We start from the raw sequence: 226,868 nt of genomic DNA on the forward strand, positions 1-226,868 counted from the left end.
AGCCGGAGGCCCATTAGCCTTCGCTCTCGGCATGTACAGTGTCATGCACGTGATTAGGATCGGCGAGGTTTTATCCAACCAAGGAGAACCTAAATGCCAGTCCTCAAGTCACTCTCGTTCACCGCTCTCCCCAAGGCCGCGAACGATCCGGTCCAGCTGCGTCGAGTCAAGTTCATCGCAAAACTGGAAGAGCAGAAGCTGCTCCTGAAAGATTCCAACCACGTCCGGACCGTGCAGCGATGGACCAAGATCAACGGGGAACGGCAGGCCACCAATAAGCAATATGCCGTCCGGCCCTGGTGGAAGACGGACCCGTCCGGTCAGGTCGTAATGTCCATCAAGTTCGGGGCCAAGCCCATCGAGTTCGAGAAGGGCAAGGCCGGCATCGTCGTCCCGTCCAAGGAAAAGCTGCCGGCCGTGATCGATACCCTGATCGCGGCCGTCCGGGCCGGGGAGCTGGACGACCTGTTCACCCAGGCTGCCAAGACCGGATCGATCGGCAAGGCCCGCAAGGCTGCTTGATAATCAGAGCCGGGCGATGAGCGATCATCGCCCGGTTGCCGTATTAGAGTCAGGTCCCAATCATTGAAGTTAGTAGTAACGGCTGATCGATGTCCGCTTTGCCGCGCATAACGGACTCAAATCAGACGCCGCGCCATGTCCGTTTTGTGCCACAAGCAGACATCAGTTCAATTTTGACGGTGAGGACTCTAGGACATTGCAAGCCTGTCGCGTAAAGCTTGACTGAGGCGGCTGTGCCGGACGCCATTTAGTTCGTGCGGTGCGGAGGCTTCTTCTTTCGATGCTGTGTCGGCTGCGTTGCCTTTGGAGGCTGCGGAGGTTGCGGCCAGTAGGCACAGCCGAAGCTACAGCCACAGCCGGCACCGCATCCGGCGGCCAGCCTTAGTTTTTGGAAGAGCGGTGGTGGTCCAGCATTTTCCTTGTCGAAGACATAGAACGTCGCCAAACTGACGTCGGAGATTTCCTCCTCACCAAGAAAGATTTCGTGCTTCTGCGAGGGCGGTGATGTATTCGCCGACGCTTCGCTAGTTGAGGCGCACGCACCGCTTGCCATCGAGAGAGACATGCCGGCAAACCCTAAGGCGGGTAAGGCTTTGCTCCGACGCTTGCCTATGGAAGAGCGCTTCGGCATGGCACAATTCTCCCACGTGCTTGGGCATACTGAACTAAACTGGCGTGATGAAATCCGACCGAGCTAGTTCCAGTAAAGACCAATGATGGCGGTGGAGGCTATGCCGACCCCGGCGGCGGTCAAGCCTTTGGCCAAGCGGGAAGCCGACTTCAGCGACGATAGATGACGGCCTTGATCCGATCTAGCTAAGTAGCCCCGCCCCGACCGAGTGTCCGGTTCGGGTCAAAAACGGTCCTGACGCCCTTGAAATAGGATTTCTGTTTTACCCCCTAGAGCAGACATCGGTCAGGCTACGCTGCCGATTGCGATGTCATCGTCTGCTACGGTGGAGCGAAGCTGACCGACAGGCACCTCGCCTCGATGGAGCTGGAAAACATGACAGCATTTTCTTGTGCTCAGGAAATTCCTTCATCGTCTTTGGTGACAATAAATCATTTGTCATAGGTTATTTTGCCGATAGCAAGCTGACGCGAGACGGTCAGCAACCGCGACAAATGTCGAGCGTGCCGTCAACTGCCGCGTTCTCCTGATTGAACTCCCGATCCATCAGGCTTTGCTGCGAGGGCACTTGATCGGCGCGCGGCTGGCGACCACCTCCCCCCAGTGCCTCCCCCAGCGCTTGCCGTTCTCCAGTCATCGGCGGAGGTTCGGCCGGAATTCGGGAACCACCCGGCTGTGTCGGGACCGCTAGGTGGGGCAGCAGCGGCGAGGCTATCCTGGAAACGTTATGCCCGCTGGGATCGACCGTAGAATTGTTTATTCCACCAACGTTGCCAGGGCCGCGCGGAATACCACTGATCGGCACATTTCCCGTTCCCGGCGAACCTGCGAGGCGCCCAAATCCCCCGAGGGGCGCAAATCCCCCGAGGTGCCCAAATCCCCCGTGTCCTCCTCCCCCTCGCGCAAATGAGGCGGCAGGAGGGGTCAAGACTATGGACAATGCAACAGCGATTTTCATTGCTCTGTTAGACATTAGGAAGCTCCTGATTCACCAGAGCGGCGAACCCGTGAAGCGGATGTAGGTTCGCAATCCGCCGACACCATTAAATTGAATTTCAGAGTTCGGTGCCCCCGGCGCTATGCACGAATGCACGAGGTTAAGGGTCAGGGACCAGACCACGAAAGTGCTTGCCATCTACGTCGTGGAAAAGAGGAGTGCGACGCGAGCCGGTGCTGAGGGGTTCGACCACCCCAGCCCTTTGGCACCGGCACTTTTCGGAAGGCGAGGCGATGCATGCCTGATGCTACGCGGAGCCCGCGATGACCGATCCATGATCGGCTTCCATGTCTGCTCCTGAGCGCAGAACGGACCTAAGTCAGACATCGCACCATGTCCGAGATGTGCCAAATGCGGAAGTCAGCGCTTGCTAGCAAAAAGCAGCCGCTGCGCGGAATTGATCGCGTGATAGTCCCAATCCACTTCTCGCTTTGTTGCCGGTAAATACTGTCTCCGGTCTGCGTATTCGTAATACAACGTTCCGTGGATGCCCTGCGTATCCCGCTTTAGGATGGGACGTTCCCATATCGGCCCCAAGATGCGGCCGGCCTCCTCTTGCCCACAGCGCTCGATAAAGTCCTCGACGAACTCCATATCTTGGCCATCCGCAGGAAAGATAGCAGCAAATTCATCTTCAGTCGCTTGAAACACACTGAAGGTTGCGTTGAGTGCGCCATCGATGATCTGTATGTTCTTCAACGCTCGACTCCTTGCTCATCCGCGAGCGAAAATCCTCTCGCATCGATCTGGAATGTCCGCAAGGGGTCAAAAGCGACGGTTTGGCGATGTCAGCGTTACTTCCGCTTTGCCGCTGAAAGCCGACATTCATCGTAAGGGTGGCACGTCTCAAACGTGTCAATACCCGACTCATGCGCCGCAGCACAGGACCTGCAAGGGCCGGCCACTATTGCCAAGCTTGTGAATATCGCCTTACTGAATAGCGAAGCAGTAGAAGAGTTCATCCCCGCCGGTGCCGCGGAGGTCGCTCTGGTTGCAACCGCCCGAGTGCACTCCGAGAGCTGGCTGGCCACTTTCTCGTATGCGCACCCTAGAAGGTGGCCATTGAGAGACGGGATTACCTGCGAACCCCGGAGCTGAACGGTGCGGTGCCGATTGTAGGCGCGCTAGGAGTGGGCGCGCTACTCACGCGAGGCCCGGTGTTGCTCCAGGTGGGGACTGCATTTGTCGTGCCTACCGACGGCCAATAATACGATCCCACTGACGGAGCGGTGACCGCTCCAATGGAGACTCCGGATTGTCCATAAGTTGTTCCGGATTGCGCCAGGACGGCCGTGCTCGAGAGAGCAAATGCGGTTGCCAGTGCTATTGTCGTAAGTCTCATGGTCGGTCCTTTCTCATCATCTTCAAAATAGATAGGCACAACCAAACCGTCTGCGATTACGCTTGTTTCAATTTAGCGCGAGCGGCGGGCGGAGCTACCGAGGTCGTCGGTGGAACAGACACGTCAGGCCTTACGCAACATCGAGACCATCCTCAAAGCTGCCGCAAGTTCACTCGACCGCGTAGTGAAGGTAGCCGTACTACTCGTGCGGCCGCAACTAGGCGCTCGGTCAGTCCTTCCGCATTCGACAACGCGACGAGATGGCCGCCGAAAATTTCCTCCGCCTCCTTTCCGAGCCTTTCGCGCGCGACACGCCGTTGAAATTCGATCGGGAAAAAGCGGTCATCTTTTCCCGCAAGAACATGAATGGGGATGTCTGGCCAGCGCTCGAAGCGACAGGGCTCGCCGAAAACGGTCTCGGCTTCCTCGCGTGGTTGTTCGGGGCCGGCGCGCAGTACATCCCGCGGCACGTCGTGTAGAAAGTACGTTCCCACATCGAATTGCGTCGCATAGCCGCGGCGCGCCGCAGCTTGTTCCCGCGCGTCGACCGCTCCTGTTGCGCCCCACCATGCACCAGCGGTCTCGCCGGGCTTCGGGATCATCGCGTTTACGAACACGACCATCCGAACGGACGCCCGCGCGCAAACAAGGGGCACCGTGAAGCCCGCCAGCGACTGAGCGACGAGAACAACGTCGCTTCGCTCCGCGAACGCGCGGATGACGATGTCCGCATACGCTGCGAGACCGGCTTGGCTGTCGTCGCCCGGTAGATCGACCGCGATGGGTTCGTGCCCCGCCGCGCGAATAAGCGGGACCGCGCGGTGCCAATACCAAGCCATGCCGCCTGCCCCGGGAACAAGGACGAATGATGCCATGTGAATTCTCCTCCGTTGCTGCCGGATTAGGCTCTCAGCGTGCTTGGCCTGCTTGATCCGAATTGATCTTGCTGTGACGTTGGCTCGTTGCCAAATCTTGGGGCTTGGGCCGATTGTCGGCTTAGGGTCAATCGCGACAGGTGCTTTGGCGCCAAGCCCAATACGACGTCCGCTTTAGCCCGGCACAAGGTTTATTTCAGTTCTGAATAGCGATCGGCTGGAAGTGGGTAGGGTCGCCATCACCATCGACAGCAGGGAGAATCAACTGGTGGTGAATAAGCCGGTAGGCGACAACGCCCGCAAGGGGGCGATGAAGAAAGCGAGAGAAGGCTTAGAGGCTACCAATTGAGCCGCCCAATAAAAAGAGCCCCCGCGGTGCAGAGCATCCCCCCGGGGCTCAATGTCAGCAAGCCTTAAGTGCCGGAGAGGCTGAAGGTATGGCACTTCGGCAAATGACGGAGCCATTGGTATAGGGACATTCCCCGCGCGGCTTGCTATGGGTCAACTTCGGCGACCTGATTAATAGCCGCCAACTTACTTCGCTGGTTGTGATTTTTTCCGTTCCTTGAAGACGTCCAATTTTACCCTGAAGCGGCCAATCTCCTTGAGTAGCTCATGCCGCTTTTGTCCTGGCGGGAGCTTTCGGGCGTCCTCCAACAGCTTCGCCAGCATTTTTTCTGAGTCATCCATCTGGCGAAATGGGGGTTACCGCGCACCATCGCCGAAAGTGCCTTTTGCGACAAGGCGTCCGTCTTTCACCTCGTAAGAATCCGTGATGTCGCCCGATCGCTCTACGGCGCGCTCCAGCCACCTAATCGTTTCATCGATCCAGTATTCTTGGCGCTCGGGGTCAGTCCGCGCGTTTTCACGACACACTGAGGCTTGAGCTATACACGCTGCTTTGCGGTCCATGGCTCACCCTGACTTGGTTGCGGAGTCTGGTGATGTCAGCCACTTTTCGAGACGCGCCGTGTCCTTAACTTTTCTGTTCGACCCTTAGGTCGCGTGGGCAAACATATCTCAGTCCTCAAAAGCTTGTCTGTTCGGTCGCCGACAGAAAACGAGACCAGGACACCGCCAGATTTGCCGATCGCCGGGGCCGCGACCGGTCGCCCGTGCAGCGGCGATTGCGCCTACCAAGTTTGACTGGCCGTGCGCGCGGCTCTGCCGATGTCCGCTTTGCTGCGCATTACGGACTCAACTCAGACATCGCGCCATGCCCGAAAAGCCAACTGCGGACATTCCAAGAAGCCGTGGTCGTTGCGTTCCGGCCAGACGCTGCTTGCCATGTCCACTGGCTCCCAACTCTCGGACATATCGCGGCACCGCAATAACTGACGCTATGTGCCATAACCTGACATCAGCCCGTCCACGCTCTCATTCCCGGTAATTAAATTAGCGCGTATAACATGCTCGTCCGTTAGATTTTTCGTTCGATTCGCTGTGGCTCTGAAGTCCGCCATCGCAATCGGCAAGTAATTTTGAACCATTTAAAATTCGGTGGACCCATGGAAAAGCCAAGTGCTAAAGACGTCCGCTCCCGCGGGTGGATAACGAGCCTGCTTATTGCGGTTCTATTGTTATCGCTGCCGCTGGCGGTGTGGCTCGATTTGACCAATCTCGCGGAGGCCGCCCTGCGACGCCAGGCATCGGACCTGAATTCCGTGATCACGAGCGTTCGGGGATATTACGCCACTAACGTCGTCGGGCGCGTTCTGGCCAATCCAGGCTCGGTTCAGGTCGTTCATAACTATGAAGCGATTCCGGGGGCCATTCCGATTCCGGCCACGCTGTCACTGGAACTGGGCAAAGTGATCGGCGCACAACAGGAAAACATCAACTACCGTTTCGTTTCCGACTTTCCATTCAAGAACCGCACGCCGCATCAGCTTGATGAGTTTGAGAAGAGCGCGCTAGAAAGTCTGCGCAACAATCCAAACCAAAAGATTGTCGACACCTCCACCTCGATATTCAGTGACAGCGTCCGTCTTGTTGCTCCTGTTGTCATGGGGCCGGCCTGTGTGAGCTGTCACAATGCTCACCCGGAAAGTCCGAAAAGAGATTGGAAGGTCGGCGATGTTCGCGGCATACAGGAAGTCGTTATTACACAGCCGATTGCCGCGAATTTGTTCTCCTTCAAGTATCTGTTGGCGTATTTTGTGCTGGCTGCGGTTAGCGGCATATCGTTCTTGGGCATGCAGCGGCGTCAGGCGATTCGCATCCAAGGGATGAACCAGGAACTTGAGTCCGCCAACGACTTCCTGGCGACCCTGTCCATGAAGATTTCGCGCTACATTTCACCACAGGTCTATAAGAGCATCTTTAGCGGTCAGAAAGATGTCACAATCCATACCGAGCGAAAGAAGCTCACGATTTTCTTTTCTGACATCCAGAACTTTACCGCGACGACAGAGCGGTTACAGCCGGAACTGATCACTCAATTGCTCAACGAATATTTCACGGAAATGTCCGCGATCGCTCACGAGCATGGCGGCACGATCGACAAATTCATCGGCGATGCAATGCTGATTTTCTTCGGCGATCCGGAAACGAAGGGTGACCGTGCCGACGCTCAAGCGTGCTTGCGCATGGCGTGGCGCATGCAACGTCGGCTTGTCGAGCTGAACGCAAAGTGGAGGGCTCAAGGAATCGAGCAGCCGTTCAAAGCACGCATCGGAATTAATTCCGGGTACTGCAATGTCGGCAACTTCGGCAGCGCTGACCGCATGGATTACACGATCATCGGCGCTGAAGCCAACCTCGCTGCGCGTCTACAATCTATCGCAGAGCCCGGCGGCATTGTCATCAGCTACGAGACCTTTGCGCTTGTGAGCGATGTAATTACCTCACATGCACTGCCGCCGATTACAATGAAGGGTATCAGCCGCGAGGTAATTCCTTATTCAGTCGACAGTATGATAGATACGTCGGCTGATAGAGGTGACGTCGTGATGGAACGTATGCCTGGCTTGGACTTCTATCTCGATCCATCGATTGTGAAGTCGGCAGATACGGAACGGATACGGTCGGTGTTGTTAGGGGCCTTATCATCTCTCGACAAACATCAAGTAAAGCCGGCAGTCTGAGGCACCCCGATGTTCCCTCGGACCGAAATTAGTTCCGGTATTCGACCACTAGACCCTCGAGCCGTCTCGTACATCACTGATGGCCTATGTGGGTCGACAGCGCCGTTTTGACCTTCGGCCGGTCACTTCCGGTCTATCCCGACGAACGGACATTCTCAGAGTCCGTAGGCATGTCTCAAAAGTGCCATGAACGGAAGTGGCGGATACAAGTCACGCAAAGAAAAAGCCGCCCGAAGGCGGCTCCATATTCGCGATCTGAATTTTAATCAGGTTGCGAGTGCGGCGCTCTTCCGGCGATAAGCCATGAATCCAAGGCCAGCGAAGCCGAGGATCATCATTGCCCACGTGGAGGGTTCGGGAACGGCGGCGACCTGCCAAGTACCTGGTGGGTTGTTAATAAGCAGAAGAATGGAAGGCGACCCTGCCATTACAGCGGTTGAGTAGTCTTGGTTGCCGCAACCGGATACGCATTGTGAGTAATCATTTTGTGTGTACATGAAGGTGTTGGAGGCGGCGTCATTGAGCCAGACAAACCAATTGATTACCTGTCCAGTACTGTTCAGCGTCAAAAATTCGCTAGCAGCTGTTGATACGCCCGGCATAGTAGTTGAGAGAGTTGTTACCTGGGCATTCGTGCTAGTGAGCGTGCTCAGAGAAAGAGAGGTTATGTCGGTAGAATAGAAGTAAGTACCCGCCATACATGAATCGGTACAATTCAAATCAACCGACGCTGTTAGGTGATCGCCGGTGCCATAAGTTTGATCTGAATTGCCGGTGTAAAGGTACGTAGTGGCTGAGGCTTGTGTCGCCGAACCAACGGCAGCCCCCAACAGCAGAACGGACAAAATATACAAACCAAACTTTTTCATGAAGCCCCCGATCACAAACGGACGGATGCAGCCTGACAAAGCCGCTCGCCGTTGCATTTGTTGAATATAATTTTGCCTACCGCTGGCGCAGGTGTTGTCCATTGAAGTAGCGGCTCATTCGGTAGTCGGCCGCTTTGCGACAACACGCGAGCGCGTCATAATTCCGCGCCCATTTGTGCAGCCTGCACAACTTTACGATGAGCCGCAAGGGCCAAGCTAAGATTATTGTACAAATAACTCATATTGGCGCATTTAATCACACCAAAACAAAAAGCCGCCCGGAGGCGGCCTTTCCAATCTTCTGGCTGGTCAGGGATTATGCGGTCATCATCAATGGTTTCGATTTCCGACGATAGGCCAAGAAGCCGATACCAACGAAGCCGAGAAGCATCATTGCCCAAGTAGATGGTTCGGGCACTCCCGTAACCTCGTCGACGAATGCATCGGCGATCACCAAATGCGCGGCCGCTGTCGGGTGAATGCCGTCCCAATACGCATAAGTGTTGCAATTCGCGCCAGCGACAGCCCCGCAGGCATCCGTCACGTTGGTAAATCCATAGGCGGAAGGATCGAGCGCAATCGACGTGCCCAGACCGAATATGTCGAAGGTCGATACGTCGGTTTTGCCAGCCAATAGTGCGGCAAGATCGGCGTTCATATCCTCCGCGAGCAACGTCCCTAGAGCGGCCCCGCCTCCCGCCACGACCGCTGGTGCAAGACCGAGATTGGGCGTGTCCCAGACAACAATGTGCTGGGCTCCCGCTAGGTTGAGTTCGTTGACTATGGTGAGGATGTTGGTAGCGAACGAAGCGGCGGTCGCCGCGATGGTCGCCGGAGCGGAGGACGGATTTGCCGCGATTGCTGAGAGTGCCGCCCGCGCATCGTTGCCGCCGCCCGCGACGACATAGAGTGCACTGGATGAGGCCGTGTTGCTGGTCGAAGTTAGATACTGGCTGGCCTGCACGAGCAGATTAGGGATCGGACCCGGTCCTCCGGTCGTCGCGCCGCCAAAGGCGAAGTTGGTGCCACCCGCCAGCGAGGGCGTGAGCGGCACACCGAGCGCAGACGCGGCGTCCGACGCCCAGACGGGTCCGTTGCTGAAGGTCCCACTTGAGGTCGCGGTGGCATAGGGTGCGCCGGGGACGTACGTGTTGCCCGTGATGGTCTGCGCCTGCGAGCCCCCCAGAAGTATGGCATCGTTGCCACTGTCCGAGAGGCTGTCGCCGAAGACGACCATTGAGGTGTACGGGATGGCGGCGGCCGGAAAACTCGCGAGCGCCATTGTCACTAGGCTAAATGCGGGTAGCACCTTGCTAAAATAGGCGTATTTCATGGACGTCCCCCCTATGTTTTTCGTTTAATTTCTTAATACAGCATAAAGCATTCCCCATTTCCAGCGTAAACGCTCGAAATTTCATCAGCGACTTCCGCGAGATTGCTTCATTGATTTTGACCATCCGACCTCAAAACAAATTAACTACAGCCCGACGCGTGGCGCATGTCCGAGATGGGTCAAACTCGGACCTCGGGGCGGATCTGAGCTAGGTCCGCTTCTCCCCCAACAACAGACATGAGGCGACTGCTTCGGCATGTCCGTTCGGTGCCAGCCGAAGTTCACGCCTCCGCGCGGCAGGCGGGGTTTTTCGTTTGAGGAGTCGGCTTTACGTTTGCTTGAGACGAATGGTGTAGAACGCCGAGATGGACGAGAGGCGTCAACAACCGCGTACAGAGATTGACGAACCGGCGTATATTTCAATCGGCGGATCGAGCACGAGCTGTCGCGTGCTAAACATCTCTGCTGAAGGGGCCGCGATCGAAGTTCCGAGCCCCTCCTATGTTCCAGATCGGTTTCAGTTGATGATCAAAAGGGATCGTGTGATCCGGAACTGCCGGGTCGCTTGGATAAGTGCAAACAGGATCGGTGTCGCATTCGAGTGAATGCAGCGCCTTCGCTATTTTTCGGCCGCCAAATCCGATGGGTTAGGCTGCGAGACCCTGCATCCCAACGACCGTGACAATCCAACGTGTGGGGCTGCTGGACCTATCTTCCATCACCGACCGGACCATCCCCGTGATAGTGGATCCCATTAACGTCAACGTCGCTTTTTCGCCTCGGTACTGGGCGTATCGGCAGCGTCTCGCTTCTTTTGGATCGGTCGTTTCGATTGTTTGCATGCTTGTCACCAATGGTCGCGGCACGCGAAAGCAGCTCCGGGACAGTCCGCGAGATATCAGCGAACCATTAAGCAAAAATTGCCCATGTGCTGCAAACCGTCAGCATTTTTACTTAGGTTTCATTTGTCGCATGCAGCGTCTACGAACAATACTTCATCGAACCAAAGGGCGATGCTCATGCGAGCTCTCGGTGCAACAGCGATAGCGACCCTCGTTCTCTACGTCGCGGATCAGTTGCTCTGGGCCGGGCGCTGCTCCGATGTCGTTGTCGACGCGCTAAAGCAGGTTGGCTTGGCTGTCGGGATTCACGCTTAGAGATTCCGCTGGCAAGGCGACCTCCTCTGAGCGCACGCTTGCCTAGCTAAGGCTGAAGCGGTGACTGCCGTACCGCAATGAATTCCCGCCGTCGCATGTGTCCCTCCCGACCACGCCCGTGGGACCGACAGCCTAACACTTTGTTGTGGGGCAGTGCGCGGCATTTGAGAGAGGGCTTTGTTTCAAACCATACTGGCGATCGCCCGAGCCACTCGGACGATTGATTATATTTGATCTCTTCTATCATCAGTCCTGACAAGCGGCTGATCCGATTGAGTTTGCTCGTCGCCAGAAATTTTCGTTGACTAGAACTGATGATGATTCGTCAGTCTCCAACATTTTCAACATCAGTAAGCAGAGCGAGGGGCTATCCTCGTATTGACCGAAGCTGACCGGGGATTGTGCCGCTTTACAAATCCTCGCGACTCGCTGCAGTTGTACGCCGCAGAGCAACAACTGGCGATTCCAAATGACGTTCAAAGTTCAAGTCGCAAGCATCGACCTGATGGGCGGCATGGCCAATGTGGTCGCCTTCGATCAACCGACGACCCCGACGCCGGGTCCTGCAGCATCTTTCAACCTTCAATTCCCCTTCACGCCTTCGGGCGGCGCGGATCATGAGAAGGAAAAGGTGATTGCGGCTGCAAAGGTCGTTCTGCAGCGGATTCTGACCGAAATTTGATCTGAGAAACCCGGCTACCCAGCACGGAGAGCTGGGCCAGTATTTGGGGAGACGTTCCCCAACCAACCCTCGGAGACTTAGATGTGGGCACAAACTGCCTGTGAGGCCCTGCAGTCAGGCCACGTCCTTCAGCTTCGATACGATGGCTATACCCGCGACGTTGAGGTCCATGCCGTCGGGATCACCAAGGAGAACCACGCCATTATGCGCGTCTGGCAAGTCGCCGGCGGCAGCGTCAGCCACGAGCCGGTCGGTTGGAAGCTGTTGCGCTTGGACGAAGCCGCCGGCGCCTTTGTTACTAAGCTGAAATCTCTTGCCCCGCGTCCCGGTTACAAGCGCGGGGATAAGGTCATGAGCCGAATCGAATGCCAACTCTAGGCTTCCGCAGTCACATGGCCTTTTGGTGATGCAGGAGTGCTATTGGCTGCACGTCCGGACCAATGGCACCTCATCCTCCTTTGTTCGCTTCATTTGGGCTTCTTTGCCGGGGCGCCGCGCCCGGGCCTCAAGTTCCATGGTCGCTGGCGGCCTCTGCTCCGTCTTCGAGCTCGACGGCTTCGATCGTGCCGCCTCTCGCGACGACTTGCTGCTGGTAACGCAACGGATCACCATCAGCCGGAAAGACGATCCGTATGGCACTGTCCCGAAAAGCTACGGAAAAATAGCGCTTGGATTGATCGGGGTGTCCCGCGCGCTGTTCCATTTGAGCGATGACATCCTCCAAGTCCTGGGCGTCAAGTTTCTTCATTTGATCGATCGATTTTCGTATCCTCGGGCTCTCCCCGATCGACGCTACTAGAAGCGTATCGATGAGCGCCTTTAGTTGAGACGCGACCTTCGCGCGGATCTTGAAAAGGTCTTCCGAGGACGGACTTTGCAACATGTCCACGAGCTGCCGGATTTCCTCTTTTCCGCGATGGTACCGGGACTCTCTGCCAAGCAGCTCCTGTTGCTCCAGGGACTTTGCGCCCAGGCCCTTGGTTAGTTCGGTCCGACGCTGCTCCAGTTCGTTGAGCTTGCCGGTGACGAACTCCACAGGACCCCCCTGGTTGAGAACTGCATACGTCTTTTCCATCAAGCCGTTGACGCTCAGCAGTTCGCCCCTCAGAGCCGCGATGTCACGTTCGAGACTGTTGCGCTTTTCGGAATGAGATGTCGCGTTTATGACGCCTTCGATGTCCAATTCTTCCACGAAGGCGAGAAACGACGCTTCGAAGTCCTGGTAGCGCCACCGAGCGCTGGGGCAACCCCTTTGGCGTTTCGCGCCGTCACAGACGAGGTACTTGCCGCCCTTCGCTCCCACGCCCTTGTTTTCGTACAGGATCGGCGAGCGGCAATAGGCGCATTTCGCGATACCTGAAAAGAGGTTGGTGAAGGCCGTCCCCTTGCGGCCCGCACCGCTGCCCCTCCTCTGGGAGGTCGCGAACTGAGCTTGATAGAACAGCTCTTCGTCTACGACCGCGGGATAGTAGCCCGGGACCGATTCACCCTCGGCGACTCGTTTGCCTTCGACCCTAACGTGGGGTTGGAGCTCGCCGAGTACCGCTCGGTTGGCAAGTATCTTGGCGACGTAGGTTTGATGCCACCCGTTCGGGCCACCGAACGTCGGGACCTTGGTTTTGTTGAGACGGCTGGCGATCGAGTACATTCCCACGCCCGCGGCGGTGTCGCGGAAAATCTGCCGAACTACCTCGACCCTTTCAGGGATCTGCAGGTAGCGGCTTCGATCCGGCGAAAGCGCTAGCCAAGCCGGGCACCACTTCGTCATCGGTTTCCGGTCAGTCGCTTGGGTCCGCTTGTTCTTCCAGGCCGCGGCGATACGGCGGCTCTTCGTCAGGGACTCCTCGTGGGCGCGGCTCATAATCACCAACGACATGATCAGGTCGGCCAGATCAGTCATTCCCGCTCGATAGACCCGGCCGTCCATCAGCGTGACCAGGTTGATGCCCGCTTGGATTATGCTGAGGAAAAGGGATTGCGCTTTGAGCACCTCTTCGCGGCTCAGCCGGTCCAAGGACTCCACTATCAGGTAGGACCCGGGTTTGACCCGGTCCGACCTGACTGCTTCCAGGAACTGCCCGAGAGCACCCTCGCGGGCGTTCATTCCCTTGAAGGCGGATACCCCGATGTCTTCGAGTTCGGCGCCCTGGGCTAACTCCAGCCCATTCGCCTCGGCATAGGCTCTCGACGCCTCAAGCTGACGGCGACGACTGTCGCCCTTCAGTTGGTCGTCGGTCGACATCCGAAGGTAGGAATAGGCTTGGGTTTTCAAGGGGTAGCCGGGCCGCCAACTGGGAGGCCGGGCGGATACCACCGATCCGGTTAATTGTAAACTCTATTGCGATCGTCGGGCTGCCCGACAAGGCGGTCTCAGAGGCGCGCGAGCGGGTGCGTTCGGCGCTGATCGCCTCCGGGCTGGCGCTGCCGGCGCGCCGAATCACGGTCAATCTGGCGCCCGCCGACGTTCCGAAGGAGGGCAGCCATTATGATCTTCCGATCGCGCTCGGGCTGATGGCGGCGATCGGGGCGATACCGCCGGATGCGTTGAGTGGCTTCACGGTGCTCGGCGAACTCGGGCTCGACGGCTCGATCGCGCCCGTCGCGGGCGTGTTGCCGGCGGCGATCGGCGCCAATTCGCGCGACGAGGGCCTGATCTGCCCGGCGGCGTGCGGCGCGGAGGCGGCGTGGGCGAGCCCGGATATCCAGATCGTGGCGGCGAGTTCGCTGATCCAGATCGCCAACCACTTCAAGGGCACGCAGGTGCTGTCGCGGCCGCAGCCGAAGGTGCACGAGGCCGAGGCCAATCTGCTCGACCTGCGCGACATCAAAGGGCAGGAGAGTGCAAAACGCGCGCTCGAGATTGCCGCCGCCGGCGGGCATCATCTGCTGATGATCGGCTCGCCAGGCGCGGGAAAATCGATGCTGGCGGCGCGATTGCCCTCGATCCTGCCGCCGCTGTCGCCGTCGGAATTGCTGGAAGTGTCGATGATCGCGTCGGTCGCCGGCGAAATCCAGGGCGGCGCGCTGACGGCGCGGCGGCCGTTTCGAGCGCCGCATCATTCCGCCAGCATGGCGGCGCTGACCGGCGGCGGCATGCGCGCCAAGCCCGGCGAAATCTCGCTGGCGCATCAGGGCGTGCTGTTTCTCGACGAGCTGCCGGAGTTCGACCCGCGCGTGCTGGATTCGCTGCGCCAGCCGCTGGAGAACGGCGAGGTCGCGGTGTCCCGCGCCAATCACCGCGTCACGTACCCCGCGCGTTTCATGCTGGTGGCGGCGATGAATCCCTGCCGCTGCGGCCACGCCTATGAGCCCGGTTATGCCTGCAAGCGCGGACGGATCGACCGCTGCACATCCGATTATCAATCCCGCATCTCCGGCCCGCTGATGGACCGCATCGATTTGCGGATCGAAGTGCCGGCGGTGACCGCCGCCGATTTGATCCTGCCGCCGCCGACCGAAGGCTCGGCCGAAGTGGCCGCGCGCGTCGCCGCGGCGCGCGATATCCAGATGGCGCGTTACGCCGCGGCCGGATTGCCTGGTATCCGCACCAATGCGGAAGCGCCGGCATCGGTGCTGGAGACCATCGCGCAGCCGGATGCGCAGGGCACAAAACTGCTGCGCGACGCCGCCGAAACCATGCGGCTGTCGGCGCGCGGCTATCATCGCGTGCTGCGGGTTGCCCGCACGCTGGCCGATCTCGACGGCGCGGAGAAAATCGGCCGGCTGCATCTGGCCGAGGCGCTGTCGTATCGCGCGCTGGCCGAGGATCTCAGGCGCGCGGCGTGAACAGGGAATGCAACGCGATGCGATTTCTGGGTGCGGCAAGGTCAGCTGATTGGCTCAACTGATTTGCCCGTCAGGCAATTTCTCGAAAATCGTGTCCAGCCCCTTTTGAAAAAATATTCTGATTTTCCGAAGACGCGAATCAGTCTATCTCCTTCGCCGTCCCGTCCCGAAAGAGGGGCGCTCGCGCGATCGTCACGGACGCGGGGCGGGATGCGGTGGACGCGAATGCGCTGCAGACGACAGGCGCATGCGCGGACGGCGAAGTCGTGTGGTCCTGATGCCTCGACGCCGGCATCAAGTTTGCAAATCTTTGGCAAGCGACGGTGACAAGAAAGCCGATCACCGGGGAGATCACGTATAAGCCGTAAACCATTGCGTGCGGGAATGCCGGGTGATTCCGGTGGCTCGCTGTGAATACTCGTGTGCATACTTGTTACCCCAGCGCACACGAGGCTGCGGGTGCATCGGGCATCCGGCATTCCCCACGCCCTCTGTTTTCAGGGCGGATGTTTTTGGCAAACCTCGGACGCACTGCGCCGCGAGAATGCGAAGGTGTGGCTGTATTCGCCGTCATTGCGAGGAGCGAAAGCGACGAAGCAATCCACTCTTACTTACTTTCTTTCTTGCTGATCCATGGATTGCTTCGCTGGCGCTCGCAATGACGGTGTCGAAGTTCGCTGCGTCTCGGCTATTTGAAAATTGAATCGAACGCGTTGCAATCGCAATCCAGGCGCCGTCATTCCGGGGCGCGCGTTAGCGCGAACCCGGAATCTCGAGATTCCGGGTCTGGTGCTAACGCACCATCCCGGAATGACGGCGGATGGCGGACGGCGGACGGCGGATGGCGGATGGCGGATGGCGGATGGTCCGGGCGCACAGCCTGTCCCGTCAACCCGACGGTAACGAGTTTTGTTTACCGTCTGCCAACCATAAGCCCCGGATCTCGAGGCCTGTCGTTGAGTGAGTGTGTGCAATGTTGCGTTTCAAGATTCTGGCTTCGGCTGTTCCGCTGTTGATTGCCGCCGTGTTCGCGCGCGGCGGGCTGTTGCCGGGACCGCGGCCCTGCATCACCGTTGCCGAGACCTCGGTCGAGATTGCTTCGGCGCCCTGGCAGGCCCAGCTTCACGTCAGTTTCACCGACGATCCGGCACTGGCGACGGTGCGGGTCCAGATGGTGGACAGTGCCGAGGCGGCGGATTTCGCGGTGGTCGACGATGTCGACAGCGAAGAGGCCGGTGCCTGCGAGGCCAATGCGGCGACGCGGCTGGTCGCGATCTTCGCAACGGCGACGGCGGCCGCGCCGGTGATTTATCTCTCGCCGGACGGACCGGCCGACTACCGGATCTTCGTGCGCTCGAAGACGTTCACGGCGCGCGAGGCCGCGGCCCTGATCGTCGGCGCCAGCCGCGGACACCATCGCCTCGAGGCCGCCTCTCTCTGAATTTCAGGCTTAACGCGCTGTTAACCCTGTTCTCATCGCGGCGCGTGAAGCCGCCCGGCCGCAAGCACTTTGCAATGTCGCTTCGCCATCGTCGGCGCCGGGACAGACGCGCGTCAAGGCAGTCTGAAATGCTCGCGCGAAACGATCGCAGTCCAGGGCCATCACAGGGATAGTTGCGCGATGGGGCGTGGTTTCCGGATCAAGTTGCACATACGCCGCTTCTCGCGACGCCATCCATGGCTCACCCTGGCGGTGCGCTCGTTCACGATCTTCTCCGCGGCCTTCGGCGGCGCCTATGGGTTCATCGCCGGCAGCCGTTCGCCGGATTCCGGGTATGACCCGAATGCCTTTGCGATCGGCGCCAGTTTTCTGTTCGCAATCGCCTGCGTCGCGCTGGCGACGCTCAGCATGCGGCTGCGCTGGGTCAACCGGAAAATTCGCAAGATCGCCCTGCACAACGAAGCGCTGGCCGACCGCAATTGGGAATTGAAGGAAGCCGAGGAGCGCGCCCGCAGCCTGTTCGAATCCCAGGGCGACCTGATCGTGCTGCGCGACAGCAACGGCTGCATCACCTTCGTCAACGACGCCTATTGCGAATTGGCGCAGCTGCCTCGCCGCGCGCTGATCGGCGGCAAATTCACGCTCACGGTGCTCGAGCAGGGCGACGCCGCGCTCGAGCCGAACGGCACCCGGATCCATGACCAGAAAATCGCAACCGCGCTCGGCCCGCGCTGGATCGCGTGGCGCGAGGGCCTGGTCCGGTCGGATGCGGGCCGTCCGGCGGAGATGCAGAGCGTCGGCCGCGACGTCACCGACCGCACCGAGACCGAACGCGCGCTGGCCGAAGCCCGCGACCAGGCCGACGCCGCCAGCCGCGCCAAGTCGCGTTTCCTCGCGAGGGCGAGCCACGAAATCCGCACGCCGCTCAACGGCATCATCGGCATGAGCGGGCTGCTATTGGATACGCCGCTGACGCCGGAGCAGACGACCTATGCCAGGGCGGTGAAGACTTCGGGCGACGCGCTGCTGGCGCTGATCGAGGAACTGCTGGATTATTCCAAGATCGAGGCCGGCAAGATCGATCTCGAACACCGCCCGTTCGCGCTCGCCGCGTTGATCGAGGATATCACCGAACTGCTGGCGCCGCGGGCGCAGGCGAGGAAACTCGAGATCGCCGCCTATGTCGACGAACGGCTGCCGGTGGAGGTGATCGGCGATTCCGCGAGGCTGCGCCAGGTGCTGCTCAATCTCGCCGGCAACGCGATCAAGTTCACCGCCAGCGGCGGCGTGGCGCTGATCGTCGAGCCGGGCATCTGGCCCAACGAAATCGTTTTTCTGGTGCGCGACACCGGCATCGGCATCGCGCCCGAGGCGCGAGAGCGGATCTTCCGCGAATTCGAGCAGGCCGATGACCGTATCGCCCGCAGCTACGGCGGCACCGGTTTGGGCCTGAGCATCTCCGAGCGCATCGTCAAGCGCATGGGCGGCCGCATCAGCCTGGAAAGCACGCCGGGCGTTGGCTCGACCTTCGAAGTATCGATCCCGCTCGCGGCGTCCGAGGCCGCCGGCAGCGAGCAAAAGCCGTTCGCGGCGCCGGACTTGACCGGCCAGTCGATCATGCTGGTGGCGCCGCAGAGCATCGAGGCGTCGCTGATCGCCCGGCGGCTGCAGCGCTGGGGCGGCCAGACCTGCGTGGTGTCGGATATCGCGGTGGCGCAGGCCTTGCTGCCCGAGCGTTCCTGGCACGCTATCCTGCTCGACCGCGCCCTCGGCGCGGCTGAGGTCGAATCGCTGGGGCAGGCGGCGCGCATGCACGCGACGCAACGCATCGTCATGTTCACGCCGGCCGCGCGGCATGAACTGCAGCCTTCCGCCTCCGCCGCGTTCACCGGCTACCTGATCAAACCGCTGCGCGCGGCGTCGCTCGCGGCCCGCCTGGCGATGGCGCCGGAAATTCCCGCGCCTGACCTTGCCGGCGACGGCTTGATCGAGCTTTCGGATCCTGCGGAGAGCCCGGGCATCGCGCCGGCGCGAGGTCTTTCGGTGCTGGTCGCGGAAGACAACGAGATCAACGCGCTGTTGATGCGTTCGCTTCTGATTCGCCTGGGGCATCATGCCGTCATCACCACCAATGGCGAGGAGGCGATGGAATCGTGGCTGGCGGCCAAATCGGCCGGCGCGCCCTATGACCTGGTGCTGATGGATATCCAGATGCCGCAACTCGACGGCATCGAAACCACAAAACGGATCCGCAGCCTTGAGTCCGGCCAGCCGGGCCGCCAGACGCCGATCCTGGCGCTGACCGCGAACACGCTGGTGGAGGATCGCTACGCCTGCTTCGAGGCCGGCATGGATGGTTTTCTGATCAAGCCGCTCGATCGGGAAAAGCTGGCCGACGCGCTGGCGGGCTTGGCCGCCTCGCGGCATCTTGCGGCGTGAGACGTGCCGTCATTCCATCCAGATACGCTACAGCCGCCGCAGCGCCACCGTCTCAACCACATGGTCGGCGCCCTTTTTCAGGATCAGCGTCGCGCGCGGCCGGGTCGGCAGAATGTTGTCTTCGAGGTTGGCGAGGTTGGTGCGTTCCCAGATCGCCAGCGCGGTTGCGGTGGCTTCCTCGTCGGAGAGCAGGGCATAGCGGTGAAAATACGATCGGGGATCGTGGAACGCGGTATCGCGCAGCGCCAGGAAACGCCTGACGTACCAGTCGCGCAGCACCGCGACCTCGGCATCGATATAAACCGAGAAATCGAAGAAATCCGACACCACCGGCACCGCCTTGCCGTCGCGCGGCAGCCGGCCGGTCTGCAGCACGTTGACGCCCTCGACGATCAGAATGTCCGGCCTGTCGATCTCGATCCATTCGTTCGGAATGATGTCGTAGGTCAGATGCGAATAGACCGGCGCCCGCACCGGCCGCCTTCCGGCCTTGGTATCGCTCAGAAACGACAGCAGCGTCGGCAGGTCGTAGCTCTCCGGAAAGCCCTTTTTCTGCATCAGGCCTTGCCGCTCGAGCACCGCATTGGGAAACAGAAAGCCGTCGGTCGTCACCAGATCGACTTTCGGCCGCGGCGACCAGCGCGCCAGCAGCGCCTGCAGCACGCGCGCGGTGGTCGACTTGCCGACCGCCACCGATCCGGCGACGCCGATAATGTAGGGCATCTTGCGGTCTTCGATGCCGAGAAAGCGCCGCTGCGCGAAATACAGCCGCTGCATGGAATCGACATAGATCGACAACAGCCGCGACAGCGGCAGATAAATCTCCTCGACCTCGCTGAGATCGAGCCGGTCGTGCATCGAGCGCAGCTTGGCGATCTCGTCGGCTTCCAGCGTCATCGGCATATCATCGCGCAGCCGCGCCCACTGGTCGCGCGAGAATACCCGGTAGGGATTGTACTGCTGGTCCGCTGCGCGAATATCCATGAAGCCGCCTTGGTTGCTAGATTGGGGCCTGGTCTGGTCCGAAAACCTTCATGCGCCGTCGCGCTTGCGCGCGGCCTTCTCCTCGAGACCCGACATGCTCGTGCGCCGCGCCAGGGCGGCCTCGACGTCCTCAAGCTTCACGCCGCGCGATTTCAACAGCACCAGCAGGTGAAACAGCAGGTCGGCGCTTTCGGCGATCAGGTGGTCGCGGTCGTTCTCGACCGCGGCGATCACGGTTTCCACCGCCTCCTCGCCAAATTTCTTGGCGCAATGCTCTGCACCCTTGTCCAGCAGTTTGCGCGTGTAGGACGCCTCTCCTCCCGACGCCGCGCGGGCATCGATGGTGGCGGCGAGATCGTGGATTGTGAAACGTGACATCAACTCAACTCACGCGCCCGGCAGACATGGGGCGCCACTCGTCCGGAGGAAGGTAGCACTTCTGTCAGAAAGTGTCGTCAGGGGTCGAGCCGCATCGGCAGCCCCGCGCGCACCATATGGTCCTTGGCTTCACGTATGGTAAATTCGCCGAAATGGAAGATCGACGCCGCCAGCACCGCGGTGGCATGGCCCTGGCGAATGCCATCGACCAGGTGGTCGAGATTTCCGACGCCGCCTGACGCGATCACGGGGACGGCAACGCTGTCCGCCACGGCCTGCGTCAGGGGAATGTCAAAACCCTGCCTGGTGCCGTCGCGATCCATCGAGGTGAGCAGGATCTCGCCGGCGCCGAGCGAGACTACTTCCTGGGCATATTCGATGGCGTCGATCCCGGTGGAATTGCGTCCGCCATGGGTGAAGATTTCCCAGCGCTCCGAGCCGCCGCCGCGCCTGACGCGCTTGGCGTCGATCGCAACCACGATGCACTGATCGCCGAATTTCTCGGCGGCTTCCTTGACGAATTCGCGGCGGCTGACCGCGGCGCTGTTGATCGAAACCTTGTCGGCGCCGGATCGCAGCAGCGTCCTGATGTCGTCGATGCTGCGCACCCCGCCGCCCACCGTCAGCGGCATGAAGCAGGCTTCCGCCGTACGCCGCACCACATCCAGCATGATGCCGCGATTTTCATGGGTGGCGGTAATGTCGAGAAAGCACAACTCGTCGGCGCCGGCGGCGTCATAGGCGATCGCGGCTTCGACGGGATCGCCGGCATCGCGCAGATCGACGAAGTTGACGCCCTTGACGACTCGGCCGTCCTTGACGTCGAGACAGGGGATCACGCGGACCTTGAACATTCTCGAAAACTCCTAGGCCGCTGCGCGCGCGTTGCGGATCAGCGCCAGTGCGGCTGATGAATCGAGCCGGCCGTCATAAAGCGCGCGGCCCGCGATAGCGCCAGCGAGTTTCCTGGCGCGCGGCGCCAGCAGCGCCTTCACGTCATCGATGGACGCAAAACCGCCTGAGGCGATGACCGGAATCGAGATGCGCTCGGCCAGCGCAATGGTGGCATCGAGATTGAGGCCTTTCAACAGACCGTCGCGCGCAATGTCGGTGAAGACGATCGCGGCGACGCCGGCATCCTCGAACCGCTGCGCGATTTCAAGCGCGGTGACCTGCGAGGTCTCGGCCCAACCCTCGACCGCGACCTTGCCGTCGCGCGCGTCGAGACCGACGGCCACGCGGCCGGGGAATTTTTTGGCGGCACCCTTCACCAGTTCGGGATCGCGCACCGCCGCGGTACCGATGATCACCCGCGTAATGCCCTTGGCGAGCCAGGCCTCGACGGTACCTAGATCGCGGATGCCGCCGCCGAGCTGCACCGGCATGGTGACAGCCTTGAGCATCGCCTCGACGGCCAGCGCATTCATCGGCTTGCCGGCGAAGGCCCCGTCGAGATCGACCACGTGCAGATATTCGAACCCCTGCGCGGCAAAGTCGCGCGCCTGTGCCGAGGGATCGAGGTTGAACACAGTCGCGCGCGCCATGTCGCCCTGTTCGAGGCGCACGCATTGGCCGTTTTTCAGGTCGATCGCGGGAAACAGGATCACGTTGCTCTTCCTGCTCCCTCCCCCCTTGCGGGGGAGGGTCGGGGAGGGGGGGTGCCCATCACGGCTTCCATTTCAAAAAGTTCGAGATCAGCGCCAGCCCGAAACGCTGGCTCTTTTCCGGGTGAAACTGGGTGCCGACCGCGGTGTCCTTGCCGACGATGGCCGTGACCGGACCGCCGTAATCGGCGCGTGCCAGCACATCGGCCTCGTTGGTCGCGTTGAGGTGATAGGAATGCACGAAATAGGCGTGACGGCCTTTCGGTCCCAGCGGCAGGCGTTCGAGCACCGGATGCTCCCTGATCATATCGAGCGTGTTCCAGCCCATATGGGGAATTTTCAGATTCTCCTCGCGCGGCGAAATCTTTTCGACGTCGCCGGCGATCCAGTTGAAGCCGTCCGTGGTGACGTGCTCCTTGCCGCGGGTCGCCATCAGCTGCATACCGACGCAGATGCCGAAGAACGGCCGCGCCTTGCTTCGCACTGCCTCCGTCATCGCCTCGATCATGCCGTCAAGCGCGTCGAGGCCCCGGCGACAATCGGCGAAGGCACCGACGCCGGGCAGCACAATGCGGTCGGCGCGAAACACCACTTCAGGATCGCGGGTCACCACGATCTTCTGCGGATCTTGCATGCCGCGCGATGCGCGCTCGAACGCCTTCGCCGCCGAGTGTAGATTGCCGGAGCCGTAATCGATGATGGCAACGCTCAACGCGAGGCTCCCGGTTCCGGAAACAATCCGATGATCTCGCTCTGCGGCAACGGCGGCGGGCGCGAAAACGGCTGCCCCGGAATATCCCGCGTCGGCGGCGGCGCGCCGCGATCGACCGCCAATTGATCGTTAGCGAGCGCGCGCTGTTTGGCGGTCCAGCGATCGAAAAAACGCCGCTCGGCCGATTCCTCGTCGTCGGCCACCACGATGTCGAGCTGGCGCCAGTTGCGCCGCGACAAGGTCCAGCGCTGCAGGCTGGCCGCTTCCGATCCCATCAACAACGCCATCAGTACATTGGCCAGGAAGATCGCTCCTGCGCCGCCGCCGAGGCGCGCCATTCCGACGTCGATGGCGGCGATCACGACGATCCAGCCGATCAGCGCCAGCCATAGCCGATGCCAGGCGAGCCACACCGGTCCCAGCAATGCTGCCCAGACGTGAAAGCCGTCGCGAACGAATGCGAAGCGGTCGGTTGCGCGAATGCCCACATCATTCGCTGTGGGAGCGTGAACAGTGTAAACCGGCATCGTACCTCTCCGCCGCGAACGACAGGAAATCAGCCGCCGAGCTGACCCTTGGTGGACGGCACTTCACCAGCGGCACGCGGATCGATCGCGACCGCTGCGCGCAGCGCCCTCGCCAGACCCTTGAAGCAGGATTCGGCGATATGATGGCTGTTCTCGCCATATAGGGTCTCGACGTGCAAAGTCACGCCGGCATTGATCGCAAAGGCATTGAACCATTCGCGAACCAGTTCGGTATCGAATGTACCGACCTTGTCGCGCGGAAACTCCACCTTGAACACCAGCACCGGCCGTCCCGAAATGTCGATCACGACGCGTGACAGCGTCTCGTCCATCGGCATGTGGATACTGGCATAGCGGGTGATCCCGGCCATGGTGCCGAGCGCCTGCTTCACCGCCTGGCCGAGCGCGATGCCGACATCCTCCGTGGTGTGATGGTGGTCGATATGGAGGTCGCCGACCGCCTTCACCGTGAGGTCGATGCGCGAATGCCGGGCCAGCAGATCCAGCATATGGTCGAAAAAGCCGATGCCGGTGGCAATATTGGACACGCCCGACCCGTCGAGGTCCACTGTCACCTCGATGTCGGTCTCCTTGGTCTTGCGCTTGATGGTCGCTATGCGCATGAAAAGTGCTTATCCCTCTCGAAAACGCGGCCCTTTTAACAGGCTCCCCCCGCGTTCGCTACTGCGGGATCGTCCTCTTCGGACCGAACTTCGGGCTATGGTGACCGGAATCCGCCGCCAAAGCGTCGCCGATTGTAACCCCCGGCCTTAGTCCCTAAATCTGGCGGAACGCGAGGTACTCCATGCAAGCATCACAATCCGAGTCGCCGGTCTGGCACGGCACCACCATTTTGACCGTCCGCAAGGGCGGCAAGGTGGTGATCGGCGGCGACGGGCAGGTCTCGATCGGCCAGACCGTCATTAAATCCAACGCCAAAAAGGTCCGCAAACTCGGCAAGGGCGACGTCATCGGCGGATTTGCCGGTGCCACGGCCGATGCCTTCACGCTGTTCGAGCGGCTGGAAAGCAAGCTCGAGCAATATCCGGGGCAACTGACCCGGGCCGCGGTCGAGCTTGCCAAGGACTGGCGGACGGACCGCTATCTGCGGCGGCTGGAGGCGATGATGATCGTCGCCGACAAGGATGTGTCGCTGGTTCTGACCGGCACCGGAGACGTTCTGGAGCCGGAGGCCGGCGTGATGGCGATCGGATCCGGCGGCAATTATGCCTTGGCGGCCGCCCGCGCGCTGGTCGACAGCGACAAGGATGCCGAGACCATCGTGCGCCGCGCGCTCGATATCGCCGCCGACATTTGTGTCTACACCAATCGCAATGTGACCATCGAGACGCTGCAGGGCGGCTGATCGATGGCGCCGGATTATGCCTTCCGCCCGATGGCCGGAGCCGATCTGCCCTTGATCCGGAACTGGCTCGAGACGCCGGAGGTCAGGAGTTGGTGGGGGGAGCCCGCCGAACAATACGCGCTGGTGAGCGGCGATCTCGAGCATCCCGACATGGACCAGTTCATCGTCGCCCTTGGCGGCCATCCGTTCGGCTATATCCAGTGCTACGCACTCAGCACCTGGAACCAGGGTTTCGGCCCGCAGCCCCCCAGGACACGCGGCATCGATCAATTTATCGGCGACCCCGAAATGATCGGCCGCGGACATGGCTCGCGCTTCATCCGGCAATTCGTTGACACTTTGCTGAAATCGGGAATTCCGCGCATCGTGACCGATCCCGATCCGGACAATGGCCGCGCGGTCCGCGCTTACGCCAAGGCGGGCTTTCAAAGCGACCGCATGATCGATACGCCGGATGGTTCGGCCCTGCTGATGATGCGAAATCCATGACGCTGCAACATGACGCGTCAGGCACCCGCGACTTTTCCCCCTGGCATTGGCTGCTGATCGCCGGCGGCCTGCTCGCGCTGCAAGCATCGATCCTGTTTGCGATGGGGCGAGTGCCGATCTGCACCTGCGGCTACGTCAAGTTCTGGCACGGCGTGGTGCAGAGCTCGGAGAATTCGCAGCACCTCACCGACTGGTACACCTTCTCGCACATCATCCATGGCTTCCTGTTCTACGCCGCGACCTGGCTGTTGCTGCCGCGCCTGTCCTGGCCCGGCCGTCTCATTGTAGCGATGCTGGTCGAAGGCAGCTGGGAGGTCGTTGAAAATTCCAACTGGATCATCGAGCGATACCGCACCGGAACGATGTCGCTGGACTATTATGGCGACAGCATCGTCAATTCGGTTTCCGACACGCTGTCGATGGTCGCGGGATTTTTACTGGCCAGAAAACTGCCGGTTGCGCTGACGGTTGGCCTCACGCTCGCGTTCGAGATTCTGGTGGGACTTCACATTCGCGACAATCTTACCCTGAACATCATCATGCTGGTCCACCCCTTTGATGCGATCCGGCAATGGCAGGCCGGACCACCGATTATCTAATGAATTCAACGCCGCTTGTCCCCGCAACATTTTGAACCTACCTAGGGCCCATGACTGACTTCTCCCCCCGTGAAATCGTATCCGAACTCGACCGCTTCATCGTCGGCCAGACCGACGCCAAGCGCGCGGTCTCCATCGCGCTACGCAACCGCTGGCGGCGGCTGCAGCTCACCGGCAGCTTGCGCGAGGAGGTGCTGCCGAAAAATATCCTGATGATCGGGCCGACCGGAGTGGGCAAGACCGAGATCGCGCGGCGGCTGGCGAAACTCGCCGGCGCGCCTTTCATCAAGGTCGAAGCCACCAAATTCACCGAAGTCGGTTACGTCGGCCGCGACGTCGAGCAGATCATTCGCGATCTGGTCGAAGTCGCGATCGCGCAAACCCGTGAACGCAAGCGCAAGGACGTGCAGGCGCGCGCCCAGCTTGCCGCCGAGGACCGGGTGCTCGATGCCCTGGTCGGCGCCAATTCCAGCGCCGCGACGCGCGATTCGTTCCGCAGGAAGCTGCGCGCCGGCGAACTCAACGACAAGGAAATCGAGGTCGAGACGCAATCCTCCGGAGGAATGCCGATGTTCGAGATTCCCGGGATGCCGGGGGCGCAGATGGGCGCGATATCGATCGGCGATATCTTCGGCAAGATGGGCGGACGAACCAAGACCCGCCGCCTGACCGTAGAGGATTCCCACGAGCTTCTGGTCAACGAGGAATCCGACAAGCTGTTGGACAACGATCAGCTGGTGCAGGAATCGATCCATGCGGTCGAGAATAACGGCATCGTGTTCCTCGACGAGATCGACAAGATCTGCGTGCGCGATGGCCGCACCGGCGGCGATGTTTCGCGCGAAGGCGTGCAGCGCGACCTCTTGCCCCTGATCGAAGGCACCACGGTGTCGACCAAGCACGGCACCGTGAAGACCGATCACATCCTGTTCATCGCGTCGGGCGCGTTTCATATCGCCAAGCCATCGGATCTCTTGCCCGAATTGCAGGGTCGGCTGCCGATCCGGGTCGAACTGGAAGCGCTGACGCGTGACGACATGCGCCGCATCCTGACCGAGCCCGAGGCTTCCCTGATCAAGCAATATGTAGCGCTGATGCAGACCGAGGGCGTGACGCTGGATATCACCGACGGCGCGATCGACGCGCTCGCGGACGTGGCGGTGGCCGTCAATTCCACGGTGGAGAATATCGGCGCGCGGCGGCTGCAGACCGTGATGGAACGCGTGCTCGACGAAATTTCGTTCGCCGCGCCCGACCGCAATGGCGAGACCATCCAGATCGACGCTGACTACGTGCAGAAGCACGTCGGCGATCTCGCCAAGAACGCCGATTTGAGCCGGTTTATTTTGTAGTTTGTTGTCGTCCCTGCGGGTGCATGTGAATGCAGGGATCCAGCCGGCGATGTTGGTCGTGGACGGCGTGATGGCTCCAGCCTTCGCGCCTTAAATATTTGTGGCTCTGGGTTCCGGCTCGCGCGGAGCCTGTCATCGGGCCGGCCGAAGGCCGGACCCATTGGCTTGGCCGGGACGACATCCGGAATAATGGCGCGTTGCGCTCCGCACATTTGCCGTGTGATAAGTTCGAGCCTGATTGAGCCGTTGTTTCCGGGTGCCGAATGAATCTGCGTGTGCGGGAAAACCCCTGGCGCCTGATGCTCGCCGTCAATATCGCCGTCGTCATTGGGGTCTTTCTCTACAAGATCACGCGCGCGCCCTACGTCCCCTACATCCATCTTCTGGTCGACTATCATTTCGGCTTTACCAAGCGGGCGCTGATCGGCGCGCTGGTGTCGCTGTTTTTCGCAAAGGTGCCGGTGTGGCTGGTATTCGCGCTCAGCGGTGCTGTCTGGCTGATCACGCTTGCGCTGTTCGTCAAACTGTTCCGGCGAACCTTCGGCTTTGACGATGCGCAGATGCCGCTGTTCGTGCTGATGGCCGGCTCGCCGTTCTTCTTCAAGAATTTCATGCACACGCTGGGGCATTTCGATATCTACGGCTGTGCATTCGCGATTTGCTTGCTGCTGGTGCCGGCGCGCTCCGTGATTTTTGTGATGCTTGCGGCGCTTGCCTCGATGATCCTGATCCTGATCCACCACATTCATGTCTTGATGTATGTGCCGACCATCGCGGTCATCGTGGTGCTGCGGTATTATCTCGTGCAGGGTTTGACGCGGCTAAACGCAATCGTCGGCATCGGTGCGATCGCGGCCATCGGCCTGTTGTTTCTGTCCGCGCAATTCCTAGGATCGGTGACAGTGCCTTCGGAAGAGTTCGTCCGCTATCTGCAGAGCCGCATGACCGACCCGAGCCGGACCGACCTGCTCAGTTTCAGTTATATCTGGTATCAGCCGCTTTCCAAGGAAATCGAGGACACCTGGAATCGGATGCCATCCAACATTCTGGGCGTGCCGGTGTTCGCGTTGCTGATCTGGCTGCATGCACCGCTCTGGAAATATTTTGCCGACCTGATCCGGTCGCTGGCGGAAGATGTGCATCGACGCATCGTCATTTCCGCCATCGTGATGGTGAGCGCGGCCTATCTGATCATCTTTGCGATGGTGTTCGACTATTCGCGATGGATCTCGAACTGGGCGGTCTGCATGTTCCTGATCCTGCACGCGGTGAAGACCTTGCCCGGTTCGAAACCCGTGCCGCCGATAGCGGCGGATGATCGAAAGACCACCATTCTCGGCTGGATCGTGACGCTGATCCCGCGGGTCGGGATCGTCAGGCCATTTTAGGCATCTCAGATTTTTGATCGCCTGATGCGCACGTAAAGCGCGCCCTCGCCGCCATGGCCGATATGGGCTTCCTCAAAACCAACCACCAGCGAGCGGAATTCCGGCAGGCTCAGCCATTGCGGCACTTGGCGGCGCAATACCCCGCGCTCGGATTCAGCCCCCATTTTGCCTTTGCCGGTGATGACCAGCACGAAGGTCAGGCCATCGCTGTGGGCGCGCTGCAGGAAGCCCGATAGCGCGTGGTGGGCGCGGGTCTGCGTCATGCCGTGCAGGTCGAGCCGGGCCTCGATCTCCTTCCGTCCGCGCGAAAGCTGCGAACGCTCGCGGCGTCCGATGGGCGCCAGCGGCGGTGTGGGAGGCTTTTGCGCACTTGTGATCGCGACAGGCGCAACGCGCCTTGGCATTGCCCCGGGTTTCACAGCAAGTGGGGAATCCGCGACCGGCGCATCCGCCGGCGGCTTGGCGGCGCGGGGCCTTTTCCGGAGCGGCTTCGTCTGTTTCGCAACGCTCTCCCATAACGCGCGCTCTTCTTCGCTCAAGCCGCGCTTGCGACGTGGTGGCGTGGCCAATTCGGGAATCGAGGGCGAGGGCGGGCGTTTCATCGGCGGCGACGATAACGACGATAGTAACGCTGACGCCGCCGGTCGCGGCCCGGCTTGAGGTTGGGCCGCGGCTCCGGCAGCGGTACGGCTGGTACGGCAGCGGGCGGGGCGCTCGAAGCTTGCGTCGCGGCTGCCGGGGGCGGTGACTTGTTCGCGGATGCCGGCGGGCTGGCGGTGTCCTTTCCAACGGGCGCCGCGGAATTCTCCGGCGGCTTCGCGCCGGCCTTCTGATCTTTTTGCTGATCCTTCAGGGGATCGACCTGCGGGAACAGCTTCGCGATTTTCGCCGAGGGCCGCGCATCCGGCAGCGGCATCTTGCGGCCCCTCGCCACGGGATCGAGGCTCTTCGGCACCAGGATCACGAAGCGCATGGTGTGCCGGAAGCGGCCGGACACCCTGCCGGCTTCCGCGCCGGCGCCGTAATAGATATCGGCGCGCGCAGGACCTGTAATCGCGGAGCCGGTGTCCTGCGCCACCATCAGCCGCCGAAACGGCGTCTTCGACCGCGCCGATTCGATCGGCAGTTCGCCCTCGATAAAGAACGGCGTGCCATAGACGTGCAGCGCCCCGTCGACCGCGATCGACCGTCCCGGCGTCAGCGGCACGCCCTGCGCGCCGACCGCTTCATCCTTGTCGGAGAGCTGCACTTCGCGGAAGAACACGTAGGAGCGGTTCTGCCGCCGCAAATCCTTGGCGCCGTCGGGATTTTGCTCCATCCACTCCCTGATCTTCTGCATCGACATCTGCTCTTTCGGAATGATGCCGCGATCGATCAGGATGCGCCCGACCGCCGTATAGGGATAGCCATTATGCGCATCATAATTGATGCGGATGGTGGTGCCGTCCGCGAGGTGGACCCGGGCCGAACCCTGGATTTGCGCGAACAGCAGATCGGTCTGATTTTTTAGCCAGCAGATTTCAAGGCCGCGGCCGGCAATCGCGCCGTCTTCGATCTCGGCGCGGTCGTAGTAGGGCACGAGCTTGCGGCGCCCGATCTTGCGAAACACCTGGCCCTTGTTGGGCAGACTGGGCGCGTCCTGCTTGAAGCCGCGGACGAACAAATTCGATGGACGGCGATAGACCGGCACAGAGTAGACGTCGGTCTGGGTGCGGGATCCGTCGATGACCGGCTCGTAGTAGCCGGTAACGAAGCCCGCGTCCTCCCCAAGCCGCGAAATGCGCAGGGGCAGAAAGTGCTCCTCAAAGAAGGCCCTGGCCCTAGCGCCACTCGAAATGTCGGCGGCCCTGGCCGCGCGGCATGGATCGCGCAACGAGGTGCCCAGGGCCTTGGGATCGGCTGATGGCATTTGCTGCTGCGCGATCGGCTTGCAGCTGGTGCGAAATGCCTTGTAGGCCTGCAGGTGGTCGTCCTCGCTCCAGCCGGCGATATCGGCCCATGCGACCGGAGCATATTGGCTGCCGCTGATTTCGAGCGGCCATTCAAGACGGGGGTAGGGGAGGTGGCGCGCGGCAGCATCCGGAAGATGGGACCAAACATGACGCGCGGTACGCGCGGCAACCGGAAACAGCGACAACGCGACGGCCATCGCACAACACGCGGCAGCGTATCGCCAAAAAGCCCGCGCGCTAGTGAGCGCTGCCGGTGCCAACCAGCTTCCAGTTCGGATCGCGTGAAGTAATGTCGCGGGCGAACGTCCAAACATCGGTGATATCGGCGACCTTGTCCGGATTGCCGTCGACGATCGTGCCGGCCTTGTCGCGGGTCACCGAAATCATCTGCGACACAAAACGAACGGTCAGCTGTGCCGCCCGGTCGCGGCTTTCGGCGCCGACGAGTTCGGCCTTGTCGATCGAAACGAACCGCGTTTCCGTCTTTTGCTCGTGCTTCTCGCGGTCGCGGATTACGCTCTCGAAACTATCATAGACCTCCGATGACAACAGATCCTTAAGCGCGCGGCGATCGCCGTTGGCGAACGCCAGCACGATCATCTCATAGGCGCTGCGCGCCCCGCTGAGGAAATGCCGCGGATCGAACGAGGAATCCTGGGCCGCAATGGCATCGAGCCCCTGGGCGAGCGGCGTGCCGGGCTCGGTCAGCCCCTTCCAGCGGTCGGTCGGCGGCGCGACGTCTGCCGTGGGCGCCAGAGGCGCCTGGTCGATTACCGCTCCCGGTATCGGAACCACTTTATTGTCCTGGGCGCCCTGCACCACATTGCGCGCGGTGCGATCATAGGGCGGCCGCTCGCTGCCGGTACGCTGTCCGAGCACATTGCGCAGGCGCAGGAAGATGAAGACCGCCAGCGCCAGGAAGATGATGGTGTAAATATCCACGTCGCATTCGCTTTCTGGTCTGCGCCGGCAATGGCTCCGGCGGTAGAGCGTTCCCCTCGGGGAACGGCAGAGATTACATCATGGATGGGTCTGCAGCATGTAGGCACGAAACTTGGCCTAGCCAATGGCGCGTTTTGGCATGAAAGGCCATGCCGGTGGAAATAGGACAAGCCGATGCCGCACCCCGTTTGCCACCCGCGAATTGTAGCGCGTTTTCGTCGCAAGGGGAAACCCCCCGGCATGCGCGGAAATCGCGCATATTCAACAATTTAGAGAGTATGCTGGTTGGCAGGCTGGCGGGTATTCCCAAGCCGTGCCGCCCGCTCCGAGGCGGCGCGCCTTGGTGGGGCGCAGGTGATGGTCGTCCTTGTAGAATGAGGTGGGGCTATGATAGCCACTCGCCCCGACAACGGCATTTTCACACCGTACGAGCGATTCCGGACATAAAACCTGCTCCGCTCGCTTTCAGGAGAGATTTCATGACCAACGGCAACGGCGCGCCTCCCGAAGCAGCCCCTCCTCCCCAGCTGAACGTGCTGGCGCAGTATACCAAGGACCTGTCGTTCGAGAATCCGAACGCGCCCGCCTCGCTGGCGCCGCAACCACAGCAGCCGGCGATCAATATCCAGATCAACGTTACCGCCAACAATATCGCCGAAAACGAATATGAAGTGACGCTTTCGGTCGAAGGCAAGGCGGAAAATGCCGGCAAGGTAATGTTCAGCTTTGATCTCGCCTATGCAGGCGTATTCCGCATTCTCAACGTGCCGCCGGAAAACCTGCATCCGCTGATCATGATCGAATGTCCGCGGCTCTTGTTCCCGTTCGCGCGCGAAATCATCGCCACCTCGGTGCGCGATGGCGGTTTCCCGCCGCTGATGCTGGACCCCGTCGATTTCGTCGGCCTGTACCGGCAGAACCTGGAACGACAGGCTACCGCCCAGGCCGCGCAGGGAAAACCAAGCTAACCACGGGTCGCGCTTGGGTTTTGCGCGTATTTTAATCGCAAAACCGGTATCCGCCCTCGGATCAGGTCCGAGGGCATGCTTTTTGCGGAATACGCTGGGGATCACGCGCCCAGAAAATCCTTCCAGATCGCCTTGTCGCCGAGCGTGGCGATAAAGGCACGATGCGCCATGCGATCGGCCTCGGTGATCCGCGGCATAAGCGGCACCTCGCGTTGTCGCCGCGGCATTTCCCCGTATCCGCCGCGCGTATCACGCGTTTCGGCCGCCAGGATCAATTGCGACTGCCGGGCCCCGATCAGATCGATATAGACTTCGGCCAGAAGTTCGGCGTCGAGCAATGCGCCGTGCTTGGTGCGGTGCGAATTGTCAATCGCGTATCGCGAGCAGAGATCGTCGAGACGGTTCGACACGCCCGGATGCTTGCGCCGCGCCAGCAGCAGCGTGTCGACCAGCCGGTCGCGCGCGATCGCCGGCCGTTTGATGCGGTCAAGCTCGGCGTTGATGAAGCCGATATCGAACGATGCGTTGTGGATCACCAGCGGCGCGTCGGCGATGAATTCCAGGAACTCCTCGACCACATGGGCGAAAAGCGGCTTGTCGGCGAGGAACTCGCCGGAGAGACCGTGCACCGCAAAGGCTTCGGCCGGCATGTCGCGCTCGGGATTGAGATGCCGGTGAAAGGTCTGCCCGGTCGGCATGCGGTTGAAGATCTCGACGCAGCCGATTTCGACCAGCCGGTCGCCCCGCAGCGGGTCGAGGCCGGTGGTTTCGGTATCGAGAACGATTTCGCGCATGGACTATAAACCGTTGGGAATGACGAATCAGGATCGTCGCTGCGGCATGTTAACAGCCTCGGCCAGAATATCCCTGATTCGTGCCCGCACCGGATCAAGTCCGTGCGACGTATCCACCACGAAATCCGCGCGCTTGCGCTTCTCGGCGTCGGGCAACTGCCGCGCCAGGATCGTGTCGAACATCTCGCGGGTCATGTTGTCGCGGGCCAAAACCCGCTGGCGCTGAATTTCTGATGTCGTCGTCACCACCACCACCGCATCGACGCGTTTCTCGCCGCCGGTTTCGAACAACAGCGGCACGTCGACCACGGCGACCGGCGCGCCGGATTGCTCGGCGTCGTGAAGGAACTTTTGGCGGGAGGCGCCGAGCATCGGATGAACGATCTGCTCCAGCTGCTTCATCGCGGCTGGATCATGCAGCACCCGAGCCGAGAGCAGCGCGCGGTCGACTTTGCCGTCCGCGGTCGTGCCTGGAAACGCCGCTTCGATGGCAGGCACTGCCTCGCCTTCGTACAGCCTGTGAACGGCCGCATCGGCATCGTAAACCGGCGCGCCGGCTTCGGCGAAGAGCTTCGCGGTGGTTGATTTCCCCATCCCGATCGAGCCGGTCAGCCCAAGAAGTATCATTCAAGCATCGCCATTGGCTGCCCTATCGGGATTCGTTTTTCACACACCGAGCAGCCGCTCGCTGCGCAGGAACGCGAGCAATGGCAGCAGCGGCAAACCGAGGATGGTGAAATGATCGCCTTCGATACGCTCGAACAAATGGATCCCCAGCCCTTCAAGCTGATAGGCGCCGACGCTTGAGGTAACCGCCTCTCCGGCGGCGTCCAGATAGGCCTCGATTTCGGCCTCGCCAAGCCGCCGCATGGTCATCCGCGCCATCGTCGCGTCGGCGAACAATATCTTGCCGTCGCGCGCAACCGCAACGGCGGAATGCAGTTCATGGCTGTGGCCGGCCAAGTCGCGCAATTGCTCCGCGGCCTGCCCGCGGCCGGCCTGCTTGCTGAAAAGCCGCGTCCCCAGCGCCAATGTCTGATCGGCGCCGACGACAAATCGGCCAGGCCGGTGCGACGACACCGAAAGCGCTTTCGCGCGGGCCAGATGCAGCGCGATCTCGCCGGGCGCCGAAAGGCCTGAGGCCTGCTGCACGGACCGCTCGTCGATTTCGGCGGGAACGGCTTCGAACGCGATGCCGGCATTGGCGAGCAGCGCTTGCCGGGCGCGGCTCTGCGAGGCGAGTATCAACGGATGTTGTCCGCGCCAGAGTGTCATTCCGAAAGCCGCGACCGCTGCCGGTCAGTGTACAGTTTCATGATGGCGGCGGCGGTTTCCTCGATCGATCGCCGGGTGACGTCGAGCTGCGCCCAATTGAATTTCGCGCTCAATCGCCGCGCGAACGCGACCTCATCGGCGACCACCTGACGATCGATGTAGTCGTCGTTGCCGGGACCGGCGCCCATGCTCAACAGCCGGTTCTGCCGGACCTGGATCAGGCGCTCCGGCGTCGCGTGCAGACTGACCACCAGCGGTTTTTTCAAAGTCTCCAGTTGATGCGGGATAGCGATGCCCGGCACCAGCGGAACATTCGCGGTGCGGATGCCGCGATTGGCGAGATAGATCGAGGTCGGCGTTTTCGAGGTGCGGGACACACCGACCAGGACCACGTCGGCCTCTTCCAGTCCTTCGACATGCTGGCCGTCATCGTGCAACATCGTATAATTCAGCGCGTCGATACGCTTGAAGTATTCCGCATTCAGGGTGTGCTGCGCACCAATCCGCCCGGTGGTCGGCGCACCGAGATAGGCCTGAAACAACTGCATCACCGGGCCGATGATCGAAAGGCTGGGGATATTGATCTCCTGGCACTTGGCTTCCAGCCGGCCGACGAGATCTTTCTCCAGCAGGGTAAAAAGCACGATACCCGGTGCTTCCTCGATTTCATCGAGCACACGGTCGAGCTGCTTCTGGCTGCGCACCAGCGGATAGACATGTTCGACCGGCGTCACGTTGGCGTATTGCGCGGCCACCGCGCGCGCCACCGTGATCAGTGTCTCACCGGTCGAATCAGAGACCAGGTGAAGATGGAAATAGTTGCCGATCGTAGGCACCGTGACCCCTGTGTAACCTGTGAATCTCTGTGGAGTTTACCTGAGAGAATCGGCCATGGGCCGACCGATCAGGGATAACCCGGCTTTTTCTTCACAGACCTCGAATTGAGGATAAGTCCGTTCACCGCACGCGATGATAGTGCGGTTATGTGGACTTGTCTCTTCGTAACCCAGCGACAAGTTTGCGCAACCACTTGGAAAGCGTAGCCTTATTCCGATCGTCGAATGCAGGGCGAAGATTGTTGATGGATGTGAACAAGCCCGGACAATCGCGGGACAGTTTTGCGCGGGCCTAATTCACCGCTACTTAGACTCAAACCTAAGATTCTAAAATTATTGTTTTAGAAAAGGGCTGCTTGCGGATATGTCTCCGTTCCCGGCTCAAGTGAGGCCTCTTCGCAGCGCTGATGATCACTGGAACGTTCCGGTGTTGCGGTTACCAAAACGGCGCTTTCAAAAATGAGTGAGACCTCCACGATGTACGAATGGATCAAGGCGCTGCATGTGATCGCCGTGATCGCATGGATGGCGGGCATGCTCTATTTGCCACGGCTGTTCGTCTATCATTGCGAGGCGGAGGGCGGATCGAAGCAGTCCGAGACGTTCAAGGTGATGGAACGCCGGCTGCTGAAGGCGATCATCAATCCGGCGATGGTCGTCACCTGGCTGGCCGGACTGTACCTCGCCTGGGCCGGCCATTGGTTTTCGGCGAGCTGGCTGCACGGCAAGCTTTTGCTGGTGGTATTGCTGTCGGGTGTCCACGGCTTTTTCTCCCGCTGCGTCAAGGATTTTGCCGCCGATCGAAACACCAGAAGTCAGATATTTTACCGTATTATCAATGAGGTACCGACCCTTCTGATGATAGGGATCGTAATTCTGGTGGTGGTGAAGCCGTTTTGATGGGCACGGTGCGCAACATCCAGCTTCGAGGCGCGCTTGCGGAAAGCCGGACGATTTTCTATATTACTGAAATCCCACCCCACGCAGGCGGATGTGGTTGCGTCCCGGTTTCCTCGTTGAACCGGCCGCCGCATCAGGTTTGAAGCCTCTCCGGCACTTTCCTAGCTCAGACCTGCGGACCATCCTGATCTCGCGTCCGCATTTTCGAAAAAGCCACCTTGCAGCCCCTCCCCCCGTTATTCCACAGGACCATCCCAATGCGGGAAATGAAACTTCAAGACCTCAAAGCCCAGACGCCAGCCGAGCTCGTCTCGTTCGCGGAAGAAAAGGGGGTCGAAAACGCCAGCACGATGCGCAAGCAGGAGCTGATGTTCGCCATTCTCAAACAACTCGCGATCCAGGAAACCGATATTATCGGCGAAGGCGTCGTCGAGGTTCTCTCCGACGGCTTCGGCTTCCTGCGCTCGCCGGACGCCAATTATCTGCCGGGACCGGATGACATTTATGTCTCGCCCTCGCAGATCCGCCGCTTCGGTCTTCGCACCGGCGACACCATCGAAGGCCATATTCGCAGCCCGAAAGAAGGTGAACGCTATTTCGCGCTGCTGAAGGTCAACACGCTGAATTTCGAAGACCCGGAAAAATCCAAGCACAAGGTCAATTTCGACAATTTGACGCCGCTGTTTCCCGATCAGCGGTTTCGACTCGAACTCGAGGACCCCACCAGAAAGGACCTATCTGCAAGGGTTATCGACATCGTCGCCCCGATCGGCAAGGGCCAGCGCGCGCTGATAGTGGCGCCGCCGCGGACCGGCAAGACGGTACTGATGCAGAACATCGCGCACTCGATCACGGCCAATCATCCGGAGTGCTATCTGATCGTGCTCCTGATCGACGAACGCCCCGAAGAAGTCACGGACATGCAGCGCTCGGTGAAGGGCGAAGTGGTCTCGTCGACCTTCGACGAGCCGGCGGTGCGCCACGTCCAGGTCGCCGAGATGGTCATTGAGAAGGCCAAGCGGCTGGTCGAGCACGGCCGTGACGTGGTGATCCTGCTGGACTCGATTACGCGACTGGGGCGCGCCTACAATACCGTGGTGCCGTCCTCGGGCAAGGTTCTGACCGGCGGCGTCGATGCCAACGCGCTGCAGCGGCCGAAGCGCTTCTTCGGCGCCGCGCGTAACATCGAGGAGGGCGGTTCGCTCACCATCATCGCGACCGCGCTGGTTGATACCGGCAGCCGCATGGACGAAGTGATTTTCGAAGAGTTCAAAGGCACCGGCAATTCCGAACTAATTCTCGATCGCAAGGTCTCGGACAAGCGCACCTTCCCGGCGATCGACATCTCGCGCTCCGGCACCCGCAAGGAAGAACTGATCACCGATCCGCAACTCCTGAAGAAAATGTATGTGCTGCGCCGGATCCTCAATCCGATGGGCACCATGGACGCGATCGACTTCTTGCTCGACAAGCTGCGCAACACCAAGAACAACTCGGAATTCTTCGAGTCGATGAATACCTGAGCCCTTCCCGGCCTGTTTCGAAGGGGCGCTCCGTGCAAGGGGGCGCCCTTTTTTGTGAATGTCCGCCAAATCGATGCTGCGGCTTCTGCTGCGGTAGAACCGCAATATCGCAAAATCTGCGGGCTCGACGGGGCTTCACCGTAAGCCTTTGAATTAGCTTGTGATTAATGGTGTCGCCCCCGATCGACCTAGCCGAGGGGCGGATTTCTGCAGCATAAGGAAGGCAAAATGCTGCGGGAATGCTGCAGCATTTGTTGCGCCCCGTGCGGCGGATCGCTGGGCTTGCCCCAATTCGCACGAGACAGTCTGGGAACTGAAATAGCGTTGCCTTTTCAAGGGCTCAAGGGGCAAATAGGCGATGCATCCGCGGCAACAGACCATCTTCGCGCTCTCGACGGGCCGCCCGCCGAGCGCGATTGCCATTGTGCGGGTGTCCGGACCGCAAGCCGGGGCCGCGGTGACCTCGCTCGCCGGCAAGATACCGGCGCCGAGGATGGCCGCCAGGGCATTGCTGCGCGATGCCAACCAGCAGCCGATCGACGATGCGGTGGTGCTGTGGTTTCCGGGACCGGCAAGTGCGACCGGCGAGGATGTCGCGGAGTTTCACATTCATGGCGGGCGTGCGGTGCTGGCGGCACTGTTGGCGACGCTGTCGGCAGTTGAAAATATTCGCGCGGCGGAGCCGGGTGAGTTTACCCGCCGCGCGTTCGAGAATGGCAAGCTCGATCTCACCGAGGCCGAAGCTCTCGACGATCTGATTCATGCCGATACCGATCGGCAACGCCGGCAGGCGCTGCGGCAGCTGAAGGGGCTGCTCGGTGACAGGGCGCGCGACTGGCGCGCGCAGATCATCGCAGCCTCCGCACTGATCGAGGCCGGAATCGATTTCTCCGACGAGGGCGACGTCCCCCAGGAGCTGATCGCGCCGGCGCTTGCCAGCATCGAAGCGCTGCTAGGCGAAATCCAGGAAGTGCTTGCGGCGCAGGGGAAAAGTGAACGGCTGCGGGACGGGCTGGTGGTTGCGATCGCAGGTCCACCGAACGTCGGCAAATCGACGTTGATGAATCAGCTGGCGCGGCGCGAGGTTGCGATCGTGTCGCCGCACGCCGGCACCACGCGCGATATCATCGAGGTGCAGCTCGATCTCGACGGCTATCCGGTGACGGTGATCGATACCGCCGGGATTCGCGAGACCGAAGATCCGGTGGAGCAGGAGGGGGTGTGTCGCGCGCGGGCGCGCGCGGATGAAGCTGACCTGGTGCTGTGGATGATCGATGCGCAGCACGAAATGAATCGGCCCGAAGGCGCCGCGCCGGTGTGGACGGTGCGCAACAAGATCGATCTCGAGGGAGGCGGCGTGGCGAACCCGGGGCAGACGGCTGGCGCCTCGCCGGGACCGGACGGGGCCGGCTTCAAGATTTCAGCGAGCCGCGGCGACGGAATCCAGCAATTGGTCGCAGGCTTAATTGCGTTTGCTCAGGATTTTTTCGGGTCGGGCGAGGGGGCCCTGGTTGGGAGAGTGCGGCAGCGCGAATTGCTCCAGCAAACGGCCGCTTCGTTGCAGCGCAGCATAACGGCAGCCGGAGGGGGCGAGGAACTTGCCGCGGAAGATCTTCGGGCGGCGGCGTACAGCCTGGGGCGGCTACTTGGCCGCGTCGACGTTGAGGATATCCTGGATGTGATTTTCAAAGAGTTTTGTGTGGGGAAATAGTATTTCTTCATTCATTTTTTTGCGTGTTTCACGTGAAACAAGGGGGCCGACCGGCCTGCGCCGGCCGTTTCACGTGAAACGTCGGATGCTGCAAACTTACTCCTTCCGGGTTTTGTGATCCCACGATAAAAGTCCGGCATGACCGCCCAGCTGGAATCATTCGACGTCATCGTCATCGGCGGAGGCCACGCCGGCTGCGAGGCCGCGAGCGCCGCGGCGCGCATGGGTGCCCGGACGGCGCTGGTGACGCATCGGTTCGCAACCGTTGGCGCGATGTCCTGCAATCCCGCGATCGGAGGGCTCGGCAAGGGCCATCTGGTCCGCGAGGTCGATGCGCTGGATGGGCTGATGGGGCGCGTCGCCGATGCCGCCGGCATTCAATTTCGCATGCTCAACCGCCGCAAGGGTCCGGCGGTGCGGGGCCCACGTGCCCAGGCCGACCGCAAGCTCTATGCCGCGGCAATGCAGGCTGCCATCAGCGAGACCGCCAATCTCAGCGTGATCGAGGGGGAAGCCGACGAGTTGGTCGTGTCCGGCGGCCGCGTCACCGGCATCCGCCTGGCGGATGGCCGCGAACTTCGCGCGGGAGCAGTCGTCATTACCACCGGCACCTTCCTGCGTGGCCTGATCCATCTCGGTGAGAAGAACTGGCCGGCCGGCCGCGTTGGCGAGGCGCCGGCGCTGGGGCTCTCAAAGTCGTTCGAGCGCGCCGGCTTTTCGTTGGGGCGGCTAAAGACCGGCACGCCGCCGCGGCTCGATGGTCGCACCGTCGACTGGCCGGCGGTCGAAATGCAGCCCGGTGACGATCCGCCGGAGCCGTTTTCGGTCATGACCGACCGGATCACGACACGCCAGATCCAGTGCGGCATTACCCGCACCACGCCTGCCACCCACGAGGTGATCCGCGCCAACGTGCATCGCTCGCCAATGTATTCGGGCCAGATCAAGAGCACCGGGCCGCGCTATTGCCCCTCGATCGAGGACAAGATTGTCCGCTTCGGCGATCGCGACGGCCATCAGATCTTCCTGGAACCGGAAGGACTCGACGACGACACGGTCTATCCGAACGGCATCTCTACTTCGCTGCCGGAAGAGGTGCAGCTGGCCATCCTGGCGACGATTCCAGGCCTTGAGCGGGTACGCATGGTCCGGCCCGGCTATGCGATCGAATACGACCACGTCGACCCGCGCGAACTCGATCCGACCTTGCAGACCAAGCGTTTGCCCGGGCTGTTTCTGGCCGGGCAGATCAACGGCACCACCGGCTATGAAGAGGCGGCGGCGCAGGGGCTTGTTGCGGGTCTCAACGCCGCATTGGCTGCCGGCGGTGCTAATTCGATCGTGTTTGACCGTGCCGACGGCTATCTCGGCGTGATGATCGATGACCTCGTCACGCGCGGCATCACCGAGCCGTACCGGATGTTCACCTCGCGGGCCGAATACCGCCTAACCTTGCGGGCCGACAACGCCGACCAGCGCCTGACCGACAAGGGGATCGCGCTGGGTTGCGTCGGAGAGGCTCGTTCGCTGCGTCACGGTTCCAAGATGGCTGCGCTGACCGCGGCGAAATCGCTGGCAAAGTCGCTGACGCTGACGCCGAATGAAGCCGCCAGGCATGGCCTCGCGCTCAACAAGGACGGCCATCGCCGCTCGGCCTTCGAGCTATTGGCCTATCCGGAGATCGGCTGGACCGAGATCGCGGCAATATGGCCTGATTTGTCGGCCATTGACCCAGCGATTGCGGTTCACCTCGAAATCGATGCCAAGTACGACGTCTATCTCAAGCGCCAGACTGCCGACGTCGATGCCTTCAGGCGGGACGAGGGGCTGATCCTCAGCGATATCGATTACAGCCTGGTGCCCGGACTTTCCAACGAGGCCCGCGCCAAGCTCGAAGCCGCGCGTCCCTGGACCGTAGGGCAGGCGGGTCGACTCGATGGCCTGACCCCGGCCGCCCTGGGCATTTTGGCTGCGTATCTGCGACGGGAGACCCGGCGCAAGAATTCGACGGCGACCGCATAAGGCTGTTTCACGTGAAACGGGCTGGCTGACGACCGTCCCTCTCGACGTCATCCCGAGTTGCACGCTCTTGCGCGCCTCGAAGGATAGCTCACAAAACTGGGTTATTATCCTCGTGATTCGCCGAAGAGCTCCCACTCCAGGATGACGTCCTCCAACGGCAAGCACTCGGCAGATGGTCGCATCCAAACCCGCCAAATTTTCTGTCTCGGCCGCCGACAAGGCCGCCGCCCTCGCGTTGACGCCCGTTTCACGTGAAATAGAGGCGCGGCTGGATCGCTATGTCGATCTGCTCCGGGAATGGCAGGCCAAAACGAATCTTGTTGCGCCGTCGACGCTGCCAAGTTTATGGACTCGCCACATCTCCGATTCGCTGCAGCTGCTTGCCCTGGCGCCATCAGCCAAAATATGGGCTGACCTCGGCAGCGGCGGCGGGTTTCCAGGCGTGGTGTTGGCCTGTGCCTTGGCTGAGGCCCCGGGTGCAATGATCCATTTGGTCGAGCGCAATGCCAAGAAGGCCGCCTTCCTGCGCGAGGCGCTGCGCGTTACCAATGCGCCGGGAACGGTTCACCTGGCGGATATCGGGGATAGTGTGGATAGGTTGCGGGGGCCGGTCGATTGCGTCACTGCCCGGGCGGTGGCTCCGCTACACCAGCTCATCGGTTTCGCGGAACCGCTGGTAAGGCGGGGCGCAAAAGCCTTGTTTCCCAAAGGCCAAGATGTAGAGGCTGAATTGACCGAAGCCACTAAATATTGGAATATCAGACCGAATCTGCATTCCAGCCGCACCGGCGGACATGGCTGGATCGTCGAGCTCGACCAAATCGAGCGGCGTAATTCGTCCGCCGCAGCCCATGGCAGCCGCGCATGACCGTAATCGATGATATTTATCAAGAGGATAAGGCGCCACCCCCGCCCGGCCATCCGCGCATCCTGGCGCTGGCGAACCAGAAGGGCGGCGTCGGCAAGACCACCACCGCGATCAATCTCGGCACCGCGCTCGCGGCGATCGGCGAGCGTGTGCTGATCGTCGATCTCGATCCGCAAGGCAATGCCTCCACGGGCCTTGGCATCGATCGCCGCAGCCGCAACTGCTCGACCTATGACGTGCTGATCGGCGAAGCGCCGCTGCGCGATGCCGTGGTGCCGACCGCGGTACCGCGGTTGCATATCGCAGCTTCCACCATGGATCTGTCGGGCCTCGAACTCGAACTGGGATCGACCCGCGATCGGGCGTATCGGCTGCGCGATGCGATCGCGGCGCTGAACACCAATGCCGCGGCCGATTCCGATTACACCTATGTGCTGATCGATTGTCCGCCGTCGCTCAATCTTCTGACCGTCAACGCGATGGCGGCGTCGGACGCGATCCTGGTGCCGCTGCAGTGCGAGTTCTTCGCGCTCGAGGGCCTGTCGCAATTGCTGCAGACGGTGGAGCAGGTGCGCTCGACGCTCAATCCCAATCTGTCGATCCACGGCATCGTGCTGACGATGTTCGACTCGCGCAACAATTTGTCGAACCAGGTCGTCGCCGATGTCAGGCAGTTCATGGGAGCCAAGGTCTACAACACCATGATCCCGCGCAACGTGCGCATCTCGGAAGCGCCGTCCTACGGCAAGCCGGTGCTGGTGTACGATCTCAAATGCGTCGGCAGCGAAGCCTACCTCAAGCTCGCGACCGAAGTGATCCAGCGCGAGCGCGAACTGCTCACACATTGAAATCGCCGTCGCCCTTCGAGGCGCGCAAGGACGCGCACCTCAGGGTGACGGTAACAACCACAAGCATCATCTGGAGGCGCGAGGGGCAACGCCCCGAGCCTCGAAGGATGGTTGAAAACATCGACGTCTGATTCGGAGTGCTGCAACGTGAATCCAAGGGAGCTGGCGATGGCCGACGAAGCGCGTTCGCGACTAGGCCGCGGTCTTGCAAGTCTGATCGGAGATGTCGGCGGCGAGGCCGCGCATCTGGACCGGCCGCGCGCGCAACGCAAGGTGCCGATCGAATTCCTCAAGCCCAATCCGCGCAATCCGCGCCGCGAATTTGCCGATACTGAACTCGGCGAACTCGCCGACTCGATCAAGCAGCACGGCGTGATCCAGCCGATCGTGGTGCGGCCGGTCAAGGGCGTGCAGGACCGCTTCGAGATCATCGCCGGCGAGCGGCGCTGGCGCGCGTCACAGATTGCGGGTCTGCACGAGGTGCCGATCGTGCCGGTCGACGTCAGCGACTCCGATGCGCTCGAGATCGCGATCATCGAAAACGTCCAGCGCGAAGATCTCAACGCGATGGAAGAGGCGCAGGGCTATCACGCGCTGTCGAACGAATTCAAACGCAGCCAGGACGAGATCGCCAAGATCGTCGGCAAGAGCCGCAGCCATGTCGCCAACATGATGCGGCTGACGAAATTGCCGGCCGAGGTGCAGGCCTATATCGCAATGGGCCAGCTGTCGGCCGGCCATGCGCGGGCATTGATCGGGGTGCCCGATCCCGCAGCCAGCGCCAAGCGCATCGTTGAGGAAGGCCTCAACGTACGTCAGGCCGAGGCGCTGGCGCATGTCGAGGGTGTGCCGGTTCGCAAGCCGCAGAAGGCGCGCGGCGGCAAGGTGAAGGACCCCGATACGGTCGCGCTGGAGAAGCGCGTCAGCGACGCGCTCGGGCTGGCCGTCAGCGTCGATCACCGCGAACCCGGCGGCACCGTCCATATCCGCTACCGCGATCTTGAGCAGTTTGACGAGATTATGCGAAGGCTGGACGCCAGGACGTAACGGCGGCCGGCCATCAGGCCGCCGTCAATCGACGGTCCTTCTCGCCGGTGGACTGATCGAGCCAGTTCGACACCTCGTGATTGGCGAGGCTCTGCCGCCCGATTTCAAAATTGGCAAACAGATCGCCGTTCTGATTGTGCTTTCCGGTTCGCTGCACGATCGCGGTGAAATGCTCAGCGAAGCGCGCCGCCTTGTTGCGATAAATGAATTCGGCATCGGCACTGACCGGATCCGACATTGCCACCCGATAGAACAGCTTAAGCGGGTCATGCGTGTCGGCTTCGACGAAGAACAGACGCTTGCCGTCGATCAGCGCACTTTCCAGAATTCCGGCGCCACTGGCGGCGTCTTCGGCATTGGCGAAAAACACGTGGGCGTCATAGGTCATCAGCGGCTCGACGCGCGTCGCCTTGAGGCCGAGAAAAGCAACCAGGCCGGCATGATTGTTCGGCCGGTACAGGATCCAGGGCGGCTCGTCGACGGTGCAGGTCTGACTGAGCGCGTTCATCAGCGCGACACGGCCGTTGCCGACAATGCTCCCGCAGCGCGTCAAAATCTTGCCGAGGATTTCGTCGGTCGCCGTGGCCGCGAACGCGATCTGCGGGCAGGCGCTGCCGTCGCCGGCCTTCCAGTAATGATGCTGGACGTGCGCCAGCATGTTGATGAAAATAATAGCGGCGTCCGGCCGTTCCCGTTCGACGGCCCGGATAAAAGCCATCGCGGACAGATATTCGAAGAACACAATGAAGACGGCGTTGGTCATGCCAAACTGGCGGACACCGCGCCAGAAGATCCGCAGGCCATCGATGAAATCAGAGCCCTTGGTCGACCCAAGCAGGGTTCTGACAAGATCGTACCCCTTGCGCGCCGCGGTCCACTTCGAAAAATCCAGGTAGTTTTTGGCGAGATAGCGCGGCAGCGCGATCAGGCCCTGATACTTGTCGGGATAGGCATCTTCCGAGAAGGTCCAGGGGTCGGGAACGAAGACTTTGCAGGTCTCGGCGTTGCGGCGGTTGCCGTTCATCACCCCCCAAACGATCGAGCTCAGCCCGCGCCTGCTCCAGCGTTCCCAGATTTGATCTTCGGCGAGGTTGGGCACGTCGCCCAGGTTCTTGACACCGTGCTGGCTGGAAGGGACGCCCGTGTGAACCGAGACCCATTGCACCCACGGCTCGAGAAACCCGGTCTCATACTCGTCCGAAGTCCAGGTCCCGGCACGATTCCAGCTGAGGGCTTCCTGCAGGTGTCTCAACTGATGAGCCTTCGCAATGCTGCGCAGCAGATCGCCGTTGAATTCGTTGAGCTCGATGAGCAGCATTGTGTCCCCAACCCCTTTTCTCAACGCGCGCTTTGGTTATACAGATGATGACGAAAACGCTCCAGCCGGTTTCACAACCGCTGGGCGAAACCATTCGCCGGTGAATATTTAGCCCTCATTCATACCCCCCATACCATCCAGCCCGACATTTCAGAATGCCATCCATGACGTCCAACGATGAGCCCGCGGCTCCGCCCTCGGAAAGCCGCCCAACTGAGCCGTCGCCGATCGTTTTCCTGATTCCTTCGTACCGTCCGACGGACACGCTTTGCAGTTTGCTGGAGAGCCTGCGGCTCGGCAATTCGTCCCCCATCGTCATTGTCGACGACGGCAGTGGTCCGGCCTACGCGGGGATCTTTGCGCGCGCAAAGCAGGTGGTCGGCACCACGCTGCTCACCAACGCTGTCAATTTGGGAAAGGGCGCTGCCCTCAGGCACGGGATGAACCACATCCTCGTCGGCCATCCGGACTGCGCCGGGGTAGTGACCGCGGATGCAGATGGTCAGCACACAGTGGCCGACATTTTAAAGGTGGTCGATGCGCTAAAGGAAAATCCCGACAGCGTCGTATTCGGTACCCGACGCTTTGGCTCCGACGTTCCGTTGCGGAGCAAGTTCGGCAACACCGTGTCGCGGTATATCTATCGATTTTTTATCGGGCTGAAGCTGTCGGACACCCAGACGGGCCTAAGGGGGTTGCCGAGGCGACTGCTTGAGCTTTGTCTTCCCATCCGCGCCAACCGCTATGAATTCGAGACCGAGCAGCTCGTCGTCATCAAGGCGCGCCGTATGCGCGTTCACGAAATTCCGATCGAAACGATCTATATCGAGGACAACAGGGGTTCGCACTTTCGTCCGTTGATGGATTCGGCCCAGATCTATTTTGTATTGCTGCGCTATAGCGCGGCAAGCCTTCTGACCGAAGCCGCGGACATCGTTACGTTCGCTACGGCAATGGCGTGGTCGAGCGACCTCGTGGTCTCCAACATCGTCGGACGTTTCGTTGCCGTTTGGGTGCAGTTCACGCTGTTGCAGCGCTTCGTGTTCCGGTTGCGTGGAAATCTGAGAATTTTCCTGATGTATTTCGGGCTGGTCGTGGTGTCCGGCATTGTCTCGACGGCGCTGCAGGTGCAATCCGCGGACCTCGTTCCGTTTCCGGTCGTCGCCAAGATCATGGCCGAGGTCCTTGTGTTCGTATTCAATTTTCTGTTCCTGCGTGACTTTGTATTCGGGGAATCCGACGATGCCGCTTGCGACTGACTGGGACAGGTATTACGACCGGCCGCTCGCGACCGCCAAACTGACGCGGCGGTATTCGGGCCACTGGTTGCGGACCGCGATCCGTCAATACGCGTCCCCGCCATCGCAGATATCTGTCATCGAATTCGGCGGGGGGAACAGCTGCTTCTTCAGGACCCTCGTGGACTCCCTGCCGATCTCCCGTTACGAGGTCGCGGACCTGAACGAAAAAAGCCTTCAACTGTTCGAACGGCAGGGGCGCCAGGTTCCCGCCGTCAGCACGACCGCGCATCGCGTCAACCTGCTGACCGATACCCCGTCGCTTGCCCCGGCGGACGTCGTATTCTCGGTTGGCCTGATCGAACACTTCACGCCGCAGGGAACGAGAGATGTCGCCCGGCGTCACTTCTCGTGTGTGAAAGACGGCGGCGTCGTGATCATTACCGCTCCCACCCCGACGTGGCTTTATCGCATGACACGCTCCGCGGCGGAGCAAATCGGCGTGTGGCAATTTCCCGACGAGCGACCGCTACTTCCGGAAGAGATATCACGGGCTGGCGAGGGCCTCGGAACACCGCTGCGTTCCCAGACACTGTGGCCGCTCGTGCTGACCCAGCAGGCCATGGTCTGGCGAGCGCATAAAAGCTAGGGAGGCGATGTCAACAGCACCCATCCCCGGGATTCAGCTGCGGTGACATACTGGCGTTGCTCGGACTCGGCTTTCACATACTCCACGACCGACGCCAGGCTGAGAGCCGGGGGATACATGATCCCCGTGCAGCCGTGCAGCTCGTCAAATTTTTTCGTAACCGGTTCGGGCAGCGGCAGGCTGGCGTCGAAGTACTCCAGCTGCGGCAGGTATTTTGCAAACGTCGAGATGGTGTAAATGTAATCTGCGCCCGTCAGCAGGACGCAGCCGCGGCCAAGAAGCTGGTCGACCCTGGTGTTGAAGTCGGCGCCCGCGCCGATGCCGAATTGCTCGCTGTTGAAGCGCGCGTTGAGGTGGGTGTCGTCCAGCGCAAGCGTGAAGGTTGATCCGACCGCGAACACCGCCAGCAACGCGGCCACCGCGGCATCCGGCACCCTCCATCCAGATCCCGCATTTTCGGCAGGGCTGATGTCCATCTTTCGCGATGCCGCGAACAGCGGAATAAAAGCGCCAATCAACAACACGCCAAACAAGTTGCGCATATCGTAGCTGGCCGCGGCTGCCCACAGACATGTTCCGAGCAGAAGCGGTAACGTCAGCCAGCGGATACGCGGCAAAAACGGACTAAGCGCGATGCCGACGCACGCCAGGATTCGAAACGGCAGCGTGAAATTGCCGTTGAACAGTCGCACGCTACGCCTGAGCCTTTCACCGAGGTCGGAAACGGGATCGCCTGGCAAGGATCTCACGGTCAAGTGCCAGTACATGACCAGGTAGGCGGCGGCAAATGCCGCGAACAGTCCGATGGCTGCGGCCAGAAACCTTCGCCGCTCTCTGCCACTGAGAAGCGCGGCCGCGTCCAGGCAGAGCCTGAGCAAGACCGCGAGAGCGAACAGTCCGTAAATCGGCTTTGTCGCGGCGGCGAGCAGGATCAAACACAGGCTGGCCAGCGCGGTGGTTATTTTTTCCCGGTCGAACAGCTTGCCGGGATCATTGTTGATGAACAACACCAGGCCGCAAAACCCGCACACAGCGGCGGTCCAGTCCGGGAAGCCTGCGGGCAGGGTGGCTCGAAGCCACGGATCCTGAATCTCGGCGACGAACCAAACGAAGGTCACGAGCGGCAGAAGCGCCGGCAACCAGCCCGTGCGGCCCAGGTAGGCCGAAGTCAAAACCAGGGGAACGATGATCAAGACGATGTAAATGTAATAAGCGAAATAGTGTTCGACCGAGCCGGTAAAAATATAGCTCACCGCCCAAAGCGTCGGAATCAGCTGCGGATATCCATAGGAGCCGGTTGGGAACAGGCCATGAGCCCAAATCGACGCCCAGGTGTTCCAGCTGATTGAAACGTCGCCTTCCAGAAAGATGTTGGGCACGCCCCTTTTCCATATATTGAAATAGGCGAGGCAGACGAGCGCAAGGCTTAGCGCCAGCCATCTGAAATCCGATTTCAGGACAACGGCACCGTCGTGGCGCATCCAGGGGGCTGCCTTTCGGCCGAGAAAGTCCATGACGGTCAGGCTTGCCAAGGCCGTGGCCAGCACAAGGACCACACTTCGATAGGTCTCCAGCGGGTTGAGATGAAGCGTGGCGATGAGCACGACGAGGAAATAATTGGTTGCGAGGCTGCTGCTGATGATGACCAGCATCCGCTGGGGAAAATTCGGGATGTCGAATGCCCTGACGAAGATCAGACCCGGCAGAATGAAGACGCAGAGCAAAGCCAAAAGGCCGTTTAGATAGATGGGAGCAACACTCACCAAGCCAACGGCCATTTCGTCATACCCCCCGGCAAATCCGTCGAAAATATCACTTCGTCTAAATGCAATGGCCCATGCGGATGCCGAAGTTAACGCCGGCTCGATGGGATATCCTCTGGAAAATGCTCACCCCCGCCGCTTTGCATTGGCGGCGATCGACAGCAGGGTGCGCTGCGCGATCGCGGCCGCCAGCGGCGCCTGTTTGCGCATCTCCAGCGCTGCGGTTGCGAGTTGCTCGATGATCGCCAGCAGCCGCGCCGCGCTGAAATTGCGCAGCGCAGTTTCGACATTTGGTTTCCGCGAAAAATGCAGGCGCGGAAATCCGCTGTCGAGCAATGTCGATACCGGCGTCCCCTCGGCGACCGCGAGCGCCGATTTGTGCAGCCACGCCGCCTGGCGCTGGGCGGCGGAAATGATCATGCCGGGGTAGGTGCCGGCGATCATGGCCTTGGCAAATTCGGTTTCGACCAGCTCGGGCTTTCCTGCAAAGGCGCCATCGACTATTGGATCGATCTTCAGCTCGGAAGCGTCGGCAACCACCGCCATCACGTCGTCGAGCGTGACCTCATTTTGGCCATGCGCATACAGCGCGAGTTTTTTCAATTCATTGCGCGAGGCCTGGCGGTCGCCGCCGAGCAGCGCCATCAGCGTGGCGCGGGCATCCGCCGCGATGCGCAGGTCCGAAACCTTCAATTCGGTGTCGATCAACCGGCCGAGCTGGCCGGCGTCGTCTGGATAGCAGCCGATCGCGACCGCGGTCTTGGCGCGCTCGCAGGCCTTGCGCAGCGGCGATTCCGGCCGCAGCTCGCCGGCCTCGATTACGACCCGGCAATCCTTCAGCGGCGAATCGGCCAGCGTATCGACGCCGCTGGCAAAACTGCGCGAGCCGGCGCGGACGCGGATCGCGCGGCGGCCGCCGAACAACGGCACCGTCATGGCTTCATCGACAAGCCGCGACGGATCGGCTGACAGCTCGTCGCCGTCGAGCCTTACCAGCGAAAACGGATCGTTGGGGTCGTCGACCGCGGACGCCAGCAGCGCCTCGGCGCGTTCGCGCACCAGGCCGGCATCGGGACCGTAGAGCAGGATGATGGGACGGCCCGCGTCGGGCCGGGCGAGAAATGTGTCGATGTCTCTTCCGCGAAGCGCGACCAAAATCAGCTGCCGGCGTAGAAGAACGACGCCAGCCGGGTCTGGATGTTCGTTGCGATTTCCTGACACGCGCGGTCTTCGGCGTCGCGGAAGGCGCGGGCGCGGGCGAAACGCTGGTAACTGCCGGGGATCTCGTAGGAGACGCGCGAGAACGTGGTGCCGGTCATCACCGATTTGTTGCTGGCGATTTCGATCAGATTGTACTGTGCATCGATGCCATAGTTTTCGTCGGTCGGCAGCCCGGTAGTGGTATCGACCATCAGCGACGAACGGCTGGTGGAGAACCGCATCACCAGCCGATGGGTGGGCGGCATACCGGTGGCGTCGCCGTAGAGCTTGAACGCCAGCGCATTGCGGATTTCCACCCCGAGCCGGGCGTCGCGCGAGGCATTGGGCTTGTCCACGGGAGGCAATTCCACGCCCATCAGCTTTTCGCGCAGGGCGGGAGTGCCGTCGGTATGTTCGGCATACATCGGCTGAAAGCAGCCGGCAGTCAGCGCCGCCAGGGCGGCCACGGCCAGAAGCCGAGCGGCGAAACGGGTCCTAGCCAACGACATTCACGATCCTCATGGGAACAATGATCACCTTGCGGACAGCTTTGCCGCCCAAGGCCTGTTTTACCGCATCGAGGGCCAGAACGGCAGCCTCAATTTCCGGATTTTGGGCATTGCGGGCCACTGTGACCTCACCCCGTTTCTTGCCGTTGACCTGAACCACCAGCATCACCGTGTCTTCAACCAGCAAATCGCGTTCGATTTTGGGCCAACTGGCCTCCGAAACCAGGCCGGGCTGCCCCAGCACCTGCCAGGACTCCTCAGCCAGATGCGGCATCATGGGCGCGAACAGTTGAACAAGGATGACCGCGGCCTCGGCAACCGCCCAGGATATATCCGGCGTTAGATCCGGCGACGGTTTCCCGTCGCGCGCAAGCGTCTCGGCCAGCGCGTTCGAGAATTCCCGGATGTGGGCGAGGCAGACGTTGAAATGCAGTTTTTCGATGCCGGTCGAGACCTTGTCCAGCGCACTATGGGCCGCCTTGCGCAGCGCCAGCGCCTCGGCGCCGAACGCGGCCGGCCGGGCGCCCGGCGCAGCTTTGGCGATATCGGCCGATTCGTTGACCAGCCGCCACAGCCGCTGCACGAAGCGCGACGCGCCCTGCACCCGCTCGTCGCTCCAGATCACGTCGCGATCGGGCGGCGAATCCGACAGCATGAACCAGCGCGCGACGTCGGCGCCGTAGGTCGTGATGATGTCGTCGGGATCGACGGTGTTGCGCTTCGACTTCGACATCTTCTCGATCGGACCGATGCCGACTTCTTCGCCGGTATCCAGCAGGCTGGCGCGGCGGCCGTTGGCGCCGCTCTCGATCCTGACCTCGGCCGGCGTGGCGTAAGTGCCGTCGGCTTTCCTGTAGGTCTCGTGGACCACCATGCCTTGGGTGTATTGGCCGGCAAACGGTTCGTCGAAGGCGATGTGGCCGGTGGCCTTCATGGCGCGGGTGAAGAACCGTGCGTACAACAGATGCAGGATCGCGTGCTCGACGCCGCCGATATATTGGTCGACCGGCATCAGCCGGTCCACCACGGCGCGCGTGGTCGGGGCGTTTTCGTTCCACGGATCGGTGAAGCGCGCGAAGTACCACGACGAATCCACGAAGGTGTCCATGGTGTCGGTTTCGCGGGTAGCCTCTCCACCGCATTGCGGGCAGGCGACGTGCTTCCAGGTCGGATGATGGTCGAGCGCGTTGCCGGGCTTGTCGAAGGTGACATCCTCGGGCAGCTCCACCGGCAGATCCTGGTCGGGCACCGGCACCACGCCGCAGGTCGGGCAGTGAATCACCGGGATCGGGCAGCCCCAATAGCGCTGCCGCGAGATCCCCCAGTCGCGCAGGCGGAAGTTCACCTGCCGTTCGGCGAGGGGCAGGTTTCCGCGCACTTCATCCTCCAGCCGCTTCGCGACCTCTTCCTTGGCCTGCTCGATGCTCATGCCGTCGAGGAAGCGCGAATTGATCATGCGGCCGTCGCCGTCGTAAGCGACGTCGGTGATGACGAACGACTTCGGATCGACGCCGGGCGGGCAGACCACCGGCGTATTGCCGAGCCCGTATTTGTTGACGAAGTCGAGATCGCGCTGGTCGTGCGCGGGGCAGCCGAAGATCGCGCCGGTGCCGTATTCCATCAGCACGAAATTGGCGACATAGACCGGCAGCTTCCAGTCCGGGTCGAACGGGTGGATCGCCTTGATGCCGGTATCGAATCCCTGCTTCTCGGCGGTATCGATGATTTCCTGCGCGGTGCCGTGACGCTTCGCCTCGGCGATGAATTCCGCGAGCTTCGGATTCTTTGCGGCAGCGGCCTGCGCCAGCGGATGATCCGGCGCGATTGCCATGAACTTGGCGCCGAACAGCGTGTCGGGCCGGGTGGTGAAGACCTTCAATTCACTCCCGCCATCGGGCGTCGAACCTTCAGGCAAGGTTTTGGGGTCGAGCGCGAAGCGGATCAGCAAGCCCTCGGAGCGGCCGATCCAGTTGCGCTGCATCAGCCGCACCTTGTCGGGCCAGCGATCCAGCGTGTCGAGCGCGTCCAATAGCTCCTGCGCATATCTGGTGATCTTGAAGACCCACTGGTTCATCTCGCGCTGCTCGACAACAGCGCCGGAACGCCAGCCGCGGCCGTCGATCACCTGCTCGTTGGCGAGCACGGTCATGTCGACCGGATCCCAGTTGATCTTGCGCTTCTCGCGCTCGGCCAGACCGGCGCGGAGGAAATCCAGGAACAGCTTCTGCTGATGCTTGTAATAAGAGGGATCGCACGTCGCGAACTCACGCGTCCAGTCCAGCGACAGCCCGATCGACCGCAGCTGCTTCTTCATCGCCGCGATATTGTCGTAGGTCCAGGCCTTCGGCGCCACCTTGCGCTCGATCGCGGCATTTTCCGCCGGCAGCCCGAACGCATCCCAGCCCATCGGATGCAGCACGTTAAAGCCTTTGGCCCGCATGTAGCGCGCGATCACGTCGCCCAGCGTGTAGTTGCGGACATGGCCGATGTGGATGCGCCCGGACGGATAGGGGAACATCTCGAGCACGTAATATTTCGGCCGCGGATCGTCGTTTTTGGAGGCGAAGATCCCCTCCTGGTCCCACTGGCGTTGCCAGCGCGGCTCGGATTCACGGGCGTTGTAGCGTTCGGAGGTCATGCAATCGTGGGGGCTTTTTGTGGATTAGGGGCCGTCTTTGGAACGGCGGACTAGGCCACAAAAGCGGCTTTGGGGTCAACGGCCCGGCACCTCAAAAGGTAGGCGGCAAAGCCTCAGCTCGCCAGCTGGATCGCGCCGCTATCCGTGACCCGCACGAAGCCGTGTTCGACCACCGCGTTGCGGCCGCGATGCTTGGCGGCATAGAGCGCGGCGTCGGCGGCCTCGATCAGGTCGCCCGGCCGCTGTGAGTCGCTCGGCCTGGTGCTAGCGACCCCGACGCTGACGGTGACGGTCTGATAGGTCGAGGTGCAATGTGGCATCGCGAGGTTTTGGACCTTCGCGCGTACCATTTCACCGATCTCGAGCGCGCGGCTCGAATCGGTGTTCGGCAGCAGCAGGCAGAATTCCTCGCCGCCATAACGCCCGGCAAAGCCCATGGTCTCGGCGGCAATTCCGGCCAGCGTTTCGCCGAGCCTGGAGAGGCAGACGTCGCCCTCGGGATGGCCGTAGGTGTCGTTGAACAGCTTGAAATGATCGACGTCGATCATCAGGATCGACAGGTCGCTGCCGTATTGCAGGGCCTTCATCCATTCGAAATCGAGCCGGCTCTGGAACCCGCGCCGGTTGGCAAGGCCCGAGAGCATGTCGATCGACGCCATCACGGTCAGCCGGTCATTGGTGGCGACCAGTTCGCGTTCGCGCTGGCCAAGCTGCGCCGCCATCGCTTCGAACGCGCGGGCCAGCGGGATGAATTCGGCCGGCAGCCGGCTGCGCGTCGCGCGCACCGCCCAGTCGCCCTGGCCAAACCGCTTCGCCATCGCGGCCATCATCTCGATCGGCTGGATGATCAGCTTCTCCGCGGCGACCAATGCCCCAAGCAGCACGAACAGCGAGACGAACAGCAGTTGCAGATAGGCGGTGCGAATCTCGCGGTTGATCGCCGCCGACACCTTGGCTTCGTCGATGCTGACGATCAGGCGCGATTCCGTGCCGTCGATGCGCGCAAAGCGGACCGCGCGTTTCGATCCGTCCGCGGCGATGAACGAGAGCGATCCTTCCGCCTGCTCCGAGCCGATCGCCTTGTCGGCGATGGCAGACAGCAGCGGCACGGTATCCAGCGCCCGCCCGATCATGCTGGCCTGGTCCGGCGGTGCCGCCAGCACGGTACCTGTACTGTCGACCAGGACGGCCGAAATGCCGGGCCGGCCGCCTAGATTGCTCATGATCTTCGACATCCAGTCGAGATTGACGCCGGCGGCGATGACGGAGTCCACTTCCGCATTGATGGCGGATACCGGATAGGCCGCCATGACGATCGGCTGATTGTCGGATTTGGCGAGCAAAAAATCGCTGAAAACGAAATTGCCGGCCTTGCGCGCCTGCTGCAGAGAAAGCCGGTCGCTCATATCGACACCGACCAGCGCGTTGCGTGTCGAGCATTGCACGCGTCCATCCTTGCCGATGATCATCAGGCTGCGAATCCACGGCAGGTTGACCGGCAGGCTGGCGCGCAGGATGTCGCAACTGCGACTGACGCCGCCGGCCGAGGCGCGGATATAGGCCGCCGACTTCAAGACCGTTTCCACCGACGAGACCACTTCGCGCTGGGCGTCGGCGGTGTGCTGCGCAAGGGTCGAGAATTCCGCCGAGGCGTGCGCGACCTGCTTGGCGCGGGTGTCCTCGAGCGAGCGGGCGCGTTCCAGCATCAACGGCGCCACCAGGATCAGCGCCAGCAATGCGAGCCGCGCGCGGATTCCGAGAAGCTGCTTGAGTTTGACCCTTTTGCGGTTGAAACTAACGCGTGACATTCTTAACCCCCGACCCCACATGCAAGGTAGAGGGAATGGTTCAAGAAGCCTTTCCCGAACTAGATAAAATTCGAACAAATCCCGTAAATTTACGACCGACGGATGACATGGCGCCCGAAAACCCCTCGCCGATAACCGCGCATTTACCAAGCGGGCTTGCCACGGTCGAGCAAGACATCGCGCGCGCGTGCAAGGAAGCGCGCCGTGATCGTACCTCGGTGAGTTTGATCGCGGTGTCGAAGACGTTCGGCGCCGATGCAATCCTGCCGGTGATCGACGCCGGCCAGCGCCTCTTCGGCGAAAATCGCGTGCAGGAAGCCAAGGCAAAATGGCCAGGGTTAATATCGGCCTACCCCGGCATCGCGTTGCATCTGATCGGGCCGTTGCAATCCAACAAGGCGAGGGAAGCCGTGGCGCTGTTCGACGCGATCCATTCCGTCGACCGTCCGAGTATTTGCGAGGCGTTAGCCAAGGAAATTGGTTCTCAAAAACGTAAGCCGCAATTGTTCGTCCAACTCAATACCGGCGAGGAGCCGCAGAAGGCCGGCGTCGCACCTGGTGACGCCGACGGCTTTATTGCTGCTTGCCGCGAGAAATATGGCTTGGAAATTTCCGGCCTGATGTGCATTCCGCCACTCAACGATGCGCCGGCGCCGCACTTCGCGCTGACCGCGAAGATTGCCGCGCGCAACGGCCTTCCCAATCTGTCGATGGGCATGAGCGCCGACTTCGCCATCGCGATCGCGTTCGGCGCCACCCATGTGCGCGTCGGCTCGGCGATCTTCGGGCACCGTTAGCAGAAGACGCTCGCCGCGATCCGGAGGATGGGCGCACAGCGCACTTCAGGATGACGGCACTGGTTCTCACCCAATCACGATCTTGGTCTCGGGCCCCAGCCGCGCCAGCAGCCGTAGCATCGCCGATTGCGTCATCGACACGCAGCCGGCGGTCGGCCCGAAATTCTCCCGCGCCAAATGCAGGAATACCGCGCTGCCTCGGCCGGCGACGCGCGGCGCGCTGTTGTGATCGATCTCGACGATGAAATCGTAGAGGTGGTCGTCGCGCCGGAGCCGGTCGCCGCCCCGCGTCCGATCGCGCCGGATCGGCTGGTTGTAGTGGCGGCTTGAGGGATCTTCGCACCAGGCGTCCTCGGGTCCGATGGCGCGAACCGGGAGAAACGTCGGCGGTCTCGGATGCCGGTCAGCGCGCCACCACAACTGCCGCGGCCGGAATATGCCCTTGGGAGTTCCGCCATCGCCCTCGCGCTTGTTGGCCCGGATACCACCGCGCCCGAGCGCGACCGGCACGGTCTGTCCGCCCGCGGTCAGCCAGCCCCGGCACGGGTCGCCGGCGGCGGCGCGAATCGATATCGCCGACAGCGGCCGATCCCGCTGATTTGTTCGGTAAGTATTTGAAATATCACAACTTCCCATGCCCGGCGCCGGCCCCGATCGCTCTTTTGACGTAAATGTTCTATTTCACGTCCATTACAGGACATTCATCCAAATGACCGCGAATTCCGGAGTAGACTGCGTTTCGGCTTGTGAATCTGTAACAGTTCCCTACCTCAACACGAATAAGACCTGACGAATGCTGAATTCACCAACCAAGACTCGGCTGAAGGCGCTTCAGCTTGCACCCGCCGCGCGCGCCCCAAGAGGATTGTACCGATGGCCAATGCCCGCAAGATCCTGATCGTGGATGACGATACCGATCTGCGCGATACGCTGGTGGAGCAATTGTCGCTGCACGACGAGTTCGAAGCCTCAGCCGTCGATACCGGCGCCAAGGGCGCCAGCGCGGCCAAAACCAACGCTCCCGATCTGGTGCTGATGGACGTAGGCCTGCCGGACACCGACGGCCGCGAGGTCGTGCGCAGCCTGCGCAAGGGCGGCTTCAAGGCTCCCATTATCATGCTGACCGGGCACGATACCGATTCGGACACCATCCTGGGGCTGGAATCCGGCGCCAATGACTACGTGGCAAAACCATTCCGCTTCGCGGTGCTGCTGGCCCGTATCCGGGCGCAGTTGCGCCAGCACGAAGCCAGCGAAGACGCGGTGTTTTCGGTCGGTCCCTATAGTTTCCGGCCCGGCTCCAAGATGCTGACCGGCGCCAACGCCCGGAAAGTGCGGCTGACCGAAAAGGAAACCGCGATCCTGCGATTTCTTTATCGGGCCGGCCAGCTGCCGGTGTCGCGCGAGACGCTGCTGCAGGAGGTCTGGGGCTACAATTCGGGCGTCACCACCCACACCCTGGAAACCCACATTTACCGGCTGCGTCAGAAGATCGAGAAGGATGCGGCCAATCCCGAGATACTGGTGACGGAAGCGGGTGGCTACAAACTGGTGCCGTGATACGATTCGGGCAACGATTCGTATTGATTGGCCTAACCAGCGCGTCGCGATCACCGGTCCTGCATGTCGATCGAAGATGATGTTGCCCTGCTCGAGCGCGTCCCGACACTACGCCTGTTGGGAACGACCGCTTTGCGCATGCTGGCGATCGGCTCCGAGCAGCGCGATGTCGCGCGCGGCGATCCGCTGTTCAATGCCGGCGACGATGCCGATGCCGGGTTTATCGTTCAGCGCGGCGCGTTCCGGATCGAGGATGGCGGCGGCGCCGAAATGGTAGCAGGCCCGGGCGCGTTGATCGGCGAACTGGCGCTGATCGTCCCGATGCAGCGGCCGTCCACCGCGCTCGCGCTGGAGCATTCCTCGGTGATCCGGGTCGCACGCAGCCTGTTTCAGCGCGTGCTGGAAAGCGATCCCGCCGCGGCGCGCCGGCTGCGCGACGAATTCGCCAACCGCACCAGCCAGATCGCCAGCGATATCCTGATGGCGGGCGCGAAGCTGAGTGTCTGAGCGCCAGGAATCCGTCATTCCGGGGCGCGTCAGCGCGAACCCGAAATCTCGTGCCGACAATTTCCGGATTCCGGGTTCGCTCGCTTCACGAGCGCCCCGGAATGACAAAATAAGACAATTCATACCTCCAGCGTCACCGTGACCGGAACGTGGTCGGACGGCCGCTCCCAGCCGCGCGCGTCCCGCGCGATCCGGAAATCGCTGACGCTTTCCTTGAGCGCGCGCGATACCCAGATGTGATCGAGCCTTCGGCCGCGGTCGGCCAGCGTCCAGTCGGCGGCGCGGTAGCTCCACCACGTATAGACTTTTTCCGACAGCGGAATGCGTTCGCGCGCAACGTCAATCCATTCGCCGTGCGCCTGCGCCGCCAAAAGCTTCTCGCATTCGATCGGGGTGTGCGACACGACTTTCAATAGCTGCTTGTGCGACCACACGTCGTTCTCATGCGGCGCCACATTGAGGTCGCCGACCAGGACATGCCTGTCGTCGCCGCGCGGATGCAACGGCTCGCACGCTTTCATCTCGTCGAGAAATCGAAGTTTGTGCTCGAATTTCGGATTGAGCACGGGATCCGGAATGTCGCCGCCGGCCGGAACGTAGAAATTGTGCAGCACCAGCGGTTTTGACAGCTGCGCCTTCTCGCCGAACGCAACCGAGATGTGCCGCGAATCGATCTTGTCGCAGAAGGTGCGGATATCCGTGGTCTCGAACGGCAGTTTCGAGACCACCGCGACACCGTGATAGCCCTTCTGCCCGTTCAGCGCGACGTGCTCATAGCCGAGGCGCCGAAAACGCTTCAGCGGAAAGGCGTCATCGACGCATTTGGTTTCCTGCAGGCACAGTACGTCCGGCCTCACCGCCTTGAGGAATTTAGCGACGAGATCGATGCGCAGGCGCACCGAATTGATGTTCCAGGTTGTCAGGGAGAAGCGCATGGGCAGGATCTATCAGGACAGGCGCAGAAAGACACGCCTCATCCCGAGCGGGGCCACTTGGCTGCGTCACGATGGATGAGTTGATTGTGCGGCCATCCTTCGGGACGCGCGCGAACAGTGCGCGCGCTCAGGGTAAAGCGAGGGGCTAGCCCGGCGAGGTCGGATAATTGGTGAAATCGATCTTGAACAGGCTGGGATCGACTTTCTTGGTGGAATCCAGGTTGTAGACGGCCACCGTGGTGTCATAGCCCTGCGGATCGGTCACGGTCCACTGCTTGAGCTGGCCGTCCTTGGCGCCGACCATCAGCATCAGCCGGCTGGTGCCGATCAGCGCGTGCTTTTCCTCGATGGTGACGCTGATGAACATGTTGTCCGCGGTCACGGCGACGACATTGGTGTCCTTCAGGAGATCGATGCGGTCCGACAGCAGATAGCGCAGCGGCGTCTGCGACAGCGGATAGATGTCCTGGGTCGCAAGCTTGCGGTCGCGCACCGCCACCGACGATCCGTCGGCGATGATGTCGATCGGGCTCGGCGCGTCATATTCGAACCGGACCTTGCCGGGCTTTTGGATATAAAAGTCACCCTGGGTTTTGCTTCCGTCAGGCCCGACCTGGACGAAATTCCCGACCAGGGTCTGCAGCGACGACAGATAAGCACTCACCCTGGCGGCCTGCGCCTTTTGATTCGCATCGAAGGTCGCAAAGATATTGGCAGGCAGATTGCGGCGCGGATCGGGAATCACCGGGTTGGGCGGCACCGTCGAGGTGGTCCCGGTTGTCATCGGACCCCTCTGCGCATCCGAGGCACTCATCTGCACGTCGCGGGCTTTTGGCGCAGGCTTTGGAATCGGCACCGTCTGCGCGGCGGAGGGTACCACCATGCCTGATACGGATGCCGCAACCAGCAACGCCAAGGCAGCGCGCAAGCCGGGACGGGCGAATTGTTCGAGCATTCGAAGTTTCGGATTTATAATCAACGCGTCGTCCTGTCCGGGCTTTTGGGCATTTTATCGTGGTTCGGCAAAAGCAGGTATCGTTTTTCCATGAAAATGTGACGCCAATTCCGCCAGCGCTGTCTGATCGACGATACTCTCAAAAGCCGCTTTCTTCTTCTTCGACCAGAATTTCGCGCTTTCCGGCATGATTGGCCTGTCCGACGATGCCCTCGAGTTCCATTCGCTCCATCAGCGACGCGGCGCGGTTATATCCGATCTGCAGCCGGCGCTGAATGTAGCTGGTGGAAGCCTTGCGGTCGCGCTTGACGATCGCCACCGCCTGCGAGAACAGGTCGCCGCCGCCATCGCCGCCCATACCGGTGGCATCGAACACCGCGCCGTCTTCATCGGTCGGCTCTTCCGCGGTGACAGCTTCGAGGTATTCGGGCTGGCCCTGCGTCTTGAGATGGCGGACGACCTTCTCGACCTCTTCGTCCGAGACGAAGGGCCCGTGCACGCGGCTGATGCGTCCGCCGCCGGCCATATAGAGCATGTCGCCCTGTCCGAGCAGCTGCTCGGCACCCATCTCGCCCAAAATGGTGCGGCTGTCGATTTTCGAAGTGACCTGAAACGAGATACGGGTCGGGAAGTTCGCCTTGATGGTGCCGGTGATGACGTCTACCGACGGCCGCTGGGTGGCGAGGATCACATGCAGCCCGGCGGCGCGCGCCATCTGCGCCAGCCGCTGCACCGCGCCCTCGATATCCTTGCCGGCGACCATCATGAGGTCGGCCATTTCGTCGACGATGATGACGATGTAGGGCAGCGGGTCGAGATCAAGCTTCTCGTCCTCATAGACCGCCTTGCCGGTTTCCTTGTCGAAGCCGGTATGTACCGTGCGCGTCAGCTCCTCGCCCTTGTTTTTCGCTTCCAAAAGACGCTGATTGTAGCCGTCGATGTTGCGCACGCCGAGCTTGGACATTTTCTTGTAGCGCTCTTCCATCTCGCGCACCGCCCACTTCAGCGCGACCACGGCCTTTTTCGGATCGGTCACGACCGGCGTCAGCAGATGCGGAATGCCGTCATAGACCGACAGTTCGAGCATTTTCGGATCGACCATGATCAGGCGGCACTGATCGGGACGCAGCCGGTAGACCAGGCTGAGGATCATGGTGTTGATGGCGACCGATTTGCCCGAGCCGGTGGTGCCGGCGATCAACAGATGCGGCATCCGCGCGAGATCGACGATGATGGATTCGCCGCCGATATTCTTGCCGAGACAAAGCGGAAGCTTGGCGACCGACTCGTTGCCGTCCTTTACCGAAAGCAGCTCGCGCAGATAGACCTTTTCGCGATGCGCGTTCGGCAACTCGATGCCGATGGCGTTGCGGCCGGGAACGACCGCGACGCGCGCCGACAGCGCGCTCATCGAACGCGCGATGTCGTCGGCCAGCCCAATGACGCGCGACGATTTGATGCCGGGCGCGGGCTCGAGCTCGTACAACGTCACCACCGGCCCAGGATGGGCCTTGACGATTTCGCCGCGGACGCCGAAATCGCCGAGCACGCCTTCCAGCGCGCGCGAGTTGGAATCCAGTTCCGACTTGTTAAGCGGCTGGCGGTCCGAAGCCTTGGGGGCGGTCAGCACCGAGACCGAAGGCAGTTCGAATTTGTCCGATGACTTGCGTGCGGGCGCGCGCGGTGCGGCCTTCTTGCGCGGGGCGCGTGCGGCCGGAACTTCCTCGTCGTCGTCTTCGTCCTCGAAATCTTCCTCGGCCTGTGGTGCCAGCGCCGGAGCCACGCGGTCGCCAAGATTCGGCTCCTGACGCTCGAACGAGGAGGCCCGTGGCGGCGGCGCACTTGCGACCAGCCAGCGATAGGCCAGAACCAGCAGCCGCGACAACCGCGCCTTGGCGCTCATCGCGGCGTGAAACGCCCATCCGAGCGAGACCGAACTGCGGTCATCTTCTTCGACGAAGACGGCGTCGTCATCCTCGATCGCCGTCAATTCATCGTCCTGAGGGCGCGACCCCAGGCCGGCGGTGATCAGGAACGTCGCGGCCATGACGGCGAACAGGATCAATCCAAGGACGAGGCGATAGAAGAAACCGGGGGGGCCGAACGCGACGGCCGGTGCACGCACCAGCGCGTCGCCGACCACGCCGCCGAGCCCGGTCGGCAGCGGCCATGCGCCGCCATGCGGCCAGCAGCTGGCAAAGCCCGCCGCCGTCACCGTGCACAGTATCCAGCAGCCGATTCGCAGCGCTTCGCGGTCGAAGGTGCGGTGGGTCAGCATGCGCCAGCCCCACACCGCCACCGGCAGAATCAGCATGATCGCGCCGAGGCCGAGAATCTGCATCAGGAGATCGGCGCCGATCGCCCCGGGATAGCCGACGATGTTGCGGATTGCGCGCGCCGTCGCGTGGCTGAAGCTCGGATCCTGCACCGACCACGTCATCAGCGCCGCCGCCGCCACGCCGGACATCGCGATCAGGCTCAATCCCGCGAGTTCGCGCAGCCGCCGCGCCAGTGCCTCGCGGATCGACGCCGGCAATTGGCCGACCAGGGGAATGACACGTTCGATCGCTGGCATGCTCATGGGGCCCTGCGACTAATCCAGAATTTCGACCAGCCGGTGCAAAGCCTCGGCTGTTGTTTCACTGTCCTGCACCAGCGCCAGACGAATGTAGCCGGCGCCGGGATTGCTGCCGTCGGGTTGCTGCCGCGCCAGGTAGCTCCCGGGCACCACGCGCACGCCGCCGTCCTTGTAGAGTTTTATCGTCGCCGCTTCATCGCCGCCGCGCGCCGACACGTCGAGCCAGACGCAGAAGCCGCCGGCCGGCCGGTGATAGCCATAGCGGTTGCCGAGGATCTGATCGGCGAGATCGAATTTGATGCGGTAAAGCCGTCTGTTCTCCTCGACATGCGCCTCGTCGCTATAGGCCGCGATCGCGACATGCTGCAGCGGCACCGGCACCTGGGGCGCGGCGACGTTGCGCAACTCGTGAAACATGCCGAGAAATTTCCTGTCGCCGGCGGCGAAGCCGACACGCATGCCCGGCAGGTTCGAGCGCTTCGACAGCGACTGAAACGCAACCACATTGGAAAAATCGGGACCGGCGCATTCCAGCATGCTGCCGGGCGCTTCTTTCGTATAGATCTCCGAATAGCATTCGTCGCTCAGAACCATGAAGCCGAAACGGTCGGCCAATTGCTTCAGGCGGCCGAAATATTTCTTCGAGGCTACCGCGCCTTGCGGATTCGCCGGCGAGGCGATGTAGATCGCGACCGTTCGCGCCAGCGTGGCATCGTCGAGCGCGTCGAGGTCGGGCAGGAATCCGTTGCCGAGCGTGGTCGGCAGATAGATCTGCTCGCAGCCCGCCGCGCGCGCCCCGGCGCCATAGGCGGGATAAAACGGATTGGGCATCAGGATTGCGGGCTTGCCCTTGCGCTCGCCGACATAGCGGGCGGCGGTCAGGGCGGCGAAGAACAGCCCCTCGCGGCTCCCGTTCAGCACCAGAAGCTCGGTCTCGGGGTCGATCCCGCGGGGCAGCTCGAACCGGGTCGACAGCCAGTTGGCGGCGGCCCGCCGGAACGGCTCGGTGCCCTTGGCGATCGGATAGCGGCCGAAATCGGCGATATGCTTTGCCAGCACCGGGCCGACGAAGGCGGGAACCGGGTGCTGCGGTTCCCCCAATGACAGCGCAATCAATGGCTTACCCGGCTGATAGGGGGCCAGTAATTCGGTCAGCCGCGCGAAGGGCGAGCGTTCGCTTTCCGGACTTCCGGCGCCCTGCGGCGCCCGGGATGAAGCGGTCATTGCCATACTTTAAAGCGCCAGCACTCGTGGGGCAGCCGATCTTCGAGACCGGCCGGAAGCGGATCAAACCACCATAGATACGGCGAGGTTAAGACGCGATTAACCATCGACGACCGGGGCGGTTATCCAGATCCCCCGTTAGTTCAAAAAGAAAGGGGCCCCAGCTTGCGCTGGAGCCCCTCAACGGTCGGGGCATTGCCGGGTATGTGCCCAAACCGTAGTTATGGGCGCGATCTCTGGAGATCGCGCCCCGGGAGAACTCACATATTGTAGGCGCGCTCGGTGTGCTCGGTGATGTCGAGGCCTTCGCGTTCGGTCTCGACATTGGCACGCAGGCCGACGATGACATCGACGACCTTGTAGAGGATCGCCGAACCGACGCCCGACCACACCAGTGTGGTGCAGACGCCCCAGGTTTGCGAGATCATCTGCGCGGTGAAGTCGTAATCGGCGATCTTGCCGGTGGTGTAGTCCATGATGCCGGAGCCGCCGAGCGCCGGATTCACCAGGATGCCGGTGCCGAGCGCGCCGACGATTCCGCCGATGCAGTGGACGCCGAACACGTCGAGCGAGTCATCGTATCCGAGCGCGTTCTTGACCACGGTGACCATGAACAGGCAGACCACGCCGACCACGAGACCGAGCACGATCGCTCCCATCGGACCGGAGTAGCCGGCCGCGGGCGTAACCGCCACAAGTCCCGCCACCGCGCCCGAGATCGCGCCGAGCATCGAGGGATGACCCTTGATGATCCACTCCGCAAACATCCAGGACAGTGCCGCCGCCGCAGTCGCAACGAAGGAGTTGGTCATGGCGAGCGCAGCGCCGCCATTGGCTTCGAGGTTCGATCCGGCATTGAATCCGAACCAGCCCACCCAGAGCAGCGAGGCGCCGATCATGGACATGGTCAGCGAGTGCGGAGCCATCAGGTCCTTGCCGTAACCGACACGCTTGCCGATCAGCAGCGCCCCGACGAGACCTGCGATACCGGCGTTGATGTGCACCACGGTGCCGCCGGCGAAGTCGATCGCGCCCTTCTTGAAGACCCAGCCGGCGTCGGCGTTGACTTCATCGAGCTTGGCCTGCGCCGCGGCCTTTGCCGCCGCGTCACCCGCCGCAGCGAGCGCCTTGACCGCATCCGAGATCGCGTCCGGTCCGGCCCAGTACCAGACCATATGTGCGATCGGGAAGTAGATCAGCGTCACCCAGAGCGGGATGAACAGCGCCACCGCCGCGAACTTCATGCGTTCGGCGAAGGCGCCGACGATGAGGGCGGGAGTGATCGCCGCGAAGGTCATCTGGAAGCAGACATACACCAGCTCCGAGATGTTGGCGTCGACGCTGAACGTCGCTGCCTTGGAGTCCGTCGTCACGCCCATCAGGAAGGCCTTCGAGAAGCCGCCGATGAAATCGGAGCCGCCGGTGAAAGCGAGACTGTAGCCGTAAAGCGCCCAGAGGATGGTGACGATGCAGACGGTGTAGAATACCTGCATCAGGACCGAGAGCATGTTCTTGGAACGGACGAGGCCGCCGTAGAAAAGGGCGAGGCCGGGAATCGTCATCAACAGCACCAGCACTGTCGAGGTCAGCATCCAGGCATTGTCGCCCTTGTTGACGGTCGGTTCAGCATAGGCAGCGGTCGCAGCGAACAGGCCGACTGCGAGGGCCGCCAATCCCGCGCTATAGGGACGTTTGAACGTCATTTGTTATACTCCTGATTGGAAAAAGGTTGAGCGCGAGAGATCAGAGTGCCGCGGCATCGGCCTCTCCCGTGCGGATGCGAACCGCATGGTCGAGGTTGATGACGAAGATCTTGCCGTCGCCGATCTGTCCGGTCTTTGCAGCCGAGGTGATGGCGTCGATGGTCTTGTCGACCTGGTCCGAGGCGATAGCGACCTCGATCTTGATCTTGGGCAGGAAGCTCACCGCGTATTCAGCACCGCGATAAATTTCCGTATGGCCCTTCTGCCGGCCATATCCCTTGACTTCCGTCACCGTTAGACCGTGAACGCCAATGGCGGTCAGGGCGTCACGGACTTCTTCGAGCTTGAATGGCTTGATGATCGCCATAACAATTTTCATGGGTCCTATCCCCGCTTGGGCCCGGTCCAGACGCGACCGGGCGTTCTCGACTGAGGTTCACCACGCGGAGAAGTTTCACTACGCGGGCACAGCCGAGACCCATAGAATCAAATGCCGTGCCAGATCAGTCGGATTGCCTAACGGACTATGAACAACCAGCTTTTCAGCCTTTATGGGAATCGGCCCGGACTGCGCTATTCGGTCGCGCTCAAAGTCTAGTCACCCCAGCCTAAAACGTGAGCATGACAGGCTTCGGACATAATCCTGCCCACGGCAAGGGCAGGATAGAGGTATCGAGATGGGGAAATTCTACTGCAAGGCTTCGCCATGCTGCGAAATGTCGAGCCCCTCCAGTTCGTGTTCCCTGGACACCCGCAGCGGAACGAAGGAGCTGACCAGCTTCAGCAGCACGTAGGTGACCCCTCCGGACCACGCCAGCGTGACCGCCACACCGTAGAACTGAATCAGCAATTGCTGCGGATTGCCTTCGATCAGACCCGAGGTCCCCCCGATAGAGGCGGTCGCAAAGACCCCGGTCAGCAAGGTGCCGGTCATTCCGCCGATGCCGTGGACGCCGAACACATCGAGCGAATCGTCGTAGCGGAAACGGTGCTTGAGCCAGGTGCAGGCCCAGAAACACACCAGGCCCGCGATCACCCCGATGACGATGCCGTGCCACGGCGCGACGAATCCGGAGGCCGGGGTAATCGTTCCGAGGCCCGCGACCGCGCCGGAAATCATGCCGAGCACCGACGGCTTGCGCCGGATCGACCACTCGATCGCGCCCCAGGTCAGCGCGCCGGCACAGGCCGCCAGATGGGTGGCGATGATCGCCATCACCGCGCGCGAATTCGCGGCCAGGGCCGATCCGCCGTTGAAGCCGAACCAGCCGACCCACAGCAGTCCGGTGCCGATCACGGCAAGCGACAGATCGAACGGCGAAAGATTTTCGGTACCATAGCCGTGGCGTCGTCCCATCACCTTGGCCGCCACCAGCCCGCCGACCCCGGCTGAGAGATGCACCACGAGGCCGCCGGCGAAATCCAGCACGCCGGCGGTGCCGAGAAAGCCGCCGCCCCAGATCCAGTGCGCGAGCGGCACGTAGACGAACATGAACCAGCCGATGGAAAATAACAGATACGCCGAGAACCGCATGCGATCGGCGACCGAGCCCGCCACCAGCGCCACCGTGATGATCGCGAACGTCATCTGGTAGAGCATGAACAGGCTCTCCGGAATCGTCTTCGCCGCGGGATTGACGCTGTCCATGGTCATGCCGGTAAGAAACCAGCGGTCCAGCGTGCCAAGCCAGGGCCCGCCGCCGACGAACACCAGCGAGTAGCCGAACGCCACCCAGAGAATCGAAATAACGGTCACAGCGGCGAGACTTTGCGCCATCGTCGCCAGCACGTTCTTCTTGCGAACCATGCCGGAATAAAACAGCGCCAGACCGGGTATCGTCATCATCAGCACCAGCGCGGTGGCGACGATCATCCACGCGGTGTCGGCGGCATTGATGGTCGACGTTTCGGCGAAGGCCGGTGTCGCGAACAAGATCGTCGCAAAACTAGTCGGCGCAGCCAGCTTCGCTGCACGACACGATAGTGCCCCCATTGGTATTTCCCCAGCCAGGTATGATTTTATTGATCGCGCGCACGGCGTCGTTGCCGGATGCGACGGAGTTGCGAGAACCTAGAGCGCGTCGCTGTCGGTTTCGCCGGTTCGGATCCGCAAGGCGTGATCGATCGGTGTCACGAATATCTTGCCGTCGCCGATCTGGCCGGTACGCGCGCTCGCGGTAATGACCTCAACCGCCTTGTCAGCGAGATCTGACGCAACCGCGATTTCGATTCGGAGCTTCGGCAGGAAATTCACCACATATTCGGCGCCGCGATAGACCTCGGTGTGGCCTTTCTGGCGGCCGTAACCCTTGACCTCGGTGACAGTCATGCCGCTGACCCCGATCGCGGTGAGTGCCTGGCGTACCTCGTCCAACTTGAATGGTTTGATAATGGCAACAACGAGCTTCATGGTCAGGCCTTCATTTCCCGGATTCTGAAAAGGGCAGTCGCGCCGTGATTTGCGCCAGCGCGCAAGTCTGGCATCTTTCCGAGCAAATGGCACAAAAAGTTGCAAGGCCCACCGGAAAAAGAATGGCGGTCGCTCTGTCTCTGGTGGCCAAGTCCCTGCAGGCCGCGGGATAATCCACCGCGAAACGGATTCCTCCCCACGGACGGGCCGGCGCGCCCGTCCGTTGCGGGGCCTTAAGGGGATGAAATGTCAGCGATCCCAGTTCTTCGCGTCCCACGGCCCGCCGAGCCGCTATCCGGAACCAGCGTTATTTCCGCTCGCGAAGCGAGCCTTCCTGCGCCACCGAGGCCACCAGCGTGCCGTCCTGCTTGAAGATCATGCCGCGGGTCAGGCCGCGCCCGCCCTGCGCGCTCGGGGAATCCTGGGCATAAAGCAGCCATTCGTCGGCGCGGAACGGGCGATGAAACCACATCGCGTGATCGAGGCTCGCCGGCATCATCCGCTTGTCGAACAGCGTCCTGCCGTAGCGCGCCATCGCCGCATCCAGCAGCGAGAAATCGGATGCATAGGCCAGCGCGCACATATGCAGCGCCGGATCGTCGGGCAGTTTCGAGGCGGTGCGGATCCAGACATGGATGCGGCCGTCGTCGATCTTCTGGCCGAAATAGCGGCTGAGCTCGACCGGGCGTAGCTCGATCGGGCGGTCGGATTCGTAATAGCGGCGGATGAATTCCGGCATCTCCCGGAACATCGGCTGTTTTGCCACTTCCTCGGCGGTGAGTTTTTCAGGCGGCGGCACGTCCGGCATCTTGTCCTGATGGTCGAACGCGCCGTGTTCCTCGACGTGAAACGACACCATGATCGAGAAGATCGCGTTGCCGTGCTGGATCGCGGTGACCCGGCGGGTCGAATAGCTCTTGCCGTCGCGCAGCCGTTCGACCTCGTAGATGATCGGAATCTGCGGATCGCCGGGCAGAATGAAATAGCAATGCAGCGAGTGGGGCAGCCGGCCTTCGACGGTGCGGCACGCCGCCACCATGGCCTGTCCGATCACCTGCCCGCCGAACACCCGCTGCCAGCTCGTCTTCGGGCTGTTGCCGCGAAACAGGTTCACCTCGAGCGGCTCGAGGTCGAGGATGGAAATCAGGTCAATCAGGCCGTTGGACATGTGTGTGTTTCCAATTTCCCCGTCATTTCGGGGTGAGGCGAAGCCTCGAACGCGGAGATGATAACTGCCAGGTTCCGGGCCCATGATGCCGCGCGCCCCGGAATCGCCACCTTGGGGCCACGAACCTTGCTTCGCGGCCCTGTTTCGCCCAGCTATAGTCAGGTAGCAAGTCTAGATGACGTGAGCGAGTAAGGGTACGGAATGTCGGCACAGCGAAGCATTGTCATCGGTGGCGGCGCATTCGCGGGGCTGGGGCTGGCGCTAGCGCTGCGTCAGGGCCTCGGCGCCGATATCCCCATTATCGTTGCCGACCCGGCGCTGGCGGCGCGGCCGAGCCGCGATCCGCGCGCGACCGCCATCGTCGCCGCCTGCCGTCGGCTGTTCGAGGCGATCGGGGTGTGGAATCAGGTCGCGTCCCAGGCGCAGCCGATTCTCGACATGGTCGTCACCGATTCCGGCCTGCAAGATGCGACCCGTCCGGTGTTCCTGACCTTCGCAGGTGATGTCGAGCCGGGTGAACCTTTCGCGCATATGATTGAAAACCGGCATCTGATCGATGCGCTGGTCCAGCGCGCGGAAGCCGAGGGCATCGGCCTTCGCGCCACCGCGGTCACCACATTCGATGCACGCCCCGATGGTGTCGACGTGACGCTGGCGGACGGCGGCGCGATCGAGGCGAGCCTGCTGGTGGCGGCCGATGGCGCCCGCTCGAAACTGCGCGAACGCGCCGGGATTGCCACCCATGGCTGGGATTACGATCAATCCGGGATTGTCGTCACCGTCGGCCATGAGCGCGATCATCACGGCCGCGCCGAAGAACATTTCCTTCCCGCCGGGCCGTTCGCGATCCTGCCGTTGACGGGACGACGCTCGTCGCTGGTATGGACCGAGAAGCGTACCGAGGCGGCGCGCATCGTCGCGCTTGGCGAAGATGAATTTCACGGCGAACTCGAACAGCGCTTTGGCCTGCATCTCGGCGAGATCAAGGCACTCGACAGACCGCGGGCGTTTCCGCTGGGTTATTTCGTGGCGCGCTCGTTCATCGGCGAACGGCTGGCGCTGGTCGGCGACGCCGCGCATGTGATTCACCCGATCGCGGGGCAGGGGCTCAACATGGGCCTGAAGGATGTCGCAGCGCTTGCCGAAGTGGTTGTCGATGCCGCCCGGATCGGCATGGACCTCGGTCAGGCCGACGTGCTCGACCGCTATCAGCGCTGGCGACGGTTCGACACGATGGCGATGGGGCTCGCCACCAATTCACTGAATCTGTTGTTCTCGAACGAATCGAAGGTGCTGCGCGCGGTGCGCGATATCGGGCTCGGGCTGGTCGATCGCACTCCGCCGCTGAAAAGCATGTTCATCCGGCAGGCGGCGGGTCTGGCGGGCGAGGTGCCGCGGCTGTTGAAGGGCGAGGCTTTGTAGACGCCCGTCTGCTCCTGCAACCGCGGTGTGTAACCTCATGGTGAGGAGCGCATCTTTGAGCGTCTCGAACGATGAGGCCGGAGATCGCTCAGCGGGGCTTTCCATCCTTCGAGACGCGCGCAGGGCGCGCTCCTCAGGATGAGGGTTTGGCGTGCCCCGGACGCTGTGCAGCGCCATAAGCGCGGTTGCGCGCGTCTTCGACGCGCTATGGCGGTGCGCTGCTGATCCGGGGTCCATTATGGACCCGTATCCGTGGGTCCCGGCTCTGCGGAGCAGCGTGAAGAACGCTGCACCGCGTTCGGGACACGAGAGACATTGCTTCACGCCCTCTCGGGATGAGGTCGTTTACTTCGCCGTGTCGTCCGCCAAAACAAAAGCCGCGACCGCATCGATCATGGCCGGGTCCAGCGCACGTTCCGCCTGATTGTAGGCTGCCAAATCGTCGGCCTCGTCGGCGACATCGACCAGAACATGATTCATGTCCGGCAGCCAAAGTGTTTTCGCGGCCGGTGACGCTGTGCTGAGCGCCAGGAAATCCAGTCGCGCCACCTGGCGGTCGCGGCCGCCGCCGACAATCAGCGTCGGCTGATCGATCAGTTTCAGGGGGACGACCGGGTCTTCGGTGAAGGCCGAGGCGATGCCGGGCTGCATCGCCGGCGGGATCGACAACCCCTGTGGCAGCGGATCGACGATCTGCCCGGACATGATGGCGTCGATGGCGTCCGCCATCGGCTTGTAGACGTCGGGAGCCAGCGTCTTTTCCAGCTGGGCCTTGAGCAGGTCGCCCTGCCGCCGGGCAGCGGTAACCAGCAAAACCAGGCGGTCGACCGGCACACGCCGCGCCGTGAGAATCGCGACCAGGCCGCCCTCGCTGTGTCCGACCAGAATGACCTTGGAGAATTTTCCGCTGCTGCGCAGATAATTCACCAGCGCGGCGGCATCGTCGACGTAATCCTTGAAGCGAAAATCCTCCGGCCGTCCGAATTCCGGTTTCCATCCGCCCGCGCCGCGCTTGTCATAGCGCAGCGTCGCGATCTTGCGCGCGGCCAGTTGTTCCGCGAGTTTCTTCAGCGTGGCGGGCTTGATCTGCGGTCCGTTGCCGTCGTGGTCGGTGGATCCGGAGCCCGCGATCAAAAGCGCGACAGGCGGCCGTTCGACCTCCGAGGGCACCGTCAGCACCGCGTCGATGGCGCCGACGCGGATTTTGCTTTCTTCAGCGGATACGCTCACCGTCATGACGGCAAGACAGAGCATTGCAAGCGCAGCGATGATCTTTCGGGGTCGCATGCGCTAATCGATCTTTCTTGCTTCTTCTGGCAGCATGATCGGGATGCCGTCACGGATCGGATAAGCGAGCTTTGCGGAACGCGAGATCAATTCCTGCCTCGCTGGGTCAAACTCCAGCGGACCCTTGGTCAGCGGACAGACCAGGATTTCCAGCAGCTTTGGATCGACGGTGCCTTCAAGGCGTTCGGGCGGGGCGGTCATGCATGGGTCTCCGGCTTGCGTTTCGCTCCTGTAGCATATCCGCTCGAAGCGTGTAGCCGCGGCTATCGCCGGGTCATCCGGAGCAGTTCGTCGAGCACCGCCTGCTGTCTCGCCCGCGGCAATGGGCGATCCGACAGCGCAAAACCGACAAACGCCCAATAGAGAATCTGCGCCCGGGCGCGGGCGACCCTGGGGGCAAACCCGGACGCCCTGAACTGGCTCTCCACATAGCTCAAGCGGCGCCGGTCGATGGCCTGCACCGCGGCGCGGGCCGCGGGGTCGAACGCCGCCCAGGTGCGAACCGCCTTCTCCAGCGCCAGCTTGCTGCCGAACGCCTGCCGCAGCAGCAGCGGCAACGGGTTGCCGTTGTCGGAAGCGGCCTCAAGGTTGGCAATGACCTGCTCGGCGGCGACCTCGCGCCAATGCTTGAGGATCGCGGCATGGAACGCCTCGACGTCGGCGAAATGCCAGTAAAAGCTGCCGCGCGACACCCCCATCGCCTTGGCCAGCGGTTCGGCCTTCAGCGCCGTAAAGCCGCTATGGGCCAGCGTTTTGAGGCCCTGGTCGAGCCAGTCTTTTGCTGAGAGTTGATCGGTCATGCCTGTTCCTGCGACATATCACCATACACAACTGTATTGACAGTTGCCAGCACGGCGATCACAGTTTCCATACAGTCATGTATGGAGGTGATCCGATGCGCGATGTGCTGTTGCAATGTTCGGGTTTGGCCGCGATCGCGGTGGCGATCATCCATGGCGTGCTCGGCGAAACCAAGGTGTTTGCGCGCGCCAGCATCGAACCGGCGCGGCTGCGGACCCTGATCCGGCTGGTGTGGCAGGCCGGCACGGTGGCGTGGATCGGCGGCGGCGTGCTCCTGATCGCCGCGCCCTTGATGGCGTCGGAGCCGGCGCGGCACTGGATCGTGGTCACGCTCGCCTGCGTGTTCGCATTTGGCGCGCTCGCCAACGCCTGGGCAATGCGCGGCCGGCATTTTGGCTGGCTGGCACTCAGCACGGTGGTAGCGCTGGCGGTCGCGGGATACTAACCTAGGCAGACCAGCAACCGTCATTCCGGGGCGTGCGGAGCACGAACCCGGAATCCCGAGATGATAACTTCCAGATTCCGGGTTCGCGCTGCCCCCCGGAAAGCGCGGCCCCGCATCACGATTCACGCGCGGCGCTCCCGCAGCGTGGCCAGCATTAAAGGGAAGTTGCGCTGCTATCAAAAAAGGAAGCAGCCTTAAAGCGCGGGTATCATCGTCGTGCAATCGCGTTCGATTCGAAAGCGGATCGCCGGCAGCGGGTGACGCTAGGTCTGGCGCCAATAAGGTCTCAGTTTCTCGAAGGCGCAGAACGCCTGCCGGGCGGCGGCGAGCGCCGGCTTCAACCGGGCTTCCTCGAGACCCGTCAGCAAGCCGGCAGCGAAGACGCGCCGCGACGGCCGCGACGATCGGGCAGCCGATGCCTCGGCGATCCCGGTCGCGAGCTGCTCATGGACGGCGATGTCGTTCAGATCCCCAAAGCAATCCTGCATGTCCTTCAAGGCCGACAGAAAGGCCGCGCGCCGCTTTTCCTGCTTCTTGCCGGTGAAGACGGTTTTGTAAAATTCGGTCGCGTAACGCATTTTCTTGGCTTCGATCCGAAGTTTGTGGCGCGCATGAGGATCGAGCTTTTCCAGAATGCGGCCGCGCTTGCGGATCTTCTTCCGGCGCCGCTTGAGCTGCGCGCGGGCGACGGTCTCGATCGGCTCCTCCCACCGCTCCCGCGCGGGCTTGCTTGGCGGCTCCCACCAGCCGCCGGTTTCCAGCCACCTGGCGACATCAAGGGTCAACTCGCGGAATCGTTTCGAGCAGACGGCGGCCAATGCCCGCGCAATGGTGGCCTCGCGCCGGTCCGCCAAATCATGGGACAAGCCTTGCATTCCGGTCAATCGCGCGTGGCTACGCTCCAGCGGAGCCACCACGCGGTTCAGGAACACGTCGAATTCGCGCGCGGGGCCAAGTTCGCCCGTAAGCCATTTCAGCTCGGCCTTGATCTTGCGCTCGGTCGGATCGGCAGCGATGTCCGGGAATAGCGAGATCGCCGCGCGCAGCCGGCGCAAACCGATGCGCATTTGATGGATGCCGTCGCGCTCGCTCGCAACGATGGCCGGTTTGTTGGCGATGATCTGCTTCAGGCAAGCAAACGCGATCGCGCGAAAGGCGTCCTTTGCCGGCATATCGGGCGCGATCTCAATTGCCTCGCCTCTTGCAGCCCCGGCGTCCTCGCCGGCGAGCAACTCGTAACCGCGTTGCGACTTGCTCTTGACAGCCAACTCAGCGGAGGCGGCGTGGGCAAACGCCCGCGCGACCTCAAACAACCGCGCCTTGTCGCCCCGCTTCAGCTCGAGCTCCGCCTCGCACAAGGGTAGCGCGCCCACGCCCGCATCGATCTCGCCGCGGTCGATCGTCAATGCGATGTCGCAGTTCTTGCGCCTGATGGGATAGGTCGTGTGCTGCACGCGGGTTTCGAATACCGGGCGCAGCCGCTTGCGGAGTTTCTTGATCCCCAACGGTTCCAGCACCGGCGCGGCCGCATGTTTCAGGTCAGGCCGATTGTCCCTGACTTCGGCTTCCCATTCTCCGCGTTCGAACGGGCTTCCCTGATCGGATTTGATGGTTTGGATATAGCGGCCGCCGGCATGCCGGATCCGCAACGTCAAACCGCTGCGATTCAGTTTGAGGCCCTTGGTGTCGAAGTAGATCGAGTTCTGTATTTCACTTTGCTTCGATTTTCCCGCCCGGCGGATCAAGGGTATCGCGTGCAGCCGCGCGAAATTCGCGGACGGCAGCTGCAGCTTGATTTCGATTTCTTTCGGGGATGACACGCGCCGGCACCGATCCAGGACTCGGATTCAAGCGTCCCAATCAGACAACGACCCCAAAGGTTCCCGGCGCGAGGGCGCCAATATCTAGAACGGTTCCGTTACTGCAGCGGCGGATCGCCGCTGGTGCGTTTCTTGGCCAGATCCATCTCGGTGACCGCGATCAGGATTTCCGCGCGGGTCTTGAGGTCGGGAGCCTCCAGCATCGCCTGCTTTTCCGGCGGCCCGTAGGGCGACATCATCGCCAGCGCGTTGACCAGCGCCTCGTTGGGTGCGCTTTCGACGCCCTCCCAGTCGACCTTGAGATTGTTGGCTTTCAGGAAATCCGTCAGCACCTTGAGCAGCGCGTCGCGATCGACAGCTTCTTCGCCCTTGCGCGCCGTGAAATCGTCGATGTAGGGGAAGTAATCCACCTTGCATTGCCGGTAGGCGGTCAGCGCGGTCATTTCCTCAAGCACCTTGAACCGCGCGATGCCGGTGAGTTCAAGGATATAGCGGCCATCGCCGGCCTCGGCGAGCTGGGTGATGCGCCCGACGCAGCCGACCCGAAACAATTTTGGATGGGCCTCGTCCCGCGAGTGCGAAACGTCGGGCTGGATCATCCCGATCAGCCGGTGGCCGTCGCGCAGCGCATCGTCCACCATCGCCAGGTAGCGCGGCTCGAAGATGTTGAGCGGCATCTGACCGCGCGGCAGCAACAGTGCGCCGGGCAGAGGAAACACCGGAATCACCTGAGGAAGGTCGCCGGGCCCGCGATATTCGGCATTGATCGGCATAGGGCGGCCCCGCTGTTAGCTGCGCGCTATGAAAACAGGATCGTCGACAGCCGCTTTCGCCCCTCAACGGTGGCTTCGTCGGTCGGGCCCCAGGCCTCGAAGAACTGCACCAACTGCTTTCGCGCGCCGTCCTCGTTCCATTTCCGGTCTCGCTTGACCACTTCGAGCAGCTGGTGGGTCGCCTCGCTGCGCTTGCCGCTGGCATTGAGCGCGGTCGCCAGATCGAAACGCGCCTGATGATCGAGCGGATTTGCGGCGACTTTCTGTTCCAGTTCGGTCAGAGGCCCGAGCGCCTTGGCCTGCTCGGCGAGATCGATCGACGCCTGCACCGCCTTGACGGCCGGGTCGTTGCGTTTCGATTCCGGGACCATGGCAAGGGTCTGCTTGGCCTGTTCAATCGCGCCGGTCGTGACATAACATTTCGCAAGGCCTGCGAGCGCCGCGATATTGGTGGCATCCGCCGCCAGCACCTCGGCATAGATTTGCGCCGCGGTGGCGGGATCGCCCTCCGCCAGCACGGCTTCGGCCTCTTTGAGGATATCAGCGATATTGGGCTCGCCCGGCATGCCGGCCGTCAGCTTGCCGATGAAGGCGGTGACCTGGCTTTCCGGAACAGCGCCCATGAAGCCGTCGGCGGGCTGGCCGTTGACGAAGGCGATTACGGCCGGGATCGACTGGATTCCCATCTGGCCCGGGATCGCCGGATGCTCGTCGATGTTCATCTTGACCAGCTTGACCTTGCCCTTGGCGGCATTGACCGCCTTCTCGAGGATCGGCGTGAGCTGGCGGCAGGGGCCGCACCACGGCGCCCAGAAGTCGATCAGCACCGGCTGGCGTTTTGATTCTTCGATGACGTCCTTCACGAACGTCTGGGTGGTCGTCTCCTTGATCAGATCCGAAGCCGCCTGCGGCGCCGGGCCGCTACCCTGCTCTTCTATCGTCACGGGAATCCTCGCCTGATGTCTGCAATTGAGCCGATTCTAGCACGGCCCGGGCGTTAATTGGCGCTTGCAAGGTCAATTTGCAATCCGCGGAACCCGGTTCGCCCCGTTCCGGGTTGATTTCGACGTATTTCCGAGGATAACCCCCCTATCCGCCGATTCGAAGGCCACGTGCCGGCTGTTGCATTCGCGGGCCGCATTTGGCATAGCTCTGCCCGTTGCCGGCGAGCCATCGCCGCCAGCCTCTCGGATGCGGGTGTAGCTCAGTGGTAGAGCACGACCTTGCCAAGGTCGGGGTCGAGGGTTCGAATCCCTTCGCCCGCTCCAAGACTCGAATTGTCCGGCCCGGACAGATAGGTAACACCGCGTACCTAAGACACGGGTGACAACCGCGTACCGAACGGGTTGTCGAGAGGTTGTAAGGCGGCGGCGCTGTGAACGCGTCGTTGAGCTGACCGTAGACCACGGGATTTCTCGATATCACCAAAATTCGTCGATCGCGGGGTCCGCATCCCAGGCGCAACGCCGGTCGAGGTCCTCTATTGCATAGCAGGCGTGTAACGGGGAGGAGTGCCGATGTTTTCCGTGATTTTCGAGGTTCAACCACGCGCCGAACAATGGAATGCGTATCTCGACAAGGCCAAGATGTTGCGGCCGGAGCTTGAGCAGATCGACGGCTTTGTCGACAACATTCGCTACCGCAGCCTCACCCGGGAAGGCCTGATATTGTCGCTGTCTGGCTGGCGGGATGAAAAATCCCTCGTCCGCTGGCGTACCAAAGTCAGGCACCACGATGCGCAGGCGAAAGGGCGCTCCGAAATTCTGCAGAATTATCATCTGCGGGTCGGACAGGTGACGAAAGACAATCAGCTGCCGCCCGGTCACGCGCTTTGTGAACAAAGGCTCGATGAAACCGAAGTCGGCGAAGGCACCACGATCACTCTGATCAACGCCACGCGGCCGAAGGCGTGGACCGAGACCGGCAATGCCGCCGATTGCGCCGAATTTCTCGGCCTCAATCCGGATGCGGACGGCCTCGTGGCGTGGGACGTGTTCGACGCCGTGCTGACGCCGGGCGAACTCATTCTGATGATTTCGTGGCGCGACAATGCCGCCGCCGAGGCGTTCGACAACGAATTCACCGTGCCGGATGGGTTTCGGGCGCGCCGTGTCCGCGTGGTGCGCGATTACGGCATGTTCGACCGCCGCGAGGCGCCGCAATATTATCCCGACGCCAAGGGCGCCGTCACGATCCATTCGTGACGGTGCCGACCGTGCATCATCAGGCGCAGTGGCACACGAGGAAGGGCTGGGCCCGCTGTGGAACGCCCGGAGAGTCTCCGGACCCGATGCGACCTGAATATAAGTGGCCAGACAACGCCCCGCGGCGGACTGGATTACGTACACACCCGCCCAGGAAAAAATAGATCGTGCGCAATCGGCCGCCAGTCGGTGACAATATGGTTCAGTACGGCGGCGCCTTTCGCGCACGTTGCGACCGTGCAGCCTCGGCCCACCACGCCAGGTCATCCGCAAAGCGCGGGAAGGCGCCGTCAAGGTGCTGTCCGGCATGACCTTGCGGCTCGCCATTGGCGGTCAGCGTCTCCGCGATCGGTCCAAGGCTCAGCGTGCTCGAGATCACCACCATGCCCATCTCGCACAGAGTTCCATGCCAGAGAAAATTGGACCGCGCCCCGGCGAGGCGTCCCGCCGAATAGCTCACGATGGCGGCCGGCCGCCAGAACCACTCCTCGAGAAAATGGTCAGTGAGGTTTTTCAGGCCCGGCTGCATTCCCCAGTTGTATTCACCGGCGACGAAGACGAATGCATCGGCCGCGCGAATCTTGCCTGCAAGCGCCGCCATGGGCTCCGGCGCTGAACCCGCCGGATACTCCTTGTACATCCGATCGAGCATCGGCAATCCCACGGCCTTGGCGTCGATCAGTTCGACATCCTCGCCGCGTGCGCGGAGACCCTTCACGACATAATCGGCGAGGCGGATTCCCATCCGATCCGAGCGATATGAACCGTAGAATACGAGAATGCGATGGGTCATGGAGCATCCCGCGAGCATGCAGCCGATGGTGATCGCGATTGTCGCTTCGCTCGAACATGTAGTGCCTGATGCCGCGAGCGAAACCCCCTGTGTCTCCGCCGGTGTCGTCCCGCGCGTCGTCAGCCCGGCTCAGTCTCCGGCGCCCGGCCGCCGAGTTCGTCCACAAACACGCGCGTATTCTCGCTGTAATCGACCGGCACCACCACGAGGTGAACGCCGCCGGCGGCGAAGGCCGCTTCCAGCGTCGGAACGAGTTCGCCGGCGGCTGCGATGCGGTGGCCACGCGCTCCATAGGATTCAGCGTACTTCACAAAATCGGGATTTCCGAACGTCATGCCGAAGTCGGCAAACCCGTCGACCGCCTGCTTCCAGCGGATCATGCCGTAAGCCCGGTCCTCGACGATCAGCACAACCAGATTGAGCTTCAGACGCATCGCCGTCTCGAGTTCCTGGCTGTTCATCATGAAGCCACCGTCGCCGCACACCGCCATGACGCGGCGATGCGGGTCGAGGAGCTTGGCCGCCATGGCTGACGCAAGGCCTGCGCCCATGGTGGCCAAAGCGTTGTCGAGCAGGAGCGTGTTGGCGACATGCGTGCGATAGTTTCGCGCGAACCATATCTTGTACATGCCGTTGTCGAGACAGACGATGCCGTCTTCGGGCATGACGGCCCTGACATCCCTGACCAGCCGCTGCGGGATCACCGGGAACTGATCGCTGTCGGCGCGTTCGTTGATGTGGCCGAGTATTTCCCGTCGCAAGGCAAGGATATCCGGATCCGGAACAAGCGCTCCGTCCAATCGATCGGCCAGCGCGGTGACGGTCGCTCCGATGTCGCCGACCACTTCTGCGTCGGGATGAAACACTTCCTCGACGGTCGCCGAGACGTAGCCGACATACAGCACCCTGGGGCCGCCGATCTGGCTCATCAGAAAGGGCGGCTTTTCGACGGTGTCGTGGCCGATGGCGATGATCAGGTCCGCGCAATCGATGGCGTCGTGAACATAGTCGCGCTCCGAGAGCGCCGCCGTTCCCAGATAGAGGTTGGATCCGCCCGTTACCGCACCCTTGCCCATTTGCGTGTTGAAGAAGGGGATGCGGCAGCGGCGCACGAAATCGGAAAGCGGCTCGACCAGCCGGGGCCGGTTACTGGCAGCCCCGATCATGATAAGCGGATGCTTCGACGCAAGAATCATGGCAACCGCCCGATCCAGCGCCGAGGCCGGCGCGACCGGCCGGTCGATCGGATGCGGTGGCACCAGGGCGACGTCGGCTTGCTCGGCGGCGATATCCTCGGGAAGTTCGATATGGACCGGGCCGGGCCGTTCTTCGACCGCAACGCGGAAGGCGTCGCGCACGATGGTCGGAATCGAGGCGGCGGAGACGATCTGCCGCGTCATCTTGGTCAGAGGGCGCATCGCGCCCACGATATCGACAATCTGAAAGCGCGCCTGCCGTGCGCTCTTGATGGCCTTCTGGCCGGTGATCATCAGCATCGGCATCGCACCGAGATGCGCGTAGGCCGCGCCGGTGGTGAAATTCAGCGCGCCCGGGCCCAGGGTCGACAGGCAAACGCCGGGCCTCCCGGTCAGGCGGCCCTGGGTGGCGGCCATGAACGACGCCGCCTGCTCATGCCGCGTGAGGATCATCTCGATTCGTGAATTACGAAGCGATTCCACGACATCCAGGTTCTCCTCCCCGGGGAGGCCGAAGATGCGTTTGACGCCCTCGCTTTCCAGCGCGGCAACCAGCAGATCGGCGCCTTTGGTCATCGCTTTCGCTCCTGGTGCTCGGGGCGGTGCAGCGCCGCGGGCGCGACCTCCGCGCCTTGCCGGCAGGAAAGATATACCGATCGTCTTTCGCAGGCGACACCGATGTCGCTGATCTCATCGGGCATTCTGCATGCTATTTTAGCAAAGAAGATCGGGATCGTTCTGCGCATGGAAGAATTGGACGCCAGGGCACCTTTCGGGATCGTTGGGCCACGTTTCGGTGAAAGTTTGCGGGCGGTGATGGGAGAGAGGGTGCGGATATCCGATGACCGATTTTGTGATCAAGCGTGTATACGACCCGCCTTCGGGCAAGGATGGCATCCGCATCTTGGTTGACCGTCTATGGCCGCGAGGCCTGCGCAAGGATGCGGCGGCCCTTGATCTCTGGGCTAAGGATCTGGCGCCGACGCCGTCGCTTCGGCAGTGGTTCGACCACCGCCCTGAAAGATTTGCGGAGTTCAAGCGCCGATATCGCGACGAATTGAAGGGCAACCGCGCCGTTGCTGATGTGCTTGGCCAAGTCGGAAAGGCGAAGGCGACGCTTCTTTATGCCGCCAGGGATCCCGCCGTGAACCACGCGGTGGTGCTTGCGGAATTCCTGAACAAATCGCGTCCGCGGAAGCCGGTCAGGAAGGCCTAGAGTCTCGCTGTCGGGAAGCCGGATAGCACGACCAAAGGAGGCAAGGATGAGTAAGGATATCGATGAACTGACGAAGCTGAATAAGGACTACGTCGATTCCGTCCAGAATTCCGATGTCAAACGCTTCGACCAAATTCTGGCCGACGATTTTTATTGCACGCTCCCGGACAAGTCATTTGTCGATCGCGCCGAATTTCTCAAATACACGGCGATTCCGGTCAAGATCAAGAATCTCACCGCGCAGGATATCAGGATTCGCGTGATGGGAGATTTCGCGATCATTCATGCGCGCACCAGTTACACCACCTCCGAGGGTCAACAAGCCTGGGGTCGCTATACCGATTGCTGGGCCAGGCAGAACGGACGCTGGCTCGCGGTTTCGGCGCACGTTTCACGGTAGTCAGCTTCCGGAGCTCTATACGGCCATTGAGCGATACGAGAGATGACCGGCCGGAGGCGGATTTCAAACGACCGACACGATACTGCATCGCAGCGCAAGCACACGTAAAAATCATCTCGAATGAAACCCGCCTAAAGAAATTTCTTCTTCGCGGCGCCCACTTCTCTCTCACGGCGAATGTGCTAACGTTTTGAGGTCTGATCCATCTACCGCCAGACCAAAGTTCGTCTCGACGCGTTCAAAAACGAAAACGCAGCCGCCCCGGCTGCATAGGGAGTACGCGATGAAATCGGCCTTCAATCGATCCGTATTAGCACTTGCAGCAATCGTCATTGCCGCCGGCGCCGCTCAGGTCAACGCACAGCAAAAACCACTGAAGAAATACGAGTCCGGCAACAAGGAATTCTGGACCCATCCGCCGGACGACTGGTTCCTCGGCGACGAGACCGAGGCGCAAAAGGGCTTGGCACCGCCATCGGGTCCGCCGACCGGCGCGTCGGAAGCCGAACTCGCCACGATGATGAAGAAGATCAAGCTGCCGCCGGGCTTCAAGATCGAAGTCTATGCGCCGGGCGTGCTGGCGGCGCGGCAGATGGCCTGGGGCGACAAGGGCACGCTGTTCGTCGGCTCGTTCGGCCTCGGCAACGTTTACGCCATTACCGACAAGGACGGCAAGAAAGAGGTCAAGACCATCCTCAAGGGGCTGAACATGCCCACCGGGCTGGCCTTCAAGGATGGCGCGCTGTACGTCATCGCGGTCGACAAGCTGATTCGGTACGACAATGCCGAAGCCAATCTCGATAAGCTCGGCGACGGCAAGGTGGTTTATGACGACATGCCGTCCTACGCGGCACATGGCTGGAAATATCTGGCCGCTGACAAGGATGGCTGGTTCTACATTCCGTTCGGACCTCCCTTCAACATCGGGATTCCGCCGACCAGCGTCTCGCAAATCCGCCGCGTCGATCCCAAGACCGGCAACGCCGAAATCGTGGCGCTCGGCGTCCGCAACAGCGTCGGCGGCGATGTCGATCCGCGCAGCGGCAAATACTGGTTCACCGAAAACGCCCGTGACTGGATGAGCGACGACATGCCGAGCGACAAGCTCAACATGATCTCGAAATTGGGCGAGAACTTCGGCTATCCGCATTGCCATCAGGGCGACACACCGGATCCAAAGTTCGCGATGGGTCACAAATGTTCGGAGTTCACCCCGCCGGTGCTCAATCTCGGCGCGCATGTGGCTCCGCTCGGCATGAAGTTCTATACCGGCGACCAGTTTCCCGCCGATTATAAGGACAACATCCTGATCGCCGAGCATGGCTCGTGGAACCGGCATAAATATCAGGGCGGTCGGATCGTGCGCGTGATCGTCGGTCCGGACGGCAAGAACCCGAAACAGGAAGTATTCGCATCCGGCTGGATCGAAGGCGACCAGGGCTATCTTGGCCGGCCGGACGATATCATTCTGGCCAAGGATGGTTCCATCCTCGTTGCCGACGACTGGGCCGGCGCGATCTATCGCATCAGCTACAAGAAGTAAGCGCTTTATCGTCAAAGGCTGCGGCTGCTCGGGAACGAGTGGCCGCAGCTTTTTGTTGAAGCTATATGGGGCGATCCGATCAAGTCGTCATGTCCAAGACTTGATCCGGGCAGCCATCAAAATGAAAACATCTCGCAAGAGATGGATTGCCGGGAACTCGGGCAAGTCTGCCTAGTCCGCGCAAGGCGGACTGCGATGCCCGGCAATGACAAGGAAAAGGACTGGTGATGCGGAGTGCCTCGATCGGGGTTATTTTGACTGCAATTATTTTCGGATTACCGGCCCAAGCCGCCGATGATGCCGCCGGCAAGGAAAAGGCCGAGCTGTGCGCCGGCTGTCACGGCGAAAACGGTATTTCGCAAACCGAGAACATTCCCTCGCTGGCGGGCCAGCCGGACCAGTTCACCCAGTGGCAGCTGGTGTTCTTCCGCAGCGGCGCGCGCAAGAACGAGCTGATGCAGCCGATCGTCGAGCAGATCAACAACGAGGACATCCGCAATCTCGGCGCCTATTTCGCTGCTCTGACGCCGCCGAAGGCTTCCGCACCCGACGACAATCCCGATCTATCCAAAAAGGGTGCGCAGGCCGCCGTGGGACGGCGCTGTGCGTCGTGCCACACCGATACATTTGCCGGAACCAAAGCGGTGGCGCGCCTCGCCGGCCAGCGCGAGGAATATCTGGTCAAGGCGCTGCACGACTACAAGTCGGGCGCGCGATCCGGCGGCGCCGGGGCAGCGATGTCGGACGTCGCCTATCCCCTCAGCGATGAGGAAATCACCGCGCTCGCGCATTATCTCGCGCATTTGTAGGACTTCCGCCGGCCTCATCCTGAGGAGCGCGCTCTTGCGCGCGTCTCGAAGGATGGGATTGGGTACCGTGGCCTCATGGTTCGAGACGGCGCAAACGCGCCTCCTCACCATGAGGGTTCACCCCCGCTGCTTCTCGTACGCCTTCAAATGCGTGTAAGCGGTGCGCAACCGCGGCACCGGCGCCTTTGCGGCATCGCCGCGCGCGATCAAATCGCCGATCACGTGATCGGCTTCGACCGGGGCACCCATCTTGATGTCGCGGAACATCGACGCGGTCATCTGCGATCCTTCCGCGGTCAGCATGCCGCGGGTACGCTCCAGAAATGGCGGGCGGGGCGCGTAACCCTCGGCCGATGCGACCGCGCTGCATTCATCGAGCGCGCCGAGGATAAAATCCTTGCCGCCGGGCACGGCCAGAATATTGCCGACCGAGGTGCGCATCAGGCAGGTCGAGGCCGCGAGCGTAGCCAGGAACACCCATTTCTCCCACATCTCCTGCAGAATATGTTCGCTGGCCGCCGCGCCGAACTTGCCGCTGGCGAAGACTTCCGCGATGGCGCGGACGCGGTCCGACAGCTTGCCGTCGCGTTCCCCGAAATTGAGCGACTGCATCGGCTGGAGCTGAACCACCTCGCGCTTGTCGTTGAGCGTCACGGCGATGGCACAGAGGCCACCAAGCACACGCTCGCGCCCGAAGCTCTTGTCCAGCACATCCAGGTGCAGCATGCCGTTGAGCAGCGGGATGATCGTCGTCCGCGGCCCCACCGCCGGCGCAAACGAATTTATGGCGTCGTCGAGATCGAACGCCTTGCAGCTCAGCAGCACCACGTCGAATTTTTCGTTGAGTTTGTCGGCCTGAACGACCGGCGGATTTTTCAGCGTGACGTCGCCGTTGGGGCTTTTGATCACGAGGCCGGCGGCAGCGAGTTCCGCCGCGCGCCGCGGCCGGACCAGAAACGTCACATCGCGGCCGGCCTGAAGCAACCTGCCGCCGAAATACCCGCCGATCGCCCCGGCACCGACTACGAGAACACGCATGGTTTAGCTCCGTTTGTTGTTCTTGAAGGAGAATAGCGAATAGCGAATAGCGAATAGCGAGTGGCGCATAGGGCTTAAAGTCCATTCGCTACTCGCTATTCGCCATTCGCCTCTCTACCACTTTTCCCCGAACGGGCGGATTTCAAGCTCGAACGTCCAGGCGCTGCGCGGCTGCTGGTAAAGCTGCCAGTAGGAGGCAGCGACCGACGCCGGCGGCATCAGCAAATCCGGATTATCGAGCGCCTCCTTGCCCCAGAGTTGCTCGCGGCGCTGCCGTACCCATGCGGTGTCGACGCCGGAATCGATAATCAGATGCGCGACGTGGATGTTCTTCGGCCCGAGCTCGCGCGCCATCGATTGCGCCACCGCGCGCAATCCGAATTTGGCGCTGGCAAAGGCCGCAAAGCCGCTGCCACCGCGCAGCGACGCGGTCGCGCCGGTGAAGAAGATATTGCCCTGGCCGCGTGGCACCATTAAGCGCGCCGACTCGCGTCCGGCTAAAAAGCCCGCCCAGCAGGCCATTTCCCAGACCTTGCGGAACACGCGGTCGGTGGTCTCCAGGATCGGAAAGTTGACGTTGGCGCCGACGTTGAAGATGCAGACTTCGAGCGGCGCGTGCTCGTCGGCGTCATTGAGGAAGGAGGCGACCTCGTCTTCCTTCCGCGCATCCAGGGTGCGCGCGACGATCGATCCGCCCGAGGCCTCGATCTCCCGGACCAGCGGCTCGAGCTTGGCGCCGTCGCGTCGGCCCGCGAACACGGTGAACCCTTCGGCGGCGAATTTCTTGGCGATCTCGGCGCCGATATAGTCTCCGGCGCCGATCACCGCGGCCGTTGCGTTGCGTTTTTGCATGTTGGCGTCCTCCTCAGCCTCATCCTGAGGAGCGGCGTCTTCGCCGCGTCTCGAAGGATGAAGACGGAAATGCATCTCATGGTTCGAGACGCCGCGCGTGATGCGCGGCTCCTCACCATGAGGGTTACGGTACTAACCGCCCGCGATCATCTCCTCGACCTCGCGCAGCTGCTCTTTGCCGAAAAACATCTCCTTGCCGACGAAGAAGGTCGGGGAGCCGAACGCGCCGCGCTCGACCGCGGCTTGTGTGTTCATGACCAGCTTCGCCTTGACCTCGGGTGCTTGCGCGCGCGCAAACAGTTTTGCGGCGTCGAGGCCGGACGCGGTGAACGCCTTCAGCGCCACTTCCGGATCGTCCATCTTCTTGGGCTCGCCCCACATGTGATGAAACGCGGCATCGACATATTTCTCGAACACGCCCTCGAGCTGCGCGGCCACGGCGGCGCGCATCAGGTTGAGGGTGTTGACCGGGAAGAACGGATTCCAGGTGTACGGCTTGACCCGGAAGCGCTTCACAAACCGCTCGGTCTCGATCGCATGAAACTCGCGCTTGTTCTTGACGCCGGCCAGCGTCTCGGCCGGAGACTTGTTGTTGGTGGCCTTGAAGATGCCGCCGAGCAGAATCGGGACATATTCGAATTTAACGCCGGTGCGTTGTTCGATCGCCGGGATCGCCTCGTGACTGAGAAATGCATTGGGGCTGCCGAAATCGAACATGAATTGCGGGGCGGTGGTGCTCACGGCGGTCTCCCGATCGATGTGACGGTTTCTTATATGATCCCTATCATTCCAATCAGCCTAGCGGGTCGCACCAACGGGATCAACCGGCGCGCGCCCGCAGTTCGCGATCGAACGCCCGTTCCGCGAGCTTTGCGGTGTGGTCGCGTACGTCCACGGGCCATTCGGCAATCAATTTTTCGAAACCGCGGCAATCGCCGGCGAACAGCGCGCGGACCGCGCCTTCGTAATGCGGCCTGTTGCCGGCCATGACCGACATGAAACGATAGACCGCTTCCTGCGCCTCGCGGAGGCGATCCCCGCCCTCGCCGGTTCGCCTCGCCGCCTCGACCAGTTTGCGCAGCGCGACCGAGGCGCCGCCCGATTGCCGGGCCAGCCATTCCCAGTGCCGTGGCAATAGCGTGACTTCGCGCGCGACCACGCCCAGTTTCGGACGGCCCGGACCGCGCGGCGCTGGTGAAGCGGCATCGTCATCCGCGGCGCGTACGTCCGCGATGTCAGGCAGTCGTGCCAACACGTCGTCGAGGGAGCCGCGAAGGTCGATTTCGACCGGGCCGCTGTTCCTGCCATCGAAAACAAGAATCGACGCGTCCTTGCGCCGATCGAGCTTTTGTTTCGCCGCCCGGGCGACGTCATGGAGATCGCCTGATGCGATGCAGCGGTCACCTTCAAAAGCGATATAGAGCGCGTCAGATCCGGGGTTCATGGAAGCTCCTCGATTTCTGAGCGAGTATTACCCGGGTAAATCTAGCCTGTCAATAACATCCGGGTAATATCAACATTTCTGGGTGCCTCGACTTTCGCGGGCCCAACTGGCACGACAAAGCCCCGCGAAACCGCGCCATGCCTTGGGGGAAGCGCCATGCTCACGGTCCATCATCTCAACAATTCCCGCTCCCAGCGGGTGCTGTGGCTGCTGGAGAGCTTGGCGTGCCCTACGAAATCGTCCGCTATCAGCGCCAGCCCGACATGCGCGCGCCGGCCGAACTGCGCGCGATCCACCCGCTCGGAAAATCGCCCGTCATCACCGACCACGGCAACACTATCGCGGAATCGGGCGCGATCGTCGAATACCTCGTCGACAATTACGGCGACGGACACCTGATCCCGCCACCGAGGACGTCGGAGCGATTGCGCTATACCTACTGGCTGCATTACGCCGAGGGCTCGGCGATGCCGCCGCTGCTTTTAAAACTGCTGTTCACGCTGATGCCGAAGCGCGCACCGGCGCTGCTGCGTCCGCTGGTGCGCAAGGTCGCCAATCAGGCACTGACCTCGCTGGTCAATCCGCAGCTCAAGCAGCACATGGCGTTCTGGGAAAGCGAACTGGGAAAACGCGAGTGGTTCGCCGGCAACGAGTTCACCGCCGCCGACATCCAGATGAGCTTTCCGCTCGTAGCCGCCGCGGCGCGCGCCGGGCTCGATCAGGGCCATCCCAAAGCGATGGCGTTCCTGGAACGCATCCACGCCCGCCCGGCCTACAACCGCGCGCTCGAAAAGGGCGGGCCTTATACGGTGGGAAAGTAGCAGACCGCGCCTCTTTTGCGAGGATTGTCGCGACGAAGCAATCTCAGAAACACCGTCATTCCGGGATGGTGCGTTAGCACCAGACCTCAGATGTGCAATTGCACATCGGGGAATCTCGAGATTCCGGGTTCGATGCTTCGCATCGCCCCGGAATGACGGTTTTATTCCAGCACGCCGCCCGGCGGCGCGCTTCTAGCGCGACTTCTGAGCCTCGCCAACGGAAGACAGCGCCAGCACGGTAACGCCGGACGGCGGCACGTCGTCGTCGGGCACGAAGAAATCCGACCTGAGCGGTACGGAGGGATCGACCCGGTAGGGCTCGAAGTCGCGCACGCCGCTGGCGTAGAGCAGCTTGTCATCGATGCAGAACTGCCCGGTGAATTCGCGCGACGGCTTCGTGAAGATGGCATAGGCCGCGTCGCCCATGATGTCGGGCTTGCGGCTGGCGCGCATCATGGCGTCGCCTCCGAGGAGATTGCCGACCGCGGCGGTGGCGATGGTGGTGCGCGGCCACAGCGCGTTGACCGCGACGCCCGCGGCTTTCAGTTCGCCAGATAGCCCGAGCACGCACAGGCTCATGCCAAATTTGGCGATGGTATAGGCGGTGGAGTGCTCGAACCATTTTTGTTTCATGTCGAGCGGCGGCGACAGCATCAGGATATGCGGATTGTCCGCCTTCTTCAGATGCGGGATACAGTATTTCGACACCATGAAGGTGCCGCGGGTGTTGATATCCATCATCAGGTCGAACCGCTTCATGTCGGTGGCTTGCGAATCGGTCAGGCTGATGGCGCTGGCGTTGTTGACGCAGATGTCGATGCCGCCGAATTCGGCGACGGTCTTGTCGACCGCCGCGACGACCTGGGCCTCCTCGCGGATATCGCACAGGATCGGCAACGCCTTGCCGCCGGCGGCGCGGATCTCGTCGGCGGCGGTGTAGATGGTGCCCTTGAGCCGCGGATGCGGCTCGGCGGTTTTCGCGGCGATCGCGACATTGGCGCCGTCGCGCGCGGCACGCAGCGCGATCGCCAGCCCAATGCCTCGACTGCCGCCGGATACGAACAGTGTCTTGCCTTTGAGGGATGTCATCGGGGTTACTCCGGTTGGTTCAGTGGTCGGCGGTCCGGGCACTCTTCCTTCTCCCTCCCCCCTTTGTGGGGGAGGGTCGGGGAGGGGGGTAGCCACGAGCACCGCCTTCTCGGCTTACCCCTCTCCCTAGCCCTCCCCCACAAGGGGGGAGGGAACGACCGAGCAAGGTTTCGTATCGCTCTTCGAAGAAGTCCTTCCTCACGCATCCGCATGCAGCACTCGGCCGCGCGTTTCGGGCAATGCAAAGGCCGCGATGAAGAACACGCCGTAGGCCAGAACCGCGAAAATCGCGATGGCGTTGCCGAGCGAGGTCTACGGAAACAGTGCGCCGATGCCGCGGCCGAAATTGTAGCAAAAGCCCTGGCCCGATCCGCGCAGCCTGGTCGGATAGAGTTCGGTGAGGAACGCGCCGACGCCGGAGAAATAACCGGAAGCGAAGAAGCCGAGCGGGAAGCCCAGCAGCCACAGCACCTCGTTCGTCAGGGGCAACTGCGTATAGAGCAGGACCACCGCGATGGCGCCGATCGAGAAGGTCAGGAACAGGTTGCGCCGACCGATGCGGTCGGCAAGCCAGGCGCCGACGAGATAGCCGATAAACGAGCCTATGATCAGCGCCGCGAGGTAGCCGGTGGAACTCACTACCGAGAGCTTGCGCTCGGTGGTGAGGAAGCGCGGCACCCAGAAGGTGATGGCGTAATAGCCACCCTGGCATCCCGTCGCCATCAGCGACGCGAGAATCGTGGTCTTGAGAATCGGGCCCGAAAATATCTCCCACAGCGCCGGCCGGTCGCCCACCGCCAGCTGCTTTGCCCGCGTCGCGGCGGCGATCTCCGGCTCCCTGACATGGCGCCGCAGATAAAATACCAGCAGCGCCGGCAGCGCGCCGATCGCGAACATCCAGCGCCATGCGATCTCCGGCGGCACATAGGAGAACAGAATAGCCTGCGACAGCACCGCAAGGCCCCAGCCGACCGCCCAGCCCGATTGCACCGAGCCGACCGCGCGGCCGCGATATTGCGGGCGGATCGCTTCGCCCATCAGCACCGCGCCCGCGGCCCACTCGCCGCCGAAGCCAAGGCCCAGCACCGCGCGGGCGATCAGCAGCTGGTCGAAATTCTGCACCACGGCGCAGACCAGCGAGAAGAACGAGAACCACAGGATCGTCAGCTGCAGGGTTCTGACCCGGCCGATGCGGTCGGCCAGATAGCCGCCGAGCCAGCCGCCGACCGCGGAGGCGAGCAGCGTCACCGTGCCGGCGAGGCCGGCCGTGCCGGGATCGACTTTCCACAGCGCGATGATGGTGCCGATCACCAGCGGATAGATCATGAAATCCATGCCGTCGAGCGCCCAGCCGCCGGCGCAAGCCCAGAACGTCCGGCGCTCCGCCAGATTCATGTCGCGGTAGAAGGCGAGCAGGCTGGTGTCTTCGATCGCCGCTGTTTCGATCGCCCGCGATGGCTCGACGGTGCTGGTCATGATGCAAGTTCCTTCCGAAGAATTTTGATCGGCTTGCCGTTCCACGGCCGACTTGCGCAGGGTGGTCAAATCCTACGCCAATGCCGCCGTCAGGCAAATTCCGATCCGCTGGACAGGCCCATCTATTGCCCTGCCGCTTCCGCGCCACGGCTACGCGGATCGGGAGCGCCGAGCAATCCGTAGTCGGTCACCGCGATCGAATTGGCCGAGGTCTGGCCCAGCGGCTCGACCACGTGATGGCCCTTGGCCTTCAGTTCGGCGATGGTGTCGTCGGCAAAGCCGCGCTCGATCCGCACTTCATCCGGCAACCATTGATGGTGCAGCCGCGGCGCATCGACCGCGGCCGCGACATTCATGCTGTAGTCGAGCACATTGACGATCACCTGCAGCACCGTGGAGATGATGCGGCTGCCGCCGGGCGATCCCGTGACCAGAACCGGCTTGTTGTCTTTCAGCACGATGGTCGGCGCCATCGACGACAACGGCCGCTTGCCGGGGCCGGGCAGGTTGGCCTCGAACCCGACCAGGCCAAAGGCATTGGAGGCGCCGGGCGCGGCGGTGAAATCGTCGAGTTCGTTGTTGAGCAGGACGCCGGTGCCGTCGGCGACCAGGCCGACGCCGTAGCTGAAATTCAGCGTGTAGGTGTTGCTGACCGCATTTCCCATACTATCCACCACCGAGAAATGCGTGGTGTTGCTGCCTTCGTGCGGCGGCGTCGCCGACAGCGCATCGGTCCACGGCGTGGCATGATCGGGATCGATGCCGGCGCGCTGCTTCGCGGCGTAGTCCTTCGAAATCAGCGTCGCCACCGGGGCGCTGATGAAGGCGGGATCGCCGAGATAGCGGGCGCGGTCGGCATAGGCGCGCTTCATCGCCTCGATCAGCAGATGCAGCGAGGGCGCCGAGCCCTGCTTCATCTCGTGCATGGGAAAACCTTCCAGGATGTTCAGCGTTTCCAGCAGCACCACGCCGCCCGATGACGGCTGCGGCATCGAGACGATGTCGTAGCCGCGATAGCTGCCGCGCACCGGCGCCCGAATCACGGCCTGATAGGATTTGAGATCGTCCGATGTCATGATGCCGCCGGCGTCGCCGATCGCCTTCACCAGTTTTTCGGGGACCGGGCCTTCGTAGAACCCGCGCGGCCCCTGTTCGGCGATCGCCGAAAGCGTCGCCGCCAGATCGGTCTGGACAAGCCGATCACCCTCGCGCAACGAGGTGCCGTCAGGGCGGGAAAAGATTTTTGCCGATGCTGGCCAGCGCGCCAGCCGCCGATGCCAGTCCGGCAGCGTATCGGCGCCGTCGTCGGTGAGGACGAAGCCGTCGCGCGCCAGATCGATCGCCGGCTGCAGCAACGCCGCGAGCGTAAATTTACCCGAGCCGTATTTCTCCAGCGCCAGCGTCAATCCCGCGACGGTGCCGGGAACGCCGATGCTCAGCGCGGAGTCGCGCGACTTCGCGATGTCGGGTTTGCCGTCAGCACCGAGGAACATCCCCGGCGTGGTCGCTGCCGGCGCGGTTTCGCGATAATCGATCGCGACATCTTCGGCATGCTCCCGCGAGTGGATCACCATGAAACCGCCGCCGCCGATGTTTCCGGCGCGCGGATAGGTCACCGCCATCGCGAATCCGGTTGCCACCGCGGCATCGACCGCATTGCCGCCACGGCGCAGCACGTCGGCACCGATTCGCGCCGCGATTTTCTCCTGCGCGACCACCATGCCGTGTTCGGCGACCACGGCATGAATGGCGTCGGCCGATGGCGGCGTGTAAAAGCCGCGGCGCTGCTCCTGCGCGGCGCAAGGCCCGCACCATGCGACAACCAGCACGATACCCGCGGCTATCCAGCGCCGCTCGGCTGCAAAAGAGATCATCAAGCTTCCGCCGCGGGGTTGGTTAAAATACGCAAGTGCTGCCGCAACCATGAATGCTATATGGTTTTCGGTGCCGGGCGCAAAGCGCCTCGTCGTGATGAAAGGGATATCAGAGCATGGCGGTGATCGCTTCGGACGCAGGCATTGCCGGCATGCACCAGAACTACCCGCCGCGATCCGCCGTCATCAGCTGGATTTTCTTCGATTGGGCGGCTCAGCCTTATTTTACGCTGATCACCACCTTCGTGTTTGCGCCTTATTTTGCCACGCATGTGGCGTCGGACCCCGCCAGTGGACAGTCGCTGTGGGGCTTTGCCACGGCGGCGTCGGGGTTGACAATCGCGCTGTTGTCGCCGGTGCTGGGCGCGATCGCCGATGCCAGCGGCCGGCGCAAGCCGTGGATCGCGGCCTTCGGCGCGCTGCTGGTGATCGGCTCATGCCTGATGTGGTTCGGAAGGCCCGGCGACACCAGCGTGATTCCGGCGCTGCTGCTCGCCTACGGGATCGCGACCGTCGGCGTCGAATTCGCCACCGTCTTCAATAATGCGATGATGCCGACCCTGGTGCCGCCCGACCGGATCGGGCGATTGTCCGGCACCGGATGGGCCACCGGCTATGTCGGCGGCATCCTGAGCCTGATCCTGGTGCTCGGATTTCTCGCCGCCAATCCCGAGACCGGCCGAACGCTGTTCGGATACACGCCGCTGTTCGGGCTCGATCCCGTCAGCCATCAGGGCGACCGAATCACCGGGCCTCTGACCGGTATCTGGTTCGTCATCTTCGTGCTGCCGATGTTTTTGCTCACGCCGGATTATCCGGCAAGGCTTGGCATGCGCGAAGCGCTGCGCGAGGGCTTGACCGACCTGCGGCAAACGTTGGCCGAATTGCCCAAACAAAAATCGATGGCGGCGTTCCTGCTCGCCAACATGATCTACACGGATGGTTTGGTGTCGCTGTTCGCGTTCGGCGGCATCTACGCCGCCGGTACCTTCGGCTGGAATACCATCCAGATCGGCAGTTTCGGCATCATCCTGGCGATCGCCGGCACGTTCGGCGCATGGCTCGGCGGCAAGCTCGACGACAGCCTGGGGCCGAAACGCGTAATCGCGGGCAGCATGCTGATCCTGCTGTTTGCGATCGTCGCCATCCTGCTGGTGAACAAGGAAACGATCTTTTTCGTCGAGGTCGCGCCGCCGGTGCCCGGTGGGGCGCTGTTTTCTTCAGCCGCCGAGCGCGCCTATCTGGTGCTGGGATGTCTGATCGGCGCCGCCGGCGGGCCGCTGCAGGCGGCGTCGCGGACGTTGCTGATCCGGATGGCGCCGAAAGATCGTATTGCGCAATATTTCGGACTGTTCGCGCTGACCGGAAAGGTCACCTCGTTCGTCGGGCCGCTGCTGATCGGGTTGATAACGGCTGTTACCGCAAGCCAGAAAACGGGCATGGCGGTGCTGGTGCTGTTCTTCGCCGCGGGACTGGCGTTGCTGGCAAGGGTACGGGATTAACCCACCGTCATTCCGGGGCGCGCGTTAGCGCGAACCCGGAATCTCGCGCTGATCATCTCCAGATTCCGGGTTCATCGCTGCGCGATGCCCCGGAATGGGCTGTTGCTAATGCCTGAAATGCCGCACGCCCGTAAACACCATGGCGATGCCGGCCTCGTCCGCGGCCTTGATGACTTCATCGTCGCGAATCGATCCGCCAGGCTGAATCACCGCGGTGGCGCCGGCCTCGATCGCGACCAACAGTCCGTCGGCGAACGGAAAAAACGCGTCGGACGCGACCACGGAGCCTCTGGTCATCGGAAACGGCAGCTTTGCTTCCTCGGCAGCATCCTGCGCCTTGCGCGCGGCGATGCGCGCCGAATCTACCCGGCTCATTTGTCCGGCGCCGATCCCGACGGTGGCAAGATCTTTCGCGTATACGATCGTATTCGATTTGACGTGCTTGGCCACCCGGAACGCAAAGCGCAGGTCCTGCAGCTCAGCCTCGCTCGGCGCGCGTCGGGTCACCGTCTTCAGCGCGATGTCATCGACCACCGCGTTGTCCCGGCTTTGCACCAGCAAGCCGCCCGCGACGGTTTTCGCGGTCAGGCCGGCCGCGCGCGGATCGGGCAGCTGGCCTGCCAGCAGCAGGCGCAAATTCCGCCGCTTGGCGATAATGGCGATGGCCTCTTCGGTCGCATCGGGCGCGATGATGACCTCGGTCAGGATTTCGGTGATGACGCGCGCGGTTTCGGCGTCGAGCGTGCGGTTGACGGCGATGATACCGCCGTACGGTGACTGGGTGTCGCAGGCGAACGCCTTGCGGTAGGCGCTGACGAGATCAGGACCTTCGGCGACGCCGCAGGGATTGGCGTGCTTGACGATGACGCAGGCCGCAGTGCGCGCCGGGTCGAACTCGGCAATGCATTCATAGGCCGCATCGGTATCGTTGATGTTGTTATACGACAGTTCCTTGCCCTGCAGCTGCCGCGCGGTGGCGACGCCCGGGCGTTTGTCGGGCGTGCGGTAGAATGCCGCCGTCTGGTGCGGGTTCTCGCCGTAGCGCAAGGCCTGGCTCAGGCGTCCGCCGAAAGCGCGGAAATCCGGCGCTTCGGTCTTGAGCTCATTGGCGAACCAGTTCGAGATCGCCGCGTCATAGGCGGCGGTGCGGGCATAGGCCTTGGCGGCCAGACGCCGCCGCAGCGTCAATGTGGTCGCGCCCGCGTTGGCGGCGAGTTCGTCGAGCACCGCCTGATAATCCTGCGGCTCGACCACGACCGCGACATCGTCGTGGTTCTTCGCCGCGGCGCGGATCATCGCAGGGCCGCCGATATCGATGTTCTCGATGCACTCCTCGAAGCCGGCGCCTTTGTCGACGGTGGCCTCGAACGGATAGAGATTGACCACCAAAAGGTCGATCGGCGCGATGCCGTGCGCCTTCATGGCTTCCGCATGTTCGGCGTTGTCCCGGATCGCGAGCAGCCCGCCATGCACCTTGGGATGCAGGGTCTTGACCCGGCCATCCATCATCTCGGGAAATCCGGTCAGTTCCGAAACGTCGGTCACCTTCAGCCCCGCCGCGGCAATCGCCTTGGCGGTGCCGCCGGTGGAGACGAGATCGATGCCGCGGCCCGCCAGCGCGCGGGCGAATTCGATCAGTCCTGATTTGTCGGAAACGGACAGCAAGGCACGGGTCACGCGGCGCGGATGGTCGGTCATACGTCGGTCCTAATTAGCAAGTGCGCCGGGTAGCATGGTTTCACGCGGCGCGAAACCGGCGCGGTTCCGGTGTGGAAAGCTCCCTCCTCCCTTGTGGGGGAGGGTCGGGGAGGGGTACCACGAACTCCGACGTTTGCGGCTCACCCCCCTCGCGCAAGGGGGAGGGAACGCAACTCCGAAGCCCCAACCCCGACTTGGGCGACCAGACTCCTACAATGGTAGTTCCGGCTCGCGCCTTGCGCTGCGTTTGGCCGCGGTGGCCGAGGGCGACGACGCCGAGCGCACGAAGCTCCAGCGGACGCTGGGGGCGTGTCGGGAATCCTGCCGGATCACGATCTGCGCCGTGCGGCGCGGGCCGTCATTGCCGGCCAGAAACACGCTGTCTTCCAGTTCGACCTTGTCGTCGAGCGCCTCGAAGGTCCAGACGTCGCGGTTCGGCAGCACCAGCATCGCGCCGCGTGCGTCGCTGAGCCGGCTCGCCTTCACCGAGGGGTGCAGATGAAACCGCAGCGCGTAGTCGGTCGCGTTGCCCTTGATGCGGGCGCCCGGCGCCGGCGACACGGTGTCCTCGCCGTCGAGCCTCGAGCCATCATGCGCGACCATCAGCACCCGGCGATGCACCACGCCGAACCGCTCGAGATAGCCGTCATGCGACGTCGTCAGCAGCACGCCGTTGGCGACCACCTCGCGATAGCTCTCCACATTGGTCGGGCCGCCGATGATCGGGGCGCCCTGCAACAGCCGCTTCATCGCCGAGAGTTCGATGAACTGGCAGGACGACGTATCGTGATAGGTCAGGGTCGAATGCGCCGCCGTGCCGCGCGCAAAGGCGCGCCAGTTGTCGCGGCCGGTCGAGGGCATGCCGCAATTGATGACGATCCGGCTTGGCCCCGACGACAATTCAAACGACAGGCAGCCGGCATGGGCGTCGTGACTGACGCTTGGCGGCGGCGGCGGGCCGGTGTCCATGATGACCGTCATCGCGCCGGCGTCGAGGCGCTGAAAGCCGGTGTGCGGCATGTTCGCCATCGGCACGCCGCGGGTGTCGTCATAGGCGAGCAGAGTCGCCAGCAGATCCGATGGCGCGCTGCTCATGCCGTTGAATAGCGCGAAGGCGCCGTCGCCGTGACGGAAGAAACGCAGCATCGGCATCATGCGGTCGATCGCGTTCAACAGCGCCGGCGGCGGCGCGATGTTGCGGGCGGCAAAGGTCTGCCGCAGCGGCAACAGGTCGATCAACAGTTCGATCAGCGCGCCGGGATTGCGCGAGATGTGGCCGCCATCGGGAAGGATCTGCCGCTGCAGTTCGTCGGACAGCTTGCGGGTGGCGGAGCGGATGTGCCGCGCCTGGTTGGCGAGGCAGAGCGAGGCGTAGCACAGCGCGATCAGCACCTGCAGCCGCGGCACGCCGTCGGGAATATCCAGCATGGTGTAGCGCAGATAGCGGATTTCGCGGGTCAGCCCGCGCAGGTAACGCCGATAAAATTTGCCGTCGGTGTCGCCGAGCACCAGCGGCGCCTGCGACAACAGCGAGATGACGCGGCGCGCCAGCACGTCGGCGCGGCGGCCGACCGGCCGTTTGTGCGTCGGATTCGAAATCCAGTCATCGACCAGCGAGCGCGCATTGGCGCGGGTCAGCGCGGTGTCGGCGGCGCGCAAATGCCGCAGCCATCCGAAGCCGAGCAGCGCCACTTCCCAATCTTCCGACGGCGGCTCGAGATCGAAGATCGAGCGTCCGTGGCAGGTCACGATCTTGCCGGCGAACACAAAGCGGCCGGCATAGATTTCGGCGGCGCGGGTGGCGTCGGCGGTGCGCAGGTCGTGCGGCGCGATGATGAGGCGATCGGTGCGGCCCGGCCACAGCCGCGACAGCGCCACCGAGCCGCCGCTTGCGCGCGACATCATGCTCCGCGCGAAGCGGTTCATGATCAGCGTCGAGATGCGTCTGCGTTGAGCGACCGACACGCCTTGCCTTGATCGGGAGGATAGAGAGGATTCGATGCGAATCCTTTTAATCCGGAAACGCGGCCAAGACACCATCTTGAAACCGCGCGAATCAACGGCGGAGAGCGAAATTGCAGTGCAAAATCAGGATTTAACCAGCCGCGCGGCGTAAAAGCCGTCGAGCCCGCCCAGCCGGGGGTCCTGGTGCGGCAAGTGGCAGGGCAGGGTGCGTAGATCGCCTTCCGCGGTGAGGATTTCGGCGAGGCCCGCGACCTCGCTGGCTTCGATCGGCGCGCGGCGCATGGCCGATTCGGCACCGAGCAGCGCCGCAATGGCCTGTTCGCCCTCTTCCGGTTCCAGCGAACAGGTGCAGTAGACGAGCGTCCCGCCGGGCTTGAGCAGCGTGACCGCCTTTTGCAGCAGGCGCTTCTGCAGCGCCGCCAGCGCGGCGATGTCGGCCTCCTGCCGCAGCCAGGCGACGTCGGGGTGACGGCGGATGGTGCCGGTCGAGGTGCAGGGGGCGTCGATCAGGATGCCGTCGAAGGCGCCGCCGTCGCTTCCCCCGTGCCATTCGGCGGCATCGCCGACCACGGTTGCGGCCTCCAGCGCCAGCCGCGCCAAATTGTCGCGCAGCCGCGCCATGCGGCCGACCGAACGGTCGACCGCGGTGACACGGGCGCCGGCCTGGGCGAGTTGCGCGGTCTTGCCGCCGGGGGCGGCGCAGAGATCGGCGATGGTTTTGCCGGCGACGTCGCCGAACAGACGCGCCGGCAAGGCGGCGGCGGCGTCCTGCACCCACCATTGTCCCTCGGCAAAACCCGGCAGCATCGTCACCGAGCCTTGCAGCAGCGTGCGCACGGTTCCGGTCGGCAGCGTTTCGCCGTGCAGGCGCGTCGCCCATTGCGCGGCGTCGGACTTCACGGTGATATCGAGCGACGGCTCATGACCGATCGCCACCGCAATCTCTCTTGCAGTGTCCGCGCCATAATGGGCGGTCCAGCGTGCCAGCAGCCACTCGGGAACATCGAGCGTCTGCGACTTGACCTCCTCGATTAGCGGTTGGCCCTCGCGCGCGCAGCGGCGCAGCACCGCATTGACGAGCCCGGCATATTTCGCGGCGCGCCGGTCCGACTGCACCAGCCGCACCGACAGATCGACCGCGGCATGATCGGGCACATCCATCCAGAGAATTTGCGCCGCGCCGATCAAAAGCGCGCTTTGCGCGCGCGGCGCGTCGGTCGGAACGCCGCGATCGAGTAGCCGCGACAATACATGGCCGAGCGTGCCGAGCCGCCGCAAAATTGTGGCGACCAGCCGCCGCATCAAGGCGCGGTCGCGATCGGAAAGCGTTTTCAGCCCGGGATGCGCGGCGGCGCCGTCGAGTTGTTCGTCGAGTGTCCGGTGCTTATGCAGGACGCCGTCGAGAATGTCCGCCGCGATCCGGCGCGCCGCGAGACCGGGCACCTCGGGTGGCAGGGCGAATCGTTGAGAAGGCATGGAGGGGAAACATCTCGGAAGGATCGGATAGCGATTCGCGTTCGACGCGCATGCCATCGGGGGGAAAAACACCTTTGGCACCGGAATATGCCAAATGTAAGAATCGCCCTAGCCATTTCGCCGAGGCGATGTGATCTGTGTAGGCGGGACCTTGAATTGTTCGCTGGAAAATTGAGCGATGACCGACGATCCTTCACTGCCTGACCCTGAACCGGGCCGCAAAAAGCTCTCGCCGGCGGCGAGGCGCGCGCTCGCCGAGGCCGAAGCGCGCAGAAAAACCGCCGAGGCCAACGCCGTGCCCGCGCCAAAGGAATTTCAGGGCCCCAAGGGCCCGGAACCAACCCGCTACGGCGACTGGGAAAACAAAGGCATTGCCTCGGATTTTTGAGTCCCCAACACAGAATTTGCGGATTAACCGACACGCTCCGGACCCGCCTTGTTCTGGCGCGCGGTAATCGATGTTCAAACAAAATCGATGTTCAAACAAAAAAGCCGCGCCCATCGGCGCGGCCTTTTCCTGTGTCGTCATTCCGGGGCGCGAGCGAAGCGAGCGAACCCGGAATCTCGAGATTCCCCGATGTGCAATTGCACATCTGAGGTCTGGTGCTAACGCACCATCCCGGAATGACGAAGGTTGGATCAGCGCGTCACCACCACGGTCGTGCCGACCGAGACACGCTGGTAAAGATCGGTGATATCGGGGTTCAGCATCCGGATGCAGCCATAGGAGACAAAACCGCCGACCGAACCCGGCCTGTTGGTGCCGTGAATGGCGTATTCCCCGCCGGCCAGCGTCATCGCAGCGACGCCCATCGGGTTGCGCGGCGAGCCGCCGGGAATGACGTCCGGCATCGACGGCTTGTCACGCCTGATTTCCGCCGGCGGCGACCAGGCCGGATTGCGATACTTGCCGTCGATCTGGGTGGTGCCGGCCCATTGCTTGCCGGACCTGCCGACACCGATGGGATAACGGACGGCGTGGTAGGGATCGACCACCAGGTAGAGCCGGCGTTCATTGGTCCTCACCACGATCGTCCCCGGCGAATAGTCGCCCCGGAAATCGACCACGTCCGGCCGCGCCTGGGCCTCGGTCGTCACCAGCATTCCCGCCCCGATGGTGGCCACGAGAGCCACCGCAATTCTCAACGACATCAATCTCTCCGTTTTCGATCAATCACCCCGTCCGGGGCAGCGAAATCCAAACGCAAATCCTGCAAAACGTCGCGCTCACCGCCGTTCGCCCGCGCTTTTTTAACCGCGTGATTTAACCAATGGGTTTCCACGCTGGGCCTGAACGTGATCCAACGCAGGGAACAAAGAAAATGCTGGAAACAAAGTAAATGACTTGAAAACGACTCCGGGTCGGAAGCGACAAGCCGCAGGCGAGAAGACCTCACAATGTTGTTGGTCGGCAATTCGAGGCTTAACTGGCGGCGGGGAGGCGTCAATCCGATAATCGTGTGAGCGGCGAGGCGGAGTCGCCTGTATCAATCGCCGGATCGTCTAGATCGTAACGAAGGATCGTCCGCATGGGTGTCATGGTCGACGGCGCATGGCGCCGGGAAGATGGGTTTCCGGCCGACGCGTCCGGGCGGTTCACCCGCCCGGCCTCGCCGCTGCGCAACTGGATCACGCCGGATGGATCTCCCGGGCCGAGCGGTCGCGGCGGTTTTGCCGCCGAGCCAGGGCGCTACCATCTCTATGTGTCGCTGGCCTGTCCGTGGGCGCACCGCACCCTGATCTTTCGCGCGCTCAAGGGCCTCGGGGAGGCGATCAGCCTGTCGGTGGTCCACTGGTTCATGGGCGTCGATGGCTGGACGTTCGATCCAGGTCCCGGCGTGATCGCGGACCCGATCCACCACGCCAGGTTCCTACACCAGGTCTATGCCGCCGGCGATCCGGCCTATACCGGGCGCGTCACCGTTCCCGTGCTGTGGGACCGCAAGACCGGGCAGATCGTCAACAATGAATCGTCCGAGATCATCCGGATGCTGAACTCGGCCTTCGACGGGGCCGGAGCTTTGCCCGGCGATTTCTATCCCGCCGATCTGCGTGACGACATCGATGCGCTGAACGTGCGGATCTACGACACCGTTAACAACGGCGTCTACCGCGCGGGTTTTGCGCGCAGCCAATCCGCCTACGACGAAGCCGTAATGTCGCTGTTCGCGACGCTCGACTGGCTCGAGGCGAGGCTGTCACGGCGGCGTTGGCTGCTCGGCGACCGCTTGACGGAAGCAGACTGGCGACTGTTCACCACCCTGATCCGCTTCGACACCGTCTATGTCGGGCACTTCAAATGCAACATCCGCCGCATCGCCGACTACAAGCATCTACAGCGCTATCTGAAAGAACTTTATCGGCAGCCGCTGATCGCGGAGACCGTGAACCTGTTCCACATCAAGCATCATTACTACGAAAGCCATCGCCACATTAATCCCAGCGGCATCGTGCCGGCGGGACCGGTGCTGGATTTGTAAGAATGATAGGCGCGGCGTAGCTGCGGGCAAGACCATCATGTCCCGGACGCGGTGCAGCGCCTCTTCGCGCTGCTCCGCAGAGCCGGGACCCATACTTTCGCGTCGACATGGATCCTGGATCAGCAGCGCACCACAGCGCAAAGAGCGCCGCGCTGCGCAGCATCCGGGGAACGCCGCTGGAGCTTCGCAGCCACTGCGCCTACGCGTCCTGGCCATCATGTCCCGGACGCGGTGCAGCGCTTCTTCGCGCTGCTCCGCAGAGTCGGAACCCATACTTTCGCGCCAACATGGACCCCGGATCAGCAGCGCACCACGGCGCAAAGAGCGCCGCGCTGCGCAGCGTCCGGGGAACCCGCTGGCGCTATGCCTACGCCCCCTTCTTGTTCTGCCTGTGCTCGACGAGATCATCGACCACGGCGGGATCCGCCAATGTCGAGGTGTCGCCGAGGCTGCCCGGCTCGTCCTCGGCGATCTTGCGCAGGATGCGGCGCATGATCTTGCCGGAGCGGGTTTTCGGCAGGCCCGGCGCGAACTGAATCTGGTCGGGGGACGCGATCGGGCCGATGTCCTTGCGCACCCACGCCACCAGTTCCTTGCGCAGTTCTTCGCTCGGCTCGACGCCGGTCATCAACGTCACATAGGCGTAGATGCCCTGTCCCTTGATGTCGTGGGGATAGCCGACCACGGCGGCTTCCGACACCTTGGCATGCGCGACCAGCGAACTTTCGACTTCGGCGGTGCCCATGCGATGGCCGGAGACGTTGATGACGTCGTCGACGCGCCCGGTGATCCAGTAATAGCCGTCGGCGTCGCGGCGGCAGCCGTCACCGGTGAAATATTTGCCTTTGTAAGTTGAAAAATAGGTCTGCTCGAACCGGGCGTGGTCGCCATAGACGGTGCGCATCTGGCCCGGCCAGGATTTGGCGATGCAGAGATTGCCCTGGCATTCGCCTTCCAGCACCTTGCCATCGGCGTCGACGATTTCAGGCACCACGCCGAAGAACGGATTTGTCGCCGAACCCGGCTTGAGTTTGGTGGCGCCGGGCAGCGGCGTGATCAGAATGCCGCCGGTCTCGGTCTGCCACCAAGTGTCGACGATCGGACAGCGCTCGTCGCCGATGACGCGGTGATACCACTCCCACGCTTCCGGATTGATCGGCTCGCCGACGCTGCCGAGCAATCGAAGGGACTTGCGCGAGGTCTTCTTGACCGGTTCATCGCCGCCCTGCATCAGCGCGCGGATCGCGGTCGGCGCGGTGTAGAAAATGTTGACTTGGTGCTTGTCGATCACGTTCCAGAACCGCGAATTATCGGGGTAATTCGGCACGCCCTCGAACATCAGCGTGGTCGCGCCGTTGGCCAGCGGTCCATAGAGAATGTAGCTGTGGCCGGTGACCCAGCCGACATCGGCGGTGCACCAGTAGATATCGCCGTCGTGATAGTCGAACACGTATTGATGCGTCATTGACGCGAACACCAGATAGCCGCCCGAGGTGTGCAGCACGCCCTTGGGCTGGCCGGTCGAGCCCGACGTATAGAGAATGAACAGCGGATCTTCCGCGTGCATGTGCTCGGCCCGGCATTCCGTCGTCACCATCGCGGCGGCTTCGTGGTACCAGAAATCGCGCGACGGATTCATGTCGACGGCGGCACCGGTGCGCTTGACCACGATCACCCAGTCGACGCCGCTGCTTTTGGCGATCGCGGCATCGACATTGGCCTTCAGCGGCACTTTCTTGCCGCCGCGCAGCCCTTCGTCTGCGGTGATGACCACCCTGGACGCGCAGTCGGTGATGCGCTGGGCAAGGCTGTCGGGCGAAAAGCCGGCGAACACCACCGAATGGATGGCGCCGATCCGGGCGCAGGCCAGCATCGCGTAGGCGGCTTCCGGAATCATCGGCAGATAGATCGTGACGCGGTCGCCTTTCTTGACGTTACGGGTGCGCAGGATGTTGGCCATCCTGCAGACCTCGTCGTGCAGCTGGCGATAGGTGATGTGCTTCGACTCCGAGGGGTCGTCGCCCTCCCAGATGATGGCGGTCTGGTCGCCGCGCTTGTCGAGATGCCGGTCGATGCAGTTCCAGGCGACATTGAGGACGCCGTCCTCGAACCATTTGATCGAAATATTGCCGGGGGCGAAGGAGGCGTTCTCGACCTTGGTGAAGGGCTTGATCCAGCCGATGCGCTTGCCCTGTTCGGCCCAGAACCCCTTGGGATCGCTCACCGAGCGCGCATACATCTCCTGGTACTTGGCAGAATCGACCCAGGCGCGCTTGGCCCATTCCGCGGGCACGTCGTAAATCTTCTCGGACATCACACTCTCCACCCATGCGGCCGGCGAACGCAGCGACGACCAGCCGTCTTGATTGTTGCAACGATTATGCGTCGGGCCCGATGGCGCCGACAAGCAGAACAATCAGAACCTTAGGGCGGGCTGCCCGCCATGCGCGGGATCGAGGCGGCGAAACGCAGGACTTGGCCGGCATATTCGGGCGGAGAACCGCCATCACGATCGCGTTTTCGGCAGGTCAAAAAGCCGCACGCCGATGCCGCCCGCCTTTCGAACGGTAACCAGAAACCACAATTCCGCGAAGCCGGGCTGGCGCTCCCGGCAATTACCCCCTAAATGGCCTCCCCGTGGCCGAGAGGCCAGCCGGAACCAAAGATCAATAAACGGCATTAGCAGGGTGTATCAGGAGCAAGGCGTCTAAGGTCATGATGGATCAGCAGAATTTCGAGGCTACGCGGCCCGTTTCCGCCGATACTGCCGTGACCGTGACCCAGGGGCACCCCGCCAGCGTGGAATCCCTCGCCAAAGAACTCGGCCTCAAGCTCGGCGACCAGAACGAATTGACCATCCGCCGCATCAAGCGCGGCAAGAGCTATTCGTTCGTCCGCGCCAACGGCACCGCGATCCGCCACGTCGGCACCATCAAGCGGCTGCACTCGATGGCGGTGCCGCCCGCCTACGCCGAGGTGCGCTATTCGCCCGATCCGACCTCGCATCTGCAGGCGGTCGGCCGCGACGCCGCGGGCCGGCTGCAATACCGCTATCACTCCGATTGGGAGAAGGTCCGGGAGCACCGCAAGGCGCACCGGCTGGCGCGGCTGGTCGCGGCCTTGCCGAAAATCCGCCGCCACGTCTCGATGCATCTGTCCGGCGATACCCCGACCCGTGAATTCGCGCTGTCGGCGGTGATCGAGCTGATCGCGCGCACCGCGATCCGCCCGGGCAATGAATCCTACGCCCGCCTCAACGGCACCCGCGGCGCCACCACGCTGCTGAAGTCCAATGTCGCGCTGGAAGACGATTGCGTCGTGCTCACCTTCAAGGCCAAGGGCGGCAAGGCCGTGCGCAAGGAATGCGACGCCGCCAAGCTGGTGCGCGCCATCGGCATCCTGCGCGGCGTGCCGGGCAAGCGCATGTTCCAGTTCCGCGACAATTCCGGCACCGTTCGCGCGGTCTCGACCACCCAGGTCAATGCGTTCCTGCGCGAGATCGCCGGCATCAAGATTTCGCTGAAGGATTTCCGCACCCTGATGGCATCAGCCGTGGTGCTGGAATCGCTGTCGCGGATTTCGCCGGCGGCCAGCGCCCGCGGCCGCCGCAAGCAGGTGCTGGAAGCCGTCCGCGCCGCCGCGGATGAATTGTCCAACACCCCGGCGATCTGCCGCAAGAGCTACGTCCACGACACCATCGTCACCGCGTTCGAGGACGGCATCCTCGAGCGCTTCGCCGCGACCATGAAGGGCTATCGCTCGCAGTCGAAACGCGAGCTGCTTCTGGCGCAGGTGGTGACGGCCGCGGCGGCTTAGGCTTCTTCCTTCTCGGCTGCGCTTTCTTCCCTTCTCCCCTTGCGGGAGAAGGTGTCGCGGACGAAGTCCGCGACGGATGAGGGGTCTCTATCCGCGGAGACAGACCCCTCACCCGTCCGCGATGCTACGCATCGCGGCCACCCTCTCCCACAAGGGGAGAGGGGGAAGTAAGAGTCGAGCTTACACCCCGCCCATCTTGCAGACGATCTTCCACTCTTCCGCCGTCACCGGCTGCACCGACAGCCGCGAATATTTTACCAGCGCCATGTCGGCGAGCCGCTTGTCGGCCTTGATCGCCGCCATCGTCACCGGCGTCTTCAGGGGCTTGTCGGCCTTGATGTCGACGCAGACGAATTTGCCGGTCGCATCGGTCGGATCGGGATAGGCCTCCTTGATGATCTCCGCGATCCCGACGATTTCCTTGCCCTCGTTGGAGTGATAGTAGAAGGCGCGGTCGCCCTTCTTCATTTTCACGAGATTCTGCCGCGCGGTGAAATTGCGCACCCCGGTCCAGGCTTCGCCCTTGGCACCCTTGGCGACCTGCTGGTCCCACGACCAGCTCGAAGGCTCCGATTTCACCAGCCAGTAGTTCATGACGCCCCACCACCTGCTCGTCATGGCCGGACTTGTTCCGGCCATCCACGTCTTACTTCAACTTCGATTAAACAAGACGTGGATGCCCGCGACAAGCGCGGGCATGACGAAGGGGGAAACTATCCCTCCGCCTTGAACGGCCGCGTCAGCAGGCTTTCGGCCGCTTCATCGATCGTCACGGCGCCTCTCAAAATCGCCGCCACCGCACTTGATACCGGCATATCGACATGTTGCGAAGCCGCCAGTTCGATCAGCACCGGGGCGGTGAACTCGCCTTCGGCGAGCCCGGCGGGGCGTCGTTCGCCGCGCCCGAGCGCGATGCCGAGCGCCAGATTGCGCGACTGCGGGCTGGCGCAGGTCAGGATCAGATCGCCGAGGCCCGACAGCCCGGCCATGGTTTCGCTGCGCGCGCCGCAGGCCCGCCCGAGCCGCACCAGTTCGGAGAAACCGCGCGTGGTCAGTGCGGCCTGCGCCGACGCGCCGAATTTCCGCCCCGCAACGATTCCGGCCGCGATCGCCAGCACGTTCTTCGCCGCGCCGCCGATCTCGACGCCCCTGATATCCGTGGTGTGGTAGGGCCGGAAGGTCGCCGATCCCAGCGCCTGCACCAGGGAGCGTGCAAGCGCTTCATTCTGCGCCGCCAGCGTCACCGCGGTCGGAAGGCCGCGCGCGACGTCTTCGGCAAAACTCGGCCCCGACAGGATCGCCGGCAGCGCATCGGGGGCGGCTTCGGCGATCACCTCGGTCATGAATTTCTGGGTGCCGCGCTCGATGCCCTTGGCGCAGGCGATCACAGGCGTTGCTCTGGCGAGATGAGGCGCCAGCGCGGCGACGGCCTCGCGCAGATGCTGCGCCGGCGTTGCGATCAGCATCATGTCGGCAGCCGCGGCAACGGCGAGATCGCCGGTCACGCGGACGCTCGCGTCAAGCTTTACGCTGGACAATTTCGGATTGGCGCGTGTCGCGGCGATCGCTGCCGCGTGCTCGGCGGTGCGCGCATAAAGCACGACATCGCGGCCCGCGCGCGCCGCAACGCCGGCCAGCGCGGTTCCCCACGCACCGGCACCGATCACAGCGACAGATTTGAATGACGGCATCGGCAGCGCTCCGCCTAAAATCCCGCCCGCGTATTGGCAAATCCGGCCGGCGCTTTGGCGCTCTCATCGAGCAGCCAGCGCGCGCGCGGCGCGGCGTCCATCGTATCGATCATCCCCAGCGCCAGTCGCTCGGCGCCGGCCCAGGCGATCATCGCGCCGTTATCGGTGCACAAGGCCGGCGGCGGGATGATCAGCGTGGTCTGCGCCTTGTCGGCGACGTCTTGCAACGCGCCGCGGATCGCCTGATTGGCGGCGACGCCGCCGGCGGCGACCAGCGCGCGGGGCGGTCCGAATTGTTCGTGAAACAGCCGCAAACCCACGCTCAGCCGGTCCGCGGTCGATTCCAGCACCGCGGCCTGGAAGCCGGCGCAGAGATCGCTGATGTCCCGCGGCTCTAGCGGATAGATCCTGGAGACCTCGTTGCGAACCGCGGTCTTCAATCCGGACAGCGAGAAATTGGCGTCGGCGCGCCCCAGCATCGGCCGCGGCAACGCGAACCGTTTGGCGTCGCCGCCCTGCGCGGCGCGCTCGACTTCGGGGCCGCCGGGATAGGGCAGCCCGAGCATTTTGGCGACCTTGTCAAAAGCCTCACCCATGGCGTCGTCGACGGTAGTGCCGAGCCGGACATATTTGCCGACGCCGATCACGGCGACGATCTGGGTGTGGCCGCCGGAGGCGAGAAACAGGCAATAGGGAAACGCCAGCGCGCAGGTCAGCCGCGGCGTCAGCGCGTGGGCCTCCAGATGGTTGACCGCGATCAGCGGCGTATCGTGCACCATCGCGATCGCCTTCGCGGTGGTGAGGCCGACGATGACGCCGCCGATCAGGCCGGGCCCTGCTGCGGCGGCGACCGCCGACAATTGCGCGAAGCCGATGCCGGCTTCCTTCATCGCGCGCCCGACGATGCCGTCGAGCACGTCGACATGGGCGCGCGCCGCGATCTCCGGCACCACGCCGCCGAATCTGGCGTGCTCCTCGGTCTGCGAGCGTACGATGTTGGACAGAATCTTTCCGCTGCCGTCGCTCAAGCGCTCGACCACCGCGGCTGCGGTTTCATCGCAGGTGGTTTCGATTCCCAGCACCAGCATTGGTGTTTCGTTATCCAATTTCAGCCCTTGCGCTAGCGGCCAAAGCGGCGTTTGCCTATCTCCCGGTAGCACCGCGAGGTCGCGAAGCGCAATCGTCCGTTGCCGCGGAAATCCTACGCTTTAGAGTTTAACGCATGGCTGTTCTCGTCACCCGCCCGCATCCCGACGATGAGGCCACTGCCGCTGGCTTGCGCGCTCGGGGGTTCGCGGTGCTGCTGGCGCCGATGCTGCGGTTCGAGCCGGTCGGCTTCCATGACGACGAGGACGCGCGCTACGGCGCCGTCATCGTCACCAGCGCCAATGCGTTGCGCGGCATCGCGCCGCATATCAAGGCCAGCCGGTTATTGAAGCTGCCGCTGTTCGCGGTCGGCGAACATACCGCGGCCGCCGCCCGCGGCCTTGGGTTCGAAAACGTGATCCCGGCCAACGGCGACGCCACGGCACTGCGCGATCTCGTGCTCGCAAGCGTCAAGGCGAAGACGCTGAAGAAGGCCAGCACGCTGCTGTATCTGGCCGGCGCCGATCTGGCGCGCGATCTCGCCGGCGAACTCAGCGAGCGCGGCTTTACCGTCGTCACCCACACCACCTATCGGATGGTACCGCTGTCCAGCCTGCCGCGCGAGACCTGCGACGCCTTCGCGGCCAACCGGGTCGAAGCCGTGCTGCATTACTCGCGGCGCAGCGCGCGCGCCTTTCTGGACGCGGCGCGGGCCGCCGGCGTCGAAATATCGGCCCTGGCGATCCCGCAATGCTGTATCTCCCCGGCGGTGGCCTCCGTGGTCCGCGACGCCGGGGCCATGCAGGTCATGGTGGCGGCGTCGCCGGATGAAACCGCCTTATTCGCGGCGCTGGACCGTGCTTTGCACCCCTGATCGCGCTACAAGGCGTTTTCGAGCGAGGCATGCCCGGCAGCCGTCGGTGCCGGGAAAATGCGTCAAAACAAAAGATTAGAGCCTCGGAACCGATTGAACCGAGGTCTAAAGAACCTGTCGAATCGGATAGTCCACCTGCCGAGGAACCGAGGAACCGTCACCATGGCCGATGACACGCCCGAAGACATTACGCCGCCGCCGGAGTCCGGCCGGCCCAAACGCCCGCCGCCCACCATCGACCTCGAAGCGTCGGAGGTGACAAGCGAGACCCAAGGGGCGGGCGAAGCCGCGGGCGCGGAAGCTCAACCCGAGCCATCAGCCCCGCAACGTTCGAGGTCCGCATTTTCCTCCGCGCTGATTGCCGCGGTGACCGGGGCGGTCGCCGCCGCGCTGGTGATCGCGGCCGCCACGTTCGCGGGCTGGCCTGGGGAAGCGGTTGCGCCAACCGCGCCCGCCGCGCCTCAGGTCAGTTCCGCTGACATCGATGCTCTCGCGGCGCGCGTCGCCAGCGTCGAGTCCAAAGCCGGCAGGCCCGCGGCCACCGCGCCCGATCCGGCGGCGGCAGCGCGGATCGAGGCGCTGGAGAAATCGCTGGCGTCCTTGCGCGGCGAACTCGCCGCGACGCGCACCCAATCGGAGAAGCTGGCGGCCGATCTCGACAGCGTCAAATCGGCGCCGCGCGAAACGGCGGCGCCGGTGGATTTGTCGGGGATTAACGACCGCCTCGCCCAGATCGAGCGCACGACGCACGCGCAGGGCTCCGAGATCGCGCAGGAGAACGCAAAGCCCGCCGATGACGTGCCGCTGCGCCGCATCGTGGCGGCAGCTATGCTCGACGTTCTCGTGCGGGTCGGCGATCCCTATCCCGCGGCGCTTTCGGCGGCGAAATCGCTGGCGCCGGATCCGGACGCCTTGAAGCCGCTCGATGGCTTTGCCGCCTCGGGCGTGCCGAGCGCGGCTGTTCTCAGCCGCGAGCTGCTGACGCTGGTGCCGAAACTGCAGCCGCCGATGCCGGAGAACGCCGCCACAGGCACCGGCATCGTCGAGCGCCTGCAGGCCGGTGCCGCAAAGCTGGTCCGCATCGAGCGCACCGACGCCGTCGGCAACGAGCGCGGCAACGTGGTCGCGCGGATCACCGCGGCGGCGCTGCGCAACGATTCCAGCGAGGCCCGGCGCGAACTGAATACGCTTTCGCCGGCCGACCGCGCCGCCGCGCAAGGCTGGATCGACAAGGCCGACGCCCGCGATGCCGCGCTCGCCGCATCCCGTCAATTCGCCGCCGACGCCATGTCGGCGCTCGCCAAACCGGCGCCATAGGAATCCGATGTATCGTATTATCCTGTTTCTGGTGTTGATTGCGCTCGCGGCTGCGGGCGCGGCATGGGTGGCCGACCAGAGCGGCAACGTCGTGCTGTCGTGGAGCGGCCTGAAGGTCACGATCACGCCCTCCGGGCTGGCGCTAGGCACAGCCATCCTCGCCGCGATCCTGCTGTGGGCGATCGTGAGCGTGCTGGGGCGGCTGCCGGAAAAGATCCGGCGCAACAGCCGCGCGCGCCGCGCCGCGCGCGGCCGTCACGCCATTACCCACGGGCTGCTCGCGATCGGCCACGGCGATTCCACCGCCGCGCGAGCGCACGCCGCTGTCGCGCGCAAACATGCCGCGCACGATCCGCTGGCGCTATTGCTGCACGCGCAATCGGCGCAGCTCGACGGCGATCGCGAAGGCGCGCGCGCGGCGTTCCGCGCCATGGCCGAACGCGAGGACACGCGGCTGTTGGGCTTGCGCGGCCTATTCATCGAGGCGCAGCGCGCCGACGATCCCCACTCCGCGGTGATGCTCGCCGAAGAAGCGCTGAAACTGGCCCCGGCCTCGACCTGGGCCTCGCAGGCCGTGCTCGGATTTCGCTGCGCCAAGGGCGACTGGAGCGGGGCGCTGGCGATCCTCGACAACAATCTCGCCTCCGGCCTGATCGACAAGGCCGCATACCGGCGGCAGCGCGGCGTGCTGCTGACGGCGCGCGCGCTGGAACTGGAGACTGTCGACCGCGACCGGTCGCGCGAGTGCGTGATGGAAGCGATCAAGCTGGCGCCGACCTTGGTGCCGGCCGCCGCATTGGCCGGCAAATATCAGAGCGAGGCGCATCAGGTGCGCCGCGCGATGCGCATCGTCGAGATGGCCTGGCTGGCGCAGCCGCATCCCGATCTCGCCGATGCCTACGCGCATGTGAAGCTCGGCGATTCCGCGCGGCAGCGGCTGGTGCGGGTGGAGACGCTGGCGGCCAAGGCGCCCGGTCATCTCGAAAGCGCGCTCGCGGTGGCGCGCGCCGCCATCGACGCGTCGGAATTCGCCCGCGCGCGCGAGGTGCTGGCGCCGTTCACGTCGGCACCGACGCAGCGCGTGGCGCTGCTGATGGCGGAGATCGAACGCAACGAACACGGCGACAGCGGCCGGGCGCGGGCCTGGACCCTGCGCGCGGTGCGCGCGCTGCACGATCCGGTGTGGACCGCGGACGGCTATGTCAGCGACCGCTGGCGCCCGGTATCGCCGGTATCGGGCCGGCTCGATGCCTTTCAATGGCAGACGCCGCTCGCGGCCCTGCCGTCGGACAAGAACGCCGCGATCGAATCCTCGGCCTTCGAGCAGGCGATGCTGGCGCCGCGCCGTGTTGAGCCGCCGCACGAGCCGTCGGCCGAGCCGGCGCCGCCACCGGCGGCGGCCGCACAGGATAATTCGCCGGCCCCTGCACCGGCGCCAGTTCCGCCCGCCTCCGCGGCCGTCGAACCGGCCCCCGCTGCTCCGCCTGCGTCATCCCCGACGCCAGCCGAACCGCCATCGCCGGCGCCGCTGTTCCGCGCCCGCGCCGATCTCGGCAAAACTGGCGCCGCGAACGTTCCCCCGGTGATTCCCATTGTGCGCCCGCCCGACGATCCCGGGATCGATGACGAGCCCGTCAGCGACGAATTCGCGGAACCGATCCATCCCGCGCAGGGCCAGGCCGGCGGCTGGCGCGGTTTCCTGTCGCGCTGGGGCGGGTGAGCCGGGCGCGCCGGGCGAAAGCCCGCCGCGATCCGCGTTTTTCTTGCCAAACCGGGCGCTGCCCGATATCAGGTGCGGGCGTTTTCAGCCCGTTGCCGAACGCGCCGCACGGTCCGCCGCAATAGCTCAGCTGGTAGAGCACGTCATTCGTAATGACGGGGTCACAGGTTCGAATCCTGTTTGCGGCACCGTGTCTCCTTCGCCGTCGTTCTCCCACTGTTCGTTTTGAGCATGCAAGGCACTGAAAATGGGGCCTTTTCACGCTTTCCTGCTCGCCGCACCGCCCGCAAGTTGAATGGTTGTTATGTCTCGCCAAGGAGACGGGCCTAAGCCTGCGATTGCGCATTCCGCCATTTACTTGGTGGAGTGACTGTGGTCGGCTTTTTGCGAAACCATCGCTCTGGGCGAATCCGTGAGCGCTGAACAGGCACCCTCAAGATCGAGCTGTCTCGCGCGTGGACTTCCTGGACAAACAGATCGCGCCGCCTAGATCGTGGGAGAAGTTCGAGGACCTCTGCCTTGCTCTGTTTCGGCGGCTCTGGGCAGATCAACTCGCCCTTAAGCATGGGCGAAGAGGTCAGCCCCAACACGGCGTGGACGTATACGGCTGCATCGATTTGTCGGGCGCGACTTACCAAGGCGTTCAATGTAAAGGTAAGGACGCGAACTACGGTGCGAACGCGACCGTCGCCGAATTGAAAGACGAAATTCAAAAAGCAGATAGGTTCAACCCGCCTTTGCAGAAGTGGATCTTCGCGACGACCGCCCCGGCGGACGTCAAGCTTCAGGGGGCGGCTCGAGTAATTTCCGAGGAACGGGCTAAGCGAGGTCGCTTCAGCGTCACCGTTTTGGGCTGGGAGGACATACAAAGCCTCCTCGCATTGCATCCGGAAGTGCTGGAGCAATTCTACCCGGAACATGGCCTCGATCTGGCGACGGTTGCACGCGCCTTGAAGGCACTGACGTCGAATGTGTCCGCCGTCAGCGACCTGACTGCCATCGCAGCCAACTATAGTCCGGCGTCGCCGGCGCAGACGTTGGCTCCGCCTGTTTGGCTTCCGGTGAAGTTCGCAGAACAAAGGGACCTGAAGCCCGCTCTCATGGGGCGCCCTCTCGGGCCCGCCGACGCCATGTCGTGTCCCCGGTTGTCGGAATCGCAAACGCTGATCCGCGAACTCAGGCACGGCTACTTCGCGCGCTTGGTTGGGGAGGCCGGAGCCGGGAAGTCGATATGCGCATTCCAAACCGCACATCATTTCGCAATACAGGGTTGGCGCGTCATGATGCTGGCGGACCCATCCGTTTCGCAGATCGACCTGCATCACGACCAAAACTCGAAATCGCTTTATCTCATCGACGATGCCCACCTCGTGGCTCCGTGGGTTCTCGCACGGGCCGAGAGCCAAGCCAACGAGGGAACGTTTCTCCTCACCACGCATAATTCGGTCGAACAGTCCGCTGCGCGTCATGGCGCGATCATCTTGGACGCCAAGCGCGCCGTCCGCACGATCGCGACGGAACTCCGCAAAACGCTGCCGGAAACGATCCGCTTGGTCGGAGAGGTCGACGATCGGGTCCGGGACGGTTCCTACTACGAATCGATCGAAGTACGTCTCGACCAGGCCGAGCGCGCCGACAGGCCGTGGCAGTTCTGTTTTATCCTCGGGGGAGGATGGCGGCGTGCAAAGACGCTGATCGACAACGCCAGAGTGGCCGGCGCCGACATAATCCTCGCGATCGCAGGCGTTCGTCAGATCGCCAGCCGCGATGCCCGCTGCAATCGCGACACCCTTTCCGTCCTGATCGACCGGATACCGATTCCGAATATCGATCTGGAAAGGGCCATAAGTTGGCTGATCTCACAGCGCCTGCTGATCTCCGAAGCGGACCTTAGGACGCCTCATCAGAGGTTTGCCACCGTTGCATTGGTAGAAGCCATGAGAGGTCAGACCGAAGCTGGCCAAGCCTGCATATGGGAAGCGTGCAAGCGACTGTTTCAGGATACGCAGCTGCCGCTTCCGGGGCTACGCACACTCCTCCACGAGTTGAGCTTCGGCAGCGGCATAAATTGGCATTCCCGCGTTCAGCGCGACTGGCTCGACTCCATGGCAGCACGCTGCTGGAGCGCGAACGACGCCGACCTTCCGATAGCGATCATGGCGTTATCCGAAATCCTCTCGAAGCAATCTGGTTGGCCGAAGGCATTGTCCAAAGAGCAACGATCCAAGGTCGTGGGTTGGGTTTCCCGGCCCAACAACCAGATCGGTTACGGTCTGCGTCATCTGCTCAACGACATGCGGAGCGACGACGAAGGCTACGCCCGCGATCTGATGAAGGACGTGGACGCGATCTCGGTCGCGACCATCTACTCGGAAGTGAGCGCCAAGACGACGTTCTATCTCGGCAACTATCTTTCGATGGCATGGCAACTCGCGTCCGAACAATGGAAATCACAATTCCTCGAAGCACTCGACCGGCAACAGATGTTACGGGTCGCGGAGACTTGGCCGGCGGAAGAGCCACTCTCAAGTTTCAGCGAGTACTGCGAAGCGACCTATTTTGCGGAACCGTCGCTGGCTCTCGATATGGTGGACCGAATTGTTCCACGGATCGTCGTGGAAATCGAAAAGGAGCCAGCCGACACGTTCCACGAAGTCCAAGACGTCGCCTGGCACGTCCTGAAGGGCATCGATCTTCTTGGCATCTACGCAAAAAAGCGTCGGCAGACCAAGCGCGAGGCCGCGATTTGCCGGACCATTTCAAGACGATTGCCCGCGCAATTACTCGGCGAGCGGCTTAGTCACACGACCAAACGTCAATTTCAGCCTGCAGCGTGGCTGCTCGACTTTCTCAGGCGCTCCGATCCTGACGTATTCACTCACGTTGTCCGTGCCATCGATTGGTCCAAGGTCGACGCCACCGTCGGTGATGGTTGGGAAAATCCCTCCCACGACGAAGAAGTCTTTCTCAGAATAGCCAGCCTGGATGGCGAAACCGCGAAAACTATCGCGGCTCTCATAGAGGAACGTTTGAAAGATGCGAAAACACTCAGGCCCAAGCTCGCCCTGTTGTCGCCGAACCTGATCGAACGTCATCTTGATCAAGGTCGAGTCATCACTATCGACCGGCATGGTCACGTCGACTGGATGTCCGCCGCGGTCATCTTGGCACGCCTCATTGAGTTCAGGCCGGATCTCGTCCCCGCCGTCTTGGAGCCACTCGTGTTGCCCGTATTGGAAAAGCTATCGAATTCGCATCCTACTTTTTGGCGGGATGCCCATCTCTTCTTTCACATGATCCGCCAGTTCGCTGCGGGCTTTCTGGAACGGATGCTGGATGGCGTCGATCCCGCCACCGCCGAGTCCAACTGGATCGCCGGCATCAAGTCGGCCCCGGACGTGCGGCGAGCGACCGCGATCCTTGTCGACGCGGCGTCGTCGCGCGGCGACGCCGTCGGCGAGATGGCACGACGCATCCGGAGGAAATATCCTGCGAAGTCGAAGCCGATTCAGGAGGACGTCGAAGAATTTACGTTCGAACAATAGTTCCGGCAGATCGCGATGGACGCTGCCTTTGTCGTGAGACAAAAGGTTCACCAGCGCGTTTAGTACATGGGAAGCGCTTCCCCTATTGCTTGCATCGCTAACCTGGTGTGTCACAGAACCGCAGTTGCCGTCGGTAGCCCCGCAACTGTGTGGTCCTATTCGTGGTCGGTTCAAAAATCGCGCAAGAAACTGCGAGCATATTCAAACTGATGCGCCAATAGTGCGGCGCCTGTTTGCGGCACCATCACACTCAATGGCTTAGCTTCTTTGAGACCGCTGCGGGGCACCAACCCGAAAACCCGACAACCCGGCAGTGTCCCCGTTTGAAATTCGAGGGCGTCTTGACGGCCGGTCGCCGCGCGACCGGTTCCATGCTATGTTCGGGGCAAGGCAGCATGGGAGCGTGCATCATGGATGCCATCACGCTGGTCGTTTTTGTCGTTTCGATCGTTTCGATCGTTCTTGCCGGCCGCATTGCCGAGCGTCGGGGACGCAGCTTCAAAATCTGGGCGTGGATTGCCGCGTTTATCGGGCCGCTGGCGCTTCCGCTGGTGTTGCTGTTCCCGAATTTGCACGGCAGGAACGGCGACCATGCCCAGGGGTGCTGACGGCGCGTAGCGCGTTCATCGCCGGCGAGAACCGGACATGAATCTGCGAGTTGCAAATGAAACGGCCCCAGCGCGGGGGGAGCTGGGGCCGAAGTCTAGATGTGCCGGGAGGGACGAATCCGGCACGACTCGAATATGGGTTTGCAATCCACGGCCACCATTAAATTCCTTTTTAGAGTGGCCTTTTTTAAAACCGCGAGGGCCAGCCCATGTGCGGCTCAGCAAACATGCGCGGGCCACGAAAAAAGCCGCCCGGGCGCTACGCCGGACGGCTTTCTCATGCGGCTGCCGGCCCGGCACCTCCGGTTCCGCCGCATCTGGGTGCAATGCTGATGCAGCTTGGTTAACGCGGAGTTAATGCGCGGGCGGCCCCTGAAACCTTGCGTGATCTACGAACCGCATCGCCACGGGATCTATTGGTAAGGTGTAGCGGCGAGCTATCAGACTCCGTCATTCCGGGGCGCGCCTTAGCGCGAACCCGGAATCTCGAGATTCCGGGCTCGATGCTGCGCATCGCCCCGGAATGACGGCTTCAGCGGTCGAAAGAACTGCCCCGACCTATTTCTGATTTTCAGAAACTATTCTTGACGCCTGGCCCAAATCACCTCTATATCCCCGGCCATCCTGTTCCACTCAGAGGGGCGTTTCGCGAACGTCACGGACGCGGGGCGGGGGGCGGTGGACGCGACGGCGCGCTTGACGGGCGATGCCAACGCGGACGGCGAAGACGTGTGGTCCTGACACCCCGACGCTGGTGTCAAGTCGGTGGAGGCAACTCCGCCGGCGACGGTGGCAAGAAAGCCGATCACCGGGGAGAGCGCGGTATAAGCCGTAAACCATTGCGCGGGGAATGCCGGATGATTCCGGTGACTCGCTGTGAATACTCGTGTGCATACTTACTACCCATAGCGCACACGAGGCTGCGGGTGCATCGGGCGCCCGGCATTTCCCGCGCCCTCTGATTTCCGAGGGCGGAACGAGCAGGCCAAACCTCGCGCACAACATGCGGCGAGATCGCGGGACTGTGTTTGTTGATCTGACGAACGGGGCGAGGGAGCGCCCATCATGGACGTTGGTTGCTGTCATTGCCGGGCTTGACCCGGCAATCCATCCACTTCGCGAGATTCCTTTCAAGAGATAGATACGCGGGTCAAGCCCGCGTATGACGACCGAATATGTTGAGCGCGCGTTCGCGCGATCCGTTGGCTCGCAATGACGGTCCTGCTGTTTGAAAATTGAGTTCGGTTCACCTGTCCCCGCAAGCGGGGCGAGGTGAAGACCCAAAACGAGGCGCTGTTTGAAAATCAAATCCGCAACCGCCATCAACCGCCACCGTCTCGCCTTCGGCGAGACACGGTTGCGACGCATGACGACCTTGGGTGGAGAGCATCCGCTGACCCACCCTGACCACGTACGGCGTCGGCATCTGTCGCTATGGCGCGGTAGCATCACGTTTTCCTGACATGTGAAGCAGGTCACATCGAAATATCGCTATCGGTCTATTAGACGGTGCGAACCGCTATGGGAGGCACCCATGTCGTCACGCGACCTGCAGAGCGAAACGAACCCCGGCATCGACTGGCCGGGAATCCTTCGGACCTTGGTCGTCCAGATCATTGTGCTGCTCGCGCTGGCGGGCGCTGTGGTCGGCTATCTGAAATGGTCGTCCGATGTCAACGTGACGGAATTCATGGCCGCCAGCCAATCGTCGGCGCATGGCCCGACGCAACACCCGCTATTCTCAACTCCGGTCGAGACGGTCAGGGGACAGGGCCATTGCGATCGGAAAAGCTGAGCGCGGCTCGCGAATTGTGAACGGCACATCCGATCGGGAACCGGCGCCGTTTCATGGACGGTCTTGGTAGCGTCGCATTGATTTAGTTCAATGGACGAATCGTCCCACGAGCCAAGTTGCTCCCATGAAAATATCCGACTTTGCCTGTCCGTCCTGCGCGTCGTCCTATGAAGTGGCCGAATCGCTATCGGCGGAGGGAAGCCCCGGCCATGCCGAATGCACCGTCTGCGGCGCGGTCCTGGCATCCTGGCGAGAACCGAAGCTGAGAGCCTATCGGCTGGTGCTGTCGCCGGAACTCAAATATCCGCGGATTCCGGCGCCGCCGTCTCCGGTCCACTTTGAACCGGCCTGAGTTCAGGCCGGTTCAACTTCAAAGCGGCTATTGCGAAACCGTCTGCACCACGCTGCCGACCGGACGCGTGCCGGCGACCGGCACCTTCATGTCCTTGAGCAGCGCGTCGTCATATTCCGGCAGGGTCTGATACGAGGTCCTGGCCTTCATCTGCACGACCTTGTAGCCGCCGGCCTTCAGCCGGCGCAGCAGCGTCGGCAAGGCTTCGGCGGTGTGCTTCTGGAAATCGTGCATCAGGATGATGCCCTTGCCGAGCTTGTCGACCTTGGTCATGACGGTGTTGACGATCTGGTCGGCGTTCTTCGCCCTGAAGTCGAAGGAGTCGAGGTCGCAGGAAAACATCGCGACGTTGCGCTGCTGCAGATAGGCCACGGCGGCGGGGCCGTGCTGCAGTTCCGGGAAACGAAAGAACGGCGAGGGTGCGGCGCCCAGCGCCAGCTTGACCGCGCTGTAGCCTTTTTCGATCTCGTCCTTGACCTGCTGGTCGGTGATTTTCTTGGCATTCAGGTTGGCATGCGACCAGGTGTGCGCGCCGATCGTATGACCGGCCGCGGCCACCTGCCGGAGGATCTCGGGATGGTAGGTGGCGTGCTTGCCGATCGGGAAAAAGATCGCCTTGGTGCATTCGTCCGCAAGCGCCTTGAGCACCGCAGGCGTGTTGCCCGGCCATGGACCGTCGTCGAAGGTCAGCACGACTTCCTTGTCGGTGAGAAAGTCGAGCTGCTTGAAATGCTCGAAACCGAAACCCGGTCCGCCCGTGGTGTCGATTTCCACCACGCGGCTGACGCCGAGCGCATCCGGGTTGGCGCATGCGGTCTTCGGCTGCGCGGGAGCGGAAGGCGTCGCGGCAGCGGAAGGCTGGGCCGCGATGGCCGCGGTGGTCTCGACATCGGCAGCAGCGGTCCCTGCCAGCCGCTCGGCGGGCTTCGCGGCGACGGTGGCGGGAGGAGACGCGGCCAGTTCGGCACGCGGGGAAGAAGTCCAGAACCAGACGGCGGTAATGAGAACCGCCGTCACGACGCTCGCCAACATCAAACCCAACGCGTTACGCATGGTTACTCATCCTCAACTACTCAAGACGAAATTGCAGCCAAGCCATTAATGAGAAATAGATGTTAACGCCGTCCCAACGCGGCGGCTGTTCCGGCGACGAATTCGCGCCGGCAACGCCGGTTCCGTCCGAAACGGCCCGCGAGAGCACCAGCCCGAGCCGGCCGCCGGACCGGGATCTGGCCGCGCAAGCCAAGGTCGCGGCGAAGTAATTCGTTGCGGCGCCGGGTTGGGCGCATTAGAAACGCAATGAGTTCATGACCAGCGGGCGTAACATCATGGCCAGAATTCTTTTCATTATTCCGTTTCTTGCGATCGCTTCGGCGGCGTCAGCCCAGCAGCAACGCGAGCATGACGCCTGTGCGCGGGACGCCCAGCGTTATTGCCGCGCTCACCTCAATGAGGGTGACCAGGTCGTCTTGGGCTGTCTGCAGCAAAATCGCGGCCGGCTCAGCAGGGCCTGCGCGAGGGTGCTGACCGAGCACGGGCAGTAACCAGTCCCCCGTCATTCCGGGGCGCGTTGAAGACGCGAACCTCAGATGTGCAATTGCACATCGGGGAATCCTTGGATTCCGGGTTCATCGCTGGGTGATGCCCCGGAATGACGATCCAAGAGATTACGTACTCCCGCCCGCCGCCGTGGCGATCGGCAGCACCTCGCGGGCGGCCCGGTCGGGGGTGTCTTCTTTCCAGCGCACCGATCCGAACGGCCGCTCCAGCATGCGGCGGATCCGCACCGGATCGGGCCCGAGATGAAAGCTCTGGGCGCGCTGATGCAGCGCGCGGTCGGATTGCGTCGAGCGGTTGCGCTGGCGCAGATAATCGAGCCAGGTCGGGCAATGATAGCGCTCGGTCCACAATTCCGGATCGGCAATGTCGCGCGCGATCGACCAGCCATAGGCGCCGTTGCGCTGCCGGCTGAGCTGCACTTCCTGCATCACGCTGTGGAAGGCGCGGGCGTTGTCCTGATCGACGCGGTACTCGATCTCGACCACCAGCGGTCCGCTGCGCCCGGTCAGCATCAGCCGCACCTCGGGATCGGCCAGCACCTCGGCGTCCTCGTTGCGCGCGCCGACCGGCGGCATCCGCAGCCACAATCCGAACAGCGGCGAGGCAAACATCAGCGCGCCGGAGACCAGCAAGGCGGTTTCCACGCCGGCGGCGTCGGTCAGGCGTCCCCAGCCCCAGCTTCCGATCGCGATGCCGCCGGCAATCGAAGCCTGGAACGCCGCCAGCGAGCGGCCCGCGACCCAGCGCGGCGCCGACAGCTGCACGCCGATATTGAACAGGGCGACCGCCAGCATCCACACCGCGCCGGCGACCACCAGCGCCGCCGCGGTCAGTACCGGCTCCCCGCTCAGCGCCACCGCGATGATGGCGCCGCCCATGCACAGCGTGCAGGCGCGCACCGCGGCCTCGCCGCTCATCCGCTTGCGCACCTCGGCGATGTTCAAGGCGCCGATAATCGCACCCATGCCGAAGGCGCCGAGCATGATGCCATAGGTCTGCGCGCCGCCGTGCAGGAGGTCACGCGCCACCAGCGGCATCAGCGCCGACACCGAACCGCCGATCAGGCCGGTCACCAGAGTGCGGCCCAGCACGATGCGGATCGACGGCGAGTTGGCGATGTAGCGCACGCCCGACACCATGGCGCGGTTGAGACGCTCGCGCGGCAGCCGCGACGGCGCGCTGGTGCGGCGCCACAGGAACAACACGACCAGCAGCGGGATATAGAGCACCGCGTTGGCGGCGAAGGCCGCGACCGCGCCGGCCGAAGCGACGACAATGCCGCCGATGGCCGGACCGAAACTGCGCGCGATGTTGTAGCTGATGCCGTTGAGCGCCACCGCGGATGGCAATGTTTCGGTCGGAACCTGCTCGGTGACCGAGGACTGCCACGCCGGTCCGAACAGCGCCATGCCGCTGCCGACCACGAAGCAGAACGTCAGCAGGATTTCGGGCGTGACGAGGCCGAGCCACGCCAGCACCGACAACGCGGTTGCGCCCGTGAGCGCGATCGACAGCGAGACCAGCGCCACGATGCGGCGGTCATACATGTCGGCGATGGCGCCGGCCGGCATCGAAATCAGCATGATCGGCAGCATCAAGGCGGTCTGGACCAGCGCGACCTTGTCGGCCGACGACGTCATCTGCGTCATGGCCCAGGCGGCGCCGACGCCCTGGATCAAGAGACCGAGATTGGAGAGCAGGCTGGCCAGCCAGATGCGCCGGAACACCGGATGCCGCAGTGGGGCGGTGACGCCGTCGGCGGCAAACGTCTGACGTTGCGGCTGTTCGGTCATGGTCGGTTCCGTTGGTGCCGGTGGCGGCCGGCCCCTGATTCCCCTGCGGTCTAAGTGATGCCCGCGAAAGTCCTTGGCTGTCCAGTGGTTAGACCAGTATTAGCGGTGCCGCGGCGCGGTTAATCCGCTGAAAAATAACGGGGAGGGCCATGAGGAGGGCCATGAAATGAGACTATCGCGGCGGACCATTTTGAAAGCTGCCGGCGCCTTGCCTCTGGCGGCCGGCGGCTTCGGTTTCCCGGCCTTTGCGCAAACAGCCGCCGTCCCGGGCGCACCGGAAGTTCCGCCGATCCTCTTTGCCCATGGCAATGGCGAGCAGGCGGCGTTGTGGATGACCACCCTGTGGCGAATGGAATCCAACGGGGTTGCGCGCGAACGGATGTCGGCGATCAATTTCACCGACCCCTTAGCGCGCACCGACGATGCCAAGCCGGAGCCGAACAAGTCCTCAACCGAGGATCAACTCCGCGAACTCACCGATGCCATCAAGGAATTGAAGCGCCGCACCGGGGCTGCGCGCGTCGCCCTCGTCGGCAATTCGCGCGGCGGTTATCCGATCCGGAGCTACATCAGGAACGGTGGCGGCGGCGATGTCAGCCACGCCGTCCTGTGCGGCGTGCCCAACCACGGCGTGTTCGATTGGGACGCCAATCCGGGCAGCGAGTTCAACGGCCGCGGCGCTTTCCTGCGCGGGCTCAATGAAGGCGAGAGCGAGGTAACGCCGGGCACCTCGTTCCTGACCTTGCGCAGCGACAACATGGACAAATACGCGCAACCCGATGGCCGTATTCTCGGCAAGCCGGGGACCCCGACCGGCATCAGCTTCGAGGGACCGGCGCTCAAGGGCGCGACCAATCTGGTGCTCGGTGCGGTCGATCATCGCGAGACCGCGTATCATCCGCGCGCGTTCCGCGAGATCTATAAATTCATCGCCGGGCGCGAACCGGACCGGATCGCGATTGTGCCGGAAGCGGAGGTGAAACTAAGCGGCCTGGTGACGGCTACGCCGGGCGGCGTCGCAACCAACCGGCCGGTGGCCGGCGCATCGGTGGAAATGTTCCGCGTCTCCCCCGATACCGGCGAACGCATCGGCGGCGCCATCCACACCTCGCAGACCGCAGCCGACGGGCGTTGGGGTCCGGCGAAGGTCGATCCATCCTGGTACCTCGAGATGGTGCTGACATCGGCCGGCTCGACCACCACGCATTTCTACCGTTCGCCGTTTCCCCGCTCCTCCGATATCGTGCACCTTCGCGCCGCGCGCCCGCTGGGAACCGCGGACGCCGGCGCCGGCGCGGTCGTCCTGATGTCGCGGCCGCGGGGCTATTTCGGCCTGCCGCGCGATGTGGTGGTGTTCGACGGCAAGGAGCCGACCGACGTGAAGCCGGGCGTGCCGACCGATTCAATCAGTACGCTGCGGCTTTCGGCCGCGGAGGCCGGGCGCCCGGTGACGGCGGTATTCAACGAGGAACGGATCGTTGCGCAGGCGTGGCCGGCCTCGGAGGACAGAATTGCGGTGGCCGAATTGACCTCATAGCTTACTGTTCGGGAACAGGGGCTGATTTCGTGTCGCGAGGTCGTCAATGAGCATAGCTGAAGCCTCCGGCATCCCGGTCACGCGCCGGCCGCTGGTGCCGCCCAGCCCGCCGCGCGCGCCCGACACCATGAACATGTTCGGGCGGATGGCGGTGATGCGCCAGAGCGTGATCGCAACTTGGGGGCAGCGCGCTTACGAGGAAGAAATCATCCAGGGCCGCTTCTTCGGGCACAGCAGCTTTATTCTCAATACGCCCGACGCGATCCGGCATGTCCTGGTCGACAATTACGAGAACTACACGCGAACGCCAGCCGGCATCCGGGTGTTGCGGCCGGTGCTTGGCGAAGGCCTGCTGATATCAGCGGGTCGTGCCTGGAAGCACCAGCGCAGAACGCTGGCGCCGGCCTTCACGCCGCGCGCGGTGGCGTCGCTGGTTCCACACATGATCGCGGTGTCGGAAGAAACGGTAGCCAAGCTCGAAGCGACGGTCGGCGAGCCGGTCGATCTGCGCGAGGCGATGCAACGGATGACACTCGAAATCGCCGGCCGCACGATGTTTTCGTTCGGCATGGGCCGTCACGGTCCGGTATTGCGCGACTTCGTGATGGAGTACGGCGCGCGGCTGGCGCGGCCGCATTTCCTCGATCTGGTGCTGCCGCTGAACTGGCCCAGCCCGCAGGATTTCTCCCGCGCCCGGTTCCGCAAGCGATGGACGCAATTCGTCGCCATGCTGATGGCCGAACGCCGGGCCGCCGGCGAGAACGAAGATGCGCCGCCGCGCGATCTGTTCGATCTGATGGTCGCCGCGCGCGATCCCGAAACCGGCGAATCCTTCAGCGACGGACAGCTCGGCGATCAGGTCGCGACCATGATTCTCGCCGGCCACGAAACCACCGCGACCGCGCTGTTCTGGTCGTTGTATCTGCTCGCGCTCGATCCCGCGAGCCAGCACGAACTGGCCGCTGAGGTGCAGCGCGCAACCGTCGACGGCGCGCTCGATCTCGATCGGCTGAAATTTACCCGTGCGGTGGTCGATGAGACCATGCGGCTCTACCCGCCGGCGTTTTTGATCGCGCGCGCCGCCGCTTCGCCGGATACGATCGCAGGCCTGCCGGTCAGGAAGAAGGACGTGATCCTGATTGCGCCGTGGCTGCTGCACCGGCATGAAAAGCTGTGGCGCGATCCGAACGCCTTCATCCCGTCGCGATTCATGGCGGGCACGCCACCGCCGGATCGCTTTGCCTACCTGCCGTTCGGCGTCGGCGCGCGGGTCTGCATCGGCGCGCATTTTGCTCTGGTTGAAGCAACCCTGGCGCTGGCCAAGTTGATCGGCGCCTTTCGCGTCGAACTGCTCGACAAGGAGCCGATCATGCCGATCGGCGTGGTAACGACGCAGCCAGATCGCTCGCCAATGTTCCGTATCGCACGCCGCTGACAAAACCGTCATTTGGACGCGGTGGTAATCTGCTCTAAACTGCGGGGATGAGCGACAGCCAGGCCCAGTTTTCGGTGCTGAGGCAGACCGCCGATCCCAAGGTGGCCGATGCGATCCGCGAGCTGATCGAAACCGGCGAGGACCACGAACTCAACCGGATCAACGCTCTGGATTTTTCGGCGCGGACCGGGCTCGACGAAGAGCGTGTGATTTCCGGCTTCCTGCATGCATCGCGGCTCGGGCTGTTCGATCTCACCTGGAACGTGCTGTGCCCCGGCTGCGGCGGCGTACTCGATGCCCACTCGACCCTGAAGTCGCTGCGTCACGACGACTATCATTGCGGGCTGTGCGCCTGCGGCTATGAGGCCTCCGTCGACGAGCAGGTCGAGGTGGCCTTTACCGTCAGTTCCCGGGTCAGGCGCATCGCCGCGCACGATCCCAACGCGCTGCCGATCTGGGAATATTTCAAGCAGATCTTCTGGAGTTCGGGCGTCGATCTCAACTCGGAATCGTTCGCGTCGCTGACCGACGAGGTGGTGCTGGATGCGCTCGAATTGCCGCCGCACGAGAAGGCGCTGCTGTCGCTGCAGCTGCCGGCGGAATTCATCATCGTATTCGAGCCGGTGACGCATGCCGCGCAATTCATCGATGTGCAGGGCGAGCCGACCAAGGAGCGTCAGCAGCTGTCGCTGATCTACAACAAGATACAGGCGCCGGTCGGAACCATGACGTTGCATCCGGGACCGCTGCGGCTGTCGCTCGACAACCAGACCGACGTGCGGGTGCTGCCCTCGGTCTTCATCGCGGCGGATGCGCTCCATCGCCTGATCGGCAAGCGCAAACCGTTCCTGACCGCCAAGCGGATGCTGACCAATCAGACCTTCCGCGACGTCTACAAGGCCGACAATCTCAACATCGATCAGCGCCTCAAGATAACGTCGCTGACGTTCCTGTTCACCGATCTCAAGGGCTCCACCGCGCTGTACGAGCGGGTCGGAGATCTCGCCGCATTCGATCTGGTGCGCGCGCATTTCCACGCCCTTCTGGAGATCATCTCTTCCGAGAAGGGCGCGGTGGTGAAGACGATCGGCGATGCCGTGATGGCAACCTTCATCAAGCCCGAGCATGCGCTGGCCGCGGGCTTGCGGATGCGCGCGGCCATGGAGGCGCTGAACGCCGAGCGCGGTACCAAGGATCTCGTGGTCAAGATCGGCATCCACGAAGGCCCGTGCCTCGCCGTCATGCTCAACGAGCGGCAGGATTATTTCGGTCAGACCGTCAATATCGCAGCCAGGGTTCAGGGCCTGTCGACCTCGCACGCGATCCACATCACGGGACCGGTGATCGACGCCCCCGCCGTGACCGCCATCCTGGACAAGGAAGCGATTACGCCGATTCAAAAGCAGGCGGCGCTGCGCGGCATTGCCGACAAGATGGTCGTCTATGAGATCCCCTGAGATTGCCTAAACGTAATGCTCGCGGCTGAAACAGGGATGGCGCAGGCGGATTTTCCAACCCATATATTGGCGATACGCCGATTCGGCGGCCAACGGACCCACAAGATTTCGGTAGGAAGTGATGCTGGACGGACTACGCCAATTCATCGCCGACGTTGTTTCCCCCGCGGCGCACGCAGATCGGAGATTTGACGATACCGGGTATCGTTTGGCGGCGACGGCGCTGCTGATTCACGTCATTTCGATCGACGGTGAACCCTCCGACAATGAAAAGCGCAAGCTTCACAGCCTGATCGAAAGCCGTTTCGGGCTTGATCCCGGCACGGCGGATCAGTTGATCGCGTCGGCCATGCTGGTCGAGGGCGAGGCCGTCGATCTCTATCATTTCACCAGCGTCATCATGCGTTCGGTGGATGAGGAAGGCCGACGCCGCATCGTCGAGATGATGTGGGAGCTGGCCTTTGCCGACGGCCAGGTCAGCGAGTTCGAGGATAACGTGGTCTGGCGCGCCGCCGATCTGTTGGGCGTGTCTTCACGCGATCGGATTGAACTCAAGCATCGGATTGCCGGCAGGCAATCCGCGCCGGTCGCAGGCAGCTGAGTTTGGCCTGCGCCGCGTCAATCTGACACGCCGCGGACGGGCATTTCGAGCCGTCGATTGCACGGCGCCGGACATGACGAAATTTTAATGTCCCCCGATAATTAGCCGCTGACCGGCGCGTTTAGCCCCATTGCAGCTGTTCGATTTCACAGCACGGTGCGTTTGACCACGCCGATATGCTTGCAGGTGACTTGCATCCCCTCTAATGCCTATGCTCTCGTCGAAAGCATTGGCCGCAGATCGTGGAAAATTTATTTAAGAGCATTGAATCGTGACTGAGCGTGTGACGCTGATTACCGGTGCCTCGGCGGGTATCGGCACCGAACTGGCCCGCGTTTTCGCATCGAACGGCCATCGCCTCGCCCTGGTGGCGCGACGCACGGATCGCCTGACGGCGTTGGCCGCCGAAATCGCCGCGGCCGGCGGCGCTGCGCCGATCGTGATCCCGTGCGATCTCGAACAGCCGGATGCCTGCGACAAGATCGCCGCTGTTTTGGCCGCCGCAGGGCTGGAAGTCGAATACGTCGTCAACAATGCGGGCTTCGGTTTGTTCGGCAATGCGATCGAACTGGACCGCGCCGAACAGCTCGGCATTATTGCCACCAACGTTCGCGCACTGACCGATCTGTCGCTGCGGTTTTCCGATCAGCTGATCCGGCATCGCGGCGGCATCCTCAATGTCGGCTCGATCGCGGGGTTTCTGCCGGGGCCGGGCATGGCGGTGTATTATGCATCCAAGGCCTATGTGCTGTCGTTCAGCGAAGGGCTGCGCGGCGAACTCGCCCCTCGCGGCGTGCGTGTGACCGCGCTCTGCCCGGGTCCGGTGCCATCGGAATTTCAGCGGCGGGCGGGGTTCGAACCCGGATTTGATTCCGCGATCCTGAATGTCAGCGCAGCCAAGGTCGCTCAGGCAGGGTACCGCGGGCTGATGGCGAACAAGCGGGCGGTGCTGCCCGGCCTCGGCATCAAGATTGTGCCGTTCCTGCTGCGGCTGTTTCCGCGCGGGTTTATCCTGGCGGCGGTCGGCCGTTTTCAATTGCGGAAGCGCTGATAAAGCGGTCGGGAGCCCGTTTTTGGCCCGCCATTTGCTTCTACTAAGAGGAAATTAACGATCCCTTAGCTATGATTCCGGCCTGATCGCCGCAGCAAGAAAAGTCGATGTCGTTTCAGTCGGGCAAAGCCAACGCCAAAGCCGCGCTGCATCTTCCTCCCGGAGGGGTCCAGGGTGACGCTGGGGGGCCCTCAACCGCCGAGCCTTTACTGCCGGTACTGATCGTCCTGCATCAGGAAACCTCGACGCCGGGCCGCATCGGCAATGCGTTGCGGGCGCTCGGATACGGGCTCGATATCAGGCGTCCGCGCTTTGGCGATCCGCTTCCGGAAACGCTCGATGGCCATGCCGGCGGGGTCATTTTCGGCGGTCCGATGAGTGCCAACGATCCCGATGATTTCGTTCGCCGGGAGATCAACTGGATCGCCGTGCCGCTTCGCGAGCAGCGGCCGTTCCTGGGCATTTGCCTGGGCGCCCAGATGCTCGCGATGCAGCTCGGCGCACGGGTTGCGCCGCATCCGGAAGGTCGCGCCCAGATCGGATACTACCCGATCCGCCCCACGCCCGCGGGGCTCGCGATCTGCCCGCACTGGCCGGATCATGTCTACCACTGGCACCGCGAGGGATTTGAACTCCCCGATGGCGCCGAGTTGCTGGCCGAGGGCAGCGACTTCCCGGTGGAAGCGTTTCGCCTGGAGCATTCCTTCGGCTTCCAGTTTCATCCCGACGTGACCTACGCGATGATGCATCGCTGGACCACGCGCGGCTCGAATTGCCCGGCGCGCGGCCACGCCACCACCACTTCGCCGATCGCGCCGTGCATGACGTCACCGAGCGCGCCTGGCTGAAGCAATTCATCGACGGCTGGCTGGCCAGAGCGCCGTTGCAGGTGATGGCGGAAGCCGCGGAATAACGACTGCGATGCGGTTCCTCTGCGGCGGTTCTCAAGCTCTTTCCAAATTTGCAGATGTGATAATGTCGGCCCGGACAAGCCTGCGCTCAAGCAGCAAGTGCGAGGGAGGCGACATGACCGGCGACGAATTCGCAGCTCTGCTCAATGACCTCACGCTGTCGGCGGAATCCGGCGACGGCCCGCGCTTCGCGAGACATTTTACCGAGGACGCGATTTATTACGACTACATCTACGGCGCGCACAGTGGCCGTGCCGACATCGCGCGCATGATGCAGGACCTGTTTCACCGCGACGCGGCCGACTATCGGTGGGAGATGTTCGATCCCGTTTTCGACGGCGAAACGGGATATGCGTGGTCGCTGTCGAGCTTCACCTCGAAGATAGAGCAGTTCAAAGGCCAGCCCGTCGTGATCGACGGCATGAGCCGCTTCATCGTGCGCGATGGCCTGATCGCCGAATATCGTGAGTCCGTGAACGGCGGTGTGGCGATGGCGCAGCTCGGCGTCGAGCCCGAGCGCATGACCAAGGTGTTCCGGCGCTGGACCGGGTGGCTCAGGGAGCGGCCGGAAACACTGGATTTTCTGGCGCGGCCAAAAGGGTCGCGCGCCAAGGCCAAGGGCCTGAAAGCGTAAAGCAAGAACGACTTGTTGTCGCTGGCGACGGCAGCGAGCGCAGGGAGATCGCAGATGACCTATCAGCACATACTTTACGATGTGAGCGAGAAGATCGCGACCGTCACGCTGAACCGGCCCGACCGCATGAACGCATGGACGCCGATCATGGAACGCGATGTGCGCCACGCCATGGAGGCCGCGGCGGCGGATGACAATGTGCGCGTCATCGTGCTGACCGGTTCGGGGCGCGCCTTCTGCGCCGGCGCGGACATGGAAAGCTTAAAGGGGCTCGATCCGAACGATATCAGGCGGGCCGAAAGCGTGCCGCCGTTCGACATGAACCGCAGGCCCGACTGGCAGGCGCGCTACGCGTATTATCCGTCGATATCGAAACCCGTTATTGCCATGCTGAACGGCGCCACCGCCGGCATCGGTCTGGTGCACGCGCTGTATTGCGACCTTCGCTTTGCCGCCGACAACACGGTGTTCACGACCGCGTTCTCGCGCCGCGGGCTGATCGCCGAACATGGCATCAGCTGGATGCTGCCGCGGATTGTCGGTCACGCCAATGCGCTCGATCTCCTGATGTCCGCGCGCCGGGTCCAGAGCGACGAAGCGCTGCGCATCGGCCTGGTCAATCGGCTGTATCCGCCCGACCAATTGCGCGACCAGACCTATGCCTACGCGCGCGACCTTGCCGACTTCGTCTCGCCAAGCGCGATCGCCGTGATCAAGCGGCAGCTTTATGACGTACCGTTCCAGACGCTGGCGGAAGCGACCATCGACGCCAACCGAGAAATGGCGGTGGCGTTGCGCGGCAGCGATTTTCGCGAAGGCGTGGCGAGCTTCATGGAAAAGCGCCCGCCGAAATTTACGGGGAAATAGATTTCGGGGGGTGTTTGGGCCCGTCGTCGCCCTTCGGGCTATGCCGGGCACGCTTCGTCCTTCGGGCATTGCGTGGCTGCGCCACGCGTAGCCCGAAGGGCGAAGCGTGGTGGAGCCAGGCGGGATCGAACCGCCGACCTCGTCATTGCGAACGACGCGCTCTCCCAGCTGAGCTATGGCCCCTCTCGCGAGCCGCCTCAACGTGAATGGGGGGCGGCTGACAATCGGCGCCATTTACAATCCGAGCCAAGGTCAAGTCAAGAACGGCGAAAATCGCTGTTTTCCGCGTCATTTACCCGGCACTTCCCTTGTTTGGGAGGTGGGGAACCGATATTTAGCAGGAAGTCCAATCCGCGACCGAACCCCCGAGTAAGCCAGCCATGCGTGCCGTTCTCGATATCGTTCTTATCGTTCTCGATCTCTATGTCTGGCTATTGATCGCCTCCGCCATCCTGTCCTGGCTGATCGCCTTCAATGTCGTCAATACGCGGAACCAGTTCGTGGCGGCGGTGGCGGAGTTCCTCTACCGGATCACCGAACCGGTGCTGGCGCCGATCCGCTCGTTCATGCCGAATCTCGGCGGCCTCGATATTTCGCCGATCATCCTGATCCTGATCATCATGTTCATCGAACGGGTGATCACCTATTACATCTATCCTGCCGTATTCTGATTGCAGGCATGGATGCTGATGGATCCTTGGCGTTATTCCACCCAAGGCATCAGTCTCGCGCTGCGCGTGACGCCGCGCGGTGGCCGCGACGATATCGACGGGCTCGAGACGCTCGCCGATGGCCGCGTGGTGGTCAAGGTGCGCGTCCGCGCCATTGCCGACGGCGGTGAAGCCAATCGCGCGGTGACGGAGCTGCTCGCCAGGGCGCTCGGTGTGCCCAAGGCAGACGTGCGGATCCTGTCGGGTGCGACCTCGCGCCTCAAGCAGATTGCCGTCGCCGGCGACCCCAGAAAACTCGGCGAGGCATTGCGAGAACTGACTGCGGCGAAGCCGGCTGAATGACAAATGAAGGATTGAGATGACGGCCCGGATCATCGATGGAAAGGTCATTGCATCAGAGCTTCGCGCCCGCGTCGCTACCGAGGTGGCGCGGGTGAAAGCCGAGAATGCCCTCACACCGGGGCTCGCGGTGGTGCTGGTCGGCAGCGACCCCGCCAGCCAGGTCTATGTCCGCAGCAAGCACAAGCAGACCCAGGAAGCCGGCATGGCGTCGTTCGAGCATGTCCTGCCCGCCGACGTCGCGCAGAGCGATTTGCTGGCGCTGATCGGAGCGCTCAATCGCGACCCCGCCGTGCATGGCATTCTGGTGCAACTGCCGTTGCCGAAATCGCTTGATACCGAAACCATCATCAATGCCATCGATCCCGCCAAGGACGTCGACGGGTTGCATCCGAACAACGCCGGACGCCTCGCCGGCGGCTTTGCCGCGCTGTCGCCCTGCACGCCGCTCGGCTGCATCATCCTGACCAAAAGCGTGCACACCTCGCTGGAGGGCATGAACGCCATCGTCATCGGCCGCTCCAACCTGGTCGGACGTCCGCTGGTGCAATTGCTGCTCAACGAAAACGCCACGGTGACCATCGCGCATTCGCGCTCGCGCGATCTGGCGCAGTTGTGCGCCCGGGCCGATCTGGTCTATGCCGCCGTCGGCAAGCCCGAGATGGTGCGCGGCGGCTGGATCAAGCCCGGTGCCACCGTGATCGATGTCGGCATCAACCGATTGCCCGGCGTTGACGGCAAGACCCGTCTGGTCGGCGATGTCGCCTTTGCCGAAGCGTCGAGCGTCGCGGGAGCAATTACGCCGGTGCCCGGCGGCGTCGGCCAGATGACCGTGGCGTGCCTGCTGGTCAACACCCTGCGCGCGGCGTGTGCGATTCACGGGCTGCCGAAGCCAGGGGTGTAGCGCGCTGCCTTTGTCCTTGTCATTCCGGGATGGTCCGTAGGACCAGACCTCAGATGTGCAATTGCACATCGGGGAATCTCGAGATTCCGGGCTCGCTCGCTTCGCTCGCGCCCCGGAATGACGGCTACGCCGTCACTTCCCCTTCGCCCGCGCGATGCCTTCCACGATCAGCTGATGCGCGTCCTCGGCCCCGCCCCATCGCAGCACCTTCACCCATTTCCCGGGTTCGAGATCCTTGTAGTGCTCGAAGAAGTGCTGGATCTGCTGCAGCGTGATGTCCGGCAAATCGCTGTAGGTGCGCACCTTGTCGTAGCGCTGGGTCAGCTTCGAGGACGGCACCGCGATGATCTTCTCGTCGCCGCCGGCCTCGTCTTCCATCAACAGCACGCCGACGGGGCGCACGCTCATCACCGCGCCGGGGACGATGGCGCGGGTGTTGGCGACCAGCACGTCGCAGGGGTCGCCATCGTTCGACAGCGTGTGCGGAATGAACCCGTAATTGCCGGGATAGCGCATAGCGGTGTAGAGAAACCGGTCGACCACGAGCGTGCCGGCGTCCTTGTCCATCTCGTATTTGATCGGCTCGCCGCCCACAGGCACTTCGACGATGACGTTGACCTCACGCGGCGGATCGATCCCGATCGAGATGGCGTCAATGCGCATGAATGGCTCCGCCGTTGCGAGATTGGCACAATCGTCATACGCGGGCTTGACCCGCGTATCCATCGCACTTTCAAAGGCCGCCTCAGGAAATGATGGATTGCCGGGTCAAGCCCGGCAATGACAGCCAGAACTCAATTGGTCCAGGCAAAGGCGACCTTGTCGAGCGACTTGGGCCCGAATTTCTCCGACGAGCGTGCGACCATGCGGCCGCCCAGCGCCCGGTAAAACTCCGTTGCCGGATCGTTGTCGGAGAGCGCCCAGACCACCATGCTCTTCAGTCCGCTCTGCAACAGATCGCGCCGTGCTGCGGTGAACAGCCGGCGGCCGAAGCCGAGACCCTGAAACTCGGGACGCAGATAAAGCTCGTAGATCTCGCCTTCGAAGTGCAGGCTGCGGGCTCGATTGCGGCCGTAATTGGCATAGCCTGCGACCTTGTCGCCGAACACCAGCACGCTGACGCGGCTGCCTTTGCGGATCGCGCTGTCCCACCATTGCGGCCCGCGGCGGTTGATCAGCTTTTCCAGTTCGGCACCGGGAATGATGCCCTGATAGGCGCAGCGCCAGGCTTCGTCATGGGTGGACGCCACCTCGGCTGCATCAGCAGCTTTGGCCGGCCGGACCTCGATCAGGGTTGTGCTCATGGTTCTAATCAAAGCAAGTCGGCGCGTCCGCTTCAAGGTCCATCGTTAATTATCAGTTAACCTGTGGATTTTTTGCATCAGTTTTGCCATCAGGATGTGCCGAAAGAGGACAGGGAGGTGCCCTGATGGGCATCTCACTGAGGGCTGGCCGGTCACGGCGGCCCGAACCGGACTTTCGGCGAGGCCGTGCTCACGAAAAAATGCTCCGGATTTGATTCGCCGTGCCTGTTCTGCGCGGCGAATCCGAGGCCGTTGTTGCGATCGAGTCAGGCAAATTCATGCGATTGTTCAAAGCATTCCTCGCTCTGGTTGTGCTGGGAGCGGCTAATACCCAGAGCGCGACGGCGCAAACAGCATTGGGCGCGCAAGGCGCCGAAGCCGAGCCGAATCGCGAACAGCAATGGCTGGTCCCGTCGCCGGATCCGGCCACCGCGGCGCACGCGGTGCTGTTTCGGCCGCCGGGCGATGGGCCGTTTCGACTGGCGCTGATCGCGCACGCCTCGACGCAGAACGTCCTGCGTCGCGCGCAAATGCCGCAGCCCGAATATCGCGCGCTGTCGGCATGGCTGGTGGCGCGGGGCTTTGCCGTGCTGGTGCCGGAGCGCCCGGGCCATGGCGCGACCGGCGGACGCTACCTCGAAGACCAGGGCGGCTGCGACGAGGCCGACTATTCCCGCTCGGGGCGCGCCACCGCGAGCGAGATCGCCGCCGCGCTGGAATATCTGCGCGGACAATCCTTCATCCGGCGCGACGGCGCGGTGATTGTCGGGCATTCGGCCGGCGCCTGGGGTGCGCTGGCGCTGGCAGGCCGGAATCCGGATGGCGTCTCGGCAATCATTGCATTCGCGCCTGGGCGCGGCGGGCGCGCCAACGACTTTCCCAACCAGGTTTGCGCGCCGCATACGCTGATCGCGGCGGCGGCCGAATTCGGCCGCGGTGCGCGCGTGCCGGTGACCTGGCTGGTGGCGGCCAACGACAGCTATTTTTCGCCCGACCTGTCGCGGCAGCTGGCCGATGCGTTTCGCGGCAGCGGCGACAAGGTGAATTTTCGCGTGCTTTCGGCGTCCGGCGGCGAGGGCCACTGGCTGGCGGAGACGGAGGCCGGCGTAAGAAGCGCGGGGCCGGAACTGGACCGCGCGCTGAAACCGTCGTTGCGAGCCAACGGGTCGCGCGAACGAGCGCCCGATGAGGCTCCGCGAAGCAATCCATAGTGCCGTCGAAGGAAAGAATGGATTGCTTCGTCGCTTCGCGCCTCGCAATGACGAGAAACACAAAGACCAGTCGCGATGACTCTCTGGCCGGACGATGACGTCATTCTCTACGACGGCGTGTGCGTATTTTGCTCGCGCTGGATCCGCTTCGTGGCGTCCCGCGATCGCGAGCGGCGGTTTCGCTTCACGGCGATTCAATCCGGTTACGGCACGCGGTTGGCGCAGGCGTTCGGCATTGACCCCAGTGATCCCGACACCAATGCCGTCATCCATGGCGGTGTCGCCTATTTCAAATCCGACGCCGCACTGACGGTGCTGTCGCAACTGCCGCGCTGGGGCTGGGTGCGCGTGTTGCGTCCAGTGCCGAAGCCGCTACGCGACGTGGCCTACAATCTCGTCGCCCGCAACCGCTACCGGATTTTCGGGAAGTATGAGGCGTGTTTCGTTCCCGATGCGGAGATGAGAGCGCGGGTGATGGATTAGCGGACGCTTTTTATTTACTTAGGATGACTTCCCCCGCCGCCCGCTCCCCGCTGTCCCTTGCCCCATGCGCGGTCGAGAAAAAATTCGCCGAGGTCGCTTCTCCGGCAAAAAACAATCGCCCGTCGACTGGCGCGGCGAGGATGGCTCGATCGCCGGCGTGGCCGGGCAGCGCATGCGAATAGGAGCCGCAGGCGAACGGGTCGTGCGCCCAGCGCGATTCCGCAAGCGGCTTTAGCTTGCGGCGATAGTCATTGCCGAGCAGGCTCGCGATCTCGTCGATGCTTTGCGCCGCCAGCGCGCCGCTGCCGGCGTCTTCCAGCGCCCGCGCGAAGCTTCCGCCGAAATAGCCTTCGATGCAGGGCTCGCCGAACGGGCGCAGGTGAAAACTGCCCATCGCGGTGCGCATGGTGGCGCCGCGCAGGTTGCCGTCCTTCGGCAGCGCGTCAGGTTCATCCAGCGCCAGCATCACCTTGTCGGCGAGGCCAAGCGGCAGGCCGCGCGCGGCGTCGACTTTTGTGGGCAGCGCGGGGTGAAAACGAATCGCCTCATCGGCGATCAGGTTGGTCGGCACCGTCACGATCACCTTGCCTGCGGTGAGCGTGCCCCGCGAGGTCTCGATCCGCATCCGCGCGCCCGAATGATCGATCAGCGTCACCTGCGTGTTCAGCGCAAGCGGGCAAAGCGCGCCATAGGCCGCCATCAGCGCGCCGTAGCCGCGCCGCACCCGCCAGTTGATCTCGGTGTCCTCGTAGGCATCCATGTCGAGGGTCGAGACACGATCCAGTTCGCAGCCGTTGATGTAGGTCGAGAGCGCATCGATCATCGGATTCCAGCGATTTCCGGGATCGAGCCAGCTGCTGGCGGCGCTGTCACGGCCGCTTTTCGCGGCTTCCTCGGCGCGGTCGTAGAAGGCGTCCAGCGCCTTGATGAAGTCCAGCCGTTCCCTGAGCGGAAAGCCAGCGTCAAAACTCTGCTCGCGCCATGGTGGACGGGTCTTGTCGATTTCGAAATGCAATTGCTCGGCGATTCCGACGAACGAATTCCTGTTCGCCGAATGCAGCCAGCCGCAACCGAGGTCGAAGGCAATGTTCGGCGCCGCCATAACGGTGTGGCCGCGACCGCCGACGCGGTCGCGCGCTTCCAGCACGAGCACCGAGAGGCCGGAGCGTTCCAGCGCGTGCGCGGCGCCGAGGCCGGCGGCGCCCGCACCGATGATGGCGACATCGACTTCGGAGGGAAGGGACATCAAGGGAGCGAATGGCGAGTGGCGAATAGCAAGCAGGGTATAGCAAACCAAATCACGCGGAAACTCCTCTACTCGCTACTCCCCATTCGCCATTCGCCTCACGCCACCGCTTCCTTGGTCTTTTCCGCGCGCTTGCGTTCGTTGGCGTCGAGGAACTTCTTGCGCAGCCGGATCGACTTCGGGGTCACCTCGACCAGTTCGTCGTCCTCGATATAGGCCAGCGCCTTTTCCAGGGTCATCCGGATCGGCGGTGTCAGGCGCACCGCTTCATCCTTCGAGGTGGTGCGGATGTTGGTGAGCTGCTTGCCCTTGAGGATATTGATCTCGAGGTCGTTCTCGCGCGTGTGCTCGCCGACGATCATGCCCTTGTAAACCTTCCAGCCCGGCTCGATCATCATCGGGCCGCGGTCTTCCAGCTTGAACATCGCGTAAGCCACCGCCTCGCCCTGGTCGTTGGAGATCAGGACGCCGTTGCGGCGGCCCTGGATGTCGCCTCTGTAGGGTGCATAATTGTGGAACAGGCGGTTCATGATGGCGGTGCCGCGGGTGTCCGTCAGCAGTTCGCCCTGATAACCGATCAGGCCGCGGGTCGGCGCGTAGAACACCAGCCTCAGCCGGTGGCCGCCGGAGGGGCGCATCTCGATCATCTCCGCCTTGCGTTCGCTCATCTTCTGCACGACGACGCCGGAATGTTCCTCGTCGACGTCGATCACGACCTCTTCGATCGGCTCCAGCCATTCGCCGGTCACGTCATCCTTCTTCAGGACGACGCGCGGCCGCGACACGCTGAGTTCAAAGCCTTCGCGGCGCATGGTTTCGATCAGGATCGCGAGCTGCAATTCGCCGCGGCCCGAGACTTCCATCGAATCGCGGTCGGCGGCCTCGGTGACGCGCAACGCGACATTGCCTTCGGCCTCGCGCAGCAGGCGATCGCGGATCATGCGGCTGGTCACCTTGTCGCCTTCGGTGCCGGCGAGCGGTGAGTTGTTGACGATGAACGACATCGACACCGTCGGCGGATCGATCGGCTGCGCCTTCAGCGGCGTATCGATCGAAGGATCGCAGAACGTATCGGCGACGGTGCCCTTGGTGAGGCCGGCAATGGCGACGATGTCGCCGGCTTCGGCCTCATCCAGCGGCGTGCGCTCGATGCCGCGGAACGCGATGATCTTGGTGATCCGCCCGGTCTCGATCAGCTTGCCGTCGCCGCCCAGCACCTTGACCGCCTGGTTGGGCTTGATGGTGCCGGAGGTGATGCGGCCGGTGATGATGCGGCCGAGATAGGGATTGGCCTCGAGGATGGTACCGATCATGCGGAACGGGCCGTCTTCGACGGTGGGCGGCGCGACGTGGCGCAGGATCAGGTCGAACAGCGGCTGCATGCCGGCATCGTGCGAACCATCCGGGGTCTCCGCCATCCAGCCCTGCTTGGCCGACCCATAGAGAATCGGAAAATCAAGCTGCTCTTCGCTGGCGTCGAGCGCCGCGAACAGATCGAACACTTCGTTGATGACTTCGGTCGGCCGTGCGTCGGGACGGTCGACCTTGTTGATGACGACGATCGGCTTCAGCCCGACCTTGAGCGCCTTCGACACGACGAACTTGGTCTGCGGCAGCGGACCTTCGGCGGCATCCACCAGCACCAGCGCGCCATCCACCATGTTGAGGATGCGCTCGACCTCGCCGCCGAAATCGGCGTGGCCCGGCGTATCGACGATGTTGATGCGGGTATCCTTCCACTGCACCGACGCCGCCTTGGCCAGAATGGTGATGCCGCGCTCGCGCTCGAGGTCGTTGGAATCCATCGCACGTTCGACCACCCGCTGGTTCTCGCGATAGGTGCCGGATTGCTGCAGCAGGCGATCGACCAGCGTGGTCTTGCCGTGGTCGACGTGGGCGATAATGGCGACGTTGCGAAGTTTCATAGCTCTTCTTCTGGTCGGACAATGGCTGGAGCGCGATCTCGCCGGAAAACCGGGACCCACTTTTCCGGATCACGCTCAAAAACCTGGAATCTCGAGGGCGCTTGGCGCCCAAAAAGGAAGCCCGGCCGAAAGGACCGGGCACACCTTGCTCGTTGCGGCGCAATATAGTCAGGAATCGCCGGAAAACAATGCGTTGTTTCGAATTTGGTTAGCTGAATTTGGTGCCAACAGCGCCAAACCAGGCTCAGCCTCAGCGGCTGTGGGCGCCTTCGGCGGGATAAACCCCGCGCAGCACTTCCTCGAAGTGGTTTTTGACGGATTCATTACACAGGCAGGACCGCATTTTCAGCGCCTCCCGGTTGCGCACCAGGATCGAACCGCGCCGGGTTTCCAGAACCCCTTCGGCCTTGAACGTCTGAATCACGCGGCTGGTATAGCTGCGGCCGACCCCGAGCAGGGTCGCCAACTGCTCGTGCGTCAGCGGCACGACGTTGTCGCCATCGGTGCGCTCCATGGCCGAGATCATCCATTTGGCGGTGCGCTGTTCGATCGAATGGATCGCATTGCAGGCGGTCGACTGGAACATCTGGGCGAGCATGCAGTCGGCGTAACGCGCGAAGACGTTGCGCAGCGTAACCGATCTGGCTTTCGCCGCGTCGAGCTTTGCGACACGCAGCCGTACGAAAGGTCCGCCGAACTTGACCATGATGCGGGTATAGGCTGGCAGATAGCCCTGGCTGACGATACCGCCGACGGCGCCCTCGCGGCCGACCAGGATGGTCTCGACGTCGCGGCCGTCCTCATTGGCGACCATGAACGACGCAAGGCTCGGTCCGCAGGGAAAATGGACGGTCTCGACATCGTCGCCGGGATTGTAAAGCAGGTCATTGGCCTTGACGGCCTCTTCGTGCACAAGGTGCGGTGCGATCAGCGCGAAGTCGGCGGCGCTGAGCCGCCGCAACAGGTTGTTGAACGGCCGTTCGATGCCGTCAGCAGCGTTTGTGCGTCGTCCTGCCATCCCGAAATACCCCTCGCGCCCTGACTCCCACCATAGCTGATCATGCCGGTTGTTGTGTGCACAAGTGCACAGACAAGGGAAGTTCGATGTGGTGGGTTCCAATATGGAAACCCGGTGACGCATGCCTGCAGGCGTCAGAGCAGGTCCGTTCCGGGCTCTGCTCGGCTTCGATCAACTTTAATCCTTGCCCTGGCGAGATCATGAAACCCGCCTCTCCCAACCGCGTGCCCGACGATGTGTTGATCGTCGAGGACGATCCCATCATCGCGATCGATTTCGAGGACACGATTCTCGGCTTCGGGGTCAAGACGGTGCGGACCGCGGGCAGCGTCGCGAAGGCGCTCGAAATGATTGCCGATCGGCCGCCGGATTTTGCCCTGCTCGATGTCGGGCTGGTCCGCGAAAAGAGTTTTGCGATTGCCGAGCGGCTGGATGCGTTGAAAATACCCTTCGTCTTCGTCACCGGATATGGCGTCGATGTCAGGCTTCCCGCAGCGCTCGCGCGCATACCGCGGCTACCCAAACCCTGTTCGACGGATGCGCTGGAAGCCATGCTGAGAAGCTTGGCGGGCAGTCCGAACGGTTGAAGCTTGGGACCTGTCGCCGGCAGGATTGTTTGATATCCTGCGACACGACGGACCATCGCCGTGTGAAGTGCCATGCCGGGGAAAAACAGAGCCAGCCTCGAACAGGTCAGGGGCTTCTTTGCGCGCATGATGGCGGCAGCCAGCGGTTCGGACGATCCGCGTATCGAGCGGGCGTTGGAACTGGTCCGCCGCGAGGCGTTTCTCGGACCCGGGCCATGGCACATCAGCGTCAACCGACGCACCGTGGAAACCCCGAGCGCCGATCCTGTCTTTCTCTATCAAAACGTGCTCGTCAGGCTCGATACGGCGAAGGGCATCAACAATGGCGAGCCTTTTCTGCATGCGGCCTGGATCGGCGCCGTGGAGCCGAAGGCCGGCGACGCGATCTGTCACATCGGCGCGGGCACCGGATATTATTCGGCCATCCTGGCGGTGCTGGCGTTGCCCGGCGGCAGCGTGAACGCATTCGAGATCGACGCGGCTCTGGCGCGCCGGGCACGCCAAAATCTTCAGCCGTTCGACAACGTATCGGTGATCGTGGGCGATGCCACCCGGCTGCCATTGCCGCCGTCGGATCTGATCTACGTCAATGCTGGCGTGATCGCGCCGCCGGCTGGCTGGCTGAGAGCGCTGCGCCCGCGGGGCCGGATGATTTTCCCCTGGCGTCCGACCGAGCTTGTCGGGCTTGCCGTCGTGATCTCGCGTACTGGCTCTGGCTTCAACGCGAAGCCCTTGATGCCGTCATGGTTCATCCCCTGCGTCGGGGCCTCCGATGCCGAGGAAAGCAAAAAGATTCCCGAGATGCGCGAGGCATGGTCGACGCGGTCGGTTTGGCTCACCTCCGACCGCGAGCCCGACGAGACCGCGGTCGCGATTTACAGGAAGCTGTGGTTTTCCTCCGCGGAGCTGCCGGCGGACGCATAGTGCGTTGCTGCCCTAACCCGGTTTGGGATCGAGCGTCGTCGACCACAGCGCCACGTCGGCGCGATCGCGCAAGGTCACCGTCATCTGACCGGTCGCGCCTTCGATCTTGACGTGACCGAAGAATTGCATGCCGGCCGATGGCGGCAGGTTCTGCTTGTCGAGGCCGGGCGCCTTGACGAATTTCACTTCGGGCCCAAAGGTGTTGTCGAGTTCGTTCGGTCCGAACGTTCCGGCATGCAACGGCCCGGAGACGAATTCCCAGAACGGATCGAAGTCCTGAAATTGCGCCTTGTCGGGGTTGTAATAGTGCGCGGCGGCGTAATGCACGTCCGCCGTCAGCCAAACGGTGTTGACAATACCGGAGGTCTTGATGAAGCGCAGGATGTCGGCGATCTCGAGTTCGCGGCCGAGCGGCGGGCCGTCACCCTGCGCGAACGCTTCCGAACCCTTTCGGTTGGCGGCGTCGTCATAGACAATCAGGCTGAGCGGCATGTCGGACGCGATCACCTTCCAGGTGGCGCGCGAGTTCAACAGTGCGCGCTTCAGCCACAGCATCTGATCCGGTCCGATGAAATAGCTGTCGGGACCGTAGTTGGTCTGCAGGTTCGGACCATTGGGGCCGCGATAGCTGCGCTCGTCCAGCATGAAGACGTCGAGATGCGGACCATAGCTGAGGGTGCGGTAGACCCGCCCCGGCTCGACGATGCTTTCGCGCATCGGATACATCTCGTGGAACGCACGCGCCGCGCGGGCGGCGAGCAGCGTGATGTCGCGCTCCTTGTAGCTGGCGGGAAGCTGCTTCGAGGCCGACCAGTTGTTGGTGACTTCGTGGTCGTCCCACTGCACGAAGATCGGCACCTCGGCGTTGAAAGCGCGCACATTATCGTCGAGGAAATTATACTTATGCGCCGCCCGGAATTCGTCGAGCGTCTCGGCGACTTTGGCTTTCTCCGGGATCGTGACGTTCTTCCAGAGCTTGCCGTCGGGCAGTTTCACCTCGGACGAAATGATGCCGTCGGCATAGATGGTGTCGCCGGAATGCAGCAGGAAATCCGGCCGGTGCTTGGCCATGGTAGCGAAGGTGACCATGCCGCCGTCGTCGGGATTGATGCCCCAGCCCTGTCCGGCGACGTCGCCGCCCCAGACGAAACTGACATCGCGCCGGTCGCTGGGCGCGGTCCGGAAGCGCCCGACCAGCGGCTCGCTGGAAATATCGGTGTGCGCGAAGTCGCGGAATCTGACCCGATAAAAGATGTCCTGGCCGCCGGGCAGATTTTCCAGCAGCATTTTCGCGGTGAAATCGCTTTCCGGCAGCGCCGCGATCGGCGGCAACGCCCGCGCATTGCCGAACGATTCGGTGGTGGCGACCTCGACCATCATCTGCGACGGCCGGTCCGCGCGCGCCCATACCACGCCGCCATCGGCGCCGACGTCGCCGGATTGCACGCCGTGGGTGATTTGCGGCCGGTCGGCGGCGCGGCTGAGATAGGGCATCGCGATGGCGCCGAGCGCGCCGGCGCCGGTCGCTGCCGCGGTGGAAAGAAAACGGCGGCGGGAAAGTCCGTGAAGAATTTTGCGGGGATTCTCGATCGTCATGCGGGCCTCCTGGATCGGCGAGCAGAATGCGCGATCACGCTGACAGACCTAGGAAGGTTATGTGACGGTTCCATTACGCAGCGGCCGCTTACATGGTTCCGCTCGCCCGGAACTGGGCGGCCGCCCGTTGCAGGTTTTGCGGGATGCTGTTCAGCAGCGCCTTGCGATCGGCCACCGCATTGTGGAATTGATCGAGCGCGATATTGAAGGCGGTCAACGCCCCTTCCGATATGGCGCCATGCTCGAAGCACTGCAGCGTATCGCGCAGGATATCGTCTGCCTCAGTCTGCATCCGGTCGAGTTCTTCGATGGAATCGCTGCGGCGCGCGGCGGCAAGCATGTCCAACAGCCGTTCGCGCAAGGTACTGTTGTTGTAACGTTCGTCTTTCTTCAGATAGCCGGCGAACCAGGCACCGGCGGAGCCCATCGCGGACACCAACATCAGCCCCCACCAGATGTAATCGCTGTAGCGATCGATGAAGGTTTTCTCCTCGCCGTCGACAAAGGCCGCAGCCCCCGGATGCACCGGGATCGCGGCATCCTTTTCGGTATCCGGGGTCTCGATTTTCGCGGCCAGCGGGAATTCCGCCATCAGCGCCTGCCGAACCGAAAACAGCTGCCGGGTGAAGGCGGCGACCGTCGATTCCGAGAGGGTTTTGCGCGCGACGATGTGGTGGGAGAAGCTGATCGTCTTGACCTCGTCGTCGGGCCGGCCGGGCGAACCGCCGAAGGCGCCGGCCGGAATTTCGGAGGCCTCGTATGCCGGATGATTTTGCGCGATCGCCTCGGCCGAATCGATCGCGAGGAAAGTCAGCGTACCGCTGTCGCGCGTCGATGCAGCGACCGCATCCGCGGTGATCTTGCTGTTGACCGGGCCGGCAGCCAGATAGGCGTCCGCCCTCTGGTTGCGGATGGCGTCCGCGGCTTCGCTGGCCGGAAACTGAACGATCTCGACCTTGCCCGGGTCTACGCCACTTTGCTGCAGGATCACCTTGAGCAAATTGACATTGGCCGGGGTGCGGCCGACGACGCCGACACGGTGTCCGGCGAGCTCCGCAATTTTGGTGATCTTCGGGTCGGCCTTCTTGCCTCTGCCCTTGCCCTTCGCCGGTGGGGGCACCCACAGCACCGCGACGTTCTTGCGCAATGTCGCAACCGCCTCCGCATCTTTCGGCACGTCGAGGTCGCCGCGGATGATGGCGAGATCGGCTTTGCCGTCGGCGAGCGCCTGGGAGCTCGCGGCGGCGCCCTCGGTCTGAATCGGACGCAAACGGATGTGACTGTGCACCTGCGTGAAGGCCTGCGTCAGAGCCTGGACCACCTTGACGTCATCGCTATTTGCCGGACCGACTGCGATCCGCAACATCTCCGGTCGCATCGCAAAGTAATAGGCCCCTGCGAGCGTGCCGGCGAGGGCGAGAATCCCCGCCAGCGTGACGAACATCGCCTTCCGATTGGCCGAGCGCGGCGACGGCTGCGCCGGCGGCTCGACCAGGTCGAACCCTCCCGTCATCGATCTGGCAAATAATCGTTTGAGGTCCAACGTCATATTGCCATATGCGGTTAGACTCACATTGTAGCAAATTTCCCGCCAAAGCGGCGTTACATCTGCGGCATGGTTACCGGCTCGGCCCTGGACCGGCTTTGCCGCAGATTTTGGCAGGGATCCCGAAGGCCCCGATCGGTGTTAGGGTAGAGCTGGTGTGAAACGGGAGGCGATCATGGCGGAGCGGCTATCGGCGGAGGCGCGAAAATCGGCCCTCAAGGGGCTATCGGAGTGGGCCGAGACGCCCGGCCGCGAGGCGATCGCGCGAACCTTCATTTTCAAGGATTTCAACGAAGCGTTCGGCTTCATGTCCCGCGCGGCCCTGGTGGCTGAAAAGCGCGATCATCACCCGGAATGGCGCAACGTTTACAAGACCGTGGAAGTGGTTCTGGCGACCCATGACGCCGGCGGCGTTACCGCGCTCGATATCGAGCTTGCCAAGGCGATGAACGCGATCGCAAAACAGCTCGGCGTGGACTGACGGCGTCCCCGCGCAATCTTGCGGCGCAGACGCGACATCCCCAGCTAGAGGGCGTGCGCCGCGGCGATTGCCCGCGGTGGCTTCAGGGAACCCAAGCGATGGTTTCAGAACATACCGTGGGTTTCGAGCCGGCCGACCGGCTGGCGCAGGACCGCGAAAGCGTGCGACGGCGTTTCTGGATCAAGCTGAAGCGGGTCGTCGCAAAACTTCCGTTCGCGGAGGATTTGCTCGCGGCGTATTATTGCGCGTTCGACAAGCAGACGCCGCGCCATGTCCAGGCGGCGCTGCTCGGCGCCATCGCCTATTTCATCCTGCCGTTCGATTTCATCCCGGACATGCTGCCGGTGCTCGGCTTCACCGACGATGCAGCCGTGCTCGCCACCGCGATCCGGATGGTCGCGACCCACATCACGCCGGAGCATCGCGAGGCGGCCCGCGCCGCGTTGAAGCGGGGAATCGGCAGCGGCGATTGAGCCGGTGCCAAAGGCGGCGATTGAAAGTTCGGGGCCGGCCCCGCCTTCCGACGATTGCAAACTCTACCGCACCTTTTGCGGCGGCCGCGGTAGCGCATGGGCTTGCTGCGCGGCCTCCCATGCCTGGAACTGCTTGAACAACGCTTCCTTGTCGGCGTCGGCGGGCAGCTTTCCCATCGCTGCATTCTGCTTCAGAAATTCGTCGAACCGGGTGCGTGCGACGGGCTCGATGCCGTGCCGGTCGAGCCATTGCTGGGCGGCGGGAAAACGTCGCCAGTCCGGAAGCGGCGCCGATAGCGAAACCTCCTTCCATTTCGGGTGGAAGGGCGGATTCTGGAAGGCGGGAAATTTCGTGAAAAACGCGTCCACGAACAGCGCGAGCTTTCGATATCGCTCGGTTTCGGGGGCCCAATTATAGGCCGCCAGCACCGCAGGCACCGCGATAGTGTCGACGACCTGTTCCTGATCGGAAATCAGGTTGGGATAGTCTTTCGCCGACAGGGTCGCCGGCAGGTAATCGCCCTGCAGCGCCTTCTCGTAGTTGACCGTCACCAAATGGAACCGATCGTCCTTGAAACTACTTACTGCCTTGTACGGCTTGCCCCCAACAACGATCACGGCGTCGATTTCGCCGGCCTTCAATTTCTCCAGCGCGATGCGCTGCTCGATATAGACGACCTTTGGCTTGAGTCCGAGCCGCTCGAACACGGTCAGCGCGGTGACGAAGGTGCCGCCGTCGGGCAGGTCGACGCTGATGGTCTTGCCATCGAGATCCCTGAGATTGTGGATCGATTTCGAAGCGATGACGTGCATCTCTTCGTTATAGAGCTTGGTCACATAGGTGAATTGCTTCTTGAGGTCTTTGGCGAAGCCTTTTTTCTCGAGATAATCGAGTGTGTCGGCGCGAACGATGCCGAGGTCGACGCCCTGAAGGAAGAGAATGTCAGCGACGCTTTGCACCGAGCCGCGGCCAACGATCGGCAGCACGCGCAGTTTGTTGCCGTCATCGAGCAACGAGGCCAGGTCGGCGCCGAACTGGACATAGGTGCCCCCGATGGTGCCGGATATCAGCGTCACCGTGTTGGCGTTCAGGCCCTGCTTGGTGGTGGTCGATCCGAGCTGGAATATCGCCTTCAGGCTCTCGCTGACCTTTGCCGGGTCATATTCGGTATTCTCGGCACGGGCCGCGAAGGCACAAACCATCATCATGGCTGACATCGCCAGCCCAACTAATCGCCGCATGGCGTCCCCTCTGTTTTGGCAAAAACTAATTCTGCATCTGAGCAAGACGCTGCTGCGCGGCCTGCGACCCGAACCGGGCTGCCTTTTGGTACCAGCCGCGCGCCGCCACCGGATCGGGCGTGATGCTTCGCGTGTCCGGCGTGCCCAGCACCACCGGATCGTAGGTCTGGGCCAGCAGCAGGGCAGCGCTGGCATCCTGCGCGTCGGCTGCGCGTGCGAGCAACAACCGGGCAGCCGCGATGTCGCCGACAGCGATCGAGTCCTTTGCCCGCTTCAGCAACGTCGCGAGTTCGTCGGCATCGATCTGTCGTACCGGCGGCGTTGCAGCGGCTGGCTGCGGCGTTGCAGCGGCTGGCTGAAGCATCTCCGGCTGATTCTGATGGGCGCTTCTCAGCGCGGCGGCAATTTCGTCGCGGGTCGGCGTGCCCATGGCGGTCGGCGCCTGAACAGCGGCGGCCGATCGAGCGGCTGGTGCCGACGGGCTGGCGGGCGTCTCGCTCGCCGCAACGCCGATCAACGAAGCCCTGGCGTTCGCAAACAGCGCGAATGGATTCGGCACCGACAGGGTCGCCAAGGCGATTGCCACCGCCGCTGCTGCAAAAATACTGATCCTGAAGATTCGCGATGCAATGAACAATCCATCCCGGGCTCTGCCGAAACCCGGCAGCTCTGTTTCTTCTTCGGCATACCCGGAGAGAAACAGGGGCACATCCTCAGGGAGAAGATCGTCTCTCGCTGCAATCGATGGATGGGCGCAAGGCGACCTAAGTTGCCCGCTGAAGTCTAGATCAACCGCCCCGACAATTCGTTCGCCGTATGAAGTGAGCCTGGTTTGCCTCTTCATGGTGATGCCTCCCGCTATGACGCAACATCAGGGCATCCCGGCTTTCAGCTTTTATCGCTCTCGAGTAACCAAGGCCCCGTTACTGAGAACGAAGATTCGCATTTTGAATCCGTCCAAAAAGCGACGATCGCCGGCACGATTTGGGAGAAATCTTGATTTCATTGCGGCAGTACCGCGCGATTTCTTGAACTACTTGGCGGAAATATGAAGAATTTTTGAAAAACTTGGCGGCAACATGCAGAATCTTTAGCAACGCGCGGAACAACCGATCGCCGCGACCGCGCGGAACCAGCACGCCGAAGCGGTGCGGGGGGGCCGGCCGGTCAAGCCGGTTGACGACAGCTGGCGTGATCTGCTTGACGGCGATCAGCGCCCCTCACGGATGCAAAATCACCTTGCCCATCGCCCGGCGGCCCGCCAGCACCTTCAACGCGTCGGCGGTTTGCGCCAGCGGGAAGGTGCGGTCGACATGCGACGAAATCTTGCCTTCCGCGGTCCATTTCACGAGCTTTTCCAGATTGGCGCGATTTTTCTCCGGATTGAGTCGCGCCCACGCGCCCCAGAACACGCCGCGGATATCGCAGCCCTTCAATAGCGCCAGATTGAGCGGCATCTTCGGAATATCGCCGGCGGCGAACCCGATCACCAGGAAGCGGCCCTCCCAGGCGATCGAACGCAAGGCCGCCTCGGCATAACTGCCGCCGACCGGATCGAAAATAATATCGGCGCCCTTGCCGCCGGTGAGCCGGCGCAAGCCTTCCTTGAGATCTTCCTTGGCGTAGTTCAGGCCGAGTTCGGCGCCGTGCGCCTTGGCGAATTCAAGCTTCTCGTCTGACGAGGCGCAGGCGATCACCTTCAGGCCCATCAGCTTGCCGAGTTCGCAAGCCGCCAGACCGGTGCCGCCGGCGGCGCCGAGTACCGCCATGGTCTCTCCGGCCTTCGGGCTGGCGCGATCCTCCAGCGCATGCAGCGCGGTGCCGTAGATGATGATGATCCCGGCGGCACGATCGAAATCCAGATTGTCGGGAATCCTGACGATCGAACTGGCCGGCAGCGCGACCTTTTCGCGGGCGCCGTTGTGGCCGCAGGAGGCCACCACGCGGTCGCCGACTTTCAAATCGGTGACGCCGGCGCCGACGCTTTCGATCACGCCCGCAACTTCGGCGGCCGGCGAAAACGGAAACGGCGGCTTGATCTGGTATTTGCCCTGGATCATCAGGAGGTCAAAGAAATTCAGCGCCGCGGATTTGATCGCGATCACGGCCTCGCCGGGCCCCGCGACGGGATCGGGCACGTCAGCCAGCACGAGATCGTCGGGGCCGCAATATTGCGAGCAGAGAATGGCTTTCATGGGCACACCTGAATTTCGGACGCAGAAATGACGTAGGTTGCTTCATGCCGGATTTGAAGCCGGGCTACAATCTGATTCGCAGGCGCGGGGAGACCGTCATCCCGGGGCGTGCGCAAGCGCGAACCCGGAACCTCGAGATGATCAGGATCGACAATCCCGGGATTCCGGATCCAGCGCTACGCGCTGGCCCGGAATGACGGCGCGAAATGAGACGGGGAGAAAACGATGTTTGAAAAAGGCCTGCTCAAGGAAAAGCGGATACTGGTCACCGGCGGTGGCTCCGGGCTTGGCGCCGCGATGGGGCGCCGCTTCGTCGCGCTTGGCGCCGAACTGATCATCTGCGGCCGCCGGCTCGAATTGCTGGAAACCACCGCCGCGCAGATACGCGCCGATCTCGGCGGCAAGGTCACCGCGATCCGATGCGATATTCGCGACGGCGCTGATGTCGATGCCATGATGGATGCGGTCTGGCGCGAGGCGCCGCTCGACGTGCTCGTCAACAACGCCGCCGCGACCTTCATCGCGCAGACCGAGCAACTGTCGTTCCGCGCCGCGGACGCGATTCTGGCGCCGACGCTGCACGGCGCAATGTACTGCACGCTCGCGGCGGGCAAGCGCTGGATCGACGCGGGACATAAGGGCGTGGTGCTGAGCATCCTCTCGACCTCGACCATTACCGGCCGCGCTTTCACAGTACCCTCTGCGATGGCGAAATCAGCCGTTCTCGCGATGACCAAAAGCCTCGCGGTGGAATGGGGACCGAAGGGCATCCGGACGGTAGCGATCGCCCCCGGCGCGTTTCCGACCGCCGGCGCCTCGGGCCAGCTTCGGCCAGAGGGGCGCGACCAGGGATGGACCTCGAGAAATCCGCTCGGCCGCGCCGGCGAACACAGCGAACTTGCCGATCTGGCGAGTTTCCTGATTTCCGATTCTGCCGGTTACATCAATGGCGAGATGGTGGTGCAGGATGGCGGCGCGCATTTGCGCAGTTCCGGCGCCGAGGATCTGCTGCAGTGGACCGACGCGCAGTGGGAAAAGCATCGGTCGGCGCGGTCGAAAAGCCAGGGATGAACGGCGCGTCAGGACACGTCGGCGTTTCGTGGCTGTGCCCATTCCGAGCTTCGTAACTGCCTTCCCAAAAAGGCATTTCCCGGCTATCCATCGGCCCCCGTGACGGCCGATGTCGGGCCATCTTCCAGTCACAATAATGGGGGAACCAGAATTGGTGATGTCCGTGCAACGAAAGCTGACAGCCCTGGTTGCGAGTGCGCTGATGTGCGGGGCAGCAAACCTTGCGCAGGCGCAGACCACCCCGGCGCCGAAAGCCGCCAAGAGTACGGCCAAGCCTGCGGTGGCCAAGCCGGAAACCAAGCCCGCTGTTACAGGAGGCGCGGAGCCGACGCTGATCGGGCAGTTCGGCACCTGGGGGGCCTATACCGCGACGCCGAACGGCAAGAAGGTCTGCTTTGCGCTCGCAAAACCCGCCTCGTCGAAAACCAATCCGCCGAATCGTCCGCGCGATCCGGCCTACGCCTTCGTCTCCACCCGTCCGGCGGAGAAAGTGACCAACGAAGTCTCGGTCATGATCGGCTACACCCTGAAGCCGGGCTCGGAATCGACGCTCGAGGTCGGCGGTGCTTCCTACGCGATGTACACCCAGGGCGACGGCCTCTGGATCAAGAACGCCGCCGAGGAAGAGCGGATGGTCGACGCCATGCGCAAGGCCCCGGACGTGATCGTTAAGGGGGTGTCGACAAAGGGCACCGAGACCACGGATACGTTCTCGCTGAAGGGGCTTTCCCAGGCGCTCGACCGGCTGGCGCAGGATTGCCGGCGCTAACCCGGTCGCAATTGCGTTGTCGGTTGCTATATAAGGCTTTCCGGAAGCAGGCCGATCCCGGCCGTCAGCTAGCGAATGTTTTGGTCGTCATGGCCGGGTAAAAGCGCGAGGCGCGTCGTCGCGCCGGACGTCCCGCCATCTACGTCTTGACCGGCCGCCAAAAAGACGTGGATGCCCGGCACAAGGCCGGCCATGACGTCTCACAGAGATGCCAAGTGATGCAGACGACCATCGAAACGCCCAATGCGCAGGCGCCCCTGGAAAAGATCGCGCTCGAAACCTACGTGCCGCCGGCCAAGCCCTCATTGGTAGGACTGTCGCGCGCGGAGATCGCGGACCAACTCGGCGCCATCGGCGTGGCGCCGGCGCAGCGCAAGATGCGCGTGCAGCAGCTGTGGCACTGGATCTATGTTCGCGGCGCGCGGAATTTCGCCGAGATGACCAGCATTTCCAAGGAAATGCGCGGCGAACTCGAAGCGCACTTCACGGTCGCGCGCCCCGAGGTGGTGGCGGAGCAGATTTCCAGCGACGGCACCCGCAAATGGCTGTTGCGATTGCCGAGCGGCGACAAGATCGAGAAGGCGCATGAAGTCGAGTGCGTCTATATTCCGGAAACCGACCGCGGCACGCTGTGCGTTTCCTCGCAGGTCGGCTGCACGCTGAACTGCTCGTTCTGCCACACCGGCACGCAGCGGCTGGTACGCAATCTGACCGCGGGTGAAATCGTCGGCCAGATCATGGTGGCGCGCGATCGTCTCAACGACTGGGCCGACCGCGTCACCCCGACCGGCAGCCGCCTCGTCACCAATGTGGTGATGATGGGCATGGGCGAGCCCCTGTATAATTTCGAGGCGGTGCGCGATGCGCTGCTGATCGTCGCCGACAATGAGGGCATCGGCATTTCCCGCCGCCGCATCACGCTGTCGACCTCGGGCGTGGTGCCGAACATCATCCGGACCGGCGATGAGATCGGCGTCATGCTGGCGATATCGCTGCATGCGGTGCGCGACGAATTGCGCAACGAACTGGTGCCGCTGAACCGGAAATATCCGATTGCGGAATTGTTGCAGGCCTGCCGCGATTATCCGGGATCGTCGAACGCGCGGCGGATTACTTTCGAATATGTGATGCTGAAAGGCGTCAACGATTCACTCGACGACGCAAAGTTGCTGGTGAAGATGCTGAAGGGCATTCCGGCCAAGATCAATCTGATTCCGTTCAATCCGTGGCCGGGCACGACTTACGAATGTTCGGACTGGGATCAGATCGAAAAGTTCTCGGAATATGTCTTCAACGCAGGTTACTCCTCGCCGGTGCGCACACCGCGCGGCCGTGACATTCTGGCCGCCTGCGGCCAACTCAAATCCGAAACCGAGAAACTGTCGGTGCGCGAGCGGCAGGCACTGCGCGCCATGGCGATGACGGACTAGGCGAACCATCCAATTTAGGCGTCATGGCCGGGCTTGTCCCGGCCATCCACGTCTTTGAATGATTTCGGCGAGGCAAGACGTGGATGCCGGCACAGGGGCGGGCATGACGGTGGAGGGGTTGGTGCCATTGTTATCTGACGACGGACTCGCTCGGTGGCGCTGATCGGCCGGCTGTTCGTAATTCTGTTCGGATTTCTCGCCGCCAGTCTGGTGGCGGGAATGATCGTGGTCGGCGCGGTGCTGTTTCCGGAATTCAGCGATCTCGGCAGCGGTCCGATCGATCCGGGCGCGCTCGAAGTCGTAGTGGGCTTCGGCTTCATCTTCATCAGCGGCTTTGCGCTATTGCCGGCGATGATCGTGGCCGCAATTACCGAAGCGTTTTATATCAGGGGGGCGCTGACCTACGCGGTCGGCGGCGGTGTCGTCGGCCTCGCATGCTATCTCGGCCTGGTCCCGTTCGATCCCGCGACTCTGCGCTTCGAGGGCATCGTTCGGCGCCATCTCGAAATCATGACCGGCGCGGGGATCGTTGCGGGTGTCGTCTACTGGATGATCGCAGGCCGCAATGCCGGGGCGTGGCGCGAACCGCGGCCGCCGCGGCCGCCGCGGCCGCCGCTGCCCCCGCTGCCGTCGCATTCGCCGCCGCCTTCTGCGCCGCCACAATCGCCACCGTCGTCGTGATTGCGTTTCACCCTCCCCCTCCGGGGGAGGGTGAAGAAAAGCGCGTCTCGTCAAGCCTTTTCATACCCAATCTCCTCGGCTAAACCCCGCGCCATGAACCGGACCGGACTTTTCATCGCGCTGGGCCTGGCGCTTGTGATCGGATTGCTGTTCGGGATCTATCCCGAACTCGATCTGAAGCTTGCCGCCGTGTTTTACGATGCATCGACCAGGTCGTTTCCGGTCAAGCTCAACACCATCGCCGCGATCGCGCGCGACGGCGCGATGTGGATCTCGTGGGGATTTGCGCTGCCGGCGCTTGTCGCGCTGCTGGTAAAGCTGGTGCGGCCGGATCGTCCGCTGCTGATGTCAGGGCGCGCGATCATGTTTCTGCTGGTCACCCTGATTCTTTCCGCCGGCATTCTCACCAATCTCACCTTCAAGAGCTATTGGGGCCGGCCGCGCCCGGTGGTGGTGACGCAGTTCAACGGACCGCAGGAATTCGTACCCTGGTGGGACCCGCGCGGAAGCTGCGCGCGCAACTGCTCGTTCTTCTCCGGCGAAGGTGCCACCGCGTTCTGGACCTACGCGCCCGCCGCACTGACCCCGCCGGCGTGGCGGCCGCTGGCCTATGCCGCCGCCACCCTGTTCGGGGTCATGACCAGCGTGCTCAGGATGGCATTCGGCGGCCACTTCTTCACCGACGTCGCCGCCGCGGGGCTGGTGACGTTTCTGGTGATCTGGCTGGCCTATGGCTACATCTACCGCTGGCCGTCGACCCGGCTCTCCGACGAAAGCATCGATGCCGCGCTGACGCGACTGGCCTGGCCGGCGTATCGCTTTTTGCAAAAGTGGCGCGGTCGCGATGTGGGCCCAAGTCCGTCGGTGTGAGCGACTTCATAACGCCAGCCGCCATTAAACACGTGCCCATCAGCGCGAAATTTGTTATTCGCGCACTCAAGCCACGAGCGGCATTGGAAATTTCGACCGATTGGAAGTTTGATGAGCACGATCCTGAAAAGCCTGCCCAAAGGGGAAAAAGTCGGCATCGCCTTCTCGGGGGGGCTCGACACCAGCGCGGCGCTGCTGTGGATGAAGCAAAAAGGCGCTCGCGTCTTTGCCTATACCGCCAACCTCGGCCAGCCTGACGAGGCCGACTACAACGAGATTCCGCGCAAGGCTTTAGAGTACGGCGCCGAAAAAGCCCGACTCGTGGACTGCCGCACGCAATTGGTGCACGAAGGTATTGCCGCCGTCCAATCCGGCGCCTTCCACATCTCTACCGGCGGCATCACCTACTTCAACACCACGCCACTCGGCCGCGCCGTGACCGGCACGATGCTGGTCGCGGCAATGAAGGAGGACGGCGTCAACATCTGGGGCGACGGATCCACCTTCAAGGGCAACGATATCGAGCGCTTCTACCGTTACGGCCTGCTGACCAATCCGAGCCTCAAAATCTACAAGCCTTGGCTCGACCAGCAGTTCATCGACGAACTGGGCGGCCGCGCGGAAATGTCGGCGTTTCTGACGGCCAATGGATTCGGCTACAAGATGAGCGCCGAAAAGGCTTATTCGACCGACAGCAACATCCTGGGCGCAACCCACGAGGCCAAGGATCTTGAGCAGTTGGACAGCGGCATCAAGATCGTCAATCCCATCATGGGGGTGCCGTTTTGGCGCGACGACTGTAGCGTTGGGGCCGAAAAGGTTGCCGTGCGTTTTGCGGAGGGCCAGCCCGTCGCGCTGAACGGCCAGACGTTCGCCGATCCGGTCGCGCTGTTCCTTGAGGCTAACGCCATCGGAGGTCGACATGGCCTTGGCATGAGCGACCAGATCGAGAACCGGATCATCGAGGCAAAGAGCCGCGGTATCTACGAAGCCCCTGGCATGGCGCTGCTGCACATCGCCTACGAACGCCTGATCACCGGCATTCACAACGAAGACACCATCGAGCAATACCGGACCAGCGGCATGCGCCTTGGCCGATTGCTCTACCAGGGGCGGTGGTTCGATTCTCAAGCCTTGATGCTGCGAGAAACCGCCCAGCGCTGGGTGGCTCGTGCGGTTACCGGCGAGGTGACGCTCGAGTTGCGTCGCGGCAACGACTACTCGTTCTTGAACACCGAGAGCCCCAACCTGACCTATCAGCCGGAGCGGCTGAGCATGGAAAAGGTGGAGGATGCGGCGTTCACGCCAGCCGACCGTATCGGCCAGCTGACAATGCGCAACCTCGATATCACCGATACCCGCGCCAAGCTGAATCTCTATGCAGAGACAGGCTTGCTATCCAGCGGGGAAGGCTCCCCGATCTTCAAACTCGACAGCGACAAGAGCTGAAACGCGAACGCCGGGACGACGAAATGTTCGCGTCCTGAAACGAAAAATGGCCGGGATTGCTCCCGGCCATTTTCATTTTGGAGTGCTCGCCTCAGCGCGGCGGCGCGATGCCGGGGGGCGGGGGCGGCAGCGACGCCGTTCCGCCGTTGAGCAAGGGCGTGATGCGGCGGATGGTGACGCGCCGGTTGATGCGGCTCGGCCCTGGGGTCTGTTCTTTCAGATATTGCGCACCGTAGCCTTGCGAGGTCAGGTTTTCCGCAGGCACGCCGAACTGCTGCGTCAGCAGCTCGGCCGCGGATTCGGCGCGCCGATCCGACAGCGAGAGGTTGTCGACGTCGTTTCCGACCGCGTCGGTGTGACCCTCGATCAGGAACACCTCGCGCGGATTGCGCGTGATTGCCCGATTGAGCCCGTCCGCGATTCCCTGCAGCTTTGCGGCCTGGTCGGGTGGAATCTCCCACGATCCGGTTTCGAAGTTGATGCTGTTGAGGTCGATGCTCGGCATCAACGCTCGCACCGACGGGCTGTAACGGATTTCGTCGAGTGAGTAGCGCCGGTCGATTCCTTGTACCGGCGGCGCCTCCATGGTGTCGTAAATCAGATCCGGCGGCGCGTCGTCGGCTTCGACGATGTAGCGGTTATAGGGAATGCCGATCACCGGCGGCGGCAGGTCGACATAGAAACCGCCGACCGCGCGAGGATCGCGATAGGTATTGTCGATGATGATGATCTCGCGGCCCTGCTGATCCCGGCGAACCCGGCGCATCAACTGGCCGTCGCGTCCGACGCTGGTGATGATCTGGCTGCCGTCGGGCCGAACCACGATGGTCTGGGTCTCGCCGCCGACCTGCCGGGTCTGGATGTCGCGTGCGCCGAAACGGAATCGGTCTTCCTCGTTGTGACGGATGAACGATTGGCCGCTGGGATCGACCACGATGACCCGGCCGGGTTCGGTGAAGACCTTGCGACCGCCCTGGTCGCTCTCGTGGCGGTCGCCGCGGAAATCTTCCATGCGCCGCGGTCCCTGCGCGGCTGCGCCCGGCGCGATCGGAGTCATGGCTTGAGCCTGCGGCGGGGCGGCCGGAATCGGCGCGGTGACCGTCGGCGGTGCGCGACGGGCCAGCGGGCCGCCTCCCGGCGGCAACGCGGTCTGACCTCCCCCCGGTGTTGGAGCAGCATTCGGCGCGGCCGGAGCGGCGTTCGGAGCTGCATTGACGGGCGAGCCGGTACGCGGCGCTGCAGACGGCGGTACACCCGCGCCTGCGGCGGGCGGTGCCCCCGGCGCCGGCCTTTGCTGAGGCTGCATGGCAGGCCCGGCGTTTGGCGGGCCCGGCGGCTTCGGTGGCACAGGCGACGGCGCTGCCGTCGGCGGAGCCGGTGGGGCAGGACGCTGCGGCGGGGCTGCGGTGGGCGGCGCAGGGTGTGGCGGAGGCGCTGCAGCGGGCGGCGGCGCGACGGGATGCGGCGGCGGAGCCGCTGCGGGAGGTGGCGGCGCGGGGCGTGCCGGGGGAGCCGCGGCAGGTGGCGGCGGCGCAGGACGTGCGGGAGGCGCCGCAGCCGGCGGTGCGGGCCGGGGAGGTGCCGCGGCCGGGGGTGCGGGCCGCGGAGCTGGTGCGGCCGGAGGAGGCGCGGGGCGCGGCGGTGCGGCCGCGGGCGGTGCCGGGCGCGGCGGTGCGGCCGCGGGCGGTGCCGGGCGCGCGGGCGGCGCTCCCTTCGGCGGCTGCTTCGGCTTTCCATCGGGACCGAGTTCTTCCTTCGCCTGTGCCACAACAAGCGGCGCGGACTGTGCGTGCGAAAGAGTGCTTCCAAATTGCATCGTGGTCAGAGTCGTGGTGGCGAGCAGTACGAGACGAAGTCTTGTCATGATGATGGGGGTCCCCGAGAAATGTTTGGCAACAAGGTCTGGCGATCAACGAATAAGCGTTAGGCCGCAATGTGGCGGCCTTCAAAAGCAGATTTGGTTTTATTTCTGAACATGCAAAGTCCTGATGCGCAATTGTTCATTGCGCATTCAGGCGGTTGTTTCAAACCGTAGTTTCACATTGTCCCCCGCGGGATCTCCGGCATGCCCGGATTCAGATCCGTTCCACCAGCGATTCCGGCATCGGTCGCCGGCGTGGCCGGCGGTGCTTCCGGTCCTCGCACCGGCAGTTCGTCGGGCGCGCGGCCCGGCAATTCCTCGGGCCTCGGCGGTTCACCGGGCTCGTGCATTGGCGGCGGTATCTCGGGCCTCGGATTTCCCGGCGGATCTTCCTGTGGCGGCTCCGAAGGCTGTCCGGGCTTGATCGGCGGGTCCTCTTGCGGCTCGATCGGCATTTCGCTCTTTCCGGGATTTCAATCCGGTGCGTCAACGGCGCGATGGCGGCAATGTTCCCCGGCGGATACTCTATGCGCGCACCAACAGCGAGTTGCTGCGGGTCCTGCCGGTTTCGGCGTAGCCGCGCGCGCGCATATCTGCAATGCAATCGTCTCGCCATTCGTTCCGCGACAGATGCTCGATCACCACCGCGCGCGGCCACAGCGATTGCGGCGATTCCTTGAAGAAACCGGTCAGAACGCGGTCCTCAAAACCCTCGACGTCGATCTTCAGCGCATCGACGCGTGACACCGAGGCATCGTGGAGAATGCGCTGCAGCCGCAACGACGGCACCCTGATGGCCTTGCCCGAGCGTTCGCCTGACACGACGTGGCTTGCGCCGAGATTGTCGCCGTCGGTTTCGATCAACAGCTCGCCGTCGGAGGGGCCGGCCGCAGCGGCGACAAGCGTAACCTGTGTGGTGTCGGACGCGGCGCGGTTGAACGCGAGCCGCGCGTGCGTCACCGGATGCGGCTCGATCGCGATCACTCTTCCGCTTGCGCCGACCTGACGCGCCAGCACCATGGCGTAGGTGCCGACATTGGCCCCGACATCGACGAACACGCCCCCGGGGGGCGTATGCGCGCGCAGAAAATCCAGCTCCTCGAGATTGTAATCGGGATTGAACAAGGCACCGCGCTCGGTGGCGCTGGCCTGATGATAGAACCGAAATGCAGCGCCCTGATACCGGACATCGACTGGACCCGCGCGCAACAGATTGACCAGCCGCGACAACATCGGGCGGAACGCACCGCGCTTCAGCCGCGAACGTTGCGCCAGCCCGATGATGGCGCGCTGCGCGGGCGTAGGCGCGAACGCCCCGAACGGAGGCGCCGCCGGATCGTTGGCCGCGGCGATGCCGGGAGGCAATGTCGGTGTCGTCAAAAAGTCCTCGTCGAAGGCTTGCGGCAGCGGCGCATGCATAGCCCAGTTTGCGCGCAACTCCAACGGCCGGCCGCGCGCTTGACCCGCCTCCGTTGGGGCGCCGTTCTATTCCTGACGCCGCGCGCCAAACCGCCACCATTCCGAACCAGGCTGCAAATCTCAAGCTTGGACAGACAGGTCTGACGGGAGAGTTGATTGGCAATCGCCAGCCACTATTTCCTTGCAACGGGAGTGACAAAAGATGGGTCCACCGGTCACTGATTTCATCGCGACGGAGGCGCGTTTTGGCGCGGGGAATTACGCGCCGCTCGGCGTCGTGCTGTCGCGCGGCGAGGGCGTCTGGGTGTGGGATACGCAAGGCAACCGTTATCTCGATTGCCTCTCCGCCTATTCGGCGGTCAACCAGGGCCACTGCCATCCGAAGATCTTGGCCGCCATGGTGGAACAGGCGGGCAGGCTGACGTTGACCTCCCGCGCCTTCCACAACGACCAGCTAGCGCTGTTCTACCAGGAGATCGCGGCGTTGACCGGCTCCCACAAGGTGCTGCCGATGAACAGCGGCGCCGAGGCGGTGGAGAGCGCGATCAAGTCCGTGCGCAAATGGGGCTACGAGGTGAAGGGCGTGCCGGATGGCCAAGCCGAGATCATCGTCTGCGCCGATAACTTCCACGGACGCACCCTCGCTATCGTCGGCTTCAGCACCGACGCGGCGGCGCGCGGTCATTTCGGGCCGTTCGCGCCGGGCTTCCGGATCATCCCCTTCGGCGACGCCAGGGCGCTGGAAGAGGCGATCACGCCGAACACCGTCGCCTTCCTGGTCGAGCCGATTCAGGGGGAGGCCGGCGTCATCATTCCTCCATCAGGCTATTTCACCGCTGTACGCGAGCTCTGCACCGCGCATGACGTGATGCTGATCCTCGACGAGATCCAGACCGGGCTCGGCCGCACCGGCAAGCTGCTCGCGGAGCAGCATGAAGGCATCGAGGCCGACGTGACGTTACTCGGCAAGGCGTTGTCCGGTGGTTTCTATCCGGTGTCGGCCGTGCTTTCGAACAACGCGGTGCTCGGCACCCTGAAACCCGGCCAGCACGGCTCGACCTTCGGCGGCAACCCGCTCGCCTGTGCGGTGGCGCGGGCAGCGCTGCGCGCGCTGGTCGAGGAGGGCATGATCGAGAACGCGGCCGTCCAGGGCGCGCGCTTCCTCGCCGGCCTCGCGAACATTCGTACCAACACGATCCGGGAGGTGCGCGGACGCGGGTTGATGCTGGCGGTCAAGCTTCACCCGGAAGCGGGCGAAGCACGTCGCTACTGTGAAGCGCTGCAGGGCACGGGTATCCTTGCCAAGGATACCCACCAACATACCATTCGCATCGCCCCGCCGCTCGTGATTACCAGCGATCAGGTCGACTGGGCACTGGAGCGGATCGAAGCCACCTTGAGACAGGATTTCTCGTAGCGGCGATGTCCGCGGCGGTCGTCTCCGCCAGCAGGCGCAATACCACGCCTTCGACCGCGTCGTGACGCCGGTCAGGCCACGTTCCTGCGGCAGCGTGGCAGCCGTCTGGCTCTCGGCACGATCGCGGGCGATATCTGAGGTGCGGGCATGCTACGAGATCGCAAGGATCTCAAGTTCTTGACCGGATGCACCGACGACATCCCCAACGGCTTTGCCCATCAGAAGCCTTGCTACCGGGGATACGAAGGAAATAGACCCGGCCTTGGGGTCCGCTTCATCCTCTCCCACGATACGATATTTCTGTACGCGCCCATCGTCGCGCCTGAAGGTCACCGTGCTGCCAAAGGCAACAGTGTCAGTTGACGCCGGGTCGGGGATGACCTGAGCCGTCCGAACTCTGGCCGCAAAGTAGCGCGCATCACGCAATGGGGTTGCTGCTTGCCGCCGCCGTTCATTCACGTCTTCGATCTTCTGCGCCGTCTCGTACGCCTCGCGAGCCTGGTGGAGTTGAAATTCCAGAGACGTCAATCCCGCTTGCGTAACAAAGTTCGGGTGAGGTGAAACCGGGCGGTCGGGCAGCAGCGTCTCCGACGCTGTTTCGGCACTGTCTTCCTTGGTGAAGGCAACGCTCAACTCGGACTCCTTTTAACTCAGATATGGTCAGTCGCTCGTCAGCGCCACCCCAGGGCCGGAGCGACGTGGGTCAGAATCGCTTCGACCACATGCGCGTTGTAGGCAACGCCCAATTGGTTGGGGACGGTCAGCAGCAGCGTGTCGGCCTCGACAATAGCTTCGTCCATCCTGAGCTGCTCGATGAGTATATCCGGCTCGGCGGCATAACTACGGCCGAAGATCGCCCGGGTGTTCTCGTCGATGAATCCGATCTGGTCGTTATCTTCGCGCCCGCGCCCGAAATAGGTGCGATCACGATCGTCCATCAGCGCGAAGATGCTGCGGCTGACTGAGACCCGCGGCTCGCGGGCATGGCCCGCCTCCTTCCAGGCGGCGCGGTAGGCCCGGATCTGGGCAGCCTGCTGGACATGGAAGGCCTCGCCCGTTTCGTCGTTCTTGAGGGTCGAGCTCTGCAGGTTCATCCCGAGTTTTGCTGCCCAGATCGCCGTGGCGTTCGAACTGGCGCCCCACCAAATCCGGTCGCGCAGGCCGTCGGAATGGGGTTCCAGACGCAGCAGCCCGGGCGGATTTGGAAACATGGGTCGCGGATTGGGCCGGGCGAAGCCTTCACCGCGCAGCAGATCGAAGAAGACCTTCGCATGACGCCGCCCCATGTCGGCGTCATTTTCGCCCTCAGCCGGCTGATAACCGAAATATCGCCAGCCATCGATCACCTGCTCGGGCGACCCTCTGCTGATGCCTAGCTGCAGCCGCTGGCCGGCGATGAGATCGGCGGCCCCGGCGTCCTCGGCCATGTAGAACGGGTTCTCGTAGCGCATGTCGATCACAGCCGTGCCGATCTCGATGCGGCTGGTCTTCGCGCCGACGGCCGCCAGCAGCGGGAAAGGCGAGGCAAGCTGGCGGGCGAAGTGATGGACGCGAAAATAGGCCCCGTCCGCGCCCAATTCCTCGGCGGCAACGGCCAGGTCGATGGATTGCAGGAGCGTGTCCGCCGCCGAGCGGGTCTGTGATTGCGACGAGGGCGTCCAGTGCCCGAATGAGAGGAAGCCGATCTTCTTCATGCGGGCAACCTATTGCTATCCGGGTTGGTTTGCGACCGTCGTCGTGCTGTCCCGTGCGGATTTCCGGGCCACGCCACCTAAGACGGTTGTCATCGTAGGTGTTGTGAGGATGCCGAGGATCAAGCTCGCCGACGAAGCCTGCGCCCTTCAGCAAAAGCTCATCGTTGAGCCGCCTAATCGCGTCGAGCGCGCATGTTGAGCATCGAACAAGTCTCAGCCTGAACAAAGAACATTATTGTTCAGGAAGAACTATATTGTCCAAGAACAGCTATTCTAAGAACAGTTATATTGTCTCCAGACACTTCGCTATTACAGCGAAGCGCTACATCTGCCGCTCGACCATCTTGAACTTGAGTTCGGCAATCGCCTCGGAAGGATTGAGACCCTTCGGGCAGGCCTTGGCGCAGTTCATGATGGTGTGGCAGCGATAGAGCCGGAACGGGTCTTCGAGATTGTCGAGCCGCTCGCCGGTAGCTTCGTCGCGGCTGTCCTTGACCCAGCGGGTCGCCTGCAGCAGTGCGGCGGGTCCGAGGAAACGGTCGCTGGTCCACCAATAGCTCGGGCATGAGGTCGAGCAGCAGGCGCAGAGAATGCATTCGTAGAGGCCGTCGAGTTTTTCGCGGTCCTCGTGGCTCTGCCGCCATTCCTTTTGCGGCGTCGGCGAGGTGGTCTTCAGCCACGGCTCGATCGAGGCATATTGCGCGTAGAAATTGGTGAGGTCGGGCACCAGGTCCTTTACCACCGGCTGATGCGGCAGCGGATTGATCTTCACCGCGCCGCCCGAGGCCACATCGTGCATCGACTTGGTGCAGGCCAGCGTGTTCTGGCCGTCGATATTCATGGCGCAGGAGCCGCAGACGCCTTCGCGGCAGGAGCGGCGGAACGTCAGCGTCGGGTCGATGTGGTTCTTGATCCAGATCAGCCCGTCCAGCACCATCGGGCCGCAATCATTGGTGTCGATGTAATAAGTATCGACGCTGGGATTTTTGCCGTCGTCCGGATTCCAGCGATAGACCCTGAATTCGCGCGTCTCGGTCGCGGCAGCCGGCTTCGGCCAGGTCTTGCCGCCGCTGATCCTTGAATTTTTCGGCAGTGCGAATTCAACCATTTGTCTTGCCCTTGCGGTTCACCCCGTCGTCGCCGGCCGTGAGCCGGCAATTCATCTGGCGAACAAGGATGGATGCGCGGGGTCGAGCCCGCGCATGATGAGGTAGGCTCAGTATACCCGCGCTTTCGGCGGGATGTACTGAACGTCATTGGTCATGGTGTAGTCGTGCACCGGGCGATAATCGATGGAGGTTTCGCCGCCCCCGTCGATCCACGCCAGCGTGTGCTTCATCCAGTTCTTGTCGTCGCGATTGGGAAAATCCTCGCGCGCGTGCGCGCCGCGGCTTTCCGAGCGGTTCACCGCGGAATCCATCGTCACCACCGCCTGCACGATCAGATTGTCGAACTCCAGCGTTTCGACCAGGTCCGAATTCCAGGTCAGCGAGCGGTCGGTCACCGAGATGTCGCTGATGCCGCCATGCACCTTGTGAATCAGGTTGTGGCCTTCGTTCAGCACCTCGCCGGTGCGGAACACCGCGCAATTGTTCTGCATCACATGCTGCATGCTGTCGCGGAGTTTTGCGGTCGGCGTGCCGCCTGAGGCGTAGCGGTAATGGTCGAGGCGCCCGAGAGCCTTGTCGGCCGAACCCGCCGGCAGTTCCGGCTGACTGCCGTTCGGCGTCAGCTTTTCGGCGCAGCGCAGTGCCGCGGCGCGGCCGAAAACCACGAGATCGATCAGCGAATTGGAGCCGAGCCGGTTGGCGCCATGCACCGAGACGCAGGCGGCTTCGCCGAGCGCCATCAGGCCGGGCACGATGGCGTTGTCGTCGCCGTCTTTCTTGGTCAGCACTTCGCCATGAAAATTGGTGGGAATGCCGCCCATGTTGTAGTGCACCGTCGGCGTGATCGGGATCGGCTCGCGGGTGACGTCGACATTGGCAAAGATCTTGGCCGACTCGGAAATGCCCGGCAGACGCTCCTGCAGCACCTTCGGATCGAGATGATCGAGATGCAGGAAGATGTGGTCCTTCTTCTTGCCGACGCCGCGGCCTTCGCGGATCTCGATGGTCATCGCGCGCGACACGACATCGCGTGATGCGAGGTCCTTCGCCGACGGCGCGTAGCGCTCCATGAAGCGCTCGCCTTCCGAATTGACGAGATAGCCGCCTTCGCCGCGCGCGCCCTCGGTGACGAGGCATCCCGAACCGTAAATCCCTGTCGGGTGGAACTGGACGAACTCCATGTCCTGCAGCGGCAGACCGGCGCGCAGCGCCATCGCGCCGCCGTCACCGGTGCAGGTGTGCGCCGAGGTGCAGGAGGCGTAGGCGCGGCCATAGCCCCCGGTCGCAAGGATCGTGGTCTGGGCGCGGAAACGATGCAGCGTGCCGTCGTCGAGTTTCAGCGCGATCACGCCACGGCAAGTCCCCTGGTCGTCCATGATCAGGTCGATGGCGAAAAACTCGATGTAGAATTCCGCGGCGTGGCGCAGCGCCTGGCCGTACATGGTGTGCAGCATGGCATGGCCGGTGCGATCGGCGGCGGCGCAGGTGCGCTGCGCCTGACCCTTGCCGTAATCCAGCGTCATGCCGCCGAACGGCCGCTGATAGATCTTGCCGTCTTCGGTGCGCGAGAACGGCACGCCCCAATGTTCGAGCTCGTAGACCGCTTCGGGCGCGTTGCGCACCATATATTCGATGGCGTCCTGATCCCCCAGCCAGTCCGACCCCTTGACGGTGTCGTACATATGCCAGCGCCAGTTGTCCTCGTGCATGTTGCCGAGTGCCGCCGAGATGCCGCCCTGGGCTGCGACCGTATGCGAGCGGGTCGGAAATACCTTGGTGATGCAGGCGGTGCGCAGGCCGGCCTCGCTGCAGCCGACCACGGCGCGCAGACCGGCGCCGCCGGCGCCGACCACGACGACGTCGTAGGTATGGTCCTCAATCGGATAGGCATGGCCACTGGTGGCGGCAGCGCCGCTGCCCTTGCCATTTCCGCCTCCGGCCATGGGTTACACTCCAGATGACAGTTTGAGAATGGCGTAGATCGAGATCAACGCCACCGCGACCGAGAAGAAATTGTTCGCCATGATGACGGCGAGCTTCAGTTTTTCGTTTCGCACATAGTCCTCGATTACCACCTGCATGCCGATCTTCATGTGCCAGGCGCTGGCGACGATGAACAGCAGCAGGACGATGGCGACCAGCGGCGAACCCAGGATTTGCGCGGCGCCGGCCTGGTTGCGGCCCAGCAGCATCATCACCACCACGATGACCGGCACCATCAGCAGCACCATCGCCACCGCGGTGAGGCGCTGGCGCCAGAAATCAGAGGTGCCGGAATGCGAGGCGCCGAGGTTGCGGACCCGGCCGAGCGGCGTGCGCATGGATTTCGGGACGTCGGAATTCAGCGCGGTCATCGTCCGCCTCCGATCGCGTAAGCCGCGATCCACAGCACCACCGTCAGCGAGATGCCGCCGATCAGCGCGCCCCAGGTCAGCGCCTCGCGTTCGCTTGGCTTGAAACCATAGCCGAGATCCCAGATCAGATGCCGGATGCCGCTGAGCAGATGATGCATCAGCGCCCAAGTATAGCCGAATACGATCAGGCGGCCGATGAAGCTGCCGGTAAAGGCCTGCACGCTGGCATAGGCGGCGGGGCCCGAAGCCGCCGCGAGCAGCCACCACGCCAGCAGCAGGGTGCCGAAATACAGCGCCACGCCGGTGGCGCGATGGACGATGGAAAGCGCCATCGTCAGGGTCCAGCGGTAGGTCTGCAGGTGTGGCGAAAGCGGTCGTTCGATCCTGGCGGTCATCGGCGGCTTTGACGGTTTGCGGGCCCACACAGGGACCCCTAGAGGGATCGCGGAAGACGAATCCTATTTACGAACTCGAAACAGCGAGTGCAACGGCGAAATCGACCTTTGCGAATGAATGTTCATAGCTTGAGATGAGCCCTGCAATCATGGGCATTGACAGTAACACTGCCCGTTTGGCTGATGCGACTGAAGCTCGATTCATGCCGCGCATTCGCGCCCAATGCACGGGCGCTGACGGGCGGGAACCATGGTCGCGGGATTGAACGGCTCGGAACTTCTCCAACTGGCGCTTTTACTGGCGGCGGTGGGGGCGCTGTCGGGATTTCTCGCCGGCGTGTTCGGGGTCGGCGGGGGCGCCATTCTGGTACCGGTATTTTACGAATGCTTTCGGCTGGCCGGGGTGCCGCTGGAGGTGCGGATGCCGCTGTGCATCGGCACGTCGCTCGCCATCATCATTCCGACATCGATCCGCTCCTGGCGCGCCCATTACGCCAGAGGCGCGGTGGACATGGAAATTCTCAGGGCATGGTGGCTGCCGGTTTTGATCGGCGTCATCGCCGGCAGCGTGACCGCGCGCTACGCGCCGGAGCGGCTGTTCAAGATCGTGTTCGTGACGGTGGCCTATTCAGCGGCGGCGCGGCTGCTGCTGGCACGTGAGACCTGGAAGTTCGGCGACGATTTTCCGCGCGGACCGCTGATGAAAATCTACGGCTTCATCGTCGGGCTTCTTTCCACGCTGATGGGCATCGGCGGCGGCTTGTTCTCCAACCTGCTGATGACATTCTACGGCCGGCCGATCCATCAGGCGGTCGCGACCTCGTCGGCGCTGGCGGTGCTGATCTCGATTCCCGGCGCGCTCGGCTATGTCTATGCCGGCTGGCCCGCGGCGGCGCTCCATCCTGAAGTCGTCGCGCTGCAATGGCCGTTTGCGATCGGTTACGTCTCGCTGATCGGTGCCGTGCTGGTCATGCCGACCAGCCTCCTGACCGCGCCGCTTGGCGTCAAAGCGGCGCATGCAATGTCTAAGCGCACGCTGGAAATGGCGTTCGGCTGTTATCTGTTCATCGTCGGCAGCCGGTTTGTGATCAGCCTGCTGTAACCCGAAGCGGGACACCGGTTCCATCAGGGTTGCGGCGCACGGAGACCTGTCCGTATCGTTGTAATCCGCCGCGATTTGCATGAAAGTCCCGATGCCACAGGGCGTTCGGAGGACATCCATGAAACGGCGCGCGTTTATCACGCTGCTTGGCGGCGCGGCGGCGGGCGTGCCGTTCGCTGCAATTGCGCAGCAGGCAGGGAAGATCCCTGTCGTCGGCATATTGTGGCACGCCGGGACCGCCCAGGAGGAAGGGCCGAATTTCACGGCGGTGATCGAAGGATTCAAGGCCCTCGGTTACGTCGATGGGCAGAACATCAGGTTCGAGCACCGCTTTCCCAATGAAACTCCCGAGCGGTTCAGAAGCATGGCGGCCGAACTGGTGTCGATGAGAGTCGATGTCCTCTTGAGCGTGGGTGTTACAGCGGCGCCTTACGCCAGAAGCGCGACATCGACGATCCCCATCGTCTTTACCCTCGTGGCAGACCCCGTTGCGAGCAAATTGGTCGATAGCCTCGCAAGGCCGGGAGGAAACGCGACGGGACTGACGTTGTTTGCAGCCGAGCTGGGCGCGAAACGGCTGGAACTTCTCAAAGAGGCCATCCCGGGACTGTCGCGCGTCGGATTGCTCATCAATCCGAACACTTCATTCTCCCGCCCCTACGTCGAAGAATCGAAAGCGGCTGCGGCCAAGCTGGGATTGACGCTGCAGACGTTCGAAGCGCGCGCGTTGGACGAACTGCCGCCGGCATTTGACATGGCGGCGAAAGCCGGCGTGCAGGCCATCAGCATAACCCCGGAGGGGGTATTCTATCAGGGACGCGCTGTTATCGCGAAGTTGGCGCTTTCGCGTGGCGTTGCGACCTGCGTGTGGTCGAAAGAAACCTTCGAGCCCGGCGCGTTCATGGCCTACGGACCCGACGTGTTAGAGATCCTCCGCCGCGCGGCGGTTTTCGTCGACAAAATCCTGAAGGGCGCCAAGCCTGCGGATCTTCCGGTGGAGGAGCCGACCAGATTCCAGCTCCTGATTGGCCTCAAAACGGCGAAAGCGATTGGTATCACCGTGCCGCCAACGCTGCTTCTGCGTGCTGACGAGGTGATCGAATGAGGACCTGACCTCATCCTGAGGAGCCGCCAACGGGTCCGCGCGAAGCGCGGCCCGATGACAGGCTCCGCGGCGTCTCGAAGGATGGCCTCATGGTTCGTGACGGCGCAAGTGCGCCTCCTCACCATGAGGGACGATCACTTCGCGTAAATCTTCGCATACGTATCGCGCAAAATGTTCTTCTGCACCTTGCCCATGGCATTGCGCGGCAATTCGTCGACCACGATCACCCGTTTCGGCATCTTGAATTTCGCCAGCCGCCCGTCGAGCGCCTGCAGCACCGAGGTTTCGTCGACCTTTGCATTCTTGTCGCAGACCACGACGGCGGTAACGCCCTCGCCGAAATCGGCATGGGGCACGCCGATCACGGCGGATTCGACCACGCCCGGCATGGCGTCGATCTCGCTTTCGATCTCCTTGGGGTAGACATTGAAGCCGCCGGAGATCACGAGATCCTTGCCGCGGCCGAGAATGTGCACATAGCCGTGGCCGTCGATCTTGCCGAGATCGCCGGTGATGAAGAATCCGTCGTCGCGGAATTCAGCTTTGGTCTTCTCGGGCATCCGCCAGTAGCCCTTGAACACGTTGGGGCCCTTGACCTCGATCATCCCAATGGTTTCGCGCGCGAGCTCTTTTCCGGTTTCGGGGTCGGTGACGCGCACGGTGACGCCGGGCAGCGCATGGCCGACCGCGCCGGGCACCCGATCGCCGTCATAGGGGTTCGACGTATTCATGTTGGTTTCGGTCATGCCGTAGCGCTCGAGCACGGCGTGGCCGGTACGCGCAAACCATTCGCGGTGGGTATCGGCGAGCAGCGGCGCCGAGCCGGAGACGAACAATCGCATGTGTTTTGTCGATTCATGCGTCAGCGCCGGGCTCTGCAGCAGCCGTGTGTAGAACGTCGGCACGCCCATCAGCACGGTGGCACGCGTCATCAGCCTGATGATCAGGTCGGGATCGAATTTCGGCAGGAAGATCATCGAGGCGCGGGCGAACAGCGTGACGTTGCTCGCCACGAACAAGCCGTGGGTGTGGTAGATCGGCAGCGCGTGGATCAGCACGTCCTTGTCGGTGAAGCGCCAGTAATCGACCAGCGACAGCGAATTCGACGCGAGGTTATCGTGCGTCAGCATCGCGCCCTTGGAACGCCCTGTCGTACCCGAGGTGTAGAGGATCGCGGCAAGATCATCGTCGGCGCGTGCGACGGTGGTGAATGCCGGGCTCGCCGCGGCGGCGGCGTCGGTCAGCGACCCCTTGCCGTCGGCGCCCAGCGTCTCGACCTTGGCGCCAACCTTGGCCGCGATCGCGCCGATGCCTTCCGCCTTGGTGGGATCGCACACCACCAGCGAGGGCTCGGCGTCGGTGATGAAATATTCAAGCTCGTTCAGCGTGTAGGCGGTGTTGAGCGGCAGGTAGACGGCGCCCGCCCGCACCGCGGCGAGATACAGCACTAGGCCCGGCACCGATTTTTCGGTTTGCGCGGCGACGCGGTCGCCGGGCTTGACGCCGCGCGATACCAGCACATTCGCCATCTGCCCGGCCCGGGAAATCAGGTCGCCATAACTGATGCGCTGCCCGTCGGCGGTTTCGATCGCCAACCGGGAAGCATCGTCGAGGCCGTCGAACAAGCGGGAAAACAGGTTGGCGTTCATGATGGTTTTCTGCGGCGCATTCATGCATCATTCCGGTGGGCGGCTTTCGGCCCCGAGGGCCGCGTCATCCAGCGGATGAATAGCAAGAACGCCCTTCACAAAGCAACGGAGACAGTTTGCATGTCAAATAACGGGAAACGCGTAGCCTGGGTCACCGGCGGCGGCAGCGGTATCGGCGAGGCCGGGGCGGAAGCGCTGGGAGCGGACGGCTGGACGGTGGTGGTTTCGGGGCGCCGGCAGGATGCGCTGGACGCGGTGGTGGCGAAGATTACCAGGAGCGGCGGCAAGGCCGAGGCGATCGCGCTCGATGTCAGCAAATCCGACGACGTGACCAGGGCCGCGGAGCAGATTCTCGCCAAACACGGCCGCATCGATCTTCTGGTCAACAGCGCCGGCATCAACGTGCCGAAACGCAGCTGGGCCGACATGGAGCTGGAAGGCTGGAACAGCCTGGTCGACATCAATCTCAACGGCGTGCTGTATTGCATGCGCGCGGTGCTGCCGGCGATGCGGGCGCAACAGGACGGCTGCATCATCAACGTGGCATCATGGGCCGGCCGCCATGTCTCGAAAATGCCGGGTCCGGCCTACACCACCACCAAGCATGCGGTGCTGGCGCTGACCCATTCGTTCAACATGGATGAATGCGTCAACGGGTTGCGGGCTTGCTGCCTGTCGCCCGGCGAGGTCGTGACCCCGATCCTCAAACTGCGGCCGAAGGTCCCGTCGGAAGCAGAACAGGCGAAGATGCTGCAGCCGGAAGATTGCGGCCGCACCATCGCCTTCGTCGCCAGCATGCCGCCGCGGGTCTGCATCAACGAAATCCTGATCAGCCCGACCTGGAACAGGGGATTTGTGCAGACGCCGGCCAATCGGGATTAGCGACGCGATCTCGCGCCCTCATCCTGAGGAGCGGCCGATGGCCGTCTCGAAGGATGGGTGCCAGCCTCATGGTTCGAGACGCGCGCGAAGAGCGCGCTCCTCACCATGAGGCACGCCCACACGTCTCTCGCAAAGTCGTCATTCCGGGATGGTGCTTTAGCACCAGACCCGGAATCTCGAGATTCCGGGTTCGACGCTTCGCATCGCCCCGGAATGACCGCCACCTGGACTGCTCCGTCGCTCCTCGCAATGAGGGGAGCCCACGTCTCTCGCCGCGAAAAGTTTCAAATCCCTGAAAATTTATTCCCTGAAACCGCGCCTCCCGCCTCCCGTAACTCGGCGCAACGGCGACGCAGTCTTCCATCAACCGACAGCGCCGTTGTTACCCCTCGGCGAGAGTTCCGCCGGTCACACCATCCATCGGGAGACGATCCATGTCGAAGCGCATTGCATTGTTGTCCGCCGCCGCCATTGGCGCGCTGGCCCTGACTGCCACCCTCGTCGCGCCCGTCAGCGCGCAAGACAAGATGAAGAGCGAAATGTCCGGCGAGAAGACCGTCATGGTCGGCGGCGCCGCGATGTTCCCCTCGAAGAACATCATCCAGAACGCCGTCAACTCCAAGGACCACACCACGCTGGTTGCCGCGGTGAAGGCCGCCGGCCTGGTCGATACCCTGGAAGGCAGGGGCCCGCTCACGGTATTCGCGCCGACCAACGCTGCCTTCGGCAAGCTGCCGGCCGGTACCGTCGACACCCTGGTGAAACCCGAAAGCAAGGTGACCCTGACCAAAATCCTGACTTATCACGTGGTTCCGGGCAGGCTCGAAGCCTCCGCCCTGACCGACGGCAAGAAGCTCAAGACCGTTCAGGGCGAAGAGCTGACCGTCAAGCGGTCGGGCAACACGGTGATGATCATCGACGCCAAGGGCGGCTCCTCGACCGTCACGATCCCGAACGTCAATCAGTCGAACGGCGTGATCCATGTGGTCGATACGGTACTGATGCCGTCGTAACAGCCGCGCCCCTGATCAGTCCCCATCGGGATGCGCAAGCCGCGAGCCGGGGCAACCCGGCTCGCATTTTTGTGATCGCGATACCCCACCGGCATGAATCTGATAGGCTGCGCGGCAGTAACGAAACACGGGTTCCCGGCGTATAGTTGTAGTATCGATCTTTTAGCGGCGGAACAACGATGTCCAGTCTTGCAGTCAGCGACGAACGCACAGCACCGGCGACGACGATCATTCAGCCGGCGTGGGTTCGGATCGTGCACTGGATCAATGCGGTGGCGATGATCCTGATGATCATGTCGGGATGGCAGATCTACAACGCCTCGCCGCTGTTCGGTTTCAGTTTTTCGCCTTCGATCACGCTGGGCGGCTGGCTCGGCGGCGCGCTGCTCTGGCATTTCGCGGCGATGTGGCTGTTGATGGTCAACGGCCTGGTCTATCTCACGCTGGGTTTCGCCACCGGCCGCTTTCGCAAAAAGCTGCTGCCGATCACGCCTTCCGGCGTGATCTCGGATACGAAGGCGGCGCTGACCGGCAAGTTGTCGCATGACGACCTGACCCGGTACAATTACGTGCAGAAGATGTTGTATGCCGGCATCATCGTGGTCGGCGTCGTCATCGTGCTGTCGGGTCTTTCGATCTGGAAGCCGGTGCAGCTGCAGTGGCTGACAGCGGTGTTCGGCGGCTACGACGTGGCGCGCTACGTCCACTTCGTCTGCATGTCGGCGATCGTCGCGTTCCTGGTGATCCACGTCGCCCTGGCATTGCTGGTGCCCAGGAGCCTGCGCGCCATGATCATCGGCCGCTGAAAAATTATCGGAGAATAGATCATGGGCCGCCTACGTTCCCTTCTGATCCCCGGCGTCGACAAGCAACTGCTGGTGAAGGACGCGGTGAAGCTGATGCCGGATCCGGCGCGCCGGCGCTTTATCGCCGGGGGCGCCAGTTTTGGCGCGCTGACGCTGTTGACCGGCTGCAACGTTTCCGACAGTTCGTCGGCCGAGCAGCTGCTGGTGCAGGTCTCGAAGTTCAACGATGCCGTGCAGGCCTTTATTTTCAATCCCGATGCGCTGGCGCCGACTTTTCCGGAAAGCGCCATTACAAGGCCGTTTCCGTTCAACGGGTATTACGACGTTGAGGACGCGCCCGACGTCGACGGCAAGACCTGGAAGTTCGAGGTGCGCGGCCTCGTCGACAACAAGAAGCCATGGACGCTGGAGGAGCTTTACAAGCTGCCGCAGGTCAAGCAGGTCACGCGCCATATCTGCGTCGAGGGCTGGAGCGCGATCGGCAGCTGGACCGGGACTCCGTTACGCGATTTCCTCAAGCTGGTCGGCGCCGACACCCGCGCCAAATATTGCTGGTTCCAGTGCGCCGATTCGGAAGGCTACAACAGCCCGCTCGACATGCGCACCGCGCTGCATCCGCAGACCCAGATGACGTTCAAGTTCGCCGACGAAATTCTCCCCAGGGCCTATGGCTTCCCGATGAAGATCCGGGTGCCGACAAAACTCGGATTCAAGAACCCGAAATACGTGGTCTCGATGGAGGTCACCAACGACTACAAGGGCGGCTATTGGGAAGACCAGGGCTACAATTCGTTCAGCGGGAGTTGATCCTTCCCTTCTCCCCTTGTGGGAGAAGGTGGCGCGGACAAGGTCCGCGCCGGATGAGGGGTCTCTATCCGCGGAGACAAACCCCTCACCCGTCTCGAATTCGCTGCGCTCATTCGAGCCACCCTCTCCCACAAGGGGAGAGGGGAAGAATCACGCCGATGGTCCCAGCCGCTTCTGAAACGCCGCCGCCACGGCGCCTATCGCCAACAGCGCCGCGGAGACGTTCAATGCATAGGACAGGCTGCCGAACGCGTCGGTGACGGCGCCGACCGCGGTCGGTCCCAGCGTCTGGCCAATTCCGAACGCGATCGTCATTGCCGCGATTCCCTTCGGCCATGCCGACGGCGGATAGTTGAAGCGCACGAAGGCGGTGGTTGAGCCGACTATGGCGAAAAAGGAGATGCCGAACACCAGCGCCGATGCGGTCAGCCATGCCGCGGAGTGTCCGAGCAATGGCAATGCGGCGCCAATCGTATTGACGCTGAGAATGATCGCCGTACTGATGCCGCCGCGGTCGAGCGCCAGCACGCGGCGCCATACCCACGGCGTTGCGAACGCGCTCAGGCCGATCAGGCACCAGAACGCGCTCTGCGCCGGAGCTCCGCCGCCGGCGTCGCGGATATACGCGATCATGAAGGTCATGTAGGCGATATATCCGGCGCCGAACAGAAAATAGCCGATCAGATAGATCAGCACCGGTCTGATGGCGAAAGGTGTCGGGATATCTGCGGCGAGGTCGGCTTGTATGTCGATCGGCGCCAGCAGCAGCGGGATTGTCATCACGGTGGCGAGCGCCGTCATCGCCCACCACACGATCCACCACGATCCCGGGCCGAACGCCTGCAGCACGAAAGGTGCGACCAGCCCCGACGACAGGATGCCCAATCCCGGTCCGGCGTAGAACAGACTGAGCAGGAAGTTCGCGCGCTCGGGGCGCGATTGCGCGATTGTGGCCGCCAGCGCGGCACCGGCGATGAACACCGCCGCTGCGCCAATTCCCACCAGCAGCCGGGCGAAACTCAGGATGACGAAATTGCCTGACAACGCGCACAGCGCCAGCGAGACCACGCAAACCAGCGTCCCCCAGCGCACGGTGGCGGACAGGCCGAAGCGCTTGATGAGTTTCGACGCGACCAGCGCGCCGGCGAGATAACCGGCGGCGTTGATGGTGTTCATGAAGCCTGCGGCCGAATACGACCAGCCGAGCGAATCGCGCATGTCCGGCAGCACCAGCGCATAGGCGAAGCGGCCGATACCGAGACCGATCGTGGGCGCCAGCGACAGGATCAGGATCAGCCGCGCGGGATGCGCGTAAGACGTGTGGCGATCGGGGGCGTGCAAGGGGGTACTCCGGCGAAACGCAATGTGACAGGGTCTGCAGCGGTTGCACAGGACGCAATCAGCAATGGTGTCTTGCCAATCGCGCAGGGCCGCTCTAGCACTCCGCGCGCAGCGAAATTGGCCGTCATGCCCGGCCTCGTGCCGGGCATCCATGTCCTTTCCTTCGCTGTAAGCAACAAGACGTGGATGGCCGGGACAAGCCCGGCCATGACGATCGATAAGGAACGACGCCCATGGCGACCCATAAACTGCTGCTTCTCCCCGGCGACGGCATCGGCCCCGAAGTGATGGCGGAGGTGACGCGCCTGATTGACTGGCTTAACGCGGCGGGGCTGGCGCATTTCGAAACCGAGCAGGGGCTGGTCGGCGGCGCGGCCTATGATGCGAGCAAGCAGAGCATCACCGACGCGACCATGGCCACGGCGAAGGCCGCCGATGCCGTGATCTTCGGCGCGGTCGGCGGTCCGAAATGGGACAGCGTGCCCTATGAGGCGCGCCCGGAGGCCGGGCTGTTGCGGCTGCGCAAGGACCTCGCGTTGTTTGCGAACCTGCGTCCGGCGATTTGCTATCCGGCGCTCGCGGATTCATCCAGCCTGAAGCGCGAGGTGGTCGAGGGCCTCGACATCATGATCGTGCGCGAGCTCACCGGCGGGGTGTATTTTGGCGAGCCGAAAACCATCACCGACCTCGGCAACGGCCAGAAGCGCGCCATCGACACCCAGGTCTACGACACCTTTGAAATCGAGCGCATCGCCCGCGTTGCCTTCGATCTGGCGCGCAAGCGCCGCAACAAGGTGACCTCGATGGAAAAGCGCAACGTCATGAAGTCGGGCGTGCTCTGGAACGAGGTGGTCACCCAGGTGCACGCGCGCGAATACAAGGACGTGACGCTCGAGCATCAATTGGCCGATTCCGGCGGCATGAACCTGGTGAAGACGCCGAAGCAGTTCGACGTCATCGTCACCGACAACCTGTTCGGCGACATGCTCTCGGATATCGCGGCGATGCTGACGGGCTCGCTCGGCTTGCTGCCGTCGGCTTCGCTCGGCGCAGTCGACACCAAGACCAGGGAGCGCAAGGCGCTGTACGAGCCGGTGCACGGCTCGGCGCCCGACATCGCCGGCAAGGGCCTGGCCAATCCGATCGCGATGCTCGCCTCGTTCGCAATGGCGCTGCGCTATTCCTTTGATATGGGCGAACTGGCCGACAAGGTTGATTCGGCCATTGCGGCGGTGCTCGCGAGCGGCCTGCGCACGGCCGACATCAAGTCCGAGGGCACCACGGCGGTCAGCACGACGCAGATGGGCGAGGCGATTCTGAAGGAATTGCAGGCGTTGCACGGGTAGACACGCGGAAGCCGTGCCCTTCAATTCGAGGTCAGCCCGCCAACGCCGGAATTAATTTCTGATTTTCGCGGCGGACTGGCACATGCGCGGGCTACGACGAGTCCTGGTGAAACGTGCCTTCGCCCGCCCCGCATCTCCGCTGGATCAATACAGCGGGAAAGTCTTCGGATACCAACCACCGAAATCCGACGGCGGATTGAGCGGCTGGCGATCGATCGGGCGGTTGTTGTTCTCGCGGCCGAACGAGGGGTATCCGATGTCCGGCGGAATCGCATAGTCCATAAATTTGCGGTCGCCGGGCAATACTTCGGTGCCGGCGTCGAGCCAGGAGCGCTTGGTGACGTAGAGCCGGGTGTGCGGGCCCTGCTGATAGGAGACGTTGGGTCCGCCCGGCCCGTAATTGAGACGGCCGTTGTGATCGTATTTTGGGTTTTGCGCGTTGGCTTGGGTCGCGTCCAAGCCGACCGCGACAACTGCCGCCAGCAGCACCGCAAGCTTCACGACAGGGAATTTCAAGGTCATCACCACGTCCTCATGGGCTGGCAGGTCGCCAAATCCGATTGGCATCCAATTTAGCCGCTGGGGGTATGCCGTCACAAGGTCAATCGGGCCACACTAGCTCACAATAATGCGGCGCGGGGCGAAAAAGTTGCATCAAAACCAGCATCTTGGCCGATGCGCCGGTCAGAGTGCGCCGCGCAGCCGGGGATTTTCCGCAGCCGTCACCCAGTCGGCCGAAGCCGCTGACGTGTCGGCAGCCGCGCAGCTGCTGCGCCTGAGCTCGGCGCGGGCGAATAATTCCGCCAGTTTCGGGTCATTTCCGGCCGCAAGCAAGATCAACCGGCTCAGAATACAGGAGATTGCGGCCCGCCGGGCCGGCAATGCGTCGCCCTGGCACGACCAGCCGGAAATCTGCAGACTGGGCTGGTCGAGGCGTTTGAAGAAGCCAAGGCAGGACCGCGTCTCGTCGGCGTTGCCCGCCGGGCGCAGCAGGGTCACCGCGCCGAATTTGCTATCGATCAGGCCGGCCGCTTCCAGCTCGCGCCCGTCCCCTGGGTTCATGCGGGCGGCGATTTCGGCAACGGCAGGCGCGGATGGGCTGAATTCAGCGCCGGGGCGATAGATTTCGAGCTCCGCGACCGGCTTTTGCCCCGGAGCGGCCCAGCGAAAGACGTCCTTGCGGCCGCCTCCGGGGTGCCGGAGGATTTCGTAAGTCTCTGTCTTTTCGGGCGAATCGAACTGGCTGACGGCGAACGCCGGGTACGAGCGCGAGGCCAGGCTCCAGTCCGCTTTGACGGCAGGCTCGCCTGCTTCGCCAGCGGGCAATTGATCCCATAAACGGATACCGACGATGGCAAGCAGGGCCAGAGTACCCACATAGGCAAGGAGCCTCGCCAGCGTACCGCAACACTCATCGGCAAAGCTGTTCAGCGCCGGATGAATGTGGGTCGAATATGAGGGATTGGCACGGATGGCCCGAAACGATCGCATCAAAACGCCCAAACGCACGGTCTAACGTTGTCTTAACGGCGTTTCTCGCATAGAAGCGCTGCCTCTTCCCCTCTCCCGCTGGCGGAGGGGAGGCATTTTTCTTCGGAGAGTGAACGATGGGTTACAAAGTCGCGCTGGTCGGAGCGACCGGCAATGTCGGGCGGGAAATGCTCAACATTCTAGACGAACGCAAATTCCCGGCCGACGAGGTCGTGGCATTGGCGTCGCGCCGCAGCATGGGCGTCGAAGTCTCCTATGGCGATCGTGCCCTCAAATGCAAAGCGCTCGAACATTACGATTTCAGCGACGTCGATATCTGCCTGATGTCGGCAGGCGGCGCGGTGTCGAAGGAATGGTCGCCCAAGATCGCCGCCGCCGGCGCGGTCGTGATCGACAACTCATCGACCTGGCGGATGGATCCGGACGTGCCGCTGATCGTGCCCGAGGTCAATGCGGATGCGGTGGCAGGCTTCGTCAAGAAGAACATCATCGCCAACCCGAACTGCTCGACCGCGCAACTCGTGGTCGCGCTGAAGCCGCTGCACGACAAGGCGGTCATCAAGCGCGTCGTAGTTGCGACCTATCAATCGGTGTCGGGCGCCGGAAAGGACGCCATGGACGAGCTGTTTTCGCAGACCAAGGCGGTCTACACCAACAGCGAACTCATCAACAAGAAATTCCCCAAGCGGATCGCCTTCAACGTCATCCCCGAGATCGACGTGTTCATGGAGGACGGCTACACCAAGGAAGAGTGGAAGATGATGATGGAGACCAAGAAGATTCTTGATCCCAAAATCAGGCTGACCGCGACCTGCGTGCGGGTGCCGGTGTTCGTCGGCCATTCCGAGGCCGTCAATATCGAATTCGAAAATCCGATTTCGGCCGATGAGGCGCGCGACATCCTGCGCAACGCGCCGGGCTGTCTCGTCATCGACAAGCATGAGCCGGGCGGCTACGTCACGCCCTACGAGGCCGCCGGCGAGGACGCGACCTACATCAGCCGCATCCGCGAGGACAACACCGTGGAGAACGGCCTGGTGCTGTGGTGCGTGTCGGACAATTTGCGCAAGGGCGCCGCGCTCAATGCGATCCAGATCGCCGAATGCCTGATCAATCGCAAGTTGATCAGCGCCAAGAAGAAAGCGGCGTAAAAGGCGGCGTGAGTCCCGCGCAATCAAGGAGCCGGAATCGCAATGACCGAGCAGCCGGCTCCCTATCGGCCCAATCCGATGCTGAAACGTCTTGAGCACGGGATCGAAAACGTGCTGTTCAACAGCCGCTGGCTGATGGCGCCGTTCTATCTCGGCCTGGTTGGCTGCCTCGCAGTCATGTTGTTCAAATTCTTCAAGAAGCTGTGGGAGTTCATCCTCCTCGCGCCCTCCGCCAGTGAGAACGATATCATCCTCGGCGCGCTGTCGCTGATCGACGTCTCGCTGGTCGGCAATCTGATCCTGATCGTGGTGTTTTCAGGTTACGAGAATTTTGTGTCGCGGATCGACCCCGGCGACCACCCGGACTGGCCGGAATGGATGACCAAGGTCGATTTCGCAGGCCTGAAACAAAAGATGCTGGCCTCGATCGTCGCGATTTCGGCGATCCAGGTGCTGAAGGCATTCATGAACATCGACGCCGTGTTCGACGCCCAGAAGATGGGCTGGCTGGTCGGCGTGCACCTGGTGTTCGTGGTCTCGACCCTGGTGCTGGCGCTATCGGATCGCTGGAGCGGCGATCATGGCGGCGAATAGCGAATAGCGAATGGCGAGTGGCGAGTGGATTTTCCCCTATTCGCCATTCGCCACTCCCTATTCGCGCACTGGCTACCTAACGCTGCGAAATTCCTTCGCCACGGGGTCGAGTACGAAGAGCGAACCCTCGGCGACGCCGAAATAGGCGCCGTGAAGATGCAGTTCGCCGCGCTCGACGAGTGTCCGAACGAAGGGGAACGTCATCAGGTTTTCCAGGCTGCGGAACACGGCGGCCTTCTCGATCCGGATGGTGAAGTCAGCCATCGTCTCGTGGTCGCGCTGCTCGACCTGCTCTCCCGGCTTGATGAACATCGACATCCACTTGCCGATGAAGTCGCCCGGCGACAGCGGCTCGATCTTGTCGATGAAGGCGCGGATGCCGCCGCATTGGGCATGGCCGAGCACCACGATGTGCTTTACGTGAAGAACTGAAACCGCGTATTCCAGCGCCGCCGATACGCCGTGCGCGTTGGCGTCGGGCTGATAGACCGGCACCAGATTGGCGATATTACGCATCACGAACAGTTCGCCGGGACCGGCATCGAAGATCACTTCCGGCGAGACCCGGGAATCGCAGCAGCCGATCACCATCACTTCGGGGGCCTGGCCGCGCTCGGACAGGTCGCGGTAACGCGACTGCTCGGTGGGCAGCCGCTGCGAGGTGAAGGTCCGGTAGCCCTCAAGCAGATGTTGCGGAAACGATGACATGGCAATGGCTAACCATAGGCTGTGTTTGGGAACAAGTCTTTCGGACCGCGGGCTGAGATGATATCGCGGGAGCTTGGGAGCCGAAAGGAATAAGACCATGATCCATCCGCGCCGCAGCCTGCTGTTCATGCCGGGATCGAACGCGCGGGCGCTGGAAAAAGCCCGCCATCTGCCGGCCGACGGCATCATCCTCGACCTCGAGGATTCCGTCGGCCTCGATGCCAAGGCTGTCGCCCGCGACCAGATCGCGAAAGCCGTCGCGGAGAGAGGGTTCGGCAAGCGCGAGGTCCTGATCCGCACCAACAGCCTCGATACGCCATGGTGGATCGACGACATCACCATGGCCGGCAAGGCCCGGCCCGACGGCATTCTGGTTCCAAAAATTTCCAGCGTGGCGGATCTCAGCGCGATCGCCGATCGCCTGGACGCCATCGGTGCCGACCCGTCGATCAGGGTGTGGGCGATGATCGAGACCGCGCGGGCGGTGCTCCACGCCGAAGAACTCGCCGCCGCCTCGCGCGACCAAAGGACACGGCTGGCCGGTTTCGTGTTCGGGCCGAACGATCTTTCGCGGGAGACGCGGATCCGGATGCGTCCGGGCCGCGCGGCGATGATCCCTATGATCACGCACTGCATTCTCGCCACCCGCGCCTACGGCCTCGAAATTCTCGACGGCCCCTACAGCGACTTCAGCGATTTCAACGGCTTTGGGCAGGAATGCGCGCAAGCCCGCGATCTCGGCTTTGACGGCAAGACGCTGATCCATCCCGGGCAGATCGAGGCCTGCAACGCGATCTTCACGCCGCCGGCGGAGGAGATTGCGCAAGCCCGCAAGATCATCGCGGCGTTCGAACGGCCGGAAAACACCGCGCGCGGCGCGATCCAGCTCGACGGTCAGATGGTGGAGCGGCTGCACGCCGAGATGGCCCAGCGCACGATTGCGATTGCCGATGCGATCGCCGCGATGGGAAGTTGACCTCTTACCCTCCCCTGGAGGGGGAGGGGAGGGGAGGGTAAGGATCTAGCCCATTCCAAACCGCTCCGCCGCCCAGGCATACAGGCTGCCGGCGACGGGCGGCTGGTTGCCTCGGCCTTTCGGTGAGACGTGAAACCCGATGATGTCGGGATCGCCGGTCAGCGCCGAAAAATCCTGGGGTTCGAAGAACAGTTTTGGTTCAGCATGGACCGCGTAAAACGATTTGCGGGGCAATGCGTAGTGCAGTTCGCCGGCGCGGCGGGCCAGCGCGGTCAGCGCCGCCGGGCCATAAATCGCGACGCGTATATCGGACAGCCGTTTTGAGCCGCGCAACCTGCGAAGCGCGAAAGTCAGGCGGTGCCGCAACGCCAACCAGTCCGGCGTCAGTTCGTGCTGCCGCATCAGCGCGCCGAACGCCGCCACGATCGGATCGCCTGATGGCAGATAGAGTACGGAATTGCCGAGCTGGCGCGGCCGCTCCCAGGCGAAGTATGGTTTTGCCGGGTCGATCTCGACCGGTTTAAGCAGCAGCACGTCGGCGTCGAGCCACAGGCCGGCGCTTCGCGCCATCAGCTGCATCCGAAAAAAATCGCTGAACTGCAGCGTGGTCCAGTCGCGCCACACGCCGTCAGCGCCTGTTGGGCGCAGTTTCTCTGCAAAAGCATGCGGCAGAACCGCTTCGGCCTCGGCGTTGCCGACGCCATCGGGCAATGGCGCCAGCGGCTCGAAACTGTAGACGGTGACTTTATGGCCCGCCGCGACCTGCGATCTCAGGCAGGTGAGCCGCAGTCTATCAAGCGGGCCGTGCCAGAAGGTGACGACGTCGGGCCGCATGCGCGTCGCACCTTCACAAAGCGGGAGATCACGCCCAGGCGCGCTCGGTCTTTGCCTTGGCCTCGTAGCTGTCGATCGAGGCCTTCTTCTCCATGGTCAGCCCGATGTCATCGAGGCCGTTCATCAGGCAGTGCTTGCGGTACGGATCGATCTCGAACTTTAGCGTGCCGCCGTCGGGGCCGCGGATTTCCTGACTGGCAAGATCGATGCTCAGCGTCGCATTGGCGCCGCGTTCGGCATCGTCGAACAATTTGTCGAGATCGTCCTGGCTGACGCGGATCGGCAGAATGCCGTTCTTGAAACAGTTGTTGTAGAAGATATCGCCGAACGAGGTCGAGATCACGCAGCGGATGCCGAAATCGAGCAGCGCCCATGGCGCGTGCTCGCGGCTCGAACCGCAGCCGAAATTGTCGCCGGCGACCAGGATCTTGGCGTGGCGATAGGCCGGCTTGTTGAGGATGAAATCCGGGTTCTCGCTGCCGTCATCCTTGTAGCGCTGTTCCGAGAACAGCCCCTTGCCGAGGCCGGTGCGCTTGATGGTCTTCAGATACTGCTTGGGGATCACCATGTCGGTATCGACATTGATGATCTTCAAGGGCGCCGCGACGCCTTCCAGCGTGGTGAACTTGTCCATCGAATCCTAGTCCTATAGCTTGGGCCAGCGCCTTGGTTTGTCGTATCTAGGCTCATTTATATGGGGAGAGAACCCTGCTGGCAACGCAAGTATTTCCTCGTCAGTCATCTGACTAACGGTGTTGTTTACTGCCAGCTTCAGGGCCCTCAACTTCTCATCTAATATGGCTTGAATGATTTTATCAATTAGCCCTGACAGGGCTCGGTAACCCGTCGGTCCAAGCGGCCCAATACCAGAACTACTCCACCCTACCCCGCCCCGGTGTAGGCAGTTCTTGCTGTCGATCGCAATTTGGAGGTTGCTACAACCTGCTTCCATCTCGTTGACAGAGTGGGCAAGATTTTTATCAGTGATTGCTATGATTGTGTCGTGCAGTGACAGGAGTTCATCTGGAACTCTATCGACCAAGTCATTTCTCAAAAGACGGCTCCGCGCCCCTGTCTTGAAGCAACGTCGATAGCAAAGGGCGCCAGCCACAAAAATGCACCAATCTATCCCGTGCGAGTCATTCCTATCTAACCCGCCTGGGAAACCAACCCCGTATTCACGATTCGAAATTTGATCGAAACAAGATTTGGCAAAACGCAAATCAATCTGGATCATTTCATAATCGTATAAATCGCGAGCTTCTTGGAAGGCCAATAGCTTCGGAGTCCAATGTAGAGGTTCCTTTTCAACCATTACCTATGACCCTTCTGCCTCGATCGCTTCCATATCGTCGTCCGACAGCCCGAAATGGTGGCCGATCTCGTGAATCAGGACGTGGCGGACGATATGACCCAGCGCCTCGTCATGTTCCGCCCAGTAGTCGAGGATCGGCCGGCGATACAGCCAGATCATATTCGGCAGCCGGGCGATGTCGTCGTTGCTGCGAAACGGCAGCCCGATGCCCTGGAACAGGCCGAGCAGGTCGAATTCGCTCTCCGCGTTCATCTCGTCGAGAACTTCCTCCGTCGGAAAATCGTCGACGCGGATGATCACGCCCTCGCACAGATCGCGAAAGCCGCTGGGCAGGCGCTCGAAAATCTGGTGCGCCATCGCCTCCATCTCGGCGAGGGAGGGCGCTTTCGCCGTGGTCCACATCCGGGCTTTTTACCGCGTGTTCCGCTGTCATGCATGGGGTTTTGCGCCCGCAGTTGACGTTCGGGCAGCAATCGGAGACGTTGCGGCCATAGCAGGTTTTGGGTGGGCGTGATGATGCGGATCAGGACAGCGGCGATTTGGCTGGCTTTGGCGGGCAGCTTTTCGTGGCCCGCAGCCGGAGCGAGCGCCCAAACCGCGCCATCCGGCATGCGGATCGCGCAGGCGACGCAGCCTGTCGCCACCGAGCCATCCGCGCAGCGCAGGGGTCGGCGCCCGCCGACCCGGCTGCATGTCTATCCGAACGTTGAAACGGGACCCGGCGTCTATCCGCGCTATTATCCCGGCCGCAATGCCGTGCGCGATTGCGTCGCAACCTATCTGCAGGAATACCGGCCGAGCGGCACCGTGATCACGCCGCACATGAGCTGCTATTGGCGACCCGTCCCTGTGGGCAACTACTGAGCGACGCACGCAGTCATCTGATTCCAGCGCGCTGCTGAATCCGAAATACGCGAAGTGGGTTGCGGAGCGGGCAGCCTCAGATTCCGGACACTAATGCCGTCGGCGTGCCGCGCCGATCAGCCCGGCGCAGACCACCAGCGCTGAGGTACCATAGACAATGATCGCCATGGTCAGTTGGGTGACGCCGCTAGCGGTGCCCGGACCTCCGCCAGGTCCCTGGGACGCCAGCGCCGCGCCAGTCCACGAAAGGCTGGTCACCGCTGACAGGGTGGCCAACCCGAAGCGCGATATCCGATGTCTTATGCGCAGGGATGTCATGACAATCTCCTGTGACGAAGAAGCCTCCAGAAGATACGCACGACAGCCTATGCCGGTTTTAAAAAATGTCCCGTGAGAATGTTGTTGTGCAGAGAGGGAACCGGTTCGCGCCACGCGCATTCATCTTCACGGCGCATCACATTCACGTCGCTCACTCTAGTTTCATGATCTGCGTTGCGCGCAATGCGGTCGATTCGATCGACCGCATTGCACAGACGTGACATCCGATGACCCAAGGGAGATCCATATATGAACGTGACCAGAGTTCTGGGACTTGTTGCAGTCGGCGCATTGCTTGTGCTCGCCGCTCCGACCGAACGCGCCCAGGCGCTGTCGCTGAGCAATCCCGCCGCCGCCACCGCGGTCCAGGACGGTTCGAAGCAGACGACAACCGAGGTGGGTTGGCGTCATGGACGTCATTGGGGTCATCGCCGCCACCACTGCTGGCACTGCCGCTGGTGAGCGCGGCTTGAGCGCGTGAGATCAACAGGCCCGCATCGCGGGCCTGTTTTTCGTTCGGCTGACAGGATTACACTCGGCCTTAAAATGACGTGCCGGCGCCGTTCGTCCCGTTTAACTCAGGCTATGGGCTTTGGCCTTGGTGGTGAAATGAATCAGCCGCCGGTGGACGCCTGATTTCTCAGTCCCAATCCTTGAACTTCCAGGATTTGAGTTTCCACGGCGTCAGCGTCTCGATGCGCCACTGCCGCCACCGGTCCGGCGGCCAATGACTGAGATGCGAGGTTTCCTTGACCTCGGGCGCGACCACGCGTGGCATGATCCGGCGCCGGGTCTGGCGCGTCGCCTCGCTGATCATATCGACGAAAACAGGCTTGTCGGCCACGGCTTGCTCCTCGCGAAACGCCTCGCTCTCAAGCCACCTAGCCTGCTCCCAACACCTTAACGACTTCCTTCGACAATGCTTCGAGGTTGAGGCAAGGGCGCTACCGCCACTCCCTGATGTCGACGAAATGTCCGGCGATCGCCGCCGCCGCCGCCATCGCCGGCGACACCAGGTGGGTGCGGCCCTTGAAGCCCTGGCGGCCCTCGAAATTGCGGTTCGAGGTCGAGGCGCAGCGTTCTTCCGGCGCCAGCTTGTCGGGATTCATCGCCAGGCACATCGAGCAACCCGGCTCGCGCCATTCGAATCCGGCCTTGATGAAAATCTTGTCGAGGCCTTCGGCTTCCGCCTGCTCCTTCACGATGCCGGAACCCGGCACGATCATCGCATTGAGGTTGCCGTTGACGGTGTGCCCCTCGACCACCCTCGCCGCGGCGCGCAGATCCTCGATCCGGCCGTTGGTGCAGGAGCCAATGAAAACGCGGTCGAGCTTGATGTCGGTGATCTTGGTCCCGGCCTTCAGGCCCATGTACTTCAGCGCGCGATGTTTCGAGAGCCGTTTGGCCTCATCCGCGATCTGGTCAGGATCGGGCACCACGCCTGATATCGACACCACGTCTTCGGGCGAAGTTCCCCAGGTCACGATCGGCGGCAGCTTTGCAGCATCGAGCCTGATCTCGTGATCGAAATGCGCGCCCTCGTCGGAGCGCAGCGTCTCCCAGTAGCGCATCGCGGCGTCCCAGATCTCGCCCTTCGGCGACATCGGACGGCCCTTGAGGAATTCGAACGCCTTTTGGTCGGGCGCGATCAGGCCGGCGCGGGCGCCGCCCTCGATCGACATGTTGCAGACTGTCATGCGGCCTTCCATTGACAGCGCGCGGATCGCGTCGCCGGCATATTCCAGCACATAGCCGGTGCCGCCGGCGGTGCCGATCTCGCCGATGATCGCCAGAATGATGTCCTTGCCGGTGACGCCGTCGGGCAATTGCCCGTCGACGTTGACGCGCATGTTTTTTGCCTTCTTCTGGATCAGGGTTTGCGTCGCCAGGACATGCTCGACCTCTGACGTGCCGATGCCGTGCGCCAGCGCGCCGAACGCGCCGTGCGTGGAGGTGTGGCTATCGCCACAGACGATGGTGGTGCCGGGCAGCGTAAAGCCCTGCTCGGGGCCGATGACGTGCACGATACCCTGACGCCTGTCGAATTCGTTGTAATATTCGATGCCGAACTCTTTGGCGTTCTCCGCCATCACGCGCATCTGCTCGATGCTTTCCGGATCCGGATTGGGCTTGGAGCGGTCCGTGGTCGGGATGTTGTGATCGACCACGGCCAGCGTCTTCTCCGGGGCGTGAACCTTGCGGCCGGTGGCGCGCAGGCCTTCAAAGGCCTGCGGCGAGGTCACCTCATGAACCAGATGCCGGTCGATATAGAGCAGGCAGGTGCCGTCATCGGCCTCGTGAACCAGGTGATCGTTCCAGATTTTGTCGTACAGCGTGGTGGGTTTGGACATGAGCGCGAGCCCTTAAAGAGAATTGCTGGAGCAGGTGAGCGCGGATACGCGCGAACACGATGAAACGTCAGCGCGGCATCAAAGCGCGCGCGCGAGCCCTGACGTCGCCGAGGTCGTGAACCGTCCGAAGAAGCGGCCAGGCAACCGGCGATGATCGTCGATCACGATCGGCGCGGCGAACTGGCAGGCGATGCTGGTCTGATCCGGAACCATTTCAATTTTCTAGCACAGAGCTGGCCATCGCGACAATCAATCGATGTGCCGCGGAGATAGATAGGCATGGCGCAGCAAAAAAGCGCGGGCAAGCCCGCGCTTTTCGATCAACTTTACTGCAGCCGGAACTACTCGCCGACGGCGGCGGCCTGCGGGCGGTCCGTCTTCTTCTCGACGATACGGGCCGACTTGCCGCGGAGATTGCGCAGGTAATAAAGCTTGGCGCGGCGCACCTTGCCGCGGCGCACCAGCTTGATCGAGTCGATCATCGGCGACATCACCGGGAATACCCGTTCCACGCCTTCGCCGTAGGAGATCTTGCGAACCGTGAAGCTCTCGTTGAGCCCGCCGCCGGAACGCCCGATGCAGACGCCCTCATAGGCCTGCACGCGCGAGCGGTCGCCTTCGACCACCTTGACGTTGACGATCACGGTATCGCCCGGTCCGAAGTCCGGAATTTCCTTGCCGGCGGACAATTTGTCGAATTGCTCTTTTTCGAGCTCTTGAATGAGGTTCATCGCAAAATCTCCATCGGCGGCGCGCCCCAGCCTGCTGACCGCGGGCTGCGCGAACGTCCATCTATCCTGCCATTGCGCGGATTTCGCGCTCCTATACGGCAAAGGCGAAGCGTTGTCACCCTTCCGTCGTGTTTTTTGGGCGCTTTTGGCCCGAAGTCCTGGCCGCCCAGAGATCGGGCCGCCGCGCCCGGGTCAGCGCCTCGGCCTCGGCCCGGCGCCAGGCCGCGACCCGGGCGTGATCGCCGGACAAGAGAGTTTCCGGGATCGGCCGGCCCTCGAACTCCTGCGGACGGGTATATTGCGGGTATTCCAGCAACCCTTCCGAAAAGCTCTCATCCGCGCTGGAAGCCAGCTTGCCCATCACACCCGGCAATAGCCTGACGCAGGCGTCGATCAGCGCCAGGGCCGGGATTTCACCGCCCGACAGCACGTAATCACCGATCGAGACCTCCTCAAGCCCGCGGGCCGCGATCACCCGCTGATCGACGCCCTCGAACCGGCCGCAGATGATCAGGGGGCCGGGTCCAGCGGCGAGTTCCGTCACCAAGGACTGGGTCAATGGCCGACCCCGCGGGCTCATCAACAGGCGCGGGCGGTCCGGTGCTATTTCCGCCGCATCGATGGCGGAGGCCAGCACGTCGGCGCGGAGCACCATGCCGGGGCCCCCGCCGGCCGGGGTATCGTCGACGCTGCGGTGACGGTCGGTGGCGGAGTCCCTGATATCGCGCGCCTCCAGGGCCCACAGGCCAGTTGCCAGCGCCTTGCCGGCGAGGCTGACGCCAAGCGGCCCCGGGAACATCTCGGGGAACAGGGTCAGGACGGTGGTGCGCCAAGTCATGGCATAGATGTACCCGAATCTTCAGGGGTGTCGCCCTCGATCTCCGCGGGCAATTCGATCACCACGCGTCCGGCTGCGAGATCCACTGATGGCACCACCGCATTGGTGAACGGCAGCAGCATGGTTGCGCCGTGGGGAGGTGCGATTTCGATGATGTCACCGGCGCCGAAATTGTGGATTGCGATGACGCGGCCGAGCGGTTCATTGGCGGCATTGACGGCGGTGAGCCCGATCAGGTCGGCGTGATAATATTCGTCGTCATCGGTCGCCGGCAGTTTTTCGCGTGCGACATACAGTTCGATGCCGTTGAGGCGCTCGGCATCCTCTCGCGTCGCGATGCCTTTCAGCGTCGCGACCAAATGGCCCTTGGCCTCGCGGGCATTTGCGACTTCGAACGAGCGCGCGCCGTCTTTGGTGGCGAGCGCGCCGTACTGCATCACGGCCAGCGGGTCTTCCGTAAAAGTCCACAGCTTGACCGCGCCGCGCACCCCGTGCGCGGCGCCGATCCGGGCGATGCAGATTTTTGCCGCCATCGCCGTGCGCCGGCGCGCTTACTTCTTGGCGGCGGCAGCAGCGGCCGAGGCGGCGGAGGCGGCAGCTTCGGCATTGGCCTTGCGCTCCTTGCGCGGCACCGCCTTTTCCGGATTGCTGCGCGCGGCGCGCTTGGCCACGCCGGCGGCATCGAGGAAACGCGACACCCGATCCGACGGCTGGGCGCCCTTGCCGAGCCAGGCCTTGACCTTGTCCATATCGAGCTTCAGCCGCGCCTCGTTGTCCTTCGGCAGCAGCGGGTTGAAATGGCCAAGGCGCTCGATGAAGCGGCCGTCGCGCGGAAAGCGCGAATCGGCGACGACGACGTGATAGACCGGGCGCTTCTTGGTGCCTGCGCGAGCAAGGCGGATAACGACTGACATTTGGTTCTCCTGGGAGGGTTTGATCGATTGTTGAATTAATTCGTCATTCCGGGGTGCGTCGAAGACGCGAACCCGGAATCTCGAGATTCCCCGATGTGCAATTGCACATCTGAGGTCTGGTCCTGCGGACCATCCCGGAATGACGAGTGGAACGAGGTGCAAACTTTTCTCACTTCTTCTTCCCCAATCCGGGGAAGCCGCCGAGGCCCGGCAGGTTCGGCTTGCCGCTGAGACCCGTGAGGCCCGGCAAGTTCGGCAATCCCGAGCGCAGGCCGGCGGGAAGGTCCTTCGGCAGCGCGGGCATTCCCCCACCCTGCGGCGCGCCGCCCGGTGCTTTTTCCGCCAGCGCCTTCATCTGCTCCGGCGACGGCATGCCGCCGCCAAAGCCCATCGCCTGCGCGATGCCGGCCATCGGGCCGCGCTTGCCGGAGCCCATGGCCTTCATCATGTCGGCCATGTTCCGGTGCATCTTCAGGAGCTTGTTGACCTCCTCGACCTTGAGGCCGGCGCCGGCGGCGATCCGCTTCTTGCGGCTGGCTTTGAGGATCTCGGGGTTCTTGCGCTCCTGCCGGGTCATCGAATCGATCACCGCGACCTGACGCTTCAAAACCTTGTCGTCGAGCCCGGCATTGGCGATCTGGTTTTTCATTTTCGCAATGCCGGGCATCATGCCCATCAGCCCGCTGATGCCGCCCATGCTGGACATCTGCAAAAGTTGCTCGCGCATGTCGGACAGGTCGAACTGACCCTTGCGCATCTTCTCGGCGACGCGCGCGGCCTTTTCGGCGTCGATATTCGCGGCGGCCTTCTCGACCAGCGAGACCACGTCGCCCATGCCGAGAATGCGGCCCGCGATCCGGCTGGGGTGAAAATCCTCCAGCGCATCGGTCCTTTCACCGGTGCCGATCAGCTTGATCGGCTTGCCCGTGACCGCGCGCATCGACAGCGCGGCGCCGCCGCGGCCGTCGCCGTCGACCCGCGTCAGCACGATGCCGGTGAGGCCGACGCGCTCGTCGAACGACCGTGCCAGATTGACCGCATCCTGACCGGTCAGGGAGTCCGCGACCAGCAGCACTTCATGCGGATTGGCGGCGGCTTTAATGTCGGCGGCTTCCGCCATCATCTCTTCGTCGAGCGTGGTACGCCCGGCGGTATCGAGCAGCACCACGTCGTAGCCGCCGAGTTTTGCAGCTTCCAGCGCGCGCCTGGCAATCTGCGCGGGCTTCTGGCCGGCGACAACAGGCAAGGTCTGGATGTCGAGGTCGCGCCCGAGCACCGCGAGTTGCTCCATCGCCGCCGGGCGATAGATATCGAGCGAAGCCATCAGCACCTTGCGCTTGTCGCGCTGTGTCAGGCGTCGGGCGAGTTTGGCGGTGGTGGTGGTCTTGCCGGAGCCCTGCAGGCCGACCATCATGATCGCGACCGGCGGCACCGCGTTGAGATCGAGGGTCTGGCCGTCGGAGCCGAGCGTGGCGATCAGTTCGTCATGAACGATCTTCACCACCATCTGGCCGGGGGTCACCGACTTGACCACGGTGGCGCCGATCGCCTGCTCGCGGACTTTTTCGGTAAAGCTTCTGACCACGTCGAGCGAGACGTCGGCTTCCAGCAGCGCGCGGCGCACCTCGCGCATCGCGGCGTCGACGTCGGCTTCGGTCAGCGACCCGCGCCGCGTCAGCCGATCGAGAATGCCACCAAGCTTTTCCGACAGATTGTCGAACACTTTGTTCTTCCTGTTGCCTCACCCTGAGGAGCAGGCGCAGCCTGCGTCTCGAAGGGTGGTTACTTTCTCGTAAACCCATCCTTCGAGACGCCGCTTCGCGGCTCCTCAGGATGAGGCCTTTATTTTTCTGTCATCACCCGCTTTCGCTGACGATGACGACCTATGATCGTCGCAGTCGTCGACAAGCCGACCTTCCAAACACTTTTGCGCCCGAGGGCGCATCGCGCTGTCGGGCGTTGACCTCCGGCCTCGAGGGCCGGGCGGCGGGTCGAAAAGAACGTCTTTCCGATGATTGCGGGCGTTAAACCCCCGCAAGCGCCGAAAGTCAAGGAAATCGCGGCGAAATGGCATTTTCGTGAAGCCGGACGATCGCGCGCCCCCTTGCCGAAGCACATGTTTTTGGGGCCAATCCGGCCATGAAGACATATTCCGGTCCCCCCTCCGATCATTTCGACGGCGAGCATTTTTTCGATCCCGACGGCGTGCCGCCGAAATCGCTTCGGGACGTGCTGCGCTGGCAGTTTGGCTCCGACCGGAAGCGCGTGGCGTGGCCGGCATGGGTGCCGAGCCCGCATGCCGACACCCCGCCGGCGCGCGTCAACGGCGAGAAGGTGCGGCTGTCGTTCGTCGGCCACGCCAGCTGGCTCATGCAAACAGCCGGCCTGAACATTCTGGTCGATCCGGTGTGGTCGATGCGGGCGTCGCCGGTCGGCTGGGCCGGCCCGAAGCGTCACAACGACCCCGGGATTGCGTTCGACGCGCTGCCTCCGATCGACGTCGTGCTGGTGTCGCACGGCCATTACGATCACCTGGACATCGCGACGCTCTCAAAGCTGGCCGCAAAGTTCTCTCCTCGCGTGATCACGCCGCTCGGCAACGAGGTCACCATGCGCAGCGCCGACGATGCCATCCGCGCCGGGGCATTCGACTGGCACGACCGCGTCGAACTCGGCGACGGCGTCGCGGTGACGCTGGTGCCGACGCGGCACTGGTCGGCGCGCGGTCTCTTCGACCGCAACAAGGTGCTGTGGGCGAGTTTTGTGCTGGAGACGCCGGCGGGCAAGATCTACATCGTCTGCGATTCCGGCTACGGCGAGGGGCGGCATTTCCGCCGGGTCGCGGAGGCATATGGGCCGTTGCGGCTGGCGATCCTCCCGATCGGCGCCTATGAGCCGCGCTGGTTCATGAAGGACCAGCACATGAACCCCTCCGATGCCGTCAAGGCACTGGCCGATTGCGGCGCGGAGCGGGCGCTGGCGCATCACCACGGCACGTTTCAGCTGACCGACGAGGCGATCGACGCGCCGGTCAGCGCATTACATGCCGCGCTCGATGAAGCCGGGGTTCCGCGTGAGCGCTTTGTCGCGCTCAAGCCGGGGCAGGCGGTGGAGATATGAACTCGCCCCACTTGTGTCCCTCATGCTGAGGAGGCGCTTTAGCGCCGTCTCGAAGCACGGGGACATCTCCATCCTTCGAGACGCGCGCCAACAGCGCGCTCCTCAGGATGAGGTCGAGCGCTTGGCTGGAAAGATCATTGCCCCGCCTGCTTGATGGACCAGGACACGCTCACGTTAACCTCGAGCGTCTCTTCGCCCTGCGCCACCGGCGTTGGCGACGCGGCCATCCCTACCGCCATCCTGCGATAGAAGGGTATCGGACCGGGCGAGCCCCCTTCCGTGATGCTGAGCGGCGCGCCGAGCGTGACGCCGGTCGCCCTGGCGTAAATCTCGGCCTTGCGCCGGGCGTCGGCTACCGCCTGTTCGCGGGCGTCATCGAGGAGTTTCGACGCGTTGGACACGGTGAAATTGATGCCGCCGATGTCGGTTGCGCCCGCGGCCACCAGCATGTCGATGGTGCTTGCGACCTTGAGGACGTCGTGCAGCCGGATCGTGACGCGATTGCTGGCGCGGTAGCTGACGATGGCGGGCGGGCCGTTCGGGCGGTTCGGCGCATACTCCGGCTGCAGCGACAGCCGCGAGGTCTGGATATCCTTCTGGTCGATGTCGGCGGCCTTCAAGGCCAGCAACACCTTGCCCATCACCGCGTTGTTGGCCTCGGAGGCCTCGCGCGCGGACTTGGCTTGCGAGGTGACGCCGGCATCGATCTGGGCCAGATCGGGCGGCGCCGATACGCTGGCTTCGCCCGACACGGAGATCATCGCCGGCGGCACGGTCTGCGCCAGCGCCGGCGCGGCCAGTAGCGTGCCTGCCGCGATGACACCGGCCAGCGCCGGGTGATGCTTCGTCAGCCTCACTTCAGCGGCACATAAACGTTGATCACCAGCTTGTCTTCCTCCGTTTTCAAGGGGTCGGTGATGTACTCCTCGATGAAGGTGTCCTTGGCCTCCAGCTTCTTGTCGTCGAGGTGGTTGGTGATGGCCTCATAGGTGTTGTCCATATTGTCGTAGGAGCCGCGATGGACGAACTTCAGCGCCTTGCCGTCGGGCGATTTGCCCATGCTCATGTCCTTGGTCAAATTCTTCGGCTCCTGGTCGACCGGGATTTCCGCCAGATAGGTGAAGCCGGTGTCGTCGGTGGCCGTGTAGACGATCATCGCATTGCCTGATGGCTTGATGTCCTGCTTGTCGAGCAATCCCGACAGCGACTTGAACGAATCGATCAGGGTGTCGAACGCCGAATCCCAGTTGGCGGTGCCCCTGAGGATGACAACCGTTTTCGGCGCCAGCGTGATTTGCTCGCCGAACGGATCGGCGATCTGAACCGAAGCCGCCGGCGGCGCGATCGGGGTTTGCGCGGCTGAGGGAATGTCCGCCGGCGATTTGGTTTCGGCCGGCGGCGGCGCAGGGGTCGCGGACGGAGCGGGGGCCGGCGTCGCCGGCGCACTTGCCGCGGGCGGTGCCGGCGGCGTTTGCGCCAGGGCGCCGCCAAGGCTTAACGAAATCGCGGCTGCCGGGACCAGCGCCACCATGGCAAGGCGGAAACAGCTGATAAAATTCATTCGGTATTCTCCTTGAACCCATCGGTGGTCTCGGCTCGCCCAAGTGTCCCCGTTTCACGCCGCCGGACGGGTGACGAACCGGTACCATGCTAACACGCAAGGCCCGCGTTCGTCCCATGACAGATATATCAGGGGCGTTGCTGCCCAGGGAGAGCCGCGACACAGATTTGCCGCAACACTGGTCAACCCGCCGTCAACAGCCATATAAGACGGGTACCAGCCGGGAAGATTTCATGAGCGCGCTCGCCAATCATGCATTTGCCAAGATGAACGGCATCGGCAACGAAATCGTCGTGGTCGATCTGCGCGATTCGCCGGCGCTCGTCACATCGGAGGAAGCCCGCGCCGTAGCCTCTCCCGCTGGCGTGCATTACGACCAGCTGATGGTGCTGCAGCCGCCGCGGCTCAAGGGCACCGAGGCCTTCGTTCGCATCTACAACAATGACGGCTCGGAAGCCGCCGCCTGCGGCAACGGCATGCGCTGCGTGGCGCGGCGGCTGTTCGAGGACACCGGCCAGACCGCGGCCACCTTCGAGACCAGGGCCGGGCTTTTGAATTGCTGGCAGGGTCCGTCGGGCGATCTCTACACGGTCGACATGGGCCCGCCGAAATTCGGCTGGCGGGATATTCCGCTGTCGGAGGAGTTTCGCGACACCCGCTCGATCGAGTTGCAGATCGGCCCGATCGACGCGCCGGTGCTGCACACCCCGTCGGTGGTCAGCATGGGCAACCCGCACGCGATCTTCTGGGTCGATGACGTCGATGCCTACGACCTCGCCCGCTTCGGGCCGTTGCTGGAAAATCACCCGATTTTTCCGGAGCGCGCCAACATCACGCTCGCCCATATCGTCAATCGCGATCACATCACGATCCGCACCTGGGAGCGCGGCGCGGGATTGACAAAGGCCTGCGGCTCGGCGGCCTGCGCAACCGCGGTGGCGGCGGCGCGGCTCAAGCGCGCCCATCGCACGGTCAACATGACGCTGCCCGGCGGCGAACTCCTGATCGAATGGCGCGAGGGTGACGACCACGTGCTGATGTCGGGGACGGCGACCTTCGAATACGAGGGGCGATTCGACCCCGCGCTGTTTGCATCCGTCGCGTAAGATGAGCGTCGAAGTCGTCACCTTCGGCTGCCGCCTCAACGCCTTCGAATCCGAGGTGATCGCCCATGAGGCGGAGAACGCCGGCCTGATTGACACCATCGTCATCAACAGCTGCGCGGTCACCAACGAGGCGGTGGCGCAGGCGCGGCAATCGATCCGCCGGCTGAAGCGCGAACGGCCGGACGCGCGCATTGTCGTCACCGGCTGCGCGGCGCAGACCCAAGCCCGGATGTTCGCCGACATGGCCGAGGTCGATCGCGTGGTGGGCAATGACGACAAGATGCGGAGTGAGGCCTGGCGCAATGCGCGCGTCGCATTCGATGCGGCGCCGGCCTTCGGCATCGACGGAAGCGAAAAGATCGCGGTCGCCGACATCATGGCCGTGAAGGAAATGGCGCCGCATCTGCTGGAGGGTTTTCAGAAAGGCCTGCCGCGGGTGTTCGTGCAGGTGCAGAACGGCTGCGACCACCGCTGCACCTTCTGCATCATCCCCTACGGCCGCGGCAATTCGCGCTCGGTACCGATGGGCGCGGTGGTCGACCAGGTCCGCGCACTGGTAGAGCGCGGCCATGCCGAGATCGTGCTGACCGGGGTCGATCTCACCAGCTACGGCGCGGATCTGCCGGGCGCGCCGAAACTCGGCCAACTGACAAAACAAATCCTGCGGCACGTGCCGGAACTGCAGCGGTTACGGATCTCGTCCATCGATCAGGTCGAGGTCGATCGCGATCTGCTCGACGTGATCGCCGATGAGCAGCGGTTGATGCCGCATCTGCATCTGTCGCTGCAATCCGGCGACGATCTGATCCTGAAGCGGATGAAGCGGCGGCATTGCCGCGCCGACGCGGTTGATTTTTGCGCGCAGGTGCGGCGGCTGCGGCCGGAGATCGCGTTCGGCGCCGATATCATCGCGGGCTTTCCGACCGAGTCGGAGGAAATGTTCGCGCGCTCGCAGGACATGGTCGAGGAGTGCGATCTCACCTTCCTGCACGTGTTTCCGTATTCACCGCGTCCCGGCACGCCGGCGGCGCGGATGCCGCAGGTCAATGGTACCGTGATCAGGGAACGTGCGAAGCGATTGCGGACCACGGGCGAGGCCGCGCTGCAGCGGCGGCTGGGATCCGAGATCGGCGCGACGCGCGAAGTTCTGATCGAAAGCGCCGTCCAGGGCCGCACCGAACATTTTATGCCGGTAACGATATCGGGTGAGACGCCCGGCGCGGTGCGGACGCTAACGATTGCCGGCCATGATGGTGCGCGGTTGACGGTGTGAGGGCCTTCTCCACCTCGCCCCGCTCTTGTCCGCCGAAGCCCGCCTTCGGGCGAAGGCGGATGCGGGGAGAGGTCGCCCGGCGAAGCGCAGTGAAGTCGGGCGGGTGAGGGGGAGCCGCCGCGAGTGCGGTCGCTGAAACACGGCTCCTTCAACCGTCATGCCCGGGCTTGTCCCGGGCATCCACGTCTTCGCCCAACGTGCAATTTAGACGTGGATGGCCGGGACAAGCCCGGCCATGACGATGTTGTAACATGCCACGCGCACGAATTGCTTTCCTCACATCGTTCTGGCCGTCTTCAGTCCCAATAGCTGTCTCGACCGCCCGCATCGGGAATTTCGAGATCTTGCCGTTCGCGGTTATGGGAAATTTGATGATCAACGAATGCCGGTGATTTGCCCGGCGGGTCAAATTCTCCTTGTGATCGCGACGGCCCCGAAGAAAAACGCGCGCCCGACGGGCTAGATTTGGTGTGATTTGCCCTGTCCAGCCCCATAGCGAAAAATATTCTGGTTTTCCGAAGACGCAAGGCGCCCTATATCATCAGCCATCCCGGCCCGCAGAGGGGCGTATCATGATCGTCACGAAACGTTGGGCATGGGATGCGGTGGACGCGGCAGCGTCAGGCGTGAAACGTGATGCAGGGCGGGCCTTCGGGCCTGTGAGCGATCAAACGGCGCGCTGACGAATGATGTTGTTCGCGTACGGCAAAAGCGTGTGGTCCTGACGCCTCAAGGTTGGCGTCAAGTCCCGCGGAGGCGAAGCCGGCCCAACCGGGCGCAGGCCAGCCATATCCGCGGGGCGACGGTGACAAACAAGTCCTGATCGCCGGGGAGAGCTCGCCATAAGCCGTAAAGCCATTGCGCAGGGAATGTCGGATTGCCTCCGCTGACCTGTATGCTCGTGTGCGTTTTCACTACCTTCTTGCACACGAGACCGCGGGTGCAGCGCGCACCCGGCATTCCCTGCGCCCTCTGATTTCGAGGCGCAAGGCATTTTCCTGGCAAACCTCGGGCGCACGGCGCCGCGAGAACGCGGCGGCATGTCTAAAGCGCTTCCGTCTCACATGCGCCAGCACATTTTTCTTCTCCCCTCCCCCCGCGAAGCGGCGGGGAGGGGTCGGGGGTGGGGGGTCTCTCCGGTTCAACCGGCATGATTGTCGACACTTTGGACCGGCATGATCCCCGACAGTTTGGGTTGAGCGGCCTGTTCACCCGGGTCGCGGAGCCGCTCACGAAGCGGAGCGAACCGGGTGAACAGGCCGCGGCGATCGATGAGGCCGATGTCCAGATCGCAGAAGCGCACGATGTGGTCACCGGTCTGGAGCTCAGCAACGCCAACAAGTTCATCCACCAGCGCTTCACCGATGAATACAAACTCGCCTTTCCATTTGATCTCGCCGTTGCCGCGGACGCGACGGACCTGATGATCGGCGTCGTACCAGGGATCTTCCGCGCGCGGCGGCATGGTGCGCGGGGAGCGGCTGTAGAACTCTGCCGGCGGCCGTTGGTCCAGCGCTTCGTGCGGACGTTCCTCGTTGTAATGCTTTCGGAACATGTCAAAGCGGGCCTGCTGCTCGGGTGCGTTGCTGGCTGGCGGGACCGAGGTCTGTGCCTTCAGCGTGCGGTGCATGCGCTCGTGTCGGCCATTCTCCTGCGGCGAGGCGGGATGGATGAAGTGCGGTGTGATGCCGAGCTTCATCCACCAGGCCGACAGCCGGGTGAGACCGCCCGGGCCACGCGAGCCGAACGGCGAACCATTGTCGCAGCGGATCGCAAGCGGCAGGCCATGCTCACGGAAAGCCCGTTCAAAACAGGGGCGAACGCCCTCAATAGTGGGGGCGACAATGCGGAGTTCGATCAGAAAACGGCTGTGACTGTCTGCTACCGTCAAGGGATCGATCCGCCGCTGGTCGCGGGTGCGAAACCAGCCCTTGAAGTCCGTACTCCACTCATCATTGGCGCTCGTCACCGGCGTGCAGGGCCGCCGCTGGTCGAGCGGGCGACGGCGCCGCTTCACCGGCGAGACCAAGCCTGCGCGCTTGAGAATGTCCCCGATCGTCGAGGCGGCAGGCCAGGCGATCTCGGGGGCATCCCGATCAAGCACCGCCAACAGCTTGCGCGGCCCCAGATACGGAAATCGCCGCCGCGCCGCGATCACCTTCTCTGCAATCGCACCGTTCGTGGTCTGCCAACACTGCAAGGGCGCATGCGAGCGGTCCTGAAACCAGGCCGGATCGCCGCTCTCTTTCCGCTTGCGCCATTCGTAAAACGTGTCGCGGCAAATCCCGTAGCGCCGGCACACCTCCGATACGCTCCAGTTCCCGCTCTCGTACTCCAAAAACATCCGAATACGCTCTTCCATCCGACCGGTCTCTCTAAATGGCATCGAAGGGTCCTCCCTCCGGCGCATTCTGAAACCTGTCGGGAATCATCCCGGTCTAAAATGTCGGGAATCTATCCGGTCCGTACCGTTTGCCGCGCTACCCCCCACCCCCGACCCCTCCCCACCACGCGCAAGGGCGCGTGGAGGGAGGGGAGTGGAGCATCGCCAAGCGATGCCGCTCGAAGGATGAAGCATTAGAGGTGACACCTCGGAATAGGATGACAGCGGTGATTGTGATGAGGGCTCCCGTCGAGTCACTCCCCATTCCAGCCGCACGCCCTGAGCCGCTCGTGCAAATGTGGCGGCGCCGGCGCGATCACGCGCACGGGGTCCTTGTTTTTGGAAATCGGGATCACGATCTCGCGGGAATGCAGATGCAGGCGCGGCTCACCGAAACGCGGGCCATTGCCATAGATGTTGTCACCAACGATCGGCCAGCCCGCCGCGGCCGAATGAACGCGCAATTGATGGGTACGTCCGGTGACGGGTTCCAGCGCCAGCCAGCTCAGGCCATCGCCGCGCCCCAGCACTTTCCAGTTGGTGACCGCAGTCTGGCCGTCCGGATCCGGCTTCTGCCACCAGCCGCGTTCGGCGTTGAGCCGGCCGAGCGGCATGTCGATGGTGCCTTCGTCCTCGACCGGGCCGCCTTCGACCACCGCCCAATAGGTTTTTGCAATTTTGCCATGTTTGAACAACAGGCCGAGCGACGCCGTCGCCTTGCGGTGGCGGCCGAGCACAAGGCAGCCGGAGGTATCGCGGTCGAGCCGGTGGGCGAGCACCGGTGGCCGCGGCAACCCGAACCGCAGCGCATCGAAAGAGGATTCCAGATTGGCGCCGCCCTTGGGGCCGCGATGCACCGGCAGCCCCGCCGGCTTGTCGATCACCAGCATCAACCCGTCGCGATGGAGCACGCGAGCGAGGATTTCATCCGCGGTCAGCTCGGGAACTTCAGTCGATCGGTCGAGACTTTCGCTCATGGCCTGAAACCGCTAACACGTCCGGCATGAGCGATACCACTCCGGAAAAACCAAAACTGAGCTGGTGGCGGCGGCTGTCCGACGGCCTGAAGCGCACCTCGAGTTCGCTGGGTTCGGCGGTGGCCGATCTCGTCACCAAGCGCAAGCTCGACCGCGCGATGCTCGAGGATATCGAGGACGTGCTGCTGCGCGCCGATTTGGGAACCGAGGTGGCCGCGCGCATCTCGGCAGCGGTAGGCGTCGGCCGCTACGACAAGGCGATCTCGGCGGATGACGTCAAAACCGTGGTCGCAACCGAAGTCGAGAAGGTGCTGGTTCCGGTGGCGAAACCGCTGGTGATCGATGCGGCGCAAAAGCCGTTCGTCATTCTCGTGGTCGGCGTCAACGGTTCCGGCAAGACCACCACCATAGGCAAGCTTGCGGCCAGGCTTTCGGCCGAAGGCCGCAAGGTGATGCTGGCCGCCGGCGATACCTTTCGCGCGGCCGCCATCGAGCAGTTGAAGATCTGGGGCGAGCGCACCAAATCGCCGGTCATAGCGGGCGCGCAGGGCTCGGATTCAGCGAGCCTTGCCTTCAATGCGCTGACCGCGGCGCGGGAGGGCAAGCTCGACGTGCTGCTGGTCGACACCGCGGGCCGCCTGCAGAACAAGGCCGAACTGATGAACGAACTTGAGAAGGTCGTTCGGGTCATCCGGAAGGTCGATGCGTCGGCGCCACATGCGGTGCTGCTCGTGTTGGACGCCACGGTGGGACAAAATGCGCTGTCGCAGGTCGAGGCGTTTCATCGTACCGCAGGGGTCACCGGCCTGGTGATGACAAAACTCGACGGCACCGCGCGCGGCGGCATCCTGGTGGCTTTGGCTGAAAAGTTCAAACTGCCGGTGCACTTCATCGGCGTCGGCGAGGGCATCGACGATCTCGCGCCGTTCACAGCGCGGGATTTCGCGCAGGCGATCGCGGGGATTGAATAGGCTTCATCCTTCGAGACGCGCGCAACAGCGCGCTCCCTGGGGATGAGGGAGAGACCAACTGGATATCCTCATCCTGAGGAGGCGCGAAGCGCCGTCTCGAAGGATGGGGATGCGATGAATCGATGGAATGAAGCATGGACAAAACCACCCCGCATCCGCTGTTCAAGCTCGCGACCGAACTCGGTCCGCTGGTGGTGTTTTTCGTCGCCAATGCCAAATTCCACCTGTTCGTGGCCACCGGCGCGTTCATGGTGGCGATCGTGGCCGCGATGCTCGCGTCTTACGTGGTGACGCGGCATGTCCCGATCATGGCGCTGGTCACCGGCGTCGTCGTGCTGGTGTTCGGCACGTTGACGCTGGTGCTGCATGACGAAACCTTCATCAAGGTCAAGCCCACCATCATCTACGGCCTGTTCGCCGCGGTGCTCGGCGGCGGCCTGCTGGTCGGCCGCTCCTTCATCGCGGTCATGTTCGACCAGATGTTCAACCTCACGCCGCAGGGCTGGCGCGTCCTGACCTTGCGCTGGGCGCTGTTCTTTTTCGCGATGGCGATCCTGAACGAAATCGTCTGGCGCACCCAGACCACCGATTTCTGGGTCGCGTTCAAGGCGTTCGGCGTGATCCCCCTGACGATGGGTTTTGCGATCACCCAGATGCCGCTGATCAAGCGCTATCACCTGGAGCCGGCCTCGCTGGAGGCAAGCGAAGCCGAGGCGGGCGACGTGAGCAAGGGGTGAGGTTGCTGCTGCCGCATCGGCGGTTTCTCCCTCTCCCGCTTGCGGCGCTCCACTCCCTCGCCCCGCGCTTGCGGGGAGAGGGTCGGGGTGAGGGGCTCTACCCGCGCATTCGGCCTGCACGGTGCAGCGTCCGGGGCAGCAGGCCGCCGCTCACTTCTGCTTGGCGATGATCTTGTCCTTGATGCCGTCATAGGTTTTTTGCGGCACGACGTTCTTGCTCACCAGATCATCCTTGCCCTTGTACGGGCGGCCCTTGATGATCGCGGCGGAATAGGCCTTGCCGATTCCCGGCAGCGCGTCGAGTTCGTCGGCGCTCGCGGAATTGATGTCGAGCAGATCGGATTTGGCGGCCGGCGCCATCTTCGATGCCGGAGCCATCTTGTCGGATTTGGCGCCAGGCTGCGCGGTCTGTGCGATCGACGGCGAAGCCGTCAGCAAACCCAGGGCGAGCGCAGCCGCGGCAAGTGAAGCGAGCGTGAAATGACGCATGGGTGTATTCCTCCATGAACGGGTTAAGTAACGCGATCAGGCTAGCTGTGCATTCGTGGCGGCGCGATGGCCGTGGAATGAACGGCAGATAAAAGCGCGGGATTTATTTGGGCGATGTCATTCCGGGGCATCGCGGAGCGATGAAACCGGAATCTCGAGAATCCAGGTTGGCGCTGAGGCGCGCCCCGGAATGAATATCGCGAACTACGACCCCGCCTTCAGCGCCTTGTCGATCTCGGGCTTGAGGACGGTGTCGATATTCTCTGATGTCACCGGACCGACCAACTTGTAGACGATGGTGCCTTGGCGCCCGACGATGAAGGTCTCCGGCACGCCATAGACACCCCATTCGATCGCGGCGCGGCCGTTGCCGTCGACGCCGACGATGCCGTAGGGATTGCCATAGCGGCCGAGAAAGCGCCGGGCATTATCGGGGGCGTCCTTGTAGTTGATGCCGATCAGCTGCAGCCGCTTGTCGCGGCCAAGCTGGGTCAGGAGCGGCGCTTCGTCGTGGCACGGCACGCACCACGACGCCCACACGTTGACGACGCTGACCTTGCCCTTGAACACGGCCGGATCGAGCCCGGGCACCTGCGCGCCATTATTGGCAAGGCCCTCGAGCTGCGGCAGCGCGGTCTGCGGCGCCGGGTGGCCGATCAGCGCTGAGGGAATTCGCGACGGATCGCCGTCGCCGAGTCGAAACCAGAACAGCGCGGCCAGTGCTGCGAATGCGACCAGCGGCAGCGCCATCAGCCAGGATCGGCGAGGCGGGGTTGCGTTCGTTGTCGGTGCGCCTGTTGAAGACTCGTTCATCGGATCTCCGCCGCGCTGCGCCCTGAGCGCCTGATAACACCCGCCGCATCGAGTTCGCGCAGACGCATCGTCTGGCGGCGATAGTCGGTCGCGATCCAGGCAATGAGGATCAGCACCACGGCGGCCACCAGCAGATAGGACGTCGCGATAAAGGACGCATAGGGACCGAGCGACATCGCGGTCACGCCGAACGCTGGCTGGCTTGCATCATCTGCAAGGCGCGCACCCGGCGGCGCAGGATTTCGTTGCGCATCGCCGCCAGGTGCAGCGTGAGGAACAGCAGCGAGAACGCCAGCGCCATCATCAGCAGCGGAATCAAAAAGGCGCGATCGAGCGTCGGTCCGCCCATCCGCAGTACCGACGCCGGCTGATGCAGCGTATTCCACCAGTCCACCGAGAATTTGATGATCGGCAGGTTGATGGCGCCGACCAGCGTCAGGATCGCCGCGGCACGCGCGGCTCGCGAGGGATCTTCGACCGCGCGCCACAGCGCGATCAGGCCGAGATACATCAGAAACAGGATCAGTACCGAGGTGAGCCGCGCATCCCATTCCCAATAGGTGCCCCACATCGGCCGGCCCCACAGCGAGCCCGTCACCAGCGCGAGAAACGTGAACGCCGCGCCGATCGGGGCGGCGGCCTTGGCGGCGACGTCCGCCAGCGGATGCCGCCACACCAGTGTGCCGAGTGCCGCGAGGCTCATCACACCCCAGACGAACATCGAAAGCCACGCATTCGGCACATGGATGAACATGATCTTGACCGTGGCGCCCTGCTGATAGTCGTCGGGCGCCATGGCCGATTGATAGAGCCCGATCGCCAGCAGGATGGCGGTCAAGCCCGCAAGCCATGGCAATATTCGCGCGGTCAGCGTCAGGAACCGGGTGGGATTGGCGAGATCGATCAGCGTCATGGCATCCTGTTAATGGTCGCGACCGTCACAGGCAATCAGCCTGAGGGTTCTCCGCGAGAGTTGATTGGAATCAGGCCGGGAGGGCGCTCCTGTCTGCGGCCGCTGGCCGATGACCGCCGGTGCGAATGCCCTCGCGGCAGGACCGGTCACCCCGGCCGGTCCCGGCGCCGTATCCCCGGAACAGCAATTGTCCACCGGAAGTATGGACGGGGGCTGCTATCGCATTGCTCCCGCACCATTCTCGGTGTGGCGGTGCCATTGGAAAGATTCTATAAGCCGGAACCTGGCGCAGCACACAATCCGCGGCTGCAGACTATCGGCCAAACCTCGCTGACGGTGTTTTGATACCCTTTGCCGGGTATAACGATGAATTGGGATTGTCTCACATGACCTCGCTCGACAGCTTCAAATGCCGGAAGACCCTCAAGGTCGGTGGCAAGTCCTACGTCTATTACAGCCTGCCCACCGCCGAGAAAAACGGTCTGAAGGGAATTTCGAAGCTTCCCTATTCGATGAAGGTGCTGCTGGAAAACCTGCTGCGCAATGAAGACGACCGCACCGTCAAAAAAGACGACATCCTCGCCGTCGCGAAGTGGCTGAAAAAGCGCGCGCTTGAACATGAAATCGCATTCCGCCCGGCGCGGGTGCTGATGCAGGATTTCACCGGCGTGCCGGCGGTGGTCGACCTCGCCGCGATGCGCAATGCCATGCAGGCGCTCGGCGGCGATGCTGAAAAGATCAATCCGCTGGTGCCGGTCGATCTCGTCATCGACCACAGCGTGATCGTGAACTTCTTCGGCGACAACAAGGCGTTCGCCAAGAACGTGGTCGAGGAATACAAGCAGAATCAGGAGCGCTACGAATTCCTGAAATGGGGCCAGAAGGCGTTCTCGAATTTCTCGGTGGTGCCGCCCGGCACCGGCATCTGCCATCAGGTCAATCTCGAATATCTCGCGCAGACGGTGTGGACCCGCAAGGAGAAGATGACGGTCGGCAAGAAGACCGGCACTTTCGAGGTCGCGTATCCGGATTCGCTGGTCGGAACTGATTCGCACACCACCATGGTCAACGGTCTTGCCGTGCTGGGCTGGGGCGTCGGCGGCATCGAGGCGGAAGCCGCGATGCTCGGCCAGCCGTTGTCGATGCTGCTGCCGGAAGTGGTCGGCTTCAAGCTCAAGGGGCAGCTCAAGGAAGGTGTCACTGCCACCGATCTGGTGCTGACGGTGACGCAGATGCTGCGCAAGCAGGGCGTGGTCGGAAAATTCGTCGAGTTTTTCGGCCCCGGGCTGGATTATCTCTCGGTGGCGGACAAGGCGACCATCGGCAACATGGCGCCTGAATACGGTGCCACCTGCGGCTTCTTCCCGGTCGATGCCGAGACCATCGATTATCTCAAGACCTCGGGCCGCAAATCCGACCGGGTCGCGCTGGTCGTTGCCTACGCCAAGGCGCAGGGCCTGTTCCGCATCGCCAAGTCGCCCGATCCGGTGTTCACGGAAACGCTGACGCTCGACCTCGGCGACGTCGTGCCCTCGATGGCCGGACCGAAGCGCCCGGAAGGCCGGGTCGCGCTGCCCGGGGTCGCGGAAGGTTTTGCCGCGGCGATGAGCAGCGAATACAAGAAAGCCGCCGATGTGTCGAAGCGCTATGCGGTCGAGAACCGCAATTTCGATCTCGGCCATGGCGACGTGGTGATTGCGGCGATCACCTCATGCACCAACACTTCCAATCCAAGCGTGCTGATCGGCGCCGGACTGTTGGCGCGCAACGCCGCCGCTAGGGGCCTCACCGCAAAGCCCTGGGTCAAGACGTCGCTGGCGCCCGGCAGCCAGGTGGTCGCGGAATATCTTTCCAATTCCGGACTGCAGCTCGACCTCGACAAGGTCGGCTTCAACCTGATCGGCTTCGGCTGCACCACCTGCATCGGCAACTCCGGACCGCTGCCGGAGGAGATTTCAAAGTCGATCAACGACAACGGCATCATCGGCGCCGCCGTGTTGTCGGGCAATCGCAATTTCGAAGGCCGCGTCAGCCCGGACGTGCAGGCCAACTATCTGGCCTCGCCGCCGCTGGTGGTGGCCTATGCGCTGGCGGGTACGGTGACGAAGAATCTGGCCGTTGAGCCGATCGCCAACGGCAAGGACGGCAAGCCGGTCTATTTGAAGGACATCTGGCCGACGACCAAGGAGATCAACGCCTTCATGAAAAAGTTCGTGACCGCGGCGATCTTCAAGAAGCGCTACGCCGATGTGTTCAAGGGGGACACCAACTGGCGCAAGATCAAGACCGTCGAGAGCGAAACCTATCGCTGGAACATGAGTTCGACCTACGTTCAGAACCCGCCCTATTTCGAAGGCATGAAGAAAGAGCCGGAGCCGATCGTCGATGTCGTCGACGCGCGGATCCTGGCGATGTTCGGCGACAAGATCACCACCGACCACATCTCGCCGGCCGGCGCGATCAAGCTGACATCGCCCGCCGGAAAATATCTGTCGGAACATCAGGTGCGCCCGGCCGATTTCAATCAATACGGCACGAGGCGCGGCAACCATGAAATCATGATGCGCGGCACCTTCGCCAACATCCGCATCAAGAACTTCATGCTGAAGGGCGCCGACGGCAATATTCCGGAAGGCGGCCTGACCAAGCATTGGCCCGACGGCGAGCAGATGTCGATCTACGATGCCGCCATGAAATATCAGGCCGAAAAAGTGCCGCTGGTGGTATTTGCCGGCGCCGAATACGGCAACGGTTCGTCGCGGGACTGGGCCGCGAAGGGAACGCGCCTGCTCGGCGTTCGCGCCGTGATCTGCCAGAGCTTCGAGCGTATCCATCGCTCCAATCTGGTCGGCATGGGCGTGCTGCCGCTGACCTTCGAGGACGGAGCTTCGTGGTCGTCGCTCGGGCTGAAGGGCGATGAGACCGTAACGATACGGGGATTGCAGGGCGATCTGAAACCGCGCCAGAAGCTGACGGCGGAAATCGTGTCGGGCGACGGCTCGCTGCGGCGCGTTTCGCTGCTGTGCAGGATCGATACGCTCGACGAACTCGAATATTATCGAAATGGCGGCATTTTGCACTACGTCCTGCGCAAGCTGGCGGCATGATGCGAGTCGTGATCGATGCCTCACTGCGAAGTGAGTAGCGAGTCGGGGGGAGGCGGCCTATGAAGGGCCGCCTTCCTGCGTTCGGAGGCGGGGTCGGCCAAGCGCCGTAACTTAACGTGTTAACGGCGGCGATGCGGGTGGTTCTCTCGGTTGGCAGTATGGCAGCGATGATGGCCTATAATTGTATTTCGCGATGGTCGGGGGCGCTCGGCGTCTGTGCGATTATAGCGGTTATCCGTCCGGCTCACGCCGATCCGCGCGCAGTGGTGGAGTTGTTCACCTCGCAGGGATGCTCCTCGTGCCCGCCCGCCGACAAGATCATCGGCGAACTGGCCAAGGATCCCTCGGTGATCGCGCTCAGCATGCCGATCGACTACTGGGATTACCTTGGCTGGAAGGACACGCTGGCGGATGCACGGTTCAGCGCCCGGCAAAAAGCTTACTCCCAGATGCGTGGCGATCGCGAGGTCTATACGCCTCAAGTCGTCGTCAATGGATCCGTGCATGTGGTCGGTAGCGATCGCGCCGGCATCGAAAGCGCGATCAGCACCACCAAGAAGCACGATGGCGTGATGTCGGTGCCGGTGACGATGACGCAGTCCGGCAGGCAGATCAACGTTTCGGTCGCCGCCTCGACCAGGGGGCCCGCCGTGTCGCATGGCGAAGTCTGGATCTGCTCGATCTCGAAAGCGGTGCCGATTTCGATCGGGCGCGGCGAGAATCGCGGTCGCGAACTCACCTACTACAACGTAGTGCGTAACCTGCTCAAGGTGGGCGACTGGAACGGCACTCCCGGCAGCTGGAGTGTACCGCTGGAAAATCTTTCCCGCGATGGCGTCGATGGCGCGGTGGTCTATGTCCAGGACGGCAACCGCGACAAGCCTGGCCCGATGCTAGGGGCGGCGTACACGTCGCTGCATTAGATTCCGCCCTCTTCTTTTTCTCGTTCCCCGATGTGCGATTGCACATCCGAGGATGCGCCGCCTGGCACAGGCCGGGAATCCATCGCCCCACGACCGGGAGCGTGATTCGATTCCGGGTTCGCGGTAACGCGCGCTCGGCGCGGTATCTTGGCGCGTCGAGGAATGACGGTCTCCCCCAAAAGAAAAAGGACCAACTTTCGTTGGCCCAGTATGGGGATAAACTACCTGCGAACAGGCCCGATCCCGACGACCCCGGGGGGCTGGGGGCTGAGGAATCCGGAACCGAAAGGACCGGGCCAACGCAGGCTTTTCTTGTCGCAATCCAGCAGGGCGGTCGATGGGCGGAAGTGGGGCGGTATTATGATTCCTCTAACGATCCCGTGACGGGGTATTTCTGGCCGGAACCCGCGGAGCGATCCGTCCCCATGCGAATTCTGTCACCACGGCCCTCTTGCAGCGGTCCGCTGTTGGCGCGATCATGTCGGCATCATGACATGCTTGGGAATGAGATGCCCGAGATCACAGGAGGCGCTCCATGAGTTCGATGTCGGAGGAAGTCGACCCAAGCGAGGCTCGCGCAGCGGCGCGCAACGCTGCTGCGGGTCCTTTGCCTGGCCGGGTGACATTCAATCGTCTGGAACTCAACCGCATCCTGAATCTGTACGGACGCATGGTCGCCGAGGGCGAGTGGCGTGACTATGCCATCGACTTCCTTAAGGACCGTGCGGTGTTTTCGGTGTTTCGCCGCGCTTCCGAAGTGCCGATCTATCGCATCGAAAAAGATCCGCGGCTCGCGCGCAAGCAGGGCATCTACAGCGTGATCTCTGCGACCGGACTGATCCTGCGCCGCGGCCACGAACTCGACCGCGTGCTGCTGGTGATCGACCGCAAGCTGGCGGTGGTTTAGCGCGCTTCGCTACGACGTGGCCGGCAACGTCGTGGCGCCCTCGCCGAGCGCGCGCTGCATCATCACGGTGTCGAGCCAGCGGCCGAACTTGAAGCCGACATTGGGATGGGTCCCGATCATCTGGAAGCCGCACCGGGTGTGCACGCCGATCGATCCGGCATTGGCCGAATCGCCGATCACCGCGATCATCTGCCGATAGCCGCGCTGCTCCGATGCGGCGACCAGCTTTTGCAGCAACTGCAGGCCTACCCCGCGCCGATGAATCGCCGGCTGCAGATAGACCGAATTCTCCACCGTGAAACGATAGGCCGGCCGCGGCCGGTAGGCGCCCGCATAGGCATACCCCACCACGCGGCCTTCGAGCGCGGCGACAAGATAGGGAAAGCCGCCGTCACTCAATACGCTAAAGCGCCGCGTCATCTCGGCGAGATCAGGCGGAACCAGCTCGAACGTCGCGGTGCCGTAACGAACCGCGTGCTCGTAAATTTCGGTGATGAAGGGCAGGTCGGCCGCGGTAGCGGGCCTGATTTCGGGCGAGGACATGGCGGGGAGATTATTTTTGCTTTCAGCAAAAGAAAAGCCCCGGCCGTGAGGCCGGGGCTCGAATTCTTACGCTGACGGAAGCGGTCAGTCGCGCTGGCCGAGCAGTTGCAGCAGCAGCGTGAACAGGTTGATGAAGTTCAAATACAGCGACAGCGCGCCGATGATGGAAGCGCGTTCGGCCACATCGCCGCCCTGGGAGGCGTAGCCGTAGATGTAGTCGTTCTTCAGCCGCTGGGTGTCGTAGGCGGTGAGACCGGCGAACACCAGCACGCCGATCACCGACACCAGGAATTGCAGCATCGTGCTGGCGAGGAAGATATTGACCAGGCTGGCGATGATGATGCCGAACAGGCCCATGATCAGGAACGATCCCATGCCGGTCATGTCACGCTTGGTGGTGTACCCGTAAAGGCTCAGCGCGCCGAAGGTGGCCGCGGTGATGAAGAACACCCGCACGATCGAGGTGTGGGTATACACCAGGAAGATCGATGACATCGAAACGCCCATCAGCGCCGAGAACACCCAGAACAGCATCTGGGCCGTTGCCGGGCGCAGCCGGTTGATGCCGGCCGAGATCGCGAACACCATGGCAAGCGGTGCCAGGATGAACAGCCATTTCAGAGGGCTGACATACATCGCGTAGCCGAACGGCGTCAGGAACGCATTGCCGATCTTGGCCGCGGCACCGGAAGGATCGGTGGTCACCGCCGCCATGTAGATGCCGAGCGCCGCCAAGCCGGTAATGGCCAGCCCAATGCTCATGTAGTTGTAGATGCGCAGCATGTAGGCGCGCAGACCGGCATCGACGGTCGCGGCGTCAACGCGCCCGGCGGCCCGGCCGAAGGGTGAGGTATAGTTACGGTCTAGGTCCGACATGGTCGAATTCCCGTTGGTTGCCCGGCAGGGCGCAAGGGTTTGCGGAGCCGGTAAAGAAATCTATCTCAGATACCGCCGTTTGCTGACATTAATTTTGTGTCATCAAACCGGCCTCTGGCCTGATTGGTATGTGGGAAACTAGCACATTCACCGCAAGCTTCCATGCGCGGCTGAATGTCGCTCCGAAGGCCGGATTTCGGGCAAAAGCGGATAGCTGCCGTGAACGCCTGGAGACCGGAATTGGCGCGTATTCCGCTGATGGCGCTGCACCAATTTGTCATAAATTGCGCAATACGGAGGCCGGCTTCTGGTTCAGCGCCAGCAGCGTACCGGCGAGCCCCAGTCCTACCGTGACGAGCAGGGCTGCGGCGACCACGGCCGCGGCACTCCCGGCCTGCCAGATGAAGCTCAGCGTCATCAGCCGGGTCACGATCAGCCAGGCCGCGATGGAGCCCGCGATCACGCCGAAAACGGCGGTGGCAAAGCCGATCATCAGATATTCCAGCGCATAGGCGCCGAGCAGCCGTGCGCGGGTGGCACCGAGGGTTTTGAGAATGACGGCGTCGTAGACCCGGTGGCGATGCCCTGCGGCGAGCGCCCCGCCCAGTACCAGGATGGCCGAGATCAGCGTGACCGCGCTGGCGCCGCGGATCGCCAGCACCAGGTTGGTGACCACGGTGCCGATGGTCTCCAGCGCCTCGCGGACCCGCACGCTCGTCACCATCGGGAAGGCATCGGCCACGGATTTGACGATTCGGGCGTCGCCGCCGGGGTCCGGATGGGTCTCGGTCAGTGTTGCGATATGGGTGTGCGGCGCGCCTCTGAAGGCGTTGGGCGAGAACACCAGCACGAAATTGATGCCGAGCCCCTGCCAGTCGATGGTGCGCAGATTGCCGATGGTGGCCGATATATCGCGGCCCAGCACGTTGACGACGATTTCGTCCCCGATCTTGAGTCCGAGCCCGTCGGCGATCTTCTTCTCCATCGAAACCAGCGGCGGTCCGATATAGCCGGGGCCCCACCATTTGCCTTCGACGATCTTCGAGCCCTTCGGGATTTCGCCGGTATAGGTCAGGCCGCGGTCGCTTTGCAGCACCCACTCGGCGTCGGCTGAAGCCTTGAGGTCGTCCGCCTTGACGCCGCGGGCCGCGACGATGCGCCCGCGCAGCATCGGTACGTCCTCGACGGTCGATTGCGGCGCGGTTGCCTTGAGAAACGTGCCGAAGCGGTCGGCTTCGGTCGAGGGAATGTCGATGAAATAGAACGACGGCGCACGATCCGGCAGTGCCGCCAGGAATTGACGCCGCAGATTGCCGTCGATCTGGGTGATCGTCACCAGCACGGCCAGACCGAGGCCCAGCGACATCACCACCGAGGGGGTCAGCGCGCCCGGCCGGTAGATATTGGCGATCGCCAGCCGCAGCATGGTGAAGCGGGTCCGGGGCAGGCGGCGCGCCAGCGCCATCAGGGCGGCGGCGATGCCGCGCAACAGCGCGAAAACCAGTATCGAGGATGCGACGAACACGGCCGCGACGCGCTTGTCGTAGGCGAGCCCGATCACGACGGCGATCAGTAGCGCGATCACCACCGCCATCAGGGCGAGATAGCGCCAGCGCGGCCGATGCCATTGGCTGGTCACCGCTTCGCGGAACAGCGCCGCCACCGGCACGTCATGGACGCGGCCGAGCGGCCACAGTCCGAAAGCGAGCGCGGTCAAGAGGCCGTATAGGAGCGACAAAGCGAGTTCGCCGGGATGTAGCGCCGGCACCACCGGCAGCGGCAGCAACTCGCCGAACACGCCAACGATGATGAACGGCAGCGCTGCGCCGGCGGCAAGCCCGATCACCGAACCTATTCCCGCGAGCACGATCACCTGGGTGAGATAGATCGCAAAGACATCGCGGCTGTTGGCGCCGAGCGCCTTGAAGGTGGCGATGACGTCGCGGCGGCGATCGATGTGGCTTTTGACCGCGTTGGCGACACCGACGCCGCCGACCAGCAGCGCGGCGAGGCCGACCAGCGTGAGAAATTGTGTGAAGCGGCTGATGGTGCGCTCAAGCTGTGGCGAAGCATTGGCACGGGTGCGAATCTCCCAGCCGGCTTCCGGCAAAGCCGTTCGCGTATCGTCGGTCAGCTTGGCCACGGCGCGATCGTCGGCCGCGTTGTCCGGCAGTTTGACCCGATAGATCCAACGCACCAGGCTGCCCGGCTGCAGCAGCCCGGTCGCGCGCAAGCCGGCTTCGCTGACCAGGAACCGCGGGCCGAGGCCAAGGCCGCCGGCGAGTCTGTCCGGCTCGGCGTCGACCACGCTGCGGATTTGAAAGGTCGCGCCGCCGAGGGTGACGCGGTCGCCGATCTTGAGATCGAGCCGCGCCAGCAGGGTCGAATCGACCGCCGCACCGAAGGCGCCGTCACGCTCGGCCAAAAGATCAGCCATCGGCATGTTCGGATCGAGCTTCAACTCACCCAGCGTCGGGTAGCTGCCGTCCACCGCCTTGAGTTCGACGAGGGCGAGCCGACCGTCGGACGTGCGCGCCATGGCGCGCAAGGTCGCCGCGACAGATACTTTGCCGCGGGAGCGGAGAAATGCGACTTCATCCGGTTTGGCTTCGCGCTGGATCAGGGAGAAGGCCGCATCGCCCCCAAGCAGCGTGCGGCCCTCGCGCGCCAGTCCCTCGCCAAGGCTCGCCGCGACCGAGCCGACGCCGGCAATCGCCATGACGCCGAGCGCGATGCAGGCGATGAAAACGTAAAAGCCGCGCAAGCCCCCGCGTAATTCCCGCAAGGCGTAGCGCAGCGGCAGCGATGCGGGGCGGCCGCCATCAACGGGCTCGGACGCGATGGTCATGAAGCGGCTTTGCGATCTGCAAGGGATCCATCGATCCGGCCCGAGCGCAGCCGCACCACGCGATCGCAGCGCTGTGCCAGCGAGGTGTCATGGGTCACCAGCACCAGGGTCATGCCGCGCTCGGCATGTTTGGTGAACAGGAGGTCCACGATCTGCTTGCCGGTGGCTTCATCGAGATTGCCGGTGGGCTCATCGGCCACCAGGATCGCGGGATCAGGTGCCAGCGCGCGCGCCAGCGCGACGCGCTGTTGCTCGCCGCCGGACAATTGCGTGGGATAATGATGCAGGCGGTCGCCGAGACCGACCGAAGTCAGTTCCTGCGCCGCGCGCCGCGACGCGTCGGGATTGCCGGCCAGTTCCAGCGGCACCGCGACATTTTCTAGCGCCGTCATGGTCGGAATCAGATGAAACGACTGGAATACGATGCCGACCTGGCGGCCGCGAAAGCGCGCCAGCGCGTCCTCGTCGAGGGCATTGAAAGGGGTGCCGTTGACCACCACCTCTCCGCTGTCGGGACGCTCCAGTCCCGCCATCACCATCAGCAAGGTGGATTTCCCCGAGCCTGACGGCCCGATCAGGCCGATCGCTTCGCCGGAGGCGACACGCAGGCTGATATCCTTAAGAATGTGAACGCGCGCGGCGCCCGCGCCGAGCGAGAGATTGACGTTCGAGATGGCGATGGTGTCCGGCTCGACGCCGGCCAGTGATGAGGGTTCGATGAGACTGTCCATGGCTCGGTCATATGGCACTTTCGGCAGTTCGGTCGAGAGGCAGCGCGGCAAGTTCGTGCACATACTTGTGTTGGGCCTGGTTCTCGTGACGGCGGGAACAGCCTTGGCGCAAACGCCTGAAGGCCCCGAGCCCAAGCCGATCAAGATGGTGGTGTTGGGGGATTCGCTGAGCGCGGGCCTTGGCCTTTCGGCATCATCAGCGTTTCCGGCCCGGCTTCAAAAATCTTTGAAACTCAATGGCATATCGGTCGATATGATCAACGCCGGGGTTTCCGGCGACACCAGTTCCGGCGGCCGCGACCGGCTCGACTGGTCGGTGCCCGAGGGAACCGACGCCGTGATCGTGGAGCTCGGCGCCAACGATGCCTTGCGCGGCACCGATCCCGCGGTCACCCGAAAAGCGCTGTCGGACATTCTGACCCGGCTGAAGGCGCGGAAAATCGCGGTGCTGTTGTGCGGGATGATTGCACCGCCAAATTACGGCAGCGACTATTCGGCCCGTTTCAACGCGATCTATCCGGATCTCGCAAAATCGTTCGGGGTGCCGCTGTATCCGTTTTTCCTGCAGGGCGTCGCCGCTGACGCCAAACTCAATCAGGCGGACGGCATGCACCCGACGGCGGAGGGCGTCGATGTCATCGTGAAAAATATTCTGCCCACCGTGGAGGCATTTCTTGGCGCGATATCCGGGCAACGCAGTTGAAAAGCAGGCAGCGATAACCCTAACGTGGGGTTTTCCCGAAAGGTTTACGGTCTGTTAATCTCTGATGCTTCGCAGAGTCATATAACTACGGTAGAAACCAGTATCGGTGATTCGTCACCGGGTTTCAGCATCGGGAGTCTTGCGATGCCGCGCTTGTTTACTGGACTGGAAATTCCGGCCGAAATCGGCCACACGCTTTCCAATTTGCGTGGCGGCCTGCCAGGCGCGCGCTGGGTAGACCCCGAAAATTATCACGTTACCCTGAGATTCATCGGCGATATCGATGGCGTTGCAGCCAACGAGATCGCCTCGCTGCTGTTTCGGATCAATCGCAAGCCGTTCGAGGTGGCACTGCAGGGCCTCGCCAGCTTCGGCGGAAAAAAGCCGCGCGCGGTGGTGGCCCAGGTGGTGCCGAGCCGGCCGCTGATCGAGTTGCAGGCCGAACTGGAACGGCTGATGCAGCGGATCGGGCTCGATCCGGAAGGCCGCAAATTCACCCCGCATGTGACCTTGGCGCGGCTGCGCGATGCTTCCAACCAGGATGTCGCGGACTATCTGTCGGTGCGCGGTTATTTCCCGACCCGGGTGTTCACGGCTTCGCGCTTCGTACTGTTCTCGTCGCGGGCCTCCACCGGCGGCGGGCCCTATGTGGTCGAGGATTCCTACGCGCTGAGTGCGTGACGGGTAGGCGCTCGCCCCAGTCACGGCCGTCGTTGCCCGGGCGAACCAGTATTCCAGAACCGCCGGTGATAGAATCGAGAAAGCGCGGCGTACTATCCGATTTTCGCGGGTATGACGGTTTGCGATATTTAGCCCGGCACGCCGCAATGCCCGCTTCCGCATAGCCCCCGCACCAATTCGCGGCTTGCATTTTTCTCCGTGTTGGGGCCGTAAAGGGGGCCATGCTGTCTCCCCCGCCTGCCTCGTTTCGCGCCCATTACCAGGCGCTCGTCGCCTCCGGCGCGATCGAGCCCGACGCCGCGCAGGCGGAGGCTGCCGAGGCCTTCGCGGATCTCGAGCGGCGGCTTTCGAGCTACAAGCCGGTGCGCAAGCAGGGTCTGCTGGGCCGGCTGTTTGCGGACAAGGACGAGCCGCCGCCGCGCGGCCTCTACATTCATGGCGAGGTCGGTCGCGGCAAGACCATGCTGATGGATCTGTTTTTTCAGCAAAGTCCCGTCGTCCACAAGCGCCGCGCGCACTTCCACGAATTCATGGCCGAGGTGCACGAGCGGATCTATGGCTTTCGTCAGAACATCGCGCGCGGCGAAATCGCCGAGGGTGATGTGATCGCGCTCACCGCCGCGTCGATTTTCGACCAGGCCTGGCTTTTGTGCTTCGACGAGTTTCATGTCACCGACATTGCGGACGCGATGATCCTCGGACGGCTGTTCTCAAAGCTGTTCGAACTCGGCACCGTGGTGGTGGCGACATCCAACGTCGCGCCCGAGGATCTCTACAAGGGAGGTCTGAACCGGGCGCTGTTCCTCCCCTTCATCGCGCAGATATCCGATCATATGGATGTGTTGCGGCTCGAAGCGCGCACCGATTTCCGGCTCGAGAAGCTCGCCGGTGTGAAAATGTGGTTGGTGCCGGCGGATCGCGACGCCGATGCCGCGCTCGACAAAGCGTGGGCGAAGATGACCGGCAATGCCAAATGCAAGCCGCGCGACATTTCGATCAAGGGCCGCATCCTGCACGTGCCGTGTTCGGCGGATGGCGTCGCGCGATTTTCGTTCGCCGACATCTGTGAAAAGCCGCTCGCCGCCTCGGACTACCTGCGGCTCGCGCACGATTATCACACCATCATGATCGACCGCATTCCGGTGATGGACTACGCCGAACGCAACGCTGCCAAGCGGTTCATCGCGCTGATCGACACGCTTTATGACAACGCCGTGAAGCTGATGGCCTCGGCCGACGCCGATCCGGTGTCGCTCTATGTTGCGACCGAGGGCAATGAGGCGAACGAGTTCAAGCGAACCGCGTCGCGGCTGATCGAGATGAGTTCGGAATCTTATCTGGCGCTGCCGCACGGCCACAAGGACTCCGCGGCGAGCGGGTCGAGCACGGGGCTGGTGGAAACGTGACGGCGTAAACCATGATTCCGGGGCGCGTCCAACGGGTCCGCGCAAAGCGCGGCCCGCTGACAGGCTCCGACGCGAACCCGGAATCCCGATCATACATCCTCTGGATTTCCGGGTTCGCGCTGGCGCGCGTCCCGGAATGACAGCCGTTGGCCTGACAATTGAGCATGCCGTGAGCATGTCGCGACTTGAACGGGTCGGGCGAAAGGGATAACCAGCCATCCAAGCTTTCTTCCAACCTCCTCCTTACGTTCAAAGGACAGATTTCCCATGGCGCGCGACAAGATTGGTTTGATTGGCTCCGGTCAGATCGGCGGAACGCTGGCCCACCTCATCGGCCTGAAGGAATTGGGCGATGTCGTGATGTTCGACATCGCCGAGGGCGTGCCGCAGGGCAAATCGCTCGATATCGCGCAATCCTCGCCGGTCGACGGGTTCGACGCGCATTTCACCGGCGCCAATTCCTATGAGGCGCTCGACAACGCCAAGGTCTGCATTGTCACCGCCGGCGTGCCGCGCAAGCCCGGCATGAGCCGCGATGATCTCCTGAGCATCAATCTCAAGGTGATGGAACAGGTCGGCGCCGGCATCAAGAAATATGCTCCCGACGCCTTCGTGATCTGCATCACCAACCCGCTCGACGCCATGGTGTGGGCGCTGCAGAAGGCCTCCGGCATGCCGCACAAGAAGGTGGTGGGCATGGCGGGCGTGCTGGATTCCTCGCGTTTCCGCTATTTCCTTGCCGATGAATTCAACGTCTCCGTCGAAGACGTCACCGCCTTCGTGCTTGGCGGCCATGGCGACACCATGGTGCCGCTGGTGCGATATTCCACGGTGGCCGGCATCCCGCTGCCCGATCTGGTGAAGATGGGCTGGACCTCGCAGACGCGGATCGACGAAATCGTCGACCGCACCCGCAACGGCGGTGCCGAGATCGTCAACCTCTTGAAGACCGGTTCGGCGTTCTATGCGCCGGCCGCATCCGCCATCGCGATGGCCGAGAGCTACCTGAAGGACAAGAAGCGCGTGCTGCCCTGCGCCGCCTATCTCAACGGCGAATACGGCGTCAAGGACATGTATGTCGGCGTGCCCGTTGTCATCGGATCGAAGGGTGTCGAGCGTATCGTCGAGATCGAACTGGCCGGCAAGGACCGCGAAGCATTCGACAAGTCGGTCAACGCGGTGCAGGGTCTGGTCGATGCCTGCAAGAAAATCGCTCCCGATCTGCTCGGCCGCTGATCGCATTCGCATTCCAGGCTGACCAAACAAACCGATCGTTCAGGGCTTTCGAGGGCCACCAATGAATATCCATGAATACCAGGCCAAGGCGCTGCTGCACGAATTCGGCGTGCCGATTTCAAAGGGCGTGCCGGTGCTGCGGGCCTCCGATTCGGACGTCGCCGCGAAAACGCTTCCCGGCCCGGTCTGGGTGGTGAAGAGCCAGATCCACGCTGGCGGCCGCGGCAAGGGCAAGTTCAAGGAAGCGTCCGCCGGCGACAAGGGCGGCGTCCGGATCGCCAAATCGATCGCCGAGGTCAATGAATTCGCCAAGCAGATGCTGGGCTCGACGCTGGTCACGGAGCAGACCGGGCCGCACGGCAAGCAGGTCAACCGTCTCTACATCGAGGATGGCTCCGAGATCGACAAGGAGTTCTATCTCTCGATCCTGGTCGACCGCGAAAGCTCCGAAGTCTCGTTCGTGGTCTCCACCGAAGGCGGCGTCAACATCGAGGACGTTGCGCACAACTCTCCGGAAAAGATCGTGACCTTCTCGGTCGATCCCGCCACCGGCATCATGCCGCACCACGGCCGCACCGTCGCCAAGGCGCTGAAATTATCCGGCGATCTCGCCAAGCAGGCGGAAAAGCTGGTGAGCCAGCTCTATACGGCCTTCGTCGCCAAGGACATGGCGATGCTGGAGATCAACCCGTTGGTTGTAACCAGGCAGGGCGCGCTCCGCGTGCTCGACGCCAAGGTGTCATTCGACGGCAACGCGCTCTATCGCCATCCCGAAGTGGTGGCGCTGCGCGACGAGACCGAGGAAGATCCCAAGGAAATCGAGGCGTCGAAATACGACCTCAACTACATCACGCTCGATGGCACCATCGGCTGCATGGTCAACGGCGCCGGCCTCGCGATGGCGACGATGGACATCATCAAGCTCTACGGCATGGCGCCGGCGAACTTCCTCGACGTCGGCGGCGGCGCCGACAAGGCCAAGGTCACCGCGGCGTTCAAGATCATCACCGCCGATCCCAATGTGAAGGGCATCCTGGTCAACATTTTCGGCGGCATCATGAAATGCGACATCATCGCCGAGGGCGTGGTTGCCGCCGTCAAGGAAGCCGGCCTGAAAGTGCCGCTGGTGGTGCGGCTCGAAGGCACCAATGTCGATGCCGGCAAGAAGATCATCCGGGAAAGTGGCCTCAACGTGCTGCCGGCCGACGATCTCGACGACGCCGCGCAAAAAATCGTCAAGGCCGTGAAGGGGGCCTGAGCCAATGGCCGAGGACCGTCTCGCCGCACCGGCGCCGCTTCCGGAGCACCGCAAGCTTGCGGCGTTCGCAGGCGAGTGGAGCGGTGAAGAGGTGGTGTATCCGTCGCGCTGGACCGCGGGAGGGCCTGCCACCTCGCATGTCGTCGCCCGCATCGATCTCAACGGCTTTTATCTGATTCAGGATGCCCGCCAGACGCGCGAGGGCAAGGAAAGCTTCGCCACCCATGGCGTCTTCACCTACGACCGCGAGGATCGGCTGTACAAACTGTTCTGGCACGATTCGCTCGGCTACTACCCGCCGTCGCCGGCCTCCGGCGGCTGGACCGGCAAGACCCTGATCCTGGTGCGCGGTTCGCTGCGCGGCAATGCCCGACATGTCTATGAGATTCTCGACGACAACTCCTACTCGATGAAAATCCAGTTTTCGCCCGACGCGGAAGGATGGGCCGACGTGCTCACCGGCGTTTATCGGCGCATCCACTGACCCCTTACCGACCGTTCGCGAAAGCAATCCCAACCATGTCCATCCTGATTGACAAGAACACCAAAGTCATCTGCCAGGGTTTTACTGGCAAGAACGGCACGTTTCATTCGGAAGCGGCGATCGCCTATGGCACCAGGATGGTCGGCGGCACCTCGCCGGGCAAAGGTGGCGCGGTGCATCTCGGGCTGCCGGTGTTCGATACGGTGGCGGAAGCGCGCGAAAAGACCGGCGCCGATGCCAGCGTGATCTACGTGCCGCCGCCGGGCGCGGCCGACGCGATCTGCGAGGCCATCGACGCCGAAATGCCGCTGATCGTCTGCATCACCGAAGGCATTCCGGTGCTCGACATGGTCAGGGTGAAGCGCTCGCTGTCGGGATCGAAATCGCGGCTGATCGGGCCGAATTGCCCGGGCGTGATGACGGCGGGCGAATGCAAGATCGGCATCATGCCGGCGAACATCTTCAAGCCCGGCAATGTCGGCATCGTGTCGCGGTCGGGCACCCTGACCTATGAAGCGGTATTCCAGACCAGCCAGGAAGGCCTCGGCCAGACCACCGCGGTCGGCATCGGCGGCGATCCGGTCAAGGGCACCGAATTCATCGATATGCTGGAGATGTTTCTGGCCGACCCCAAGACCACCTCGATCGTCATGATCGGCGAAATCGGCGGTTCGGCCGAAGAAGACGCCGCCCAGTTCATCAGGGACGAGGCCAAGCGCGGCCGCAAGAAGCCGATGGTCGGCTTTATCGCCGGCGTCACCGCCCCTCCCGGGCGCCGCATGGGCCATGCCGGCGCGATCATCTCCGGTGGCAAGGGCGACGCCGGCTCCAAGACCGCGGCGATGGAAGCGGCCGGAATTACGGTTTCCCCCTCGCCGGCGCGGCTCGGAAAAACCCTTGTCGAAAAACTGAAGTCCTAATTCATTTTTTGGTTCTTTTGGGGGCGAAGATTCGCCTTATATAGGTTAAAAGGCCCGTTATCATGCTGATCCGAGCCCGGATTGGCTGTTGCGCCGTATTCCATGCGCGAACCGAAATCACCAGGACGCAATCATGTCTCGCCAAGACACGAACGCTGCTTTTGCTCTCTCCTCGTTCCTCCAGGGCACCAACGCCCCCTACATCGATGATATCTACGCCCGCTACGAGAAAGATCCGGCCTCGGTTGACCCCGAATGGCAGGAGTTCTTCAAGAGCCTGAAAGACCCGCCAGCCGACGTCCGGAAAAATGCCCAAGGACCGTCCTGGGGCCGGGACAATTGGCCGCTGTCGCCGCGCGACGATCTGACCTCCGCGCTCGATGGCAATTGGGCGGAAGTCGAGAAGGCTGTCGGCAGCAAGCTCGCGGCCAAGGCGCAGGTGAAGGGCAGCGAACTGACGCCGACCGACGTCCACCAGGCGACCCGCGATTCCGTGCGTGCGCTGATGCTGATTCGCGCCTACCGCATGCGCGGGCATTTCCACGCCAAGCTCGACCCGCTCGGGATCGAGCCGCCGCGCGATCGTGAAGAACTCGATCCGCGGTCCTACAGCTTCACGGAAGCCGATTTCGACCGCCAGATCTTCCTCGATCACGTGCTGGGCATGGAATACGCGACCTTGCGCGAAATCGTCGCGATCTGCGAACGGACCTACTGCCAGACGGTGGGCGTCGAGTTCATGCACATCAGCAACGGCGCGCAGAAGGCCTGGATTCAGGAGCGCATCGAAGGCCCGGACAAGGAAATCAGTTTCACCCGCGAGGGCCGCCGCGCCATCCTGACGAAACTGGTCGAGGCCGAAGGCTTCGAGAAATTCTGCGATCTCAAATTCACCGGCACCAAGCGGTTCGGCCTCGACGGCGCTGAATCGCTGATCCCGGCGCTCGAACAGATCATCAAGCGCGGCGGCAATCTGGGCGTCAAGGAAATCGTCTTCGGCATGCCGCATCGCGGACGTCTCAACGTGCTGACGCAGGTGATGGGCAAGCCCCACCGCGCGCTGTTTCACGAATTCAAGGGCGGCTCGGCCAATCCCGACGTGGTCGAGGGCTCCGGCGACGTCAAATATCATCTGGGTGCGTCGTCGGACCGCGAGTTCGACAACAACCGGATTCATCTGTCGCTGACCGCCAACCCATCGCATCTGGAGATCGTCGATCCCGTCGTGCTCGGCAAGGTGCGCGCCAAGCAGGACCAGCATGGCGATCCGCCGGACCAGCGCATTTCCGTGTTGCCGCTATTGATGCATGGTGACGCGGCGTTCGCAGGACAGGGCGTGGTGGCGGAATGCTTCGGGCTGTCCGATCTGAAAGGCTACCGCACCGGCGGTTCGCTGCATTTCATCGTCAACAACCAGATCGGATTCACCACCTATCCGCGCTATTCGCGCTCCTCGCCGTATCCTTCCGACGTGGCGAAGATGATCGATGCGCCGATCTTCCACGTCAACGGCGACGATCCGGAGGCCGTGGTGTTCGCGGCCAAGGTCGCGATCGAATTCCGGCAGAAATTCCACAAGCCGGTCGTCATCGACATGTTCTGCTATCGCAGGCACGGCCATAACGAGGGCGACGAGCCGGCGTTCACCCAGCCGGTGATGTACAAGAGGATCGCATCGCATCCGACCACGCTCGAGATTTATTCCAGGCGGTTGATCGCCGAAGGCGTGATGACCGAAGGTGAAGTCGAGAAGGCCAAGGCGGACTGGCGCGCGCGGCTCGATGCCGAACTCGAGGCCGGCTCCGGCTACAAGCCCAACAAGGCCGACTGGCTCGACGGCAAATGGGCCGGATTCAAGTCGGCCGATGCGGAAGAGGACGCCCGTCGCGGCGTCACCGGCGTCGATGTCGCGGTGCTCAGGGATGTCGGCCGCAAGATCACCAAAGTGCCGGACGGTTTCCGGATTCACCGCACCGTGCAGCGGTTTCTGGAAAACCGGGGCAAGGCGATCGAGACCGGCGCCGGGATCGATTGGGCGACCGGCGAGGCGCTGGCGTTCTGCTCGCTGCTGCAGGAAGGCCACCACGTCCGGCTGTCGGGACAGGACAGCGAGCGCGGCACCTTCTCGCAGCGCCACTCGGTGCTGATCGACCAGGAAGACGAGAGCCGCTATACGCCGTTCAATCATCTCGGCGGCGATCAGGGCCATTACGAAGTCATCAACTCGCTGCTCTCGGAAGAGGCGGTGCTCGGCTTCGAGTACGGCTACTCGCTGGCGGAGCCGAACGCGCTGACGATCTGGGAAGCCCAGTTCGGCGATTTCGCCAACGGCGCGCAGGTGCTGTTCGACCAGTTCATCTCGTCGGGCGAACGCAAATGGCTGCGCATGTCCGGCCTCGTCTGCATGCTGCCGCACGGCTATGAAGGGCAGGGACCGGAGCATTCCTCCGCGCGGCTCGAACGTTTCCTGCAGATGTGCGCCGAGGACAACATGCAGGTGGTCCATGCCACCACGCCGGCGAATTTCTTCCACGTGCTGCGGCGTCAATTGCATCGCGAGATTCGCAAACCCCTGATCCTGATGACGCCGAAGTCGCTGCTGCGGCACAAGCGCGCGGTTTCGAGGCTCGACGAGCTGGGCGCGAACACCACGTTCCATCGCATTCTCTACGATGACGCGGTCATGCTGCCGGATGAAAAGATCAAGCTGGTGCCGGACGACAAGATCCGCCGCGTCGTGCTGTGCTCGGGCAAGGTCTATTACGATATTTACGACGAGCGCGAAAAACGCGGCATCGACGATGTCTACATCATGCGCGTCGAGCAGCTTTATCCGGTGCCGCTGAAGGCGCTGGTGCAGGAACTCGGACGCTTCAAGAGTGCCGAACTGGTCTGGTGTCAGGAAGAGCCACGCAACATGGGCGCGTGGCATTTCATCGAGCCGTATCTCGAATGGGTGCTGAACCAGATCCACGCGCCGAACAAGCGTCCGCGTTACGCCGGACGCGCCGCGGCTGCGGCAACGGCCACCGGCTTGATGTCGAAGCATCTGGCGCAGCTCAAGGCTCTGCTGGACGAGGCGCTAAACTAGCATTCAATTGTCATGCCCCGCGAAAGCGGGGCATCCGGTAACCCGCGCCGTTCCTTTTTAAATCAGGACCGTCACGGAGTACCGGATCGCCCGGTTTTGCGGGCGATGACCACACAGGGCATTTGAGGAAAACACACAATGACTGAAATTCGCGTTCCGACGCTCGGCGAATCCGTGACCGAGGCCACCATCGGCCGCTGGTTCAAGAAGGCCGGTGATTCCGTGGCGGTGGATGAGCCGCTGGTCGAGCTCGAGACCGACAAGGTCACCATCGAAGTGCCGGCGCCGTCAGCGGGCACCCTCGGCGAAATCGTCGCCAAGGATGGCGAAACCGTCGCGGTCGGCGCGCTGCTCGGACAGATCAATGAAGGTGCGGCTGGAGCCGCTGCCAAGCCGGCTGCGGCACCTGCCAAGGCCGCCGCTCCCGCTGCGCCGCCGGCCCCCGCTGTCGCGGCCCCGGCGGCGCCCAAGGCTCCCCCGGTCGACGCGCCACTGGCTCCGTCGGTTCGCAAGATTTCGGTCGAAACCGGCATCGATGCCTCGACCGTTCCAGGCTCCGGCAAGGATGGCCGGGTGACAAAAGGCGACATGCTCGCCGCGATCGAGAAAGCCGCTTCGGCGCCGACGCCGGTCAGTCAGCCTGCCGCGGCGGTCCAGGTGCGGGCGCCTTCGCCCGCCGACGATGCCGCGCGCGAAGAACGGGTCAAGATGACCCGGCTGCGCCAGACCATCGCGCGCCGCCTGAAGGACGTCCAGAACACCGCGGCGATGCTGACGACCTTCAACGAGGTCGATATGAGCCACATCATGGCGATGCGCGTCCAGTACAAGGACGTGTTCGAGAAGAAGCACGGCAGCAAGCTGGGATTTATGGGCTTCTTCGCCAAGGCCTGCGTGCAGGCGCTGAAGGACATTCCGGCGGCCAATGCCGAGATCGACGGCACCGACCTGATCTACAAGAATTATTATCACATCGGCGTCGCCGTCGGCACCGACAAGGGCCTGGTGGTGCCGGTGGTGCGCGACTGCGACCAGAAGTCGATCGCCGAGATCGAAAAGAGCATCGCCGATTTCGGCCGCCGCGCGCGCGACGGCCAGCTCAAGATCGACGAGATGCAGGGCGGTACCTTCACCATCACCAATGGCGGCATCTATGGGTCGCTGATGTCGACGCCGATCCTGAACGCGCCGCAGTCCGCCATTCTCGGCATGCACAAGATCCAGGATCGCCCCGTGGCGATCGGCGGCAAGGTCGAGATCCGTCCGATGATGTATCTGGCGCTGTCATACGATCACCGCGTGATCGACGGCAAGGAAGCGGTGACGTTCCTGGTGCGGGTCAAGGAGAGCCTCGAGGATCCGGCGCGGCTGGTGCTGGATCTGTGACGGGTTTCATCGTGCTGCAGGGGCGCAATGACGGCATCGCAAGCCGCCTTTGACAGCGGACAATGGCGCAGCCGTTGCCGGCTGCAATGTGGGTGGGGGCGAATTTGACCGACAGGGTTGTGATCATTACCGGCGGCAGCCGCGGCATCGGCCGGGCCACCGCGATTGCCGCGGCGGCGCGGGGTTTTCGGGTTTGCATCGGCTACGCCAGCAATGAGACGGCGGCGCGCACCGCGGTCTCCGCCATCGAGGCAAAGAACGGCAAGGCGATCGCGGTGAAATGCGATGTCGGTGACGAGGGCGATATCCTCGCGCTGTTCGAGGCGGCAGACAAGTTCGGTACACTCGGCGCGCTCGTCAACAACGCCGGCATCGTCGGGGAGACCGCGCGCGTGGACGAAATGTCCGCCGAGCGCGTCCAGCGCATGATGGCCGTCAACGTCACCGGCAGCATCCTGTGCGCGCGCGAAGCGGTGAAGCGGATGTCGACCCGTCATGGCGGCAAAGGCGGCGTCATCGTCAACCTGTCGTCGGTCGCCGCGAAACTCGGTTCGCCCAACACCTACGTCGATTACGCGGCATCCAAAGGCGCGATCGATTCCTTCACGGTCGGGCTGGGGCACGAAGTCGCCGGCGAGGGCATTCGGGTGGCGGCGATCCGGCCCGGGCTGATCGATACCGATATTCACGCCAGCGGCGGCGACCCCGACCGCGCCCACCGATTGAGTTCGTCGGTGCCGATGAAGCGCGTCGGCACCGCGGACGAAATCGCCAACGCGATCGTCTGGCTGATGTCGGACGAGGCCTCCTATGTGACCAGCGCCATCCTTGATGTGTCGGGCGGGCGCTAATACCTGTCACACTCCTCAGCTACAGGACTTCAATCATGGCCACTTACGATCTCGTTGTTATCGGCACCGGTCCTGGGGGATATGTCTGCGCGATCCGGGCCGCGCAGCTCGGCATGAAGGTCGCCGTGGTCGAGAAGGAAGCGACGCTCGGCGGTACCTGTCTCAATGTCGGATGCATGCCGTCGAAGGCGCTGTTGCATGCCTCTGAAATGTTCGAGGAGGCCGGGCACTCCTTTGCGAAAATGGGCGTCAGCGTCTCCGCGCCGAAACTCGATCTGCCGTCGATGATGACTTTCAAGCAGCAGGGCATCGACGGCAACGTCAGGGGCGTCGAGTTCCTGATGAAGAAAAACAAGATCGACGTCATCAGCGGCAAGGGAAAGATCCTCGGCACCGGTAAGGTCGAGGTCTCAGGCAGCGACGGCAAGACGCAGCTGGTGGAGACCAAGAACATCGTGATCGCCACCGGCTCCGATATCGCCAGATTGAAGGGCATCGAGATCGACGAGAAGCGCATCGTGTCGTCGACCGGCGCGCTGTCGCTCGACCAGGTGCCGGAAAAACTGCTGATCGTCGGCGCCGGCGTGATCGGGCTCGAGCTCGGCTCGGTGTGGCAACGCCTCGGCGCGCAGGTTACCGTGGTGGAGTTTCTCGATCGTATTTTGCCGGGCATGGATGGCGAAGTCGCAAAACAATTCCAGCGCATCCTCGAAAAGCAGGGCTTTGCGTTCAAGCTCGGCACCAAGGTCACCAGCGTCGACACCTCGGGCAAGACGTTGTCCGCGCAGATCGAGCCGGCCGCGGGCGGCAAGGCGGAAGCTCTGGAAGCAGACGTGGTGTTGGTTTGTATCGGCCGCGTCCCCTACACCGAGGGTCTTGGCCTCAAGGAAGCCGGTGTCGCGCTCGACAATCACGGCCGCGTCCAGATCGACGCGCACTTTGCGACCAGCCTGAAGGGCGTCTACGCCATCGGCGACGTGGTCGCAGGTCCGATGCTGGCCCACAAGGCCGAGGACGAAGGCGTCGCGGTTTCGGAAATTCTCGCCGGCCAGGCCGGGCATGTGAACTACGACGTTATCCCAGGCGTCGTGTATACCACGCCGGAAGTGTCGTCGGTCGGCAAGACCGAGGAAGAGCTGAAGCAGGCCGGCGTAGCCTTTACCGTCGGCAAATTCCCGTTCACCGCCAATGGCCGTTCCAAGGTCAACCAGACCACGGAAGGATTCGTCAAGGTTCTCGCAGATGCGAAGACCGATCGGGTGCTTGGCGTGCACATTGTCGGCCGCGAGGCCGGCGAAATGATTCACGAAGCCGCCGTATTGATGGAGTTTGGTGGTTCCGCTGAGGATTTGGCGCGCACCTGCCATGCCCACCCGACCCGTTCGGAGGCGATCAAGGAAGCCGCGCTTGCAGTTGGCAAGCGCGCGATCCATATGTGATCGACGCCGGGCGCAGATCAGGCGGGGACAACATTGATGATTCGCCGCCTTCTCCAACCGGTCTGGATTCTGCTTGCGGTCATCTTTCTGATCGAGGCATGGCTGTGGGATCACCTCGAGCCGATCGTGGCCCGGGTGGTGTCGCTGATTCCGCTGCGCGCCTTCAAGCAGTGGCTCGCCGATCGCGTCGATACGCTGTCCCCGGCGATGACGCTGATCGTGTTCATCGTGCCGGTGATTCCGCTGTTTCCGCTGAAGATGGTCGGCCTCTGGCTGCTGGCGCATGAATATTGGATCAGCGCCATCCTCACCATCATCTTCGCGAAATTCCTCGGCGTCGGCGTCGCCGCCTTCATCTTCGACGTGACGCGGCCGAAATTGCTGGAAATGGAATGGTTCGAAAAGCTCTATGATTTTGTCATGGCGTTGCGGGCAAAGGCCAACGCGCTGGTGGATCCCATCAGGGTGCGAATCAAGCATGCCTTGCGCGGCGACGGCAGCAGCTGGTCATCGCGCACGCTGCGGCTGATCCAGCGTTTCCGCAAGAGCGTGCACGAAGCGCGGTAGCCTGGCCACGTCTCGAAGCTCTCGAAGCGTGAAGCCACCAGAGCCCGGTGTTAAAGCGCGGCGGACTTACCTCTCCCATAGGGAGAGGTCGGCGCGCAGCGCCGGGTGAGGGGTTACGGTCTATCGTTGGTGCAGCACCCCCTCACCCGATTTGCTGCGCAAATCGACCTCTCCCCGCCGGGGAGAGGTGAAGGGCATACTGATCCAAATTCAAACCACACTACTCTACGGCAGGTGCAGCAGATGCGGCATGAACAGGCCGAGCGCGGTAAATGCGATTCCCGCCAGCGCCAGCAATCCGGAAATCCATGCCAGCGCAATTATCCCGGTGATGATGGTCGCCGAAGCCAGCACGATGCCAATCTGAAAGGCGGCGGAGGCGAGTTCGTAGTGATGATATTTGGCTTCCGCGAGGTCGCGCTCTTCCTCTGCATGCTTGGCGCGCTCCGACAATTGTTCCTGCCCTTCGCCGGTTTGGGGCTCGGAGCG

General features: G+C 62.9%; 211 protein-coding genes, 3 tRNA genes and 4 pseudogenes (1 of these 218 cut by a window edge). 105 read left to right on the forward strand and 113 right to left on the reverse strand.

What is annotated here, in order from left to right; translation table 11 throughout:
* Nucleotides 1–93: 93 nt before the first annotated feature.
* Nucleotides 94–522: a DUF6641 family protein gene (locus B5527_RS41140; protein WP_079606589.1), complete on the forward strand. Its 429-nt coding sequence runs from the start codon at nt 94–96 to the stop codon at nt 520–522.
* Nucleotides 523–769: 247 nt separating this feature from the next.
* Here the strand turns inward: B5527_RS41140 and B5527_RS45090 are convergent, their stop codons facing one another.
* From B5527_RS45090 to B5527_RS41160, 3 genes are all read right to left on the reverse strand, one after another.
* A complete protein-coding gene (locus B5527_RS45090) occupies nt 770–1,153 on the reverse strand; it encodes a hypothetical protein (RefSeq protein ID WP_154072797.1) in 384 nt (127 codons plus the stop codon).
* 1,357 nt (nt 1,154–2,510) lie between these two features.
* Nucleotides 2,511–2,849 (reverse strand): hypothetical protein, encoded by a 339-nt coding sequence (locus B5527_RS41150; protein ID WP_079606591.1) that lies wholly within the window; start codon nt 2,847–2,849, stop codon nt 2,511–2,513.
* A gap of 795 nt (nt 2,850–3,644) precedes the next feature.
* Nucleotides 3,645–4,367, reverse strand: a complete 723-nt coding sequence (locus tag B5527_RS41160; RefSeq protein ID WP_079606592.1) for an alpha/beta hydrolase — start codon at nt 4,365–4,367, stop codon at nt 3,645–3,647.
* A gap of 1,508 nt (nt 4,368–5,875) precedes the next feature.
* Between B5527_RS41160 and B5527_RS41165 the strand changes: the two genes are divergently transcribed.
* The gene (locus B5527_RS41165; protein ID WP_079606593.1) at nt 5,876–7,453 is read left to right on the forward strand and encodes an adenylate/guanylate cyclase domain-containing protein; all 1,578 of its coding nucleotides are present in this window, start codon (nt 5,876–5,878) and stop codon (nt 7,451–7,453) included.
* 266 nt (nt 7,454–7,719) lie between these two features.
* Here the strand turns inward: B5527_RS41165 and B5527_RS45885 are convergent, their stop codons facing one another.
* Both B5527_RS45885 and B5527_RS41175 read right to left on the reverse strand, forming a co-directional pair.
* Nucleotides 7,720–8,424 (reverse strand): PEPxxWA-CTERM sorting domain-containing protein, encoded by a 705-nt coding sequence (locus tag B5527_RS45885; protein ID WP_079606594.1) that lies wholly within the window; start codon nt 8,422–8,424, stop codon nt 7,720–7,722.
* Between the two features lie 214 nt (nt 8,425–8,638).
* A complete protein-coding gene (locus B5527_RS41175) occupies nt 8,639–9,655 on the reverse strand; it encodes an SGNH/GDSL hydrolase family protein (RefSeq protein ID WP_079607893.1) in 1,017 nt (338 codons plus the stop codon).
* Nucleotides 9,656–10,020: 365 nt separating this feature from the next.
* Here B5527_RS41175 and B5527_RS41180 point away from each other — a divergent pair, with 365 nt between their 5' ends.
* From B5527_RS41180 to B5527_RS41195, 3 genes are all read left to right on the forward strand, one after another.
* On the forward strand, nt 10,021–10,260 hold the full coding sequence (locus tag B5527_RS41180) for a PilZ domain-containing protein (protein WP_079606059.1): 240 nt from the start codon (nt 10,021–10,023) through the stop codon (nt 10,258–10,260).
* Between the two features lie 1,021 nt (nt 10,261–11,281).
* A complete protein-coding gene (locus B5527_RS41190; RefSeq protein WP_079606596.1) occupies nt 11,282–11,494 on the forward strand; it encodes a hypothetical protein in 213 nt (70 codons plus the stop codon).
* Nucleotides 11,495–11,575: 81 nt separating this feature from the next.
* On the forward strand, nt 11,576–11,872 hold the full coding sequence (locus tag B5527_RS41195; RefSeq protein ID WP_079606597.1) for a hypothetical protein: 297 nt from the start codon (nt 11,576–11,578) through the stop codon (nt 11,870–11,872).
* A gap of 127 nt (nt 11,873–11,999) precedes the next feature.
* On the opposite strand, the gene B5527_RS41200 is transcribed toward B5527_RS41195, so the two are convergent.
* Nucleotides 12,000–13,766 carry a recombinase family protein gene (locus tag B5527_RS41200; RefSeq protein ID WP_079606598.1) on the reverse strand — a complete coding sequence of 589 codons (1,767 nt, stop codon included), beginning with the start codon at nt 13,764–13,766 and terminating at the stop codon, nt 12,000–12,002.
* Between the two features lie 62 nt (nt 13,767–13,828).
* On the opposite strand from B5527_RS41200, the pseudogene B5527_RS41205 reads away from it, so the two are divergent.
* The 3 genes and pseudogenes from B5527_RS41205 to B5527_RS41220 form a co-directional block, all read left to right on the forward strand.
* Nucleotides 13,829–15,280: pseudogene (locus B5527_RS41205) on the forward strand (YifB family Mg chelatase-like AAA ATPase); the annotation flags it as partial.
* Nucleotides 15,281–16,253: 973 nt separating this feature from the next.
* On the forward strand, nt 16,254–16,721 hold the full coding sequence (locus tag B5527_RS41215) for a hypothetical protein (RefSeq protein ID WP_079606601.1): 468 nt from the start codon (nt 16,254–16,256) through the stop codon (nt 16,719–16,721).
* Nucleotides 16,722–16,901: 180 nt separating this feature from the next.
* Nucleotides 16,902–19,160 carry an ATP-binding protein gene (locus B5527_RS41220; protein WP_079606602.1) on the forward strand — a complete coding sequence of 753 codons (2,259 nt, stop codon included), beginning with the start codon at nt 16,902–16,904 and terminating at the stop codon, nt 19,158–19,160.
* A 27-nt stretch (nt 19,161–19,187) separates the two neighbouring features.
* Here B5527_RS41220 and coaA read toward each other — a convergent pair whose 3' ends face one another.
* The 7 genes from coaA to hisB all read right to left on the reverse strand — a co-directional run bounded on the left by coaA (nt 19,188) and on the right by hisB (nt 23,988).
* Nucleotides 19,188–20,144 carry a type I pantothenate kinase gene (gene coaA / locus B5527_RS41225; protein WP_079606603.1) on the reverse strand — a complete coding sequence of 319 codons (957 nt, stop codon included), beginning with the start codon at nt 20,142–20,144 and terminating at the stop codon, nt 19,188–19,190.
* A gap of 48 nt (nt 20,145–20,192) precedes the next feature.
* Nucleotides 20,193–20,522: a phosphoribosyl-ATP diphosphatase gene (locus B5527_RS41230; protein ID WP_079606604.1), complete on the reverse strand. Its 330-nt coding sequence runs from the start codon at nt 20,520–20,522 to the stop codon at nt 20,193–20,195.
* A 77-nt stretch (nt 20,523–20,599) separates the two neighbouring features.
* A complete protein-coding gene (gene hisF / locus B5527_RS41235; protein ID WP_079606605.1) occupies nt 20,600–21,376 on the reverse strand; it encodes an imidazole glycerol phosphate synthase subunit HisF in 777 nt (258 codons plus the stop codon).
* 12 nt (nt 21,377–21,388) lie between these two features.
* Nucleotides 21,389–22,129, reverse strand: coding sequence for a 1-(5-phosphoribosyl)-5-[(5-phosphoribosylamino)methylideneamino]imidazole-4-carboxamide isomerase (gene hisA, locus B5527_RS41240; RefSeq protein WP_079606606.1), 741 nt, complete (start codon nt 22,127–22,129; stop codon nt 21,389–21,391).
* 58 nt (nt 22,130–22,187) lie between these two features.
* Nucleotides 22,188–22,838 carry an imidazole glycerol phosphate synthase subunit HisH gene (hisH, locus tag B5527_RS41245; RefSeq protein WP_079606607.1) on the reverse strand — a complete coding sequence of 217 codons (651 nt, stop codon included), beginning with the start codon at nt 22,836–22,838 and terminating at the stop codon, nt 22,188–22,190.
* Complete coding sequence (locus B5527_RS41250) at nt 22,835–23,365, reverse strand: DUF2628 domain-containing protein (protein ID WP_079606608.1); 531 nt, start codon at nt 23,363–23,365, stop codon at nt 22,835–22,837. The genes hisH and B5527_RS41250 overlap by 4 nt, the downstream gene beginning before the upstream one ends.
* Before the next feature lie 29 nt (nt 23,366–23,394).
* On the reverse strand, nt 23,395–23,988 hold the full coding sequence (gene hisB / locus B5527_RS41255) for an imidazoleglycerol-phosphate dehydratase HisB (RefSeq protein ID WP_079606609.1): 594 nt from the start codon (nt 23,986–23,988) through the stop codon (nt 23,395–23,397).
* A gap of 182 nt (nt 23,989–24,170) precedes the next feature.
* On the opposite strand from hisB, the gene hslV reads away from it, so the two are divergent.
* The 5 genes from hslV to B5527_RS41280 all read left to right on the forward strand — a co-directional run bounded on the left by hslV (nt 24,171) and on the right by B5527_RS41280 (nt 28,559).
* Nucleotides 24,171–24,731, forward strand: a complete 561-nt coding sequence (gene hslV, locus B5527_RS41260) for an ATP-dependent protease subunit HslV (RefSeq protein WP_079606610.1) — start codon at nt 24,171–24,173, stop codon at nt 24,729–24,731.
* A gap of 3 nt (nt 24,732–24,734) precedes the next feature.
* Complete coding sequence (locus B5527_RS41265; RefSeq protein ID WP_079606611.1) at nt 24,735–25,220, forward strand: GNAT family N-acetyltransferase; 486 nt, start codon at nt 24,735–24,737, stop codon at nt 25,218–25,220.
* On the forward strand, nt 25,217–25,819 hold the full coding sequence (locus B5527_RS41270) for a DUF2585 domain-containing protein (protein ID WP_079606612.1): 603 nt from the start codon (nt 25,217–25,219) through the stop codon (nt 25,817–25,819). Before B5527_RS41265 ends, B5527_RS41270 begins: the two co-directional genes overlap by 4 nt.
* A 50-nt stretch (nt 25,820–25,869) precedes the next feature.
* On the forward strand, nt 25,870–27,171 hold the full coding sequence (gene hslU / locus B5527_RS41275) for an ATP-dependent protease ATPase subunit HslU (protein ID WP_079606613.1): 1,302 nt from the start codon (nt 25,870–25,872) through the stop codon (nt 27,169–27,171).
* Nucleotides 27,172–27,434: 263 nt separating this feature from the next.
* A complete protein-coding gene (locus B5527_RS41280) occupies nt 27,435–28,559 on the forward strand; it encodes a hypothetical protein (RefSeq protein ID WP_079606614.1) in 1,125 nt (374 codons plus the stop codon).
* A 5-nt stretch (nt 28,560–28,564) separates the two neighbouring features.
* Here the strand turns inward: B5527_RS41280 and B5527_RS41285 are convergent, their stop codons facing one another.
* From B5527_RS41285 to B5527_RS41295, 3 genes are read right to left on the reverse strand one after another with little or no spacing between them, the layout of a single operon-like run.
* Nucleotides 28,565–29,161, reverse strand: a complete 597-nt coding sequence (locus B5527_RS41285; RefSeq protein WP_079606615.1) for a Smr/MutS family protein — start codon at nt 29,159–29,161, stop codon at nt 28,565–28,567.
* Entirely contained in the window at nt 29,158–30,708 is a 1,551-nt protein-coding gene (gene mltA, locus B5527_RS41290; protein WP_245332439.1) for a murein transglycosylase A, read from the reverse strand. Before mltA ends, B5527_RS41285 begins: the two co-directional genes overlap by 4 nt.
* Nucleotides 30,709–30,748: 40 nt before the next feature.
* On the reverse strand, nt 30,749–31,453 hold the full coding sequence (locus B5527_RS41295) for a Tim44/TimA family putative adaptor protein (protein WP_079606617.1): 705 nt from the start codon (nt 31,451–31,453) through the stop codon (nt 30,749–30,751).
* Between the two features lie 479 nt (nt 31,454–31,932).
* Here B5527_RS41295 and secB point away from each other — a divergent pair, with 479 nt between their 5' ends.
* The gene (gene secB / locus B5527_RS41300) at nt 31,933–32,421 is read left to right on the forward strand and encodes a protein-export chaperone SecB (RefSeq protein WP_079606618.1); all 489 of its coding nucleotides are present in this window, start codon (nt 31,933–31,935) and stop codon (nt 32,419–32,421) included.
* A 101-nt stretch (nt 32,422–32,522) separates the two neighbouring features.
* On the opposite strand, the gene dnaQ is transcribed toward secB, so the two are convergent.
* From dnaQ to B5527_RS41320, 4 genes are read right to left on the reverse strand one after another with little or no spacing between them, the layout of a single operon-like run.
* Complete coding sequence (dnaQ, locus tag B5527_RS41305) at nt 32,523–33,215, reverse strand: DNA polymerase III subunit epsilon (RefSeq protein WP_079606619.1); 693 nt, start codon at nt 33,213–33,215, stop codon at nt 32,523–32,525.
* Nucleotides 33,216–33,242: 27 nt separating this feature from the next.
* Nucleotides 33,243–33,842 carry a dephospho-CoA kinase gene (gene coaE, locus B5527_RS41310; protein ID WP_079606620.1) on the reverse strand — a complete coding sequence of 200 codons (600 nt, stop codon included), beginning with the start codon at nt 33,840–33,842 and terminating at the stop codon, nt 33,243–33,245.
* Nucleotides 33,843–33,881: 39 nt separating this feature from the next.
* A complete protein-coding gene (locus B5527_RS41315; protein ID WP_079606621.1) occupies nt 33,882–34,490 on the reverse strand; it encodes a Maf family protein in 609 nt (202 codons plus the stop codon).
* Nucleotides 34,487–35,326 carry a pyruvate, water dikinase regulatory protein gene (locus tag B5527_RS41320; protein ID WP_079606622.1) on the reverse strand — a complete coding sequence of 280 codons (840 nt, stop codon included), beginning with the start codon at nt 35,324–35,326 and terminating at the stop codon, nt 34,487–34,489. Before B5527_RS41320 ends, B5527_RS41315 begins: the two co-directional genes overlap by 4 nt.
* A 477-nt stretch (nt 35,327–35,803) precedes the next feature.
* On the opposite strand from B5527_RS41320, the gene hemJ reads away from it, so the two are divergent.
* From hemJ to B5527_RS41355, 7 genes are all read left to right on the forward strand, one after another.
* Nucleotides 35,804–36,226 carry a protoporphyrinogen oxidase HemJ gene (hemJ, locus tag B5527_RS41325; RefSeq protein WP_079606623.1) on the forward strand — a complete coding sequence of 141 codons (423 nt, stop codon included), beginning with the start codon at nt 35,804–35,806 and terminating at the stop codon, nt 36,224–36,226.
* Between the two features lie 257 nt (nt 36,227–36,483).
* Complete coding sequence (gene rho, locus B5527_RS41330) at nt 36,484–37,749, forward strand: transcription termination factor Rho (protein ID WP_079606624.1); 1,266 nt, start codon at nt 36,484–36,486, stop codon at nt 37,747–37,749.
* Nucleotides 37,750–38,107: 358 nt separating this feature from the next.
* Nucleotides 38,108–39,460, forward strand: a complete 1,353-nt coding sequence (mnmE, locus tag B5527_RS41335) for a tRNA uridine-5-carboxymethylaminomethyl(34) synthesis GTPase MnmE (RefSeq protein WP_079606625.1) — start codon at nt 38,108–38,110, stop codon at nt 39,458–39,460.
* Nucleotides 39,461–39,598: 138 nt separating this feature from the next.
* The gene (mnmG, locus tag B5527_RS41340; protein ID WP_079606626.1) at nt 39,599–41,482 is read left to right on the forward strand and encodes a tRNA uridine-5-carboxymethylaminomethyl(34) synthesis enzyme MnmG; all 1,884 of its coding nucleotides are present in this window, start codon (nt 39,599–39,601) and stop codon (nt 41,480–41,482) included.
* Nucleotides 41,483–41,654: 172 nt separating this feature from the next.
* On the forward strand, nt 41,655–42,350 hold the full coding sequence (gene rsmG, locus B5527_RS41345; RefSeq protein WP_079606627.1) for a 16S rRNA (guanine(527)-N(7))-methyltransferase RsmG: 696 nt from the start codon (nt 41,655–41,657) through the stop codon (nt 42,348–42,350).
* Nucleotides 42,347–43,198: a ParA family protein gene (locus B5527_RS41350; RefSeq protein ID WP_079606628.1), complete on the forward strand. Its 852-nt coding sequence runs from the start codon at nt 42,347–42,349 to the stop codon at nt 43,196–43,198. The genes rsmG and B5527_RS41350 overlap by 4 nt, the downstream gene beginning before the upstream one ends.
* A gap of 168 nt (nt 43,199–43,366) precedes the next feature.
* A complete protein-coding gene (locus B5527_RS41355; RefSeq protein WP_079606629.1) occupies nt 43,367–44,245 on the forward strand; it encodes a ParB/RepB/Spo0J family partition protein in 879 nt (292 codons plus the stop codon).
* 13 nt (nt 44,246–44,258) lie between these two features.
* Here the strand turns inward: B5527_RS41355 and B5527_RS41360 are convergent, their stop codons facing one another.
* Nucleotides 44,259–45,563 carry a hypothetical protein gene (locus B5527_RS41360; protein WP_079606630.1) on the reverse strand — a complete coding sequence of 435 codons (1,305 nt, stop codon included), beginning with the start codon at nt 45,561–45,563 and terminating at the stop codon, nt 44,259–44,261.
* Between the two features lie 164 nt (nt 45,564–45,727).
* On the opposite strand from B5527_RS41360, the gene B5527_RS41365 reads away from it, so the two are divergent.
* Nucleotides 45,728–46,822, forward strand: coding sequence for a bifunctional glycosyltransferase family 2/GtrA family protein (locus B5527_RS41365; protein ID WP_172842812.1), 1,095 nt, complete (start codon nt 45,728–45,730; stop codon nt 46,820–46,822).
* A complete protein-coding gene (locus tag B5527_RS41370; protein WP_079606632.1) occupies nt 46,806–47,450 on the forward strand; it encodes a methyltransferase in 645 nt (214 codons plus the stop codon). The genes B5527_RS41365 and B5527_RS41370 overlap by 17 nt, the downstream gene beginning before the upstream one ends.
* On the opposite strand, the gene B5527_RS41375 is transcribed toward B5527_RS41370, so the two are convergent.
* From B5527_RS41375 to B5527_RS41395, 5 genes are all read right to left on the reverse strand, one after another.
* Nucleotides 47,447–49,228: a hypothetical protein gene (locus B5527_RS41375; RefSeq protein ID WP_079606633.1), complete on the reverse strand. Its 1,782-nt coding sequence runs from the start codon at nt 49,226–49,228 to the stop codon at nt 47,447–47,449. The two genes, B5527_RS41370 and B5527_RS41375, sit on opposite strands and share 4 nt — an antisense overlap.
* A gap of 111 nt (nt 49,229–49,339) precedes the next feature.
* Nucleotides 49,340–50,368 (reverse strand): DNA polymerase III subunit delta, encoded by a 1,029-nt coding sequence (gene holA, locus B5527_RS41380; protein WP_079606634.1) that lies wholly within the window; start codon nt 50,366–50,368, stop codon nt 49,340–49,342.
* 2 nt (nt 50,369–50,370) lie between these two features.
* Entirely contained in the window at nt 50,371–50,922 is a 552-nt protein-coding gene (lptE, locus tag B5527_RS41385; protein ID WP_079606635.1) for an LPS assembly lipoprotein LptE, read from the reverse strand.
* Nucleotides 50,909–53,560, reverse strand: coding sequence for a leucine--tRNA ligase (gene leuS, locus B5527_RS41390; RefSeq protein ID WP_079606636.1), 2,652 nt, complete (start codon nt 53,558–53,560; stop codon nt 50,909–50,911). Before leuS ends, lptE begins: the two co-directional genes overlap by 14 nt.
* 113 nt (nt 53,561–53,673) lie before the next feature.
* The gene (locus B5527_RS41395; protein WP_079606637.1) at nt 53,674–55,368 is read right to left on the reverse strand and encodes a diguanylate cyclase domain-containing protein; all 1,695 of its coding nucleotides are present in this window, start codon (nt 55,366–55,368) and stop codon (nt 53,674–53,676) included.
* Nucleotides 55,369–55,475: 107 nt separating this feature from the next.
* Between B5527_RS41395 and B5527_RS41400 the strand changes: the two genes are divergently transcribed.
* The gene (locus B5527_RS41400) at nt 55,476–56,165 is read left to right on the forward strand and encodes a YggS family pyridoxal phosphate-dependent enzyme (RefSeq protein WP_079606638.1); all 690 of its coding nucleotides are present in this window, start codon (nt 55,476–55,478) and stop codon (nt 56,163–56,165) included.
* Between the two features lie 66 nt (nt 56,166–56,231).
* Here the strand turns inward: B5527_RS41400 and B5527_RS41405 are convergent, their stop codons facing one another.
* Nucleotides 56,232–56,801 (reverse strand): L,D-transpeptidase family protein, encoded by a 570-nt coding sequence (locus B5527_RS41405; protein ID WP_079606639.1) that lies wholly within the window; start codon nt 56,799–56,801, stop codon nt 56,232–56,234.
* A gap of 237 nt (nt 56,802–57,038) precedes the next feature.
* Here B5527_RS41405 and B5527_RS41410 point away from each other — a divergent pair, with 237 nt between their 5' ends.
* Together B5527_RS41410 and B5527_RS41415 are read left to right on the forward strand one after the other, a co-directional pair.
* Nucleotides 57,039–57,725 carry a response regulator transcription factor gene (locus B5527_RS41410; RefSeq protein WP_079606640.1) on the forward strand — a complete coding sequence of 229 codons (687 nt, stop codon included), beginning with the start codon at nt 57,039–57,041 and terminating at the stop codon, nt 57,723–57,725.
* Nucleotides 57,726–57,788: 63 nt separating this feature from the next.
* Nucleotides 57,789–58,232: a cyclic nucleotide-binding domain-containing protein gene (locus B5527_RS41415; protein ID WP_079606641.1), complete on the forward strand. Its 444-nt coding sequence runs from the start codon at nt 57,789–57,791 to the stop codon at nt 58,230–58,232.
* Nucleotides 58,233–58,351: 119 nt separating this feature from the next.
* Here B5527_RS41415 and B5527_RS41420 read toward each other — a convergent pair whose 3' ends face one another.
* The 9 genes from B5527_RS41420 to tesB form a co-directional block, all read right to left on the reverse strand.
* A complete protein-coding gene (locus B5527_RS41420) occupies nt 58,352–59,167 on the reverse strand; it encodes an exodeoxyribonuclease III (protein ID WP_079606642.1) in 816 nt (271 codons plus the stop codon).
* A gap of 145 nt (nt 59,168–59,312) precedes the next feature.
* Nucleotides 59,313–60,122, reverse strand: a complete 810-nt coding sequence (locus tag B5527_RS41425) for an outer membrane lipoprotein carrier protein LolA (RefSeq protein ID WP_079606643.1) — start codon at nt 60,120–60,122, stop codon at nt 59,313–59,315.
* Between the two features lie 139 nt (nt 60,123–60,261).
* The gene (locus tag B5527_RS41430) at nt 60,262–62,703 is read right to left on the reverse strand and encodes a DNA translocase FtsK (RefSeq protein ID WP_079606644.1); all 2,442 of its coding nucleotides are present in this window, start codon (nt 62,701–62,703) and stop codon (nt 60,262–60,264) included.
* Between the two features lie 12 nt (nt 62,704–62,715).
* On the reverse strand, nt 62,716–63,930 hold the full coding sequence (locus B5527_RS41435) for an aminotransferase class I/II-fold pyridoxal phosphate-dependent enzyme (protein ID WP_079606645.1): 1,215 nt from the start codon (nt 63,928–63,930) through the stop codon (nt 62,716–62,718).
* A 254-nt stretch (nt 63,931–64,184) separates the two neighbouring features.
* Complete coding sequence (locus B5527_RS41440) at nt 64,185–65,627, reverse strand: ammonium transporter (protein ID WP_079606646.1); 1,443 nt, start codon at nt 65,625–65,627, stop codon at nt 64,185–64,187.
* Nucleotides 65,628–65,667: 40 nt separating this feature from the next.
* Entirely contained in the window at nt 65,668–66,006 is a 339-nt protein-coding gene (locus B5527_RS41445) for a P-II family nitrogen regulator (RefSeq protein WP_028348349.1), read from the reverse strand.
* Between the two features lie 309 nt (nt 66,007–66,315).
* The gene (locus B5527_RS41450; protein WP_079606647.1) at nt 66,316–67,620 is read right to left on the reverse strand and encodes an ammonium transporter; all 1,305 of its coding nucleotides are present in this window, start codon (nt 67,618–67,620) and stop codon (nt 66,316–66,318) included.
* A 78-nt stretch (nt 67,621–67,698) separates the two neighbouring features.
* The gene (locus B5527_RS41455; RefSeq protein WP_079606648.1) at nt 67,699–68,037 is read right to left on the reverse strand and encodes a P-II family nitrogen regulator; all 339 of its coding nucleotides are present in this window, start codon (nt 68,035–68,037) and stop codon (nt 67,699–67,701) included.
* A gap of 307 nt (nt 68,038–68,344) precedes the next feature.
* Entirely contained in the window at nt 68,345–69,205 is an 861-nt protein-coding gene (tesB, locus tag B5527_RS41460) for an acyl-CoA thioesterase II (RefSeq protein ID WP_079606649.1), read from the reverse strand.
* Nucleotides 69,206–69,406: 201 nt separating this feature from the next.
* Here tesB and B5527_RS41465 point away from each other — a divergent pair, with 201 nt between their 5' ends.
* Entirely contained in the window at nt 69,407–70,627 is a 1,221-nt protein-coding gene (locus B5527_RS41465; protein WP_079606650.1) for a ubiquinone biosynthesis hydroxylase, read from the forward strand.
* A gap of 345 nt (nt 70,628–70,972) precedes the next feature.
* Here the strand turns inward: B5527_RS41465 and B5527_RS41470 are convergent, their stop codons facing one another.
* From B5527_RS41470 to B5527_RS41480, 3 genes are all read right to left on the reverse strand, one after another.
* Nucleotides 70,973–71,914, reverse strand: a complete 942-nt coding sequence (locus B5527_RS41470) for an alpha/beta hydrolase (protein ID WP_079606651.1) — start codon at nt 71,912–71,914, stop codon at nt 70,973–70,975.
* A 3-nt stretch (nt 71,915–71,917) separates the two neighbouring features.
* Complete coding sequence (locus tag B5527_RS41475) at nt 71,918–72,115, reverse strand: Trm112 family protein (protein WP_079606652.1); 198 nt, start codon at nt 72,113–72,115, stop codon at nt 71,918–71,920.
* 62 nt (nt 72,116–72,177) lie between these two features.
* Nucleotides 72,178–72,714: a TetR/AcrR family transcriptional regulator gene (locus B5527_RS41480; protein ID WP_079606653.1), complete on the reverse strand. Its 537-nt coding sequence runs from the start codon at nt 72,712–72,714 to the stop codon at nt 72,178–72,180.
* A gap of 95 nt (nt 72,715–72,809) precedes the next feature.
* Between B5527_RS41480 and B5527_RS41485 the strand changes: the two genes are divergently transcribed.
* Entirely contained in the window at nt 72,810–73,160 is a 351-nt protein-coding gene (locus tag B5527_RS41485) for a hypothetical protein (protein ID WP_079607894.1), read from the forward strand.
* A gap of 263 nt (nt 73,161–73,423) precedes the next feature.
* Here B5527_RS41485 and B5527_RS41490 read toward each other — a convergent pair whose 3' ends face one another.
* From B5527_RS41490 to trxA, 3 genes are all read right to left on the reverse strand, one after another.
* Nucleotides 73,424–74,980, reverse strand: a complete 1,557-nt coding sequence (locus tag B5527_RS41490) for a CYTH and CHAD domain-containing protein (protein WP_079606654.1) — start codon at nt 74,978–74,980, stop codon at nt 73,424–73,426.
* 98 nt (nt 74,981–75,078) lie between these two features.
* Nucleotides 75,079–75,753, reverse strand: coding sequence for an LON peptidase substrate-binding domain-containing protein (locus B5527_RS41495; RefSeq protein WP_079606655.1), 675 nt, complete (start codon nt 75,751–75,753; stop codon nt 75,079–75,081).
* A 26-nt stretch (nt 75,754–75,779) separates the two neighbouring features.
* Complete coding sequence (gene trxA / locus B5527_RS41500; RefSeq protein ID WP_079606656.1) at nt 75,780–76,697, reverse strand: thioredoxin; 918 nt, start codon at nt 76,695–76,697, stop codon at nt 75,780–75,782.
* Between the two features lie 249 nt (nt 76,698–76,946).
* Between trxA and B5527_RS41505 the strand changes: the two genes are divergently transcribed.
* Together B5527_RS41505 and B5527_RS41510 are read left to right on the forward strand one after the other, a co-directional pair.
* Nucleotides 76,947–77,021, forward strand: a tRNA-Gly gene (locus B5527_RS41505).
* A gap of 249 nt (nt 77,022–77,270) precedes the next feature.
* Nucleotides 77,271–77,957 carry an antibiotic biosynthesis monooxygenase family protein gene (locus B5527_RS41510; protein WP_079606657.1) on the forward strand — a complete coding sequence of 229 codons (687 nt, stop codon included), beginning with the start codon at nt 77,271–77,273 and terminating at the stop codon, nt 77,955–77,957.
* A 202-nt stretch (nt 77,958–78,159) separates the two neighbouring features.
* Here B5527_RS41510 and B5527_RS41515 read toward each other — a convergent pair whose 3' ends face one another.
* Both B5527_RS41515 and B5527_RS41520 read right to left on the reverse strand, forming a co-directional pair.
* Nucleotides 78,160–78,750 (reverse strand): NADPH-dependent FMN reductase, encoded by a 591-nt coding sequence (locus B5527_RS41515; RefSeq protein ID WP_079606658.1) that lies wholly within the window; start codon nt 78,748–78,750, stop codon nt 78,160–78,162.
* Between the two features lie 119 nt (nt 78,751–78,869).
* Nucleotides 78,870–80,522 (reverse strand): acetolactate synthase large subunit, encoded by a 1,653-nt coding sequence (locus tag B5527_RS41520; protein WP_079606659.1) that lies wholly within the window; start codon nt 80,520–80,522, stop codon nt 78,870–78,872.
* A 265-nt stretch (nt 80,523–80,787) separates the two neighbouring features.
* Here B5527_RS41520 and B5527_RS41525 point away from each other — a divergent pair, with 265 nt between their 5' ends.
* From B5527_RS41525 to B5527_RS41540, 4 genes are all read left to right on the forward strand, one after another.
* On the forward strand, nt 80,788–81,162 hold the full coding sequence (locus B5527_RS41525; protein ID WP_079606660.1) for a DUF488 domain-containing protein: 375 nt from the start codon (nt 80,788–80,790) through the stop codon (nt 81,160–81,162).
* Nucleotides 81,163–81,208: 46 nt separating this feature from the next.
* Entirely contained in the window at nt 81,209–81,562 is a 354-nt protein-coding gene (locus B5527_RS41530) for a nuclear transport factor 2 family protein (protein WP_079606661.1), read from the forward strand.
* Between the two features lie 283 nt (nt 81,563–81,845).
* Nucleotides 81,846–83,105, forward strand: coding sequence for a PQQ-dependent sugar dehydrogenase (locus B5527_RS41535; protein ID WP_079606662.1), 1,260 nt, complete (start codon nt 81,846–81,848; stop codon nt 83,103–83,105).
* 227 nt (nt 83,106–83,332) lie between these two features.
* Entirely contained in the window at nt 83,333–83,914 is a 582-nt protein-coding gene (locus B5527_RS41540; RefSeq protein WP_079606663.1) for a c-type cytochrome, read from the forward strand.
* A gap of 117 nt (nt 83,915–84,031) precedes the next feature.
* Here the strand turns inward: B5527_RS41540 and panE are convergent, their stop codons facing one another.
* The 4 genes from panE to B5527_RS41560 all read right to left on the reverse strand — a co-directional run bounded on the left by panE (nt 84,032) and on the right by B5527_RS41560 (nt 87,248).
* A complete protein-coding gene (gene panE / locus B5527_RS41545; protein WP_079606664.1) occupies nt 84,032–84,952 on the reverse strand; it encodes a 2-dehydropantoate 2-reductase in 921 nt (306 codons plus the stop codon).
* 114 nt (nt 84,953–85,066) lie between these two features.
* Nucleotides 85,067–85,804: an SDR family oxidoreductase gene (locus tag B5527_RS41550; RefSeq protein ID WP_079607895.1), complete on the reverse strand. Its 738-nt coding sequence runs from the start codon at nt 85,802–85,804 to the stop codon at nt 85,067–85,069.
* A 132-nt stretch (nt 85,805–85,936) separates the two neighbouring features.
* Nucleotides 85,937–86,545, reverse strand: a complete 609-nt coding sequence (locus B5527_RS41555) for a 2-hydroxychromene-2-carboxylate isomerase (RefSeq protein ID WP_079606665.1) — start codon at nt 86,543–86,545, stop codon at nt 85,937–85,939.
* Between the two features lie 79 nt (nt 86,546–86,624).
* Entirely contained in the window at nt 86,625–87,248 is a 624-nt protein-coding gene (locus B5527_RS41560; RefSeq protein WP_079606666.1) for a DUF2239 family protein, read from the reverse strand.
* A gap of 156 nt (nt 87,249–87,404) precedes the next feature.
* On the opposite strand from B5527_RS41560, the pseudogene B5527_RS41565 reads away from it, so the two are divergent.
* Nucleotides 87,405–88,069, forward strand: a pseudogene (locus B5527_RS41565) (glutathione S-transferase family protein).
* A 192-nt stretch (nt 88,070–88,261) separates the two neighbouring features.
* On the opposite strand, the gene B5527_RS41570 reads toward B5527_RS41565, so the two are convergent.
* The 3 genes and pseudogenes from B5527_RS41570 to ggt all read right to left on the reverse strand — a co-directional run bounded on the left by B5527_RS41570 (nt 88,262) and on the right by ggt (nt 92,508).
* Nucleotides 88,262–89,158, reverse strand: a complete 897-nt coding sequence (locus tag B5527_RS41570; protein ID WP_079606667.1) for an SDR family oxidoreductase — start codon at nt 89,156–89,158, stop codon at nt 88,262–88,264.
* Between the two features lie 198 nt (nt 89,159–89,356).
* Nucleotides 89,357–90,634 (reverse strand): annotated as a pseudogene (locus B5527_RS41575) (MFS transporter).
* 122 nt (nt 90,635–90,756) lie between these two features.
* Complete coding sequence (gene ggt / locus B5527_RS41580; RefSeq protein WP_079606668.1) at nt 90,757–92,508, reverse strand: gamma-glutamyltransferase; 1,752 nt, start codon at nt 92,506–92,508, stop codon at nt 90,757–90,759.
* 116 nt (nt 92,509–92,624) lie between these two features.
* Between ggt and B5527_RS41585 the strand changes: the two genes are divergently transcribed.
* Nucleotides 92,625–94,010, forward strand: coding sequence for an MFS transporter (locus tag B5527_RS41585; RefSeq protein ID WP_079606669.1), 1,386 nt, complete (start codon nt 92,625–92,627; stop codon nt 94,008–94,010).
* A 105-nt stretch (nt 94,011–94,115) separates the two neighbouring features.
* Here B5527_RS41585 and purH read toward each other — a convergent pair whose 3' ends face one another.
* The 3 genes from purH to B5527_RS41600 form a co-directional block, all read right to left on the reverse strand.
* Nucleotides 94,116–95,708 carry a bifunctional phosphoribosylaminoimidazolecarboxamide formyltransferase/IMP cyclohydrolase gene (purH, locus tag B5527_RS41590; RefSeq protein ID WP_079606670.1) on the reverse strand — a complete coding sequence of 531 codons (1,593 nt, stop codon included), beginning with the start codon at nt 95,706–95,708 and terminating at the stop codon, nt 94,116–94,118.
* A gap of 210 nt (nt 95,709–95,918) precedes the next feature.
* Nucleotides 95,919–97,634, reverse strand: a complete 1,716-nt coding sequence (locus tag B5527_RS41595) for a heparinase II/III family protein (protein ID WP_079607896.1) — start codon at nt 97,632–97,634, stop codon at nt 95,919–95,921.
* 162 nt (nt 97,635–97,796) lie between these two features.
* A complete protein-coding gene (locus B5527_RS41600; protein ID WP_079606671.1) occupies nt 97,797–99,149 on the reverse strand; it encodes an RsmB/NOP family class I SAM-dependent RNA methyltransferase in 1,353 nt (450 codons plus the stop codon).
* A 178-nt stretch (nt 99,150–99,327) separates the two neighbouring features.
* Here B5527_RS41600 and B5527_RS41605 point away from each other — a divergent pair, with 178 nt between their 5' ends.
* Nucleotides 99,328–99,537, forward strand: a complete 210-nt coding sequence (locus B5527_RS41605; protein WP_079606672.1) for a DUF1674 domain-containing protein — start codon at nt 99,328–99,330, stop codon at nt 99,535–99,537.
* Nucleotides 99,538–99,788: 251 nt separating this feature from the next.
* On the opposite strand, the gene B5527_RS41610 is transcribed toward B5527_RS41605, so the two are convergent.
* Both B5527_RS41610 and B5527_RS45100 read right to left on the reverse strand, forming a co-directional pair.
* The gene (locus B5527_RS41610) at nt 99,789–100,301 is read right to left on the reverse strand and encodes a L,D-transpeptidase (protein ID WP_079606673.1); all 513 of its coding nucleotides are present in this window, start codon (nt 100,299–100,301) and stop codon (nt 99,789–99,791) included.
* Entirely contained in the window at nt 100,301–100,597 is a 297-nt protein-coding gene (locus B5527_RS45100; RefSeq protein ID WP_154072799.1) for a hypothetical protein, read from the reverse strand. The genes B5527_RS41610 and B5527_RS45100 overlap by 1 nt, the downstream gene beginning before the upstream one ends.
* A gap of 81 nt (nt 100,598–100,678) precedes the next feature.
* Here B5527_RS45100 and B5527_RS41615 point away from each other — a divergent pair, with 81 nt between their 5' ends.
* Nucleotides 100,679–101,629: a glutathione S-transferase family protein gene (locus B5527_RS41615; RefSeq protein ID WP_079606674.1), complete on the forward strand. Its 951-nt coding sequence runs from the start codon at nt 100,679–100,681 to the stop codon at nt 101,627–101,629.
* Nucleotides 101,630–101,996: 367 nt separating this feature from the next.
* Here the strand turns inward: B5527_RS41615 and acs are convergent, their stop codons facing one another.
* The gene (acs, locus tag B5527_RS41620; protein ID WP_079607897.1) at nt 101,997–103,943 is read right to left on the reverse strand and encodes an acetate--CoA ligase; all 1,947 of its coding nucleotides are present in this window, start codon (nt 103,941–103,943) and stop codon (nt 101,997–101,999) included.
* A 401-nt stretch (nt 103,944–104,344) separates the two neighbouring features.
* Here acs and B5527_RS41625 point away from each other — a divergent pair, with 401 nt between their 5' ends.
* On the forward strand, nt 104,345–105,445 hold the full coding sequence (locus B5527_RS41625) for a DNA topoisomerase IB (RefSeq protein ID WP_079606675.1): 1,101 nt from the start codon (nt 104,345–104,347) through the stop codon (nt 105,443–105,445).
* Between the two features lie 180 nt (nt 105,446–105,625).
* Here B5527_RS41625 and B5527_RS41630 read toward each other — a convergent pair whose 3' ends face one another.
* The 3 genes from B5527_RS41630 to tsaD form a co-directional block, all read right to left on the reverse strand.
* On the reverse strand, nt 105,626–106,039 hold the full coding sequence (locus B5527_RS41630; protein WP_079607898.1) for an EVE domain-containing protein: 414 nt from the start codon (nt 106,037–106,039) through the stop codon (nt 105,626–105,628).
* Nucleotides 106,040–106,158: 119 nt separating this feature from the next.
* Complete coding sequence (locus B5527_RS41635; protein ID WP_079606676.1) at nt 106,159–107,136, reverse strand: NAD(P)H-dependent glycerol-3-phosphate dehydrogenase; 978 nt, start codon at nt 107,134–107,136, stop codon at nt 106,159–106,161.
* A gap of 14 nt (nt 107,137–107,150) precedes the next feature.
* Nucleotides 107,151–108,224 (reverse strand): tRNA (adenosine(37)-N6)-threonylcarbamoyltransferase complex transferase subunit TsaD, encoded by a 1,074-nt coding sequence (gene tsaD / locus B5527_RS41640; RefSeq protein ID WP_079606677.1) that lies wholly within the window; start codon nt 108,222–108,224, stop codon nt 107,151–107,153.
* Nucleotides 108,225–108,358: 134 nt separating this feature from the next.
* Here tsaD and B5527_RS41645 point away from each other — a divergent pair, with 134 nt between their 5' ends.
* The 8 genes from B5527_RS41645 to B5527_RS41685 all read left to right on the forward strand — a co-directional run bounded on the left by B5527_RS41645 (nt 108,359) and on the right by B5527_RS41685 (nt 118,433).
* On the forward strand, nt 108,359–109,096 hold the full coding sequence (locus B5527_RS41645) for a uroporphyrinogen-III synthase (protein WP_079606678.1): 738 nt from the start codon (nt 108,359–108,361) through the stop codon (nt 109,094–109,096).
* 162 nt (nt 109,097–109,258) lie between these two features.
* The gene (locus tag B5527_RS41650; RefSeq protein WP_079606679.1) at nt 109,259–110,413 is read left to right on the forward strand and encodes a COG4223 family protein; all 1,155 of its coding nucleotides are present in this window, start codon (nt 109,259–109,261) and stop codon (nt 110,411–110,413) included.
* A gap of 7 nt (nt 110,414–110,420) precedes the next feature.
* Entirely contained in the window at nt 110,421–112,133 is a 1,713-nt protein-coding gene (locus B5527_RS41655; RefSeq protein WP_079606680.1) for a heme biosynthesis protein HemY, read from the forward strand.
* 115 nt (nt 112,134–112,248) lie between these two features.
* Nucleotides 112,249–112,321 (forward strand) — tRNA-Thr (locus B5527_RS41660).
* 267 nt (nt 112,322–112,588) lie between these two features.
* The gene (locus B5527_RS41670) at nt 112,589–115,678 is read left to right on the forward strand and encodes a hypothetical protein (protein WP_154072800.1); all 3,090 of its coding nucleotides are present in this window, start codon (nt 112,589–112,591) and stop codon (nt 115,676–115,678) included.
* Nucleotides 115,679–116,088: 410 nt separating this feature from the next.
* Entirely contained in the window at nt 116,089–116,286 is a 198-nt protein-coding gene (locus tag B5527_RS41675; RefSeq protein ID WP_079606683.1) for a hypothetical protein, read from the forward strand.
* Between the two features lie 1,534 nt (nt 116,287–117,820).
* Nucleotides 117,821–118,081, forward strand: coding sequence for a hypothetical protein (locus tag B5527_RS41680; protein ID WP_079606684.1), 261 nt, complete (start codon nt 117,821–117,823; stop codon nt 118,079–118,081).
* 124 nt (nt 118,082–118,205) lie between these two features.
* Nucleotides 118,206–118,433 (forward strand): hypothetical protein, encoded by a 228-nt coding sequence (locus B5527_RS41685; protein WP_079606685.1) that lies wholly within the window; start codon nt 118,206–118,208, stop codon nt 118,431–118,433.
* Between the two features lie 27 nt (nt 118,434–118,460).
* Here the strand turns inward: B5527_RS41685 and B5527_RS41690 are convergent, their stop codons facing one another.
* On the reverse strand, nt 118,461–119,486 hold the full coding sequence (locus tag B5527_RS41690; RefSeq protein ID WP_079606686.1) for a polysaccharide deacetylase family protein: 1,026 nt from the start codon (nt 119,484–119,486) through the stop codon (nt 118,461–118,463).
* Nucleotides 119,487–119,545: 59 nt separating this feature from the next.
* On the opposite strand from B5527_RS41690, the gene B5527_RS45105 reads away from it, so the two are divergent.
* Nucleotides 119,546–119,695: a hypothetical protein gene (locus B5527_RS45105; RefSeq protein ID WP_154072801.1), complete on the forward strand. Its 150-nt coding sequence runs from the start codon at nt 119,546–119,548 to the stop codon at nt 119,693–119,695.
* 66 nt (nt 119,696–119,761) lie between these two features.
* Nucleotides 119,762–119,977 (forward strand): hypothetical protein, encoded by a 216-nt coding sequence (locus B5527_RS41695; RefSeq protein ID WP_079607899.1) that lies wholly within the window; start codon nt 119,762–119,764, stop codon nt 119,975–119,977.
* Between the two features lie 123 nt (nt 119,978–120,100).
* Here the strand turns inward: B5527_RS41695 and B5527_RS41700 are convergent, their stop codons facing one another.
* Nucleotides 120,101–121,786 carry an MFS transporter gene (locus B5527_RS41700; protein WP_079606687.1) on the reverse strand — a complete coding sequence of 562 codons (1,686 nt, stop codon included), beginning with the start codon at nt 121,784–121,786 and terminating at the stop codon, nt 120,101–120,103.
* 166 nt (nt 121,787–121,952) lie between these two features.
* Between B5527_RS41700 and B5527_RS41705 the strand changes: the two genes are divergently transcribed.
* From B5527_RS41705 to B5527_RS41740, 8 genes and pseudogenes are all read left to right on the forward strand, one after another.
* Nucleotides 121,953–123,323, forward strand: coding sequence for a hydrolase (locus tag B5527_RS41705; protein ID WP_079606688.1), 1,371 nt, complete (start codon nt 121,953–121,955; stop codon nt 123,321–123,323).
* 46 nt (nt 123,324–123,369) lie between these two features.
* A complete protein-coding gene (locus tag B5527_RS41710) occupies nt 123,370–124,758 on the forward strand; it encodes a cytochrome P450 (protein ID WP_079606689.1) in 1,389 nt (462 codons plus the stop codon).
* Nucleotides 124,759–124,805: 47 nt separating this feature from the next.
* Complete coding sequence (locus B5527_RS41715; RefSeq protein ID WP_079606690.1) at nt 124,806–126,215, forward strand: adenylate/guanylate cyclase domain-containing protein; 1,410 nt, start codon at nt 124,806–124,808, stop codon at nt 126,213–126,215.
* A 121-nt stretch (nt 126,216–126,336) separates the two neighbouring features.
* Nucleotides 126,337–126,816, forward strand: a complete 480-nt coding sequence (locus B5527_RS41720) for a TerB family tellurite resistance protein (protein WP_079606691.1) — start codon at nt 126,337–126,339, stop codon at nt 126,814–126,816.
* 271 nt (nt 126,817–127,087) lie between these two features.
* Nucleotides 127,088–127,867, forward strand: coding sequence for an SDR family NAD(P)-dependent oxidoreductase (locus B5527_RS41725; protein ID WP_079606692.1), 780 nt, complete (start codon nt 127,088–127,090; stop codon nt 127,865–127,867).
* 107 nt (nt 127,868–127,974) lie between these two features.
* Nucleotides 127,975–128,780 (forward strand): annotated as a pseudogene (locus B5527_RS41730) (glutamine amidotransferase).
* 113 nt (nt 128,781–128,893) lie between these two features.
* A complete protein-coding gene (locus B5527_RS41735; protein ID WP_079607900.1) occupies nt 128,894–129,412 on the forward strand; it encodes a nuclear transport factor 2 family protein in 519 nt (172 codons plus the stop codon).
* 54 nt (nt 129,413–129,466) lie between these two features.
* Entirely contained in the window at nt 129,467–130,279 is an 813-nt protein-coding gene (locus B5527_RS41740; protein ID WP_079606693.1) for an enoyl-CoA hydratase, read from the forward strand.
* 107 nt (nt 130,280–130,386) lie between these two features.
* Here B5527_RS41740 and B5527_RS41745 read toward each other — a convergent pair.
* Nucleotides 130,387–130,462: transfer RNA gene (locus B5527_RS41745), tRNA-Ala, on the reverse strand.
* 197 nt (nt 130,463–130,659) lie between these two features.
* Here B5527_RS41745 and B5527_RS41750 point away from each other — a divergent pair.
* From B5527_RS41750 to folD, 3 genes are read left to right on the forward strand one after another with little or no spacing between them, the layout of a single operon-like run.
* A complete protein-coding gene (locus B5527_RS41750) occupies nt 130,660–130,950 on the forward strand; it encodes a YggT family protein (protein ID WP_079606694.1) in 291 nt (96 codons plus the stop codon).
* A gap of 18 nt (nt 130,951–130,968) precedes the next feature.
* Complete coding sequence (locus tag B5527_RS41755) at nt 130,969–131,292, forward strand: DUF167 domain-containing protein (protein WP_172842858.1); 324 nt, start codon at nt 130,969–130,971, stop codon at nt 131,290–131,292.
* A 16-nt stretch (nt 131,293–131,308) separates the two neighbouring features.
* The gene (gene folD, locus B5527_RS41760; RefSeq protein WP_079606695.1) at nt 131,309–132,193 is read left to right on the forward strand and encodes a bifunctional methylenetetrahydrofolate dehydrogenase/methenyltetrahydrofolate cyclohydrolase FolD; all 885 of its coding nucleotides are present in this window, start codon (nt 131,309–131,311) and stop codon (nt 132,191–132,193) included.
* 132 nt (nt 132,194–132,325) lie between these two features.
* Here the strand turns inward: folD and ppa are convergent, their stop codons facing one another.
* Nucleotides 132,326–132,856 (reverse strand): inorganic diphosphatase, encoded by a 531-nt coding sequence (gene ppa, locus B5527_RS41765; protein WP_079607902.1) that lies wholly within the window; start codon nt 132,854–132,856, stop codon nt 132,326–132,328.
* Between the two features lie 131 nt (nt 132,857–132,987).
* Nucleotides 132,988–133,497, reverse strand: a complete 510-nt coding sequence (locus tag B5527_RS41770) for a GNAT family N-acetyltransferase (protein ID WP_079606696.1) — start codon at nt 133,495–133,497, stop codon at nt 132,988–132,990.
* Between the two features lie 278 nt (nt 133,498–133,775).
* Between B5527_RS41770 and B5527_RS41775 the strand changes: the two genes are divergently transcribed.
* Both B5527_RS41775 and B5527_RS41780 read left to right on the forward strand, forming a co-directional pair.
* Nucleotides 133,776–134,708: an alpha/beta hydrolase family protein gene (locus B5527_RS41775; protein ID WP_079607903.1), complete on the forward strand. Its 933-nt coding sequence runs from the start codon at nt 133,776–133,778 to the stop codon at nt 134,706–134,708.
* A gap of 75 nt (nt 134,709–134,783) precedes the next feature.
* Entirely contained in the window at nt 134,784–135,191 is a 408-nt protein-coding gene (locus B5527_RS41780; RefSeq protein WP_079606697.1) for a thiol-disulfide oxidoreductase DCC family protein, read from the forward strand.
* A 10-nt stretch (nt 135,192–135,201) separates the two neighbouring features.
* Here B5527_RS41780 and B5527_RS41785 read toward each other — a convergent pair whose 3' ends face one another.
* The 3 genes from B5527_RS41785 to B5527_RS41795 all read right to left on the reverse strand — a co-directional run bounded on the left by B5527_RS41785 (nt 135,202) and on the right by B5527_RS41795 (nt 139,380).
* Nucleotides 135,202–136,440 carry a flavin monoamine oxidase family protein gene (locus B5527_RS41785; RefSeq protein ID WP_079606698.1) on the reverse strand — a complete coding sequence of 413 codons (1,239 nt, stop codon included), beginning with the start codon at nt 136,438–136,440 and terminating at the stop codon, nt 135,202–135,204.
* 95 nt (nt 136,441–136,535) lie between these two features.
* The gene (gene typA / locus B5527_RS41790; RefSeq protein WP_079606699.1) at nt 136,536–138,362 is read right to left on the reverse strand and encodes a translational GTPase TypA; all 1,827 of its coding nucleotides are present in this window, start codon (nt 138,360–138,362) and stop codon (nt 136,536–136,538) included.
* Between the two features lie 250 nt (nt 138,363–138,612).
* Nucleotides 138,613–139,380: a Crp/Fnr family transcriptional regulator gene (locus tag B5527_RS41795; RefSeq protein WP_079606700.1), complete on the reverse strand. Its 768-nt coding sequence runs from the start codon at nt 139,378–139,380 to the stop codon at nt 138,613–138,615.
* 200 nt (nt 139,381–139,580) lie between these two features.
* Between B5527_RS41795 and B5527_RS41800 the strand changes: the two genes are divergently transcribed.
* Both B5527_RS41800 and B5527_RS41805 read left to right on the forward strand, forming a co-directional pair.
* Entirely contained in the window at nt 139,581–139,967 is a 387-nt protein-coding gene (locus tag B5527_RS41800; protein WP_079606701.1) for a response regulator, read from the forward strand.
* Nucleotides 139,968–140,039: 72 nt separating this feature from the next.
* Entirely contained in the window at nt 140,040–140,891 is an 852-nt protein-coding gene (locus tag B5527_RS41805) for a protein-L-isoaspartate O-methyltransferase family protein (RefSeq protein ID WP_079606702.1), read from the forward strand.
* 12 nt (nt 140,892–140,903) lie between these two features.
* On the opposite strand, the gene B5527_RS41810 is transcribed toward B5527_RS41805, so the two are convergent.
* The gene (locus tag B5527_RS41810) at nt 140,904–142,487 is read right to left on the reverse strand and encodes an alkaline phosphatase D family protein (RefSeq protein WP_079606703.1); all 1,584 of its coding nucleotides are present in this window, start codon (nt 142,485–142,487) and stop codon (nt 140,904–140,906) included.
* An 88-nt stretch (nt 142,488–142,575) separates the two neighbouring features.
* Nucleotides 142,576–143,931, reverse strand: coding sequence for a TAXI family TRAP transporter solute-binding subunit (locus B5527_RS41815; RefSeq protein WP_245332804.1), 1,356 nt, complete (start codon nt 143,929–143,931; stop codon nt 142,576–142,578).
* A 277-nt stretch (nt 143,932–144,208) separates the two neighbouring features.
* On the opposite strand from B5527_RS41815, the gene B5527_RS41820 reads away from it, so the two are divergent.
* Together B5527_RS41820 and B5527_RS41825 are read left to right on the forward strand one after the other, a co-directional pair.
* Nucleotides 144,209–144,514, forward strand: coding sequence for a 4a-hydroxytetrahydrobiopterin dehydratase (locus B5527_RS41820; RefSeq protein WP_079607904.1), 306 nt, complete (start codon nt 144,209–144,211; stop codon nt 144,512–144,514).
* A 98-nt stretch (nt 144,515–144,612) separates the two neighbouring features.
* The gene (locus B5527_RS41825; protein WP_079606705.1) at nt 144,613–144,987 is read left to right on the forward strand and encodes a YkvA family protein; all 375 of its coding nucleotides are present in this window, start codon (nt 144,613–144,615) and stop codon (nt 144,985–144,987) included.
* A 63-nt stretch (nt 144,988–145,050) separates the two neighbouring features.
* On the opposite strand, the gene B5527_RS41830 is transcribed toward B5527_RS41825, so the two are convergent.
* From B5527_RS41830 to B5527_RS41845, 3 genes are all read right to left on the reverse strand, one after another.
* A complete protein-coding gene (locus B5527_RS41830) occupies nt 145,051–146,229 on the reverse strand; it encodes a TAXI family TRAP transporter solute-binding subunit (RefSeq protein WP_079606706.1) in 1,179 nt (392 codons plus the stop codon).
* Nucleotides 146,230–146,254: 25 nt separating this feature from the next.
* Nucleotides 146,255–146,803, reverse strand: a complete 549-nt coding sequence (locus tag B5527_RS41835) for a hypothetical protein (RefSeq protein ID WP_154072802.1) — start codon at nt 146,801–146,803, stop codon at nt 146,255–146,257.
* A gap of 646 nt (nt 146,804–147,449) precedes the next feature.
* Complete coding sequence (locus tag B5527_RS41845) at nt 147,450–148,424, reverse strand: NADPH:quinone oxidoreductase family protein (protein WP_079606709.1); 975 nt, start codon at nt 148,422–148,424, stop codon at nt 147,450–147,452.
* Nucleotides 148,425–148,649: 225 nt separating this feature from the next.
* On the opposite strand from B5527_RS41845, the gene B5527_RS41850 reads away from it, so the two are divergent.
* From B5527_RS41850 to argG, 6 genes are all read left to right on the forward strand, one after another.
* The gene (locus tag B5527_RS41850; protein WP_079606710.1) at nt 148,650–149,495 is read left to right on the forward strand and encodes an SDR family oxidoreductase; all 846 of its coding nucleotides are present in this window, start codon (nt 148,650–148,652) and stop codon (nt 149,493–149,495) included.
* A gap of 157 nt (nt 149,496–149,652) precedes the next feature.
* Nucleotides 149,653–150,264, forward strand: a complete 612-nt coding sequence (locus B5527_RS41855; RefSeq protein ID WP_079606711.1) for an invasion associated locus B family protein — start codon at nt 149,653–149,655, stop codon at nt 150,262–150,264.
* Nucleotides 150,265–150,482: 218 nt separating this feature from the next.
* Nucleotides 150,483–151,694 (forward strand): 23S rRNA (adenine(2503)-C(2))-methyltransferase RlmN, encoded by a 1,212-nt coding sequence (gene rlmN / locus B5527_RS41860; protein ID WP_079607905.1) that lies wholly within the window; start codon nt 150,483–150,485, stop codon nt 151,692–151,694.
* Nucleotides 151,695–151,847: 153 nt separating this feature from the next.
* Nucleotides 151,848–152,375, forward strand: coding sequence for a hypothetical protein (locus tag B5527_RS41865; RefSeq protein WP_079606712.1), 528 nt, complete (start codon nt 151,848–151,850; stop codon nt 152,373–152,375).
* A gap of 93 nt (nt 152,376–152,468) precedes the next feature.
* A complete protein-coding gene (locus B5527_RS41870) occupies nt 152,469–153,245 on the forward strand; it encodes a phosphatase PAP2 family protein (RefSeq protein ID WP_079606713.1) in 777 nt (258 codons plus the stop codon).
* A gap of 111 nt (nt 153,246–153,356) precedes the next feature.
* On the forward strand, nt 153,357–154,694 hold the full coding sequence (gene argG, locus B5527_RS41875) for an argininosuccinate synthase (protein WP_079606714.1): 1,338 nt from the start codon (nt 153,357–153,359) through the stop codon (nt 154,692–154,694).
* A gap of 91 nt (nt 154,695–154,785) precedes the next feature.
* On the opposite strand, the gene B5527_RS41880 is transcribed toward argG, so the two are convergent.
* The 3 genes from B5527_RS41880 to B5527_RS41890 form a co-directional block, all read right to left on the reverse strand.
* The gene (locus B5527_RS41880) at nt 154,786–156,558 is read right to left on the reverse strand and encodes an OmpA family protein (RefSeq protein ID WP_079606715.1); all 1,773 of its coding nucleotides are present in this window, start codon (nt 156,556–156,558) and stop codon (nt 154,786–154,788) included.
* 173 nt (nt 156,559–156,731) lie between these two features.
* Nucleotides 156,732–157,010: a hypothetical protein gene (locus B5527_RS41885; protein WP_079606716.1), complete on the reverse strand. Its 279-nt coding sequence runs from the start codon at nt 157,008–157,010 to the stop codon at nt 156,732–156,734.
* Between the two features lie 70 nt (nt 157,011–157,080).
* The gene (locus tag B5527_RS41890) at nt 157,081–157,908 is read right to left on the reverse strand and encodes an FkbM family methyltransferase (RefSeq protein WP_154072963.1); all 828 of its coding nucleotides are present in this window, start codon (nt 157,906–157,908) and stop codon (nt 157,081–157,083) included.
* A 268-nt stretch (nt 157,909–158,176) separates the two neighbouring features.
* On the opposite strand from B5527_RS41890, the gene rocD reads away from it, so the two are divergent.
* Entirely contained in the window at nt 158,177–159,391 is a 1,215-nt protein-coding gene (rocD, locus tag B5527_RS41895; RefSeq protein WP_079606718.1) for an ornithine--oxo-acid transaminase, read from the forward strand.
* A gap of 150 nt (nt 159,392–159,541) precedes the next feature.
* Here rocD and greA read toward each other — a convergent pair whose 3' ends face one another.
* From greA to sdhC, 6 genes are all read right to left on the reverse strand, one after another.
* The gene (gene greA / locus B5527_RS41900) at nt 159,542–160,024 is read right to left on the reverse strand and encodes a transcription elongation factor GreA (RefSeq protein ID WP_079606719.1); all 483 of its coding nucleotides are present in this window, start codon (nt 160,022–160,024) and stop codon (nt 159,542–159,544) included.
* Nucleotides 160,025–160,062: 38 nt separating this feature from the next.
* The gene (locus B5527_RS41905; RefSeq protein WP_079606720.1) at nt 160,063–161,085 is read right to left on the reverse strand and encodes an LLM class flavin-dependent oxidoreductase; all 1,023 of its coding nucleotides are present in this window, start codon (nt 161,083–161,085) and stop codon (nt 160,063–160,065) included.
* Nucleotides 161,086–161,407: 322 nt separating this feature from the next.
* Nucleotides 161,408–162,193, reverse strand: coding sequence for a succinate dehydrogenase iron-sulfur subunit (locus B5527_RS41915; RefSeq protein ID WP_079606722.1), 786 nt, complete (start codon nt 162,191–162,193; stop codon nt 161,408–161,410).
* Between the two features lie 108 nt (nt 162,194–162,301).
* Nucleotides 162,302–164,137 (reverse strand): succinate dehydrogenase flavoprotein subunit, encoded by a 1,836-nt coding sequence (gene sdhA / locus B5527_RS41920; RefSeq protein WP_079606723.1) that lies wholly within the window; start codon nt 164,135–164,137, stop codon nt 162,302–162,304.
* Between the two features lie 3 nt (nt 164,138–164,140).
* The gene (gene sdhD, locus B5527_RS41925; protein WP_172842859.1) at nt 164,141–164,515 is read right to left on the reverse strand and encodes a succinate dehydrogenase, hydrophobic membrane anchor protein; all 375 of its coding nucleotides are present in this window, start codon (nt 164,513–164,515) and stop codon (nt 164,141–164,143) included.
* Between the two features lie 29 nt (nt 164,516–164,544).
* A complete protein-coding gene (gene sdhC, locus B5527_RS41930) occupies nt 164,545–164,943 on the reverse strand; it encodes a succinate dehydrogenase, cytochrome b556 subunit (RefSeq protein ID WP_079607906.1) in 399 nt (132 codons plus the stop codon).
* A gap of 250 nt (nt 164,944–165,193) precedes the next feature.
* On the opposite strand from sdhC, the gene B5527_RS41935 reads away from it, so the two are divergent.
* Entirely contained in the window at nt 165,194–166,045 is an 852-nt protein-coding gene (locus B5527_RS41935; protein WP_079606725.1) for a sulfite exporter TauE/SafE family protein, read from the forward strand.
* Between the two features lie 118 nt (nt 166,046–166,163).
* A complete protein-coding gene (locus B5527_RS41940; RefSeq protein ID WP_172842814.1) occupies nt 166,164–167,150 on the forward strand; it encodes an ABC transporter substrate-binding protein in 987 nt (328 codons plus the stop codon).
* 134 nt (nt 167,151–167,284) lie between these two features.
* Here B5527_RS41940 and B5527_RS41945 read toward each other — a convergent pair whose 3' ends face one another.
* On the reverse strand, nt 167,285–168,823 hold the full coding sequence (locus B5527_RS41945) for a malonate--CoA ligase (RefSeq protein ID WP_079606727.1): 1,539 nt from the start codon (nt 168,821–168,823) through the stop codon (nt 167,285–167,287).
* A 96-nt stretch (nt 168,824–168,919) separates the two neighbouring features.
* On the opposite strand from B5527_RS41945, the gene B5527_RS41950 reads away from it, so the two are divergent.
* The 4 genes from B5527_RS41950 (at nt 168,920) to B5527_RS41965 (ending at nt 172,307) form a co-directional block, all read left to right on the forward strand.
* The gene (locus B5527_RS41950; RefSeq protein ID WP_079606728.1) at nt 168,920–169,681 is read left to right on the forward strand and encodes an SDR family oxidoreductase; all 762 of its coding nucleotides are present in this window, start codon (nt 168,920–168,922) and stop codon (nt 169,679–169,681) included.
* 434 nt (nt 169,682–170,115) lie between these two features.
* Entirely contained in the window at nt 170,116–170,694 is a 579-nt protein-coding gene (locus tag B5527_RS41955; RefSeq protein ID WP_079606729.1) for a fasciclin domain-containing protein, read from the forward strand.
* Nucleotides 170,695–170,873: 179 nt separating this feature from the next.
* Nucleotides 170,874–171,500 carry a cytochrome b/b6 domain-containing protein gene (locus tag B5527_RS41960; RefSeq protein WP_079606730.1) on the forward strand — a complete coding sequence of 209 codons (627 nt, stop codon included), beginning with the start codon at nt 170,874–170,876 and terminating at the stop codon, nt 171,498–171,500.
* 21 nt (nt 171,501–171,521) lie between these two features.
* Nucleotides 171,522–172,307, forward strand: coding sequence for a molybdopterin-dependent oxidoreductase (locus B5527_RS41965; protein WP_079606731.1), 786 nt, complete (start codon nt 171,522–171,524; stop codon nt 172,305–172,307).
* Nucleotides 172,308–172,457: 150 nt separating this feature from the next.
* On the opposite strand, the gene B5527_RS41970 is transcribed toward B5527_RS41965, so the two are convergent.
* Entirely contained in the window at nt 172,458–173,648 is a 1,191-nt protein-coding gene (locus B5527_RS41970; protein WP_079606732.1) for a YbfB/YjiJ family MFS transporter, read from the reverse strand.
* A gap of 233 nt (nt 173,649–173,881) precedes the next feature.
* Between B5527_RS41970 and leuB the strand changes: the two genes are divergently transcribed.
* Complete coding sequence (gene leuB / locus B5527_RS41975; protein WP_079606733.1) at nt 173,882–174,994, forward strand: 3-isopropylmalate dehydrogenase; 1,113 nt, start codon at nt 173,882–173,884, stop codon at nt 174,992–174,994.
* Between the two features lie 144 nt (nt 174,995–175,138).
* On the opposite strand, the gene B5527_RS41980 is transcribed toward leuB, so the two are convergent.
* Together B5527_RS41980 and B5527_RS41985 are read right to left on the reverse strand one after the other, a co-directional pair.
* Nucleotides 175,139–175,516, reverse strand: coding sequence for a hypothetical protein (locus B5527_RS41980; protein ID WP_079607907.1), 378 nt, complete (start codon nt 175,514–175,516; stop codon nt 175,139–175,141).
* 162 nt (nt 175,517–175,678) lie between these two features.
* Complete coding sequence (locus B5527_RS41985) at nt 175,679–176,485, reverse strand: hypothetical protein (protein ID WP_079606734.1); 807 nt, start codon at nt 176,483–176,485, stop codon at nt 175,679–175,681.
* Nucleotides 176,486–176,601: 116 nt separating this feature from the next.
* Between B5527_RS41985 and B5527_RS41990 the strand changes: the two genes are divergently transcribed.
* Nucleotides 176,602–177,636, forward strand: coding sequence for an aspartate-semialdehyde dehydrogenase (locus B5527_RS41990; protein ID WP_079606735.1), 1,035 nt, complete (start codon nt 176,602–176,604; stop codon nt 177,634–177,636).
* Between the two features lie 42 nt (nt 177,637–177,678).
* Nucleotides 177,679–178,230 carry a TIGR00645 family protein gene (locus B5527_RS41995; protein WP_079606736.1) on the forward strand — a complete coding sequence of 184 codons (552 nt, stop codon included), beginning with the start codon at nt 177,679–177,681 and terminating at the stop codon, nt 178,228–178,230.
* 72 nt (nt 178,231–178,302) lie between these two features.
* Here B5527_RS41995 and B5527_RS42000 read toward each other — a convergent pair whose 3' ends face one another.
* A complete protein-coding gene (locus B5527_RS42000; RefSeq protein ID WP_079606737.1) occupies nt 178,303–178,938 on the reverse strand; it encodes a carbonic anhydrase in 636 nt (211 codons plus the stop codon).
* Nucleotides 178,939–179,035: 97 nt separating this feature from the next.
* Between B5527_RS42000 and B5527_RS42005 the strand changes: the two genes are divergently transcribed.
* On the forward strand, nt 179,036–179,914 hold the full coding sequence (locus tag B5527_RS42005; protein ID WP_079606738.1) for an HpcH/HpaI aldolase/citrate lyase family protein: 879 nt from the start codon (nt 179,036–179,038) through the stop codon (nt 179,912–179,914).
* Nucleotides 179,915–179,959: 45 nt separating this feature from the next.
* Here B5527_RS42005 and B5527_RS42010 read toward each other — a convergent pair whose 3' ends face one another.
* Genes B5527_RS42010 through B5527_RS42025 form a run of 4 tightly spaced genes read right to left on the reverse strand, consistent with a single transcriptional unit; the run spans nt 179,960 to nt 182,465 of the window.
* Complete coding sequence (locus B5527_RS42010; protein WP_079606739.1) at nt 179,960–180,748, reverse strand: hypothetical protein; 789 nt, start codon at nt 180,746–180,748, stop codon at nt 179,960–179,962.
* 28 nt (nt 180,749–180,776) lie between these two features.
* Nucleotides 180,777–181,382 (reverse strand): 3-isopropylmalate dehydratase small subunit, encoded by a 606-nt coding sequence (gene leuD, locus B5527_RS42015; protein WP_079606740.1) that lies wholly within the window; start codon nt 181,380–181,382, stop codon nt 180,777–180,779.
* A 12-nt stretch (nt 181,383–181,394) separates the two neighbouring features.
* Complete coding sequence (locus B5527_RS42020; RefSeq protein ID WP_079606741.1) at nt 181,395–182,063, reverse strand: hypothetical protein; 669 nt, start codon at nt 182,061–182,063, stop codon at nt 181,395–181,397.
* Between the two features lie 3 nt (nt 182,064–182,066).
* Nucleotides 182,067–182,465, reverse strand: coding sequence for a metallopeptidase family protein (locus B5527_RS42025; RefSeq protein ID WP_079606742.1), 399 nt, complete (start codon nt 182,463–182,465; stop codon nt 182,067–182,069).
* 114 nt (nt 182,466–182,579) lie between these two features.
* Between B5527_RS42025 and B5527_RS42030 the strand changes: the two genes are divergently transcribed.
* Nucleotides 182,580–182,927, forward strand: a complete 348-nt coding sequence (locus B5527_RS42030) for a hypothetical protein (RefSeq protein WP_154072965.1) — start codon at nt 182,580–182,582, stop codon at nt 182,925–182,927.
* Between the two features lie 90 nt (nt 182,928–183,017).
* On the opposite strand, the gene B5527_RS42035 is transcribed toward B5527_RS42030, so the two are convergent.
* Nucleotides 183,018–183,245 carry a hypothetical protein gene (locus tag B5527_RS42035; protein ID WP_245332440.1) on the reverse strand — a complete coding sequence of 76 codons (228 nt, stop codon included), beginning with the start codon at nt 183,243–183,245 and terminating at the stop codon, nt 183,018–183,020.
* Between the two features lie 249 nt (nt 183,246–183,494).
* Here B5527_RS42035 and B5527_RS42040 point away from each other — a divergent pair, with 249 nt between their 5' ends.
* Complete coding sequence (locus tag B5527_RS42040) at nt 183,495–183,707, forward strand: hypothetical protein (protein ID WP_079606744.1); 213 nt, start codon at nt 183,495–183,497, stop codon at nt 183,705–183,707.
* 178 nt (nt 183,708–183,885) lie between these two features.
* Here B5527_RS42040 and B5527_RS42045 read toward each other — a convergent pair whose 3' ends face one another.
* The 8 genes from B5527_RS42045 to ffh all read right to left on the reverse strand — a co-directional run bounded on the left by B5527_RS42045 (nt 183,886) and on the right by ffh (nt 189,802).
* Complete coding sequence (locus B5527_RS42045) at nt 183,886–184,089, reverse strand: hypothetical protein (RefSeq protein ID WP_079606745.1); 204 nt, start codon at nt 184,087–184,089, stop codon at nt 183,886–183,888.
* A gap of 100 nt (nt 184,090–184,189) precedes the next feature.
* The gene (gene leuC / locus B5527_RS42050) at nt 184,190–185,596 is read right to left on the reverse strand and encodes a 3-isopropylmalate dehydratase large subunit (protein ID WP_079606746.1); all 1,407 of its coding nucleotides are present in this window, start codon (nt 185,594–185,596) and stop codon (nt 184,190–184,192) included.
* A 78-nt stretch (nt 185,597–185,674) separates the two neighbouring features.
* Nucleotides 185,675–185,809: a hypothetical protein gene (locus tag B5527_RS47270; RefSeq protein WP_276329302.1), complete on the reverse strand. Its 135-nt coding sequence runs from the start codon at nt 185,807–185,809 to the stop codon at nt 185,675–185,677.
* 128 nt (nt 185,810–185,937) lie between these two features.
* Nucleotides 185,938–186,327, reverse strand: coding sequence for a 50S ribosomal protein L19 (rplS, locus tag B5527_RS42055; RefSeq protein WP_079606747.1), 390 nt, complete (start codon nt 186,325–186,327; stop codon nt 185,938–185,940).
* A 115-nt stretch (nt 186,328–186,442) separates the two neighbouring features.
* Nucleotides 186,443–187,165: a tRNA (guanosine(37)-N1)-methyltransferase TrmD gene (gene trmD / locus B5527_RS42060; RefSeq protein WP_079606748.1), complete on the reverse strand. Its 723-nt coding sequence runs from the start codon at nt 187,163–187,165 to the stop codon at nt 186,443–186,445.
* Complete coding sequence (rimM, locus tag B5527_RS42065) at nt 187,162–187,698, reverse strand: ribosome maturation factor RimM (RefSeq protein WP_079606749.1); 537 nt, start codon at nt 187,696–187,698, stop codon at nt 187,162–187,164. Before rimM ends, trmD begins: the two co-directional genes overlap by 4 nt.
* A gap of 18 nt (nt 187,699–187,716) precedes the next feature.
* Entirely contained in the window at nt 187,717–188,079 is a 363-nt protein-coding gene (gene rpsP, locus B5527_RS42070; RefSeq protein ID WP_079606750.1) for a 30S ribosomal protein S16, read from the reverse strand.
* Between the two features lie 169 nt (nt 188,080–188,248).
* Complete coding sequence (gene ffh / locus B5527_RS42075) at nt 188,249–189,802, reverse strand: signal recognition particle protein (protein WP_079606751.1); 1,554 nt, start codon at nt 189,800–189,802, stop codon at nt 188,249–188,251.
* A gap of 416 nt (nt 189,803–190,218) precedes the next feature.
* Here ffh and B5527_RS42080 point away from each other — a divergent pair, with 416 nt between their 5' ends.
* Nucleotides 190,219–191,199, forward strand: coding sequence for an MBL fold metallo-hydrolase (locus B5527_RS42080; RefSeq protein ID WP_079606752.1), 981 nt, complete (start codon nt 190,219–190,221; stop codon nt 191,197–191,199).
* A gap of 134 nt (nt 191,200–191,333) precedes the next feature.
* On the opposite strand, the gene B5527_RS42085 is transcribed toward B5527_RS42080, so the two are convergent.
* Both B5527_RS42085 and B5527_RS42090 read right to left on the reverse strand, forming a co-directional pair.
* Nucleotides 191,334–192,056 carry an SIMPL domain-containing protein gene (locus B5527_RS42085; RefSeq protein ID WP_245332441.1) on the reverse strand — a complete coding sequence of 241 codons (723 nt, stop codon included), beginning with the start codon at nt 192,054–192,056 and terminating at the stop codon, nt 191,334–191,336.
* The gene (locus B5527_RS42090; protein ID WP_079606753.1) at nt 192,053–192,760 is read right to left on the reverse strand and encodes a GyrI-like domain-containing protein; all 708 of its coding nucleotides are present in this window, start codon (nt 192,758–192,760) and stop codon (nt 192,053–192,055) included. Before B5527_RS42090 ends, B5527_RS42085 begins: the two co-directional genes overlap by 4 nt.
* A gap of 233 nt (nt 192,761–192,993) precedes the next feature.
* Between B5527_RS42090 and dapF the strand changes: the two genes are divergently transcribed.
* Both dapF and mtaB read left to right on the forward strand, forming a co-directional pair.
* Complete coding sequence (gene dapF / locus B5527_RS42095) at nt 192,994–193,866, forward strand: diaminopimelate epimerase (protein WP_079606754.1); 873 nt, start codon at nt 192,994–192,996, stop codon at nt 193,864–193,866.
* A 1-nt stretch (nt 193,867) separates the two neighbouring features.
* Entirely contained in the window at nt 193,868–195,139 is a 1,272-nt protein-coding gene (gene mtaB, locus B5527_RS42100) for a tRNA (N(6)-L-threonylcarbamoyladenosine(37)-C(2))-methylthiotransferase MtaB (RefSeq protein ID WP_079606755.1), read from the forward strand.
* A 1,141-nt stretch (nt 195,140–196,280) separates the two neighbouring features.
* On the opposite strand, the gene B5527_RS42105 is transcribed toward mtaB, so the two are convergent.
* Both B5527_RS42105 and B5527_RS42110 read right to left on the reverse strand, forming a co-directional pair.
* Nucleotides 196,281–197,501 (reverse strand): integrase core domain-containing protein, encoded by a 1,221-nt coding sequence (locus B5527_RS42105; protein WP_245332352.1) that lies wholly within the window; start codon nt 197,499–197,501, stop codon nt 196,281–196,283.
* A gap of 275 nt (nt 197,502–197,776) precedes the next feature.
* A complete protein-coding gene (locus B5527_RS42110; RefSeq protein ID WP_079606756.1) occupies nt 197,777–198,499 on the reverse strand; it encodes an RluA family pseudouridine synthase in 723 nt (240 codons plus the stop codon).
* Between the two features lie 26 nt (nt 198,500–198,525).
* On the opposite strand from B5527_RS42110, the gene ftsY reads away from it, so the two are divergent.
* Both ftsY and B5527_RS42120 read left to right on the forward strand, forming a co-directional pair.
* On the forward strand, nt 198,526–199,470 hold the full coding sequence (gene ftsY / locus B5527_RS42115) for a signal recognition particle-docking protein FtsY (RefSeq protein WP_079606757.1): 945 nt from the start codon (nt 198,526–198,528) through the stop codon (nt 199,468–199,470).
* A 134-nt stretch (nt 199,471–199,604) separates the two neighbouring features.
* A complete protein-coding gene (locus B5527_RS42120; RefSeq protein ID WP_079606758.1) occupies nt 199,605–200,207 on the forward strand; it encodes a septation protein A in 603 nt (200 codons plus the stop codon).
* 150 nt (nt 200,208–200,357) lie between these two features.
* Here B5527_RS42120 and B5527_RS42125 read toward each other — a convergent pair whose 3' ends face one another.
* The 4 genes from B5527_RS42125 to B5527_RS42140 form a co-directional block, all read right to left on the reverse strand.
* On the reverse strand, nt 200,358–200,696 hold the full coding sequence (locus B5527_RS42125) for a ComEA family DNA-binding protein (RefSeq protein WP_079606759.1): 339 nt from the start codon (nt 200,694–200,696) through the stop codon (nt 200,358–200,360).
* 204 nt (nt 200,697–200,900) lie between these two features.
* Nucleotides 200,901–201,509 (reverse strand): DsbE family thiol:disulfide interchange protein, encoded by a 609-nt coding sequence (locus tag B5527_RS42130; protein WP_079606760.1) that lies wholly within the window; start codon nt 201,507–201,509, stop codon nt 200,901–200,903.
* Nucleotides 201,506–201,685, reverse strand: a complete 180-nt coding sequence (gene ccmD / locus B5527_RS42135) for a heme exporter protein CcmD (RefSeq protein WP_079607910.1) — start codon at nt 201,683–201,685, stop codon at nt 201,506–201,508. The genes B5527_RS42130 and ccmD overlap by 4 nt, the downstream gene beginning before the upstream one ends.
* A 5-nt stretch (nt 201,686–201,690) precedes the next feature.
* Entirely contained in the window at nt 201,691–202,422 is a 732-nt protein-coding gene (locus B5527_RS42140; protein ID WP_079606761.1) for a heme ABC transporter permease, read from the reverse strand.
* A 386-nt stretch (nt 202,423–202,808) separates the two neighbouring features.
* On the opposite strand from B5527_RS42140, the gene acnA reads away from it, so the two are divergent.
* The 3 genes from acnA to B5527_RS42155 all read left to right on the forward strand — a co-directional run bounded on the left by acnA (nt 202,809) and on the right by B5527_RS42155 (nt 207,359).
* Nucleotides 202,809–205,529, forward strand: a complete 2,721-nt coding sequence (gene acnA / locus B5527_RS42145; protein ID WP_079606762.1) for an aconitate hydratase AcnA — start codon at nt 202,809–202,811, stop codon at nt 205,527–205,529.
* Nucleotides 205,530–205,687: 158 nt separating this feature from the next.
* Nucleotides 205,688–206,452 (forward strand): DUF1223 domain-containing protein, encoded by a 765-nt coding sequence (locus B5527_RS42150; protein WP_079606763.1) that lies wholly within the window; start codon nt 205,688–205,690, stop codon nt 206,450–206,452.
* 535 nt (nt 206,453–206,987) lie between these two features.
* Nucleotides 206,988–207,359 carry a DUF2794 domain-containing protein gene (locus tag B5527_RS42155; RefSeq protein WP_079606764.1) on the forward strand — a complete coding sequence of 124 codons (372 nt, stop codon included), beginning with the start codon at nt 206,988–206,990 and terminating at the stop codon, nt 207,357–207,359.
* Between the two features lie 9 nt (nt 207,360–207,368).
* On the opposite strand, the gene B5527_RS42160 is transcribed toward B5527_RS42155, so the two are convergent.
* From B5527_RS42160 to B5527_RS42175, 4 genes are all read right to left on the reverse strand, one after another.
* On the reverse strand, nt 207,369–207,902 hold the full coding sequence (locus B5527_RS42160; RefSeq protein ID WP_079606765.1) for a GNAT family N-acetyltransferase: 534 nt from the start codon (nt 207,900–207,902) through the stop codon (nt 207,369–207,371).
* Nucleotides 207,903–207,986: 84 nt separating this feature from the next.
* Complete coding sequence (locus tag B5527_RS42165) at nt 207,987–208,778, reverse strand: Bax inhibitor-1/YccA family protein (RefSeq protein WP_079606766.1); 792 nt, start codon at nt 208,776–208,778, stop codon at nt 207,987–207,989.
* Nucleotides 208,779–209,055: 277 nt separating this feature from the next.
* The gene (locus B5527_RS42170; RefSeq protein WP_079606767.1) at nt 209,056–211,626 is read right to left on the reverse strand and encodes an ABC transporter permease; all 2,571 of its coding nucleotides are present in this window, start codon (nt 211,624–211,626) and stop codon (nt 209,056–209,058) included.
* Nucleotides 211,623–212,357 carry an ABC transporter ATP-binding protein gene (locus B5527_RS42175; protein ID WP_079606768.1) on the reverse strand — a complete coding sequence of 245 codons (735 nt, stop codon included), beginning with the start codon at nt 212,355–212,357 and terminating at the stop codon, nt 211,623–211,625. The genes B5527_RS42170 and B5527_RS42175 overlap by 4 nt, the downstream gene beginning before the upstream one ends.
* Nucleotides 212,358–212,412: 55 nt before the next feature.
* Here B5527_RS42175 and B5527_RS42180 point away from each other — a divergent pair, with 55 nt between their 5' ends.
* The 12 genes from B5527_RS42180 to B5527_RS42235 all read left to right on the forward strand — a co-directional run bounded on the left by B5527_RS42180 (nt 212,413) and on the right by B5527_RS42235 (nt 226,379).
* Nucleotides 212,413–213,060 (forward strand): arylesterase, encoded by a 648-nt coding sequence (locus tag B5527_RS42180; RefSeq protein WP_079607911.1) that lies wholly within the window; start codon nt 212,413–212,415, stop codon nt 213,058–213,060.
* Between the two features lie 144 nt (nt 213,061–213,204).
* Entirely contained in the window at nt 213,205–213,741 is a 537-nt protein-coding gene (gene thpR / locus B5527_RS42185) for an RNA 2',3'-cyclic phosphodiesterase (RefSeq protein WP_079606769.1), read from the forward strand.
* A gap of 221 nt (nt 213,742–213,962) precedes the next feature.
* On the forward strand, nt 213,963–215,147 hold the full coding sequence (gene zapE / locus B5527_RS42190) for a cell division protein ZapE (protein ID WP_079606770.1): 1,185 nt from the start codon (nt 213,963–213,965) through the stop codon (nt 215,145–215,147).
* A 267-nt stretch (nt 215,148–215,414) separates the two neighbouring features.
* Nucleotides 215,415–216,383 carry a malate dehydrogenase gene (gene mdh, locus B5527_RS42195; protein WP_079606771.1) on the forward strand — a complete coding sequence of 323 codons (969 nt, stop codon included), beginning with the start codon at nt 215,415–215,417 and terminating at the stop codon, nt 216,381–216,383.
* A 61-nt stretch (nt 216,384–216,444) separates the two neighbouring features.
* Nucleotides 216,445–217,641: an ADP-forming succinate--CoA ligase subunit beta gene (sucC, locus tag B5527_RS42200; protein ID WP_079606772.1), complete on the forward strand. Its 1,197-nt coding sequence runs from the start codon at nt 216,445–216,447 to the stop codon at nt 217,639–217,641.
* Between the two features lie 4 nt (nt 217,642–217,645).
* Nucleotides 217,646–218,125: a DUF1579 family protein gene (locus B5527_RS42205; RefSeq protein ID WP_079606773.1), complete on the forward strand. Its 480-nt coding sequence runs from the start codon at nt 217,646–217,648 to the stop codon at nt 218,123–218,125.
* 35 nt (nt 218,126–218,160) lie between these two features.
* Nucleotides 218,161–219,045, forward strand: coding sequence for a succinate--CoA ligase subunit alpha (gene sucD / locus B5527_RS42210; protein ID WP_079606774.1), 885 nt, complete (start codon nt 218,161–218,163; stop codon nt 219,043–219,045).
* A gap of 133 nt (nt 219,046–219,178) precedes the next feature.
* Nucleotides 219,179–222,136 (forward strand): 2-oxoglutarate dehydrogenase E1 component, encoded by a 2,958-nt coding sequence (locus B5527_RS42215; protein WP_079606775.1) that lies wholly within the window; start codon nt 219,179–219,181, stop codon nt 222,134–222,136.
* A gap of 138 nt (nt 222,137–222,274) precedes the next feature.
* A complete protein-coding gene (gene odhB, locus B5527_RS42220; protein WP_079606776.1) occupies nt 222,275–223,522 on the forward strand; it encodes a 2-oxoglutarate dehydrogenase complex dihydrolipoyllysine-residue succinyltransferase in 1,248 nt (415 codons plus the stop codon).
* A gap of 104 nt (nt 223,523–223,626) precedes the next feature.
* Complete coding sequence (locus B5527_RS42225) at nt 223,627–224,373, forward strand: SDR family oxidoreductase (RefSeq protein ID WP_079607912.1); 747 nt, start codon at nt 223,627–223,629, stop codon at nt 224,371–224,373.
* 35 nt (nt 224,374–224,408) lie between these two features.
* Nucleotides 224,409–225,812: a dihydrolipoyl dehydrogenase gene (gene lpdA, locus B5527_RS42230; RefSeq protein ID WP_079606777.1), complete on the forward strand. Its 1,404-nt coding sequence runs from the start codon at nt 224,409–224,411 to the stop codon at nt 225,810–225,812.
* 36 nt (nt 225,813–225,848) lie between these two features.
* Entirely contained in the window at nt 225,849–226,379 is a 531-nt protein-coding gene (locus B5527_RS42235; protein WP_079606778.1) for a hypothetical protein, read from the forward strand.
* Nucleotides 226,380–226,604: 225 nt separating this feature from the next.
* Here B5527_RS42235 and B5527_RS42240 read toward each other — a convergent pair whose 3' ends face one another.
* Nucleotides 226,605–226,868, reverse strand: the 3' end of a protein-coding gene (locus B5527_RS42240; protein ID WP_079607913.1) for a DUF4337 domain-containing protein. The gene runs 327 nt beyond the window's last position; 264 of the gene's 591 nt are visible here — the last part of the coding sequence; the start codon falls outside the window, past its right edge — the gene reads right to left on this strand; its stop codon occupies nt 226,605–226,607.

Origin of the sequence: Bradyrhizobium erythrophlei (assembly GCF_900129425.1) — a bacterium.
In the GTDB taxonomy this organism is placed as follows: Bacteria; Pseudomonadota; Alphaproteobacteria; order Rhizobiales; family Xanthobacteraceae; genus Bradyrhizobium; species Bradyrhizobium erythrophlei_C.

What these genes read in the sequence shown, in the direction of transcription:
- rlmN (WP_079607905.1), top strand. Translation starts at nt 150,483, where the DNA reads ATGCAGACGACCATCGAAACGCCCAATGCGCAGGCGCCCCTGGAAAAG.
- B5527_RS41550 (WP_079607895.1), bottom strand. Translation starts at nt 85,804, where the DNA reads ATGCAAAAACGCAACGCAACGGCCGCGGTGATCGGCGCCGGAGACTAT.
- rocD (WP_079606718.1), top strand. Translation starts at nt 158,177, where the DNA reads ATGGGTCCACCGGTCACTGATTTCATCGCGACGGAGGCGCGTTTTGGC.
- thpR (WP_079606769.1), top strand. Translation starts at nt 213,205, where the DNA reads ATGCCGCGCTTGTTTACTGGACTGGAAATTCCGGCCGAAATCGGCCAC.
- B5527_RS41735 (WP_079607900.1), top strand. Translation starts at nt 128,894, where the DNA reads ATGACCGGCGACGAATTCGCAGCTCTGCTCAATGACCTCACGCTGTCG.
- tesB (WP_079606649.1), bottom strand. Translation starts at nt 69,205, where the DNA reads ATGTCCAACGGCCTGATTGACCTGATTTCCATCCTCGACCTCGAGCCG.
- B5527_RS41945 (WP_079606727.1), bottom strand. Translation starts at nt 168,823, where the DNA reads ATGAATGCGCCGCAGAAAACCATCATGAACGCCAACCTGTTTTCCCGC.
- B5527_RS41775 (WP_079607903.1), top strand. Translation starts at nt 133,776, where the DNA reads ATGCGATTGTTCAAAGCATTCCTCGCTCTGGTTGTGCTGGGAGCGGCT.
- B5527_RS41995 (WP_079606736.1), top strand. Translation starts at nt 177,679, where the DNA reads ATGACCGAGCAGCCGGCTCCCTATCGGCCCAATCCGATGCTGAAACGT.
- ppa (WP_079607902.1), bottom strand. Translation starts at nt 132,856, where the DNA reads ATGCGCATTGACGCCATCTCGATCGGGATCGATCCGCCGCGTGAGGTC.
- B5527_RS41615 (WP_079606674.1), top strand. Translation starts at nt 100,679, where the DNA reads ATGGGTGTCATGGTCGACGGCGCATGGCGCCGGGAAGATGGGTTTCCG.
- B5527_RS41850 (WP_079606710.1), top strand. Translation starts at nt 148,650, where the DNA reads ATGTTTGAAAAAGGCCTGCTCAAGGAAAAGCGGATACTGGTCACCGGC.
- B5527_RS41450 (WP_079606647.1), bottom strand. Translation starts at nt 67,620, where the DNA reads ATGGGGGCACTATCGTGTCGTGCAGCGAAGCTGGCTGCGCCGACTAGT.
- B5527_RS41525 (WP_079606660.1), top strand. Translation starts at nt 80,788, where the DNA reads ATGACCGATTTTGTGATCAAGCGTGTATACGACCCGCCTTCGGGCAAG.
- B5527_RS42120 (WP_079606758.1), top strand. Translation starts at nt 199,605, where the DNA reads ATGGACAAAACCACCCCGCATCCGCTGTTCAAGCTCGCGACCGAACTC.
- sdhD (WP_172842859.1), bottom strand. Translation starts at nt 164,515, where the DNA reads ATGCGCACGCCGCTCGGCCGGGTCCGCAACCTCGGCGCCTCGCATTCC.
- B5527_RS41540 (WP_079606663.1), top strand. Translation starts at nt 83,333, where the DNA reads ATGCGGAGTGCCTCGATCGGGGTTATTTTGACTGCAATTATTTTCGGA.
- B5527_RS41990 (WP_079606735.1), top strand. Translation starts at nt 176,602, where the DNA reads ATGGGTTACAAAGTCGCGCTGGTCGGAGCGACCGGCAATGTCGGGCGG.
- mnmG (WP_079606626.1), top strand. Translation starts at nt 39,599, where the DNA reads ATGACCGCCCAGCTGGAATCATTCGACGTCATCGTCATCGGCGGAGGC.
- B5527_RS41160 (WP_079606592.1), bottom strand. Translation starts at nt 4,367, where the DNA reads ATGGCATCATTCGTCCTTGTTCCCGGGGCAGGCGGCATGGCTTGGTAT.
- B5527_RS41190 (WP_079606596.1), top strand. Translation starts at nt 11,282, where the DNA reads ATGACGTTCAAAGTTCAAGTCGCAAGCATCGACCTGATGGGCGGCATG.
- B5527_RS41955 (WP_079606729.1), top strand. Translation starts at nt 170,116, where the DNA reads ATGTCGAAGCGCATTGCATTGTTGTCCGCCGCCGCCATTGGCGCGCTG.
- B5527_RS41985 (WP_079606734.1), bottom strand. Translation starts at nt 176,485, where the DNA reads ATGCGATCGTTTCGGGCCATCCGTGCCAATCCCTCATATTCGACCCAC.
- B5527_RS41140 (WP_079606589.1), top strand. Translation starts at nt 94, where the DNA reads ATGCCAGTCCTCAAGTCACTCTCGTTCACCGCTCTCCCCAAGGCCGCG.
- B5527_RS41625 (WP_079606675.1), top strand. Translation starts at nt 104,345, where the DNA reads ATGATGGATCAGCAGAATTTCGAGGCTACGCGGCCCGTTTCCGCCGAT.
- B5527_RS41445 (WP_028348349.1), bottom strand. Translation starts at nt 66,006, where the DNA reads ATGAAAATTGTTATGGCGATCATCAAGCCATTCAAGCTCGAAGAAGTC.
- B5527_RS41950 (WP_079606728.1), top strand. Translation starts at nt 168,920, where the DNA reads ATGTCAAATAACGGGAAACGCGTAGCCTGGGTCACCGGCGGCGGCAGC.
- B5527_RS42105 (WP_245332352.1), bottom strand. Translation starts at nt 197,501, where the DNA reads ATGGAAGAGCGTATTCGGATGTTTTTGGAGTACGAGAGCGGGAACTGG.
- B5527_RS41650 (WP_079606679.1), top strand. Translation starts at nt 109,259, where the DNA reads ATGGCCGATGACACGCCCGAAGACATTACGCCGCCGCCGGAGTCCGGC.
- tsaD (WP_079606677.1), bottom strand. Translation starts at nt 108,224, where the DNA reads ATGCTGGTGCTGGGAATCGAAACCACCTGCGATGAAACCGCAGCCGCG.
- B5527_RS42090 (WP_079606753.1), bottom strand. Translation starts at nt 192,760, where the DNA reads ATGAATTTTATCAGCTGTTTCCGCCTTGCCATGGTGGCGCTGGTCCCG.
- B5527_RS41685 (WP_079606685.1), top strand. Translation starts at nt 118,206, where the DNA reads ATGAAAATATCCGACTTTGCCTGTCCGTCCTGCGCGTCGTCCTATGAA.
- hslU (WP_079606613.1), top strand. Translation starts at nt 25,870, where the DNA reads ATGACTGACTTCTCCCCCCGTGAAATCGTATCCGAACTCGACCGCTTC.
- B5527_RS41280 (WP_079606614.1), top strand. Translation starts at nt 27,435, where the DNA reads ATGAATCTGCGTGTGCGGGAAAACCCCTGGCGCCTGATGCTCGCCGTC.
- B5527_RS41570 (WP_079606667.1), bottom strand. Translation starts at nt 89,158, where the DNA reads ATGACATCCCTCAAAGGCAAGACACTGTTCGTATCCGGCGGCAGTCGA.
- B5527_RS42125 (WP_079606759.1), bottom strand. Translation starts at nt 200,696, where the DNA reads ATGCGTCATTTCACGCTCGCTTCACTTGCCGCGGCTGCGCTCGCCCTG.
- B5527_RS41440 (WP_079606646.1), bottom strand. Translation starts at nt 65,627, where the DNA reads ATGACGTTCAAACGTCCCTATAGCGCGGGATTGGCGGCCCTCGCAGTC.
- acnA (WP_079606762.1), top strand. Translation starts at nt 202,809, where the DNA reads ATGACCTCGCTCGACAGCTTCAAATGCCGGAAGACCCTCAAGGTCGGT.
- B5527_RS42000 (WP_079606737.1), bottom strand. Translation starts at nt 178,938, where the DNA reads ATGTCATCGTTTCCGCAACATCTGCTTGAGGGCTACCGGACCTTCACC.
- B5527_RS41795 (WP_079606700.1), bottom strand. Translation starts at nt 139,380, where the DNA reads ATGGCAGGACGACGCACAAACGCTGCTGACGGCATCGAACGGCCGTTC.
- mdh (WP_079606771.1), top strand. Translation starts at nt 215,415, where the DNA reads ATGGCGCGCGACAAGATTGGTTTGATTGGCTCCGGTCAGATCGGCGGA.
- B5527_RS41215 (WP_079606601.1), top strand. Translation starts at nt 16,254, where the DNA reads ATGTTGCGTTTCAAGATTCTGGCTTCGGCTGTTCCGCTGTTGATTGCC.
- B5527_RS41750 (WP_079606694.1), top strand. Translation starts at nt 130,660, where the DNA reads ATGCGTGCCGTTCTCGATATCGTTCTTATCGTTCTCGATCTCTATGTC.
- ftsY (WP_079606757.1), top strand. Translation starts at nt 198,526, where the DNA reads ATGAGCGATACCACTCCGGAAAAACCAAAACTGAGCTGGTGGCGGCGG.
- zapE (WP_079606770.1), top strand. Translation starts at nt 213,963, where the DNA reads ATGCTGTCTCCCCCGCCTGCCTCGTTTCGCGCCCATTACCAGGCGCTC.
- B5527_RS41285 (WP_079606615.1), bottom strand. Translation starts at nt 29,161, where the DNA reads ATGAAACGCCCGCCCTCGCCCTCGATTCCCGAATTGGCCACGCCACCA.
- B5527_RS41530 (WP_079606661.1), top strand. Translation starts at nt 81,209, where the DNA reads ATGAGTAAGGATATCGATGAACTGACGAAGCTGAATAAGGACTACGTC.
- hslV (WP_079606610.1), top strand. Translation starts at nt 24,171, where the DNA reads ATGCAAGCATCACAATCCGAGTCGCCGGTCTGGCACGGCACCACCATT.
- ccmD (WP_079607910.1), bottom strand. Translation starts at nt 201,685, where the DNA reads ATGTCGCTCGGTCCCTATGCGTCCTTTATCGCGACGTCCTATCTGCTG.
- B5527_RS41165 (WP_079606593.1), top strand. Translation starts at nt 5,876, where the DNA reads ATGGAAAAGCCAAGTGCTAAAGACGTCCGCTCCCGCGGGTGGATAACG.
- B5527_RS41815 (WP_245332804.1), bottom strand. Translation starts at nt 143,931, where the DNA reads ATGTTCGTCACGCTGGCGGGGATTCTCGCCCTCGCCGGCACGCTCGCA.
- B5527_RS41180 (WP_079606059.1), top strand. Translation starts at nt 10,021, where the DNA reads ATGGACGAGAGGCGTCAACAACCGCGTACAGAGATTGACGAACCGGCG.
- B5527_RS41720 (WP_079606691.1), top strand. Translation starts at nt 126,337, where the DNA reads ATGCTGGACGGACTACGCCAATTCATCGCCGACGTTGTTTCCCCCGCG.
- secB (WP_079606618.1), top strand. Translation starts at nt 31,933, where the DNA reads ATGACCAACGGCAACGGCGCGCCTCCCGAAGCAGCCCCTCCTCCCCAG.
- B5527_RS41435 (WP_079606645.1), bottom strand. Translation starts at nt 63,930, where the DNA reads ATGGCAATGACCGCTTCATCCCGGGCGCCGCAGGGCGCCGGAAGTCCG.
- lptE (WP_079606635.1), bottom strand. Translation starts at nt 50,922, where the DNA reads ATGTCGTTGGCTAGGACCCGTTTCGCCGCTCGGCTTCTGGCCGTGGCC.
- B5527_RS41805 (WP_079606702.1), top strand. Translation starts at nt 140,040, where the DNA reads ATGCCGGGGAAAAACAGAGCCAGCCTCGAACAGGTCAGGGGCTTCTTT.
- B5527_RS42205 (WP_079606773.1), top strand. Translation starts at nt 217,646, where the DNA reads ATGGCCGAGGACCGTCTCGCCGCACCGGCGCCGCTTCCGGAGCACCGC.
- B5527_RS41770 (WP_079606696.1), bottom strand. Translation starts at nt 133,497, where the DNA reads ATGAGCACAACCCTGATCGAGGTCCGGCCGGCCAAAGCTGCTGATGCA.
- coaA (WP_079606603.1), bottom strand. Translation starts at nt 20,144, where the DNA reads ATGGATATTCGCGCAGCGGACCAGCAGTACAATCCCTACCGGGTATTC.
- B5527_RS41455 (WP_079606648.1), bottom strand. Translation starts at nt 68,037, where the DNA reads ATGAAGCTCGTTGTTGCCATTATCAAACCATTCAAGTTGGACGAGGTA.
- acs (WP_079607897.1), bottom strand. Translation starts at nt 103,943, where the DNA reads ATGTCCGAGAAGATTTACGACGTGCCCGCGGAATGGGCCAAGCGCGCC.
- trmD (WP_079606748.1), bottom strand. Translation starts at nt 187,165, where the DNA reads ATGACTTGGCGCACCACCGTCCTGACCCTGTTCCCCGAGATGTTCCCG.
- rsmG (WP_079606627.1), top strand. Translation starts at nt 41,655, where the DNA reads ATGGTCGCATCCAAACCCGCCAAATTTTCTGTCTCGGCCGCCGACAAG.
- mltA (WP_245332439.1), bottom strand. Translation starts at nt 30,708, where the DNA reads ATGGCCGTCGCGTTGTCGCTGTTTCCGGTTGCCGCGCGTACCGCGCGT.
- B5527_RS41680 (WP_079606684.1), top strand. Translation starts at nt 117,821, where the DNA reads ATGTCGTCACGCGACCTGCAGAGCGAAACGAACCCCGGCATCGACTGG.
- B5527_RS45090 (WP_154072797.1), bottom strand. Translation starts at nt 1,153, where the DNA reads ATGCCGAAGCGCTCTTCCATAGGCAAGCGTCGGAGCAAAGCCTTACCC.
- odhB (WP_079606776.1), top strand. Translation starts at nt 222,275, where the DNA reads ATGACTGAAATTCGCGTTCCGACGCTCGGCGAATCCGTGACCGAGGCC.
- B5527_RS41965 (WP_079606731.1), top strand. Translation starts at nt 171,522, where the DNA reads ATGGGCCGCCTACGTTCCCTTCTGATCCCCGGCGTCGACAAGCAACTG.
- B5527_RS41915 (WP_079606722.1), bottom strand. Translation starts at nt 162,193, where the DNA reads ATGGTTGAATTCGCACTGCCGAAAAATTCAAGGATCAGCGGCGGCAAG.
- B5527_RS42175 (WP_079606768.1), bottom strand. Translation starts at nt 212,357, where the DNA reads ATGGACAGTCTCATCGAACCCTCATCACTGGCCGGCGTCGAGCCGGAC.
- rimM (WP_079606749.1), bottom strand. Translation starts at nt 187,698, where the DNA reads ATGGCGGCAAAAATCTGCATCGCCCGGATCGGCGCCGCGCACGGGGTG.
- folD (WP_079606695.1), top strand. Translation starts at nt 131,309, where the DNA reads ATGACGGCCCGGATCATCGATGGAAAGGTCATTGCATCAGAGCTTCGC.
- B5527_RS42020 (WP_079606741.1), bottom strand. Translation starts at nt 182,063, where the DNA reads ATGGTTGAAAAGGAACCTCTACATTGGACTCCGAAGCTATTGGCCTTC.
- B5527_RS41360 (WP_079606630.1), bottom strand. Translation starts at nt 45,563, where the DNA reads ATGCTGCTCATCGAGCTCAACGAATTCAACGGCGATCTGCTGCGCAGC.
- B5527_RS45885 (WP_079606594.1), bottom strand. Translation starts at nt 8,424, where the DNA reads ATGGACAACACCTGCGCCAGCGGTAGGCAAAATTATATTCAACAAATG.
- B5527_RS41405 (WP_079606639.1), bottom strand. Translation starts at nt 56,801, where the DNA reads ATGGGAAGTTGTGATATTTCAAATACTTACCGAACAAATCAGCGGGAT.
- leuS (WP_079606636.1), bottom strand. Translation starts at nt 53,560, where the DNA reads ATGACCTCCGAACGCTACAACGCCCGTGAATCCGAGCCGCGCTGGCAA.
- B5527_RS41370 (WP_079606632.1), top strand. Translation starts at nt 46,806, where the DNA reads ATGCCGCTTGCGACTGACTGGGACAGGTATTACGACCGGCCGCTCGCG.
- B5527_RS41740 (WP_079606693.1), top strand. Translation starts at nt 129,467, where the DNA reads ATGACCTATCAGCACATACTTTACGATGTGAGCGAGAAGATCGCGACC.
- purH (WP_079606670.1), bottom strand. Translation starts at nt 95,708, where the DNA reads ATGACCGACCATCCGCGCCGCGTGACCCGTGCCTTGCTGTCCGTTTCC.
- rpsP (WP_079606750.1), bottom strand. Translation starts at nt 188,079, where the DNA reads ATGTCAGTCGTTATCCGCCTTGCTCGCGCAGGCACCAAGAAGCGCCCG.
- B5527_RS42025 (WP_079606742.1), bottom strand. Translation starts at nt 182,465, where the DNA reads ATGTGGACCACGGCGAAAGCGCCCTCCCTCGCCGAGATGGAGGCGATG.
- B5527_RS41515 (WP_079606658.1), bottom strand. Translation starts at nt 78,750, where the DNA reads ATGACCCATCGCATTCTCGTATTCTACGGTTCATATCGCTCGGATCGG.
- dapF (WP_079606754.1), top strand. Translation starts at nt 192,994, where the DNA reads ATGAGCGCGCTCGCCAATCATGCATTTGCCAAGATGAACGGCATCGGC.
- B5527_RS42035 (WP_245332440.1), bottom strand. Translation starts at nt 183,245, where the DNA reads ATGACATCCCTGCGCATAAGACATCGGATATCGCGCTTCGGGTTGGCC.
- B5527_RS41395 (WP_079606637.1), bottom strand. Translation starts at nt 55,368, where the DNA reads ATGTCACGCGTTAGTTTCAACCGCAAAAGGGTCAAACTCAAGCAGCTT.
- B5527_RS41520 (WP_079606659.1), bottom strand. Translation starts at nt 80,522, where the DNA reads ATGACCAAAGGCGCCGATCTGCTGGTTGCCGCGCTGGAAAGCGAGGGC.
- hisF (WP_079606605.1), bottom strand. Translation starts at nt 21,376, where the DNA reads ATGTTCAAGGTCCGCGTGATCCCCTGTCTCGACGTCAAGGACGGCCGA.
- coaE (WP_079606620.1), bottom strand. Translation starts at nt 33,842, where the DNA reads ATGATACTTCTTGGGCTGACCGGCTCGATCGGGATGGGGAAATCAACC.
- B5527_RS42165 (WP_079606766.1), bottom strand. Translation starts at nt 208,778, where the DNA reads ATGTCGGACCTAGACCGTAACTATACCTCACCCTTCGGCCGGGCCGCC.
- B5527_RS42160 (WP_079606765.1), bottom strand. Translation starts at nt 207,902, where the DNA reads ATGTCCTCGCCCGAAATCAGGCCCGCTACCGCGGCCGACCTGCCCTTC.
- B5527_RS41425 (WP_079606643.1), bottom strand. Translation starts at nt 60,122, where the DNA reads ATGCTCGAACAATTCGCCCGTCCCGGCTTGCGCGCTGCCTTGGCGTTG.
- B5527_RS41350 (WP_079606628.1), top strand. Translation starts at nt 42,347, where the DNA reads ATGACCGTAATCGATGATATTTATCAAGAGGATAAGGCGCCACCCCCG.
- B5527_RS41695 (WP_079607899.1), top strand. Translation starts at nt 119,762, where the DNA reads ATGGCCAGAATTCTTTTCATTATTCCGTTTCTTGCGATCGCTTCGGCG.
- B5527_RS42235 (WP_079606778.1), top strand. Translation starts at nt 225,849, where the DNA reads ATGATTCGCCGCCTTCTCCAACCGGTCTGGATTCTGCTTGCGGTCATC.
- sucC (WP_079606772.1), top strand. Translation starts at nt 216,445, where the DNA reads ATGAATATCCATGAATACCAGGCCAAGGCGCTGCTGCACGAATTCGGC.
- B5527_RS41270 (WP_079606612.1), top strand. Translation starts at nt 25,217, where the DNA reads ATGACGCTGCAACATGACGCGTCAGGCACCCGCGACTTTTCCCCCTGG.
- lpdA (WP_079606777.1), top strand. Translation starts at nt 224,409, where the DNA reads ATGGCCACTTACGATCTCGTTGTTATCGGCACCGGTCCTGGGGGATAT.
- ggt (WP_079606668.1), bottom strand. Translation starts at nt 92,508, where the DNA reads ATGATCTCTTTTGCAGCCGAGCGGCGCTGGATAGCCGCGGGTATCGTG.
- B5527_RS41415 (WP_079606641.1), top strand. Translation starts at nt 57,789, where the DNA reads ATGTCGATCGAAGATGATGTTGCCCTGCTCGAGCGCGTCCCGACACTA.
- B5527_RS41830 (WP_079606706.1), bottom strand. Translation starts at nt 146,229, where the DNA reads ATGCGGCGATTAGTTGGGCTGGCGATGTCAGCCATGATGATGGTTTGT.
- B5527_RS41935 (WP_079606725.1), top strand. Translation starts at nt 165,194, where the DNA reads ATGGTCGCGGGATTGAACGGCTCGGAACTTCTCCAACTGGCGCTTTTA.
- B5527_RS41880 (WP_079606715.1), bottom strand. Translation starts at nt 156,558, where the DNA reads ATGACAAGACTTCGTCTCGTACTGCTCGCCACCACGACTCTGACCACG.
- leuD (WP_079606740.1), bottom strand. Translation starts at nt 181,382, where the DNA reads ATGGACAAGTTCACCACGCTGGAAGGCGTCGCGGCGCCCTTGAAGATC.
- B5527_RS41475 (WP_079606652.1), bottom strand. Translation starts at nt 72,115, where the DNA reads ATGACCGCCCCGCCCGAACGCCTTGAAGGCACCGTCGATCCAAAGCTG.
- B5527_RS41780 (WP_079606697.1), top strand. Translation starts at nt 134,784, where the DNA reads ATGACTCTCTGGCCGGACGATGACGTCATTCTCTACGACGGCGTGTGC.
- B5527_RS41250 (WP_079606608.1), bottom strand. Translation starts at nt 23,365, where the DNA reads ATGCCGGTTTACACTGTTCACGCTCCCACAGCGAATGATGTGGGCATT.
- B5527_RS41825 (WP_079606705.1), top strand. Translation starts at nt 144,613, where the DNA reads ATGGTTTCAGAACATACCGTGGGTTTCGAGCCGGCCGACCGGCTGGCG.
- B5527_RS41595 (WP_079607896.1), bottom strand. Translation starts at nt 97,634, where the DNA reads ATGAACCGCTTCGCGCGGAGCATGATGTCGCGCGCAAGCGGCGGCTCG.
- B5527_RS42110 (WP_079606756.1), bottom strand. Translation starts at nt 198,499, where the DNA reads ATGAGCGAAAGTCTCGACCGATCGACTGAAGTTCCCGAGCTGACCGCG.
- sucD (WP_079606774.1), top strand. Translation starts at nt 218,161, where the DNA reads ATGTCCATCCTGATTGACAAGAACACCAAAGTCATCTGCCAGGGTTTT.
- B5527_RS41470 (WP_079606651.1), bottom strand. Translation starts at nt 71,914, where the DNA reads ATGCGACCCCGAAAGATCATCGCTGCGCTTGCAATGCTCTGTCTTGCC.
- B5527_RS41230 (WP_079606604.1), bottom strand. Translation starts at nt 20,522, where the DNA reads ATGTCACGTTTCACAATCCACGATCTCGCCGCCACCATCGATGCCCGC.
- B5527_RS42155 (WP_079606764.1), top strand. Translation starts at nt 206,988, where the DNA reads ATGAGTTCGATGTCGGAGGAAGTCGACCCAAGCGAGGCTCGCGCAGCG.
- B5527_RS41355 (WP_079606629.1), top strand. Translation starts at nt 43,367, where the DNA reads ATGGCCGACGAAGCGCGTTCGCGACTAGGCCGCGGTCTTGCAAGTCTG.
- B5527_RS47270 (WP_276329302.1), bottom strand. Translation starts at nt 185,809, where the DNA reads ATGGTTCCGGATCAGACCAGCATCGCCTGCCAGTTCGCCGCGCCGATC.
- B5527_RS41220 (WP_079606602.1), top strand. Translation starts at nt 16,902, where the DNA reads ATGGGGCGTGGTTTCCGGATCAAGTTGCACATACGCCGCTTCTCGCGA.
- B5527_RS42040 (WP_079606744.1), top strand. Translation starts at nt 183,495, where the DNA reads ATGAACGTGACCAGAGTTCTGGGACTTGTTGCAGTCGGCGCATTGCTT.
- B5527_RS42150 (WP_079606763.1), top strand. Translation starts at nt 205,688, where the DNA reads ATGGCAGCGATGATGGCCTATAATTGTATTTCGCGATGGTCGGGGGCG.
- B5527_RS42170 (WP_079606767.1), bottom strand. Translation starts at nt 211,626, where the DNA reads ATGACCATCGCGTCCGAGCCCGTTGATGGCGGCCGCCCCGCATCGCTG.
- B5527_RS42130 (WP_079606760.1), bottom strand. Translation starts at nt 201,509, where the DNA reads ATGAACGAGTCTTCAACAGGCGCACCGACAACGAACGCAACCCCGCCT.
- hemJ (WP_079606623.1), top strand. Translation starts at nt 35,804, where the DNA reads ATGTACGAATGGATCAAGGCGCTGCATGTGATCGCCGTGATCGCATGG.
- mnmE (WP_079606625.1), top strand. Translation starts at nt 38,108, where the DNA reads ATGCATCCGCGGCAACAGACCATCTTCGCGCTCTCGACGGGCCGCCCG.
- B5527_RS41675 (WP_079606683.1), top strand. Translation starts at nt 116,089, where the DNA reads ATGGATGCCATCACGCTGGTCGTTTTTGTCGTTTCGATCGTTTCGATC.
- B5527_RS41940 (WP_172842814.1), top strand. Translation starts at nt 166,164, where the DNA reads ATGAAACGGCGCGCGTTTATCACGCTGCTTGGCGGCGCGGCGGCGGGC.
- sdhA (WP_079606723.1), bottom strand. Translation starts at nt 164,137, where the DNA reads ATGGCCGGAGGCGGAAATGGCAAGGGCAGCGGCGCTGCCGCCACCAGT.
- B5527_RS41905 (WP_079606720.1), bottom strand. Translation starts at nt 161,085, where the DNA reads ATGAAGAAGATCGGCTTCCTCTCATTCGGGCACTGGACGCCCTCGTCG.
- B5527_RS41710 (WP_079606689.1), top strand. Translation starts at nt 123,370, where the DNA reads ATGAGCATAGCTGAAGCCTCCGGCATCCCGGTCACGCGCCGGCCGCTG.
- B5527_RS41195 (WP_079606597.1), top strand. Translation starts at nt 11,576, where the DNA reads ATGTGGGCACAAACTGCCTGTGAGGCCCTGCAGTCAGGCCACGTCCTT.
- B5527_RS41635 (WP_079606676.1), bottom strand. Translation starts at nt 107,136, where the DNA reads ATGCCGTCATTCAAATCTGTCGCTGTGATCGGTGCCGGTGCGTGGGGA.
- B5527_RS41700 (WP_079606687.1), bottom strand. Translation starts at nt 121,786, where the DNA reads ATGACCGAACAGCCGCAACGTCAGACGTTTGCCGCCGACGGCGTCACC.
- B5527_RS42215 (WP_079606775.1), top strand. Translation starts at nt 219,179, where the DNA reads ATGTCTCGCCAAGACACGAACGCTGCTTTTGCTCTCTCCTCGTTCCTC.
- B5527_RS42080 (WP_079606752.1), top strand. Translation starts at nt 190,219, where the DNA reads ATGAAGACATATTCCGGTCCCCCCTCCGATCATTTCGACGGCGAGCAT.
- B5527_RS41705 (WP_079606688.1), top strand. Translation starts at nt 121,953, where the DNA reads ATGAGACTATCGCGGCGGACCATTTTGAAAGCTGCCGGCGCCTTGCCT.
- rho (WP_079606624.1), top strand. Translation starts at nt 36,484, where the DNA reads ATGCGGGAAATGAAACTTCAAGACCTCAAAGCCCAGACGCCAGCCGAG.
- B5527_RS41430 (WP_079606644.1), bottom strand. Translation starts at nt 62,703, where the DNA reads ATGAGCATGCCAGCGATCGAACGTGTCATTCCCCTGGTCGGCCAATTG.
- B5527_RS41820 (WP_079607904.1), top strand. Translation starts at nt 144,209, where the DNA reads ATGGCGGAGCGGCTATCGGCGGAGGCGCGAAAATCGGCCCTCAAGGGG.
- B5527_RS41690 (WP_079606686.1), bottom strand. Translation starts at nt 119,486, where the DNA reads ATGCGTAACGCGTTGGGTTTGATGTTGGCGAGCGTCGTGACGGCGGTT.
- rplS (WP_079606747.1), bottom strand. Translation starts at nt 186,327, where the DNA reads ATGAACCTCATTCAAGAGCTCGAAAAAGAGCAATTCGACAAATTGTCC.
- B5527_RS41655 (WP_079606680.1), top strand. Translation starts at nt 110,421, where the DNA reads ATGTATCGTATTATCCTGTTTCTGGTGTTGATTGCGCTCGCGGCTGCG.
- B5527_RS42005 (WP_079606738.1), top strand. Translation starts at nt 179,036, where the DNA reads ATGATCCATCCGCGCCGCAGCCTGCTGTTCATGCCGGGATCGAACGCG.
- B5527_RS41400 (WP_079606638.1), top strand. Translation starts at nt 55,476, where the DNA reads ATGGCGCCCGAAAACCCCTCGCCGATAACCGCGCATTTACCAAGCGGG.
- hisB (WP_079606609.1), bottom strand. Translation starts at nt 23,988, where the DNA reads ATGCGCATAGCGACCATCAAGCGCAAGACCAAGGAGACCGACATCGAG.
- B5527_RS41980 (WP_079607907.1), bottom strand. Translation starts at nt 175,516, where the DNA reads ATGACCTTGAAATTCCCTGTCGTGAAGCTTGCGGTGCTGCTGGCGGCA.
- B5527_RS41175 (WP_079607893.1), bottom strand. Translation starts at nt 9,655, where the DNA reads ATGAAATACGCCTATTTTAGCAAGGTGCTACCCGCATTTAGCCTAGTG.
- B5527_RS41535 (WP_079606662.1), top strand. Translation starts at nt 81,846, where the DNA reads ATGAAATCGGCCTTCAATCGATCCGTATTAGCACTTGCAGCAATCGTC.
- B5527_RS41800 (WP_079606701.1), top strand. Translation starts at nt 139,581, where the DNA reads ATGAAACCCGCCTCTCCCAACCGCGTGCCCGACGATGTGTTGATCGTC.
- B5527_RS41420 (WP_079606642.1), bottom strand. Translation starts at nt 59,167, where the DNA reads ATGCGCTTCTCCCTGACAACCTGGAACATCAATTCGGTGCGCCTGCGC.
- B5527_RS41855 (WP_079606711.1), top strand. Translation starts at nt 149,653, where the DNA reads ATGTCCGTGCAACGAAAGCTGACAGCCCTGGTTGCGAGTGCGCTGATG.
- B5527_RS41715 (WP_079606690.1), top strand. Translation starts at nt 124,806, where the DNA reads ATGAGCGACAGCCAGGCCCAGTTTTCGGTGCTGAGGCAGACCGCCGAT.
- B5527_RS41610 (WP_079606673.1), bottom strand. Translation starts at nt 100,301, where the DNA reads ATGTCGTTGAGAATTGCGGTGGCTCTCGTGGCCACCATCGGGGCGGGA.
- panE (WP_079606664.1), bottom strand. Translation starts at nt 84,952, where the DNA reads ATGCGTGTTCTCGTAGTCGGTGCCGGGGCGATCGGCGGGTATTTCGGC.
- dnaQ (WP_079606619.1), bottom strand. Translation starts at nt 33,215, where the DNA reads ATGCGCGAAATCGTTCTCGATACCGAAACCACCGGCCTCGACCCGCTG.
- B5527_RS45105 (WP_154072801.1), top strand. Translation starts at nt 119,546, where the DNA reads ATGTTAACGCCGTCCCAACGCGGCGGCTGTTCCGGCGACGAATTCGCG.
- mtaB (WP_079606755.1), top strand. Translation starts at nt 193,868, where the DNA reads ATGAGCGTCGAAGTCGTCACCTTCGGCTGCCGCCTCAACGCCTTCGAA.
- B5527_RS41265 (WP_079606611.1), top strand. Translation starts at nt 24,735, where the DNA reads ATGGCGCCGGATTATGCCTTCCGCCCGATGGCCGGAGCCGATCTGCCC.
- B5527_RS42140 (WP_079606761.1), bottom strand. Translation starts at nt 202,422, where the DNA reads ATGACGCTGATCGATCTCGCCAATCCCACCCGGTTCCTGACGCTGACC.
- argG (WP_079606714.1), top strand. Translation starts at nt 153,357, where the DNA reads ATGAGCACGATCCTGAAAAGCCTGCCCAAAGGGGAAAAAGTCGGCATC.
- B5527_RS41560 (WP_079606666.1), bottom strand. Translation starts at nt 87,248, where the DNA reads ATGAACCCCGGATCTGACGCGCTCTATATCGCTTTTGAAGGTGACCGC.
- B5527_RS41510 (WP_079606657.1), top strand. Translation starts at nt 77,271, where the DNA reads ATGTTTTCCGTGATTTTCGAGGTTCAACCACGCGCCGAACAATGGAAT.
- B5527_RS41630 (WP_079607898.1), bottom strand. Translation starts at nt 106,039, where the DNA reads ATGAACTACTGGCTGGTGAAATCGGAGCCTTCGAGCTGGTCGTGGGAC.
- leuB (WP_079606733.1), top strand. Translation starts at nt 173,882, where the DNA reads ATGGCGACCCATAAACTGCTGCTTCTCCCCGGCGACGGCATCGGCCCC.
- B5527_RS41465 (WP_079606650.1), top strand. Translation starts at nt 69,407, where the DNA reads ATGTCGGCACAGCGAAGCATTGTCATCGGTGGCGGCGCATTCGCGGGG.
- B5527_RS42010 (WP_079606739.1), bottom strand. Translation starts at nt 180,748, where the DNA reads ATGCGGCCCGACGTCGTCACCTTCTGGCACGGCCCGCTTGATAGACTG.
- B5527_RS41645 (WP_079606678.1), top strand. Translation starts at nt 108,359, where the DNA reads ATGGCTGTTCTCGTCACCCGCCCGCATCCCGACGATGAGGCCACTGCC.
- B5527_RS41315 (WP_079606621.1), bottom strand. Translation starts at nt 34,490, where the DNA reads ATGACACTCTGGCGCGGACAACATCCGTTGATACTCGCCTCGCAGAGC.
- B5527_RS41600 (WP_079606671.1), bottom strand. Translation starts at nt 99,149, where the DNA reads ATGCCTTCTCAACGATTCGCCCTGCCACCCGAGGTGCCCGGTCTCGCG.
- B5527_RS42030 (WP_154072965.1), top strand. Translation starts at nt 182,580, where the DNA reads ATGCGGATCAGGACAGCGGCGATTTGGCTGGCTTTGGCGGGCAGCTTT.
- B5527_RS41870 (WP_079606713.1), top strand. Translation starts at nt 152,469, where the DNA reads ATGAACCGGACCGGACTTTTCATCGCGCTGGGCCTGGCGCTTGTGATC.
- B5527_RS41885 (WP_079606716.1), bottom strand. Translation starts at nt 157,010, where the DNA reads ATGCCGATCGAGCCGCAAGAGGACCCGCCGATCAAGCCCGGACAGCCT.
- B5527_RS41810 (WP_079606703.1), bottom strand. Translation starts at nt 142,487, where the DNA reads ATGACGATCGAGAATCCCCGCAAAATTCTTCACGGACTTTCCCGCCGC.
- B5527_RS41365 (WP_172842812.1), top strand. Translation starts at nt 45,728, where the DNA reads ATGACGTCCAACGATGAGCCCGCGGCTCCGCCCTCGGAAAGCCGCCCA.
- leuC (WP_079606746.1), bottom strand. Translation starts at nt 185,596, where the DNA reads ATGTCCAAACCCACCACGCTGTACGACAAAATCTGGAACGATCACCTG.
- typA (WP_079606699.1), bottom strand. Translation starts at nt 138,362, where the DNA reads ATGAAACTTCGCAACGTCGCCATTATCGCCCACGTCGACCACGGCAAG.
- B5527_RS41375 (WP_079606633.1), bottom strand. Translation starts at nt 49,228, where the DNA reads ATGGCCGTTGGCTTGGTGAGTGTTGCTCCCATCTATCTAAACGGCCTT.
- B5527_RS41485 (WP_079607894.1), top strand. Translation starts at nt 72,810, where the DNA reads ATGCGCGATGTGCTGTTGCAATGTTCGGGTTTGGCCGCGATCGCGGTG.
- sdhC (WP_079607906.1), bottom strand. Translation starts at nt 164,943, where the DNA reads ATGACCGCCAGGATCGAACGACCGCTTTCGCCACACCTGCAGACCTAC.
- B5527_RS41845 (WP_079606709.1), bottom strand. Translation starts at nt 148,424, where the DNA reads ATGAAAGCCATTCTCTGCTCGCAATATTGCGGCCCCGACGATCTCGTG.
- B5527_RS41585 (WP_079606669.1), top strand. Translation starts at nt 92,625, where the DNA reads ATGGCGGTGATCGCTTCGGACGCAGGCATTGCCGGCATGCACCAGAAC.
- B5527_RS41495 (WP_079606655.1), bottom strand. Translation starts at nt 75,753, where the DNA reads ATGCCGATCAATGCCGAATATCGCGGGCCCGGCGACCTTCCTCAGGTG.
- B5527_RS41755 (WP_172842858.1), top strand. Translation starts at nt 130,969, where the DNA reads ATGGATCCTTGGCGTTATTCCACCCAAGGCATCAGTCTCGCGCTGCGC.
- B5527_RS41410 (WP_079606640.1), top strand. Translation starts at nt 57,039, where the DNA reads ATGGCCAATGCCCGCAAGATCCTGATCGTGGATGACGATACCGATCTG.
- B5527_RS41605 (WP_079606672.1), top strand. Translation starts at nt 99,328, where the DNA reads ATGACCGACGATCCTTCACTGCCTGACCCTGAACCGGGCCGCAAAAAG.
- B5527_RS41960 (WP_079606730.1), top strand. Translation starts at nt 170,874, where the DNA reads ATGTCCAGTCTTGCAGTCAGCGACGAACGCACAGCACCGGCGACGACG.
- B5527_RS41480 (WP_079606653.1), bottom strand. Translation starts at nt 72,714, where the DNA reads ATGACCGATCAACTCTCAGCAAAAGACTGGCTCGACCAGGGCCTCAAA.